At 64.6% G+C, this 227855-nt stretch carries 208 protein-coding genes, 1 tRNA gene, 2 other RNA genes and 1 pseudogene (1 of these 212 only partly in view); 135 read left to right on the forward strand and 77 right to left on the reverse strand.

Annotation, left to right across the window (positions count from 1 at the left end):
* Window positions 1-94: 94 nt before the first annotated feature.
* From EXZ48_RS08235 to EXZ48_RS08275, 9 genes are all read left to right on the forward strand, one after another.
* A complete protein-coding gene (locus EXZ48_RS08235) occupies window positions 95-856 on the forward strand; it encodes an N-formylglutamate amidohydrolase (protein ID WP_130515284.1) in 762 nt (253 codons plus the stop codon).
* A gap of 132 nt (window positions 857-988) precedes the next feature.
* The gene (locus EXZ48_RS08240; protein ID WP_024271538.1) at window positions 989-1498 is read left to right on the forward strand and encodes a TRAP transporter small permease subunit; all 510 of its coding nucleotides are present in this window, start codon (window positions 989-991) and stop codon (window positions 1496-1498) included.
* Complete coding sequence (locus EXZ48_RS08245) at window positions 1495-2817, forward strand: TRAP transporter large permease subunit (protein ID WP_130515286.1); 1323 nt, start codon at window positions 1495-1497, stop codon at window positions 2815-2817. The genes EXZ48_RS08240 and EXZ48_RS08245 overlap by 4 nt, the downstream gene beginning before the upstream one ends.
* A gap of 129 nt (window positions 2818-2946) precedes the next feature.
* On the forward strand, window positions 2947-4002 hold the full coding sequence (locus EXZ48_RS08250; protein WP_130515288.1) for a TRAP transporter substrate-binding protein: 1056 nt from the start codon (window positions 2947-2949) through the stop codon (window positions 4000-4002).
* A 79-nt stretch (window positions 4003-4081) separates the two neighbouring features.
* Window positions 4082-5446 carry a glutamine synthetase family protein gene (locus EXZ48_RS08255; protein WP_130515666.1) on the forward strand — a complete coding sequence of 455 codons (1365 nt, stop codon included), beginning with the start codon at window positions 4082-4084 and terminating at the stop codon, window positions 5444-5446.
* Between the two features lie 115 nt (window positions 5447-5561).
* On the forward strand, window positions 5562-6941 hold the full coding sequence (locus tag EXZ48_RS08260; protein ID WP_130515290.1) for an aldehyde dehydrogenase family protein: 1380 nt from the start codon (window positions 5562-5564) through the stop codon (window positions 6939-6941).
* On the forward strand, window positions 6941-8086 hold the full coding sequence (locus EXZ48_RS08265; protein WP_023513458.1) for an iron-containing alcohol dehydrogenase: 1146 nt from the start codon (window positions 6941-6943) through the stop codon (window positions 8084-8086). The genes EXZ48_RS08260 and EXZ48_RS08265 overlap by 1 nt, the downstream gene beginning before the upstream one ends.
* A gap of 219 nt (window positions 8087-8305) precedes the next feature.
* Window positions 8306-9022 carry a ParA family protein gene (locus EXZ48_RS08270; RefSeq protein WP_130515292.1) on the forward strand — a complete coding sequence of 239 codons (717 nt, stop codon included), beginning with the start codon at window positions 8306-8308 and terminating at the stop codon, window positions 9020-9022.
* A 256-nt stretch (window positions 9023-9278) separates the two neighbouring features.
* Complete coding sequence (locus EXZ48_RS08275; protein WP_023516166.1) at window positions 9279-10802, forward strand: globin-coupled sensor protein; 1524 nt, start codon at window positions 9279-9281, stop codon at window positions 10800-10802.
* Window positions 10803-10961: 159 nt separating this feature from the next.
* Here EXZ48_RS08275 and EXZ48_RS08280 read toward each other — a convergent pair whose 3' ends face one another.
* Entirely contained in the window at window positions 10962-12155 is a 1194-nt protein-coding gene (locus EXZ48_RS08280) for a glycoside hydrolase family 5 protein (protein ID WP_130515293.1), read from the reverse strand.
* Window positions 12156-12356: 201 nt separating this feature from the next.
* Window positions 12357-13706: a L,D-transpeptidase gene (locus EXZ48_RS08285; protein WP_371687648.1), complete on the reverse strand. Its 1350-nt coding sequence runs from the start codon at window positions 13704-13706 to the stop codon at window positions 12357-12359.
* Between the two features lie 390 nt (window positions 13707-14096).
* On the opposite strand from EXZ48_RS08285, the gene EXZ48_RS08290 reads away from it, so the two are divergent.
* A complete protein-coding gene (locus EXZ48_RS08290) occupies window positions 14097-14951 on the forward strand; it encodes a DUF4432 family protein (RefSeq protein WP_130515297.1) in 855 nt (284 codons plus the stop codon).
* A gap of 158 nt (window positions 14952-15109) precedes the next feature.
* Window positions 15110-15448, forward strand: a complete 339-nt coding sequence (locus EXZ48_RS08295; RefSeq protein WP_023515378.1) for a TIGR01244 family sulfur transferase — start codon at window positions 15110-15112, stop codon at window positions 15446-15448.
* Window positions 15449-15633: 185 nt separating this feature from the next.
* Here EXZ48_RS08295 and EXZ48_RS08300 read toward each other — a convergent pair whose 3' ends face one another.
* The 4 genes from EXZ48_RS08300 to EXZ48_RS08315 all read right to left on the reverse strand — a co-directional run bounded on the left by EXZ48_RS08300 (window position 15634) and on the right by EXZ48_RS08315 (window position 20580).
* Window positions 15634-17283 (reverse strand): thiamine pyrophosphate-binding protein, encoded by a 1650-nt coding sequence (locus tag EXZ48_RS08300; protein WP_023515377.1) that lies wholly within the window; start codon window positions 17281-17283, stop codon window positions 15634-15636.
* On the reverse strand, window positions 17280-18476 hold the full coding sequence (locus EXZ48_RS08305) for a CaiB/BaiF CoA-transferase family protein (protein WP_130515299.1): 1197 nt from the start codon (window positions 18474-18476) through the stop codon (window positions 17280-17282). The genes EXZ48_RS08300 and EXZ48_RS08305 overlap by 4 nt, the downstream gene beginning before the upstream one ends.
* Before the next feature lie 170 nt (window positions 18477-18646).
* Window positions 18647-19594, reverse strand: a complete 948-nt coding sequence (locus tag EXZ48_RS08310; RefSeq protein WP_024271542.1) for a DMT family transporter — start codon at window positions 19592-19594, stop codon at window positions 18647-18649.
* Complete coding sequence (locus EXZ48_RS08315) at window positions 19591-20580, reverse strand: lysophospholipase (RefSeq protein WP_371687645.1); 990 nt, start codon at window positions 20578-20580, stop codon at window positions 19591-19593. The genes EXZ48_RS08310 and EXZ48_RS08315 overlap by 4 nt, the downstream gene beginning before the upstream one ends.
* Window positions 20581-20724: 144 nt before the next feature.
* Between EXZ48_RS08315 and EXZ48_RS08320 the strand changes: the two genes are divergently transcribed.
* The 5 genes from EXZ48_RS08320 (at window position 20725) to EXZ48_RS08340 (ending at window position 25725) form a co-directional block, all read left to right on the forward strand.
* Window positions 20725-21471, forward strand: coding sequence for a ribonuclease (locus EXZ48_RS08320; protein WP_130515301.1), 747 nt, complete (start codon window positions 20725-20727; stop codon window positions 21469-21471).
* A gap of 203 nt (window positions 21472-21674) precedes the next feature.
* Entirely contained in the window at window positions 21675-23324 is a 1650-nt protein-coding gene (gene ettA, locus EXZ48_RS08325; protein ID WP_130515303.1) for an energy-dependent translational throttle protein EttA, read from the forward strand.
* Between the two features lie 149 nt (window positions 23325-23473).
* Window positions 23474-24481 carry a metalloregulator ArsR/SmtB family transcription factor gene (locus EXZ48_RS08330; protein WP_023517041.1) on the forward strand — a complete coding sequence of 336 codons (1008 nt, stop codon included), beginning with the start codon at window positions 23474-23476 and terminating at the stop codon, window positions 24479-24481.
* Window position 24482: 1 nt separating this feature from the next.
* Complete coding sequence (metF, locus tag EXZ48_RS08335) at window positions 24483-25385, forward strand: methylenetetrahydrofolate reductase [NAD(P)H] (protein ID WP_130515305.1); 903 nt, start codon at window positions 24483-24485, stop codon at window positions 25383-25385.
* A gap of 142 nt (window positions 25386-25527) precedes the next feature.
* Window positions 25528-25725, forward strand: coding sequence for a hypothetical protein (locus EXZ48_RS08340; RefSeq protein ID WP_050744520.1), 198 nt, complete (start codon window positions 25528-25530; stop codon window positions 25723-25725).
* Window positions 25726-25878: 153 nt separating this feature from the next.
* Here the strand turns inward: EXZ48_RS08340 and EXZ48_RS08345 are convergent, their stop codons facing one another.
* The 4 genes from EXZ48_RS08345 to EXZ48_RS08360 form a co-directional block, all read right to left on the reverse strand.
* On the reverse strand, window positions 25879-26805 hold the full coding sequence (locus EXZ48_RS08345) for a DMT family transporter (protein ID WP_245461974.1): 927 nt from the start codon (window positions 26803-26805) through the stop codon (window positions 25879-25881).
* Between the two features lie 153 nt (window positions 26806-26958).
* Entirely contained in the window at window positions 26959-28155 is a 1197-nt protein-coding gene (locus EXZ48_RS08350) for a lytic murein transglycosylase (protein ID WP_023514317.1), read from the reverse strand.
* 171 nt (window positions 28156-28326) lie between these two features.
* On the reverse strand, window positions 28327-29106 hold the full coding sequence (locus EXZ48_RS08355; RefSeq protein ID WP_130515307.1) for a GH25 family lysozyme: 780 nt from the start codon (window positions 29104-29106) through the stop codon (window positions 28327-28329).
* 190 nt (window positions 29107-29296) lie between these two features.
* Window positions 29297-29965, reverse strand: a complete 669-nt coding sequence (locus tag EXZ48_RS08360; RefSeq protein ID WP_023514319.1) for an outer membrane protein — start codon at window positions 29963-29965, stop codon at window positions 29297-29299.
* A gap of 232 nt (window positions 29966-30197) precedes the next feature.
* Between EXZ48_RS08360 and EXZ48_RS08365 the strand changes: the two genes are divergently transcribed.
* Both EXZ48_RS08365 and EXZ48_RS08370 read left to right on the forward strand, forming a co-directional pair.
* Window positions 30198-31760 carry a bifunctional diguanylate cyclase/phosphodiesterase gene (locus tag EXZ48_RS08365; RefSeq protein ID WP_082342451.1) on the forward strand — a complete coding sequence of 521 codons (1563 nt, stop codon included), beginning with the start codon at window positions 30198-30200 and terminating at the stop codon, window positions 31758-31760.
* A gap of 64 nt (window positions 31761-31824) precedes the next feature.
* Window positions 31825-33231 (forward strand): serine hydrolase, encoded by a 1407-nt coding sequence (locus EXZ48_RS08370; RefSeq protein ID WP_130515309.1) that lies wholly within the window; start codon window positions 31825-31827, stop codon window positions 33229-33231.
* On the opposite strand, the gene EXZ48_RS08375 is transcribed toward EXZ48_RS08370, so the two are convergent.
* On the reverse strand, window positions 33216-33617 hold the full coding sequence (locus tag EXZ48_RS08375) for a ketosteroid isomerase-related protein (RefSeq protein ID WP_130515311.1): 402 nt from the start codon (window positions 33615-33617) through the stop codon (window positions 33216-33218). The genes EXZ48_RS08370 and EXZ48_RS08375 overlap by 16 nt on opposite strands.
* Window positions 33618-33800: 183 nt before the next feature.
* Between EXZ48_RS08375 and EXZ48_RS08380 the strand changes: the two genes are divergently transcribed.
* Window positions 33801-34388: a GNAT family N-acetyltransferase gene (locus tag EXZ48_RS08380; protein ID WP_024271545.1), complete on the forward strand. Its 588-nt coding sequence runs from the start codon at window positions 33801-33803 to the stop codon at window positions 34386-34388.
* A 22-nt stretch (window positions 34389-34410) separates the two neighbouring features.
* Here the strand turns inward: EXZ48_RS08380 and EXZ48_RS08385 are convergent, their stop codons facing one another.
* The 3 genes from EXZ48_RS08385 to EXZ48_RS08395 form a co-directional block, all read right to left on the reverse strand.
* Window positions 34411-35340: a lytic transglycosylase domain-containing protein gene (locus EXZ48_RS08385; RefSeq protein ID WP_130515313.1), complete on the reverse strand. Its 930-nt coding sequence runs from the start codon at window positions 35338-35340 to the stop codon at window positions 34411-34413.
* Between the two features lie 132 nt (window positions 35341-35472).
* Window positions 35473-36102 carry a LysE family translocator gene (locus EXZ48_RS08390; protein WP_023517179.1) on the reverse strand — a complete coding sequence of 210 codons (630 nt, stop codon included), beginning with the start codon at window positions 36100-36102 and terminating at the stop codon, window positions 35473-35475.
* Window positions 36103-36185: 83 nt separating this feature from the next.
* Window positions 36186-37400 (reverse strand): pyrophosphate--fructose-6-phosphate 1-phosphotransferase, encoded by a 1215-nt coding sequence (locus tag EXZ48_RS08395; RefSeq protein WP_130515315.1) that lies wholly within the window; start codon window positions 37398-37400, stop codon window positions 36186-36188.
* A gap of 239 nt (window positions 37401-37639) precedes the next feature.
* Here EXZ48_RS08395 and EXZ48_RS08400 point away from each other — a divergent pair, with 239 nt between their 5' ends.
* The 19 genes from EXZ48_RS08400 (at window position 37640) to aqpZ (EXZ48_RS08490) (ending at window position 57781) form a co-directional block, all read left to right on the forward strand.
* On the forward strand, window positions 37640-38380 hold the full coding sequence (locus tag EXZ48_RS08400; RefSeq protein WP_037409464.1) for a DnaJ family molecular chaperone: 741 nt from the start codon (window positions 37640-37642) through the stop codon (window positions 38378-38380).
* The gene (locus tag EXZ48_RS08405; RefSeq protein ID WP_130515317.1) at window positions 38377-39141 is read left to right on the forward strand and encodes an N-acetylmuramoyl-L-alanine amidase; all 765 of its coding nucleotides are present in this window, start codon (window positions 38377-38379) and stop codon (window positions 39139-39141) included. The genes EXZ48_RS08400 and EXZ48_RS08405 overlap by 4 nt, the downstream gene beginning before the upstream one ends.
* A gap of 225 nt (window positions 39142-39366) precedes the next feature.
* Window positions 39367-40029, forward strand: a complete 663-nt coding sequence (locus EXZ48_RS08410; RefSeq protein ID WP_023516141.1) for a lytic transglycosylase domain-containing protein — start codon at window positions 39367-39369, stop codon at window positions 40027-40029.
* 73 nt (window positions 40030-40102) lie between these two features.
* Window positions 40103-41284 carry an FAD-binding oxidoreductase gene (locus tag EXZ48_RS08415; RefSeq protein WP_130515319.1) on the forward strand — a complete coding sequence of 394 codons (1182 nt, stop codon included), beginning with the start codon at window positions 40103-40105 and terminating at the stop codon, window positions 41282-41284.
* A 41-nt stretch (window positions 41285-41325) separates the two neighbouring features.
* Window positions 41326-41721, forward strand: an RNA gene (gene rnpB, locus EXZ48_RS08420) — RNase P RNA component class A.
* 420 nt (window positions 41722-42141) lie between these two features.
* Window positions 42142-42582, forward strand: coding sequence for a division/cell wall cluster transcriptional repressor MraZ (gene mraZ / locus EXZ48_RS08425; RefSeq protein ID WP_023516122.1), 441 nt, complete (start codon window positions 42142-42144; stop codon window positions 42580-42582).
* Window positions 42583-42596: 14 nt separating this feature from the next.
* A complete protein-coding gene (rsmH, locus tag EXZ48_RS08430; RefSeq protein ID WP_023516121.1) occupies window positions 42597-43622 on the forward strand; it encodes a 16S rRNA (cytosine(1402)-N(4))-methyltransferase RsmH in 1026 nt (341 codons plus the stop codon).
* Between the two features lie 3 nt (window positions 43623-43625).
* Entirely contained in the window at window positions 43626-44027 is a 402-nt protein-coding gene (locus EXZ48_RS08435) for a hypothetical protein (RefSeq protein WP_023516120.1), read from the forward strand.
* Window positions 44027-45775, forward strand: a complete 1749-nt coding sequence (locus EXZ48_RS08440) for a penicillin-binding protein 2 (protein WP_130515321.1) — start codon at window positions 44027-44029, stop codon at window positions 45773-45775. Before EXZ48_RS08435 ends, EXZ48_RS08440 begins: the two co-directional genes overlap by 1 nt.
* A gap of 64 nt (window positions 45776-45839) precedes the next feature.
* The gene (locus tag EXZ48_RS08445; RefSeq protein WP_130515323.1) at window positions 45840-47291 is read left to right on the forward strand and encodes a UDP-N-acetylmuramoyl-L-alanyl-D-glutamate--2,6-diaminopimelate ligase; all 1452 of its coding nucleotides are present in this window, start codon (window positions 45840-45842) and stop codon (window positions 47289-47291) included.
* On the forward strand, window positions 47288-48721 hold the full coding sequence (locus tag EXZ48_RS08450; RefSeq protein WP_130515325.1) for a UDP-N-acetylmuramoylalanyl-D-glutamyl-2,6-diaminopimelate--D-alanyl-D-alanine ligase: 1434 nt from the start codon (window positions 47288-47290) through the stop codon (window positions 48719-48721). The genes EXZ48_RS08445 and EXZ48_RS08450 overlap by 4 nt, the downstream gene beginning before the upstream one ends.
* A gap of 116 nt (window positions 48722-48837) precedes the next feature.
* Window positions 48838-49938, forward strand: a complete 1101-nt coding sequence (mraY, locus tag EXZ48_RS08455; protein ID WP_023516116.1) for a phospho-N-acetylmuramoyl-pentapeptide-transferase — start codon at window positions 48838-48840, stop codon at window positions 49936-49938.
* A gap of 7 nt (window positions 49939-49945) precedes the next feature.
* Entirely contained in the window at window positions 49946-51343 is a 1398-nt protein-coding gene (gene murD, locus EXZ48_RS08460) for a UDP-N-acetylmuramoyl-L-alanine--D-glutamate ligase (protein WP_050744533.1), read from the forward strand.
* 67 nt (window positions 51344-51410) lie between these two features.
* Window positions 51411-52565 (forward strand): putative lipid II flippase FtsW, encoded by a 1155-nt coding sequence (ftsW, locus tag EXZ48_RS08465; protein WP_023516471.1) that lies wholly within the window; start codon window positions 51411-51413, stop codon window positions 52563-52565.
* Between the two features lie 9 nt (window positions 52566-52574).
* Window positions 52575-53711 carry an undecaprenyldiphospho-muramoylpentapeptide beta-N-acetylglucosaminyltransferase gene (gene murG / locus EXZ48_RS08470; RefSeq protein ID WP_130515327.1) on the forward strand — a complete coding sequence of 379 codons (1137 nt, stop codon included), beginning with the start codon at window positions 52575-52577 and terminating at the stop codon, window positions 53709-53711.
* Window positions 53708-55123, forward strand: coding sequence for a UDP-N-acetylmuramate--L-alanine ligase (gene murC / locus EXZ48_RS08475; RefSeq protein WP_023516473.1), 1416 nt, complete (start codon window positions 53708-53710; stop codon window positions 55121-55123). The genes murG and murC overlap by 4 nt, the downstream gene beginning before the upstream one ends.
* Window positions 55120-56094 (forward strand): UDP-N-acetylmuramate dehydrogenase, encoded by a 975-nt coding sequence (murB, locus tag EXZ48_RS08480; protein WP_050744536.1) that lies wholly within the window; start codon window positions 55120-55122, stop codon window positions 56092-56094. Before murC ends, murB begins: the two co-directional genes overlap by 4 nt.
* Window positions 56095-56230: 136 nt before the next feature.
* A complete protein-coding gene (gene aqpZ / locus EXZ48_RS08485) occupies window positions 56231-56968 on the forward strand; it encodes an aquaporin Z (RefSeq protein ID WP_130515329.1) in 738 nt (245 codons plus the stop codon).
* A gap of 126 nt (window positions 56969-57094) precedes the next feature.
* Window positions 57095-57781 (forward strand): aquaporin Z, encoded by a 687-nt coding sequence (gene aqpZ / locus EXZ48_RS08490; RefSeq protein ID WP_130515331.1) that lies wholly within the window; start codon window positions 57095-57097, stop codon window positions 57779-57781.
* 64 nt (window positions 57782-57845) lie between these two features.
* Here the strand turns inward: aqpZ (EXZ48_RS08490) and EXZ48_RS08495 are convergent, their stop codons facing one another.
* A complete protein-coding gene (locus EXZ48_RS08495) occupies window positions 57846-59150 on the reverse strand; it encodes an MFS transporter (protein ID WP_130515333.1) in 1305 nt (434 codons plus the stop codon).
* A 436-nt stretch (window positions 59151-59586) separates the two neighbouring features.
* Here EXZ48_RS08495 and EXZ48_RS08500 point away from each other — a divergent pair, with 436 nt between their 5' ends.
* From EXZ48_RS08500 to ligA, 8 genes are all read left to right on the forward strand, one after another.
* Window positions 59587-60513 carry a D-alanine--D-alanine ligase gene (locus tag EXZ48_RS08500; protein ID WP_024271548.1) on the forward strand — a complete coding sequence of 309 codons (927 nt, stop codon included), beginning with the start codon at window positions 59587-59589 and terminating at the stop codon, window positions 60511-60513.
* Window positions 60501-61421, forward strand: a complete 921-nt coding sequence (locus EXZ48_RS08505; protein ID WP_023515847.1) for a cell division protein FtsQ/DivIB — start codon at window positions 60501-60503, stop codon at window positions 61419-61421. Before EXZ48_RS08500 ends, EXZ48_RS08505 begins: the two co-directional genes overlap by 13 nt.
* Window positions 61418-62749, forward strand: a complete 1332-nt coding sequence (gene ftsA / locus EXZ48_RS08510; RefSeq protein ID WP_023515848.1) for a cell division protein FtsA — start codon at window positions 61418-61420, stop codon at window positions 62747-62749. The genes EXZ48_RS08505 and ftsA overlap by 4 nt, the downstream gene beginning before the upstream one ends.
* A gap of 97 nt (window positions 62750-62846) precedes the next feature.
* Entirely contained in the window at window positions 62847-64583 is a 1737-nt protein-coding gene (gene ftsZ, locus EXZ48_RS08515; RefSeq protein ID WP_130515335.1) for a cell division protein FtsZ, read from the forward strand.
* Between the two features lie 361 nt (window positions 64584-64944).
* Entirely contained in the window at window positions 64945-65901 is a 957-nt protein-coding gene (gene lpxC / locus EXZ48_RS08520; RefSeq protein ID WP_050744603.1) for a UDP-3-O-acyl-N-acetylglucosamine deacetylase, read from the forward strand.
* 154 nt (window positions 65902-66055) lie between these two features.
* A complete protein-coding gene (locus EXZ48_RS08525) occupies window positions 66056-66922 on the forward strand; it encodes an outer membrane protein assembly factor BamD (protein ID WP_023513535.1) in 867 nt (288 codons plus the stop codon).
* Window positions 66923-66942: 20 nt separating this feature from the next.
* Complete coding sequence (gene recN, locus EXZ48_RS08530) at window positions 66943-68613, forward strand: DNA repair protein RecN (RefSeq protein WP_050744540.1); 1671 nt, start codon at window positions 66943-66945, stop codon at window positions 68611-68613.
* Window positions 68614-68695: 82 nt separating this feature from the next.
* Window positions 68696-70858 carry an NAD-dependent DNA ligase LigA gene (gene ligA / locus EXZ48_RS08535; protein ID WP_130515337.1) on the forward strand — a complete coding sequence of 721 codons (2163 nt, stop codon included), beginning with the start codon at window positions 68696-68698 and terminating at the stop codon, window positions 70856-70858.
* Here the strand turns inward: ligA and EXZ48_RS08540 are convergent.
* The 4 genes from EXZ48_RS08540 to EXZ48_RS08555 all read right to left on the reverse strand — a co-directional run bounded on the left by EXZ48_RS08540 (window position 70845) and on the right by EXZ48_RS08555 (window position 75148).
* Window positions 70845-71804 (reverse strand): M23 family metallopeptidase, encoded by a 960-nt coding sequence (locus EXZ48_RS08540; RefSeq protein WP_130515339.1) that lies wholly within the window; start codon window positions 71802-71804, stop codon window positions 70845-70847. The genes ligA and EXZ48_RS08540 overlap by 14 nt on opposite strands.
* A 65-nt stretch (window positions 71805-71869) precedes the next feature.
* Complete coding sequence (locus tag EXZ48_RS08545; protein WP_130515341.1) at window positions 71870-72280, reverse strand: TIGR02588 family protein; 411 nt, start codon at window positions 72278-72280, stop codon at window positions 71870-71872.
* A 7-nt stretch (window positions 72281-72287) separates the two neighbouring features.
* Window positions 72288-73130: a TIGR02587 family membrane protein gene (locus EXZ48_RS08550; RefSeq protein ID WP_130515343.1), complete on the reverse strand. Its 843-nt coding sequence runs from the start codon at window positions 73128-73130 to the stop codon at window positions 72288-72290.
* 74 nt (window positions 73131-73204) lie between these two features.
* Window positions 73205-75148: a DEAD/DEAH box helicase gene (locus tag EXZ48_RS08555; RefSeq protein WP_130515345.1), complete on the reverse strand. Its 1944-nt coding sequence runs from the start codon at window positions 75146-75148 to the stop codon at window positions 73205-73207.
* 281 nt (window positions 75149-75429) lie between these two features.
* Between EXZ48_RS08555 and panC the strand changes: the two genes are divergently transcribed.
* The 4 genes from panC (at window position 75430) to EXZ48_RS08575 (ending at window position 78356) form a co-directional block, all read left to right on the forward strand.
* Window positions 75430-76299 carry a pantoate--beta-alanine ligase gene (gene panC, locus EXZ48_RS08560; protein WP_130515347.1) on the forward strand — a complete coding sequence of 290 codons (870 nt, stop codon included), beginning with the start codon at window positions 75430-75432 and terminating at the stop codon, window positions 76297-76299.
* 1 nt (window position 76300) lies between these two features.
* Window positions 76301-77125 (forward strand): 3-methyl-2-oxobutanoate hydroxymethyltransferase, encoded by an 825-nt coding sequence (gene panB / locus EXZ48_RS08565; protein WP_050744547.1) that lies wholly within the window; start codon window positions 76301-76303, stop codon window positions 77123-77125.
* A 182-nt stretch (window positions 77126-77307) separates the two neighbouring features.
* Complete coding sequence (locus EXZ48_RS08570) at window positions 77308-78042, forward strand: AzlC family ABC transporter permease (protein WP_023513526.1); 735 nt, start codon at window positions 77308-77310, stop codon at window positions 78040-78042.
* A 2-nt stretch (window positions 78043-78044) separates the two neighbouring features.
* Window positions 78045-78356, forward strand: coding sequence for an AzlD family protein (locus tag EXZ48_RS08575; RefSeq protein ID WP_023513525.1), 312 nt, complete (start codon window positions 78045-78047; stop codon window positions 78354-78356).
* Here the strand turns inward: EXZ48_RS08575 and EXZ48_RS08580 are convergent.
* The 5 genes from EXZ48_RS08580 to EXZ48_RS34820 form a co-directional block, all read right to left on the reverse strand.
* On the reverse strand, window positions 78346-80181 hold the full coding sequence (locus EXZ48_RS08580; RefSeq protein WP_130515349.1) for an aminopeptidase P family protein: 1836 nt from the start codon (window positions 80179-80181) through the stop codon (window positions 78346-78348). The two genes, EXZ48_RS08575 and EXZ48_RS08580, sit on opposite strands and share 11 nt — an antisense overlap.
* Before the next feature lie 163 nt (window positions 80182-80344).
* The gene (locus EXZ48_RS08585) at window positions 80345-80869 is read right to left on the reverse strand and encodes a hypothetical protein (RefSeq protein ID WP_130515351.1); all 525 of its coding nucleotides are present in this window, start codon (window positions 80867-80869) and stop codon (window positions 80345-80347) included.
* Between the two features lie 429 nt (window positions 80870-81298).
* On the reverse strand, window positions 81299-82180 hold the full coding sequence (locus EXZ48_RS08590) for a 50S ribosomal protein L11 methyltransferase (RefSeq protein ID WP_050744550.1): 882 nt from the start codon (window positions 82178-82180) through the stop codon (window positions 81299-81301).
* Window positions 82181-82258: 78 nt separating this feature from the next.
* Window positions 82259-82858 carry an SCO family protein gene (locus EXZ48_RS08595; protein ID WP_023514277.1) on the reverse strand — a complete coding sequence of 200 codons (600 nt, stop codon included), beginning with the start codon at window positions 82856-82858 and terminating at the stop codon, window positions 82259-82261.
* A gap of 120 nt (window positions 82859-82978) precedes the next feature.
* Window positions 82979-83137, reverse strand: coding sequence for a hypothetical protein (locus EXZ48_RS34820; RefSeq protein ID WP_165909312.1), 159 nt, complete (start codon window positions 83135-83137; stop codon window positions 82979-82981).
* A 267-nt stretch (window positions 83138-83404) separates the two neighbouring features.
* Between EXZ48_RS34820 and EXZ48_RS08600 the strand changes: the two genes are divergently transcribed.
* A complete protein-coding gene (locus tag EXZ48_RS08600) occupies window positions 83405-83869 on the forward strand; it encodes a chemotaxis protein CheW (RefSeq protein WP_023514279.1) in 465 nt (154 codons plus the stop codon).
* Window positions 83870-83934: 65 nt separating this feature from the next.
* Here the strand turns inward: EXZ48_RS08600 and EXZ48_RS08605 are convergent, their stop codons facing one another.
* The 7 genes from EXZ48_RS08605 to EXZ48_RS08635 all read right to left on the reverse strand — a co-directional run bounded on the left by EXZ48_RS08605 (window position 83935) and on the right by EXZ48_RS08635 (window position 90291).
* Complete coding sequence (locus EXZ48_RS08605; protein WP_130515353.1) at window positions 83935-84441, reverse strand: CreA family protein; 507 nt, start codon at window positions 84439-84441, stop codon at window positions 83935-83937.
* 92 nt (window positions 84442-84533) lie between these two features.
* A complete protein-coding gene (locus EXZ48_RS08610; RefSeq protein WP_130515355.1) occupies window positions 84534-85280 on the reverse strand; it encodes a copper homeostasis protein CutC in 747 nt (248 codons plus the stop codon).
* Window positions 85281-85302: 22 nt separating this feature from the next.
* Window positions 85303-86358 carry a dipeptidase gene (locus tag EXZ48_RS08615; RefSeq protein WP_023514282.1) on the reverse strand — a complete coding sequence of 352 codons (1056 nt, stop codon included), beginning with the start codon at window positions 86356-86358 and terminating at the stop codon, window positions 85303-85305.
* Between the two features lie 84 nt (window positions 86359-86442).
* Window positions 86443-87603 carry an N-acetylglucosamine-6-phosphate deacetylase gene (gene nagA / locus EXZ48_RS08620; RefSeq protein WP_130515357.1) on the reverse strand — a complete coding sequence of 387 codons (1161 nt, stop codon included), beginning with the start codon at window positions 87601-87603 and terminating at the stop codon, window positions 86443-86445.
* Window positions 87600-88622, reverse strand: a complete 1023-nt coding sequence (locus EXZ48_RS08625; protein WP_130515359.1) for an SIS domain-containing protein — start codon at window positions 88620-88622, stop codon at window positions 87600-87602. The genes nagA and EXZ48_RS08625 overlap by 4 nt, the downstream gene beginning before the upstream one ends.
* Before the next feature lie 20 nt (window positions 88623-88642).
* On the reverse strand, window positions 88643-89407 hold the full coding sequence (locus EXZ48_RS08630) for a GntR family transcriptional regulator (protein WP_023514285.1): 765 nt from the start codon (window positions 89405-89407) through the stop codon (window positions 88643-88645).
* Window positions 89404-90291 (reverse strand): N-acetylglucosamine kinase, encoded by an 888-nt coding sequence (locus tag EXZ48_RS08635; RefSeq protein ID WP_023514286.1) that lies wholly within the window; start codon window positions 90289-90291, stop codon window positions 89404-89406. The genes EXZ48_RS08630 and EXZ48_RS08635 overlap by 4 nt, the downstream gene beginning before the upstream one ends.
* A gap of 198 nt (window positions 90292-90489) precedes the next feature.
* Between EXZ48_RS08635 and EXZ48_RS08640 the strand changes: the two genes are divergently transcribed.
* From EXZ48_RS08640 to EXZ48_RS08680, 9 genes are all read left to right on the forward strand, one after another.
* Window positions 90490-91383, forward strand: a complete 894-nt coding sequence (locus EXZ48_RS08640; protein ID WP_130515361.1) for an N-acetylmuramic acid 6-phosphate etherase — start codon at window positions 90490-90492, stop codon at window positions 91381-91383.
* Window positions 91384-91426: 43 nt separating this feature from the next.
* Window positions 91427-92686, forward strand: a complete 1260-nt coding sequence (locus EXZ48_RS08645) for an ABC transporter substrate-binding protein (protein WP_050744558.1) — start codon at window positions 91427-91429, stop codon at window positions 92684-92686.
* A gap of 288 nt (window positions 92687-92974) precedes the next feature.
* Window positions 92975-93925, forward strand: coding sequence for a carbohydrate ABC transporter permease (locus EXZ48_RS08650; RefSeq protein WP_023516266.1), 951 nt, complete (start codon window positions 92975-92977; stop codon window positions 93923-93925).
* 15 nt (window positions 93926-93940) lie between these two features.
* Entirely contained in the window at window positions 93941-94780 is an 840-nt protein-coding gene (locus EXZ48_RS08655) for a carbohydrate ABC transporter permease (protein ID WP_130515363.1), read from the forward strand.
* Window positions 94777-95841, forward strand: a complete 1065-nt coding sequence (locus tag EXZ48_RS08660; protein ID WP_023515748.1) for a Gfo/Idh/MocA family protein — start codon at window positions 94777-94779, stop codon at window positions 95839-95841. The genes EXZ48_RS08655 and EXZ48_RS08660 overlap by 4 nt, the downstream gene beginning before the upstream one ends.
* Window positions 95842-95852: 11 nt before the next feature.
* Complete coding sequence (locus EXZ48_RS08665; protein WP_130515365.1) at window positions 95853-96854, forward strand: ABC transporter ATP-binding protein; 1002 nt, start codon at window positions 95853-95855, stop codon at window positions 96852-96854.
* A gap of 177 nt (window positions 96855-97031) precedes the next feature.
* Window positions 97032-98318: an efflux RND transporter periplasmic adaptor subunit gene (locus EXZ48_RS08670; protein WP_023515746.1), complete on the forward strand. Its 1287-nt coding sequence runs from the start codon at window positions 97032-97034 to the stop codon at window positions 98316-98318.
* Between the two features lie 11 nt (window positions 98319-98329).
* Window positions 98330-101467, forward strand: a complete 3138-nt coding sequence (locus EXZ48_RS08675) for an efflux RND transporter permease subunit (RefSeq protein WP_130515367.1) — start codon at window positions 98330-98332, stop codon at window positions 101465-101467.
* A gap of 6 nt (window positions 101468-101473) precedes the next feature.
* Window positions 101474-102097, forward strand: a complete 624-nt coding sequence (locus EXZ48_RS08680) for a TetR family transcriptional regulator (RefSeq protein ID WP_050744560.1) — start codon at window positions 101474-101476, stop codon at window positions 102095-102097.
* Here the strand turns inward: EXZ48_RS08680 and EXZ48_RS08685 are convergent.
* The 4 genes from EXZ48_RS08685 to EXZ48_RS08700 are packed head-to-tail and all read right to left on the reverse strand — an operon-like array spanning window position 102089 to window position 106724.
* On the reverse strand, window positions 102089-102292 hold the full coding sequence (locus EXZ48_RS08685; RefSeq protein WP_371687646.1) for a hypothetical protein: 204 nt from the start codon (window positions 102290-102292) through the stop codon (window positions 102089-102091). The genes EXZ48_RS08680 and EXZ48_RS08685 overlap by 9 nt on opposite strands.
* A gap of 40 nt (window positions 102293-102332) precedes the next feature.
* Entirely contained in the window at window positions 102333-103556 is a 1224-nt protein-coding gene (locus EXZ48_RS08690) for an aminomethyltransferase family protein (RefSeq protein ID WP_130515672.1), read from the reverse strand.
* 5 nt (window positions 103557-103561) lie between these two features.
* A complete protein-coding gene (locus tag EXZ48_RS08695; RefSeq protein WP_130515371.1) occupies window positions 103562-105118 on the reverse strand; it encodes an NAD(P)/FAD-dependent oxidoreductase in 1557 nt (518 codons plus the stop codon).
* Window positions 105105-106724 carry an NAD(P)/FAD-dependent oxidoreductase gene (locus EXZ48_RS08700; protein ID WP_130515373.1) on the reverse strand — a complete coding sequence of 540 codons (1620 nt, stop codon included), beginning with the start codon at window positions 106722-106724 and terminating at the stop codon, window positions 105105-105107. Before EXZ48_RS08700 ends, EXZ48_RS08695 begins: the two co-directional genes overlap by 14 nt.
* Before the next feature lie 163 nt (window positions 106725-106887).
* Here EXZ48_RS08700 and EXZ48_RS08705 point away from each other — a divergent pair, with 163 nt between their 5' ends.
* Genes EXZ48_RS08705 through EXZ48_RS08715 form a run of 3 tightly spaced genes read left to right on the forward strand, consistent with a single transcriptional unit; the run spans window position 106888 to window position 109524 of the window.
* Window positions 106888-107706, forward strand: a complete 819-nt coding sequence (locus EXZ48_RS08705) for a class I SAM-dependent methyltransferase (RefSeq protein ID WP_130515375.1) — start codon at window positions 106888-106890, stop codon at window positions 107704-107706.
* A 41-nt stretch (window positions 107707-107747) separates the two neighbouring features.
* The gene (locus EXZ48_RS08710) at window positions 107748-108413 is read left to right on the forward strand and encodes a TetR family transcriptional regulator C-terminal domain-containing protein (protein WP_050744605.1); all 666 of its coding nucleotides are present in this window, start codon (window positions 107748-107750) and stop codon (window positions 108411-108413) included.
* Between the two features lie 28 nt (window positions 108414-108441).
* Window positions 108442-109524, forward strand: a complete 1083-nt coding sequence (locus EXZ48_RS08715) for an extracellular solute-binding protein (protein ID WP_130515377.1) — start codon at window positions 108442-108444, stop codon at window positions 109522-109524.
* 86 nt (window positions 109525-109610) lie between these two features.
* Here EXZ48_RS08715 and EXZ48_RS08720 read toward each other — a convergent pair whose 3' ends face one another.
* Genes EXZ48_RS08720 through EXZ48_RS08730 form a run of 3 tightly spaced genes read right to left on the reverse strand, consistent with a single transcriptional unit; the run spans window position 109611 to window position 112474 of the window.
* Window positions 109611-110705: an ABC transporter ATP-binding protein gene (locus tag EXZ48_RS08720; RefSeq protein WP_130515674.1), complete on the reverse strand. Its 1095-nt coding sequence runs from the start codon at window positions 110703-110705 to the stop codon at window positions 109611-109613.
* Between the two features lie 30 nt (window positions 110706-110735).
* On the reverse strand, window positions 110736-111560 hold the full coding sequence (locus EXZ48_RS08725) for an ABC transporter permease (protein WP_130515379.1): 825 nt from the start codon (window positions 111558-111560) through the stop codon (window positions 110736-110738).
* Window positions 111557-112474 (reverse strand): ABC transporter permease, encoded by a 918-nt coding sequence (locus EXZ48_RS08730; RefSeq protein ID WP_024270536.1) that lies wholly within the window; start codon window positions 112472-112474, stop codon window positions 111557-111559. Before EXZ48_RS08730 ends, EXZ48_RS08725 begins: the two co-directional genes overlap by 4 nt.
* Before the next feature lie 261 nt (window positions 112475-112735).
* Between EXZ48_RS08730 and EXZ48_RS08735 the strand changes: the two genes are divergently transcribed.
* Window positions 112736-114160 (forward strand): aminotransferase, encoded by a 1425-nt coding sequence (locus EXZ48_RS08735; RefSeq protein ID WP_130515382.1) that lies wholly within the window; start codon window positions 112736-112738, stop codon window positions 114158-114160.
* 95 nt (window positions 114161-114255) lie between these two features.
* Here the strand turns inward: EXZ48_RS08735 and EXZ48_RS08740 are convergent, their stop codons facing one another.
* The 3 genes from EXZ48_RS08740 to EXZ48_RS08750 form a co-directional block, all read right to left on the reverse strand.
* A complete protein-coding gene (locus tag EXZ48_RS08740; protein ID WP_130515384.1) occupies window positions 114256-115455 on the reverse strand; it encodes an SRPBCC family protein in 1200 nt (399 codons plus the stop codon).
* Between the two features lie 164 nt (window positions 115456-115619).
* Entirely contained in the window at window positions 115620-115850 is a 231-nt protein-coding gene (locus EXZ48_RS08745) for a hypothetical protein (RefSeq protein ID WP_023512225.1), read from the reverse strand.
* Window positions 115851-115949: 99 nt separating this feature from the next.
* Window positions 115950-116738 carry a DUF1194 domain-containing protein gene (locus EXZ48_RS08750; protein WP_130515386.1) on the reverse strand — a complete coding sequence of 263 codons (789 nt, stop codon included), beginning with the start codon at window positions 116736-116738 and terminating at the stop codon, window positions 115950-115952.
* 180 nt (window positions 116739-116918) lie between these two features.
* Between EXZ48_RS08750 and EXZ48_RS08755 the strand changes: the two genes are divergently transcribed.
* Window positions 116919-118007 (forward strand): hypothetical protein, encoded by a 1089-nt coding sequence (locus EXZ48_RS08755; RefSeq protein ID WP_130515388.1) that lies wholly within the window; start codon window positions 116919-116921, stop codon window positions 118005-118007.
* Window position 118008: 1 nt separating this feature from the next.
* On the opposite strand, the gene EXZ48_RS08760 is transcribed toward EXZ48_RS08755, so the two are convergent.
* The gene (locus EXZ48_RS08760; RefSeq protein WP_130515389.1) at window positions 118009-118617 is read right to left on the reverse strand and encodes a TetR/AcrR family transcriptional regulator; all 609 of its coding nucleotides are present in this window, start codon (window positions 118615-118617) and stop codon (window positions 118009-118011) included.
* A 106-nt stretch (window positions 118618-118723) separates the two neighbouring features.
* Between EXZ48_RS08760 and EXZ48_RS08765 the strand changes: the two genes are divergently transcribed.
* The 5 genes from EXZ48_RS08765 (at window position 118724) to EXZ48_RS08785 (ending at window position 124901) form a co-directional block, all read left to right on the forward strand.
* The gene (locus EXZ48_RS08765) at window positions 118724-119548 is read left to right on the forward strand and encodes an NAD(P)H-binding protein (protein ID WP_130515391.1); all 825 of its coding nucleotides are present in this window, start codon (window positions 118724-118726) and stop codon (window positions 119546-119548) included.
* A gap of 2 nt (window positions 119549-119550) precedes the next feature.
* On the forward strand, window positions 119551-120042 hold the full coding sequence (locus tag EXZ48_RS08770; protein WP_130515393.1) for a DUF1772 domain-containing protein: 492 nt from the start codon (window positions 119551-119553) through the stop codon (window positions 120040-120042).
* Window positions 120043-120106: 64 nt separating this feature from the next.
* A complete protein-coding gene (locus tag EXZ48_RS08775; RefSeq protein WP_245461976.1) occupies window positions 120107-121525 on the forward strand; it encodes an amidase in 1419 nt (472 codons plus the stop codon).
* Between the two features lie 253 nt (window positions 121526-121778).
* Complete coding sequence (locus EXZ48_RS08780; RefSeq protein WP_130515397.1) at window positions 121779-122969, forward strand: DUF2778 domain-containing protein; 1191 nt, start codon at window positions 121779-121781, stop codon at window positions 122967-122969.
* Between the two features lie 255 nt (window positions 122970-123224).
* A complete protein-coding gene (locus EXZ48_RS08785) occupies window positions 123225-124901 on the forward strand; it encodes a PAS domain-containing methyl-accepting chemotaxis protein (RefSeq protein WP_050744606.1) in 1677 nt (558 codons plus the stop codon).
* A gap of 32 nt (window positions 124902-124933) precedes the next feature.
* Here the strand turns inward: EXZ48_RS08785 and EXZ48_RS08790 are convergent, their stop codons facing one another.
* The 3 genes from EXZ48_RS08790 to EXZ48_RS08800 form a co-directional block, all read right to left on the reverse strand.
* The gene (locus EXZ48_RS08790; RefSeq protein ID WP_130515676.1) at window positions 124934-127393 is read right to left on the reverse strand and encodes an ATP-dependent helicase; all 2460 of its coding nucleotides are present in this window, start codon (window positions 127391-127393) and stop codon (window positions 124934-124936) included.
* 102 nt (window positions 127394-127495) lie between these two features.
* Window positions 127496-127909, reverse strand: a complete 414-nt coding sequence (locus EXZ48_RS08795; protein WP_023514222.1) for a carboxymuconolactone decarboxylase family protein — start codon at window positions 127907-127909, stop codon at window positions 127496-127498.
* 48 nt (window positions 127910-127957) lie between these two features.
* Window positions 127958-128779: a cyclase family protein gene (locus tag EXZ48_RS08800; protein WP_050744575.1), complete on the reverse strand. Its 822-nt coding sequence runs from the start codon at window positions 128777-128779 to the stop codon at window positions 127958-127960.
* Between the two features lie 299 nt (window positions 128780-129078).
* Between EXZ48_RS08800 and EXZ48_RS08805 the strand changes: the two genes are divergently transcribed.
* The 4 genes from EXZ48_RS08805 (at window position 129079) to EXZ48_RS08820 (ending at window position 138956) form a co-directional block, all read left to right on the forward strand.
* The gene (locus EXZ48_RS08805) at window positions 129079-130254 is read left to right on the forward strand and encodes an efflux RND transporter periplasmic adaptor subunit (RefSeq protein ID WP_023514225.1); all 1176 of its coding nucleotides are present in this window, start codon (window positions 129079-129081) and stop codon (window positions 130252-130254) included.
* Window positions 130254-133430 carry an efflux RND transporter permease subunit gene (locus EXZ48_RS08810; protein ID WP_023514226.1) on the forward strand — a complete coding sequence of 1059 codons (3177 nt, stop codon included), beginning with the start codon at window positions 130254-130256 and terminating at the stop codon, window positions 133428-133430. Before EXZ48_RS08805 ends, EXZ48_RS08810 begins: the two co-directional genes overlap by 1 nt.
* A 264-nt stretch (window positions 133431-133694) precedes the next feature.
* Complete coding sequence (locus EXZ48_RS08815) at window positions 133695-135116, forward strand: FAD-binding oxidoreductase (protein WP_050744577.1); 1422 nt, start codon at window positions 133695-133697, stop codon at window positions 135114-135116.
* Between the two features lie 42 nt (window positions 135117-135158).
* The gene (locus tag EXZ48_RS08820) at window positions 135159-138956 is read left to right on the forward strand and encodes an AsmA-like C-terminal region-containing protein (protein ID WP_130515399.1); all 3798 of its coding nucleotides are present in this window, start codon (window positions 135159-135161) and stop codon (window positions 138954-138956) included.
* Window positions 138957-139072: 116 nt separating this feature from the next.
* Here the strand turns inward: EXZ48_RS08820 and EXZ48_RS08825 are convergent, their stop codons facing one another.
* From EXZ48_RS08825 to EXZ48_RS08845, 5 genes are all read right to left on the reverse strand, one after another.
* Complete coding sequence (locus EXZ48_RS08825) at window positions 139073-139297, reverse strand: ribbon-helix-helix domain-containing protein (protein WP_130515400.1); 225 nt, start codon at window positions 139295-139297, stop codon at window positions 139073-139075.
* Between the two features lie 136 nt (window positions 139298-139433).
* On the reverse strand, window positions 139434-139643 hold the full coding sequence (locus tag EXZ48_RS08830) for a DUF4169 family protein (protein ID WP_023514230.1): 210 nt from the start codon (window positions 139641-139643) through the stop codon (window positions 139434-139436).
* A gap of 9 nt (window positions 139644-139652) precedes the next feature.
* A complete protein-coding gene (locus tag EXZ48_RS08835) occupies window positions 139653-140174 on the reverse strand; it encodes an SspB family protein (RefSeq protein WP_024270540.1) in 522 nt (173 codons plus the stop codon).
* Window positions 140175-140383: 209 nt separating this feature from the next.
* Window positions 140384-140744: a transfer-messenger RNA gene (ssrA, locus tag EXZ48_RS08840) on the reverse strand.
* Window positions 140745-140776: 32 nt separating this feature from the next.
* Window positions 140777-142108, reverse strand: coding sequence for a bifunctional diguanylate cyclase/phosphodiesterase (locus EXZ48_RS08845; RefSeq protein WP_130515402.1), 1332 nt, complete (start codon window positions 142106-142108; stop codon window positions 140777-140779).
* Between the two features lie 238 nt (window positions 142109-142346).
* On the opposite strand from EXZ48_RS08845, the gene EXZ48_RS08850 reads away from it, so the two are divergent.
* The 7 genes from EXZ48_RS08850 to EXZ48_RS08880 all read left to right on the forward strand — a co-directional run bounded on the left by EXZ48_RS08850 (window position 142347) and on the right by EXZ48_RS08880 (window position 148116).
* Window positions 142347-142658 (forward strand): DUF2853 family protein, encoded by a 312-nt coding sequence (locus EXZ48_RS08850; RefSeq protein WP_023516050.1) that lies wholly within the window; start codon window positions 142347-142349, stop codon window positions 142656-142658.
* An 87-nt stretch (window positions 142659-142745) separates the two neighbouring features.
* Window positions 142746-143540 carry a thymidylate synthase gene (locus EXZ48_RS08855; protein ID WP_023516051.1) on the forward strand — a complete coding sequence of 265 codons (795 nt, stop codon included), beginning with the start codon at window positions 142746-142748 and terminating at the stop codon, window positions 143538-143540.
* A 15-nt stretch (window positions 143541-143555) separates the two neighbouring features.
* The gene (locus EXZ48_RS08860; protein WP_023516052.1) at window positions 143556-144077 is read left to right on the forward strand and encodes a dihydrofolate reductase; all 522 of its coding nucleotides are present in this window, start codon (window positions 143556-143558) and stop codon (window positions 144075-144077) included.
* A gap of 154 nt (window positions 144078-144231) precedes the next feature.
* Window positions 144232-145359 carry an FtsH protease activity modulator HflK gene (gene hflK, locus EXZ48_RS08865; protein WP_023516053.1) on the forward strand — a complete coding sequence of 376 codons (1128 nt, stop codon included), beginning with the start codon at window positions 144232-144234 and terminating at the stop codon, window positions 145357-145359.
* Window positions 145359-146285 (forward strand): protease modulator HflC, encoded by a 927-nt coding sequence (gene hflC, locus EXZ48_RS08870; protein WP_024270541.1) that lies wholly within the window; start codon window positions 145359-145361, stop codon window positions 146283-146285. Before hflK ends, hflC begins: the two co-directional genes overlap by 1 nt.
* A 7-nt stretch (window positions 146286-146292) precedes the next feature.
* Complete coding sequence (locus EXZ48_RS08875; protein ID WP_023514440.1) at window positions 146293-146481, forward strand: DUF2065 domain-containing protein; 189 nt, start codon at window positions 146293-146295, stop codon at window positions 146479-146481.
* Window positions 146482-146619: 138 nt separating this feature from the next.
* Window positions 146620-148116: a DegQ family serine endoprotease gene (locus EXZ48_RS08880; RefSeq protein WP_371687649.1), complete on the forward strand. Its 1497-nt coding sequence runs from the start codon at window positions 146620-146622 to the stop codon at window positions 148114-148116.
* Window positions 148117-148207: 91 nt separating this feature from the next.
* Here the strand turns inward: EXZ48_RS08880 and EXZ48_RS08885 are convergent, their stop codons facing one another.
* Together EXZ48_RS08885 and serB are read right to left on the reverse strand one after the other, a co-directional pair.
* Entirely contained in the window at window positions 148208-148762 is a 555-nt protein-coding gene (locus EXZ48_RS08885; protein ID WP_050744582.1) for a GNAT family N-acetyltransferase, read from the reverse strand.
* Window positions 148762-149652 carry a phosphoserine phosphatase SerB gene (gene serB, locus EXZ48_RS08890; RefSeq protein WP_130515406.1) on the reverse strand — a complete coding sequence of 297 codons (891 nt, stop codon included), beginning with the start codon at window positions 149650-149652 and terminating at the stop codon, window positions 148762-148764. Before serB ends, EXZ48_RS08885 begins: the two co-directional genes overlap by 1 nt.
* On the opposite strand from serB, the gene miaA reads away from it, so the two are divergent.
* On the forward strand, window positions 149651-150580 hold the full coding sequence (gene miaA, locus EXZ48_RS08895) for a tRNA (adenosine(37)-N6)-dimethylallyltransferase MiaA (protein ID WP_051758653.1): 930 nt from the start codon (window positions 149651-149653) through the stop codon (window positions 150578-150580). The genes serB and miaA overlap by 2 nt on opposite strands.
* Window positions 150581-150644: 64 nt before the next feature.
* On the opposite strand, the gene EXZ48_RS08900 is transcribed toward miaA, so the two are convergent.
* A complete protein-coding gene (locus EXZ48_RS08900; RefSeq protein ID WP_130515408.1) occupies window positions 150645-152693 on the reverse strand; it encodes an ATP-binding protein in 2049 nt (682 codons plus the stop codon).
* 345 nt (window positions 152694-153038) lie between these two features.
* On the opposite strand from EXZ48_RS08900, the gene EXZ48_RS08905 reads away from it, so the two are divergent.
* Both EXZ48_RS08905 and ilvN read left to right on the forward strand, forming a co-directional pair.
* Window positions 153039-154817, forward strand: coding sequence for an acetolactate synthase 3 large subunit (locus EXZ48_RS08905; RefSeq protein WP_050744586.1), 1779 nt, complete (start codon window positions 153039-153041; stop codon window positions 154815-154817).
* A gap of 19 nt (window positions 154818-154836) precedes the next feature.
* Window positions 154837-155409, forward strand: a complete 573-nt coding sequence (gene ilvN, locus EXZ48_RS08910; RefSeq protein WP_023515971.1) for an acetolactate synthase small subunit — start codon at window positions 154837-154839, stop codon at window positions 155407-155409.
* Window positions 155410-155499: 90 nt separating this feature from the next.
* On the opposite strand, the gene EXZ48_RS08915 is transcribed toward ilvN, so the two are convergent.
* Complete coding sequence (locus tag EXZ48_RS08915; RefSeq protein ID WP_130515410.1) at window positions 155500-156345, reverse strand: aldo/keto reductase; 846 nt, start codon at window positions 156343-156345, stop codon at window positions 155500-155502.
* A 126-nt stretch (window positions 156346-156471) separates the two neighbouring features.
* Between EXZ48_RS08915 and EXZ48_RS08920 the strand changes: the two genes are divergently transcribed.
* The 5 genes from EXZ48_RS08920 to EXZ48_RS08940 all read left to right on the forward strand — a co-directional run bounded on the left by EXZ48_RS08920 (window position 156472) and on the right by EXZ48_RS08940 (window position 159199).
* On the forward strand, window positions 156472-157065 hold the full coding sequence (locus EXZ48_RS08920) for a LysE family translocator (protein WP_023513697.1): 594 nt from the start codon (window positions 156472-156474) through the stop codon (window positions 157063-157065).
* A 35-nt stretch (window positions 157066-157100) separates the two neighbouring features.
* Complete coding sequence (gene nthA / locus EXZ48_RS08925; RefSeq protein WP_023513698.1) at window positions 157101-157727, forward strand: nitrile hydratase subunit alpha; 627 nt, start codon at window positions 157101-157103, stop codon at window positions 157725-157727.
* Window positions 157724-158383 (forward strand): nitrile hydratase subunit beta, encoded by a 660-nt coding sequence (nthB, locus tag EXZ48_RS08930; protein WP_130515411.1) that lies wholly within the window; start codon window positions 157724-157726, stop codon window positions 158381-158383. The genes nthA and nthB overlap by 4 nt, the downstream gene beginning before the upstream one ends.
* Window positions 158370-158732, forward strand: a complete 363-nt coding sequence (locus tag EXZ48_RS08935) for a nitrile hydratase accessory protein (protein ID WP_023513700.1) — start codon at window positions 158370-158372, stop codon at window positions 158730-158732. The genes nthB and EXZ48_RS08935 overlap by 14 nt, the downstream gene beginning before the upstream one ends.
* A gap of 98 nt (window positions 158733-158830) precedes the next feature.
* Window positions 158831-159199 carry a hypothetical protein gene (locus EXZ48_RS08940; protein WP_130515413.1) on the forward strand — a complete coding sequence of 123 codons (369 nt, stop codon included), beginning with the start codon at window positions 158831-158833 and terminating at the stop codon, window positions 159197-159199.
* Window positions 159200-159205: 6 nt separating this feature from the next.
* On the opposite strand, the gene EXZ48_RS08945 is transcribed toward EXZ48_RS08940, so the two are convergent.
* Complete coding sequence (locus tag EXZ48_RS08945) at window positions 159206-160252, reverse strand: AbrB family transcriptional regulator (RefSeq protein WP_130515415.1); 1047 nt, start codon at window positions 160250-160252, stop codon at window positions 159206-159208.
* A gap of 189 nt (window positions 160253-160441) precedes the next feature.
* Between EXZ48_RS08945 and EXZ48_RS08950 the strand changes: the two genes are divergently transcribed.
* On the forward strand, window positions 160442-161569 hold the full coding sequence (locus EXZ48_RS08950; RefSeq protein WP_023513703.1) for an ATP-dependent RecD-like DNA helicase: 1128 nt from the start codon (window positions 160442-160444) through the stop codon (window positions 161567-161569).
* A gap of 79 nt (window positions 161570-161648) precedes the next feature.
* On the opposite strand, the gene EXZ48_RS08955 is transcribed toward EXZ48_RS08950, so the two are convergent.
* Entirely contained in the window at window positions 161649-162326 is a 678-nt protein-coding gene (locus EXZ48_RS08955; RefSeq protein WP_050744608.1) for a MerR family transcriptional regulator, read from the reverse strand.
* Window positions 162327-162654: 328 nt separating this feature from the next.
* Complete coding sequence (locus tag EXZ48_RS08960) at window positions 162655-163752, reverse strand: hypothetical protein (protein WP_130515417.1); 1098 nt, start codon at window positions 163750-163752, stop codon at window positions 162655-162657.
* A gap of 248 nt (window positions 163753-164000) precedes the next feature.
* Between EXZ48_RS08960 and EXZ48_RS08965 the strand changes: the two genes are divergently transcribed.
* Window positions 164001-164753, forward strand: a complete 753-nt coding sequence (locus tag EXZ48_RS08965) for a pyridoxine 5'-phosphate synthase (protein ID WP_023513502.1) — start codon at window positions 164001-164003, stop codon at window positions 164751-164753.
* 43 nt (window positions 164754-164796) lie between these two features.
* Here EXZ48_RS08965 and EXZ48_RS08970 read toward each other — a convergent pair whose 3' ends face one another.
* Window positions 164797-165684 carry an NmrA family NAD(P)-binding protein gene (locus EXZ48_RS08970; RefSeq protein ID WP_130515419.1) on the reverse strand — a complete coding sequence of 296 codons (888 nt, stop codon included), beginning with the start codon at window positions 165682-165684 and terminating at the stop codon, window positions 164797-164799.
* Between the two features lie 168 nt (window positions 165685-165852).
* Here EXZ48_RS08970 and EXZ48_RS08975 point away from each other — a divergent pair, with 168 nt between their 5' ends.
* Window positions 165853-166260, forward strand: a complete 408-nt coding sequence (locus tag EXZ48_RS08975) for a helix-turn-helix domain-containing protein (RefSeq protein ID WP_050744594.1) — start codon at window positions 165853-165855, stop codon at window positions 166258-166260.
* Window positions 166261-166303: 43 nt separating this feature from the next.
* Window positions 166304-167548 (forward strand): NAD(P)/FAD-dependent oxidoreductase, encoded by a 1245-nt coding sequence (locus tag EXZ48_RS08980; RefSeq protein WP_130515422.1) that lies wholly within the window; start codon window positions 166304-166306, stop codon window positions 167546-167548.
* On the opposite strand, the gene EXZ48_RS08985 is transcribed toward EXZ48_RS08980, so the two are convergent.
* The 5 genes from EXZ48_RS08985 to EXZ48_RS09005 all read right to left on the reverse strand — a co-directional run bounded on the left by EXZ48_RS08985 (window position 167490) and on the right by EXZ48_RS09005 (window position 170238).
* Window positions 167490-168503, reverse strand: coding sequence for a helix-turn-helix domain-containing GNAT family N-acetyltransferase (locus EXZ48_RS08985; RefSeq protein ID WP_130515423.1), 1014 nt, complete (start codon window positions 168501-168503; stop codon window positions 167490-167492). The two genes, EXZ48_RS08980 and EXZ48_RS08985, sit on opposite strands and share 59 nt — an antisense overlap.
* A gap of 151 nt (window positions 168504-168654) precedes the next feature.
* Complete coding sequence (locus tag EXZ48_RS08990) at window positions 168655-168864, reverse strand: cold-shock protein (protein ID WP_024270543.1); 210 nt, start codon at window positions 168862-168864, stop codon at window positions 168655-168657.
* A gap of 202 nt (window positions 168865-169066) precedes the next feature.
* On the reverse strand, window positions 169067-169429 hold the full coding sequence (locus EXZ48_RS08995) for a DUF4087 domain-containing protein (protein ID WP_130515425.1): 363 nt from the start codon (window positions 169427-169429) through the stop codon (window positions 169067-169069).
* A gap of 10 nt (window positions 169430-169439) precedes the next feature.
* Entirely contained in the window at window positions 169440-169739 is a 300-nt protein-coding gene (locus tag EXZ48_RS09000) for a hypothetical protein (protein WP_130515427.1), read from the reverse strand.
* A 118-nt stretch (window positions 169740-169857) separates the two neighbouring features.
* Entirely contained in the window at window positions 169858-170238 is a 381-nt protein-coding gene (locus EXZ48_RS09005) for a hypothetical protein (protein WP_037407109.1), read from the reverse strand.
* Window positions 170239-170647: 409 nt separating this feature from the next.
* Here EXZ48_RS09005 and EXZ48_RS09010 point away from each other — a divergent pair, with 409 nt between their 5' ends.
* From EXZ48_RS09010 to EXZ48_RS09020, 3 genes are all read left to right on the forward strand, one after another.
* Complete coding sequence (locus EXZ48_RS09010) at window positions 170648-171289, forward strand: TetR/AcrR family transcriptional regulator (RefSeq protein WP_023515599.1); 642 nt, start codon at window positions 170648-170650, stop codon at window positions 171287-171289.
* Between the two features lie 59 nt (window positions 171290-171348).
* Window positions 171349-172368, forward strand: a complete 1020-nt coding sequence (gene ilvC, locus EXZ48_RS09015) for a ketol-acid reductoisomerase (RefSeq protein ID WP_023515598.1) — start codon at window positions 171349-171351, stop codon at window positions 172366-172368.
* Window positions 172369-172835: 467 nt separating this feature from the next.
* The gene (locus EXZ48_RS09020; protein ID WP_130515429.1) at window positions 172836-174059 is read left to right on the forward strand and encodes a PLP-dependent aminotransferase family protein; all 1224 of its coding nucleotides are present in this window, start codon (window positions 172836-172838) and stop codon (window positions 174057-174059) included.
* Between the two features lie 163 nt (window positions 174060-174222).
* On the opposite strand, the gene EXZ48_RS09025 is transcribed toward EXZ48_RS09020, so the two are convergent.
* Window positions 174223-175866, reverse strand: a complete 1644-nt coding sequence (locus EXZ48_RS09025) for a M20/M25/M40 family metallo-hydrolase (RefSeq protein WP_245461977.1) — start codon at window positions 175864-175866, stop codon at window positions 174223-174225.
* Between the two features lie 138 nt (window positions 175867-176004).
* On the opposite strand from EXZ48_RS09025, the gene EXZ48_RS09030 reads away from it, so the two are divergent.
* The gene (locus tag EXZ48_RS09030; protein ID WP_023515667.1) at window positions 176005-176421 is read left to right on the forward strand and encodes an Lrp/AsnC family transcriptional regulator; all 417 of its coding nucleotides are present in this window, start codon (window positions 176005-176007) and stop codon (window positions 176419-176421) included.
* Window positions 176422-176433: 12 nt separating this feature from the next.
* Here the strand turns inward: EXZ48_RS09030 and EXZ48_RS09035 are convergent, their stop codons facing one another.
* Window positions 176434-178050, reverse strand: coding sequence for a hypothetical protein (locus EXZ48_RS09035; RefSeq protein WP_130515431.1), 1617 nt, complete (start codon window positions 178048-178050; stop codon window positions 176434-176436).
* Window positions 178051-178204: 154 nt separating this feature from the next.
* Between EXZ48_RS09035 and EXZ48_RS09040 the strand changes: the two genes are divergently transcribed.
* The 3 genes from EXZ48_RS09040 (at window position 178205) to EXZ48_RS09050 (ending at window position 180550) form a co-directional block, all read left to right on the forward strand.
* Window positions 178205-179311, forward strand: coding sequence for an endonuclease/exonuclease/phosphatase family protein (locus EXZ48_RS09040; protein WP_130515433.1), 1107 nt, complete (start codon window positions 178205-178207; stop codon window positions 179309-179311).
* Between the two features lie 128 nt (window positions 179312-179439).
* The gene (locus EXZ48_RS09045) at window positions 179440-180357 is read left to right on the forward strand and encodes a PhzF family phenazine biosynthesis protein (protein WP_023515670.1); all 918 of its coding nucleotides are present in this window, start codon (window positions 179440-179442) and stop codon (window positions 180355-180357) included.
* A 117-nt stretch (window positions 180358-180474) separates the two neighbouring features.
* A tRNA-Lys gene (locus EXZ48_RS09050) sits at window positions 180475-180550 on the forward strand.
* 151 nt (window positions 180551-180701) lie between these two features.
* Here the strand turns inward: EXZ48_RS09050 and EXZ48_RS09055 are convergent.
* Window positions 180702-181181, reverse strand: a complete 480-nt coding sequence (locus EXZ48_RS09055) for an NUDIX domain-containing protein (RefSeq protein ID WP_130515435.1) — start codon at window positions 181179-181181, stop codon at window positions 180702-180704.
* A 170-nt stretch (window positions 181182-181351) separates the two neighbouring features.
* Window positions 181352-182248, reverse strand: coding sequence for a bestrophin family protein (locus EXZ48_RS09060; protein WP_130515437.1), 897 nt, complete (start codon window positions 182246-182248; stop codon window positions 181352-181354).
* A 170-nt stretch (window positions 182249-182418) separates the two neighbouring features.
* On the opposite strand from EXZ48_RS09060, the gene EXZ48_RS09065 reads away from it, so the two are divergent.
* The 4 genes from EXZ48_RS09065 (at window position 182419) to EXZ48_RS09080 (ending at window position 186134) form a co-directional block, all read left to right on the forward strand.
* A complete protein-coding gene (locus tag EXZ48_RS09065) occupies window positions 182419-182766 on the forward strand; it encodes a gamma-glutamylcyclotransferase family protein (RefSeq protein WP_130515440.1) in 348 nt (115 codons plus the stop codon).
* Between the two features lie 15 nt (window positions 182767-182781).
* Window positions 182782-184014, forward strand: coding sequence for a gephyrin-like molybdotransferase Glp (glp, locus tag EXZ48_RS09070; RefSeq protein WP_130515442.1), 1233 nt, complete (start codon window positions 182782-182784; stop codon window positions 184012-184014).
* A gap of 74 nt (window positions 184015-184088) precedes the next feature.
* A complete protein-coding gene (locus tag EXZ48_RS09075; RefSeq protein ID WP_130515444.1) occupies window positions 184089-185117 on the forward strand; it encodes an iron ABC transporter substrate-binding protein in 1029 nt (342 codons plus the stop codon).
* Window positions 185118-186134, forward strand: coding sequence for an iron ABC transporter permease (locus tag EXZ48_RS09080; protein WP_024270599.1), 1017 nt, complete (start codon window positions 185118-185120; stop codon window positions 186132-186134).
* 51 nt (window positions 186135-186185) lie between these two features.
* Here the strand turns inward: EXZ48_RS09080 and EXZ48_RS09085 are convergent, their stop codons facing one another.
* The gene (locus EXZ48_RS09085; RefSeq protein WP_130515446.1) at window positions 186186-186395 is read right to left on the reverse strand and encodes a molybdopterin-binding protein; all 210 of its coding nucleotides are present in this window, start codon (window positions 186393-186395) and stop codon (window positions 186186-186188) included.
* A gap of 201 nt (window positions 186396-186596) precedes the next feature.
* Between EXZ48_RS09085 and EXZ48_RS09090 the strand changes: the two genes are divergently transcribed.
* Genes EXZ48_RS09090 through EXZ48_RS09105 form a run of 4 tightly spaced genes read left to right on the forward strand, consistent with a single transcriptional unit; the run spans window position 186597 to window position 190206 of the window.
* The gene (locus EXZ48_RS09090) at window positions 186597-187655 is read left to right on the forward strand and encodes an ABC transporter substrate-binding protein (RefSeq protein ID WP_130515448.1); all 1059 of its coding nucleotides are present in this window, start codon (window positions 186597-186599) and stop codon (window positions 187653-187655) included.
* Window positions 187652-188686 carry an iron ABC transporter permease gene (locus tag EXZ48_RS09095; protein ID WP_130515450.1) on the forward strand — a complete coding sequence of 345 codons (1035 nt, stop codon included), beginning with the start codon at window positions 187652-187654 and terminating at the stop codon, window positions 188684-188686. Before EXZ48_RS09090 ends, EXZ48_RS09095 begins: the two co-directional genes overlap by 4 nt.
* Complete coding sequence (locus EXZ48_RS09100; protein ID WP_130515452.1) at window positions 188676-189467, forward strand: ABC transporter ATP-binding protein; 792 nt, start codon at window positions 188676-188678, stop codon at window positions 189465-189467. Before EXZ48_RS09095 ends, EXZ48_RS09100 begins: the two co-directional genes overlap by 11 nt.
* Window positions 189460-190206: a molybdate ABC transporter substrate-binding protein gene (locus EXZ48_RS09105; protein ID WP_130515454.1), complete on the forward strand. Its 747-nt coding sequence runs from the start codon at window positions 189460-189462 to the stop codon at window positions 190204-190206. Before EXZ48_RS09100 ends, EXZ48_RS09105 begins: the two co-directional genes overlap by 8 nt.
* On the opposite strand, the gene EXZ48_RS09110 is transcribed toward EXZ48_RS09105, so the two are convergent.
* From EXZ48_RS09110 to EXZ48_RS09120, 3 genes are read right to left on the reverse strand one after another with little or no spacing between them, the layout of a single operon-like run.
* Window positions 190197-190982, reverse strand: coding sequence for an IclR family transcriptional regulator (locus tag EXZ48_RS09110; RefSeq protein ID WP_130515455.1), 786 nt, complete (start codon window positions 190980-190982; stop codon window positions 190197-190199). The genes EXZ48_RS09105 and EXZ48_RS09110 overlap by 10 nt on opposite strands.
* Before the next feature lie 41 nt (window positions 190983-191023).
* Window positions 191024-192430, reverse strand: a complete 1407-nt coding sequence (locus EXZ48_RS09115) for an FAD-binding oxidoreductase (protein ID WP_130515457.1) — start codon at window positions 192428-192430, stop codon at window positions 191024-191026.
* Window positions 192427-194070, reverse strand: coding sequence for a 5-guanidino-2-oxopentanoate decarboxylase (locus EXZ48_RS09120; protein WP_130515459.1), 1644 nt, complete (start codon window positions 194068-194070; stop codon window positions 192427-192429). The genes EXZ48_RS09115 and EXZ48_RS09120 overlap by 4 nt, the downstream gene beginning before the upstream one ends.
* A 147-nt stretch (window positions 194071-194217) precedes the next feature.
* On the opposite strand from EXZ48_RS09120, the gene EXZ48_RS09125 reads away from it, so the two are divergent.
* From EXZ48_RS09125 to EXZ48_RS35775, 11 genes and pseudogenes are all read left to right on the forward strand, one after another.
* Window positions 194218-195297 (forward strand): ABC transporter substrate-binding protein, encoded by a 1080-nt coding sequence (locus EXZ48_RS09125; RefSeq protein WP_130515461.1) that lies wholly within the window; start codon window positions 194218-194220, stop codon window positions 195295-195297.
* A gap of 82 nt (window positions 195298-195379) precedes the next feature.
* Window positions 195380-196486: an ABC transporter ATP-binding protein gene (locus EXZ48_RS09130; RefSeq protein WP_245461979.1), complete on the forward strand. Its 1107-nt coding sequence runs from the start codon at window positions 195380-195382 to the stop codon at window positions 196484-196486.
* Complete coding sequence (locus tag EXZ48_RS09135) at window positions 196486-197760, forward strand: ABC transporter permease (protein WP_165909313.1); 1275 nt, start codon at window positions 196486-196488, stop codon at window positions 197758-197760. Before EXZ48_RS09130 ends, EXZ48_RS09135 begins: the two co-directional genes overlap by 1 nt.
* 9 nt (window positions 197761-197769) lie before the next feature.
* Complete coding sequence (locus EXZ48_RS09140; RefSeq protein WP_130515463.1) at window positions 197770-198678, forward strand: ABC transporter permease; 909 nt, start codon at window positions 197770-197772, stop codon at window positions 198676-198678.
* A 39-nt stretch (window positions 198679-198717) separates the two neighbouring features.
* Complete coding sequence (gene speB / locus EXZ48_RS09145; protein ID WP_130515465.1) at window positions 198718-199674, forward strand: agmatinase; 957 nt, start codon at window positions 198718-198720, stop codon at window positions 199672-199674.
* Window positions 199675-199753: 79 nt separating this feature from the next.
* A complete protein-coding gene (locus EXZ48_RS09150) occupies window positions 199754-200953 on the forward strand; it encodes a M20 family metallopeptidase (protein WP_165909314.1) in 1200 nt (399 codons plus the stop codon).
* 40 nt (window positions 200954-200993) lie between these two features.
* Complete coding sequence (locus tag EXZ48_RS09155; RefSeq protein ID WP_130515470.1) at window positions 200994-202301, forward strand: aminotransferase class III-fold pyridoxal phosphate-dependent enzyme; 1308 nt, start codon at window positions 200994-200996, stop codon at window positions 202299-202301.
* Window positions 202302-202319: 18 nt separating this feature from the next.
* Complete coding sequence (locus tag EXZ48_RS09160; RefSeq protein ID WP_023512238.1) at window positions 202320-202694, forward strand: nuclear transport factor 2 family protein; 375 nt, start codon at window positions 202320-202322, stop codon at window positions 202692-202694.
* Between the two features lie 101 nt (window positions 202695-202795).
* Complete coding sequence (locus EXZ48_RS09165; RefSeq protein ID WP_165909315.1) at window positions 202796-203677, forward strand: DMT family transporter; 882 nt, start codon at window positions 202796-202798, stop codon at window positions 203675-203677.
* A gap of 171 nt (window positions 203678-203848) precedes the next feature.
* Window positions 203849-204523, forward strand: a pseudogene (locus tag EXZ48_RS35770) (pyridoxal phosphate-dependent aminotransferase); the annotation flags it as partial.
* An 88-nt stretch (window positions 204524-204611) separates the two neighbouring features.
* A complete protein-coding gene (locus EXZ48_RS35775; RefSeq protein ID WP_256370889.1) occupies window positions 204612-205064 on the forward strand; it encodes an aminotransferase class I/II-fold pyridoxal phosphate-dependent enzyme in 453 nt (150 codons plus the stop codon).
* A 76-nt stretch (window positions 205065-205140) separates the two neighbouring features.
* Here EXZ48_RS35775 and EXZ48_RS09180 read toward each other — a convergent pair whose 3' ends face one another.
* The gene (locus EXZ48_RS09180; RefSeq protein WP_207900383.1) at window positions 205141-206337 is read right to left on the reverse strand and encodes an MFS transporter; all 1197 of its coding nucleotides are present in this window, start codon (window positions 206335-206337) and stop codon (window positions 205141-205143) included.
* Window positions 206338-206413: 76 nt separating this feature from the next.
* On the opposite strand from EXZ48_RS09180, the gene EXZ48_RS09185 reads away from it, so the two are divergent.
* Window positions 206414-206740 carry a helix-turn-helix transcriptional regulator gene (locus tag EXZ48_RS09185; protein WP_130515478.1) on the forward strand — a complete coding sequence of 109 codons (327 nt, stop codon included), beginning with the start codon at window positions 206414-206416 and terminating at the stop codon, window positions 206738-206740.
* A 58-nt stretch (window positions 206741-206798) separates the two neighbouring features.
* On the opposite strand, the gene EXZ48_RS09190 is transcribed toward EXZ48_RS09185, so the two are convergent.
* Window positions 206799-207431, reverse strand: a complete 633-nt coding sequence (locus EXZ48_RS09190; RefSeq protein WP_130515480.1) for a TetR family transcriptional regulator C-terminal domain-containing protein — start codon at window positions 207429-207431, stop codon at window positions 206799-206801.
* 259 nt (window positions 207432-207690) lie between these two features.
* On the opposite strand from EXZ48_RS09190, the gene EXZ48_RS09195 reads away from it, so the two are divergent.
* From EXZ48_RS09195 to EXZ48_RS09240, 10 genes are all read left to right on the forward strand, one after another.
* Entirely contained in the window at window positions 207691-208518 is an 828-nt protein-coding gene (locus tag EXZ48_RS09195) for a uracil-DNA glycosylase (protein WP_050743345.1), read from the forward strand.
* 3 nt (window positions 208519-208521) lie between these two features.
* A complete protein-coding gene (locus EXZ48_RS09200; protein WP_023512231.1) occupies window positions 208522-210162 on the forward strand; it encodes a GMC family oxidoreductase in 1641 nt (546 codons plus the stop codon).
* Window positions 210159-210479 carry an NIPSNAP family protein gene (locus EXZ48_RS09205; RefSeq protein WP_023512230.1) on the forward strand — a complete coding sequence of 107 codons (321 nt, stop codon included), beginning with the start codon at window positions 210159-210161 and terminating at the stop codon, window positions 210477-210479. Before EXZ48_RS09200 ends, EXZ48_RS09205 begins: the two co-directional genes overlap by 4 nt.
* Before the next feature lie 116 nt (window positions 210480-210595).
* Window positions 210596-211621 (forward strand): BMP family ABC transporter substrate-binding protein, encoded by a 1026-nt coding sequence (locus tag EXZ48_RS09210; protein ID WP_130515686.1) that lies wholly within the window; start codon window positions 210596-210598, stop codon window positions 211619-211621.
* A 147-nt stretch (window positions 211622-211768) separates the two neighbouring features.
* Window positions 211769-213349, forward strand: coding sequence for an ABC transporter ATP-binding protein (locus EXZ48_RS09215; RefSeq protein ID WP_130515482.1), 1581 nt, complete (start codon window positions 211769-211771; stop codon window positions 213347-213349).
* Window positions 213346-214383: an ABC transporter permease gene (locus EXZ48_RS09220; RefSeq protein WP_130515484.1), complete on the forward strand. Its 1038-nt coding sequence runs from the start codon at window positions 213346-213348 to the stop codon at window positions 214381-214383. The genes EXZ48_RS09215 and EXZ48_RS09220 overlap by 4 nt, the downstream gene beginning before the upstream one ends.
* Window positions 214380-215273: an ABC transporter permease gene (locus EXZ48_RS09225; RefSeq protein WP_023513621.1), complete on the forward strand. Its 894-nt coding sequence runs from the start codon at window positions 214380-214382 to the stop codon at window positions 215271-215273. Before EXZ48_RS09220 ends, EXZ48_RS09225 begins: the two co-directional genes overlap by 4 nt.
* A gap of 8 nt (window positions 215274-215281) precedes the next feature.
* Entirely contained in the window at window positions 215282-215707 is a 426-nt protein-coding gene (locus tag EXZ48_RS09230; protein ID WP_130515486.1) for a VOC family protein, read from the forward strand.
* Window positions 215704-216642: a nucleoside hydrolase gene (locus EXZ48_RS09235; RefSeq protein WP_130515688.1), complete on the forward strand. Its 939-nt coding sequence runs from the start codon at window positions 215704-215706 to the stop codon at window positions 216640-216642. The genes EXZ48_RS09230 and EXZ48_RS09235 overlap by 4 nt, the downstream gene beginning before the upstream one ends.
* Window positions 216639-218147 carry an amidohydrolase family protein gene (locus EXZ48_RS09240; protein WP_130515488.1) on the forward strand — a complete coding sequence of 503 codons (1509 nt, stop codon included), beginning with the start codon at window positions 216639-216641 and terminating at the stop codon, window positions 218145-218147. The genes EXZ48_RS09235 and EXZ48_RS09240 overlap by 4 nt, the downstream gene beginning before the upstream one ends.
* 360 nt (window positions 218148-218507) lie before the next feature.
* Here EXZ48_RS09240 and EXZ48_RS09245 read toward each other — a convergent pair whose 3' ends face one another.
* Window positions 218508-218813 carry a hypothetical protein gene (locus tag EXZ48_RS09245; RefSeq protein WP_023513617.1) on the reverse strand — a complete coding sequence of 102 codons (306 nt, stop codon included), beginning with the start codon at window positions 218811-218813 and terminating at the stop codon, window positions 218508-218510.
* A gap of 217 nt (window positions 218814-219030) precedes the next feature.
* On the opposite strand from EXZ48_RS09245, the gene EXZ48_RS09250 reads away from it, so the two are divergent.
* Window positions 219031-219561, forward strand: a complete 531-nt coding sequence (locus tag EXZ48_RS09250) for a dihydrofolate reductase family protein (protein WP_130515490.1) — start codon at window positions 219031-219033, stop codon at window positions 219559-219561.
* Window positions 219562-219655: 94 nt separating this feature from the next.
* Here EXZ48_RS09250 and EXZ48_RS09255 read toward each other — a convergent pair whose 3' ends face one another.
* The 3 genes from EXZ48_RS09255 to EXZ48_RS09265 are packed head-to-tail and all read right to left on the reverse strand — an operon-like array spanning window position 219656 to window position 223238.
* On the reverse strand, window positions 219656-220669 hold the full coding sequence (locus EXZ48_RS09255; protein ID WP_130515492.1) for a substrate-binding domain-containing protein: 1014 nt from the start codon (window positions 220667-220669) through the stop codon (window positions 219656-219658).
* Between the two features lie 46 nt (window positions 220670-220715).
* Window positions 220716-221684, reverse strand: a complete 969-nt coding sequence (locus EXZ48_RS09260; RefSeq protein ID WP_130515494.1) for an ABC transporter permease — start codon at window positions 221682-221684, stop codon at window positions 220716-220718.
* 30 nt (window positions 221685-221714) lie between these two features.
* Window positions 221715-223238 (reverse strand): sugar ABC transporter ATP-binding protein, encoded by a 1524-nt coding sequence (locus EXZ48_RS09265; protein WP_130515496.1) that lies wholly within the window; start codon window positions 223236-223238, stop codon window positions 221715-221717.
* A 409-nt stretch (window positions 223239-223647) separates the two neighbouring features.
* Between EXZ48_RS09265 and EXZ48_RS09270 the strand changes: the two genes are divergently transcribed.
* From EXZ48_RS09270 to EXZ48_RS09285, 4 genes are all read left to right on the forward strand, one after another.
* Entirely contained in the window at window positions 223648-224532 is an 885-nt protein-coding gene (locus tag EXZ48_RS09270) for a sugar phosphate isomerase/epimerase (protein ID WP_037409430.1), read from the forward strand.
* Between the two features lie 66 nt (window positions 224533-224598).
* Complete coding sequence (locus EXZ48_RS09275) at window positions 224599-225810, forward strand: ROK family protein (protein WP_130515498.1); 1212 nt, start codon at window positions 224599-224601, stop codon at window positions 225808-225810.
* 34 nt (window positions 225811-225844) lie between these two features.
* Window positions 225845-226822 carry a sugar kinase gene (locus EXZ48_RS09280; RefSeq protein WP_023513785.1) on the forward strand — a complete coding sequence of 326 codons (978 nt, stop codon included), beginning with the start codon at window positions 225845-225847 and terminating at the stop codon, window positions 226820-226822.
* A protein-coding gene (locus EXZ48_RS09285) for a D-tagatose-bisphosphate aldolase, class II, non-catalytic subunit (protein WP_130515690.1) crosses the window boundary here: on the forward strand, window positions 226822-227855 show its 5' portion. The gene runs 235 nt beyond the window's last position; only the first 1034 of its 1269 coding nucleotides appear in the window; its start codon is at window positions 226822-226824; its stop codon lies beyond the right edge, outside the window. The genes EXZ48_RS09280 and EXZ48_RS09285 overlap by 1 nt, the downstream gene beginning before the upstream one ends.

Below are 227855 nucleotides of genomic sequence, written 5' to 3' on the forward strand. Positions count from 1 at the left end.
TTTGAAGAGATTTTTTCAATACCCCGTTGACAGCGGCCAAACTGTGAAGAATTCTCTTCATTAACGATAAGAGCCGGTCGAGGGGATCAGGCTAATGGGAATTCTGACTGGAGAAGAGGGCGACCCCGTCGCCCTGGAGAATAGTATTGCCCGCGGCCCGGTCATCCTGGTCTGCGAGCATGCTTCCCGCCTGCTTCCGAAGGCGCTCGGCACGCTCGGCCTGCCCGAGGAGGCGCTTGAAAGCCATATCGCCTGGGATCCCGGTGCGCTTGCCGTGTCGCGCCTCATTGCCGAACGTCTCGATGCGGCCCTGGTTTTCCAGCGGTTCTCCCGCCTCGTCTACGATTGCAACCGCCCGCCGGAATCGCCGGCCGCCATGCCCGAAAAGAGCGAGGTTTTCGCGGTTCCCGGCAATGCCGGCCTCGATCAGGCGGCTCGCGATGCCCGAACGCAAGCGCTCTACCTGCCATTCCGGGAAAAGCTCGCCGGTCTGGTGAAGAGCCGGATCGGGGAGGGCAGGGCGCCCGTCATCGTGACCATGCACAGTTTCACGCCGGTCTATTTCGGCAAGCCGCGTGCGGTCGAGATCGGCATCCTGCACGACGCCGACACGCGCCTTGCCGATGCGATGCTCAACGCGGCCGGCAGCGCCGGCCCCTACGACATCCGCCGCAACGAGCCCTATGGGCCGGAAGACGGCGTGACGCATACGCTCAAGGAGCACGGCCTTTCCAACGGCCTTGCCAACGTGATGATCGAGGTCCGCAACGACCTCATAAAAGACGAAGCCGGCCAACGGGTCGTGGCCGACTATCTGGCGGGACTGCTCGAAAAGAGCCTTCCCGTGATCCAATAAAAAGACCCGGGGAACGACATCCGTGGAGACGGAGAAGAACACGAACAGGAGAGGCCAAGCGGATGCTTGTGTTGCTACAAAAGGGGTATGGCCCGGTTGAGAAAACCGCCGCCGTCGGCGGAGGCAGGGGCCATGCCTGATTTCATCAAGCGCTATGTTCGCTTCGTCGACACGTTCAACCGGCGTGTCGGCCTTTTTGCGATGTATCTGATTTTCGCGATGTTCGCGATCCTGTTGTATTCCTCTGTCTCGAAGGCATTCCACCTGCCGGCGAGCTGGACGCTGGAATCGGCGCAATTCACCATGGCCGCCTACTATATGCTCGGTGGCGCCTTTGCCATGCAGACCGGCGACCATGTGCGCATGGACCTTTTCTACAGCAATTGGTCCGTCCGCAAACGTGCGGTCTTCGATACGGTCACGGCGGTCGCCCTGATCATCTTCCTCGGCTTCATGCTCTACGGTGGCATCACCAGCACGACCTATGCCATCCAGTTCAAGGAAAAGAGTTTTTCGGCCTGGGCACCCTATATGGCGCCGATCAAGATCATCATGACCTTCGGCATCGTGATGATGCTCGCACAGGCCAGCTCTTCGCTCTTCAAGGATATCGCTGAATTGCGGGGAAGGCCGATCGCATGAGCTATGAATTCATCGCAATCACGATGTTCGCCGGCATGATGGTGCTGCTGCTCACCGGGCAGCGGGTCTTCGCCGTCATCGGCTTCGTCGGCGTCGTCGCAGCCTTCCTGCTGTGGGGCACGGGCGGCTCGGAAATGGGCTTCGCCTCGGCCATGAAGCTCGTCAAATGGTATCCGATGCTGACGGTGCCGATGTTCGTCTTCATGGGCTACATGCTCTCGGAATCGGGTATCGCCGAGGACCTCTACAAGGCGTTCCACGTCTGGATGGGATCGATCAACGGCGGCCTGGCGCTCGGTACGATCGGCCTCATGGTCATCATCTCCGCCATGAACGGCCTTTCGGTCGCCGGCATGGCGATCGGCGCCACGATCGCGTTGCCGGAGCTGCTGCGCCGCGGCTACGACAAGGTGATGACGACGGGTGTGGTGCAGGGCGGCTCGACGCTCGGCATCCTGATCCCGCCGAGCATCGTGCTCGTGCTCTACGGCATGATCGCCCGCGTTCCGGTCGGTCAGCTCTGGCTCGCCGGCGTGTTGCCGGGTCTCCTGATGGCGTTGCTGATGGCGATCTACGTCTATGTGCGATGCCGCATCAACCCGTCGCTCGGCCCGGCCTTGCCGGCGGAAGAGCGCGACGTGCCGATGGCCGAGAAACTGAAGCTCCTGACCGCGGGCATCCTGCCGCTCGGCATCTTCACGCTGATGATGTGGCTGTTCCTGAGCGGCATCGCCAGCCTCGTGGAAGCCTCGGCGGTCGGCGCGATCTCCTCGGCGCTCGTTGCCTGGCAGCGCGGCCGTCTCAGTGTCAAATTGTGGAACGACGTTCTGCAGAAGACGCTCGGCATCACCTGCATGTTCATGTGGATCCTTATCGCCTCGCTCTGCTTCGGCGCCGTTTTCGACGGTCTCGGCGCGGTCAAGTCGATCGAGCGCTTCTTCCTGGGTGACCTCGGCCTCGAGCCCTGGCAGGTGCTGGTGCTGATGCAGCTGTCCTTCCTCGTCATGGGCATGTTCCTCGACGACACGGCGATGCTCGTCATCGTGGCGCCGCTCTATATCCCGCTGGTGCAGAAGCTCGGCTTCGACCTCGTCTGGTACGGCGTGCTCTACACGATCACCTGCCAGATCGCCTACATCACCCCGCCCTTCGGCTACAACCTGTTCATGATGCGCGCCATGGCGCCGCCCGGCATCGGCATGACCGACATCTACAAGTCGATTTGGCCCTTCGTCGGCATCATGGTGGCGAGCCTGATCATCATCGGCTGCTTCCCGGAAATCGCGACGTGGCTGCCGAACAACTACTACGCCAAGTGAGGACTTTGCCGGCGGCAAGGCCGCCGGCACCAACGCGCAATGAGGCCGATAGAAGAAAAGACGATTGATCGTCCGGGATGAACGGCCGTTCCCGGCAAAAGCGAGACGTTTAACCAGAGGGATAGAGATATGACCAACAGACGGCAATTTCTGACACGGGCTGGGGCAGTCACGATCGGTGCGGCCGGCGCAGCGACGCTTTCGGCACCCGCCATCGCGCGGGCACAGACCGCCATCAAGTGGCGCTTCCAGACCTATGCCGGCGCCGCGCTCGGCGAGCACGTCACCAAGCCGATCATCGACGCCATCAATGCCACCGCCAAGGGTGAGCTGGAGATCGAGCTTTACTTCGCCGACCAGATCGTGCCGACGGGCGAACTGTTCCGCGCGCTCCAGGCCGGCACGATCGACGCCGTGCATTCGGACGACGATTCCATGGCGTCCCCCGCTGATGTCGCCACCTTCGGCGGCTATTTCCCGCTTGCCACCAAGCAGATCCTCGACGTGCCCGTGCTCTTCAAGCAGTACGGCCTCGCCGACATCTGGCGCTCGTCCTACGAGAAGGTTGGCGGCGTCGTCTGGCTCTCCTCCTCGGGGCAGGATCCGTGCCACTTCAACACCAAGAAGGCGATCAACACGCTGGCCGACCTTCAGGGCCTGCGCCTCTACACCTTCCCGACGGCCGGTCGTTTCCTCAGCCAGTTCGGCGTCGTGCCGGTGACGATTCCCTACGAAGACGCGCAGGTCGCCGTGCAGACCGGTGAGCTCGACGGCATGGCCTGGTCGGGTATCACCGAGGACTACACGGTCGGCTGGGCCGACGTGACGGATCACTTCCTGACCAACAACATCTCCGGTGCCTGGATCGGCTCGTTCTTCGTCAACGAGAAGAAGTGGGCGGAACTGCCCGATCACCTGAAAAAGCTGGTCATGACGGCGATCGAGGCCGGCAACAACTACCGCGACCAGTGGTACTGGGGCGGCGAGGCGAAGCTGCGCGCCGAGGGCACGAAGCTGAAGCTCACCAGCATTCCCACAGCCGAGTGGAAGGCCGTGGAAGATGCGGCAAAGGTGTTCTGGAAGGAGATCGCCGGCCAGAGCGAAACGGCCGCCAAGGTCGTCAAGATCTTCGAGGACTACAACGCCGTCATCAACAAGGCCGGACCGCCCTACGTCAACGGCTGATTAACCAAACCCTTCGGACCGGGCCGGCAAGGCCCGGTCCGGCACGACGCCCCAACCCGCAGGACCACCCCCGATGACCATGACCTATAGTTTTGATGACCTGAAGAAGGATGTGGCCGAGGGCCGCATCGATACCGTTCTGGCGTGTCTCGTCGACATGCAGGGGCGCCTGATGGGCAAACGTTTCCACGCACAGTATTTCGTCGATGGCGCCTATGAGGAGACGCATAGCTGCAACTACCTGCTGGCGACCGACATGGAAATGGAGACCGTGCCCGGTTACCGCTCGACGAGCTGGGCCGCCGGCTACGGCGACTACACGATGAAGCCGGACCTTGCGACGCTGCGCAAATTGCCCTGGCTGGAAGGTACGGCGCTGGTTCTCTGCGACGTGCTGGACCACCACACCCATGCCGAGGTTCCGCATTCGCCGCGCGCCGTCCTGAAAAAGCAGGTCAAGCGGCTCGAGGCGCTGGGGTTGAAGCCCTTCATGGCGAGCGAGCTTGAATTCTACCTGTTCGACCAGACCTTCGACGATGCGCGCGAAAGCGGCTACCGCGACCTGCGCACGGCCTCCGGCTACAACGAGGATTACCACATCTTCCAGACCACCAAGGAAGAGGACGTCATGCGGGCGCTGCGCAACGGCTTGCAGGGCGCCGGCATTCCGGTGGAAAACTCCAAGGGCGAGGCTTCGCCCGGCCAGGAGGAGATCAATGTGCGATACGCCGAAGCCGTGACCATGGCCGACCGGCATTCGATCATCAAGAACGCCACCAAGGAAATCGCCTGGCAGCGCGGCAAGGCCGTCACATTCCTCGCCAAGTGGAACTACAACATGGCCGGCTCCTCCTCGCATATCCACCAGTCGCTGTGGAGCCTTGACGGCAAGGAAGCGAAGTTCTTCGACAGGGACGGCAAATACGGCATGTCGGAGATGATGCGCATGTATGTGGCGGGTCTGCTCGCCCATGCCAGCGAGATCACCTATTTCCTCGCGCCCTACATCAATTCCTACAAGCGCTTCGTTGCCGGCACCTTCGCACCGACCAAGGCGATCTGGAGCAAGGACAACCGCACGGCCGGCTACCGCCTGTGCGGCGAGGGCACCAAGGGCATCCGCATCGAGTGCCGCGTCGGTGGTTCCGACCTCAACCCCTATCTCGCCATGGCGGCGCTGCTCGCCGCCGGCATTGCCGGCATCGAGCAGAAGCTGGAACTGGAAGCGCCCTTCGAAGGCGACGCCTATGGTGGCAAGGACATCCGCGAGATCCCGAAGACGCTGCGCGGGGCGACCGCCGCACTGAAGGACTCCGACATGCTGCGCGAGGCCTTCGGCGACGACGTCGTCGACCACTATGTCCGTGCGGCCGAATGGGAGCAGGAAGAATACGACCGTCGCATCACCGACTGGGAGGTGGCGCGCGGCTTCGAGAGAGCGTAAGGCTCAGCACACCGGCGGCGGCTGCGGCGGAAAGTAGCCCTTCGGGGATATTTTCCGGCCGGCAGGATCGGATATTGTCCCACGCCAGAGTTTAAACTGAAACAGGAAGTCGATCATGACTGTGATCAAATGCATATCCCCCGTGGACGGCTCGGTCTATGCCGAGCGCGAGGCGATGCCGCTGGCCGCCGCGCAGGAGGCCGTCGCCCGTGCGAAGAAGGCCCAGAAGGCCTGGGCGAAGCGCCCGCTGGAAGACCGTATCCAGCTCGTCCTCAAGGGCGTCGCGCGCGTCAACGAGATGGCCGACGAGATCGTGCCGGAAATCGCCTGGCAGATGGGCCGCCCGGTCCGCTACGGCGGCGAGTTCAAGGGTTTCAACGAGCGTTCCAACTATGTCGCCGAGATCGCCGGTTCGTCGCTGGCGCCGATCGTCATCGAGAACAGTGAGCGTTTCGAGCGCCGCATCGAGCGCGAGCCGCATGGCGTCGTCTTCGTCATCGCGCCGTGGAACTATCCCTACATGACCGCGATCAACACGATCGCCCCGGCGCTGATGGCCGGCAACGTCGTCATCATCAAGCATGCCGCGCAGACGCTGCTCGTCGGCGAACGGCTGGTGCGCGCCTTCAACGAGGCGGGCGTGCCGGAGGATGTCTTCCAGAACGTCTTCCTCGACCATGACACGACCTCGGCGCTCATCGCCGGCAACAGTTTTGATTTCGTCAACTTCACCGGTTCGGTCGAAGGCGGCCGCTCCATCGAGCGCGCGGCGGCCGGCACCTTCACGCCGGTCGGCCTCGAACTCGGCGGCAAGGACCCGGGTTACGTCATGGAAGACGCCGACCTTGATGCCGCCGTCGATACGCTGATGGACGGCGCGACCTACAATTCCGGCCAGTGCTGCTGCGGCATCGAGCGCGTCTATGTGAACGAGAAGCTCTACGACGCCTTCGTCGAAAAGTCGGTCGCCTGGGTCTCCAACTACAAGCTCGGCAACCCGCTCGATCCGGAAACCACCCTCGGCCCGATGGCGCACAAGCGTTTCGCCGCGACCGTGCGTTCGCAGATCGCCGACGCCGTCTCCAAGGGCGCCAGGGCGCTGGTCGATCCCAAACTCTTCCCGGCCGATGACGGCGGCGCCTATGTCGCTCCGCAGGTCCTGGTCGATGTCGATCATTCGATGGAGTTCATGACGGAAGAAACCTTCGGCCCGGCCGTCGGCATCATGAAGGTGAAGAACGACGCGGAAGCGCTCGCGCTGATGAACGACTGCAAATACGGCCTTACCGTCTCGCTCTGGACGAAGGATTCCGACCGTGCTGCCAAGATCGCCCGCGACCTTGAGACCGGCACCGTGTTCCAGAACCGCGCCGACTATCTCGACCCGGCTTTGTGCTGGACGGGCGTCAAGGAAACGGGCCGCGGCGGTTCGCTCTCCGTCATCGGCTTCCATAATCTCACCCGCCCGAAATCCTACCATTTCAGGAAAGCATAATGACCATCACCGCCAACTGGAGCTACCCGACCGCGATCAAGTTCGGGGCCGGCCGCATCAAGGAACTCGCCGACCACTGCAAGGCGGTCGGCATGAAGAAGCCGCTGCTCGTCACCGATCGTGGTCTTTCGACCATGGCGATCACGAAAGAGGCCCTCGACATTCTTGAGGCCGCTGGTCTTGGCCGGGCGATGTTCGCCGAGGTCGATCCGAACCCGACCGACAAGAACCTCGAAGCCGGTGTCAAGGCGTTCCGCGACGGCGGGCATGACGGCGTCGTCGCCTTTGGCGGTGGCTCCGGCCTCGACCTTGGCAAGGCTGTCGCCTTCATGTCGGGCCAGACGCGCCCGGTCTGGGATTTCGAGGATATCGGCGACTGGTGGACCCGCGCCAATTCCGACGGCATCGCGCCCATCGTCGCCGTGCCGACGACGGCCGGCACCGGTTCGGAGGTCGGCCGCGCCTCGGTCATCACCAATTCCGAAACGCACACCAAGAAGGTGATCTTCCATCCGAAGTTCCTGCCTTCGGTGACGATCTGCGATCCGGAGCTGACGGTCGGCATGCCGAAGGTCATCACGTCGGGCACCGGCATGGATGCCTTCGCCCATTGCCTCGAAGCCTATTGCTCGCCGTTCTACCACCCGATGAGCCAGGGCATCGCGCTCGAGGGCATGCGCCTCGTCAAGGAATTCCTGCCGCGCGCCTACAAGGACGGCACGGATATCGAGGCGCGCGCCAACATGATGTCGGCGGCCGCCATGGGCGCCGTCGCCTTCCAGAAGGGGCTCGGCGCGATCCACTCGCTGTCGCATCCGGTCGGCGCCATCTACAACACGCATCACGGCATGACCAATGCCGTCGTGATGCCGCCGGTGCTGACCTTCAACCGCCCGGCGATCGAGGCGAAGATCGCCAGCGCCGCCGCTTACCTCGGTATTGCCGGCGGTTTCGACGGCTTCTTCGACTACGTGTTGCGCCTGCGCGAGGAACTCGGCGTGCCGGACAAGCTCTCCGCGCTTGGTGTTGGCACCGACAGGATCGACGAAATGGCCGCCATGGCGATCGTCGATCCGACGGCTGGCGGCAATCCGGTGGAGCTGACGCTGGACGCGGCCAAGCGCCTCTTCGTCGAGTGCATCTGAATTCTTGCCGTTAACAAATGATAGAGGCCCGGAAAACCAGCGTTTTCCGGGCCTTTTTCTTGAGGAAACGCAAAGTTGGTGGCGTTCTCGTTAATCTTCGCCATCCGGTTGTTTCCAATTCGTTAACCATGTTTTGAAAGGTTTGATTGAGCGGGCGCCATTTTCATCGGGCCGCCTGACGAGAGCGATGCGAAGCTCGCAGCATTCATGAGGAAAGACATGCCAGTCATCACATTTGCCAATGCCAAGGGTGGCGCGGGCAAGACCACAGCGGCCCTGATCCTTGCCACCGAGCTTGCAAGCCGGGGGCACCGCATCACCATCCTCGATGCCGACCCGCAGCGCTGGATCAGCCACTGGCACGAGGTTTCCGGTCGCCAGCGCAACATCGCCGTCATCTCGGAGGTTTCGATGGGCTCCCTCCAGGGCCATATCCGCGAGAACCGGGATACGACCGACTATTTCATCATCGACCTTGCCGGTGCACGGGATGCGCTGGTCGCCACCGCCATCGGTCTCTCCGACCATGTGATGATCCCCGTGCAGGGCTGTGCGATGGATGCGCGCGGCGCGGCGCATATCCTCGAGCTCCTGAAACAGCTCGACGAGAAGGCGGGCATCCGCATCAACCACTCCGTCGTGCTCACCCGCATGAATGCGCTGGTGACGACGCGGGCGATGACCACCATCAAGGCGCTGCTCGCCGCTCGCGGCGTTGCCGTGCTCGATACGCCGATCGGTGAACGTACCGCCTTCCGCGACATCTTCGACTGTGGTGGCACGCTCTATACGATGGATGCGGCCAAGGTGAGCAACCTCGACAAGGCCTGCGAGAATGCGCGCCTCTTTGCCGACGAGGTTCTGCGGCTCCTGCCGGTGCGCAAGCGTGTCGCCACCGAACGCGGCTTCTTCCGCAGCCTTCAGCAGGCGGCCTGACCGCTTCAAATTGACGAATGCCAAGAACGGCTGCGACGAACGGCGCAGCCGTTTTTCGTGCCGCAACGCAAAGCTGGTAATGAACAATTTACTACGCTTAACCTAATGATATCGCGTTAGAAAGCCACCCCATCGGCCTTGCGCCGCCACGGGGACCCATGAAGGGTTACGGGCAAGATGCGGTGTCGCCCGGCACCGCTGCCCCGATTGTTTGTCGCTTTCCCCGTTTTCTCGAGTTGCCAGGATACCCCTCGGAATGAAGCCAGCCCCGCAGACCGCCAGCCAGAACCATGATATCGCGCGCCGTCTGGACTACCTCGGCCTCGACGAGGCAGCCCTGAAGCGTCTGCGTACGCTGAAGCCCTTCATCGAGAAGGAGCTCGGCCCGGCGCTGGACAAGTTCTACGCGATCGTGCGCAAGAGCCCGGAGGTGAACCACCTCTTCTCCAACGAAGCGCATATCAACCGGGCGAAGAATGCCCAGCTCGGTCATTGGGCGAACATCGCAACCGGCGATTTCACGGGCGACTATGCCACCAAGGTCCAGACGATCGGTCATGTGCATGCGCGCATCGGCCTGGAGCCGCGCTGGTATATCGGTGGCTATGCGCTGATCGTCGAGCATCTTCTGACGGAAGCCGTCAAATCTCTCTGGCCGAAGCAGGGCCTGTTTGCGCGCCAGGAGATCGGGCCGGAAGAGTTCGCGGCGCGTTTCTCCAGCCTGCTCAAGGCGATGTTCCTCGATATGGACCTCTCCATCTCCGTCTACAACGACATGACGGATCTCGCCAAGCAGCAGGCGGTGCAGGCCCAGGTCGTCGCCGAGGAGCGCAAGATCGTCAGCGACAGTTTCGGTGCTGCGTTGAAGCGCATCTCCGACGGCGATCTCACCGCGCGCATCACCGGCCCGCTGCCGCAAGCCTACGAGGCGCTGCGCGATGACTTCAACCACGCCATTTCCACGCTCTCGCAGGCGATCGGCAGTATTGGCGCAGGCGCCGGCTCCATTCATCTCAGCGCTCGTGAGATCGCGGTTGCGTCCGACGACCTTGCCAAGCGCACCGAACGGCAGGCCGCGAATCTGGAGGAAACGGCCGCCGCCGTCGAGCAGGTGACCACCACCGTGCGCCAGACGGCCCAGAGCGCCAATGAGGCGAACGCCCTCGTGATCGCGGCGCGTGACAATGCGCAGCACGGCGGCGAGATCGTGGAGCATGCGATCGTTGCCATGGGAGAGATACAGGCGTCCTCCTCGGCCATCGCCAACATCATCGAGGTGATCGACGAGATCGCCTTCCAGACCAACCTGCTTGCGCTCAATGCCGGTATCGAGGCGGCGCGGGCGGGCGAGGCGGGGCGCGGCTTTGCCGTCGTTGCCTCCGAGGTGCGGGCGCTTGCCCAGCGCTGTGCCGATGCGGCGAAGGACATCCAGAACCTCATCGCCAAGTCGCATAGCCAGGTCGAGGACGGCGTGCGTTCGGTCGGCGAAGTCGCCCAGTCGCTGCGACAGATCGTCACCCAGGTCGTCGAGGTCAGTGCCGTGTTCAATGCGATCCGTGCCAGCACGGCGGAACAGGCGACGGGCCTGCTGGCGGTCAATCAGGCGATCAACGCCATGGACCAGATCACCCAGCAGAACGCCGCCATGGTCGAGGAGGCGAATGCCGCCAGCCAGGCCTTGACGCAGGAAGCCGCCTCCATCGCCGCCCAGCTCAGCGCCTTCCGCACCAGCGGCGAGGCCCGCCCGGCGCAGGGCTCCGGCTACAGCCGCGCGGCTTGAGGCAGTCTTTCGGTCCATCGGGTCGGAGCGGCACGGAAGGCTGCTCCGCCCTATTTCCAGGGTATTTCCGCTGAACGCGCGTTCATCGGAAATGCCTTGTCTCCTTGTTTTTCCGGCATTGTCCGACGCCGAAGCGATCCCGCTTCGGCTGGAAATGCTCTATTTCTGCATGCGCGCCTTCAGAAGCTCCATAAGCTTGCCGTCGCGCGGCAATGTGCCGGCCTTGCCCTGTTCCTTCAGCCAGTAGAACCGGCCGGGCTTCACCTTGGCGGACAGTTCATAGTCCATGCCCTCCCACTCGTCCTCGCGGAAGGAATAGAAGGCCCAGTGGCCGCCTCGCGCGTCCACGGCGTCCATGACGTCGGTCAGATAGGTGCCGCAGTCGGTCCACAGGCGCATGCAGCCGAATTCGGCGGCAACCACACGGCTCGGCGGCACGCCGGCGGCCTTTGCCCAGTCGAAGGCCGTGCCGATATGATCGCCGATGGCTTTCCGATCCCAGGCCGTCTTGCCGCCGGCATAGCCCGTCGTGGTACCGGGATAGGAAAGCGGCGTTTTGCGCTTCATGTTCGGCGCGCTCGTGGCGTCATAGGGCTCGTACATATGGAAGGCATAGAGCACCCGCTCATCGGCAAGACGCTCCGGCCAGGCGGCGAGGGCACGCGGATTGGCGTAGTAGCCGCCATCGACCATCACGGGCGTTACCGGATCGACGGTGCGGATTGCCGCGATCATGCGCGCGTAGAGGTTTGGCAGGTCGCGGGTGCTGCCGGTGTTCTTCTCCTGCCAGGCGGAGATCTCCGCCATTGCGGCGTTTTCCGCAAGCCCGGTCGTCTTTTCCGGGGCCGGTTCGTTGAGCAGGTTGTAGGCGGCGACGGCCGGATGGTCCTTGAGCGCCGCTGCGAGGTCGAGCCAGAACGCGACCGCCTGGCCGGCATAGGCCGGGTCGGACCATAGCCGGTCGTCGAACTTTCCGCCGTTCTGCTGCTTCCAGCGTGCGCCGGGCAGGCTGAGCGGAGTGATCACGACCTTGAGACCGGCGGCCCCGGCGGCGTCGAGCGTCTCGCGCAGCCTGGCGAGGTCGCCGGGCGGCAGGCCCTTGTAGCGGTCTGCGTCGCCGATCAGGAAGTCCCTGCCTTCGCCCTGCCATTTGCTGAAGGTGAGCCTTACCCAGCTGGCGCCGGTTGCTGCGAGTGCGTCGAAATAGGCCCGGTCCGGTACCGCGGCGTTGAAACTGTTGCCGCCCTTTTGCGGGCTGTCCCAGAAGCCGATGAGGTCGGCAGCGCCGGCGGCGGGCGGCAAGAGGCCGGCAAGCGTGAGGCAGAGAAGGGCGGGGCGGAGTTTTTCAAGCATGGGAGACCGGATTTTCGAATGCGACTTGCAGCAAGGGCGTGCGGGAGGATGGTTGCCCGCTCGCTTGCCAGAAGGACGTATCGACGCCAAAGGCGGCATTTTCCGGCCCACCGCGTGACGGAACGGCGCCATGCAACGGTTTTTCCGCGCAAATGAAAAAGCCGGCCTGAGGGCCGGCTTTTGCGGGGCATCGTGTCATCGTCAGTCGACGAACTCGACCGTCACGCCGGCGCTGGTCATCTTGGCGAGTTCCGTCGCGTCCCAGTTGGTCAGACGGATGCAGCCGTGGCTCTGCGTCTTGCCGATCTTCGAAGGCTCCGGCGTACCGTGGATACCGTAGGTCGGCTTCGACAGCGCGATCCAGACCGTGCCGACCGGGCCGTTCGGACCGGGCTGCAGGGTCAGCACCTTGTTGTTGCTGCCCTGCTGGAAGTTGATCTTCGGATTGTAGGTGTAACCGGGATTGAGCGCGATGCGCTCCACGGTCACGGTGCCCGACGGCGAGGGCGTGTCGGCTGAGCCGATGCTGGCCGGATAGGCGGCGATCAGCGTGCCGTTCGCGTCATAGGCGAGCACCTGCTTGCGGCCCTTGTCGGCGAGGATCTTGGCGACCTTGCCGGTCTTCTTCTCGCCGGTATCGACGACCTTGATGATCGTGCCGGGAATGGTGAAGTCGACCCCCGGGTTGATCTCCTTCAGATAGGCCTCGTCCATGTGGAATTTTTCGGCCAGCATTTCCGTGGTCGAAGTGAAGGAGAGGTGCGGCAGCGCCGCCTTCTGGGCATAGTCGTCCGGGATGGCGGCGACATAGGGGCCGGCCGCATCGGCAGCACTGATTTCGTAGGTGGTAAAGGCGAGGCCGCCCGACAGGCGCAGCCGTTCCAGGATGTCGTCGGCATTGTTCGGATCGAGCGTCTCGCCCGTCGCATTCTGCCAGGCCTCGATCGCCTTGGTGACGTTCGAGCCCTTCCTGCCGTCGATCACGCCGGGCGAAAAGCCCTCGCGGTCGAGGAAGACCTGGAGCGCGGTGATCTCGGCGGAGGACATCTTGCCGATCGCGATCGCCGGCTGGAACTTCGGGCCGGGCACGAATTCCGCATTGGGGTCGGTGCTGTTTTCCGGCAGTGCCGCGCTGTCGCCGGAAAAATCGGGCAGGGGCTGCGAGCCACCGAAATCGGCGTCCGGCAGCGGCTGGCGCTCGATGTCGCCCGGCAGGCCCTCGCGCATTTCCGGCACGGAGCTGGTGGTCAGCTCGTCGCCGTAGTCGGCTTCCGGCGCCGGGGGGAAATAGTCGGGGTTCGTTTCGGGGTAGCCGCGCGCCTCGCGGCGCGGGCGATAGTCGTCGCCGCGCGCGAAATAGCGGTCGGCTTGCATGGCGGTTGCGACGACGTTGCCCCAGCCGTCGACATAGACGGTGCGACCGCGGTTGTCGCGCATCACGCGCACGCTGCCATCGTCGGGAACATAGTCGAGAATATCGCCTTCCGGCGAGACCAGAACCGTGTCGCGCGAGGAGAAACGCTGCTGCGCGTGCGCCGGCAAGACGGCGATTCCGAGGACGGATGCCGCGGCAAGGAGCGAAAGGCTTGTTTTAAAAATAGAATTCACGACTCTTGACCTGCCTGCTTGCACATATCGCGCGGACGGAACACTTCAATTCAGACCTTAATATGAAAAAACTGAATCGATGGTGAACGTAAGGTCAACGCGCATTGCAAAAACTTGTGACCGGGCGTGATGGTTCCCGTGACGCGATGCGAGGCAAGGGGGCCGGCCGTGCCCCGGCGGCCATCTCGCTACGCAGCCTTTTGGTTTTCCGCCGAATCGGGAAGACACGCTATCCTTTTGTTTTACCGCCGTTCCGGCCGTAAAACCGCGTCGCACTTTCGCTGGAATTGCTCTAGCATGCCGCCGATTGATTGCCCCTTGCCGGAGACCCGGATGACCTTTTCCCTTACCGCCCAGACACAAGACCAGTCCTTTCGTCTCGATCTGACGCCGCAATCGGTGCTCGACGTCGCCGGCGCCGTTTTTCACGGCGTCGATCTTGCGCCGGGGGCAACGGTGCCTTCGGACGGCGATCCGCGCATCGACAAGGCGCTGCCGGGCTTCCTGTTCACCTGCGGGCCGGATCACATCCGCCACCCGGTGCCGGTCGAGGGGGCTGCTGACGGGCGGCTCTATCCGCTGCACGGGTCGTTTTCATCCTCGCCGGCGCGGGACGTGCTGGTCGAGGAAGACGAGGGGGAGGTTATCTGCGAGGGGCGCGTCGCCGTTTCGCTTGCCCATGGCGGCAAGGCCGATCTCGCCCGCCGCTGGCGCGCCGACCGGAGCACCGGCCACATCACGCTCGACGACCGTATCACCAATACGGGCGGCACCTCCTGGCCGCCCTTCGGCATGTATCACATCAATTTCGGCACCGGCCTCTTCGATGCGGACACGCGGCTGACGGGGGCGATGCTGCCCGGCGGCAGCCTGCCGTGGCGCTTCGGCGAGGGCGACCGCGAGATCTTCTGCGTGCCGGCGGCCGAAACGGCGGCGCATGGCTGGGCCGAGATCGCCATCGGCCCGATTGCGGCGCTTGGCGGTCGCAGCGTCCATATCCGTTTCCGCACGGATACCCTGCCGCATCTGCAGGTCTGGCGAAACCTGTCGCCAGGCTCGGCGGTGCTCGGCATCGAGCCCGTCTCGCACCGTCTCGTGCCGCGCGCCGAGTTGATCACCACCGGCGAGGCGGCGAATTTCGCGCCCGGCGAAAGCGTGAGCTACGGCCTCGCCTTCGAGGTCCGCTAGGATGCCTGCGCATTTTTCGGGCGGAGGGGGATGTTCCTTCGTTGCCGGAGCGATGCGCTTCAGCTCTTTTCGGGAATTGCTATAGATTTTGCGTGATTGACGCTCCCGCGGCTCGGGCTTAAACGGTGAGCACCCCTGTTTTCTAGAAGGAACCGCCCATGGATATCCGCGAGATCAACGACGAATATTCCGTCTCCGGCCAGATCGCCGTCGGGGATCTCGACGCCATCGCCGCCCTGGGCTTCAAATCCATCGTCTGCCATCGCCCGGACCATGAAGAGGCAGGCCAGCCGGAATTCTCGGCCATTGCGGCGCGTGCGAAGGAACTCGGTATCGAGACGGCCCATGTGCCCGTCGGCCCGATGGGCGTGACTGCGGAAGCGGTGAGCGGCATGGTTGACGCGCTCGACGAGTTGCCGCGCCCGATGCTCGGCTACTGCCGTTCCGGCATGCGCTCGACGAAGACCTACGAGCAGGCGCAGCATCTTCGCGGCTGAGGACCTGGCTCCTCAACCGCCTGCCGTTGCCTTCTCCCCGTAGGCGGGGCGAAGGGGAATGCCGCAACGGCTTCCCAAAGCATCGACGATATGTTGGTAGGTGAGGCATTGCCCCATCCGCCTTCTCCCCGCTTGCGGGGAGAAGGTCGCAGTAGCGGGATGAGGGGCGTTCACGCCCCAAAACGTCATTTCCCGCTGCGGATATCCGAGAGCGTGCGCGTCGGCGTGATCGCTTCCGGGTCGAGCTTCACCTCTATGATCGCCGGCTTGCCGCTCTGGCGGGCGCGCAGGAAGGCTGGCGCAAAATCCTCCGTCGTCTCCACCGTTTCGCCATGGCCGCCATAGGCGCGGGCGAGCGCGGCGAAATCCGGGTTGGTCAGATCCGTGGCGCTGACACGGCCGGGATACTCCCGCTCCTGGTGCATGCGGATCGTGCCGTAGATGCCGTTGTTGACGACGACGGTGATGATCGGAAGGTTGTAGCGCACGGCGGTGGCGAATTCCTGGCCGTGCATCATGAAGCAGCCATCGCCGGCAAAGCAGATAACCTCACGCTCCGGGAAGAGCTGCTTGGCGGCGACCGCGGCGGGCAGGCCATAGCCCATCGAGCCCGATGTCGGGGCGGCCTGCGTCGCAAAGCGGCGGAAGCGATGGAAGCGATGCACCCAGGTCGCATAGTTGCCGGCGCCATTGGTGAAGATCGTATCCTCGGGCGTGTTTTCCTCCAGCCAGGCCATGATCGGGCCCATCTGCACGCCGCCCGGGCCGGTTTGCGGCGGGGTCGACCATTTCAGGTAGGATTCATGCATGGCGGCGGTACGGGCGGCCCAGCGCGGGGCGGTCTTCGGCGCGAGGCCGTCGAGCGCGGCGACGAAATCCTCTGGCGCCGCGCAGATCGCAAGGTCCGGCCTGTAGACACGGCCGAGCTCGGACGGGTCCGGATAGACATGCACCAGCGCCTGCTGCGGGTAGGGCACCTTGAGCAGGCTGTAGGTCGAGGACGGCATTTCCGAATAGCGGCCGCCGAGCAGGATGACGAGGTCCGCCTCGCGGATCTCCTTGCCGAGTGCGGGGCTGATGCCGATGCCGCTGTCGCCGGCATAGTTCGGGTGCTGATGATCGAACAGCATCTGGCGGCGGAAGGAACAGGCGACGGGCAGCGACCAGCGCTCTGCAAAGGCCGTGAAGCCGGCGACGCTCTCTTCGGACCAGCGTGTGCCGCCGAGGATGACGAGCGGGCGCTCGGCTGTTTCGAGACGCCGCGCCAGCTCTTCCATCTGCTTGCGGCCGGGGTGTGCCTCGACCGGCATATAGGCCTTTGCGTCGACGGCCTCGACCGTATCCGTCAGCATGTCCTCGGGCAGCGCCAGCACCACCGGGCCCGGCCGGCCGGAGGTGGCGACGGCAAAGGCGCGCGTGATGAATTCGGGGATGCGGCGGGCATCGTCGATCTCCGCCACCCACTTGGCGACCTCGGTGAAGGCGCGACGGTATTCCACCTCCTGGAAGGCCTCGCGCTCGCGCGCATCGCGCTGTACCTGGCCGATGAAGAGGATCATCGGGATCGAATCCTGCCGCGCGATGTGCAGACCCGCCGAGGCGTTGGTGGCGCCCGGGCCGCGCGTGACCATGCAGATACCGGGCTCGCCCGTCAGCCGGCCCCAGCAGTCCGCCATCATCGCCGCGCCGCCTTCCTGCCGGCAGACGAGCACGTCGACATCGGTGTCATGCAGCGCATCGAGCACGGCAAGGTAGCTTTCGCCCGGCACGCAGGCGACGCGCTTGACGCCATTGGCAACGAGGGCATCGACGATCAACTGGCCACCGGTCTTCATGCGCTTTTCTTTCCTGCTTCGAGGATGCCAAGTTCCGCCATCACGGCGTCGGTATGTTCGCCGAGCCGCGGGCTCGGCCGGTCATAGGCGAGGGGCGTGCCCGAATAGACGATGGGCGTGCGCACGCCGGGAATGCGGTTGCCGTCGGCATCGGGCAGATCGATGCGCAAGCCCCGCGCCTTCACCTGCGGATCCTCGAAGGTCTCGGCGATGGAGTTGATCGGCCCGGCTGGCACGCCCTCGCGCTCGCAGGCGGCGAGCAGATCGGCCTTGCTGATGCTGGCCGTCGCACCGGTGACGAGGCGGCGCACCTCGTCGCGATGGGCGACGCGCGCCCGGTTGGTGGCGAAGCGCTCGTCGTCGGCGACGCCCTCGAGCTTCAGGATGCCGCAGAGCTTGCGGAACTGCCCGTCATTGCCGACGGCGAGGATGATGTGCCCGTCGGAGGTGGGCACGACCTCGTAGGGCGAGATGTTGGGATGCGCATTGCCGAGCCGCGTCGGCGCGTTGCCGGAGGCGAGGAAGTTCATGTTCTGGTTCGCCATGACGGCCGACTGCACGTCGAGCAGCGCCATGTCGACATGCTGGCCCTGACCGGTTTTCATGACATGGATGAGCGCCCCCTGGATGGCGGCGACGGCATAGATGCCGGTGAAGATGTCGGCGATGGCGACGCCGGCCTTCATCGGCTCGCCGTCCGGTGCGCCCGTCACCGACATGAAGCCGGACATGCCCTGCACGATATAGTCATAGCCGGCGCGGGCGGCATAAGGACCGTCCTGGCCGAAGCCGGTGATCGAGCAGTAGACGAGTTTGGGATGGACCTTGGCGAGGCTCTGGTAATCGAGCCCGTATTTGACGAGGCCGCCGACCTTGAAGTTCTCGATGACGACATCGGCCGTCGCGACAAGGCGGTGGACGACGGCGCGGCCTTCCTCGGTCTTGAGGTCGACTGCGATAGAGCGCTTGCCGCGATTGGTGGAGTGGTAATAGGCGGCGGACAGGTTCTCGCCGTCGCTGCCGGTCACGAAGGGCGGGCCCCAGGCGCGCGTGTCGTCGCCGCCGTCGGGGTTTTCGATCTTGATGACATCGGCGCCCATATCGGCCAGCATCTGCCCGGCCCAGGGTCCGGCGAGAACCCGCGCCAGCTCGATGACCCTAATGCCTGACAGCGGCAGGTTCGACTTCTCCATCGTGCACTCCCTCCTCGGCGGTGCCGGAATGCGGCCGGCCGCCGGGCTTTTCGCCCGTTTCCCTTTCGATAACAAAAAGCTGCCGGACACGATAGACGGCGCCCGGCGGGAGATCATGACGGCTCAGACTGACATGATGCCTGCCGCGCCGTTCGCGCGGGCGGGCAAGGTCAGATCGGCGTGGAGACGGGCGGTATCGTCGCCGTCTTGTTGAGCTTGCGCTCGCGCCAGATGACGTAGAGGCCGGAGGCGATGATGATGGCGATGCCGAGCCATTTCACGGCGTCCGGCAGGTGGCCGAACACGAGCCAGCCGAGGATCGTCGCCGAGACGATCTCGAGATATTGCAGCGGGGCGAGCGTCGAGGCGGGGGCCGAGCGATAGGCGTAGACGCCGAGCACGCCGGCGATGGTGGCGGCGACGGCGGCGCTGGCGATGTAGATTGTGTTCGCCATGTCGGGCACGACCGGCGTCAGCATGGCGATGCCGAGCCTGCCGCCGACGAGGAGGAGCAGGCCGGAGAACAGCGCGCCCCAGAGGCCTGCATAGAACTGCATGGACCAGGGGTCCTCCTTCTGGGCGACGAGCCGCGTCAGGAGGAAGAACAGCGCGAGCGAGAGCGCCGACACGACGGGCAGCAACGCGATGGGGCCGACCTCCTGCAGGCTCGGCTGGATGACCAGCAGCGAGCCGAAGAAGCCGACGCCGCAGGCCGTGTAGCGCCGCCAGCCGATGGTCTCCTTGAGGAAGATCGAGCCGAGGATGGTCAGGATGATCGGCTCGACGAAGAAGATGGCGATAGCGTCGGCCAGTTCCATGACGGCGAGCGGTGTGACGAAGGTGATCATGGTGATCGCCATCAGAAGGCCGCGGGCGGCATGCAGGCCCATCTTCCGCCAGGTGACATCAAGAAGCGTGCCGCGCAGGAGGCAGATCGGCCCCAGAACGGTCATCTGGAAGAGCAGGCGCACGAAGGTGATTTCGGTCGCCGGCACGGCGGTGACCGCCAGTTTCGCGAAAATGTCGATGATCGGCGCGATGAGAACCGAGAGCACCATGAGGGAGAGCCCGAAGCTGACCTCGTTGCGCAGCGGCGTGATGGTGGCGGATGTGGTCATGCGTGTTCCCGGGCGCGGGTCCGTGCGTCCACCACCCGCCGGCACCAGACGGCAAAGGCGTCGACGGCGGGATCGCGGAGCGGCCGGCTCTCCTTGAGCGTTTCGTGACGCATGCCGCGATAGACTGTTGTGGTGATGTCCTCAAGCCGCGATTTTTTCAGTCGCCCGGCAAAGGCGTGCACCGCGTGGCCGAAATCCGTCGCCGGGTCCTCCTCGCCGCCGACGAGATGGATCGGCAAGCGCTTCGGCAGGCGTGCAATCCCTTCCGCCGAGGCATTGGCGAAGGTGACGGCGAAGATGTCGATCCACATCGCGACGTTGACGTCGAAGCCGCAGAGCGGGTCGGCGATATAGGCGTCCACCTCGGCGGGGTTATGCGACAGCCAGTCGAAATCCGTACGGCGGTTCGCGATGGCGCGGCCCCAGGTGCCGAAGGTCAGGCGCGGCAGCAGGCCGCTCGGCACATCGGATCCCTTCAGCATGCGTTCTGCCGCCAGCACGACCTGCGCCACGCGTCCGGAAAACCCCGGTTCGAGATTGGAGTTCCACACCGCGAGCGCGTCGATATCGCCAGGATGCGCCTGCGCGAAGGCGAGGGCCAGCAGGCCGCCCATCGAATGGCCGAAGAGCACGACCGGCAGGCCCGGATGCCGCGCCGCCGCATGGTCGCGCACGGCGCGCAGGTCCGCGATCACCCGGGCGATGCCGTCCTTGGGCGCGAACTGGCCGCGCGGGGCGTCCGGCGCGGTGGTGAAGCCGTGGCCGCGATGGTCGTGGGCATAGACATGAAACCCTTCCGCCGCCAGGCGTCCGGCAAATTCCGCGTAGCGTGCGCTGTGCTCGGCGAGGCCGTGGCTGACGAGCAGGATGCCGCGCGCCTCGCCCCGGGCGGCCTCGTGCCGCAGTGCAAGGCTCGCTCCACTTGGACTTTGCAGCATCGAAGCCAGCGAAAACACCGGTCTGTCCTCCCGTTTCGGCAAGGTCAACGCGATTTGCCGATGAAAGACAACGGGATACGGCGTGTATTTTTACGCTTTCTCCCGCATGTCGTGATTTTTCCGATTTATGGTTGCATTTTATGGATTTTTGGTTGTATATGATCTTGTTTTGTTCTTGTTCGGGAGCCGGTCATGATGACCAATGCCGCACTGATTTTCAAAGCCGCCCTTTCCCTCCTTGCTGCGTGCCTCCTTTTCCTCGCAAGTCCCGCGGCCGCCCAGACCGTACCGGCGAGCAGAGAGGGCCGCGAGGTGCTGTCCGTCAGCTGGCAGAAAGGCTACTGCGCCGCCCGGCCGAAGAGCCGCGGCTGTGCGGATTTCTCCACGAATGCGCCGGCGGCCCGGCAGTTCTCGCTGCTCAGCCGGTTCCAGGTGCGCAAGAGCTATTGCGGCATCGAGGCGGCGCTCAAGCAAAGGGCCCGCAAGGGCAAGTGGACGGAGTTGCCGGATATCGTGCTCGCTTCCGTCACGAAGGAGCGCCTGATGGCGGCCATGCCCGCCGCGCGCCTCGGCCTCGACCGCCAGCAATGGCTGCGCAGCGGCAGCTGCGTCGCGGTGTCCCCGGAGATCTACTACAGCCGCTCGCTCGACCTGCTCGATACGCTCAACGCCTCGCCGGTGCGTGCGCTCTTTTCACAGAAGGCGGGGGCGGCGGTCACCCTTGCCGAAGTGCGGGCCGCCTTCGACGCCGCCTTCGGCAAGGGGGCCGGCGAGCGCGTGCGGCTCAGCTGCCGCAAGACGGAGGGCGGCTCCGTCGTGACCGGCCTCACCATCGGCCTTGCCGGCGATGGTCCGACGCTGGCCGAGCGCATCGCCGCCGCCGTCCCGACGAAGTCGCGGTGCACCGAGGGTGTGACGGGCCCGGGGCAGGCGGGGTAGGGCAGCGCGAGCGGGCGGGGTGTCCTTCAGCCCGGACTGGCGAGATACCGGTCGGATTTGGGCACCGTGTCGCTTGCCGACGGTATCAACAGGATGCGGGGCGGGGTTTTCGCCGTGGGGCGCAGTGCGGCTTTCTTACATTGCCGCGGGCGGAGAATTCGCCTACATAGCGGGCAAATTTGTCCGATCCGGAGCGCGTTTGCATGGCACGTCAATTCATCTACCACATGTCGGGGCTCAACAAGGCCTACGGCGCCAAGAAAATTCTCGAAAACGTCAACCTGTCTTTCTATCCCGATGCCAAGATCGGCATCCTCGGCCCGAACGGCGCGGGTAAGTCGACGGTGCTGCGCATCATTGCCGGCCAGGACAAGGAATATACCGGCGAAGCCTGGCTCGCCGACGGTGCGACCGTCGGTTACCTGGAGCAGGAACCGCATCTCGACCCGACCAAGACCGCCTTCGAGAACGTCATGGTCGGCGTTGCCGACAAGACCGCCATCATCGACCGCTACAACGAGCTGATGATGAACTATTCCGACGAGACGGCGGACGAGGGCGCCAAGCTCCAGGATATCATCGACAGCCAGAATCTCTGGGACCTGGAACAGCAGGTCGAGATGGCGATGGAAGCGCTGCGCTGCCCGCCGAAGGATTCTGACGTCACGCTGCTGTCGGGGGGCGAACGCCGCCGCATCGCGCTCTGCCGCCTGCTGCTGTCGCAGCCGGACCTCCTGCTGCTCGACGAACCGACCAACCATCTCGATGCCGAAACCATCGCCTGGCTGGAAAAGCACCTGCGCGATTATCCGGGCGCCGTGATGATGATCACCCACGATCGCTACTTCCTCGACAACGTGACGGGCTGGATCCTCGAGCTCGACCGCGGCCGCGGCATTCCCTACGAAGGCAACTACTCTGCCTATCTCCAGGCCAAGGCCAAGCGCATGAAGCAGGAGAGCCGCGAGGAAGCCGGCCGCCAGAAGGCGCTGTCGCGCGAACAGGAGTGGATCGCCTCCAGCCCGAAGGCGCGTCAGGCGAAGTCCAAGGCCCGTATCAAGGCCTACGAACAGCTGGTCGATGCGGCGGAAAACATCCGGCCCGGCGACGCCCAGATCATCATCCCGGTCTCCGAGCGTCTCGGCAACGTGGTCATCGAGCTGGAAGGCATCAAGAAGGGCTTTGACGGTCGCACGCTGATCAACGACCTGTCGATCAAGCTGCCGCCGGGCGGCATCGTCGGCATTATCGGCCCGAACGGCGCCGGCAAATCGACGCTGTTCAAGATGATCACCGGCCAGGAAACGCCCGATAGCGGCTCGATCCGTATCGGCGACACCGTGCACCTCGGCTATGTCGACCAGAGCCGCGACGCGCTCGACGGCAACAAGACCGTCTGGGAGGAAATCTCGGGTGGCGCCGAAGTCGTCAAGCTCGGCAAGTTCGAGATGAATTCGCGCGCCTATTGCGGGGCCTTCAATTTCAAGGGTGGCGACCAGCAGCAGAAGGTCGGCAATCTTTCGGGCGGCCAGCGCAACCGCGTGCACCTTGCCAAGATGCTGAAGGCCGGCGGCAACGTGCTGCTGCTCGACGAACCGACCAACGACCTCGACACGGAAACGCTCGGTGCGCTTGAAAGCGCGCTTGAGAGCTTTGCCGGTTGCGCGATCATCATCAGCCACGATCGCATGTTCCTCGACCGCCTCGCGACGCACATCCTGGCGTTCGAGGGCGACGGTCATGTCGAATGGTTCGAAGGCAACTTCGAGGACTACGAAGAGGACAAGGTCCGCCGTCTCGGCCCCGATGCCCTCAATCCCGGCAGCCAGGCCTACAAGCGCCTGACGCGCTGAGGCACGGTGCCATCACACCCTTTGAGAAACCCCGGCTTGCCGGGGTTTTTCTTTTGGCGTGTTGATGGGAAGATCGGCGACACGGATTTGCCCTTGCGCGACGCGGGTTAATCACATAAACATATCTTTATGTCTTGATTGGATGGGCCATGGGCGACATGCAGAAACTCGGACTGGACGACATCGTGGAGATCCTGAAGGCGGCGGGTGAACCGACGCGCCTTCGCCTTCTCGCGCTGCTGTCGCACGGCGATCTGACCGTGACCGACCTGACCGACATCCTCGGCCAGTCCCAGCCGCGCATCTCGCGCCACCTGAAGCTGCTCGCCGAGGCCGCGCTCGTCGACCGCTACCAAGAGGGTGCCTGGGCCTTCTTCCGGCTGAGCCAGGGGGGACCTGCCGTCACGCTCGCCCGTCAGCTCCTCGAGAGCGCCGACCCGGCAGACGCGGTATTCGCCCGCGACGACGAGCGGCTGCGCGTGCTGAAGAAGATCCGCGCCGACAAGGCGCAGGCCTATTTCAGCCGAAACGCGGCCGAGTGGGACGCGGTGCGCCGGCTGCATGTCAGCGAGGCGGAGGTGGAGGCGAGGCTGGCCCAGATGATCGGCACGGAGCCGGTGGACGGTTTTCTCGATCTCGGCACGGGCACGGGGCGCATCCTTCAGCTCTTCGAGGGGCTCTACAAGCGCGGCGTCGGCGTCGATGCCAGCCGCGACATGCTCGCGGTGGCGCGCGCCAATCTCGACCGCGCCGGCATCACCAAGGCCTCAATCCGCCACGGCGACATCTTCAACCTGCCGCTGGAGCGTGACGAGTTCGACGTCGTGACGATCCACCAGGTGCTGCACTTTCTCGACGAGCCGGACGCGGCGGTGGCTGAGGCCGCCCGCATGCTCGCGCCCGGCGGGCGCCTCGCCATTATCGACCTTGCCCCGCACGCGCTCGAACATCTGCGCGACGAACATGCCCATATCCGCCTCGGCTTCTCGCACCAGACGCTCGCCGAGTGGCTGGAGAAGGCGGGGCTTGTCGTCGAGGAGGTCGTCGACCTCAAGCCTGCGCATTCGGCCGCCGATGCGCTGACCGTCACCATCTGGCTTGCCCGCGACCAGCGTGAACGGGCCGCCGACACCATTGCCATCCGCAGGAGGAGTTGACATGAACAAGGCGACCGCACGCCCAGCCCGCAAGGACATCCGCCTGTCGTTCGAGTTCTTTCCGCCGAAGTCGGCGGAAGCCGAAGGCCAGCTCTGGCAGACGGCCGCCGCGCTTTCGGCCTATGATCCCGGCTTCATGTCGGTGACCTACGGCGCCGGCGGTTCCACCAAGGCGCCGACGCTCGCCACCGTCCGCCAGCTTCTTGCGATGGGCCTGCCTGCCGCCTCGCATCTCACCTGCGTCGGAGCGACGAAGGAGGAGGTGCATGCCGTCGTCGCCGAATTCCAGGCGGTCGGCGTCAAGCACTTCGTGGCGCTGCGGGGCGACCCGCCGGGCGGCGTCGGCACGGCCTACCAGCCGTATCCGGGTGGTTATGCCAATGCGGCGGAGCTGACCGCCGGTCTGCGAGGCCTTGCCGATTTCGAGATCTCGGTGTCCGCCTATCCGGAGAAGCATCCGCAGAGCCCCGATGTCGCCGCCGACATCGACATGCTCAAGCGCAAGGTGGACGCCGGCGCGACACGTGCGCTCACGCAGTTCTTCTTCGAGAACGACGATTTCGAGCGTTACCTGGAGCGCGTGCGCAAGGCTGGCATCTCGATCCCGGTCGTGCCGGGCATCCTGCCGGTGCACAATCTGTCGCAGGTGCAGAAGTTCGCCGGCCTGTGCGGAGCCTCCGTGCCGGATTGGCTGGCCGACCGGCTGGCACCCGTCGACGACCGTCCGCAGGAGCGCGCTGCGGTGGCGATCGACCTTGCCGCCCGGCAGGTGGAGGATCTCATCGCCCGCGGCATTGGCGAGTTCCACTTCTACACGATGAACCGCGCCACACTGGTCTCGGCCGTGTGCGACCGCGTCGGCTTTGCCCGCAGCGAGCGGCAGCCGGCAGGTGCGGCGGCCTGAGCGCCGCTGCCAGACCGCAGCCCCCAAACGAAAATGCATGGCGCCGTCTCCGGGGCCATGCATCTTTCTAGAATTCGTTTCGGCAGGGTGTTTTTTGAGTTTTTGGTCCCTGGCCTCCCGGACTGCGCTTTGATCGCCTCAGATGAAGATCATCGTTGCGATGAAGAGGAACGCTGCACTGATCATCAGAACATTCAAGGAATGTGTGAGTCCCATGGCTACCTCCTTGCGTTTGCAGATCGATATTACGACTGAAAAAAGCGTGTTGGAAAGACGTTTTGTTGCTGCGCTGCAACATCCGGCTGCCGCCGGATACTTATTCACAGTGTTAACCTTCTGAATTTCCTCCTCTATTGGGGGCGCCACAAAAAATTCACAATCCCTACCAGATGACGAATGCCGGCATTGTGCATTTACCAATATGGCGCACGTCGGACGGGCAATCCGGCGGATTGCCATGAAACGGCCGGGAAGACGCTTTGTTCCCGACCCTTCAGGCGCTGCGCAAGCGGGCGAAAACGCGCCCGTCGAGCACCACGAGGCCGAAGAGGACGAGCGCCATGCCGAGCATGCCGAGCGGCGTCAGGGTTTCACCGAGGAAGAGCATGCCGGCGAGGATGGCGCTCGGCGGCACGAGCAGCGTGACGAGCGAGGTGTTGGTTGCACCGGCTGCCGCCATGATTCGGAAGAACAGGATGTAGCCGTAGGCCGTCGAGATGAGCGCCAGTGCCAGCACGGCGAGGATGGCCGAGAGCGGGGGCAGGGGGAGCTGCCAGGGCGTGTCGAGGGCGAAGGAAACGGGCAGCATCAGCAGCGTCGATGCGGTGAGCTGGCCGGCGGCGATGACCGGCGGAGAAGTGCCGCGGAAGCGTTTGCCATAGGTCGCGGCGAAACCGTAGGAGACGGCGGCGAGCACCGGCAGGATGACCGCCCAGAGCGGCGGGCCGCTGTCGCCGGTGAAGGGGGCGAGCGCCCGCGGGCCGATCAGCACAGCGGTTCCGACCAGCCCGATCAGGCAGCCGGCGATCTTTTCCGAGGAGAGCTTCTCGTCCAGCGTGAACTGGTTGGCGATGAGCACGGTGAAGATCGGCGTCGTCGCGTTGAGAATGGAGGCGAGCCCTGCGCCGATCTGCGTCTGGCCGAGGAAGATCAGCATGTGCGGCACGGCGTTGTTGATGAGGCCGAGCAGCAGGAACTCGCGCCAGCGGGCCCGAAGCGTGGCATAGACGTCGAAGCGGCCGGCAATGTAGATGTGCAGCGCGAGGGCGGCGATGCCGACGCGCAGCAGCACAAGCGTTGCCGGCGGCACATGGACGACGGCGACGCGGGCGAAGAAGAACGAGCCGCCCCAGATCATGCCGAGGAGCGCGAGCAGGCCCCAGGTCTGTGCGCTCATGCGCGTTGCTGCCTGCTGTTCCATTGCACGTTCTCCCGGGCATCCTGCCGTCCGCTGGTGTAGCGCGAAAACGGCGAGGCAAAAAGGCAGAGCGGCAGCCCGGTTCCGACCGGGGCTGCCGCTCTTGGTCTCTTCGTGCCTATAGCACCGCGTTTATGCGGCGCCACCCGATTTCCGTCAGAGGGCGGAGAGCAGGGACTGGGTCGCCCAGCCGTCGGCGGGCAGGCCGAGGCGCAGCTGCTCCTTCTGGATCGCCGCGCGCGTGCCAGAGCCGAGGATGCCGTCGATCTTGCCGACGTCGTGGCCAAGGCCCTGCAGCTTGGTCTGCAGCTGCTTCATGGTGTCTTCGGAAAGGCCTTCCTCCGGCGTGCCGCGCTCATAGGGCGGGGCGCCGGCAAGGCGGGTCGCGAAGTACGCGGCCGAGGTCGTGTAGATGAACGACTGGTTCCACTCGAGGTAGATGTTGAAGTTCGGATAGGTGATGAAGGCCGGACCCTTGCGGCCCTGCGGCAGCACCAGCGAGGCTTGCAGATTGCCGAAGGAGGTGTCGCCGTCGCGCGGCGTGACCCCGAGGGCGAACCAGTCGGCGGCCTTCATGCCCGGCTGCAGGCCGGTCTTCTCGAAGGGCAGCATATCGGGCACCGAGACTTCCTGGATCCAGGGCTGGCCCTTCACGAAGCCGAGATGCTGGATGAACTTGGCGGCGGTCAGGATGGCATCCGGCGAGGACTGCTTGACGTTGACGTGGTTGTCGCCGTCGCCATCGATACCGAATTCGATGATGTCCTTCGGCAGCATCTGCACCTGACCGACTTCGCCGGCCCAGGCACCCGTCGTGCCGTTGGGGTCGAGGTCGCCGTGGCCGACCATCTCGATGGCGGCGAGAAGCTGCGGGCGGAAGAGTTCCGGCCGGCGGCAATCATGCGAAAGCGTCACAAGCGCGTTGCGGGTGTTGAAATCGCCCTGCACGGCGCCGAAGTCGGTTTCCATCGCCCAGAAGGCGGCGATGATCGGGCCCGGTACGCCGAATTCCTGTTCCGCGCGCTGGAAGACCGGGGCGAGGTCCTTCAGCTTCTTGCGGCCGATATCGAGGCGCGACTGGCTGACCGTGCGCTTGGAGAATTCGAGAAAGGTCTGGCGGAAGACACCCTGGGCGCGGTCTCGCGACAGCACCTTCTGGTCGATGGCGGCGCCGGCAAGCGCCCGGTCGGCAACTTCGGCGGAAACGCCGCGCGTCAGGGCCTCGGCCTTCACGCCTTGAAGAAAGGCATTGAAATCGCCGCCGCAGGCTGCCGTCGACTGGGCGTAGGCGCTGCCGGCGAGAAGAAAGGCCGTCAGGCCCACGCCAAGTTTCGTCTTCAGGTTTAGCCGCATCTTGAATGCTCCTTGGTCCGTTGCTGGCCCGGCTGTCTCAGATGAATGTGACGGAAGCAAGAAGAAAAAGGCCGCCGCGACCTGCTGCCACCCTTTTCACGCGATTGTGCCTTTCGGGCGACCTTTGCTTCTCCTCTCGGGGATGCGAGGCCGCCTGCAACCTATCCGGGGTCAGCGGGAAACCGTCTTGACCCAGCTGTTCCAGTTCTTCGCCGAACCGGCGAAGACGTTGATGTCCGTATCGCCCGCTATGCCCGGCACGACGCCTGTTGAGGTGTATTGCCAGAAGGCCCATTTGCGCGCCGGATAGATGTTTTCCGGGTGTTCCGCCACCGCGCGCAGCCAGAAGGGATAGCCCGCGAAATGGCCGACGAGATTGTCCCGGTGGAAATCGACCGTCGTGTAGATGATCGGCCGCTTGCCGTAGTGCTTTTCGAGGCGATCCATGAAGCGCTGCAGGGCCGTGCGCACCTCGTCCGCCGGCGGGCGGGTCTTGCAGGTCGGGGAGGCGGGGTTCCATTCGGCGTCCAGCACGGGCGGCAGCAGCACGGCCTCCTTCGGCACGTTGGCGATGAACCAGTCGGCCTGTGCATCCGCCGTCGAGCAGAAATAGTAGAAATGGTAGGGCGCATGGGCGACGCCGGCAGCGCGGGCGCCGCGCCAGTATTCGGCAAAGCGGCTGTCGAGGCGATCCGTCCCTTCGGTCGCCTTCAGGAAGGCGAAGGAGACGCCCCCTTGCTTCACGGCCTGCCAGTCGATGTCGCCGTTCCACTTGGAGACGTCGATGCCGTGGACCTCGTGGCGGTGCGGATTGCGCGCACCAAAATCCTGCGGGTCCTTGTCGTCGAAGCGCGGCGGCACGGAGGCGGTCGACGCGAAATCGTAGTCGGTGGTGGAACAGGACGAGGCGAGAAGGGCGAGGGGCAGCAAAGCCAGAATGAGCCGACGCATGGAGGTCCCGTTGTTGCGCGTTTCCCAATCCTGCCTCGAACGGGGCGGGTCGTAAAGGGCGGACGCGCGAGACGGGTCGAAGACCACTCGCATATTTCCGTAAAATTATGGTTAGCGCTGCGTTAAGCCGGCCGGGTGCGCCAAAGCCCCTCACCGCTCGACGCGGGGAGGGGTTTGATGGTCGGCTCCGTCAGAACTTCATGCTCACGCCGAGCATGATCGAATGCGAATCGAGGTCGCCGCTGCGGCCGGCGGCATCGAAGATGTCGGAGCTTCCGTAGTCGGTGTAGCGATATTCGACACGGCCGGCCACCGTATCCGTAAAGGCCTGCTCGACACCCGCGCCGATCGTCCAGCCATGGGCGGTGTCCTTCTCCTTCACGCCCGTATCGCGGTTTTCAAGCTCCGCCCGGGTGAAGGCCCAGCCGCCCGTACCGTAGATCAGCGTGCGGTCGAAGGCATAGCCGAGACGGGCGCGCACCGAGCCGCCCCAGTTCGTTTCCGCCTCGTAGCGCGTACCGCCCGAGGAGAAACGTTCATTGTTGAAGTCGTGCTTGACGTCGGCTTCAACGCCGTAGACCCAGCCGTTATTAAAGAAATTGTAGCCGGCATAGGCGCCGAGGGCAAAATCGTCCAGGCCCTCGTCTATGGCGGGTGCCGGGCCGCCGGAATTGGCATTGGTCCAGGCATAACCGGCGTTCACGCCGACATAGAAGCCGCCCCAGTCGTAGACGCCGGCTGCCGTTTCGACGATGGGCGTTTCCACCGGCGGCTCGGCAATGGTCATGTCGGCTGCGAAGGCCGGGAGCGCGCCGGCGGCGAGGAAGATGCCAGCGGCACCGAAGATCGTGGATTTCATCTGATGGTCCTTCCCACTCGGATACTCGCACGAAGCCCCACGCACGAATGACAACAAGAGCCCCAACGCCTGACGGGCGCGATGGTTCCGAAGAAAGAGGGCCCCTTGAATCTTGGGGGCGGATGCCAACCCTCCCTTAACACTCTGTCATTCTTTGTTCGCTAGAAACATCCGTGGGGTCGGTATCGGCCCGAAGCACCCTGTTGTCATGATAACAACGGTTTAGGGTTACATGATGTTGAAAACCTTGTTGCCGAGGATCGAGCAGCGCTATGCGTTGACGGGGTCGATTTTCGGAGCCTTCCTTCCGACCCTCTGCCTTGCCGCCGACCAGCTGCTGCGCGACAATACGCAGGCCAGTCTCTTCGGCTTTTCCGCACCGACCGCCACGGCGCTCGCGCTCATGCCCGTCTTCTTCGGCGTCGGCTTCTACCAGATCGGCCGCTCCAAGGCGCTGCTGATCGCCGAGCTCAGCCAGCGCCGGCAGACGGAGCAGCGCCTGACGCATGACGCCTATCACGACCGGCTGACGGGACTGGCCAACCGGTTCTGCCTCGAGCGTGACATTCAGGCGATCGTCGAGAAGAGCGAGGAGGCGGACCGGCCGGCGCTCCTGCTGCTCGATCTTGACCGCTTCAAGTTCGTCAACGACAGCTTTGGTCATGATGCGGGCGATGCGCTGCTTGCGGCCATTGCCGGGCGGTTGCGACGTGCGCTCTGCGCGACGACGGGCGTCTACCGGCTCGGCGGCGATGAGTTCGTGGTCACGATCGCGGGGCGGCCCTCCATAGGCAAGATCGAGGATGTCTGCCGCACGATCTGCGATCTTTTCGCCGAACCCTTCGATATAAAGCGTAACCGGGTGACCAGCGGCTGCAGCATCGGGGTCACCTTCATGGATGCGGACGACACGTCCATGTCCGAACTCTTGAAGCGTGCCGACCTCGCGCTCTACGAGGCGAAGACGATGCCCGGCAGCGGTTTCCGCTTCTTCGACGCGGCGCTGGCTGCGGATGTGCAGGCGCGTTCGGCCATCGAGCACGATCTTGCGCGGGCGATCCGCGCCGACGAGTTCTTCCTCGAATACCAGCCGATCGTCGGCGTGGAGAGCCGCACGGTGCGCGCCTTCGAGGCGCTGCTGCGCTGGCGGCATCCCGAAAAGGGACGGATCATGCCTGACGTCTTCATTCCGGCGGCGGAAAAGACCGGGCTCATCCTGCCGCTCGGCAACTGGGTGGTGCGCGAGGCCTGCCGCGAGGCGGCGACCTGGCCGGCGCCGGCGGGTGTCGCCATCAATGTCGTCGGCGATCAGTTCAAGGACCGCGCCTTCGTCGGCTACGTCAAGCAGTGCCTCGCGGAGACCGGGCTCGCCCCGGGGCGCCTGACGATCGAAGTGACGGAATCCGTCTTCTCCGTCGACGAGACGGTGATCCGGGAAAGCCTGTCGGAGCTGCGCAGCCACGGGGTGCGGGTGGCGCTCGACGATTTCGGTATCGGCTTTTCCTCGATCAACAACCTGCGTGCCTTCCCGATCGACCAGTTGAAGATCGACCGCTCCTTTGCGCGGGCCATGATGGAAAGCAAGCGGGACGCCGACCTGGTCGATATCATCCTGAAGCTCGGGCGCACATTCCAGGTGACGACGACGGTGGAGGGTATCGAATCCGAGGGGCAGCTGGACTTCATCCGCCAGCGCGGCGCCTCCGAGGCGCAGGGCTACCTGATCTCCGGGCCGGTGGGCGCGCCGGATGTGATGCGCTTCCTTGCGCAAACCGAAGACCGGCTTTCCGCATGAATGCGAAATGCCTTTTCATGACAGGCAAATCCTGATTGTCTCGCACCTGGAAGGAGAGGCCGGTATGAGACGATTCTACAGGCTTGCCGCCTGGACGCTTTCCCTTCTCGCCGCCGTCGTGCTGGTGGGGGCGAGCTGGCTCATCGTATCGCCGCCTGCTCTGCTCAGCGTCGGCTCCGGCTATGCCGCCAAGATCGTCTGCTCCAGCGCCTTCATCTCCGGCCGAGATCCGGATGAGGTACTCGCCGAGGACGTGCAGGCCCCCGGCCATCCGCTCCTCAAACTGATGCGGCAGGATGTCGATCTTGCCGGAAAGACGGTGACGACACGCCTGCTTGGCCTCTTTGCCCCGGGGTATGCCGTCTGGCACGAGGGGTTCGGCTGTACCGGCGTGCCGGACGGCGATTTCGAGGCGGCGCGGCAGGCGATCTCCGATGTCGCCCTGCCGAAGGTCCCGCCCGTGGACCCGGCCGTCGCCTGGCCCGATGGCGAGGCGGTGACGGAGGATGCGCGCGTCGCGGCCCTGCTTGCCGACCCCAAGCTTGCCGGTCCCGGCATGCGGGCAATCGTCATCGTGCATGACGGGCGCATCGTCGCGGAAGCCTATGCGGACGGTTTTTCGAAGACGGTGCCGCTGCTCGGCTGGTCGATGACCAAGACGGTCAATACGGCGCTGATCGGCCGGCTGATGCAGGCCGGCGCCCTGACGCCGGACATGAACAACCTCTTCCCGGAATGGCGCGGCGATACGCGCTCGAAGATCACGCTCGCGCAGCTTCTGGCCATGGAGAGCGGGCTTGCCTTCAACGAGAGCTATGGCAGCGTGGCGGATGTCACGCGCATGCTGTTCCTCGAGCCGGATATGTCGCGCTTCGTGCTGTCGCTGCCGCTTGAGGCCAATCCGGGCGAGCGCTTCACCTATTCGAGTGGCACGGCGGTGCTTCTCTCGCGCATCTGGATGGGCGCGCTCAACGGGCGCAGCCAGGCGCTCTCCTTCCCGGTGCGGGCGCTGTTTGCGCCGCTCGGCATGGCAAGCGCGGTGATGGAGCCGGACGAGACCGGTATTTTCGTCGGCTCTTCCTATATGTATGCGACGGCGCGTGACTGGGCGCGCTTCACGCTCTTCCTGCTCGACGACGGGGTGTGGAAGGGCAACCGGTTGCTGCCTGCCGGGTTCGTCGGGGCCATGGCGATGCCGACGAAAGCGTCCGGCGGCGCCTACAGTCATATGCAGACCTGGGCGAAGGGCCCGGGCGACAAGAGCGATGCTGGCTACGGCCTGCCGGACGAGACGTTCTGGATCCTCGGCCATGACGGCCAGTCGGCCGCCATCATTCCCGCGAAGAGGCTTGCGGTGATCCGGCTGGGGCTGACGCCGTCGAAACTTGGCTATCGGCCCCAGCCGCTGGTGAAGAGCGTTCTCGATATCCTGGACGCACCCGACCTTCAGACCGATCAGGCGCCGACCTGAGCAATCCAGTCGTTGAGATTGTAGGTGTTGGAGATGCGCGCGACCTTGCCCTCGCGAATCTCGAAGAACGCGCCGGCCGGCAGCACATAGGTCTGACCGTTGGCTTCCGGCAGGCCCTCGTCGGTGGCGAGGTACTGGCCGTTGACGGTGAATTCGGCAGCGCCGCGCGTGCCGTCGTCGTTGGACATGATGACGATGTCCGTCAGCGTCTCGCGGTAGCTGCGGTTCATATGCGCCATGAAGTCGCGGAAGACCTGCTTGCCGACCTGGCGGCCGCCCTGGTTGATGTCGTGGATGATGTCCTCGTGCAGGAGGTCGAAGAAGGCCTCCATGTCCTGCCTGTTGAAAGCATCGTAATAGGCGCGGATCGTCTCTTTTGCTGGCATGTCATCCCTCATATCGTTGCTCTAGATCGGTTCCGCTTTTCTCCTAATCGCGAAAACGCTCTATCTCTTTTTCCTCTCGCATTTCCGGACGCAAAACTGCTCCGCACTTTTGCTGGAAATGCTTTCGGGCAAAGCCCGTCCGCCTTATAGCATTGTTCAAATCGTTGGGAACATTCACGGATCATGCAGATCAAGATTGTCCATGGCACCGCCGTGACGCCTTACATCGCCGACCTTGCACGCCTGCGCATCGAGGTCTTTCGCGCCTTTCCCTATCTTTACGAGGGCAGCGAGGACTATGAAGTCTCCTATCTCGCGACCTATGCGCAGTCACCGGAGAGTTTTTTCGCGCTGGCGCTCGATGGCGAGCGCATCGTCGGGGCCTCGACGGGTGTGCCGATGGCGGATGCCTCGGAGGTTTTCCGGACGCCGTTCGTCGCGGCAGGCATGGATCCCCAAAAGGTCTTCTATTTCGGCGAATCCGTGCTGCTGCCGACCTATCGGGGCAGGGGCCTTGGCGTGCGCTTCTTCGAGGAGCGCGAAGCCTATGCCCGCCACCTCGGCCGTTTCGACTGGTGCGCCTTCTGCGCCGTCGATCGCCCGAAGGAGCACCCGCTGCGGCCGGCGGACTACATGCCGCTCGATGAATTCTGGGGAAAACGCGGTTACCAGCGCCGTGCAGCGCTCACCACGATGCTTGCCTGGCAGGATATCGGCGAGGCGGTGGAAACGGAAAAGCCGATGACGTTCTGGCTGAAACCGGCGCGCTGACGTCCTTTGCCGCGAGGCCGGCTTATCTCAGGCCGGTCTCGTCGAGCAGGCCCTTGCGCTTGGCGTGATAGTAATAGCCGGCGGCATAAAGGCGTACCGCGCCGTCGTTCTTGTCGTCGGCGACCATCCAGGCCCCGCGCAGATACTTGCCCGCGTATTTGATGTTCGTCTCGGCGTCGAACAGGCCTTCGGCCGGGCCTTCATAACCCATGCTCTTCGCGGTCGCATACTTGATCTGCATCAGGCCGTAGTGGCCACGATTGTAGGCCCTGGGATTGTAGGTGCTTTCGCGCTTGACGACGCGATGCAGCAGGGATTCCGGGATGCCGTAGATCGCGGCATACTTGGTGATGATCGCATCGATCGGCGTGCCCGACTTCTTGAAGGGCTGCTCGGACTGCTGAACGACAAGACGGGTCTGCGTCGTCAGAACGGCGTTGCTCACCAAAGCAGGTTTCGCCATCGGCACGATCTTGCGGCTGGCGACGAGCTGTTCGAGACCTTCCGGCTCGCCACTGTCAAAGCCCGGCTCCATGACGGAAACGCCGATGACAGTGTCATAACCCTGCTTCGTCGCGGTGGCTACGCCCGCAACGTCGTTGCCGGCAAGCGCGGCGGTGGCGGCTGCGGCGCCGGTCACTGGCTTGGCCTCGGCAAGAGCCGAAACCGGAACGGCAACGCCCGACGTGCCGCCCGCAACGGCGATCGGCGTCGGCAGGGCTTCGGGCGTGTTTTCCGTACCGGGTTTGGCGGCGGGCAGAGCGGCGTAGGAGACTTCCGTCGTCGTCCCGGCGGCAGCGGCGATATCCGTGGTTCCCGCGGATGCCGGCGTCACGGTCCTGGCCGAGGTCGCATCGTCGGCGACGCTGGCGCAGCCGGCGAGCGTCACGAGAAGGCCGGCGCAGGCAAGCGTGGCAATGCGTGCCGGACGGGAAACGGGTGTATCAGCCATGGTCGTCGCTCTCGGTTTGCGGGGGTGCGCGGGCGCCGAAACGCCCCCGTCTTTGCAAATCAATCGGCCGTGGCCGTGCCCCGTCCATAGCCGATCGGGCGGCAAGCGGCAACCCGTAGGCTTGCCGAGGCCTCAGGTGCCTGCCCGCTTGAGCCCTGCCGTCAGCAACCCGGCGCCGATCAGCAAGGTGCCGCCGGTGCGGTTGACGACCTTCTGAACCGAGGGTTTGCGGATGGTTTTGCGCGCGGCGGAGGCGAGCAGGGCATAGGAAAAGGCGTTGAGCGTCGCGAGCACGAGGAAGGTGATTTCGAAGATCACCATCTGCGGCAGGACGGGCTGCGTGAGGTCGAGGAACTGCGGCAGGAAGGCGACGAAGAAGACGATGCTCTTCGGGTTCAGCGCGGTCACCACATAGGCATGCGCGAAGATGCGGAAGGGTTTTTCTTCCGCCGGTGCCTCACCCTCGACCCCGCTGGAGACGGGCGCGCGCCACAGCTTGATGCCGAGCCAGATCAGATAGGCGGCACCGACCCATTTGAGGACGGTAAAGACGGCCGCCGATGTGGCGAGGAGGGCGCCGAGGCCGAGCATCGAGGCGGTCATGGCGGTGAAATCGCCGAGCGCGACGCCGGCGACCGTGGCGCCCGCCGTGCGCCGTCCATGGCCGAGCGCATAGGAGATCACGAGGAGGATCGTCGGGCCCGGAATGGCCAGCATGATGGCGGAGGCGGCGGCGAAGGCAAGCCAGTGTTCGAAAGACATGAAAACTCCCCGGATCGAGTGCAATCCGGGGAGCAAGCCATCACAAGTTTTCGCCGTCAAGCGGCGTTTTGCGCGAGCAGGCGTCAGGCCGCCGGCTTCCACTTCTGGCCGATGACGTTCATCACGTCGCCGAACCATTTCGCCGAGGTGTCGAAGTGCTTGCCGCCCTTGATGCGCGGGAACTCGATGGTGCGCAGCTTGCCGCCCTGGCCTTCGTCATGGCCGGTAACGCCCGAGACCTTGTTGAGCGCGCTTTCGACGGCAAGGTCGGTCATGCTCTGGATGAGGCGGAGGTCGTCGCCGTTCGCCGGGGCGGAGCGAGCGTAGTAGCCCGACTTCTGCACCATGGCGCGTTCGGCGCCGAGCAGGGCGGCGAACTGTTTGGAGAACCAGTTGCCGACATTGATCGTGTCGATCTTCACATGGCCGAAGGCATCGCGCTTGACGGTTTCGCCGGAGGCTTCCCGCTCCGCCACGATCGCGTCGAGGCAGGCGCCTTCCGAAACGAAGAGCGTGACGAAGCCGGCGCGATCCATGATGCCCCTGAGGCGTTCGGCCTCGGCTTCGAGGTTGAAGGCCAGCTCCGGCAGGTAGAGGCCGTCGATGTTCTTCAGCTGCTTGTTCATCATGAAGCCGTCGACATACTCGTTGCCGTTGGTCTTCTGGATATAGGCGCGGGCCGTCGCGGCGGTGAGCCAGCCGCAATGGCGGCCCATCACTTCATGCACGACGAGCGTCTTCGGCGCGGCGCTCTGCTCGTTGCTGACATGGTCGAAGAAGCCGGCGCCGACTTCCGCGGCCGTCCAGGCGCCGAGCGACTGGCGGATCGGCACGACGTCGTTGTCGACCGTCTTCGGAAGGCCGACGACGGTGAGGTTGTAGCCGTTGGCGCCGAGATAGGCGGCAAGGTCGGCGGCCGTCGTGTTGGTATCGTCGCCGCCGATCGTGTGCAGGATGGTGATGCCGTCCTTGGCGAGGCGCTCGGCCGCTACGCGCAGCGGGTTCTCGCCTTCCTTGACGAGGCCGCGCTTCACGCAGTCGGCAGCGTTCGTCAGCTTGACGCGGCTGTTGCCGATCGGCGAGCCGCCGTAACGGTGCAGAAGCGGCGCCTTTTCGCGCATGTCCTTGGTGATTTCGATGCGGTCGGCCAGCAGCAGGCCCTGGTAGCCCGAGCGATAGGCGACGAGCTCGATGTCGGGCGCGATGTCGCTGTAGCGTTCGATGAGGCCTCCGACAGCGGACGACAGACAGGGTGCGAGCCCGCCCGCGGTCAGCATTGCGACTTTCTGCTTGGCCATGTTTCCTCCTCGGCGTCAGCCCGTCTCGATGGTGCAGTTGCTCTAGCGCAGAATCCCGGGGAGGGGAACGGCGCGGCGAACTTATCCGCACTCCATGACGGATTGACTCTCGTGCTCCACAGGCGGAAATCCTGCAGCGGGGATTTTGCATGCCGCCACTTGATGAGGGCCATCAAAATTTTGTCATTCAGACATTTCGCGCCTTGCTTTCCCTGCAATTGTCTGCTCAAGATCACCTTATGTTCCAGAATTCGCCCAGTTGCTTCATCAGTGCCGTATGGGATCGCCTCGTCGGCATGGTCTCGGATGCCGCCAGCAACGTGCTGTCTGGCGTGGTCGAGGCCGTGCGCACGCTGTTCGAAGGCGATCCGGAAACCCGCAGGCAGGTCGCCTTCTCGGTGGCGATGATCGCGCTTTCGGCCAAGATGGCGAAGGCGGACGGTATCGTGACGACCGCCGAGGTCGACGCCTTTAAGGACATCTTCAAATACCCCGACAATCAGGCGGCCAATGTCGCCCGGCTCTACAATCTCGCGCGCCAGGACGTCGCCGGCTACGAGGCCTATGCGGAGAAGATGAAGGCGCTCTGCGTCTCCTGCGAAAAGAACTGCCCGATCCTCGAGGACATCGTCGATGGCCTGTTCCATATTGCCAAGGCCGACGGGCTGATTCACGAGAATGAAATGGCCTTCCTCGGCCGGGTCGCCGAAATCTTCGGCATGGCGGACGAGCGCTTCGAGCAGATCACGGCGCGGCATGTGCATGTCAGCGGCCGTGACCCCTACAAGGTGCTGGGCGTCAAGCCGAGCGACGATTTTGCGGAAATCCGCAAGCGGTACCGGGTGCTTGCCTCGGAGAACCATCCTGATAGGCTGGTGGCGCGTGGCGTGCCGGCCGAGTTCCATCAGATTGCGAACGACCGCATGGCCGCGCTCAACGCTGCCTATGAGGCGATCGAGAAGGAACGCTGCGCTGCATGAGCGCATTCATCTGTGACTATGCCGGCGCGACCGCTGCGCCGTCGCCGAATTTCGGCGAGCGGGCGGGCGGGCGCACGCCTAACATCATCCTCCTGCATTATACCGGCATGGAAACGGCCGACGGCGCGCTGAAATGGCTCTGCGCGCCGGAAAGTCAGGTCTCCTGTCACTACTTCGTGCATGAGGACGGGCGCGTCGAGCAGCTCGTGCGCGAGGCGGATCGTGCCTGGCACGCGGGAAAGAGCTTCTGGAAGGGCGAGACCGACATCAATTCGGCCTCCATCGGCATCGAGATCGCCAATGCCGGACACCCCGGCGGGCTGCCGGATTTTCCGGATGCGCAGGTCGCAGCGGTCGTCGAACTGTGTCGGGATTGTGGCAAGAGATGGCAAATCGCCCCGGAGCGGGTGCTTGCGCACTCCGATGTTGCCCCCGTTCGCAAGGTCGATCCGGGTGAAAAGTTCCCCTGGGAACGCCTTCACGCCGGGGGGGTCGGGCACTGGGTGGCACCGTCGCCGATCGCCGGCGGACGCTTCTTCCAGAAAGGGGATGCGGGCCAGCCCGTCGAAGCCCTGCAGACCATGCTGTCACTCTACGGCTATGGTACTGAAATCGATGGTGTTTATTCGGAAAAAATGGAGGGCGCCGTGGCTGCTTTCCAGCGCCATTTCCGGCCTGAGCGGGTCGATGGCATCGCCGATTTTTCGACCATCGACACGCTGCACCGGCTGCTTTCCGCGTTGCCGCGACTGGCTGCCTGACAGTCTATCCGAATATTCGAATATTACAGGCTGTAACAGAAGTTTACCGTTTCGCCACATCCTGACCTGATTGGGGATGTTCTTTCCGCTTGCGTTCATTGCAGCGCAGCATGCGGTCAGGGCCTGATCGCGATCAATGAGGATCGAGACGTTTGCGCGGGCTGCGCGGCTTGAAATGCCGCCGGCCAAGGCAGTGCCTTTGCGCCTTTTGGAGACGATGACTAGATGAGAAGACTTCTTGCTGCCTTCAGCGCGGCCTGCTTTTGTGTGTCCGTTTTTTCCGCCGCCACGGCATATGCCGAACCCTCCCGGGGCCCGGCCAAGAAACAGTATCTGTTCCAGACTTCCGAAAAACAGGAGGCCGCCGGCAAGGAAAAGCCGCGCAAGGTTTCCAGCAAGCGCAGCAACAAGCGCAAGACCGTCATCGACAAGGACGGCGTGGTCGTCGGCAAGCTGAAGACCTACAAGAGCACGACCGGCTATCCCAAGGCGGAAAACCCGCTGAGCGCGGATCTCAAGACGGCCAGCTATTCCGGCTTGATCCAGACCTATGCCAAGGCCTACGGCGTGCCTGTCGACCTCGCCCATGCGGTGGTGCGCGTCGAGAGCAACTTCAACCCGCGGGCTCGCGGCGGTGCCGGTGAAATCGGGCTGATGCAGATCAAGCCGGCGACGGCCCGCATGATGGGCTATCGCGGCGGCGCCAAGGGTCTCTACGATCCCGAGACCAACATCAAGTTCGGCATGAAGTACCTTGCCATGGCGCACGACCTTTCCGGCGGCACGACCTGCGGCACGATCCTGCGCTACAATGCCGGCCATGGCGCCAAGCGCATGAACCCGGTCTCCAAGCGCTATTGCGGCAAGGTGCAGAGCATCATCGACTGATCGCCGCGACGTTTCGCGGGCTGGAATCGGCCCGCGGCCATGCTATGCCATCGGTGAAAAGCGAGGGTAGGGCATGGATCGGCATTTCGATTTCGTCGTCGTGGGCAGGGGCATGATGGGGGCGGCGGCCGCGCGCCACCTTGCCGCAACGGGCGCTTCCGTGGCGCTCGTCGGGCGGGGAGAGCCAGCCGACTGGCAAAAGCACGACGGCGTCTTCGCCAGTCACTACGACAGCGGCCGCATTACCCGCACGATCGACCAGGATCCGGACTGGGCCCTGCTCGCCAAGCGGTCGATCGCCCGCTACCGCGCCATCGAGGCCGAGAGCGGCATAGAGTTTTACGGCGAGGCGGGTTGCCTCATCAGCGGCCCCGCCGGTGGCGATTTCCTCAATGCCGTGGAGGCGGTGGCGAAGCGCTATGCGCTGGAGGCGCCGCTGCTCGACCGGACGGCACTGCGGGCGCGGTTCCCCTGGTTCGACCTGCCGGAAAGTTCGGCCGGCGTCTTCGAGGTAAAGGGGGCCGGCTATGTCGATCCGCGCAAGCTTGTCGCCGCGCAGGTCGCTTGCCTTGAAAAGGCCGACGGCGTTTCCATCCTCGACGATGCCCTGTCCGTGACGGATGCCGGCGAGCGCGCTTCGGTGGCGCTGAAGTCTGGCGGCACGGTCACCGGCGGGCGCGTGCTGGTGGCGACGGGCGGCTTTTCCCGCACCTCGGGGCTTTTGCCGAAGGTGCCGGCGCTCGTCATCAAGGCCCGCACGGTCGTGCTGGCGCAGCTTTCGCCGGGACAGGCCGAGGCCTATCGCACCATGCCGTCCTGGATCGACGAAAGCGCCGATCCGAGCGACCATTTCTACTTCCTGCCGCCGATCGTCTATCCGGACGGCCATTCCTATCTCAAGATCGGTGGTGATCCGACCGAGGTCGAGATCGAGGACGAGCAGGCGATTCGCGACTGGTTCCGCGGGGAGGGGCGTCCGGAGGCGATCGTGCATCTGAAGCGCCTGCTTGCACGGTCGATCCCCGATCTCGATCCGGTCCGTCTTGTCTCGGTGCCCTGCGTCACGACCTATACGGTGCACGGCTATCCCTATGCCGGTTTCGTGGAGGGGGACCGCATTGCGCTCCTGACCGGTGGCAACGGTGCGGCGGCGAAGAGTTCCGACGAGATTGGCCGCATCGGTGCGGACCTGGTGATTCGCGGAAAGATGGACGAGCCGGACTACAAGACGGATTTTGCGGTTCATTTCCGCTAAGCCACTGGCCTTTCCCTTCGGTATCGGTTAGTCAGCGCCTGCCAGTTGGCCGGGCAGCCGCGCCTTGCAAGTGCCGAAAGGCCGCAGGGGGAGGAAAGTCCGGGCTCCACGGAAACACGGTGCCGGATAACGTCCGGCGGGGGCGACCCCAGGGAAAGTGCCACAGAAAGCAAACCGCCTTCCTCGGAAGGTAAGGGTGAAAGGGTGGGGTAAGAGCCCACCGCGGCCATGGCGACATGGACGGCAAGGTAAACCCCACCGGGAGCAAAACCGAATAGGGATGACGCGAAGCGTGCAAGCGCTTCAGCCTGTTTCCGGGCCGGTCATCCGGGTGGGTTGCAAGAGGCCGGGCGCAAGTCCGGTCCCAGATGAATGGCTGCCACGTTCCGGCGAAAGCCGGAGCCATACAGAACCCGGCTTACAGGCCAACTGGCAAAAATCTCTCGTCGCATGACGATTTTTCACGACGTGCTAATGCGCTGAATTCCTTGGGGTTCGCGCATGGCTTGCCGTGCGTCGAAACGCACGCGGCCAATGTTTCGATCCGTGCAAATACAAGGTGTTGGCAGGCCGTTCCTAACCATTTGTTAAACTTAACGCCTTATAAACATTTGACGGTCTCACTACGAGGAACGAGGTCACTTCCCATTGACGCCCATATGGTCCCATGGTATCCCAAACCCACACTGCACGAGGACGCATGAGCGTCCGATCATCGCAAAGCTTTGAGGCTAACCGGCTGGGGACGGTGCGGCGCGTAGGCGACGCATCAGGGCTGGCTTGCGTGCGCGGTGTTGTGTTGGGTGAGCCGGGGCGGATGCACAGCGCCATGGCTCTGGAAGCGGCTGTATCGCGTCATGAACCGGTTCCTGTCGAATGCGACAAACAGGATCGATGCCAAGGGGCGGGTTTCCGTTCCTTCGGCCTTTCGCTCCGTGCTGTCGCAGCGCGACATCCGGGAGCTGTACTGCTTCCAGGATTTCTTGTTTCCGGCGATCAGCGTCGGCGGGCTGGATCTTCTCGATCGTTTCGAGCGCCAGATCGCCAGCGAGGATGTTCTTTCGCCGCAAGCCAATCGGATGTCGCTCCTGGTTCACGGGGGCGGGGTCTTCATGAAGCTCGATTCGGAAGGGCGCCTGCCGGTCACGGATTTCATCCGGGACTATACGGGTATTGCCACGGACGTGACCTTTGTCGGTCGGGCGGATCATTTTCAGCTCTGGGCACCGCAGACATTCCTAGCCACACAGGCGGCCGCCCGGGAAGAGTTCAGGACGCGAGGTCTGGGCTTGGGGTAAGACGGAGAATCGGAATGGCGGCGGATCTTGGCGGAGGTTTTTCTGATGCCGATGGCGGATCGGTCCGTCACATTCCGGTTCTTCTCTCCGAGGTTCTTGCGGCGCTTGCGCCGAAACCCGGCCAGGTCATCCTCGATGGCACGTTCGGTGCAGGCGGGTACACCTCCGCAATCCTCGCCGAGGGGGCGGATGTTATCGCGCTTGACCGCGATCCCAACGCCATTGCCGGCGGCCAGGGGCTTGTCGCGGCCTCCGGAGGCCGGCTGAGCCTCATCCATTCGCGTTTTTCCGAGCTTGCCGAACACGCGCCCGCGGGCGGGCTTGACGGTGTCGTGCTCGATATCGGCGTGTCCTCCATGCAGATCGACGAGGCCGAGCGCGGTTTCTCGTTCCAGAAGAACGGCCCGCTCGACATGCGCATGTCCGCATCGGGCGTTTCGGCCGCCGACGTGGTGAACCGCGCAAAGGTTTCCGACCTCATCCGCATCTTCGGCTTCCTCGGCGAGGAGAAGCAGGCCGGCCGAATCGCCCGCGCCATCGAGAAGGCGCGCGAGAAGGAGCCCTTCACCACGACGCGCCAGCTCGCCAACCTCATCGAGCTGACGACGCCGCGCAAGGCCAAGGACAAGATCCATCCCGCGACACGCGTCTTCCAGGCGCTGCGCGTCTTCGTCAACGACGAGCTCGGCGAGCTCGCCGAGGCCCTGTTCGCGGCCGAGCGGGCCCTGAAGCCGGGCGGGCGGCTCGTCATCGTCTCCTTCCATTCGCTGGAAGACCGGATCGTCAAGAAATTCTTCCAGGATCGCGCCGGAAAGGCGGCAGGGTCGCGGCATCTGCCGCAAGTTCACGACAAGGCCGCAACCTTCGCACCAGTCGGGCGCCCTATGGTGGCGGCCAGCGACGAGGAGAGCGCGGTCAATCCGCGCGCCCGATCCGCGAAGCTGAGGGCGGGCGAGCGCACGGGCGCTCCTGCCGGGACGGATGACCTGTCCATTTTCAACCTGCCGAACCTTGCCGACCTTGCGAAGATGGGAAGCTGAGTGATGTTCCGTACCCTTGATGTCGTGATGATAGCGGTCATGACCACAGCAGCCACCGTCACCTATTCGATCAAGCACCAGGCGGAGAACAAGCGGGAAGAGGTGCGCAAGCTCGATGCCGAGATCAAGCTGGAAGAGGACACGATCGACCTCCTCAAAGCGGACTGGGCGCTGCTCACCCAGCCGAACCGCCTGAACCGCCTGGTGAAGACCTTCGAGACGGACCTGAAGCTCGTTCCGACCGAATCGACCCAGCTCGCCCAGCCGAACGAGCTGCCCATGCCGATGGCCGAGCTGCCGGCGCTGGAGCCGGAGAAGGACGACAAGGTCGCCCAAAACGACAAGAAGAACAAGAAGAAGGCGAAAGAGACGGACGCAATCCAAACCGGATCGGTGGCAAACTGATGTCGTTTCTCTCCCGCATCATGGACCTCAAGAGCAAGGCGCATTTCAGTGCCGGCGGCAACAACAACCGTGCGACCGGCAATGGGGGCCACGCCTTCGAGGGCACGCGCAAGCGCTCCGGCTCGCAGGCCCGCAGCCGCGTCGCCGTCATCATCTGCTGCTTCGGCATGGTCTATGCCGTCATCGGCGGGCGACTCGTGCAATATGGCATGGCCTCGCCCGAAACCGTGTCCTCGATCGGTCCTGCCGACCACCTGATGGCTTCGCGCCCCGACATCGTCGACCGCAACGGTGAAATCCTCGCCACCGACATCCGCACTGTCTCGCTCTATGCCGAGCCGCACAAGATCGTCGATGCGGACGAGGCGGTGGAAATGCTCGCGACCGTCATGCCCGATCTCGATCGGCGCGGCATCTACCGCAAGCTCACCTCGAAATCCCGCTTCCAGTGGCTGAAGCGCCAGCTGACGCCCAAGCAGCAGAGCCGCATCCTGGCGCTCGGCATTCCCGGTGTCGGCTTCCGGCCGGAAAAGCGCCGCTTCTATCCGGGTGGCGTCACGGCCTCGCATATCGTCGGTCACGTCAATATCGACAACCGCGGCATTGCCGGCATGGAGCGCTACATCGACAGCCAGGGTCTTGCCGACCTTGCCGCGATCGGCATGACGAGCGATGCCAAACTGGAACCGGTGCGCCTGTCCATCGACCTGCGCGTCCAGGCCATCGTGCGCGAGGTCGTTGCGACGGGCATGGAGAAATACAAGGCCATCGCCGCCGGCGCCGTCGTGATGGACGTACATACGGGCGAGATCCTCGCCATGGCCTCGGTGCCGGACTACGATCCGAACAACCCGGCCGAAGGCGCCAAGGACGGCTGGATGAACCGCATGTCGAACGGCACGTTCGAGATGGGCTCGACCTTCAAGAGCTTCACAACGGCCATGGCGCTCGATTCGGGCAAGGTGAAGATCACGGACAGCTTCGATGCCCGCGCGCCGATCCGCATCGGCGGCTTCACCATCAAGGACTTCCACGGCAAGCACCGCGTGCTGACCGTGCCGGAAATCTTCCAGTACTCTTCCAATATCGGTACGGCCAAGATGGCCGACGTCGTCGGCATTGCCGGCCACAAGGAGTTTCTGACGCGGCTCGGCCTGCTGACGAAGCTCGAGACCGAGTTGCCCGAGGTGAAGACCCCGACGCAGCCGCGCGAATGGAAGAAGATCAACTCCATCACCATTTCCTTCGGCCACGGCGTCTCGACGACGCCGCTGCAGACGGCGGTGGCTGCGGCAGCGCTGATGAACGGTGGCCTCCTGATCAACCCGACCTTCCTGCCGCGCACGGCCGAGGAGGCGAACGAGGTGGCGAAGGTCGTGGTCAAGCCGGAGACCGGCGACAAGATGCGCTACCTTTTCAAGCTCAATGCGAATGACGGTTCCGGTCGCCGGTCGCTCGTTCCGGGCTTCAACGTCGGCGGCAAGACGGGTACGGCCAACAAGGTCGTCGGCGGCCGCTATTCCAACACCCAGAACTTCAACGCCTTCCTCTCGGCCTTCCCGATCGACGACCCGAAATATGTGGTCCTCACCTTCATCGACGCGCCGCAGACGGGCGAGGGCGGGGGGCGCACCGCCGGCCTCAACGCCGCGCCGATGGTCGGCGAGATCATCCGCCGCTCGGCCGCGCTTCTCGGTGTAAAGCCGAAATTCGGTGAGGACGGGTCTGCCTTGCTCGTGTCTTATTGAATGGAGAAGACGGGAAGCCGATTCGAATGGAAACGGTTTCCACTGGAAAGCAGCAGAGCGGACAATGAAGATCAGTGACCTTGCCGGACCCGAAACCAACGACCTTTCCGTCGCAGCCGCGACAGACATCCGCGGCATAACCAGCGACAGCCGGAAGGTGAAGCCGGGCGATCTCTTCGTCGCGCTTACGGGCACCAAGGCCGATGGCAGCGCCTTCATCGCCGATGCCGTCTCGCGCGGCGCCGCCGCGGTCGTCGTTGCCGCCGGGAGCAAGGCTGACGCCTCTGTCCCGGTCATTGCGGTTGCCGAGCCGCGCCGGTTCCTGGCGCTTGCCGCCGCCCGCTTCTACGGTCGCCAGCCGGAGACCATGGTCGCAGTGACCGGTACCGCCGGAAAGACCTCCGTCGCGTCCTTCACCCGCCAGATCTGGGCCCATGCCGGCCACGCCGCCGCGATGATCGGCACGACCGGCGTCGTCGCACCCGGCCGCAACGACTATGGGTCGCTGACGACCCCCGATCCGGTGTCGCTGCACGAACTGCTCGCCGAACTTGCCGCTGCCGGCGTCACGCATGCGGCCATGGAAGCGTCCAGCCACGGGCTCGACCAGGCGCGCCTCGACGGCGTGAAGCTTGCCGCCGCCGCCTTCACCAATCTTGGTCGCGACCACATGGATTATCATCCGACGGTCGAGCACTACATGGCCTCCAAGATGCGGCTGTTCGATACGCTGCTTGCCAAGGGCCAGCCCGCCGTCATCTATGCCGACGACGAGTGGTCGGCCCAGGCAATCGACGCTGCGAAGAAAGCCGGGCTCGATGTGCGCACGGTCGGCCGCAAGGGCGACTATCTCGCGTTGAAGCGTGTCGAGCATTTCCGCCACAAGCAGACCGCCGAAATCCATGTCGGCGACGACATCTATGAGGTGCACATCCCGCTTGCCGGCGATTTCCAGGTGGCGAACGCCCTTGTGGCTGCGGGCCTTGCAATGTCGACCGGCGTTTCCGCTGCAACCGCCATGGCCGCACTCGAAAAGCTGATCGGCGCCGCTGGCCGCCTCGAACTGGTGGGGCATGCCAGGAACGGCGCGCTCGCCTATGTCGACTATGCCCACAAGCCGGATGCGCTGGAAAACGTCCTCAATTCCGTGCGCCCCTTCACGACGGGTCGCGTCATCGTGGTCTTTGGCTGCGGCGGCGACCGTGACAAGGGCAAGCGGCCGATCATGGGCGAGATCGCGACGCGCCTTGCTGACGTGACGATCGTCACCGACGACAATCCGCGCTCCGAAGTCCCCGCTGTCATCCGCTCGGAAATCATGGCTGCAGCGAGGGGGGCAACCGAGATCGGCGACCGCGCCGAGGCCATCCGCAGCGCCGTCCGCATGTTGCAGTCCGGCGATACGCTGATCGTCGCCGGCAAGGGCCACGAGGAGGGGCAGACCGTCGGTACCGCCACGCTGCCGTTCTCCGACCACGCGGAACTGCGCAAGGCCCTGGAGGAACTCGACCGTTGAAATGGCTCTGGACCACGCCTGATCTCGTCGCCGCCCTGCACGGCCGCCCCATCGGCAACCTGCCGCAGGGCGTCACGGGCATTTCCATCGACAGCCGCAACATCGGCCCCGGCGAAGCGTTCTTCGCCATCAAGGGCGACCGCGTCGATGGCCATGACTTCGCGAGCTTCGCCGTTGCCAACGGTGCGGCGCTGCTCGTTGTCAGCGAGGGCAAGCTGCCGGCGCTCGGCCGGCTCGTGACGCCGATGATCGTGGTGCCGGACGTGCTCCAGGCGCTTGTCGATCTTGGCTGCGCGGCGCGTGACCGTACGGCTGCCCGCATCATCGCCGTCACCGGCTCCGTCGGCAAGACGACGACGAAGGAGATGCTGCGCCAGGCGCTCTTGCCGTCCGGCAGCGTGCATGCCTCCGTCGCATCCTTCAACAACCACTGGGGCGTGCCGCTGACGCTCGCCCGCATGCCGGAGACCACCGACTATGGTGTCTTCGAGATTGGCATGAATCACCCCGACGAGATTCGCCCGCTGGTCGCTATGGTGCGCCCGCATGTGGCAATGATCACGACGATCGCACCGGCCCATCTCGGCAATTTCCGCGATCTTGAGGAGATCGCCGCTGCCAAGGCCGAGATCTTCGAGGGTGTCGTACCGGGCGGCCATGCCCTTCTCAACCGCGACAACGAGCAGTTCGCCTTCCTCGAAAAGGCGGCCGAAGCGGCCGGCGTCTCGCATATCCACAGTTTCGGCGCCGATCCGGCGGCCGAGTTCCGCCTGCTCGACTTCATGCCGAGCGCCGAGGGCGGGCTGCTGCGCGCCGCGGTCGGCGGGCAGACGCTGGAAGTGCCGATGGGCGCGCCCGGCCGGCACATCGCCGAGAATGCCGTCGCCGTGCTCGGCGCGGTGCATCTTGCCGGTGGCGATGTCGAGAAGGCGATGGCGGGGCTCGCCACCATGCAGGCGGAGAAGGGGCGGGGACGCCGCTACCGGCTTGCCAAGGATGGCGGCTGGTTCACGCTGATCGATGAGAGCTACAACGCCAATCCCGCCTCGATGCGCGCGGCGATCGCGCTCTTGCGCGACGCCGAGCCGCATGGCCGCGGCCGGCGCATCGCCGTGCTCGGCGACATGCTGGAAATGGGCGAACATTCGCCCCTCGTTCATGCCGGCCTTGCCGAACCGCTTCTCGAGGCGGGCATTGGCGATGTCTGGCTCGGCGGGCCTGATATGGCGGCGTTGCGCGATGCGCTGCCGGAAGGCGTTGCAACGGAGTATCGCGATACGGCGGATGCATTGGCCGCTCACGCGCTGGGCGCGGTGCAGCCGGGCGACGTTCTGGTCGTGAAATCGTCGAAAGGCACGGGATTCAGCCGTATCGTGGCGGCCCTGCTTGACAAATATCCGGCGTTCTCGGAGAGGGAACGCGAGCTTTGAGGGAGGTTCGGCCGGGCAGACGCCCGCCGGGCCTTCTTTTTTATGGAATCGACATCTCCGTCTGCGGTCGGTCACGCCGTGGATGACTTGGGGAACCTTTTGGGGAAAGGGTGACAATGCTGCTTTGGCTCGTCGAACTGGCTGACACCGTGCAGGTGTTCAACCTGTTTCGCTACATTACCTTCCGGACGGGCGCTGCGCTGTTCACCTCGGCCACCATCGTCTTCCTGTTCGGACCGATGATCATCTCCTCCCTGCGCATCCGCCAGGGCAAGGGCCAGCCGATCCGCGCCGACGGGCCGCAGACGCATTTCAAGAAGGCCGGCACGCCCACGATGGGCGGTCTGATGATCCTCGCCGGCATCGTCGGCAGTGCGCTGCTATGGGCCGACCTTTCCAACGTCTACGTGGTCGCGACGCTGCTCGTCACCCTCGGCTTCGGTGCGATCGGCTTCTACGACGATTATCTCAAGGTTACCAAGCAGACCGAGAAGGGGTTTTCCGGTAAGGCACGCCTTGGCCTCGAATTCCTTATCGCCGGGGCTGCGACCTATTTCATGATGCGGGCGTCGCTGGCGACGGGTGCCGCCGGCTCGACCTTCGGTTCCTCCATCGCCTTTCCCTTCGCCAAGGACTTCCTGCTCAACCTCGGCATCTTCTTCGTGCTGTTCGGCGGTTTCGTCATCGTGGCGGCCGGCAATGCGGTGAACCTGACGGACGGCCTCGATGGCCTTGCGACGGTCCCCGTGATGATCTCCGCCGCCTCCTTCGGCGTCATCGCCTATCTTGCCGGTAACGCCGTCTTCGCGAACTACCTGCAGATCCATTTCGTGCCCGGCACGGGTGAGCTTGCCGTGGTGCTCGGTGCGGTCATCGGCGCCGGCCTCGGCTTCCTGTGGTTCAACGCCCCGCCGGCCGCCATCTTCATGGGCGACACGGGTTCGCTGGCGCTCGGCGGCCTCATCGGTACCGTCGCCGTCGCCACGAAGCACGAAATCGTCATGGCCATCATCGGCGGTCTCTTCGTCATGGAGACGCTGTCGGTCATCATCCAGGTCGCTTCCTTCAAGCTGACGGGCAAGCGCGTCTTCCTGATGGCGCCGATCCACCACCATTTCGAGAAGAAGGGCTGGACGGAAAGTCAGGTCGTCATCCGCTTCTGGATCATCGCCGTCATCCTGGCGCTGGTCGGCCTTTCCACGCTCAAGCTGCGGTGAAGAGGCCATGATCCCCGTCACCACCTTCAAGGGAAAGACGGTCGCGCTCTTCGGGCTCGGCGGCTCCGGTCTTGCGACGGCGCTGGCGCTTGCCGCCGGCGGTGCCGACGTCACCGCCTGGGACGACAGCGCGGCAAGCGTCGAGAACGCGTCGTCCGCAGGTATCCGCACGGGTGACCTGCACAATCTCGACTGGACGGCCATCGACGCGCTGGTGCTCTCGCCCGGTGTGCCGCTCACTCATCCGAAGCCCCATTGGAGCGCGGAGCTTGCCCGCGCCGCCGGCGTCGAGATCGTCGGCGATGTCGAGCTCTTCGTGCGTGAGCGCCGGGCGCACGCGCCCGATTGCCCCTTCATCGCCATAACGGGCACGAACGGCAAATCGACCACGACGGCGCTGATCGCCCATATCCTCAAGGCGAGCGGGCGCGATACCCAACTCGGCGGCAATATCGGCACTGCGGTGCTGACGCTCGACCCGCCGAAGGCCGGCCGCTTCTATGTGGTCGAGTGCTCCTCCTACCAGATCGATCTGGCGCCGACGCTGAATCCGTCCGCCGGCATTTTGCTCAATCTGACGCCGGATCATCTCGATCGGCACGGTTCGATGGAGCACTATGCCGACGTCAAGGAACGCCTTGTCGCCCGCAGCCGGACCGCTATCGTCGGCGTCGACGACAGTTTTTGCGAACGCATTGCCGACCGCGTCGAGCGGGCCGGCACGAAGGTCGTGCGCATCTCCAAGCGCAATGTTCTGGCCGACGGCATCTATGCCGAGGGGCCGCGTCTCATCTTCGCGCAAGGTGGTGCGACCCGTGTGATCGCGGACCTCTCTTTGATCCAGACCCTGCGCGGCGCCCACAATGCCCAGAACGCCGCAGCCGCCGTCGCCGCATGCCTTGCCGTCGGTATCGGTGAGGACGAGATCCGCGCCGGCCTTGCGTCCTTCCCGGGCCTCAAACATCGCATGCAGCCGGTTGGGCGCAAGGGCGGCACGCTCTTCGTCAACGATTCCAAGGCGACGAATGCCGATGCGGCGGCACCCGCCCTGTCGAGCTTCGACCGCATCTACTGGATTGCCGGCGGTGTGCCGAAGGAGGGCGGGATTTCCTCGCTCGGTACCTTCTTCCCGAAGATCGCCAAGGCCTATCTTATCGGCGAGGCGGCGCCCGCCTTCGCGGCAACACTGGGCGAGGCGGTACCCTTCGACATGTCCGGTACGCTGGAGCGGGCGGTTCAGGACGCGGCGGCGGATGCCGAGCGGGAAGGAAACGGCCCGGTTGCCGTTCTGCTTTCCCCGGCTTGCGCAAGCTTCGACCAGTACAAGAACTTTGAAGTGAGAGGCGATGCCTTCGTGAAACATGTCGCGGCGCTGCCGGGCGTGTCCATGCTGGTCGAGGTTTAGACGAAGCGATTCCGGCAGGCGCTCGCGGCGGCTTGCGTCCGGAATGGTGGAAACAGAGGATTGAAACATGGTTAGTCGTGCCGAACGTGGTGCATTGGCGGACTGGTTCTGGACGATAGACCGGTTCTTCCTGGCGGCCTTCATCCTGTTGATGGGCCTCGGCTTCATGCTGTCCTTCGCGGCGAGCCCGCCGGTTGCCGAGCGCCTCGGGCTCGACAGCTTCCACTTCGTCAAGCGCCACGCCATGTTCCTGATCCCGGCCATCGCCGTGATGTTCGGCATTTCCTTCATGACGCCCCGGCAGGTGCGGCGGGCGGCGATGATCCTTCTCGTCATCTCGATCGCCGCCATGGTGCTGGCGCTGTTCTTCGGCGTCGAGGTCAAGGGCTCGCGGCGCTGGATTTCCATCGGCAGCTTCTCCATCCAGCCGTCGGAATTCATGAAACCGGCCTTCGTCGTCATCTGCGCCTGGCTTTTCGCCGAACACGCCCGCCAGCCGGAAATCCCCGGCAACCTCTTCGCCATCATCCTCTTCGGCATCGTCGCGGCGCTGCTCGTCGCCCAGCCCGACCTTGGCCAGACCATCCTGACCGCCGCCGTCTGGGGCGGCATGTTCTTCATGGCCGGCATGCCATGGCTCTGGATCATCGTGCTTGGCGGTGCTGCCGTCGGCGGCCTGTTGACGGCCTATACCTTCCTGCCGCACGTCGCCGGCCGTATCGACAAGTTCCTGACCGGCGAGGGCGACACGTTTCAGATGGACACGGCGCGCGAGGCGATCATCCGCGGCGACTGGTTCGGCCAGGGGCCGGGCGAGGGTACCGTCAAGCGCATCATCCCCGATAGCCACACCGACTTCATCTTCTCCGTCGCGGCCGAGGAATTCGGCATTCTCTTCTGCATGGTCATCGTCATGATTTTCGCCTTCGTGGTGATGCGCGGCCTCAACCATGCCTTCAAGGAGCGCAACGATTTCACGCGGTTCGCCGTTGCCGGCCTCGTGCTGCAGATCGGTACGCAGTCGATGATCAATATCGGTGTGAACCTCGAACTCCTGCCGGCCAAGGGCATGACGCTGCCGCTGATCTCCTATGGCGGCTCGTCGATGATCGCGATCTGCGTGACGGCCGGCTTCATTCTGGCGCTGACCCGCCACCGTCCGGAAAAGCGCGCCTCCGAGCGCAGCCTGTTCCGTGGTGGTATCATGGCGCCTGCCGAATAAGGGTTTTGCATGAACAAAGGCATCGTTCTTCTCGCCGCCGGGGGTACCGGCGGCCATCTCTTTCCCGCAGAGGCGCTCGCCCATGAGCTGAAGGCCGGCGGCTGGTCGGTGCATCTCGTCACCGACAGCCGTGCCGAACGTTTTGCCGGCAAGTTCCCGGCAGACGAGATCCATGTCGTGCCGTCGGCGACGATCGGCTCGAAGAACCCGGTCAGTGTGGTCAAGTCGCTGTTCACACTGTGGAAGGGTATTCGCGTCGCGCGAAAACTGATGGCGCGGCTGAAGCCGAAGGTCGTCGTCGGCTTCGGCGGCTATCCCACCGTGCCGCCGCTCATCGCCGCGACGGGCATGGGCATTCCCTCGATGATCCACGAGCAAAACGCCGTGATGGGCCGCGCCAACAAGGCATTGGCGAACCGCGTCAAGGCGATTGCCGGTGGCTTCCTGCCGGAAACGGACGGTCCCTATGCGGCAAAGACGGTGACGACGGGCAACCCGGTCCGCCCGGCTGTGCTCGAAGCCGCAAACATTCCCTACCAGGCCTCGACGGATGGCGAATTCCGTCTCGTGGTGTTCGGCGGCAGCCAGGGCGCGCAGTTCTTCTCCAAGGCCATCCCTTCGGCGATCGCGGCGCTCGAGCCGGCGGACCGGATGCGGCTCAGGATCACCCAGCAGGCGCGGCCGGAAGACCGCGACGAGGTGGTGCGCACCTATGGCGAGCTCGGCATTCCCGCCGACGTCTCGCCCTTCTTCACCGACATGGCCGCGCGTATCGGCAACGCCCACCTCGTCATCAGCCGCTCCGGCGCCTCGACGGTCTCGGAGGTCTCGGTCATCGGCCGCCCTGCCATCCTCGTGCCCTATCCCTATGCGCTCGATCACGACCAGGCGGCGAACGCCGCGGCGCTCGCCGCGGGCGGCGGGGCGAAGGTGATCGCGCAAGGAGAGCTCTCGACGGAGCGGCTTGCCAGCATCGTTTCGAAGGCGATGCACGATCCGGCGCGCATGACGGAGATGGCCGCAAACGCCAGAAAGGCGGGCAAACCGGATGCCGCGCGCTTGCTCGCCTTGATGGTTGAGGCTATTGCGGGCGGCAAGCCCATTGCACAGTTCAAGGGCGCACAATTCAAGGGAGAACGGCCATGAAGATGCCGCAGAGCATAGGGCTCGTTCATTTCATCGGCATTGGCGGCATCGGCATGAGCGGCATTGCCGAGGTGCTGCACAATCTCGGCCACAAGGTCCAGGGCTCCGACCAGGCGGATAGCGCCAACGTGCAGCGCCTGCGCGAAAAGGGCATCGAGGTCTTTGTCGGCCACAAGGCGGAAAACCTGGGCGACGCCGAAGTGGTCGTCGTCTCCACCGCGATCAAGAAGAGCAATCCGGAACTCGTCGCGGCGCGGGAAAAGCTGCTGCCGGTCGTGCGTCGGGCGGAGATGCTTGCCGAGCTGATGCGCTTCCGCAATGCCATCGCCATCGGCGGCACACATGGCAAGACGACGACGACCTCGATGGTCGCTACGCTGCTCGAGGCCGGCGGCCTTGACCCGACCGTCATCAATGGCGGCATCATCAACGCCTATGGCACCAATGCCCGCATGGGCGAGGGCGAATGGATGGTGGTGGAAGCCGACGAATCGGACGGCACCTTCCTGAAGCTGCCGGCGGATGTCGCTATCGTCACCAATATAGACCCCGAACATCTCGACCACTACGGCAATTTCGATGCCGTGCGCGCGGCCTTCCGCCAGTTCGTGGAAAACGTGCCGTTCTACGGCTTTGGCGTCATGTGCCTCGACCATCCGGAAGTGCAGGCCATGGTCAGCCGCATCGAGGACCGCAAGGTCATCACCTATGGCGAAAACCCGCAGGCCGACGTGCGCTTCGGCAATATCCGCATGGACGGCGCGACCTCGGTCTTCGACGTCGAGATCCGCCGCCGCCGCACCGGCCAGGTCATTTCCCTGAAGGACCTGCGCTTGCCGATGCCGGGTCGCCACAACGTTTCCAACGCGACGGCGGCGATTGCCGTTGCGCAGCGTCTCGGCATCGCGCCGGAGGCGATCGCCAAGGGGCTCGCCAGCTTTGGCGGCGTCAAGCGCCGCTTCACGCTGACGGGCAGCTGGAACGGCGTGAACGTCTATGACGACTATGGTCATCACCCGGTCGAGATCAAGGCCGTGCTGAGCGCGGCGCGCGAGGCCTGCACGGGCCGCGTCATTGCCGTTCACCAGCCGCACCGCTACAGCCGCGTCGCGAGCCTGTTCGAAGAATTCGCCGGCTGCTTCAACGATGCCGATACGGCGATGATCGCGCCGATCTATGCGGCGGGCGAGGACCCCATCGAGGGCGTCACGGCGGAGGAAATGGTTTCCCGTATCAAATCCGCCGGCCACCGGGACGCGCGTTTCCTGTCGTCGCCGGAAGCTTTGGCGCCGATCGTCGCCGGCATTGCAAAGCCCGGTGACTTTGTGGTTCTCTTGGGGGCTGGCAGCATCACGTATTGGGCGCAGGCGCTGCCGAAGGACTTGGCAGGCATTTCGGGGCAGGTGGCATGAAGCAGGTGGATGGTGCAAAACTTCTGGCGTCGTTGGGTGAGGGGATCAAGGAGGTCCGTGGCCGCCTGACGCCCGATGCGCCGATGGATCGCGTCACCTGGTTCCGGGCCGGCGGCCTTGCCGAGCTGATGTTCCATCCGCATGACGGCGAAGACCTTGCAACGTTCCTGAAGCTGGTTCCGGAGGAAGTACCGGTCACGGTGACCGGTGTCGGCTCGAACCTTCTGGTGCGTGATGGCGGCATTCCCGGCGTCGTGATTCGTCTTTCGGCCAAGGGGTTCGGTGATGTCGAGCTCGTTGGCGAGAACCGGATCAAGGCCGGCGCGATCTGCCCGGACAAGAACATCGCCGCCATGGCGCTCGACCACGGCATTGCCGGCTTCGAATTCTACTACGGCATTCCCGGCTCGATCGGCGGCGCGCTGCGCATGAACGCCGGCGCGAATGGCGGCGAGACCAAGGACCTCGTGGTGGAGGTGCATGCGATTGACCGCAAGGGCAACCCGCATGTGCTGTCCCATGCGGACATGGGCTATACCTATCGCCATTCGGCTGCGCCTGCCGACCTGATCTTCACCCACGCCGTCTTCCAGGGCGAGGCGGGTGACAAGACGGATATCCGCGCCAGGATGGATGCGGTGCGCCAGCATCGCGAGACCGTGCAGCCGATCCGCGAGAAGACCGGCGGTTCGACCTTCAAGAATCCCGAGGGGCATTCGGCCTGGAAGCTGATCGACGAGGCGGGCTGCCGCGGCGTGATGATCGGCGGCGCACAGATGTCGCCGATGCACTGCAACTTCATGATCAACACGGGTCAGGCGACCGGCTACGAGCTGGAATATCTCGGCGAGACCGTGCGCAGCCGCGTGCTGGAGCATTCCGGCATCATGCTGCAATGGGAAATCAAGCGCCTCGGCAATTTCATGCCGGGCTACGAGGTCAAGGAGTTCCTGGGCCGCGCAACGGCCTGATCCGACAACACTCTTGCTGGGGCGTTTTGACAAGCGCCCTCTCCCCCACAGGCAAGTTCACCGAAACGAAACTGTGTGACGTCGCGCCTCCGGCGCGCGATGCGGCTCTGCGCGCAGGGCCCTGATGGGGATATTCATGAACAAGAAACTCGCCGCCGAGTTCATCGGCACGTTCTGGCTCGTCTTCTGCGGCTGCGGCAGCGGAATCCTGGCTGCGGCCTTTCCGGAGAGTGGCGTCGGTCTTGCCGGTATTTCCCTAGCCGCCGGCATCGCGCTGATGGCGATGATCTACACGATCGGCGGCATTTCCGGCGGGCATATGAACCCTGCCGTTTCCGTGGGCCTTGCCATCGCCGGCCGGTTTCCGGTTGCCCATATCCTGCCCTACGCGGTGGTGCAGGTTGCCGGTGCGACGGCGGCGGGCACCGTTCTCTATCTCATCGCTTCCGGCAACGCCGGTTTCCAGGCGGGCAGTTTTGCTGCGAACGGTTACGGCGATCTCTCGCCGGGCGGCTATTCGCTGACGGCGGGTCTTGTGACCGAGGTGGTGCTGATGGCGCTCTTCCTGTTCATCATCCTCGGCTCGACCCATCGGCGTGCGCCGGTGGATTTTGCGCCCGTCGTCATCGGTCTCAGCCTGACGGCGATCAACCTCGTGTCGATACCGGTCACCAACACGTCCCTCAATCCGGCGCGCTCGACGGGTGTCGCGTTCTTTGCCGAGACGGCGGCTCTGTCGCAGCTCTGGCTGTTCTGGCTCGCCCCTCTTCTCGGCGCCATCATCGGTGCCGTGGCCTGGAGATATGTCGGAGAGGCAGACGAGGCGCAGGCGAAACCGGCTCTGGTTTCGAGCGGAAATAATGTGCTTAATTAGAAAATACGAACATTTATTTTTCCTGTTCAGCCCCTGTTCATAGGGGTTTAGCGAAAGCTATGCTGGATCGCGCGATGGTTGCGCGATGAAGCCTCGCTCCAGCGGGGTTTTGACCAGGGGGCATTCATGTTCAAGAAACTTTCGGCCGAATTCCTCGGCACGTTCTGGCTTGTCTTCGGCGGCTGCGGCAGTGCGGTGCTGGCTACCGCATTCCCGGAGGTCGGCATCGGCCATCTCGGCGTGTCCTTCGCCTTCGGCCTCACGGTGTTGACCATGGCCTATACCGTCGGCGGCATTTCCGGCGGGCATTTCAATCCCGCCGTCTCTGTCGGCCTGACGGTCGCCGGCAAATTCCCGGCTTCCAGCCTCGTGCCCTATATCGTGGCGCAGGTCGTCGGGGCGGTTGCGGCGGCGGCGGTGCTCTACCTCATCGCGTCCGGCAAGACAGGCTTCCAGGCGGGCGGTTTCGCCTCGAACGGCTATGGCGACCTGTCGCCGGGCGGTTACTCGCTAACGGCGGCGCTGGTTGCCGAAGTGGTGCTGACGGCGTTCTTCCTCATCATCATCCTCGGATCGACTCATGGCCGTGCGCCCGTCGGTTTTGCGCCGATCGCCATCGGCCTCGGCCTGACGCTGATCCACCTCATTTCGATCCCGGTGACGAACACCTCGGTCAACCCGGCCCGCTCGACCGGCGCGGCGCTCTTTGCCGATACGGCGGCGCTCTCGCAGCTCTGGCTGTTCTGGCTCGCCCCGGTCCTCGGCGCCGTGGTCGGCGCGGTGATCTGGAAGATCGTCGGCGAGGACGACTGATTGCGGACAAAAAAGAACCCGCCGCGTTGCCGCGGCGGGTTTTTTGAAGGAAGCCACGAAGGGCTCAGACTTCTTCCTTGCCCGAGAGCAGGATGCAGACGAGCGTGATGACGGCTGACAGGCCGAGATAGTATCCGACATAGGTCATGCCGTAGTTCGCCTGGAGCCACGTCGCGATATAGGGCGCAAGCGACGCGCCGAAGATGCCGGCGAAGTTGAAGGTGATCGACGAGCCCGTATATCGCACCTTCGTCGGGAAGGGCGCGGCGAGCGCCGTGCCGATCAGACCATAGGTCATGCCCATCAGCGTCATGGCGAGGATGACGAAGACAAAGATGCCGCTCTCGCCGCCCGTCATCAGGCCCGGCAGGAGGAACGAGAAGGCGCCGATCAGCACGGTCGTGAGAATCAGCACCTCCCGGCGGCCGAACCTTTCGGCAAGCTTCCCGGCCAAAGGAATGAAGAGGCCAAACAGCACCGAGCCGAGGAGCTGGACTTCCAGCGCTTCGACGAAGGGCAGCTTCAGTATCTTGACGTTGTAGGACAGCAGATAGGCCGAGCCGATGTAGAACAGCACGAAGGTGGCGAGCGCCACGAAGGTGCCGAGCACGAGGCTGCGCTTGTGGTTGCGGAAGAGCTCCACGACCGGCACCTCCACGCGCTCCTGCTTGTCGATGGCCTTCTGGAAGGCGGGCGTCTCGGTGATCGACAGGCGAACCCACAGGCCGACGGCGATCAGGATGATCGAGGCGACGAAGGGGATGCGCCAGCCCCAGGCGAGCAGCGATTCCTGCGACATGACATGCAGCAGAAGCCAGAAGACACCGGAGGAGAGGAAAAGGCCGACGGGGGCGCCGAGCTGCGGGAACATGCCGTACCAGCTGCGCTTGCCCGGAGGGGCGTTTTCGGTGGCGAGCAGCACCGCGCCGCCCCATTCGCCGCCAAGCCCGAAGCCCTGGCCGAAGCGGCAGAGCGCCAGAAGCAGCGGCGCGAGCACGCCGATCGTCTCGTAGGAGGGCAGGAGGCCGATGATCACGGTGGAGACGCCCATGGTCAGGAGCGCCGCCACCAGCGTCGTCTTGCGGCCGACGCGGTCGCCATAGTGCCCGAAGACGACCGCACCGAGCGGACGGGCGAAGAAGGCGATCGAGAAGGTTGCGAAGGACGCGAGCAGGGCAGTCGTCGGATCGCTGTTCGGGAAGAACAGCGTCGGGAAGACCAGCACGGCGGCGGTGGCGTAGACGTAGAAATCGAAGAATTCGATGGTCGTTCCGACCAGGCTTGCAAAGAGAACGCGCGCCGGGGAGTTGAGCCCGGCGCGGTTGGAATGCGTTGCGGTCGGCGACCCGGAAGCGAGCGTATCACTCATCGTGGGTGCCTTTTCTTGGTTTTGAGGCTGTCTTGGGAGGCAGCGCCGTTCTATTACGTCAACCGATCGGTCGGTGAAACAATAAAAGTACGCTGAACGGTAAAAAATCGTACTTTTCGTACGCTTTCGGGTGATCCCGCATTTACCAAGCCTTTGCGGGCAGGCGGCGGCCGTTCGGTGCCGCTTTAGGAAGAGCTAAATTTTTCTTTTTCTTGCGTCCGTCACAACTCTCTGATTCCAGAGAGAGAATCGAAGCGTGACTTGATTCGGGACAGGAAAATTCGCCTCCGGGCGGCCGCGGTTAACGAAAGTAAACGCTTCATTAACCTTAATGGCGCTCTAGTGGTCCCAACTCGCTCGCCGAGTCGGATCGCAGAGGCAAATCAGGTCCGCGCAAGGGACGAGAGGCAGTGTGCGGAATTCAGTTGGGGGTTCTATGAGCGTAAAGCATGTCGCGATGCTGATGGGTGGTTTTTCGTCGGAACGGCCGGTGAGCCTTTCGTCGGGCAACGCCTGCGCCGACGCGCTTGAGGCCGAGGGCTACAAGGTCACGCGTGTCGATGTCGGTCACGATGTTGCAAGCGTGCTTGCCGAACTGAAGCCCGATGTCGCCTTCAATGCGCTGCATGGCCCCTTCGGCGAGGACGGCACCATCCAGGGCGTGCTCGAATATCTCGAGATCCCCTATACCCATTCCGGCGTGCTCGCCTCGGCGCTTGCCATGGACAAGGCGCAGGCGAAGATCGTCGCCAAGGCGGCGGGCATTCCGATCGCCGAGCAGCGGTTGATGAACCGCTTCGATTTCACCTCCTCGCATCCGATGAAGCCGCCCTATGTGGTGAAGCCCGTGCGCGAGGGGTCCTCCTTCGGCGTCGTCATGGTCAAGGAAGACCAGTCTCATCCCCCGCAGATCATTACCTCGTCCGAGTGGCGCTATGGCGACAGCGTCATGGTCGAGCGCTACATCTACGGCCGCGAACTGACCTGCGGCGTCATGGGCGACGTGGCGCTTGGCGTCACGGAAGTGGTGCCCCAGGGCCACGCCTTCTACGACTATGATTCCAAATACGTAAAAGGCGGCTCGAAACACGTCATCCCGGCACAAATTTCACCGAATATTTACCAAAAAGTACAAACACTCTCCCTCAAGGCGCATCAAGCGATCGGGTGCCGTGGCGTCAGCCGTTCCGACTTCCGTTACGACGACCGATTCTCCGAGAATGGCGAGCTTGTCTGGCTGGAAATCAACACTCAGCCCGGCATGACCCCCACCTCCCTGGTGCCCGAAATGGCTGTTCATGCCGGCCATTCCTTTGGTGAATTCTTGCGGTGGATGGTGGAGGACGCGTCGTGTTTGCGTTGAGCGTCAAAAGGAGCAGGGTACGCCCCGTCGGGCCTCCGGAAACGGAAGCCGGTCGTGTGCTGCCGCGCCCGCTGCGCCGGATCGTCCGGTTCCTGGTCAGCCTTGCGGCCGGTCGTATCCACATTCCGCGCCATACCGGCAGCATCGCGACCGTGCTTTTCATCGGCGCGACGGGCCTCTACGGCATGTCGCTCGGCGGTCATTCGCAGGATGTCGCCCAGGCCTCGACGACGGCGATCGGCTTTGCCATCGAGGACGTCAAGGTTTCCGGCAACCGCGAGACTTCGGAAATCGACATTCTCGAGCGCCTTGGCCTCGATGGCACGACCTCGCTGGTCGCGCTCGACGTCAACGAAGCCCGCAAGCAGCTCACCGAACTGCCGTGGGTCGAGGATGTCTCGGTTCGCAAGATCTATCCGGGCACGATCGAGATCGCACTGAAAGAGCGCGAAGCGTTCGGCATCTGGCAGCACGGCAGCGATCTTTCGCTGATCGAGAAGAACGGCAGCGTGATTGCGCCGCTGCGCGACAACAAGTTTTCGACGCTGCCGCTGTTCGTCGGCCGCGACGCCGAAACCGCTGCCGCCGGCTTTGCCGACGAGTTCGACAACTGGCCGGAAATCAAGGCGCGCGTGAAGGCTTACATCCGGGTCGCCGGCCGGCGCTGGGACCTGAGGCTCGACAACGGCATCGTCGTCAAGCTGCCGGAGCACAACGTGCCGCGCGCCATGGATACGCTGGCAACGCTTGAAGCGGAGCAGGGCATTCTGGAACGGGACATCGCGGCCGTTGATCTTCGGTTGGAAGACCGCACGACGGTTCGTTTGACGGAAGGGGCGCTGGAACGCCGCAATGCGGCGGTCGAGCAGAGAACGAAGGACCTGAAGAAGGCAGCGAAGCGCACATGAGCATTTTCGGTTCGTCCCATTTTGGCCTGCCGCGCTTGAAGCCGCTTTCCTCCAAGCGGGCACATGTCGTTTCGGTCCTCGATATCGGCTCCACCAAGGTCGTCTGCATGATCGGCCGGCTGACGCCGCGCGCCGAGAGCGAGATCCTGCCCGGCCGCACGCACAATGTCGAAGTCATTGGCATCGGCCACCAGAAATCCCGCGGCGTGAAGAACGGCGTCATCACCGATCTCGATGCGGCCGAAAGCGTCGTACGCCTTGCCGTCGATGCGGCCGAGCGCATGGCTGGCCTCACCATCGAAAGCCTGATCGTCAACGTTTCGGCCGGTCGTCTCCAGAGCGACGTCTACACCGCGACCATCGATCTTGGTGGCCAGGAAGTCGACGCGAACGACCTGCGCAAGGTGCTTGCCGTTGCCGGCCAGCAGTCGCTGCGCCAGGACCGCGCCATCCTCCACTCGCTGCCGACGGGCTTCTCGCTCGATGGCGAGCGCGGCATCCGCGATCCGCTCTCCATGTTCGGCGACGTGCTCGGCGTCGACATGCATGTGCTGACGGCGGAGCGCGCCGCGCTGAAGAACCTCGAACTGTGCATCAACCGCGCACACCTCTCCGTGGAGGGCATGGTCGCGACGCCCTATGCCAGCGGCCTTTCCGCCCTCGTCGACGATGAAGTCGAACTCGGCTGCGCCTGCATCGACATGGGCGGCGGCACGACGACGATCTCCGTCTTCGCCGAAGGCAAGCTGGTGCATTCCGACGCCGTCTCGCTCGGCGGCCACCACGTCACGACGGACCTTGCACGCGGTCTTTCGACCCGCATCGAGGATGCCGAACGCCTGAAGGTCGTGCACGGTTCGGCGCTGCCGAACGCGGCCGACGAGCGCGACATCGTCACCGTCCCGCCGATCGGCGAGGATGACCGCGACCAGCCGACCCATGTGCCGCGTGCGCTGCTCTCGCGGATCGTGCGTGCCCGCATCGAAGAGACCATCGAACTCATCCGCGACCGCATCCAGCGCTCCGGCTTCTCGCCGATCGTTGGAAAACGAATCGTGCTGACGGGCGGCGGGAGCCAGCTCACCGGCCTGCCGGAAGTCGCGCGCCGCATCCTCGCCCGCAATGTCCGCATCGGCCGCCCGCTCGGCGTGTCCGGCCTGCCGACGGCGGCGAAGGGCCCGGCCTTTTCGACAGCGGTCGGCCTGATGATCTATCCGCAGGTCGCGGAACTGGAAGAACACGCTGTGCAGGGCGGCATGCTCTCGCAGCTCACGGGTGGCAACGGCCGCATTGCCCGCATGGGCCAGTGGCTGAAGGAAAGTTTCTGACGGGTTTTCCGGCGGCGTAGTGCCGGGAAAGACCGAGATTTGAGTTTTGGGAATAGACCGGCTGGGCGAAGCGGCCGGAAACGAAAGGAACACTGCAATGACTATCAAGCTCCAGAAGCCGGACATCACCGAGCTGAAGCCCCGCATCACCGTCTTCGGTGTCGGCGGGGGCGGTGGCAATGCTGTCAACAACATGATCACCGCGGGCCTGGAAGGCGTCGACTTCGTCGTTGCCAACACCGACGCCCAGGCGCTGACCATGACCAAGGCGACGCGGATCATCCAGATGGGTGTCGCCGTCACCGAAGGTCTTGGCGCCGGCTCGCAGCCGGAAGTCGGCCGCGCTGCCGCCGAAGAGTGCATCGACGAGATCATCGACCACCTCAACGGCACCCACATGTGCTTCGTCACCGCCGGCATGGGCGGCGGCACGGGCACGGGTGCGGCTCCGGTCGTCGCCCAGGCCGCCCGCAACAAGGGCATCCTGACGGTCGGCGTCGTCACCAAGCCGTTCCACTTCGAAGGCGGCCGCCGCATGCGCCTTGCCGAAGAAGGCATCCAGGAACTGCAGAAGTCGGTCGACACCCTGATCGTCATCCCGAACCAGAACCTCTTCCGCATCGCCAACGACAAGACCACCTTCGCCGACGCCTTCGCGATGGCCGACCAGGTGCTCTATTCGGGCGTCGCCTGCATCACCGACCTGATGGTCAAGGAAGGCCTCATCAACCTCGACTTCGCCGACGTCCGTTCGGTGATGCGCGAGATGGGCCGCGCCATGATGGGCACGGGCGAAGCCTCGGGCGAAGGCCGCGCAATGGCCGCTGCCGAAGCCGCGATCGCCAACCCGCTGCTCGACGAAACCTCGATGAAGGGCGCACAGGGCCTGCTCATCTCCATCACGGGTGGCCGTGACCTCACCCTCTTCGAAGTCGACGAAGCCGCAACCCGCATCCGCGAGGAAGTCGATCCGGACGCAAACATCATACTCGGCGCTACCTTCGATGAAGAGCTCGAAGGCCTGATCCGCGTTTCCGTTGTTGCAACCGGTATCGACCGCGCGGCCTCGGAGGTGGCTGCACGTAATGCTGACTTTCGCAGCCTCAGCAAGCCGGTAGTTCGTCCCTCCGCCGCCGTTCCGGTCCAGCCGCAGTTCCAGGCCGTCGCGCCTCAGCCGCAGCCGGTCATGCAGCAGCCCGTCATGCAGCAGCCGGTTGCCCAGCAGCCGCTCGTCGATCCGATCGCCGAAGCCATCCGTGCCTCGGAAGAGAGCCTCGAGCGGGAACTGGCCATTCCGGTGAACCGTCCGGCTCCGGTGCAGCAGCCGGTCGCTTCCACCCAGGAAGAGCCGCGCCTGCAGAACCGTCTCTTCGCCGCTCCGGCCGAAATGCCGGCGCAGCGTCCGGTCCAGCAGCAGCCGATGCACCAGGCTCCGGTCATGCAGCAGCGCGTCGAACCGTCCGCTCCGATCATCCGGCAGGAGCCGCAGACGATGCGCATGCCGAAGATCGAGGACTTCCCGCCGGTCGTGCAGGCCGAGATCGACCATCGCGCTGCCCAGCAGCCGGTCGCCTCGCACAGCGAAGAGCGCGGCCCGATGGGTCTCCTGAAGCGCCTGACGTCCTCGCTCGGCCGTCACGAGGAGCCGCAGGTCGCCCAGGAGCCGGCACCGCAGGCCCAGCAGCAGCGCCGCCCGCTGTCGGCTGAAGCCAGCCTCTATGCTCCGCGCCGCGGCCAGCTCGACGACCATGGCCGCGCCAATCCGCAGCCGCGTTCGCTCGGTGAGGACGACCAGCTCGAAATCCCGGCCTTCCTGCGCCGCCAGTCGAACTGAGGTCTTCCCGGAGATCGTTTTTCAGAATGCCCGGACCCTGGTCCGGGCATTTTTGATTCGCCTCTGATTTCAAGAGCTTGCCGCCGAGATAAAGCGTTACAAAGCGAAAGAAACAGTGATTTGTGTAGCCCTGAGGGACCTACTACATTCAGGCTAGGCACAGGGGCCAGTCAGGGATCGGATGCCGGCATCACGCCGGAGAGCATCAAATCACTCCAGACGTCGAGGCGGACTTGTCGGTGGGCGCAGCGCGCCCGGCCAAGGGTTTCCTTGGGCCAATGAAAGACCGGGGCTTCCGCGAGCCCATGAAAGACAGAATGTCGGCGAGGAATGAGCCGACAGTAAGACGAGGCGAATGCACATGACGATCGGTATGCTCGGTTTCCAGACGACGATTGCGAACCCGGTGACCATTTCGGGCACGGGCGTCCATTCCGGCGCGGCCGTTTCGATCACCTTCAATCCTGCCGAAGCCGACAGCGGCATCGTTTTCCAGCGCCTGCACGACGACGGTACCGTCAGCGAATACCGCGCGGTCTCCGCACAGGTCGGCAACACGGACCTCTGCACGGTCCTCGGCTTTTCGCCGGCCACCATGATCGCCACCGTGGAGCACGTCATGGCTGCGCTGTACGCGCTTGGCCTCGACAACGTGCTGATCGAAGTCACCGGCGCCGAAATGCCGATCATGGACGGCAGCTCTGCGCCGTTCATCGACGCGATCGACCAGGTCGGCCTCATCCCGCTTGCCGTCAAGCGCCGCTATATCCGCATCGTCAAGCCGGTGCGCGTCGAGGCAGGCGCGTCCTGGGCTGAGTTCTCGCCCTATGACGGCACGCGGTTCGAAGTCGAGATCGATTTCGACTGCCCGTTGATCGGCCGCCAGTCCTGGAAGGGCGACCTTACGCCGACAGCGTTCCGCAACGAACTGTCGCGCGCCCGCACCTTCGGTTTCATGCGCGACGTGGAAAAGCTCTGGGCCGCCGGCTTTGCGCTCGGCTCGTCGCTGGAAAATTCCGTCGTCATTTCCGATGACAACACCGTGATCAATGTCGAGGGCCTGCGGTACGCCAAGGACGAGTTCGTGCGCCACAAGACGCTCGATGCCGTGGGTGACCTTGCGCTTGCCGGTGCACAGTTCATCGGCTGCTACCGCTCCTATCGCGGCGGCCACAAGATGAACGCCCATGCCCTGAAGGCGCTGCTCAGCGACCGTACGGCCTATGAGGTCGTCGAAGCCGCCGCGCCGCGCTCGCGGCCGGGCCAGCGCGAGCTGATCGCGGTCAACGCGCCGGAATTTGCGCCCTGGTCCCTTTGAGGGGAATTTTTCCGGCCGCTGCTTTCCAGACAGCCTTGCCACAAAAATGCGTTAATGCATCGGCATGGCGTTGCGGTCTTCACGTATTTGGAGATACAACGCGGGGCGCGCGGGGCGGGTTACCGCATCGCGTCCGTTGAACTGGGATTGTCACATGGTTGTTGCAGGGTCTGTTGGTGTGAAGAAGACGGCGCGCATTGTCTATCTTACGCTTTTTGCGGCGGCTTCGCCTGTCGTTCTTTCCGCGTGTCAGTCGGATCCCGATATCGACATCACCAAGCTGGCCGGCGAGACTGAGCCTGCCGACAAGCTCTACAACCAGGGCCTTGCCAACCTGAACGCCGGCAAGGTGGGAGAGGCGAGCCGCAAGTTCGAGGCCGTCGATCGCCAGCATCCCTTCTCCGAAGAAGCGCGCAAGGCGCTCGTCATGTCGGCCTTCACCAATTACCGCCAGGGCCGCAACGAGGAAGCGATCACTGCCGGCAAACGCTATCTCAACCTCTATCCGGGTTCGGAAGACGCCGCCTATGCGCAGTACATCGTCGGCCTTGCCTATTGGAAGCAGATCCCGAGCGTGACGCAGGACCAGCGCGCCTCCGCGCAGACGCTGGAAGCCATGCAGGCCGTTGTCGAGAACTACCCCGATTCGGAATATGTCGAGGACGCGCAGACCAAGATGCGGTTTGCCCGTGACCAGCTCGCCGGCAAGGAAATGCAGGTCGGCCGCTATTATCTCGAGCGCAAGGAATATATCGCGGCAGCCAGCCGCTTCCGCGTCGTCGTCGAAAAGTATCCGATGACCAACCAGATCGAGGAAGCGCTCGCCCGTCTCGTCGAGACCTATTACGCCATGGGCGTGGATACGGAAGCGCAGACGGCGGCGGCGGTGCTCGGCCATAACTATCCCGACAGCCAGTGGTATTCCGACAGCTACAAGCTCCTGCAGTCGAAGGGCCTCGAACCGCGTGAAAACAGCGGGTCCTGGATTTCTCGTGCAGGCAAGAAGCTGCTCGGCGTCTAAGCAAGAGATATGGCAGGGCCATGCTGGCGCAGCTTTCGATCCGCGATATCGTCCTGATCGAAAGGCTCGACCTTGCTTTCGAGCCGGGCCTTTCCGTGCTGACGGGCGAGACGGGCGCCGGAAAATCCATTCTTCTCGACAGTCTGTCGCTCGCGCTCGGCGGGCGGGGTGACGGCTCGCTGGTGCGCCATGGCGTGGATCGCGGTCAGGTGACGGCGGTCTTCGACGTGCCGCATGGTCACGCCGCCCGGACGCTCCTGCGCGACAATGGCATCGACGACGACGGCGACCTCATCTTCCGGCGCCAGCAATCCGCCGACGGGCGCACCAAAGCCTTCGTCAACGATCAGCCGGTCTCCGTGCAGCTGATGCGGCAGGTCGGCCAGCGCCTCGTCGAAATTCATGGCCAGCATGACGATCGTGCGCTTGTCGATACCGATGCGCACCGTCTGCTGCTCGATGCCTTCGGCGGTCTCGGCGAGGCGGCAGGCGATGTCGGCACGCTCTATCACCAGTGGAAGGAAGCCGAACGCACGCTGCGCCGTCACCGTGACAAGGTGGAAGCGGCTGCCCGCGAGGCCGATTACCTGCGTTCCTCCGTCGAGGAGCTGGAAGTCCTCTCGCCGCGGGATGGCGAGGAGGATGCGCTGGCGGAAGTCCGCGCCCGCATGATGAAGGCCGAGCGTATCGCCGGTGACATCAACGAGGCGAGCGAATTCCTGAATGGCAATGCCTCGCCCGTGCCCCTCATCGCCGCGCTTGTGCGCCGTCTTGAGCGCAAGAGCCACGAGGCGCCGGGCCTGCTGGAGGAGACGGTCGAGCTGCTCGATCAGGCATTGAACCAGCTTTCCGACGCACAGATGGCCGTCGAGGTGGCGCTGCGCAAGACCGAATACGATCCGAAGGAGCTGGAGCGCACGGAAGAGCGCCTCTTCGCCCTGCGCGCGGCTGCCCGCAAATACTCCGTGCCCGTCACCGGCCTTCCGGCCCTTGCCGCCAAGATGATCGCCGATCTTGCCGATCTCGATGCCGGCGAGGAGAAGCTGGTGCGGCTTCAGGCGCATCTTGCCGAGACGCGTGCCGCATTTGACCAGGCCGCCCGTTCGCTCTCCGACAAGCGCCACCATGCGGCCGAGGCGCTTGCCGCCGCCGTCATGGCGGAGCTGCCGGCGCTGAAGCTGGAGCGCGCGCGCTTCACCGTCGAGATCACCACCGACCTGGAGGGCGGTGCGGAAGAGGGGATCGACACGGTCGAATTCCACGTCCAGACCAATCCCGGAACGCGTCCCGGTCCGATCATGAAGGTCGCCTCCGGCGGGGAACTCTCGCGTTTCCTGCTGGCGCTGAAGGTGGCGCTCGCCGACCGCGGCTCCGCGCCGACCCTCGTCTTCGACGAAATCGACACCGGCGTCGGCGGCGCGGTGGCCGATGCCATCGGCCAGCGGCTGAAGCGGCTGTCCTCCACCGTGCAGGTGCTCTCCGTCACCCACGCCCCGCAGGTCGCGGCCCGTGCGGCGACGCACCTTCTCATCTCCAAGGGACCAGTCGAAGGCAGCGAGACCGTCGCCACCCGCGTAGCCCGCATGGACGATGGCGCGCGCACGGAAGAAATCGCCCGCATGCTCGCCGGCGCTTCGGTGACCGACGAGGCGAGGGCGGCGGCGGCGCGGTTGCTTTCGGGTGGGGTATAGCCGGCGACGGCCCCTCATCGTGCTCCCATCTTTTCTTTCACCTCATTTCCTCTAGAACGGTGGCAGAATCCCGGAGCAGGCCATGGCGAATGTGAAAACCCCCGTCGAGAATCTCAATGAAGAAGAGGCTGCGGCAGAACTCGCCTTTCTGGCGGCCGAAATTGCGCGCAACGACGACCTGTACCACGGTCAGGACGCGCCGGAAATTTCGGATGCCGACTATGACGCCCTGAAGCGGCGCAACGAGGCGATCGAGGCGCGGTTTCCGGCGCTGGTGCGCGACGACAGCCCGTCGCGCCGCATCGGCTCGGCTCCACTGCCGACCTTCGCGCCGATCACCCATTCGCGCCCGATGCTCTCGCTCGACAATACGTTCTCCGACGAGGACGTCCGGGACTTCGTCGCCTCCGTCTACCGCTTCCTTGGCCGCCTGCCGGACGATTCGATCGCGTTTACCGCCGAGCCGAAGATCGACGGCCTTTCGATGTCGATCCGCTACGAGAACGGCCGGCTGGTCAGCGCGGCGACGCGCGGCGACGGCACGACGGGCGAGAACGTCACCGCCAATGTCATGACCATCGGCGAGATCCCGAACCGCCTGCCGGCCGGTGCGCCTGATGTCGTTGAGGTGCGCGGCGAGGTCTATATGGCCAAGAGCGACTTTCTGGCGCTTAACGAGAAGATGGCGGCGGAGGGCAAGCAGACCTATGTCAATCCGCGCAACACGGCGGCGGGCTCGCTGCGCCAGCTCGACGCGACGGTGACGGCGAGCCGAAAGCTGCGTTTCTTCGCCTATGCCTGGGGCGAGATGTCGGCCATGCCGGCCGATACGCAATATGGCATGATCGAGGTGCTGAAGGCCTGGGGCTTCCCGGTTAATCCGATGACCAAGCGGCTTTCCCGCGTCGATGACATCATCGCGCATTACCGCGAGATCGGCCTTGACCGCCCGGATCTCGACTATGACATCGACGGCGTCGTCTACAAGGTGGACGAACTGGCATTGCAGGAACGCCTCGGTTTCCGCTCCCGCTCGCCGCGCTGGGCGACGGCGCACAAGTTCCCGGCCGAGCAAGCCTTCACCATCGTCGAGGATATCGACATCCAGGTGGGCCGGACCGGGGCGCTGACGCCCGTCGCCCGCCTTGCACCCGTTACCGTTGGCGGCGTGGTCGTCACCAATGCAACCTTGCACAATGCCGACTACATCGCCGGCATCGGCAACAGCGGCGACCGCATCCGGCCGGAGGGCCATGACATTCGCATCGGCGACACCGTTATCGTGCAGCGCGCGGGCGATGTCATTCCGCAGGTGCTTGACGTCGTGCTGGAGAAACGCAAGCCGGAATCGCAACCATACGAATTTCCGACGGAATGCCCGTCCTGCCGCAGCCATGCCGTCCGCGAGCGCAACGAAAAGACCGGCCGCCTCGATTCGGTGACACGGTGCACGGGCGGGTTCGTCTGCCCCGCGCAGGCGGTGGAGCATCTCAAGCATTTCGTCTCGCGCAACGCCTTCGACATCGAAGGCCTGGGGACCAAGCAGATCGACTTCTTCTTCACCGCGCAGGACGACAGTCTCAACATCCGCACCGCGCCTGACATCTTCACGCTCCGGAAGCGACAGGACGAATCCGAGCTGACGAAACTCGAGAATATTGACGGTTTCGGCAAGGTGAGCGTTCGCAAGCTCTATGATGCCATCGATGCGCGGCGCTCCATCGCGCTCAACCGTTTCATCTACGCGCTCGGTATCCGCCATGTGGGGGAAGGCAATGCCAAGCTGCTGGCGCGTGCCTATGGCACCTACGCGGCCTTCGAGGAGGCGCTGATCGCGGCGTCGTCGTTTTCGGGCGACGCGTGGACCGAACTGAACAGCATCGACGGGATCGGCGAGGTTGTCGCCCGGGCTCTCGTGGAGTTCTACAAGGAACCGCGCAACCTTCAGGTCATCGCTGCCCTGCGCAAGGAGGTGGAGCCGCAGGCCGCCGAAGCGGTGGTGGCGACCGCGAGCCCGGTTGCCGGCAAGACGGTGGTGTTCACGGGATCGCTGGAGAAGATGACGCGCGACGAGGCCAAGGCGATGGCCGAGCGGCTGGGCGCCAAGGTGGCGGGTTCTGTCTCCAAGAAGACGGATCTCGTGGTCGCCGGGCCGGGCGCCGGCTCCAAGCTCGACAAGGCGCGGGAGTTCAACGTCGAGGTCATCGACGAGGACGGCTGGCTCGAGCGGATCAAGGCGCCGTGACGATCGAGCCGCGCACGAGGAAGCGGCCGTCGAAGGTCATGGGCACGCCCTGGCCTTCGTTGTAGTCCCGCGTGCCGCCGAGATAGGCATGCATGTGCAGGTGCGGCTCGGATGAGTTGCCGGAATTGCCGACCCGGCCGAGCGTTTCGCCCTTCGTGACGACCGCGCCATCGGCGACGGCGACCGAACCCTTGCGGAAATGGGCAAGCAGGATGCGCGCCGAGCCGCAGGCGAGGATGATGTGGTTGCCCGCTGGCGCCTCGGTATTGCTCTCGGAGATGCGGTTGTCGTCCACGCCGTCATGGGTGGCGATGGCGACGCCGTTGCAGGGGCTCTTCACCTCCCGGTCATAGATCTCGTAGTCCGCAAGGTCCTTTGGCATCAGCCCGTTCGCGCGCATGCCGAAACCGTTGAGCGCGACGATGTCGAGCGCGAAGCGCTGGCTCTGGCTGGCATGGTGATAGTTGATCGAGGTCGTGCCGCCGCCCTGGCCGACATAGTAGGTGCCGGCGGCGAACGGGAAGGCGAGCTCCACGGCCGTCTCCTTGTAGCCGTAGCCGGAAAGGGCCCGTGCCGTCAGCGCCAGGAAGAACACGGCCATGGCTGCGGTGAAGCCATGCGCGCGCAAGAGCGAAGGTGATGCATTCCAGGGCCGGCCGCGAACGCGCAGATAGGAGAGGGCGGCGGCCACGACGAACGCCGCCGGCAGGAGCATTGCAAGGGCGGAACCGAGGAAATCCCAGCGCCCGATGACGGTGACGAAGGCGAAGTAGGCCGCCCCGTAGGCGACGCGTGTCAGCCAGCCGAGCCGGTCGATGGGGCGGGGCAGAAAGAGCCAGGAGAAGAAGAAGGCCGGGAGGAGGACCTGGGTGGTCAGCAGGATGAGAATGGGCCATGCCATGGTGAAGCCTTGCGGGGTCTGGAATGCCCATTTCGATGCGGACACGGATACTTGTCTTTTGTTCAATCCGCAGATGCGTATTTGGTTCCGCTTTTTCAAGCCGTTGGCCGCTATGGACCGGTGTAGCCGGCGGCACGGATATCCACCCGCCGCCCGGCCGGGTCTCCCGCAAACAGGATGGCGCCTGTCGACTTCGATTCTGCGGCGACATAGTCGAAGACAACGTGGTTCTCCTCGACGATCTTTTCGCCTTCCATCAGCCGCCCGATGACGGTGACGGCTGCCGCGGTGGTGGTTCCGGAATTGGCGATGTCGAAGGTGACGCGCTGTCCGGCGCCGGTCTTCTCCGTCGTCAGCACCGTGACGGAAAGGTCCGGTGGCGTCGCCTCCCGCGTGAAAGCCTCCCAGCCGATCCAGCCGAGCATGCCGGCGACGAGGAGGGCGGAGACCAGGCCGGTCAGCCATTCGATCCAGTGAGGATCGTGGCGTTCGCGATGGCGGCCCCGTTCGGATCGGGTCATGGCTGCCTCACAGGATCAATCGCGCGGCTGCGGCGCCAAGCGCTGCGGGAAAACCGAGCACGATGACGGACAATGCGACCTCGACCGGCGCACTGCCGCCAAGGCGCTCGAAGATCCACAGGGCGAAGATGCTGATCGCCAGCGCAATGACATAGCCGGGCAGGGTGAAGCGCACGAAGGCGTGCCACCAGGGCGTCTGCGGGGAAAGCTCGTGCCCGCCGGTGAAGGACACCGCATAGACGAAGCCGTGCATAAGGGCGATGGAGATGAGGGCGACGGCAAGGGCATGCCAGACGGTCATCTTGTAGGCGAGCACCATCATCTCGTCGGTCGGCGCGATGTTGAGCGAGAGAAAGAGGGCCCCGGCCGCCATCAGCAGCAGCTCGCCGGCATAACTCGTCTCCTTCGTTCCGGTGTCATCGTCATCATGGCCGAGCTGGCTGCGGCCGAGCATGGCGCCGATGCTGGCGGGGACGGATTGCAGGGCGACCTTGCCGGAAAGTTCGCTTGCCGGCATGCCGCCACGCAGCAGGCCGAGCGCCGTCAGCACCACCAAGCTGGTCAGGATGCCGATGCCGTAGGCGATCGCCGCGTCACGGATTGCCTCGCGCCAGCCGAATGTCTCCTCGAAACCGATGCGATGGGCGAGCAGGATCAACAGGGGAATGTCGAGGAGGAGCAGCAGGAACAGGCGCTCGCGCGCCATGGAGAAGCCGAGATGCCACATTTCCATGGTCATCAGCATGGGCAGCGCCAGGAACAGGGCGCCGGCGACACCGCGGCCGAGGCCGGTCACGAACCGGTTGAGTTCGTCCTTGTCCGCCGCCGTCTGCGCGTCGTTTCCGGCCATGAAAACCCCCTCGCAAAAGCACGGGGGTAACGCGGCGCGGACCGGATGGTTCCGCGCCGGTCAGGTGTCATTGTTTAGAAGCGATCCGGCTTCTTGGCCTTCGGCTTGCGCGGCGCGCCGTCGGGCTTGGCGAACTTCTCGTCGCGCTTTCCCTTGAAGGGCTTGGCACCGGCGAAGGGCTTGGCGGGCTTCTTGCCGCCGTCTTCGCGGTCCTTCCAGTGCGGCTTGGCGGCGGCACCTTCCGGCTTGTCGAAATCGCGCTTCTTCTCGAAACGCGGCTTCTTCTCGAATTCGCCCTTCGGCTTCCAGTCGGCGCGGCGTTCCGGCTTGTCGTAGCGCTGCGTCTTCTCGCCGGGCGCACGCGTATAGGGCTGCGGCGTCAGGTCGGGCTGGCCTTCCAGCACGGTAACGCGGATGCCGCGCTCCAGCATGCTGCTTGGGCCGAGATGGCCGAGGAAGCCGTCGGCGGAAGCGGCGGAGAGCTCGATATAGGTCTCTTCCGGCTGCATCTTGATCGCGCCGATCTCGTTCTTGGTGATGCTGCCGTTGCGGCAGAGCATCGGGATCAGCCAGCGCGGTTCGGCGCGCTGCTTGCGGCCGACCGACACGGAGATCCAGACGCTCGCCCCGAAACCGTCGCGCGGGCGCTTGGTTTCGGCGGGAATGAAGTCGTTGCCGCGCTCGCGCGGCTTGCGCTGTTCGAGCGAGACCTCGACCAGGTCTTCCGGCGCCGAGCGGCCAGCCTTGAAGAAACGGGCGACGGCGGCGGCCAGCTGGCGGGCGTCGAAGCGTGCGGCGAGCGCGTCGATCGTCTCGACCTCGTCTTCTCCGATCGTGTCGGTCAGCATGGGGTCGGCGAGCAGACGCTCGTCGTCGCGGCGCAGGATGTCCTCGGCGGACGGCGGGGTCGCCCAGTTCGCCTTGAGGTTGGCGGCCTGCAGCAGGCGCTCGGCCTTGCGGCGGGCGCTGAGCGGCACGATGAGCGCGCTGACGCCCTTGCGGCCGGCACGGCCGGTGCGGCCCGAGCGGTGCAGCAGCGTTTCGGGGTTGGTCGGCAGGTCGGCATGCACGACGAGCTCGAGATTGGGCAGGTCAATGCCACGGGCGGCGACGTCGGTGGCGATGCAGACGCGGGCGCGGCCATCGCGCATGGCCTGCAGCGCGTGGGTGCGCTCGTTCTGGCTGAGTTCGCCGGAGAGTGCCACGACCGAGAAGCCGCGATTGTTGAAGCGGGCCGTCAGGTGGTTCACCGCTGCGCGCGTCGAACAGAAGACGATGGCGTTCTGCGCATCGTAGTAGCGCAGAACGTTGATGATGGCGTTCTCGCGGTCGGCGGGCACGGCCAGCAGGGCGCGATAGTCGATGTCGACATGCTGCTCCCGCTCGGACGCGGTCGAGATGCGGAGCGCGTCGCGCTGGTAGTTCTTAGCGAGCGCGGCGATTTCCTTCGGCACGGTGGCCGAGAACATCAGCGTGCGGCGGTCTTCCGGCGCGGCTTCGAGGATGAATTCGAGGTCTTCGCGGAAACCGAGGTCGAGCATCTCGTCGGCTTCGTCGAGCACGACTGCGCGGATGGCGGAGAGATCGAGGTTGCCGCGGGTGATGTGGTCGCGCAGGCGTCCCGGGGTGCCGACGATGATATGGGCGCCGCGCTCCAGCGCGCGCCGCTCGTTGCGCACGTCCATGCCGCCGACGCAGGAGGCGATGACGGCACCGGTCATCTCGTAGAGCCATTCCAGCTCGCGCTTGACCTGCATGGCAAGCTCGCGCGTCGGCGCGATGACGAGGGCAAGCGGGCTCTCGGCGCGGGCGAAGCGCTCTTCGCCCTCAAGCAGCGTCGGGGCGAGCGCGAGGCCGAAGGCGACGGTCTTGCCGGAGCCGGTCTGGGCGGAGACCAGCGCATCGGAATCGCCGATCTTGGGGTCGGAGACGGCGATCTGCACCGGCGTCAAGGTGGTGTAGCCGCGTTTTTCCAACGCCTTTGCCATCGCCGGAGCGAGGCTTTCAAAACTCGTCATGTAGGGTCTTTCGGAATTCGGGTTCCGCGACGATCTGGCGTCGCACTCTGCGCTCGTATGCGACGGGCGTGTCAACGCGCTCTCTACTGGGCATTGAGCGAAATGTACAGTGCGCAAAATGCAATGCTGCCCAGCGGCGGGGCCTATCGCCGCCCAAGGTGTTTGCCGATTGTCTTTTTGCGCTGCACAAGATAGAAAACGGCGCCTCCTGGAACCGATCCGCAGAGATCGTGCAGGCGGCATCGCCCGCGGGAGAGGGCGAGAGCAAGGAGGAACCGTCGATGCAGACCTTTACAACCATCGCGGATTTGCGCGCGGCGCTGGCGCCGCACCGGCTGGACGGTCGCACCATCGGTCTCGTGCCCACCATGGGCTACCTTCATGTCGGCCATATGGAGCTTGCCCGGCGGGCCTGCGCCGACAACGACATCGTCGTCGCCACTATCTTCGTCAATCCGCTGCAGTTCGGAGCAAACGAGGATCTTGCGCGCTATCCGCGCGACCTTGCCCGCGACCAGGCGATGCTGGAGGCCGAAGGCGTGCACTATCTCTTCGCACCCGGCGTTTCCGACATGTATCCGCGGCCGATGGAGACTGTCGTTGATGTGCCGAAGCTCGGCTCGGAGCTCGAAGGGTCCGTCCGCCCCGGGCATTTCGCGGGGGTCGCGACGGTCGTCACCAAGCTCTTCAATATCGCCCAGCCGGACCGCGCCTATTTCGGCGAGAAGGACTTCCAGCAGCTCACCATCATCCGCCGCATGGCCGAGGACCTGGCACAGCCGGTCGAGGTGATCGGCGTGCCGACGGTGCGCGAGGCGGACGGGCTCGCCTGTTCCTCGCGCAACGTCTACCTCTCGGCCGGGGAGCGCGCCGCTGCCGCCATCGTACCGCGCGCGCTGGAGGAAGCCGAGCGGCTGATCATGGCGGGCGAGACGGATGCAAGGCGCCTGGAGGCGGGCGTTACCGCCTTTCTTGCCAGCGAGCCGCTCGCCAAGCCCGAAGTGGTCGCGATCCGCGATCCGCAGACGCTTGCCGAGATCGACACGGTCGGCGATCGACCGGTTCTTTTGTTGCTTTTCGTGCGCTTTGGGAGCACGAAACTCCTCGATAATCGGGTTTTTGGCCCGAAAAACATGAAAAAGGTAGCGTGACATGAGCGTACATACCGCCAAGCGCCGTCTGGCGCCCGCCGACATCCGGGCCCTCAAGGGCGAGCGTCCGATCGTCAGCCTCACCGCCTATACGACCCCGGTCGCCAAGCTCATGGATCCCCATGTCGATTTCATGCTGGTCGGCGACAGCCTCGGCATGGTGCTCTACGGTCTCGATTCCACCGTCGGCGTGACGATCGAGATGATGATCGCCCATGGCCAGGCCGTCATGCGCGGCTCGTCCAGCGCCTGCGTCGTCGTCGATCTGCCCTTCGGCTCCTACCAGCAGTCGAAGGAACAGGCCTTTGCGACGGCTGCCAGGGTTCTCAAGGAAACCGGCTGTTCGGCGATCAAGCTGGAGGGCGGGGCGGAAATGGCCGAGACGGTGCATTTCCTCACCCAGCGCGGCATTCCGGTGCTCGGCCATGTCGGCCTGATGCCGCAGCTCATCAACACGACCGGCGGCTACCGCTCGCTCGGTCGCAACGACAAGGAAGTCGAGAAGATCCGTCGCGACGCTGCGGCCATCGACGATGCCGGCGCCTTCGCCATCGTCATCGAGGGCACGGTCGAGCCGCTGGCGCGCGAGATCACCGGCACGGTCAAGGCGCCGACCATCGGCATCGGAGCCTCGCCGGCCTGCGACGGACAGGTGCTGGTCGTCGACGACGTGCTCGGCATCTTCACGGATTTCAAGCCGCGCTTCGTCAAGCACTTCGCCAATCTCGCCCCCGTCATGAGCGAGGCTTTCGCGACCTACGCCGAAGAGGTGAAGGCACGCAGCTTTCCGGCACCCGAGCACACGTTCCAGCTCAAGAAGAGCTGATAATCGATCAGCGCCGGAAGAAAAACAGCGCTGATTGATCAACGACGCTGAACGGTCCATCAGCCATATTGGTTTGCGGGTGGATCGCGCCTGTTCTATGGGTGGCGGATCGTTTCCTGCAAGTCCGGCCGGAAGACCGCCGTGCGCTCCTCCCGGATTTGCGACAGATCTTGAGCAGACCCATGACCCCCGCCACGAAAGAAGAAATCCGCGACGCCTTCCGGCGTGGCAGCGCCGTCGCGATCGCCGCGGCGCCATTTGCCGTGCTGTTCGGTGCCGTCGCCGTGGACAACGGCCTGACGATCGCGGAAGCGGCGCTGATGAGCGCGACGCTTTATGCCGGCGCCAGCCAGCTCGTCGGCGTCGAGCTCTTCGATCACAATGTCGCGCCCTGGCTGGTGGTGCTGTCGATCTTCGCCGTGAACTTCCGGCACGTGCTCTATTCGGCGGCGATCGCCGCCCATATCCGGCATCTCACCTTCTGGCAGAAGGCGACGTCGCTGTTCTTCCTCACCGACCCTCAGTTCGCCGAAACCGAGCGTCGTGCGGATGCGGGTATCCGCGTCAGCTATATCTGGTCGATGGTGCTCGGCCTCAGCGTCTATGTGCCCTGGCTCTGCCTGACGGTTGTCGGGGGACTGCTCGGCAACCTGATCGGCGATCCCAAGGAGATCGGCATCGATGTGCTGCTGCCGATCTACTTCATGGGCCTGGTGCTCGGCTTCCGCAGCCGGGCGAACTGGCTTCCGGTGGTGCTGGCCTCCTCGGCAGGCTCGATCCTGGCGCTGCATTTCGTCGGCTCGCCCTGGCATGTCAGCCTTGGCGCGCTTGCGGGGGTACTCGTCGCGGCGGTCATGCCGCTCGATGACAAGGCACCGGCCGAGCCGGTCGGCGACGCTGCACGTGGGGAGGCATGAGCATGGACACGCTGTTCCACACGCAGACGCTGCTGATCATCGCCGCTGGCGCCATCGCGACCTACCTGACGCGCGTCGGCGGCTATGTCTTCATCACGCGCATGAAGCGCATCCCACCGCGCGCCGAAGCGGCGCTGAACGCCGTTCCGGCCGCCGTGCTCACCACGCTGGTGGCGCCGGCAGCCGTGACGGGCGGTTTCGACGTCAGCGTGACGATGGCCATCGCCTTCCTGCTTGGCCTGCGTCTCTCGCTCCTGCCGGTGCTGGCCATCGGCTGGGTCGTCGTGATGGTGCTGCGTCAGTTCATCGGCTGACCGGCGCCGTCGCCTTTTCCAGCCAGCTCTTCGTTGCTTCGTCCGACAGCAGCGGCGTGATCTTTTCGCGCACATCCGCGTGGTAGGCGTTCAGCCAGGCAAGCTCGTCGTCCGTCATCAGGGCGGCGACGACGAGCCGGCGGTCGATCGGGCAGAAGGTCAGCGTCTCGAAGCCGAGCATGTCCATGTCGCCGCCGTCGACCGGGGCGGCCGGCAGGACGTGGATCAGGTTCTCGATGCGGATGCCGAAGGCGCCGGGGCGGTAGTAGCCGGGCTCGTTGGACAGGATCATTCCGGCCAGAAGCTCCTGCGTCGAAAGCCGGGAAATGCGCTGCGGACCCTCATGCACGGAGAGATAGGAGCCGACGCCGTGGCCTGTGCCATGGGCGAAATCGGCACCGGCCTTCCACAGCGCGATGCGGGCGAGCGGATCGAGGTCGCAGCCGCGCGAGCCTTTCGGGAAGCGTGCCGTGCTGATCGCGATCATGCCCTTCAGCACCAGGGTGAAGAAGCGCTTCTGCTCTTCCGGCACCGCGCCGATCGCCACCGTGCGGGTGATGTCCGTCGTGCCGTTGATATACTGCGCGCCGGAATCGATGAGGAAGAGCGTGCCCGGCTCGATGAGCGTGTCCGATGCGGTCGTCACGCGGTAATGCATGATGGCGGCATGGGCGCCGGCGCCCGCAATGGTGTCGAAGGACACGTCCTTCAGCGGGTTCTGATGGCGCTCGCCGACGCTGGCACGCACGGCCTCCAGTTTCTTCGTGACGGCCATTTCGGTCTGCGTGCCGGGCGTCGTGCCGTCGAGCCAGGCGAGGAACTCTACCATGGCCGCGCCGTCCTGAAGGTGGGCACGCGCGGAACCCTGCAGCTCGACGGCATTCTTGCAGGCACGGGGCAGGCGGGCCGGGTCGGCGGCTTCGACCAGCGTGCCGCCCTTACGGCGTACGATCTCGGCAAGCGCGAAGGGAGCCTGCTCAGGGTCGATCAGGATGCGCTTGCCCTCGGCAGCGAGCGCCGCGATGCGCTCGTCGAACTGCGACGGCGGTAAGAGGTCGGCGAGCTGGGTGAGGTAGGCCTCGGGCTCGATGCCGGTCTTGCGCTTGTCGAGGAAGAGCTGCGGGCGACCCTCTGCCGGAATGATGGCGCGGGCCAAGGGATGCGGCGTGTGCGGCACGTCGCTGCCGCGGATGTTGAAGATCCAGGCGATGGAGGACGGGTCCGTGACGGCGAGGGCATCCGCGCCGACCTTGGCGGTCGCCTCCGCCATCTTGGCGAGCTTGTCCCTGGCCAGTTCCCCGGCCTGGTCGATCGCCTGGATCGTCACGCGGCCGAGCGGTTCGCTCGGGCGGTCGGCCCAGGCCTTGTCGAGCGGGTTGTGGGGCAGGAAGACGAGGGCGCCGCCGAGGCCGGCAAGCGCCTTCTCGAGGCGGCGCACTTCCGCGCCGGTGTGCAGCCACGGGTCGATGCCGAGACGGAAACCCTTCGGCGCGTGGTTCTGCAGCCAGAGATGCGGCGGCTCGCCGACAAGGTCGCCACCGGTGTAGACGCTGCCGTCGACCTGCTCGGCGAGCTGCGTGACATAGCGGCCATCGACGAAGACCACGGCCGCACCGCGCATGACGAGCGCAACGCCGGCCGAACCGGTGAAGCCCGTCAGCCAGGAAAGGCGCTCGGCCGAGGCCGGCACGTATTCGCCCTGGTACTCGTCGGCGCGCGGCACGAGGAAGCCGTCGATGCCGAGTGCATCGAAGCTGGCGCGCAGCGCATCGGCGCGTTCGCGGCCGAACTGGGGCGTGGAGGTGACGTCGAAACTCTGGAACATGGGAGACTTCCGGTATGGCGATGAATCGTGCCGGCAATCTAAAGCATGTCGCGCAAAAGTGCGCGGCGGTTTTGCGCTGCCGGCATGCGAAAAACCAAAGCATTGAAGCGCAGAGAGCGAATCTGGCGGATTGCAACGCGCTTTGGCCTATCGGCCGGCCGCGTCAAAGGCGGGAGAGATAGCGCTCCAGCACGGCGCGGGTCAGGCGCTGGTTGTTGCGATACCAGTCGTCCTCGGTGAAGAAGGCGGGTTCGCCGGCATCCCAGCCGCTCATCGAAAAATCCGACTGGCGGGCGAGGAAGGCGACGAAGTCTTCCTCGGTCTTCCACGCCGCGATGGGGGAGCCGAAATAGGCCCCGCCATCCTGCACGTCGGCGAGCATGACGCCGTCATCGGTGCGGATGAGGCCCTGGCCGCAGAAATCCCGGTGATAGTCGTAGATCACGCCGTTGCCCGGCACCTCGTTTGCCAGCTTTCGCCAGAGCTGTTCGGCCAGCGTTGCGCCGAGCGGCTTGCGGCTGAGGGCATCGCGCAGGGACAGGGCGATACGACGGCGTTCAGCCTCGGTGCGCGTGGTGCTTTCGACGCGGTGCGGATTCCTGCGCGCCTCGATGTTGGCGCGGATCGCGATCCACAGCACGAAGACAATAATCGCAAGGGTGATGAGCGGAATGATGGTGGCGGCCATGATCAGGAAAGCTCCCGGATCGTGCCAAGAGGTCTGTAATTGGACTTATGCATTGTGTGCATGGCACCCATGTCCCAAAGGCCCTGTCGCAAATTTTCGAATCTTGTATAAGCAGCGCCAACGAAGCGAAACAAAACGCGCTTCAAGCGAAACGAAGTGAAAGCTCCTCCAGTCCTTCGGATCGCAAAATGAACTGCCGAAAGGCAAAAGACTAGGTGTTCCGATCAGGCGTCTTGCCGGTCACTCCTCCTCCCTCCTCCGGGAAGGCGCTCGGAACACATAGGCCCGCTTGAGCACTCCTCCTCCTCAAGCTCGCGGGCAGGTCGGTTCGCCGGCCCATAGGCGGTGCCTCTGGCACCGCCTTTTATTTTGCCTGTATTTCCCTTGCGTTGAAGCGGGATGTTGCCACCCCGCTTCCGGACGGTGCCGTCACCGCCGGTTGTCGAGGTGGATCGTCACCCAGCCTTCGCGCCAGATCGTGCGCACATGACGCAGGCCTGCGCCATTGTAGGCAGCAAGCACCTTCCAGCGCTGCGAGGCGAGGATGCCGGACAGGATGACATCGCCCTGCGGCGCCAGTTGTGCGGCGAGCTGCGGTGCCATACGCATCAGCGGCCGGGCGAGGATGTTGGCGATGATGAGGTCGAAGGGGCCGTGGCGGCCGAAGGCGGTGGAGTGGAAGCCCGGCGCTGTTTCCAGCGCGACGCCGGAGGCGATGCCGTTGAGGCGGACGTTTTCCCGTGCGACGCGCGTGGCGATCGGGTCGATGTCCGTCGCCAGAACCGTGACCGGGGCGAGCTTGCGCGCGGCAATCGCCAGAACGCCGCTGCCGGTGCCGAGGTCGAGAACGCGCTTGACCTTGCGCGTGCGCATCACGTCGGAGATCACCTCCAGGCAGCCCGCCGTCGTGCCGTGATGGCCGGTTCCGAAGGCCTGGCCGGCGTCGATCTCGATGGCGATCTCGCCAGCCCGCACCTTGCCGCGGTCATGCGAGCCGTGCACGACGAAACGCGCGGCGCGCACCGGCTTCAAGCCTTCCAGCGACTTGGCGATCCAGTCGATATCGGGCAGTTCCTCGCGCTCGATAGGCGCATCGGGAAACGCCTCGGCAAGCAGCGCCGCGAAACGCCCGTGGATTTCAGCCTCGTCCTCACGGAACATGTAGACGGAGGCTTCCCAGATGTCCTTCTTTTCGTCGATCTCCATCGTCGCAATGGCATAACCTTCTTCCTCGAAGGCGTCGGTCATCAGCGAGAGGGCGATATCGGCCCGCTTCTCGGTCGTGGTGATATAGAGGCGGATTTCGCTCACGGCTCGGGGTCCCTGTTGTTTCAGGTCCGCCTAGCATGTCCGAAAGCCGAGGGCAAAGGTGTATGCCCGGCCTGACGATTATCCCTTGATCAGGTTCGTCAGCTTCTGCTCGGCGACCTCGGGGTTCTCGCCATAGGCGATGGTGCCGACGAAGCGGCCGGTCGCGTCGAGCAGGAAGACGGATGCCGTGTGGTCCATCGTGTAGTCGCCGTCGGGCTTGGCCTCGTCGAGCGGCACCTTGCGGTAGTAGACCCGGTAGCCCTTGACCATCTCCAGCACCTTGTCCGCCGGGCCGGAAATACCGGTGATGCGCTTGGAGACGTTGCCGACATACTGGCCGATCAGCTCTGGCGTGTCGCGTTCCGGATCGACGGTAATGAAATAGGCCTGCAGCTTGGAACCGTCGGGATCGACCTTGGTGAGCCAGCCGTTCATCTCGAACAGCGTCGTCGGGCAGACTTCCGGGCAGTGGGTGAAGCCGAAGAAGAGGGCGGTCGGCTTGCCGGTGAAGGCCTTTTCGGTGATCGGCTTGCCATCCTGCGCGACGAGCTCGAAGGGTACGCCGAACGGACCGCCCGCGACCTCTTCCTTCGTCTTGGTCATTTCCAGCGTCAGCCAGCCGAGCAGGGCGGCGACGAGGGCGACGGCGATCCAGAGTACGAGGCGCAGGGTCTTCATGGCAGTCCTTCGATAAGGCTATGTCCGAGGTTTGCGCGTGTCATAGTCCTTCGGTCCGGCGCGCGCAAACGGGCCAATTGCCGCAATGCGCGGAAGGATCGGGGGCTCGCGGAATTGTGATCAGAAGCACCAGGCCATGCCGGATTCGGCAAGGCTGAGGAGGATCGCCGAACCATGCTCTACCCAGCCGGCAAAGGCGGCTGTGGCGGCCATAACGCCGAGGCCGAGCACGATGAGTGCAGCGGGCAGGGCGGTGTATCGGCGGGCGGTCTTGTCCATAGGGCGAGTATAGACCGGAACCGCGGAATTTCAAACGGGGCAGGACTGCCGTAGCGGAAGGCGTTTCGCCGTCCGGGAATTCATCAAAAGCGGCTAAAATGCAAGTTCCCGGTGCCCTTCCTTAGCCATTGTTTAATCTCTCTTTGCCACTTTCGGATAACGCGCAAAGGGCCGGTCTGACCCGCTGGACATGATGTCCGCCGCGCGCCGGAGACGGCGTGCAGCGCATTCCAACAAGTCCATCGTCGATTGGAAAGAGCCTCACCCATGTCCAACGCCCTGAAACAGTCCGGCGCCTATCTCGAAATCGTCTCCTTCCATCTCGGGGAGCAGGAATTCTGCATCGACATCATGGCCATCCGCGAAATCCGCGGCTGGGCACCGGTGACGCCGATGCCGCACACGCCGCCCTACGTGCTCGGGCTCATCAACCTGCGCGGCGCGGTGATCCCGGTCATCGACATGGCCTGCCGCCTCGGCATGAAGATGACCGAGCCGTCCGAGCGCTCCGCGATCATCGTCACCGACATTGCCGGCAAGCTCGTCGGCCTGCTCGTCGAGCAGGTTTCCGACATGATGACCATCAAGAGCGAAGCCCTCCAGCCGGCGCCGGAAATCATTCCGGAAGCCCAGCGGGCCTTCTGCCGCGGCATCGTCGCGCTCGAGAAGTCGATGGTCTGCTTCCTCAACCTCGACACCGTCATCGCCGACGAACTCGCCCAGGCCGCCTGATTGCGGCAGCCGAGCGATCGACATCTTCTGCACCCGGCCGGTTCACGGCCGGGTGTTTTGCGTTTTCAGGGTTTGCCGTTCGTCCAGGTGACGGCCTCGCCATAGAGCGGCACGGTGGAGATCGACATCTTCGCCGACCCTTCCGTCAGCTCGCGCGAATGGGCGAGATAGATCAGCGTGTCGTTCTTCTTGTCGTAGATGCGCGTGACGATCAGCGACTTCCAGATCAGCGACAGGCCGGACTTGAAGACCTCTTCGCCCTCGCGGTCGAGCTCTATGTCGCCGATGGTGATCGGGCCGGTCTGCTGGCAGGAGATGGCGTTGTTCGAGGGATCCTCGAACCAGTTGCCCTTCTTCAGCCGATCGATGACGCTGCGGTCGAAGTAGGTGACGTGGCAGGTGACGCCGGACACCTCCGGATCGGTCACCGCATCGATATAGATATCGTTGCCGATCCAGTCGACGCCGACCTTGCCGACCGTCTCGGCGGCAGCGGGCAGGGCGGCGAGCGCCATCAGGCCGGCAGCAAGGGCTGTGCGAAGGCGAGGTGCGGCAAGTTTCGTCAGCGACATGGCAGGTCTCCTTGTTCCGTCTTCAAGGTAAGGAGGCGCCGGCCGCTTGCAAGCCGGCGCCCGGCGCATTTTCGCTTTCGCTGAAGTTGCCCTTACGATTTTGCCGCGGCGATGGTGGCGCGCACCGCATCCCTGTCGGTCAGCGTCACCTCGTATTCCCGGTCTTTTTCCGTGCCGCCCATGCCGACATGCGGGTTGCGGAAAGCCATGCCGCTCGGCACGGTCTTCAGCGCGGCAAAGTGCAGCTCGGCAAGTCCGGCGCCGTCGCGGACCGCGCGGATGTTGTCCGCATCGAGCGCGCCGCAGCCCATGATCACGATGCGGCCGGCAGCCTGCTCGTTGGCGGCCTTGAGGATGGCAAGGCCTTCCAGCGCCGTGTCGCGCTGGCCCGACGTCAGCACGCGGTCGACGCCGCAGCGGATGAGCGCCTCCAGTGCCTCGCCGGCATCGGCCGTCATGTCGAAGGCGCGGTGGCAGGTGACGGACATCGGCCGCGCGGCCTCGACCAGCCGTTTGGTGCGCGCCTCGTCGATCCTGCCGTCCGGCGTCAGGCAGCCGATGACGACGCCGGAAACGCCTTCGCCCCGGAGGGCGGCGATATCCTCCACCATCGTCTCGAATTCCGTTTCCGAGTAAAGGAAGTCGCCGCCACGCGGGCGGATGATGACGTGGACGGGGATTTTGGCGGCCTTTACCGCGGCGCGGATCGTCGCAAGGCTCGGCGTAAGACCGCCCTCGACAAGGCTGGCGCAGAGTTCCACGCGGTCGGCGCCTGCATCCTGTGCGGCCAGGAAACCGTCGATGCCTTCGACGCAGAGTTCGATGAGGGGCTTGGCCATGGTGTCCTTCCGGGGCTTCGGGTCAGGCTTCGTGCCAGACGGTTTTGAGGAGCCGCAGCCAGTTTTCCCGGCAGAGCTTTGTCAGGTCGTCCTCGCCGTAGCCGGCCTGGCGCAGCGCCTCGACGAGGGCTTGGCTGCCGGCGGCGTCGTGGATCGCGCCGGGAATGGTCGCTCCGTCGAAATCCGAGCCGAGCGCCACGCAGTCGATGCCCATGCGCTCGACCATGTGGTCGATGTGGCGCACCATGTCGGCGAGCGGCGTTTCGGGGCTTTCGAGGCCATCGGCGCGCAGCATGGTCGTGGCGTAGTTGAGGCCGGCAATGCCCTTGCGCTCGCGGATTGCGTCGAGCTGGCGGTCGGTGAGGTTGCGCGAGATCGGCGTCAGAGCATGGGCGTTGGAATGGGTGGCGACGAGCGGCTGGGTGCTGACGCGTTCGACATCCCAGAAACCCTGCTCGGTGATATGGGCGAGGTCGATCATGATGCCAAGCCGGTCGCACGCCTTCACAAGCTCGACCCCTGCGGCCGTCAGGCCCGGGCCTGTGTCGGGCGAGGAGGGATAGGCGAAGGGCACCCCATGGCCGAAGAGGTTGTGCCGGCTCCAGACGGGGCCGAGCGAGCGCAGGCCGTTGTCATAGAAGGTTTCGAGGTTCGACAGGTCCTCGGCGATCGGCTCGCAGCCTTCGATATGAAGCACGGCGGCAAAGCGGCCGGCCTCCATGGCGGCGCGGATCGCCGCGGTGGAGCGGCAGATCGCGAGGCCGCCGGCCGCTTCCAGCCGATTGGCGATATCGGCCATCTCGAGCGCGATCTCAAGCGCATCGGCATGGGCGCGCGGCCCGACCATCGGGATATTGTAGTGGCCGTTCCCATCGACTTCGCGCGGCGGGTAATCCTCAACCGGCGGGATGAACATGGCGCAGAAGCCGCCGGCAAGGCCGCCCTTCTTCGCGCGCGGGGCGTCGATATGGCCCTGATCCGTTCCACCGACGAATTCCGCGACCGGATCGGCACCCTTCCGGGCGTGCTCCCACAGGCGCAGGAGAACGTCATTGTGGCCGTCGAAGATCAATTGCATGGGGCGCTCCCGGATCGATAGGTCAGATTATCCGACGGGGTAGAGCCGATTCCGCCGCGGCCCGCAAGAACCGCGGTGGAGGCATCAGGCGGCGAAGACCGGCGTGCCGGCAATCCAGGTCGAGACGACGTTGACATTGTCGTCGATGACAGCGAAATCGGCGTCGTGGCCGTGGGTGAGGCGCCCCTTGCGGCCGGTCATGCCGATCGCTTCCGCCGGGTAGAGCGAGGCCATGCGCAGCGCCTCTTCCAGATCGATGCCGACCTTGTCGCGCATGAAGCGGATGCAGGAGGCCATGTCGATATCGGCACCGGCGAGCGTGCCGTCGGCGAGCGTCAGGCGCCCGCCCTCGCGGAAGATCTCGCGGCCGTTGAGGAAGAAGCTCCTCATGTCGGTGCCGATGGTCGACATCGCGTCGGTGACGAGGAAGATGCGGCCGGGGCCGCGCTTGGCCCTCAGCGCCACGCCGATGGAGGCCGGGTCGACATGGAAGCCGTCGGCGATGAGGCCGGCATTGAGATGGCCGAGATCGAGCGCCGCGCCGACCATGCCGGGCTCGCGGTGGCCGAGCGGGCTCATGGCGTTGAAGAGGTGGGTCATCATGCTGGCGCCCGCCTCGGCGGCGGCAGCGGCGGTCCGGTAGCCGCAGTCCGAATGGCCGAGGCTGACGGTGACGCCTGCCGCACGCAACGCCGCGATCTGGTCGTTGGTGGCGTTTTCCGGCGCCAGCGTCATGAGGAGCGCATCGAGGCTGTGTCGCGCTTCGATGGTGCGCTCGAGGTCCGCCTGCTCCATCGGACGGATGAGGTTCGGGTCATGCGCGCCCTTGCGGGCGACCGACAGGTGCGGGCCTTCGAGATGGAGACCGAGGAAGCCCGGCACCTTTGCCGCCTTTGCTGCAAGGCCCGCGGCAATGGTTTCTGTCGTCACCTGGACATTGTCGGTGATCAGCGTCGGCAGGAGGCCCGTCGTGCCGAAGCGGGCGTGGGCGGCGCAGATCGTGCGGATGCCTTCGAGGTCCGGCCGCTCGTTGAGCAGCACGCCGCCACCGCCGTTGACCTGCAGGTCGATGAAGCCGGGGACGAGCGAATGCCCGTCCATCGGCACAACGCGGGCATCGGCCGTCACGTCGCGGGCTGCCGCGATGGTGGCGACCTTGCCATCCGCGAGCAGGAGCGCACTGTCCTCATGCCACAGATCGCCGTCGAAGATGCGGGCGCCGGTAAGGGCGGTGAGCGCTGTCATCGGGTTTCCGTCACTTTCTTCAGGTTGACCGGCTTGTCGGGGTCAAGGCCCTTGCCGCGCGACCAGGCTTCGACGAAGCCGTAGAACGGCACGATGAGGGCGAGCGCATCGGTGATCGGGTGTCCGGTGGCAACGAAGGGCAGTTTTCGCGCGCTCTTTGCGCCGGCGGCGGTGACACAGGCATAGGCACCGCGATCGGCGAGGCTGTCGGCCATGCCGGTGACGGAGGCTTCGGCGGCATCGCGTGCCGCAAGTGCGATGACCGGGAAGGACGGGCCGACCAGCGCGACCGGGCCGTGCAGCACCTCCGCCGAGGAATAGGCTTCGGCGTGCATGCCGGACGTTTCCTTGAACTTCAGCGCGGCTTCACTGGCGATGGCAAGGCCCGGGCCGCGGCCGAGCACGTAGAGCGACTGGGCGTCCTTGAGGTCGCCGGCAAGGTCGGACCAGTCGAGCGCGACGGCCTTCGCGAACTGCTCCGGCAGGTTTTTGACGGCGCGGTCGAGATCGGTGTCACCCGTCCACTCGGCGAGCACGGCAAGGCCGGCGACGATGGAATTGACGTAGGACTTCGTAGCGGCGACGCTGAGTTCCGGGCCGGCCGAGAGGTCGAGCGAATGCGAGCAGGCATCGGCGAGGGGCGAGGGCAGGGTGTTGGTGAGCGCAATGGAGATCGCGCCGCCCTTGGTGGCGCCGTCGGCCATGGCGACGATGTCGGGGCTCTTGCCGGACTGGGAGATGGCAATGGCGGCCGCACCACCGAGTTTCAGCTTGGCGCCGTAGATGGAGGCGAGCGACGGGCCGAGCGAGGCGACCGGCCTGCCGGCGGTCAGTTCGATCGCATATTTCAGGAAGAGCGCGGCATGGTCGGAAGACCCGCGGGCAACGGTGACGAAGAACTGCGGATCACGCTCCCGGAGCGCCCTGCCGGCGGCCGTGATGGCGCTGGCGGAATTTTCGAGCAGGCGGGCCGCCGCTTCCGGGATTTCGTTGATCTCTTTGCGCATGTTGGTCTGCATGGAATTCCCTTTGCGGTTGGTCACGTCTCGGAAAGCGTCAGTTCGGCGACGAAATCATAGGCGTCGCCGCGATAGATGGAGCGGGTGAACTCGACCACCCGGCCGGAGCGCAGATAGGAGACCCGCTCGATGGACAGCCCCGCCGAACCCGGCGGCACGCCGAGCATCGAGGCATCGGGATCCTTCATGTTGTAGGCGGAGATACGCTGCACGGCGCGCACCGGCCGGCAGCCGCGCTTTTCCAGCGCGGCATAGAGCGAGCCCTGCACCTGCATGGGATCCGGCAGGAACTCCGAGGAGATGCAGGCGCGCTCGATGGCGAGCGGCATGTCGTCGGCAACGCGCAGGCGCCCGAGCCGCGCGACGAGCGCATCGGCAGGGAGGCCGAGCATCATCATCTCGTCCGGCGAGGGGTGGAACAGGCCACGGTCGATCCACTCGGCCCGGGTGACGAGGCCGCGGCGGGCCATGTCCTCGGTAAAGGAAGTCAGGCGGGACAGCGACTGCTGCACCTTGGCGACGGGCTTGGCGACGAAGGTGCCGGAGCCGTGGCGGCGCACCAGGAGACCGTCCTTGACGAGATCGTCGACGGCCTTGCGCACGGTGACGCGGCTGACATTGGCATGGTCGGCAAGGTCGCGCTCGGCGGGCAGTGCGTCGCCGTAGGTCAGCTTGCCAGAGGTGATCGCCTCTTCCAGCATCTGGCGCAGCTTGACATAGAGCGGGCCGGGCACGCCCGACTGCAGGCTTTCCGGCGAGAGGATCGCGGCAAGGGACGTGCTCATGCGGCCGCTCCTGTGCGCTCTCTGAAGCCCTTGGCGGCGAGCGCTACGGCGCCGGTCAGCGCATCGGCCTCGGCCTCCACCAGGATTGCGCGGTGATGTTCGGACAGCCATTGCGGATAGAGCGGAGCGAGGCCGCCGAGCAGGCAGAGGCGCGGCGCGCCGGCCAGCGCCATGATGGCGTCGAGGGATTCGTTGACGCTGGCCGCCCCGGCCTTGACGATGGCGATCGCCTGCGCGTCGCCGTCCTTCGCATGGGTGAAGACGAGGGGAGCGTAGCGGCCGAAATCGCCCGGCTTGGAGAGGCGGGCGAATTCGACGATGCCACGCGGATCGTGCTTGAATTCGTCGAGAATGGTGTCTGTCACGCCTGAGTGCGGATGCACGCCGTCGTGGGCGAGCAGGGCCTCCTGCAAAGCGGCATGGCCGATGCGCGCGCCGCCGCCGAGATCGCCGACGGTAAAGCCCCAGCCGCCGATATAGCGGACCACGTTGTTCTTGCGCCCCATATAGATGGAGCCGGTGCCGAGGATCGCGACGGCCCCGTCCGTATCGCCGATCGCACCCTGCAGGGCGATCAGGCCGTCGGAATCGATATCCGTATGACGGAAGGGCAGGCGGTCGTGCACGTAGCGGGTGAGGTCGCCGACATTGGTGCCGGCAAGGCCGAGAAAGGCAGAGGCGCCGCTGACGCCGGCCTCGTCCAGTCCGGCATCGCGATAGGCGGCCTTGGCGGCCTCCGTAATGGAGATGATCGCGTTGTTGGGGTCGGTCAGGATATTGGCTGCGCCGCTCTTGCCGCGCCCGAGGACTGTGCCGTCCGGGCGTGCGACCGCCGCGCGGCAACTCGTTCCCCCACCGTCGATACCGAGAATAAGATCTGTCATGGGCACCTCCGAGCACAACGATACCAAAAAAATACCATTTACCAAGGGGTATGGTGGTATGGAGAATAAGCTTTCGTTTAAATTACTGTTTTAAAACAATAAAAATATTGAGTGGTAAAAAAAGTGGTCTCAAAAATTAATTTCCTATGGACAATTGGTATTTTTTTGGCATTAATTCCGGCCAGAGGAGACACGGTGATGGCTGCAGGCAGGACAGAGGGCAGGCACGATCAGGCAAGCGGGCTGGACGAACGTCAGCCCGTCGATGTGCTGAAGGTGCTTGCGGATGCCCAGAAGGCGGCCGCCGGCGTTGTCGATGCCGCTCTTGTCGATATTGCCGCTGCGGCCCGTCTTGCGGCCGATGCGCTTCTTTCCGGTGGGCGTCTTGTCTATGCCGGCGCCGGCAGCTCCGGCCTGATGGCGATGGCCGATGCGCTCGAACTCCCCGGCACCTACGGTATTTCCCGCGATCGCATCGTCATCCTGCTTGCCGGCGGTGCCGCGAGCCTGGAGGACCTGGCGGGCGGGTATGAAGACGATCGTGCGCTTGCAAGCCGCGATGCCGCGTCTGCCGCTATCGGCCCGCGGGACTGCGTGATCGCCGTTTCGGCGAGCGGCAGCACGCCCTATGTGCTGGCGATCGCATCCTACGCGAAGGAGAAAGGTGCCCGGATCGTGGCGCTTGCCAACAATCCCGGTGTCGCGCTGTTCGAGGACGCCGACGTCGCGATCCTCCTGCAGACGCCGCCGGAGGTCATTTCCGGCTCGACGCGCATGGGCGCCGGCACGGCGCAGAAGATCGCTTTCAACATGTTTTCGACGCTTGTCGGCGTGCATCTCGGCCACGTTCACGATGGCCACATGGTCAATCTCAAGGCCGACAACATCAAATTGAAGGGGCGCGCCTGTCGCATCGTGTCCGACATTTCGGGTGTCGGGCTCGATGAGGCGGAACGCCTTCTTCAGCGCTCCGAAGGCTCGGTCAAGACGGCCGTGCTGCTCGCTGCGGGGGTGGAGGACGCCAGCGCGGCCGAGGCTGCGCTGGAGCGGTCGGGGCAGAGCCTCCGGCGCGCCCTGAAAGCCCTCGGATAACTGGTCTCAAAACGCGCTGCGGCGCATAAAAGGGGAGAATGCAATGACACGCACCGCAATCAAAGGCCTGTTGCTCGCCACGAGCATCCTCGGCACGGCCGGGATCGCTCAGGCGGCCGACGTCACGCTGACGGTCGAAAGCTGGCGCAACGACGACCTCGCCATCTGGCAGGAAAAGATCATTCCGGCCTTCGAAGCCAAGAACCCCGGCATCAAGGTCGTCTTCGCGCCGACTGCGCCGACCGAGTACAACGCCGCGCTGAACGCCAAGCTCGACGCCGGCTCGGCAGGCGACCTCATCACCTGCCGTCCGTTCGACGCCTCGCTCGAGCTGTTCAACAAGGGCCACCTTGCCGGCCTGAACGATCTGCCGGGCATTGAGAACTTCTCCGACGTCGCCAAGTCCGCCTGGACGACGGACGACGGCGCGACGGCCTTCTGCGTGCCGATGGCTTCGGTCATCCACGGCTTCATCTACAACAAGGACGCCTTCGACACGCTCGGTATCTCGGTTCCGACGACGGAAGCCGAGTTCTTCGCTGCGCTCGACAAGATCAAGGCCGAAGGCAGCTACATCCCGATGGCCATGGGCACGAAGGATCTCTGGGAAGCCGCCACCATGGGCTACCAGAACATCGGCCCGACCTACTGGAAGGGCGAAGAAGGCCGCAAGGCGCTCATCAAGGGCGAGCAGAAGCTGACCGACGACGCCTGGGTCGAACCCTACCGCGTTCTCGCCAAGTGGAAGGACTATCTCGGCGACGGTTTCGAAGCCCAGACCTATCCGGACAGCCAGAACCTCTTCACACTCGGCCGCGCTGCCATCTATCCGGCCGGCTCGTGGGAAATCGGCCTGTTCAACACGCAGGCGCAGTTCAAGATGGGCGCGTTCGCGCCGCCGGTGAAGAATGCCGGCGACACCTGCTACATCTCCGACCACAACGACATCGGCATCGGCCTCAATGCCAAGAGCCCGAATGCGGATGCCGCCAAGAAGTTCCTGAGCTTCGTCTCCTCGCCGGAATTCGCCGACATCTACGCCAACTCGCTGCCGGGCTTCTTCAGCCTGAATTCGACGGCGGTGAAGATGGCCGACCCGCTGGCACAGGAATTCGTCTCCTGGCGTGAAAAGTGCCAGCCGACGATCCGCTCGACCTACCAGATCCTGTCGCGCGGCACGCCGAACCTCGAAAACGAGACCTGGACCGAATCGGCCAACGTCATCAACGGCACGGATACGCCGGAAGTGGCTGGCGAAAAGCTCCAGAAGGGCCTCGACAGCTGGTACAAGCCGGCCAAGTAAGCCTGCGTCTCGACTGCTGAATTCTGCTTTGAGGAGCGGGCATCGTCCCGCTCCGGCCCTCTCCCCGTAAAATTCGGGGGGAGGTGCTTGGGCGGTGCGGCTCGAATGATCAGGCGCACGCCGTATCCCTCTTCGTCCCGGTGGACAGAGGGTGCCGAAGGGCAAAATCGGGGAGCGACCCCGGCACTATCGTGTATGCTGAATTTGTCATGTGCGGCACTACCGGCCGCGCACGGCGTCCGTGCATGCGGATCTAACGAACAACAACCGGACGGGGCACGCTGGGCCATGAGCGACATACCTTCTTCCCATGAGGCAACAGGACCGATCAAGCGGCCAACACGCTGGCATATCGGCGTTTTCCTGCTGCCGGCCTTCATCGTTTATTCGGCGGTCATGATCCTGCCGCTCATCGAGACGCTGCGCCTGTCGCTGTTCAACACGGTGGACGGCCAGTCGACCTTCGTCGGCCTCAGCAACTTCAAGGTGCTGTTCGGCGACGAGCGCTGGGCGGCCGACTTCTGGAACGCGCTGAAGAACAACGTGATCTTCTTCGTCATCCACATGCTGGTGCAAAACCCGATCGGGGTGGCGCTCGCGGCCATGCTGTCGATCCCGAAGCTGCGCTTTGCCGCCTTCTACCGCACGGCGATCTTCCTGCCGACGCTGCTTTCCTTCGTGATCGTCGGCTTCATCTGGAAGCTGATCCTCTCGCCGATCTGGGGTGTCTCGCCCTATCTGATGGATCTGGTCGGCCTGAAATCGCTCTTCGCCCCCTGGCTCGGCAAGCCGAACTCGGCGCTCATCGCAGTGTCGCTGATCTCTGTCTGGCAGTATGTCGGCATTCCGATGATGCTGATCTACGCGGCGCTGCTCAATATCCCCGAAGAGGTGATCGAGGCTGCCGAATGCGACGGCGTCACCGGCTGGAGCCAGTTCTGGAAGATCAAGCTGCCGCTCATCCTTCCCGCCATCGGCATCATCTCGATCCTCACTTTCGTCGGCAACTTCAATGCCTTCGACCTGGTCTACACCGTGCAGGGTGCGCTCGCCGGGCCTGACAAGTCCACCGATATCCTCGGCACGCTGCTCTACCGCACCTTCTTCGGCTTCCAGCTCCAGCTGGGCGACCGATCGATGGGCGCGACGATCGCAACGGTCATGTTCCTCATCATCCTCGCCGGCGTCTCGCTGTATCTCTTCGCCATCCAGCGGCGCATGCGTCGCTACCAGTTCTGATCGGGAGGGCAAGACATGTCCAAAGCACGCACCTCGCTGACCCGCACGTCCCTCGTTCACCTGGCGCTGATCGGCTACGCCGTGATCTCGATCTTCCCGGTGTTCCTGACGATCATCAACTCGATGAAGGACCGCAACGCCATCTTCCGCAACCCGATGCAGCTTCCGATGCCCGGGACCTTCGACCTTGTCGGCTACACGACGGTGCTGGGGCAGGGGGATTTCGCGACCTATTTCCAGAACAGCTTTATCGTCACGGTGGCCTCCATCGCGCTGGTGCTGCTGTTCGGCGCCATGGCCGCCTTCGCGCTCTCGGAATACCGCTTCCGCGGCAACATGCTGATGGGCCTCTACCTTGCCATCGGCATCATGATCCCGATCCGCCTCGGTACCGTGGCGATCCTGCAGGGCATGGTGGCGACGGGGCTTGTCAACACGCTGACGGCGTTGATCCTCGTCTATACCGCGCAGGGTATCCCGCTCGCGGTCTTCATCCTCTCCGAATTCATGCGGACCGTCTCCGATGACCTCAAGAATGCCGGGCGTATCGACGGTCTCTCGGAATACTCCATCTTCTTCCGCCTCGTCCTGCCGCTGGTGCGGCCAGCCATGGCGACCGTCGCGGTCTTCACCATGATCCCGATCTGGAACGACCTGTGGTTCCCGCTGATCCTGGCGCCGAGCGAGGCGACCAAGACGGTGACGCTGGGCTCGCAGATCTTCATCGGACAGTTCGTCACCAACTGGAATGCAGTGCTCGCCGCACTCTCGCTCGCGATCCTGCCCGTCCTCATCCTCTATTTCATCTTCTCGCGGCAGCTGATCCGCGGCATCACTTCGGGAGCAGTCAAGTGAGTTCTGCCACGTCCCCCCTTCGCGTCCTGTCCGCCGGTCTCGGCAACATGGGCCGCAGCCATGCGCTCGCCTACCATGAGAACCCGGGTTTCGAGATCATCGGTCTCGTCAACCGGTCGAAGGTTCCGGTCCCGGCCGGGCTGGAAGGCTACGAGATTCATCCGTCCTTCCCGGAGGCGCTGCGCGCGCTGAAGCCGGAACTCTGCTCGATCAACACCTATTCGGACAGCCATGCCGAATATGCGATCGCAGCACTCGAAGCCGGTGCGCATGTCTTCCTCGAAAAGCCGCTGGCGACGACCGTCGCCGATGCCGAGCGGGTGGTCGCCTGCGCCAAGGCGAACGGCCGCAAGCTCATCGTCGGCTATATCCTGCGCCACCATCCTTCCTGGGTGCGGCTCATCGAGGAAGCGCGCAAGCTCGGCGGCCCGTATGTCTTCCGCATGAACCTGAACCAGCAGTCGAGCGGGCCGACCTGGGCGACCCACAAGGCGCTGATGCAGACGACGCCGCCGATCGTCGACTGCGGCGTGCACTATGTCGACGTGATGTGCCAGATCACCGATGCCAAGCCCGTGGAGGTGCGTGGCATGGGCCTGCGCCTTTCCAACGAGATCGCGCCCGACATGTACAACTACGGCCACCTGCAGGTGCTCTTCGACGATGGTTCGCTCGGCTGGTACGAGGCGGGCTGGGGCCCGATGATCTCGGAGACGGCCTTCTTCGTGAAGGACGTCATGTCGCCGAACGGCTCCGTTTCCATTGTCATGGATCCGAACGCGAAGTCCGACGACATCGACACCCACACCAAGACGGCGGTCATCCGCGTTCACAACGCGGCCACCGGCCCCGACGGCAAGTTCCTGTCGCCGGACGAGGACCTGAAGATGGCCGGCGAGCCGGGCCACCAGGAACTCTGCGACCGCGAACAGGCCTATGTGCTGAAGGCGATCCGCGAGGACATCGACCTCACGCGGCATATGGACGATGCGGTGCAGTCGCTGAGGATCTGCCTCGCGGCCGATGAAAGTGTCAGAACCGGTCAAACGGTCAAGCTTTAAGGGGATATCAGGTGGGCTCTCTTCAACTCAAATCCGTACGCAAGTCCTTCGGCAATGTCGACGTGATCAAGGGCATCGACCTTGACGTGAAGGACGGCGAGTTCGTCATCTTCGTCGGCCCCTCGGGCTGCGGCAAGTCCACGCTGCTGCGCATCATCGCCGGCCTTGAGGATGCGACATCGGGCTCGATCACCATCGACGGCACGGAAGTCGTGACCGTGCCGCCGGCAAAGCGCGGCATCGCCATGGTCTTCCAGTCCTACGCGCTCTATCCGCACCTCACCGTCAAGGACAATATGGGCCTCGGCCTCAAGCAGGCAGGCGCGCCGAAGGATGAAATCGAAAGGCGCGTCTCCAGGGCTTCCTCCATGCTGTCGCTGGAGAAGTACCTCGCCCGCCGCCCGGCCGAACTGTCGGGTGGCCAGCGCCAGCGCGTCGCCATCGGCCGCGCCATCGTGCGTGAACCGAAACTCTTCCTGTTCGACGAACCGCTCTCCAACCTCGATGCGGCGCTGCGCGTCAACACCCGCCTCGAGATCGCCCGGCTGCACCGCGAGCTGAAGGCCACCATGATCTACGTCACGCACGACCAGGTCGAGGCGATGACGCTGGCGGACAAGATCGTGGTGCTCGACGGCGGTGTCATCCAGCAGGTCGGCTCGCCGATGGAACTCTACAACCGGCCTGCCAACCTCTTCGTTGCCGGCTTTATCGGTTCGCCGGGCATGAACTTCATCGATGCGAGCCGCCTCGGCGCGTCCGATGCCAAGACCATCGGCGTGCGCCCGGAACACATCACTCTGTCGCGCGACAGCGGCGAATGGCAGGCGAAGGCCGTGCATGTCGAGCACCTCGGCGCGGACACGATCGTCTATCTCGAATCGGAGAAAGTCGGTGCCTTCACCGTCCGTCTGTTCGGAGAGCATCACTACGCGCCCGGTGACGTGGTTTTCGCCACGCCGGCCGCAAACCAGATGCATCGTTTCGACGCAAATGGTCACGCCATACGTTGAGGCCCCTCATCACAAGTCCGTGATGGGTGAGGATTGCGGCGGGCGGGGCCGTGGTCTACGATTGTCAAAGATCAGAAACTAACATACAGCGTTGTTTGTATGTTGCGATGCGGTGGTCCTGCGATCACCGCATCTTCATGTTTTCAGGACCCTGCCGCGCTTCAGGCGGCACCGCTTATGGAAGAACCCATGCGTTTCACGAGACCGATTTCGATTGCGACCTTCGGCGCCCTTTTGATTCTCGCCGGCTGCCAGGACGAGCAGGCGCCGCAGGGCGGCTTTGCGTTCCCGCCGCCGCAGGTGGCCGTCATCACCGTGAAGGCAGAGGATGTGCCGATCACCAACGACCTGCCGGGCCGCATCGCAGCGACCCGCACGGCGGAAGTCCGGCCGCGCGCGACCGGCATCGTCATCGACCGCATCTTCGAGCAGGGCTCGCAGGTCAAGGAAGGCGACGTGCTCTACCGCATCGATCCCGCGCCGTTCCAGGTGCAGGTCGACAGCGCCGAGGCGACGCTGCGCCGTGCCAAGGCCGTCCAGGCCCAGGCGCGCAACACCGCCGAGCGCCAGGAACAGCTGCGCAAGTCGAATGTCGCGTCCGCGCAGACCTATGACGACGCCGTCGCCCAGCTTGCGCAGGCGGACGCCGATGTCGCCATCGCCGAGGCGAGCCTTGCGACCGCCAAGCTCAATCTCGAATATACCGAGGTCAAGGCGCCGATCAGCGGCCGCATCGGCCGTGCGCTCATCACCGAGGGTGCGCTGGTTTCGGCCAATGGCACGGAAAACCTTGCGACGATCCAGCAGCTCGACCCGGTCTATGCCGACTTCACCCAGTCGGCGACCGACCTGATGCGCCTGCGCAAGGCGCTGGAAGACGGCGCGCTGATGGCCGACAACAATTCGGCCGACGTCAAGCTGGTGCTTGATGACGGGTCCGCCTATCCGCATCCGGGCAAGCTCCTGTTCTCCGAAGCCGCCGTCGACGAGACGACCGGCCAGGTGACGCTGCGCGGCGAATTCCCGAACCCGGACGGCGACCTCCTGCCGGGCATGTATGTGCGCGTGCAGATCGAACAGGGCATCGAGAAGAACGCCGTGATCGTGCCGCAGCAGGCCGTCCAGCGTGATGCTTCGGGCAGCGCGCTCGTCTATGTCGTTTCCGCTGACAACAAGGCCGGCACCCGCAATGTGCGCGTCGGCCGTGCCATCGGCACGAACTGGGTCATCCCGGATGGCCTGAAGGACGGCGAGAAGATCATTGTCGAAGGCTTCCAGAAGGTTCAGCCGGGCGGCGAAGTCGTGCCGGCCGAGTGGGACCCGAATGCCGTGGCGAAGGCTGCCGAAGGCGGCGCGGCCGAGACCGGGGAGGCCGGCAAGGCCGAAGCCGGTGCTGCACAGACCGGCGAAGCCGGCAAGGCGGAGGGCGGCGAAGGCGCCGCCAAGGCCGAGCAGGCGAAGTGAGGATCTGAAGGATGCCCAGTTTTTTCATCGACAGGCCGATTTTCGCCTGGGTCGTCGCGATCTTCATCATGATCGCCGGCGCCATCGCCATTCCGCTTCTGCCGATCGCGCAGTATCCCGACGTCGCCCCGCCGCAGATCACGGTGTCGACGACCTATTCCGGCGCGTCGTCGCAGGACACTTACCAGAGCGTCACCAAGCTCATCGAGGATGAGCTGAACGGCGTCGAGGGCATGCTCTATTTCGAATCGACCTCGAGTGCCTCGGGTTCGGCCGAAATCAACATCACCTTCGCGCCGGGCACCGACCCGAGCCAGGCGTCGGTCGACGTGCAGAACCGCGTCAGCCGCGTCGAGCCGCGCCTTCCCGATTCCGTGCGCCGCCAGGGCGTGCAGGTCGAAGAGGCCGGTTCCGGCTTCCTGCTCATCGTCGCGCTGACCTCCACCGACGGCTCGATGGATGCCATCAGCCTCGGCGACTACGTCAACCGCAACGTTCTCTCGGAAATCCAGCGCGTGCCCGGCGTCGGCCGTGCGCAGCTCTTCGCCACGCAGCGTTCCATGCGCATCTGGCTCGATCCTGCCAAGATGCGCGGCCTCAACCTGACGGCCGCGGACGTGACGGCCGCCGTCCAGGCGCAGAACGCCCAGATCGCCGCCGGCAGCATCGGCGCGCAGCCGAACCCGATCACCCAGCAGATCGCGGCTCCCGTCAACATCAAGGGCCAGCTGACGACGCCGGAAGAATTCGGCGCCATCGTGCTTCGCGCCAATGCGGATGGTTCGGCCGTGCGTCTGCGCGACGTCGCGCGCGTCGAGGTGGGCGGCGAGACCTATTCGTTCTCGACGCGCCTCAACGGCCAGCCTTCGGCCGCCGTCGCCGTGCAGCTCTCGCCGACCGGCAACGCCATGGCGACCTCCGAGGCGATCAAGGCCCGCATGGACGAGCTTGCGCAGTTCTTCCCGCCGGGCCTCGAATATTCGACGCCCTATGACACCTCGCCCTTCGTCAAGGTGTCGATCGAGAAGGTTCTGCATACGCTGCTCGAAGCCGTCGGCCTCGTCTTCCTCGTGATGTTCCTGTTCCTGCAGAACATCCGGTACACGATCATCCCGACGCTCGTCGTCCCGGTCGCGCTGCTCGGCACTTGCGCCGTCATGCTCGCCATGGGCTTTTCGATCAACGTCTTGACCATGTTCGCCATGGTTCTCGCCATCGGCATTCTCGTCGACGATGCGATCATCGTCGTGGAAAACGTCGAGCGCATCATGTCGGAAGAGGGCCTGCCCCCGAAGGAGGCGACCCGCAAGGCGATGAAGCAGATCACCGGCGCCGTCATCGGCATCACGCTGGTGCTCGCCTCGGTGTTCATCCCGATGGGCTTCTTCCCGGGCGCGGTCGGCGTCATCTACCAGCAGTTCTCGCTGACGATGGTCGTGTCGATCCTGTTCTCGGCGTTCCTCGCACTCTCGCTGACCCCGGCGCTTGCCGGCAGCTTCCTCAAGCAGGTGCCGAAGGGCCACCATCACGCCAAGCGTGGCTTCTTCGGCTGGTTCAACCGCGGTTTCGACCGTTCGTCGAAGAGCTATAGCGGCAGCGTCGGTTGGCTGGTGCGCCGGACGGGTCGCTTCATGGTGATCTATCTCGCGATCCTCGCCGGCCTCGGCTACCTGTTCATGAAGCTTCCGTCCTCGTTCCTGCCGGACGAAGACCAGGGCTTTGCCATCGTCATGATGCAGCTTCCCTCCGAAGCGACGGGCCACCGGACCGACGAGGTTCTGACCCAGGTCGAAAAGATCTTCGGCCAGGAGCCTGCAGTCGAAACGATCGTCGGCATCAACGGCTTCTCCTTCTTCGGTTCGGGGCAGAACGCTGGCCTTGCTTTCGTTACGCTGAAGGACTGGAGCGAGCGTGGGCCGGAGAATTCCGCGCAGGCGATCGCCGGGCGTGCCAGCATGGCCATGAGCCAGATCAAGGATGCGATCAGCTTCGCGCTGTCGCCGCCGCCGATCCAGGGCCTCGGCACGACGGGCGGCTTCTCGTTCCGTCTGCAGGACCGCGGCGGCCTCGGCCAACAGGCGCTGTCGGCTGCAAGCGCCCAGCTCCTCAGCCTTGCGGCCCAGAGCAACGTGGTTGCGGGCGTGCGCGTCGAGGGCATGCCGGATGCCGCCCAGGTCAACGTCATGATCGATCGCGAGAAGGCCAACACCTTCGGTGTGACCTTCGCCGACATCAACTCGACGATCTCGACGAACCTCGGCTCGACCTATGTCAACGACTTCCCGAATGCCGGGCGCATGCAGCGCGTGACGGTCCAGGCGGACCAGAACGAACGCATGCAGGTGGCCGACCTCCTGAATCTCAATGTCAGGAACGCGTCGGGTGGCATGGTGCCGATCTCCGCCTTCGCGACCGCGGAGTGGACGATGGCGCCGACGCAGACCGTCGGCTACAACGGCTACCCCTCCATGCGCTTCAGCGGCGACACGAAGCCGGGCTTCTCGTCCGGTGACGCGATCGCGGAGATGCAGCGGCTTGCCGCCCAGCTCCCGCCGGGCTTCGGCTATGAATGGACGGGCCAGTCGCTACAGGAAATCCAGTCCGGTTCGCAGGCGCCGATCCTCGTCGGTCTCTCGATCCTCCTGGTGTTCCTGTGCCTTGCGGCGCTCTATGAAAGCTGGTCGATCCCGTTCGCGGTCATCCTCGTCGTGCCGCTCGGCGTCATCGGCGCGGTCATCGCGGTCACCCTGCGCGACATGTCGAACGACGTGTACTTCAAGGTGGGCCTGATCGCGATTATCGGCCTTTCGGCGAAGAACGCGATCCTGATCATCGAGTTCGCCAAGGAGCTGATGGAGGACGGCAAGTCGCTGATCGAAGCGACCATCGAGGCCTGCCACCTGCGCTTCCGCCCGATCCTGATGACCTCGCTCGCCTTCACACTCGGCGTTCTGCCGCTCGCGATTGCCACGGGCGCAAGCTCGGGCAGCCAGCGCGCCATCGGTACGGGCGTGATGGGCGGCATGATCACGGCCACGGTGCTCGCCATCTTCTTCGTGCCCGTCTTCTTCGTCTTCGTGATGAAGATGTTCGGTTACGGCAAGGAGAAGAAGGAGGAGCCGGCTCCGGCGGCAAACCCGGCGGAGTAAGTCGCCATGCGCCGGACCAAGGCAGAGGCCAAGGAAACCCGCCAGCAGATCCTGCTGGCGGCGGAGAAGGTCTTCTACGAAAAGGGTGTCGCCCATGCCTCCATGGAGGATGTGGCGCGCGCCGCGGGGGTCACCCGCGGCGCCATCTACTGGCACTTCGCCAATAGGGCGGATCTCGTGCTGGAACTCTACAATTCGTTGCCCATGCCGCAGGAGGAGCTGATCGCCCGCGAGCTGGAAGCGGAGAACGCCGATGTTTTCGGCGTGCTCGAACGGATCGGCCGGGAATGGCTCGAGCTGCTGGCCACCGACGAGCACCGCCAACGCATCCTGTCGATCCTCCTGCGTTGCGATACGTCGGGCGAATTCGCCGCCATTTCCGAACGGCAGAACGACATCAACGACGAGCACATGCAGGCGCTGGAAGCGGCATTTGCGAAGGCCGAGGGACAGGGCAAGCTGGGTGCGGCCTGGACGCCGCGCTCCGCCGCCTCGATGCTGCGTTGGCTCATCAAGGGGCTCTGCGCGGAATGGCTGCTGTTCGGCCGGCGGTTCGATATCGCCAGCGAGGGCAAGGACGCGTTGCGCCGCCTCTTCCTGACCTATGCGAGCCCCGTACCGTCACACTGAGCGGGGGGCTTCAAGCCGCGCGATCCAGTCTGCGCCGATCTGCCAGCGCTTGAGCACCGAGACGGGGTCCTCCGCGTCGAGCCGTGAACAGATGCGGTAGACCTCCAGCACCTCCGGTGCCATCTCGCCGCGCTGGCAAAAGTACATGGCCGCCGCGTAGCGCGCCCGGCCGGACCATTCAGTGCCAGGGGGCATGGTGATGATCTCCCAGTTGCGGCGGGCCTCCTCATCCATGTCAGGTGAGGCCCGGCGGGCTTGCCGTCCGCCTTGCGAGCCTGACGAAGGGACGCGGCACGATCTTCGCGCGCTTCATCAGCTTCTGGTATTTCAGTTCCCGCATCGCATAGATCTCCACCCAGAGGTCCTCCGTGAATTTCGATCCGTAGGGCCGCTCGAGGCTGGCGATGGCGATGTTACGCTTGGCCGTCGGCGACCAGATCGCGGCAGTGACGAGGCCCGCCTCGCGCTTTTGCCGATGATAGACGATGGCATGCTCGGCGGGAATATTCCCTTCGATTTCAAGGCCGACGAGGATGTGCTTCAGAGACTGATTCCGCCGCGCGTCGAGGATGGGCCGGCGCCCGTTGAAGTTCGGCTTGTCCGGATCGACCAGCCAGTCGAGGCCGATCTCGTCGGGCATGCGCACCCGGTCGGCGCGCAGCGCGCCCTCGGTGGTGACGAAATCCGTGTTTGCGACGATGAAGCCCGCCTCGATGCGCGCCTGGTTGAGTGCGCCGTAGCCGATGGCGCGGATCGTGTGCCGCTCGCCGGCGCTCCACAGCCGATCCCACAGCGAGAGCGCGTTCGCGCGGGGCACGAAGAGTTCGTAGCCGAGATCGCCGGTGAAGCCGGTGCGCGAGACGGTCACCTCGCCGCCCTCATGCGGGAATGCTCCGATATGAAAGGGTTTCAACACGTCCACGCCGGCAAAGCCGGCATCGCGCAGCACGGCGTAGCTTGTCGGACCCTGCAGGGCGAGGCCGGCGATCTCCTCCGTCTCTTCGTGGATATCGACCGTAAAACCGAAGGCGCTGTCGATGAGCCAGGGCAGGTGGCGTTCCTGGCAGCAGAGGCGGAACTCGCTCTCGCCGAGGCGGAAGAGCGTGCCATCATCAAGCACATGGCCGTAGTCATCGCACCAGGCGGTGTAGTGCACGCGGTTCACGGCGAGCTTGCGCACGTCGCGAAGGGTCAGGCGGTTGAGATAGCGCTCGGCGTCGGGGCCGGCGATGCGGTATTTCACCATCGGCGAGATATCGAAGAGGGCGGCCGTGGAACGGATGGCGAAATATTCGAGTTCGCCGTCGAACAGCGCATGCGGCGCCTTGTAGCCGGCCCAGTTGTACCAGTCGTTCACCTCGCTCAGCGCCATCAGGCGCTCATGGAACGGGCTCTCCAGTCGCGGCGCGAGGATGTGGTTGCGGGCGGCGCGGCGGATTTCGGCGGCGGATTTCGTCATGGCGTTCATGCGGTCGCTCCCGAAAGGATGTGACGGGCCGCGTTCCAGCCCGGCAGGCCGGATATGCCGCCACCCGGATGCGCCCCGGCGCTCGCGAGATAGAGGCCTTCGATCGGTGTGCGATAGCCGGAGGCGGCGCTGGTCGGTCGGTTGACGAGCAGCTGGTCGGCCTGCAGCTCGCCGTGATGCCAATGGCCGCCCGGCAGGTTGTATTCCGCCTCGATATCAACAGGCGTCATCAGGCTGGCCGAGACCACGGACTTTCCGAGGCCTGGCGCATGGCGCTCCAGCGTGTCGAGCACGATCTTGAGGAAGGCCGGCTTGCCGCTCTCCCAGCCCCTCTTGAGGCGATAGGGAGCATATTGCACGAGCGCCGAGAGTGTGCAGCCGCCGGCCGGCGCCAGCGACGGGTCGGCAAGGCTCGGCAGCGTCACTTCCATGACGGGATCGCTGGAGAATTCGCCGTATTTTGCCGGGTTGAAGGCCTCTTCGACCTGTTCCATCGAGCGCACCAGCACGATGCGGCCCCCCCGGGCTTCCTTTGGCAGGCCGGTGAAATCGGGGATGCGGTCGAGTGCGAGGTCGAGCTTGGCGACGTTGCCGTGGCTGCGCACGTTCTTCACCGCGCGCACGAAGCCTGTGCCGCTTTCGGCGGGATCGACGAGGTGGAGGAAGGTCGTTTGCGGGTGGATCGCCGAGACGATGACCGGTGCGGTGATCTGCGTCCCGTCGGCGAGAACGACGCCGCTCGCCCGGCCGCGATCGGCAAGGATGCGGCCGACGGGCGCGCTGCAGCGCAGGGTGACGCCGGCCTTTTCGGCAGCGCGCAGGAAGGCGGGCGCGACGCGCGCCATGCCGCCCGCCGGCACGAACTGCCCGCCCGCCTTGCCGGCGACCTCACCGGTCAGGCGATAGTAGAGGCCGAGCAGGGAGGTCGGCGAGCGGGGCCCGAGATGGATGCCGAGCGTCGCATCGAAGGCGAGGAGGCCCTTCAGCCGATCGTCCGAAAGATATTCGTCGGCGACGTCGGCGACGTTCATCAGCAGCATGCGCAGGAAATCGCGGCCCTCGCTGCGCCCCTTGCGGATGAGGCCGAAGCCGGCGGAAGCGAAGGTGGAAAGGTCGCCGAGCGACAGCGCGCCGATCTGCGGCGGCGGGCGGCGCAGGAACCGTTTCATGATGCCCGCCTGGAAGACCAGTTTCCTGCGCAGCGCCGTGAAGGCCTCGGTCTCCTGCGGCGACACGCCGTCGATGCGTTCGCCATAGGCGCCGTGCAGCACGGTGGCCCTTCCTGAGCCGTCGAGAACCGCCGTCGGCAGCAAGCTGTCCGTGCCGGCAAGGTCGAGGCCGATGTCGCGGGCCATGTCCGCATCGAGCCGGTTGACGAGATGGGCAAGGCCGGCGGAGCGGAAGCCCGGGAAGAACTCGCGGCCGCGCGTCGCGCCGCCCGGTTCGTTCGCCGCTTCCAGCACCAAAACCCTGCGGCCGCCCTTGGCGAGGCGGGCGGCGGCGGCAAGGCCGTTGTGGCCGGCGCCGATCACGATGGCATCAAATGACGTCATGGGCTTTGCTCATCTGCTCGGGGGAACGCTTCAGGTCGCGCAGGATTTCGGCGGCGGCGTTGCGGCCGGGCGCGCCCATCACCCCGCCGCCCGGATGGGTGGAGGAGCCGCACATATAGAGGCCGGATATCGGGCTGCGGTACTGAGCGTAGCCGGGCACGGGCCGATTGAAGAGCAGCTGGTCGAAGGTGAGCTCGCCCTGGAAGATGTTGCCCTCCGTCAGGCCCACCTCGTTCTCGATCTCGCGCGGTGTGCGCACCTCCATATGCACGATGCGCTCGCGAAAGCCCGGCGAATAGTCCGTGATCTGGCCGATCACCGTCTCGGCGAAGGCGTCGCGGTCGGCGTCCGTCCAGTCGCGCCCCTCGAGCTTTGGCGGACAGTACTGCACGAAGCAGCTCATGAAGTGTTTTCCCGGCGAGGCCATGGTCGGGTCGAGCGTCGTCGGGATCACCATGTCGAGAAAGGGATCGGCCGACCAGCGCCCAGCCTTCCAGTCGTCATAGGCCCGCTCCATGCGCTCGATCGAATCGGTGAAATGCATGTCGCCGCGCAGGCAGGAGGAGCCTTCCGGCAAGGCCGGGAACTCCGGCAGGCTGTCGAGCGCGATGTTCACCTTGCCGGAGGAGCCGCGCATCTTGAAATGCCTGACCCGGTGGACGAATTCGCCGGGCAGGGTGTCCTCGTCGACGAGCGTGAGGAAGGTGCGCTTGACGTCGGCATTCGAGACGACGAGGCCCGCGCTGAGTTCGTCGCCATTGGCGAGCACCACGCCGGTCGTGCGGCCGCCGCGGGTGAGGATTTTTGCGACCTCGGCGTCGGTGCGGATCGTGCCGCCGGCGGCCTCGAAGGAGCGGGCGAGGGCCTGTGTCACCGCGCCCATGCCGCCGCGCGCATAGCCCCAGGCACCGACCGAGCCGTCCACCTCGCCCATGTAGTGGTGCAGCAGCACATAGGCGGTGCCGGGCGACATGGGGCCGAGCGCGGTGCCGATGATGCCCGACAGTGCGAGATAGGCCTTGATGACGTCGGTCTCGAAATATTCGTCGAGGAAGTCGGAGATCGACATGGTCCAGAAGCGGAGCGTTTCGGCCATTTCCTGCGGGCTGAATTCGCCGAATTTTTTGGCGAGGTAGAGGAATTCGGACAGGTCGCGCGGGCGAAAACCGAACGGATCGGGGGCGGTGCGCATCAGGAGCGGCTGGATGAAACGGCACTGGCGCGTCACGTCGCGGGCGTAGCGCTCGTAGGCCTCCGCGTCGCGCTTCGAATAGCGCGCGAACTCGCGGCGGTGGCTGTCGTGGTCGCGGTAGGAGGCGAGGTAGTCCCCGTCGCGGGTGAAGACCGCGCCGCCCTCGTAGGCGATGACCTGGAGGCCGTGTTTCGGCAGTTCCAGGTCGCGCATGATCTCCGGCCGGAAGAGGGAGCAGACATAGGAACAGTTGGAGTAGAGGAAGCCCGGCGTCAGCTCGCGGCTCGTTGCCGCGCCGCCGACCCAGCCATTCTTTTCGAGCACGGCGACCTTCAGGCCGGATCGCTGGAGGTAACAGGCGGTGACGAGCCCGTTATGGCCGCCGCCGACGATCAGGGCATCGTATTTTTGCATTTTTGATGTCTCCCTTGTTTCTAAAAGCTGCATCAAAAGCAAAATGTTGTCCAGATATTCTGAATGATCATTCAGCAAGTATCTTGCAATCGCCTGATTATGCGCTAGAATTTCGGCCACGGGAAAAGCGCGCCGGCCATGCGGCCGAGGGATGGCGGAGGCCATGACGGCAACGGGCAGGGACGGTGCGGCGGCGGAGCCGGAATATGACGAGGCGGCGATCCGCTTCTTCGCGGTCCTCTGGGGCGAGGGCTATCTTTCGCCGGGCGGTCCGGCGGAGGTCGATCGCATCCTTTCTGGCGTCAATCTGAAAGGCCGGCGCATCCTCGATTTCGGTTGCGGTGCCGGCGGCATCGCGCTGCACATTGCGAGCACCTATGGCCCGGTTGAGGTCGTCGGCTACGACGTGGAGCAGCCGGTCATCGACCGGGCGCGGGTGGCCGCGGCCAAGGCGGGGCTTTCCGCGGTCGCGCGTTTCGCCTCCAGCCCGCCGGGCCGCCTGCCGTTCGACGACGGCGAATTCGACGTCGTCTTCTCCAAGGATGCGATGATCCACGTGCCGGACAAGGAAGCACTGTTTTCTGAGCTTTTCCGTGTGCTCAAGCCGGGCGGCATCCTTGCGGCGTCCGACTGGCTGATAGGCCATGACGGTGAGCCGAGTGCCGATATGAAAGACTATATTGCCGCCGAAGGGCTCTCCTTCGGCATGGCCTCGCCACGTCGTTATCTTCTGGCGATGGCCGCCGCCGGCTTTTCCGAAGGGACGGTCGAAAGCCGCAATGCCTGGTATCGCGACGTGGCGCGCGGTGAGCTGGAGCGCCTCAAGGGGCCGCTTCATGCCGAGGCGGTGGCGGCAGTGGGCGACGCCTATGTCGCGAAGAACATCCGCACCTGGACGGCGATGCAGAAGGTTCTTGACAGCGGGGAGCATTGTCCGGCTCATCTGCGCGGCATCAAGCCGGCCGCGGGAGTTCGCCCGTGACCGTGACGATGCGCAATCCCAAAGGCAAGGTGGCGGTGAAGATGCGGGCAGGCGGGGCTGAACAGGGCTCGGGCGACGGCGAGAAGCGGGGACGCAAGGCCTCGAAGGAGACGCGGCGGCAGCAGCTCGTCGAGGCGACGATCGATTCGCTTGCCAAGCGCGGTTATTCCGACACGACGCTCGCGGATGTCGCCGACGGCGCCGGCCTTTCCCGCGGCATCGTCAACTTCCATTTCGAGAGCAAGGAAAACCTGCTCATCGCCACGCTGCAGTTCATGTCCGAGGAATATGCGGACCATTGGAACGCGGCGCTCGAAAAGGCCGGCCCGAGCGCGGCGAGCCGCATCTGGGCGCTGGTTCATGCGGATTTCGACCGGAAGATCTGCACAAAGCGCAAGCTTGCAGCCTGGTGCGCCTTCTGGGGCGAGGCCAAGTCGCGGCCGACCTACCAGGCGCTGTGCGGCGCGCGTGACGTGAAGTACCAGGAGACCGTGATCTCGCTCTGCGCCGCGTTGAAGGCGGAGGGCGGCTATGCCTATGAGCCGGAGCCGACCGCGCTGTCGCTCTGCGCCATGCTGGAGGGCCTGTGGCTGCGCCTGATGATGGGCGACGGCACCACGCGGGAAAAGGCGCTGGAGGCGGCGATCGCCTTCGTCGCCACGACCTTCCCGAAGCATCTCACCTTGCAAGGACCACAATCACAATAGGGAACCCGGAACGGGGAAGGAGTACGGCATGAAGACTGCACACACGGCCAAGCGCACCACAATGGCGGCACTCACCGCCTTCCTCGCCCTCGGAACCGCCCTCCCAGCCTTCGCCGCCGATACGCTCACCGTCTTCGACTGGTCCGGTTACGAGGACCCCGCCTTCCACCCCGCCTATACGGAAGAGCATGGCGGTTCGCCGGATTTTTCCTTCTTCGGCGACGAGGAAGAGGCCTTCCAGAAGCTGCGCTCCGGCTTCAAGGCCGATCTTGCGCATCCCTGCGCGCAGAGCATCGTGAAGTGGCGCGAGGCTGGGCTGCTGGAACCGCTCGACACGTCCAAGCTGGCTGCGTGGAACGATATCCTGCCGGCCTTCAAGGGCATGAAGAACCTGATGACGTCCGAGGACGGTACGGCCTGGTTCCTGCCCTTCGAATGGGGCAACACGGTGCTGACCTACCGCACCGACACGGTAAAGCCCGAGGAGATCGCCTCCCTCAAGGCCTTTGCCGATCCGAAGTTCAAGGATCGCGTGTCGATCGGCGACAATGTCGATGATGCCTATGCGCTGGCGGGCCTTGCCACGGGCCTCAAGGACCTGACCACGATGACGGATGCACAGTTCGGGGAGGCCTCCGCCTTCCTGCGCGAGGTGCACAAGAACGTACGGCTCTACTGGACCGACAACACCGATCTCAGCCAGGCGCTGGCGAGCGGGGAGGTCGATCTCGCCTGGGCCTGGAACGAGACGGCGACGACGCTGCAGGCCGACAGCCAGCCGGTCGCCATCAAGAAGGATACCAAGGAGGGGCTGTCCACCTGGGTCTGCGGCTATTCGCGGCTGAAGGGTGCGGAGGGCAGCCCTGACCTTGCCTATGACTACCTCAACGCCGTCACCGATCCCGGCGTTGCCGCCTATATGGTCGAAAGCTGGGGCTACGGCCATTCCAACGCCAGGGGCATGGCCGCGGTCGATCCGAAGATCCTCGCCGACAAGGGGTATGCGGATGTCGACGCCTTCGTCGCCAACACGCTGTTCCAGGCGCCGATCCCGACAGAGCTGCGGCAGAAGATGATCGCGGAATTCGAGAAGATCAAAGCGGGGTATTGAGGGGGCAGCGGCCTCTCATCCCGCTGCCGCGACCTTCTCCCCGCTTGCGGGGAGAAGGTGGCCAGCAGGCCGGATGAGGGGCTAGGTCACACGCGCGTAACCGGCGGGTCTTCCGCCAGCAACACGAACGCCTCCGGATCATAGGCGAGCCGGATTTGCGCGCCGACCGGCAGATCGTCCGCACCGAAATTGTTCGTCTCGACCAGCGAGAGCGGCTGTTCCAGTCCGTCGACGCCGACGGTCAGGTGGGTGACCTCGCCGAAATAGGCGCGGTTCTCGATGCGGCCGGCAAGCTCGTGCGGGGCGCGGTCGTCGTCCCACAGGAGCCGCAGCCGTTCCGGGCGGATACCGACGGTGACATGGCCGTTTGTGGCGGCAAAGCCCTGCGGCTTGTCGAGGTTGACGGCGCCGAAGCGGGCGGCATCGACGGAGACGGCGTTGCCCTGTTCTCCCAGCACCTTCGCTTTCAAAAAATTCATGCCGCCGAGGAAGTCGGCGACCTTGCGGGTGCGCGGGCGCTGGTAGATTTCCTTCGGGCCGGCGATCTGCGCGATGCGGCCGCCGAACATCACGGCGATGCGGTCCGACAACGCCAGCGCCTCGTACTGGTCGTGGGTGACGAGGATGAAGGTGATGCCGACAGCCTTCTGCAGCGTGCGCAGCTCCACCTGCATCTCCTCGCGCAGCTTCTTGTCGAGGGCGGAGAGCGGTTCGTCGAGCAGCAGCACCTTGGGCCGCATGACAAGCGCACGGGCAAGCGCGACGCGCTGGCGCTGGCCGCCGGAGAGTTCATGCGCCTTGCGCTGGCCAAGGCCCGCTAGGCGCACCTGGTCGAGCGCGTCGCCCACCCGCTTCTTTTCCTCCTGCACCGAAAGCCGCAGTCGTTTCAGACCGTAGGCGACGTTTTCCGCGACGTCGAGATGGGGAAAGATCGCGTAGTTCTGGAAGACCATGTTGGTCGGGCGCTTGTTCGGCGGCAGTGCGAGGGAGGGTGTTCCGTCGATGAAGATTTCGCCCGCCGTCGGTGTCTCGAAGCCGGCGATGGAGCGCAGGAGCGTGGTCTTGCCGCAGCCGGACGGCCCGAGCAGCGAGAAGAACTCGCCTTCGCCGATGGTGAGCGAGACGTCGTCGAGCGCCTTGTAGATGCCGTAGTACTTGGACACGTTGGCGATTTCGATCATCGGGCGGTCGGCCATGGCGGACTTCTCCTCTCAGGGCAGCGTGAAGGCCATCTGCGTGCGGCGTTCGGCCCGGCGGCGCAGGATTTCGGCAAGGGTGAGCATGAGGATGGAGGCGACGAGCATGACGGTGCCAAGCGCCAACACGCCCGGCAGCTTCGCCGCAAAGCGCAATTGCCCCCAGATATAGACCGGCAGCGTCGGTTCGGTGCCCGACAGGAAGAAGGCGAGGATGAACTCGTCGAGCGAGATGGTGAAGGTGACGAGCAGGCTGGAGACGATGGCCGGCGCGACGACCGGCAACGTGACGCGCCGGAAAGTGCCGATCGCGGTCTCGCCGAGGTCGTAGGAGGCCTCCTCCAGGCTGCGATCGAACCCCTCGAAGCCGGAGACGAGCACCGCCATGGCATAGGGCACGCAGAACACCGTCTGGCCAAGGATGACCGTGATCAGCGACAGTTGCACGCCCATTGCGAGCACGATCATCAGGAGAGAGACGGCGACGATGATCTCCGGCAGGAAGAGCGGCGCCATGATGAGGCCGGCCGCAGCCCTCTGGCCGCGAAAACGGTAGCGCGTGATGGCGCGGGCGGCGCAGATGCCGAGAACGGTGGAGAGCAGCGAGACGGAGACGCCGACGACGAGGCTGTTCCAGGCCGCTTCCAGCATGACCGAATTGCCGGCCAGCGAGGCGTACCACTTGGTGGTGAAGCCGGCGAGCGGGAAGGTGGTGGTGGCTGCGTTGTTGAAGGAGAAGACCGGCAGCAGCAGGATCGGCAGATAGAGGAAAAGGAAATAGAGCGCGACATAGGCCGGCAGGAACGGAAGAACGCGCAGGCGCTGCGTGAGGAGGTTCATCTGATCCTCCTGACGGCGAATTTCAGCGCCAGCACGACGGCCGCCGCCGTGAGTGAGACGAGCACCATGGTCGTGACGGAGAGAGCGGCGCCGAGCGGCCAGTTGGCGGCCTTGCCGAACTGCGCCTGGATGGCGGTTGCGATCATCACGCCGTCCTTGCCGCCGACGAGGCGCGGCGTGACATAGTCGCCGACGGTCGGGATCATCACGATCAGGAAGGCGGAGATGATGCCGGGCAGCGAGAGCGGCAGGGTGATGCGCAGAAAGGCCCTGAAACGGCTGTCGCCGAGATCGCGAGCCGCCTCGATCAGCGTGCGGTCGATCTTCTGCAGCGAAACGTAGATCGGCAGGATGGCGAAGGCGGCCCAGCTGTGCACCAGCGTGATGACGACGGCGTTGGAATTGTAGACGAGCGAGGTCAGCGGCTTGTCGATGAGGCCCATCGAGATGAGGCCGGTGTTCAAGACGCCGCCATAGCCGAGGATGACCTTCCACGACATGACGCGCAAAAGGTAGCTGGTCCAGCAGGGCACGGTGACGAGGAACAGCCAGAGGTTCTTGTGCACCCCGCCATGGAAGGAGATGAACCAGGCAATCGGATATGAGAAGACGACGGTGACGATGCTGACCGTCAGCGAGATCCAGAGCGAGCGGACGAAGAGGTCGCGGTAGATCGGCTCGGTGAGGGCCTGGCGGTAGTTCTCCAGCGTGAAGGTGCGGTCGATGTCGAGATAGTTCTGGGTCCAGAAACTGTAAGCGATGACGATGAGGACCGGGAGGAAGAGCAGCGCCAGCGCATAGAGGAAGGTCGGGGAGATCAGTGCGAGGCCGCGGGCCTCTTCGCTGCGCATCCAGACCTTGCGCCTCCCGGGGGAGGGTGTGTCGGCAAGCGGGCCGAATGCCGCCGCCGTCATCGGCCACAACTCCCGCCGCGACAACTTTCATAGAGCGTGAGATTTCCCGTTCCCATGCGCTTGCGCCTTTTCGGCCTCTGCGTGCTGCTTTTCGGGCACGCTGCTGTTCCCTGATTGACAGCATGCGCTGAAATCCCCGTTGAAATCAAGCCCTGGTTCTGCAATATTGATTGAATGAACATTCAATATGATTGAGAAAGGTAATATCTTTCATATTGTTGGTCTGGTATTCTTCTTGGTAAATAATCGATGGAGAGGGACATGGCGGCAATTCCGAAGACGGTGAACGAGGACCGGTGTGCCGACGAGGCGACTGGTGACGCGCTTACCCGGCTGGCCGAGCGCCACCTGGTGCAGCCCTGGCCGGTTTCCGGCTCCATCGGCGCGGAGGCGCGCGGGCGCATCGAGGCGGGCGAGGGCATCTACGTCACCGACGCCGCCGGCCGCCGCCTGATCGACGGGCCTGCCGGCATGTGGTGTGTCAATGCCGGGCATCGCAACAGGCTGCTGGCCGACGTCATGGCCACGCAGGCCATGGAGCTTTCCTACAATTCGCCCTGGTACACGACCAACGCGCCATCCGCCGTGCTCTCCGCGCGCCTTGCGCAACACGCGCCCGACGGGGTCGACCATGTCTTCTACACGACCGGCGGCTCGTCCGCGGTCGAGACGGCGCTGCGCTTCATGCAGTTCGCCAACAATGTGAAGGGTCGGCCGGAGAAGAAGCTGATCGTCTCGCGCCAGGGCGGCTATCACGGCTCGACATACCTCTCCGCCTCGCTCAACGGCCGGCCGCGCGACCACGACTGGATGGACAGCGCTGCCGATCTCGTCGTCAAGCTCTCCTGCCCGGATCCGTTCCGCCGGCCTGAGGGCATGAGCGTCGAGGCTTTTTGCGATTTTCTTGTCGAGGAGTTCCGCGCGGTCATCGAGGAGAAGGGGGCGGAGCATATCGGCGCCTTCATCGCCGAACCGGTCATGGCGTCTGGCGGCGTCATCGTGCCGCCCGATGGCTACCTCAAGCGCATGCACGCGCTCTGCCGCACCAACGACATCCTCTTTATCGCCGACGAGGTGGTGACGGCTTTCGGCCGTCTCGGCCATGTCTTCGCCGCGCAGGACGTTTTCGGCATCGACCCGGACATGATCACCTTCGCCAAGGGGGTGACGTCGGGATATTTCCCGCTTGGTGGGGTGATGATCGCCGGGCGCCTCTTCGAAGAACTGCGCCGCTCGAACCATTCGGAGGCGATGTTCGCGCATGGGTTGACCTATTCCAGCCATCCGGTCGGCTGCGCGGTGGCGCTGAAGAACCTCGACATCCTGGAGGACGGGCTGCTCGACCATGCGCGCGCCGTTACCGGTCATTTCCAGGCGAGCCTGAAGGCGCTGGAGGACCTGCCGCTGGTCGGGGAGGTGCGCGGTCTCGGGTTGATGGCCTGTGTGGAATGCGTCGCCGACCGTGTCAGCAAGAACCCGCTGACGCTCGACCTTGAGGTCGGCAAGCGTATCGACCGGCATTGCCAGGAACTGGGCCTGCTGGTGCGCCCGCTCATCAACATGTGTGTGATGTCGCCGCCGCTCACCATCTCCACCGCCCAGATCGACGACATGACGACGATCCTGCGCAAGGGGATCGAGTTGACGATGGACGATCTCGCCCGCGAAGGCCTTTGGCGGGGCTGATCCGTCAGAGAACAGATGTGCGCGGCGACATTCCCCGCCTCGCACGCTTGAGGCCCGCGCAAGCGGGCCTCCCTTTTGTCGCCGGATTCCCGTGATCAGCGGCCTTCGGCGAGCCCGGCATTGGCGCCAGCCATATCCTTCTCCTCCGGCGCGTCCTTCAGCGTCATCACCGGCACCACCTTGCGCAGATGGTCGTGGTGGGTGCGCACGCCATATTCGAGGTCGGAGAGGTAGAAGCCGGCGAAGGCGTTGGAGGTCATCGCCTCGTTCGACCAGACGGTGAGCTGCACATCCTCGGCCTGGGTATCACGGTCGATGCGGAAGGCGAGGTAGCGGGCAAGGCGATGGGCACGCTCCTCCTGCCTGTAACGGTAGATGCCGCCACGCAGCAGCGTCTTGCCGACGCCGAGCGGAAACTCCTGGTAGAACTGCACGGTTTCCGGCGTGACGGCGATGACGGCGTTGGGGAACAGGCCGAAATAGATCCATGCCTTGCGCAGCCGCTCCGGCAGCGCATGGTTTTCCGGCGAGATCTTCACATAGTTGCGCACGCTCCAGCGCCGGCCGGCATGCGGGTTGTAGGTGGCGAAGGAGCGGCAGAGGCCATCGACGAAGGGTTCGTCATAGTAGGTCGAGCCATAGAGGTCCTGCAGGGCGGGATGCGCCATCGCAACATGGTAGCCCTCGTTGTCGACATCGCGCACGGACTTCCAGTTGACCGGCGTTTCCTGCGTCCAGATGGCGCCGGCGGGGATCATCTCCCCGGTGCGGTAATGCGCCAGCTCCGCTTCAAAAGGTTTCATCAGCGCGGCGACGGACGGCTGTGGGCCGGGCGCGAAGCGGATGAAGACGAAACCCTGCCAGATCTCACATTCCAGCGCCTTCAGCGCGAATTCGTTCTTGTCGAGCGGCGGGAAGCTGCGGGGGCGGGCGGCGCCGCGCAGCGTGCCGTCGAGATTGTAGACCCAGCCGTGGAAGGGGCAGACGAGCGCGTTGCGGCAGCTGCCCTTCTCGTCGGCGACGAGGCGCGAGCCGCGATGGCGGCAGATGTTGTGGAAGGCGCGCACCGCGCCGTCCTGCCCGCGCAGGATCAGCGCCCGTTCGCCGACGACGTCCATGGCGAGATAGTTGCCGGGCTCGGGTATGTCGGAGACGTGGCAGGCGATCTGCCAGTGTTCGCGGAAGACGTGCTGCCGCTCGAGTTCGAGGAGGGCGGGGCTGTGATAACACCAACCGGGAAGTCCGCTTCTGTCCCAGTCGTTCGGAACGTTGATATCGCGGATCATCTCGTTCATGTCACTCCCCTTTATTTTGCTGAACGTTCATTCAATATAAGCACGATTTCCGTTCAAAAGGAATAGGTTGCGAAAGTTGCGTATCCTGCCAATTGCAAAACCCCGGCCGCAAAGCGGCCAGGGCAGGGCGGTTTCCTCGCGAAAAATCGCGCCGGTACCGGCGCTTACCGGCAGACCTTCACGCGCTTGACGACGAGATGGCCCCACTTGTTGTAGCGCTTGATCTTCTTCCAGAAGCAATGGCGGTGATGGCCGTAGTCGTGGCTGACATAGCCGTGGTGATGGCCGCCCCAGCCATGGCTGAAACCGATATAGAAGCCGCCGGCCTGGGAAGGGGCGGCGAAGGACACCGCTGCGATGGTCGCGACAACGGCGGACATGATGAACTTGCGCATTTCAGTCTCCTCTCTACCAGTCAATGGACGAACCATTTCATCCAGTAGGGTGACTGTCGCATGCGGGAGCCTGCCGCGCTGTTTCGGGTGGAACAGGGGTTAGCGGTCGAGTTCCGGGTAGAAGCGCTCCATGTAGCTGGGCCGGAGTTTTTCGCCGATCAGGCAGTCGGCCGGTTCTCCGGCGGCGGGTATGGTGCGCGCGGGCGGTTCGGCGCCGCTGACTTCGAGGATCAGCTTGCGGCGGATGGCGATGGCGAAATCCTCGGGCTCCTGCACCGGCAGCACGAAGGCACCGGGGCCGCCGATGACGCAGTTGGCATAGTAGTCGTCGAGCGAGCCATAGGCGGCGGAGGGGCGGATCATGATGGCAAGGCCGTTGATGATGATGCCGAGCGCGGTCGCTGCATCGCGTGCAGGGGTTACCGGCGGGCCGAAATTGTTCGGGCCGTCGCCGGACACGTCGATGACGCGGCGCAGGCCGCTATAGCCGTTGCCATCGAAAAGCTGTGCGCCATAGACGATCGCGCCCGAGATCGAGGTGCCCCGGCGCGTCGCGATCGGGCGGGCTTCGAGCTGGGCGGCAAACGCGTTTGCATCCTCCGGCCCGGAGATGATCTGCCAGGACACGAGGGAATTGTCGCGGATCGTGCCGGCCCATTCGAAATAGCTGATGGCGATGCGGCCGGTCAGCCCGTCGCGCACGGCATCGATGAATTCCGGGTGGCGCAGCGCATCGACATAGCCGGCGCGCTGCACCTGCGCCTCCTCGAGGTCCATGGAGCCGGAGACGTCGACCGCCAGCACCAGTTCCACATCCACCTCTTGGTCCGCGGCGGCGAGTTCTGCGCCAGGCATCAGGCTTATCAGCAAGGCAAGCGTTGTCAGCATGACCATCACCCATCCGTGCATCCGGGGTTGGAAAATATATCACGACCTGCACGCGGAAAGGGCATGCATTCTTCAAAAATCGGTGATGCGGCGAATAGCCGTCCGCCTGCAGCCGTTTCCCGGTGGTTCCCGTCCCTCGCGGCGGAACACATATGCCCCGGGCTGAGGAAGCGGATCGACATGGGTTTCAAGGATATTCTTGCCGGCATGCGCAACAGGGTGTTTGGCCGGGCGAGCGCCGCGCCGCAGGAGCTTCTGTCCCCGGAGGAGCAGCTGGTGCGTGACTACGACCTCTATCTCGTCGACCTGCACGACGAGATACCGGCGCTCGTGCCGCAGCGCGACGCCATGCGTGCCGCCTGGCGCAACGGCGATTTCGAAGCCTACCAGCGGGCGTTCGAGGCTGCCCGGGTGGGTGGTGTCATCACGGAAAGCGGCCGGCCGCTCTACGCGCTGGTGAAGGACTGGTTCGTCGAGCCGTTCCTGGAGCTTCCTGATGACGAGACGGTGGCGCATATCGACATGCTGGAGCCCTTCCGGGCCTTCTTCCAGCGCAGCCCGTCCGCCTTTTCGGCCGCCACCTATGCCGATGCGTTACGCGTCACCGCCTTCGTGCGACGCGGCACCGCCTATGGGCGCCTTGTCCGGGCGGACCAGTGGCGGGACTACGAAACGCTGCTGAAGGAGGCGGATGACGTGCTCGACAGCCATGCCGATCCGGAAAATTTCAGCTGGCGGATGAGCGACTACCGCCGCTCGGCCAACGACGGCGATTTCGAGAAATTCAGAGCGCGCTTCGAGCGCGTCTGGTTGCTCGACCGGTACAATATCGACCTCTGTCGCTCACATGCCCGCATGATCATGCCGCGCTGGCTGGGACGCAGCGCGCAGGATCTCGAGGATTTTGCCCGTCGGGCGGCGGAGCTGACGCAGGACCGCTTCGGCCTCGGCTTCTATGCGCTGATCCAGCAGGCCAATACCGATGTCGGCGACCACGAGCTTGCCGATACGCTCTGCGATCCGGATATGGCGAAACGCGGCTTCGAGGACCTCCTGGTGCGATTTCCCGCGCCCAGCGTGATGAATCTCTATGCCGACATGCTGGAATGGATGGGCGACACCGAGGCGCTCGCCGATCTCCTGGAGAGCCGCTTCCGCGTGATGGTGCCGCAGATCTGGTACGGCGATACGCGCGGCGACAAGATCTCCTACCTCTTCGCCACGCTGCTCGAGGCGGCGGAAGTGCTGGAGGCGCGGCGCGCCCGATAGGCTACAGCGCCGTCAGCTCCCGGATCGCCATGCGCTTGTAGGCCTCGACCAGCCTGTCGCCTTCGGCCCGGTCGACCGAGACGGCGAGGCGCATCGTCGCCTCGCCAAGATGCATGACGAGGAGCGCGACCGCCTCGATCCGGTCGGGGTCGGCCTTCGGGCGCAGTATTCTCAGCCGGGCGGCGAGCAGGGCGCCGTTGCGGCGGCTTTCCTCCGCCTCCATGGCCCGCAGCGCCCCGTCCGCCTGCACGGCAGACCAGATGTCGCGGATGACCGGTTCGGCGAGGAAGATCGCGTAGTAGGTGTCGATCAGGCCGCCGAAGGCCTCGGCAAGCGCGTCCATGCTGCCGACCGCGGCAAGGCCTTCGGCGATGCAGGCGCGGCTTTCCTCGTTGCAGCGTTCGGCCAGCGCATGCACCACGGCGCTCTTGTCGGGAAAATACTGGTAGAGCGAGCCGATCGAGATGCCCGTGCGCTGGGCAAGCTCGCTCATGCGCAGGGCGTCGCTGCCCGTCTGCGCGATCATGTCCGTCGCATTAGCAAGGATGGCGTCCACCCGCTCGCGGCTGCGTTTCTGGGTGGGGGCGCGGCGCATCTGTGGTTCGGTCATCGGGTTTTCCGGGCGGCTGCGACGTGGTTTCGATTACTCTTGACAAATACGAGCAATCCTCACATTTTGCAAATATGAGGATTGCTCATGTTTTGGAGGATAGACGATGACGAACGAGTGCATTCTGCTTCTGGGCGGCGAGGGAAAGACGGGGCGGCCGATTGCCGAGCGGCTTCGCGAAAGGGGCGTTGCGGTGCGCATCGGCTCCCGCTCCGCGGCGATCCCGTTCGACTGGCGCGACCCGGCCGGGTGGTCGGCGGCTCTTGAGGGCGTCACGGCCGTCTACATCGCCTATCAGCCTGACCTTGCAGTGCCGGGATCGGACGCGGATCTGCGCCACCTGGCGCATCTTGCGGCTGCCGCCGGCGTGCGTCGCCTGGTGCTTCTGTCGGGCCGCGGCGAGGATGCCGCGGAGGCGGCCGAGGCGGCGGTGAAGGAGGCGGGTGTAACCTGGACTGTGCTGCGCGGCAGCTGGTTCTTCCAGAATTTCAGCGAGGGGCTCTTCGCCGAGGAGATCCTTGCCGGTGAGCTGGTGCTGCCGTCCGCCACCGTGCGCGAACCCTTCGTCGATACGCGCGACATCGCCGACATGGCGGTCGCCGCTTTGACGGAAGAGGGACATGCCGGCAAGACCTACGAACTGACCGGACCGCGGCTGATGACCTTTCGCGAGGCCGTTCAGGAGTTCGCCGCCGCCGGCGGGCGCACGGTGGCCTATACGCCCGTCACAATCGAAGCCTATGCCGGCATGCTGCGGCAGGCCGGCCAGCCGGAAGAGGTCGTCTGGCTCGTCAGCTATCTCTTCGGTTCGGTGCTCGACGGGCGGAACGAGCATCTGAGCGACGACATTGCGCGTGTGCTCGGCCGTCCGCCGCGTGACTTTTCCGAATTCGCCCGTGATACGGCCGAAAGCGGTTTCTGGAAGACCTGACCATGGCAAGTGCCGTCCCCATCCTGACCTTCCTCGCCATTCTCGCCGCGGCGCTGAATGCCGGGCTGTTCTTCATCTTCTCGGTCTGCATCATGGCGGCCTTCGCCCGCCTGTCGCCGGCCGAAGGGGCGGCGGCGATGAACGCCATCAATGCCGTCATCCAGAATCCCTGGTTCTTCTCGGCTTTCTTCGGCGGGGCGTTGCTGTCGCTGGTGCTGACGGTGCTCGGTTTTCTGCAGGACGGGCCGGGCGGACTAACGGCTGCGGCGGGCGGCACCATCTTCCTTGTTGCGGTCATCGGCGTGACGGTCGTCTTCAACGTGCCGCTCAATGAGGCGCTTGCCGCCGCGCCGGCGGGAAGCGCCGAACAGGTGGCGCTCTGGCAGCGCTATCTCGACGTCTGGACGCTGTGGAACCATGTGCGCACGCTCGGCGCGCTTGCCGCCGTGGGTTTCTTCACGCTCGCGTTCCGCCAGGGAGCCGCGCTCGGCTAGGACCGGGCTGGCGCTCCCTCTTTCCGCCTGCTAGCTCTGTTCCAGACGAATGCCGGAGCCGACCTTGCAGGACATTACCGACCTTTCCGCCCTTGCCCTTTCCGCCGCCATCGCCGAGCGCCGGCTCGACTGCCGCAGCGTCATGGTGGCCTATCTCTCCCGCATCGAGGCGATCAATCCGCGCCTCAACGCCATCGTCAGCCTGCGTCCGGCGGATGCGCTGCTGGCCGAAGCGGAAGCGGCGGACCGGGCCCTTGCTGTGGGGGACTATCGCGGCTGGCTGCACGGCGTGCCCTTCGCCGTGAAGGACCTTTCAGAGGCGAAGGGCATCCTCTGCTCCTTCGGTTCGGCCAACTATGCGGATTTCGTCCCCGACTACGACGACATCCATGTCGAGCGCATCCGGGCTGCCGGCGCCATCATCATCGGCAAGACCAATGCGCCGGAAATGGGTCTCGGCTCGCACAGCTACAACCCGGTCTTCGGCGCCACGCGCAACCCCTACGACATCGGCAGGAGCGCCGGCGGGTCCTCGGGCGGCGCGGCGGCGGGGCTGGCGGCGCGGCTCTTGCCGGTCGCCGACGGCAGCGACATGATGGGCTCGCTGCGCAATCCCGCGGGCTTCAACAATGTCGTCGGCTTCCGTCCGTCCTTCGGCCGCGTGCCCTCGCTCAACACCGAACTTTTCCTCGGCCAGCTCGCCGTCAACGGCCCGATGGGGCGCAGCGTCGCCGATGTCGCGGCCCTGCTGGCGACGCAGGCCGGCCATGACCCCCGTGATCCGCTGTCGCTTGCCGATGATGGCCTTGTGCACGATGGCGACCGTGATCTTTCCGGTGCCCGCATCGGCTGGCTGGGCGATTTCGACGGCTACCTTGCCTTCGAGCCCGGCGTGCTGGAGCTCTGCCGCGCCGCGCTCGACGTCTTCCGCCGGCTTGGATGCCGCGTCGAGGACGTACCTCCGGGCTTCGACATGGCGCGACTCTGGCAGACCTGGCGCACGTTGCGCCATTTCCTCGTCGCCAATGGGCAGGCGGGCGACTATGCAGACCCCATCCGGCGCGCGCGCATGAAGCCGGAGATGATCTGGGAAATCGAGAACGGCCAGAACCTCTCCGCGGCGGAGGTCTATGCCGCCTCGCTCGGCCGCAGCGACTGGCTGCGCCACGTCATGGGCCTCTTCGAACGCTACGATTTCCTCGTTCTTCCCTCTGCCCAGGTCTTCCCCTTCGCGGCCGAGCTCGACTGGCCGAAGGCGATCGCGGGGCGGGCGATGGACACCTATCATCGCTGGATGGAGGTGGTGATCGGGCCGACGCTGGCCGGCCTTCCCGTCGCCGCCATGCCGGCCGGTTTCGGCGTGAACGGACTGCCCGCAGGCATCCAGATCATCGGTCGCCCGCGGGCCGATCGCGACGTGCTCGCTGCTGCCGCGCGCTATGAGGCAGCGACCGACTGGCTCTCCCGGCATCCCCAGTTCTAGGGATACGGGGGCTTTTGACACGCCAGCGCCGCATTCTCGTGACAGGCAGCCTTGCCGGGTGTTGAGGACCGCCCGGCAGACTCCTTCAAAAACGCGAGGCGCCGTTTAGGAATTGCTTACCATATTTCGTCATTCTTTGCTCGTTCGGCAGAAGCCCGGGACGCGTGATCCCGCCGCCTGCCGCAAGCGTAACGGCTTCCGGAGTGTGTTTTCCGCGGCCGCGTCGAGTAACGAGTATCGGGTAACGAGTATCATGGCGTCTGTATACAGTTCCGCGCGTTCCGCGTCGAAGACCCGTCGGGGTATCCTTCTCAGCGCATTCCTGGCCTGCGGTGTCGTCGCAGGATCCGCCTGGGCCGTCGTTTCGACGCTGGGCGCAATGCAGGATGCTGCCTCCTCCCTTTCCGAAGGCAAGAAGATCATGACCGCCTCGCTGCATGGCAAGCCTGCGGCGCGGCTGACCCAACACGCCGAGCGCACGGTGAAGGTCGCGAAGTTCTCGCGGCTGTCGCAGCCCTCGGAAAGCGAGCTGCGCCAGAAGCAGCTGACGGCCGAGGCGATCCAGCTCGCCCACCAGCGCAAGATCTCCATCCAGCTCGCCTCCGCCGTCAAGCGCGAGAAGGCCAAGGCGGCGATGATCGAGGCGGCTATCGCCCGCGCCGAGCGCTCCGTTGAGGACGAGAAGCGGATCACTGGCCAGCCGACCATGGTTACCGCGCTGGTCGAGGATGTTTCCGCCCGCAAGGACATCCAGCCCTTCGGCCTCGTCATGCAGAAGCCGGAAACCGAGGAGGAGAACCTCCTCAGCGAGATCCCGCTGCCGGAGGCCAAGCCCGCGCTGGAGACGGTCACCATCGAAAAGCCGGTGGTCGAGGAGAAACCCGTCGCCCGCGCCAAGCGCGAGGAGGCGAAGGACAAGGACAAGGAAGACGTCGCTCTCGTCAAGCCCGAGCGTTCGCTGTTCGGCGATCTCTTCAAGAGCAAGGGTGGCGCAAGTGGCACCGGCTGGCCGGGGCGCGGCACGCGGGTCGCGATCTACGACGTCTCCAATGCGACGGTCTACATGCCCGACGGCACGAAGCTGCGCGCGCATTCCGGTATCGGCAAGATGCGCGACAACCCGCGCTACGAACATGTCAAGATGACCGGGCCGACGCCCGCCGGTATCTATCGTCTGAAGATGCGCGAGCGGCGCTTCCACGGCGTCGAGGCAATCCGCATGACGTCGATCGACGGACGTGACCCGAAGAACCGTACGGGCCTCCTGACGCACACCAACCTGCTGCGCGGCCAGAAGGGCTCGCATGGCTGCGTCGCCTTCCAGAACTACGAGCCATTCCTCAATGCCTTCAAGCGCGGTCACATCACGATGATGGTCGTGGTGCCGGAGCTGCCGTCCTCCCGCACGCAGCTTGCCGCCCTTTACCGCAAGGCCGGTGCCTGACTGCCTTCCGCTTGATGGGCTGAAATCCGAGCCGGCGCCCTGCAGCGCCGGTTTTTTATTGGAATGCGGTTTCTTGCGTTTTTCCAAGAATCTTATGCCAATGATCTATTTGGTTTATCAAACGCTAAGAATTTCGCGTCAAATTTGGCCAGTGTCATTTTAGGGGTCTTGGAGAAGCCGGGACCGCACTGAGGGTAGGAACCAGACGTGACCGCTTTCGATTTTGGATTGAACGCCCGCGCCGTACTTGCTGCGATGGATCGCTCCCAGGCGATCATCGAATTCGACCTGACCGGCAGGATACTGCATGCCAACGAGAATTTCCTGCAGGCCGTTGGCTACCAGCTTTCCGAGGTCGTCGGCCAGCACCACCGCATGTTCGTCGATCCGGTGGAGGCGCAGTCGAAGGACTATGCGGCCTTCTGGGCGCGGCTTGCCGAGGGCCATTTCGACCGGCGCCAGTACAAGCGCGTTGCCAAGGGCGGCCGCGAGATCTGGATCGAAGCCTCCTACAATCCGGTCTTCCGGGGCGGCAAGCCCGTGAAGGTGGTGAAGTTCGCCACCGACATCACGACGGTCAAGCTGAAGGCCATGGAGGACGAGGGCAAGCTTGCGGCACTCAGCCGCGCGCAGGCGATCATCGAGTTCACGCCGAAGGGAGACATCCTCGGTGCCAACGAGAATTTCCTCGCGGCGCTCGGCTACGATCTCACGGAGATCACCGGTCGCCACCACTCGATGTTCTGCATGCCCGACCATGTCGCAAGCCCGGAATACCGGATGTTCTGGCAGCGGCTGGCGGAAGGCCATTTCGTCGCCGACCAGTTTACACGCATCACCAAGAGTGGCGCCAAGATCCATATCCAGGCGTCCTACAACCCGATCCTCGACGCCGACGGCAAGGTCTTCAAGGTCGTTAAGTTCGCAACCGACGTGACGGAGCGTGTGAGGTCAATCGAGGAGATCGGCGCCGGCCTTGGCCGCCTGGCGGAATGCAACATCCGCATGACGATCGACCGCGCCTTCGTGCCGGAGTTCGAGCCGCTGCGGCGCGACTTCAACAACTCGATCGGCGCCTTCCAGGAAACCCTCTCGAAGGTTCTCGACCAGACCTACATCCAGAACCGGAGCGGACAGGAGATGCGCAAGGCGGCCGAAGATCTCTCCGAGCGCACGCGACAGCAGGCCGTTGCGCTGGAGGAGACGGCCGCTGCCCTCACGGAGGCGACCGTCGCGGTGCGTTCCTCGACCGACCGTACGCGGGAAACGCGCAAGCTCGTGCGGGATGCGCGCGCCTCTGCCAACATGTCGGCCAGTGTCGTGAGCAACACGGTCAGCGCCATGCAGCGCATCGAAGCGGCCTCCGCCGAAATCGGCCAGATCATCGGGGTCATCGATGAAATCGCCTTCCAGACCAACCTGCTCGCGCTGAACGCCGGTGTCGAGGCGGCGCGCGCCGGCGAGGCGGGCAGGGGCTTTGCGGTGGTGGCGCAGGAGGTGCGCGAACTGGCGCAGCGTTCCGCCAAGGCGGCACGCGAGATCAAGAAGCTGATCACCAATTCCAGCACGGAAGTGCATGAGGGCGTGCGTCTCGTCGGCGAGACAGGCCGCGCGCTGCAGGAGATCGAAAGCTTCGTCGCGGAGATCGATCACAACGTGGATGCCATCGCGACATCCGCTGCCGAGCAGGCCAGCGGCCTCGAGGAGATCAGTGCCGCCGTGTCCGACGTCGACCGGATCACGCAGGAAAACGCGGCCATGGTGGAGCACACGACGGCGACAAGCCAGTCGCTGGCGGAAGGCGCAATAACCCTGAGCGAACTCGTGAACCGCTTCCAGCTGAACCGTCGTGCCCGTCGCCGTGACGGTAGCGAGGTCTGGACGCCGGAAGAGCGCGCGGCCCGGCTCGGCCATATCCGCAAAGCATCCTGAAAAACGAGGGACGGGGTCGCAATGCGGCCCCGTCAGGCCTTGTTGACGAAGCCGTCCAGGACACGCTTCTGGCCGGCGCGGTCGAAGTCGATCGTCAGCTTGTTGCCTTCGATCGCCGCCACGTTGCCATTGCCGAATTTCATGTGGAAGACCCGGTCGCCGATCGCAAATTTCGATGGCTCGCTTACCGTCGATTTCGCCACCAGCTCGCCGTCGATGGTGCGGGCGCGCGGCCCGCTCTCGCCATAGCCGATGCGCTCGACTGCATGGCCGGAGCGCGAGCCCCAGTTGTCGCGGGTCGCATCCGTGCGGTTCGCCTGGGCGCGGCGCCAGCCGGGCGTCGAATAGGCGTTCTGGAAGGGCTCCTGCTTGTCGAAGCGTGACTGGCCGTAGCCGCCGCCGCGACCGTAGCCGCCATAGGATTGCTCGACTTCGGCAACCTCGACATGAGCTTCCGGCAGCTCGTCGAGGAAGCGCGAGGGCAGGGTCGTCTGCCACAGGCCGTGGATGCGGCGATTCGAGACGAACCAGATGTGGCAGCGGCGCTTGGCCCGCGTGATGCCGACATAGGCAAGGCGCCGTTCTTCCTCAAGGCCCGAACGGCCGCCCTCGTCGAGCGAGCGTTGGTGCGGGAAGAGGCCTTCCTCCCAGCCGGGCAGGAACACGGTCTCGAATTCGAGGCCCTTGGCCGAGTGCAGCGTCATAATCGAGACGGCGTCGAGTTCGGCGTTCTGCTCGGCATCCATGACGAGCGAAACGTGATCCAGGAAGCCGCGCATCGATTCGAAGGCCTCCATCGAGCGGATGAGTTCCTTCAGGTTTTCGAGGCGGCCCGGTCCTTCCGCCGACTTGTCGGCCTGCCACATGGCGGTGTAACCGCTCTCCTCGAGGATCTGCTCGGCAAGCTCGGTGTGCGGCATGGTCTCCAGCAGCGACTGCCAGCGGCGGAAATCGGTGACGACGTCGAAGAGCGCCTTGCGAGCCTTCGGCTTCAGCTCGTCCGTCTCGATGATATCGGCGGCTGCGGCGAGCATCGGGATGTCGCGGGCGCGGGCATAGTCGTGCAGGTTGCGGATCGTCGTGTCGCCGAGGCCGCGCTTCGGCGTGTTGACGATGCGCTCGAAGGCGAGGTCGTCGGCCGGCTGGCTGACCAGGCGGAAATAGGCCATGGCATCGCGGATTTCGAGGCGCTCGTAGAAGCGCGGGCCGCCGATGACGCGGTAGTTTAGGCCGAGCGTGACGAAGCGGTCTTCGAATTCGCGCATCTGGAAGGACGCACGAACGAGGATCGCCATGTCGTTCAGCTTGTGCTCCTTGCGCTGGAGCTGTTCGATCTCCTCGCCGACGGCGCGGGCCTCTTCCTCCGAATCCCAGGCGGCATGCACGACGACCTTGTCGTCTTCGGGGTCGCGCCGGTCGGTGAACAGCGTCTTGCCGAGGCGGTCCTCGTTGTGGGCGATGAGGTGGCCGGCCGCACCGAGGATATGGGCGGCGGAGCGGTAGTTGCGCTCCAGCTTGACGACCTTGGCGCCCGGGAAATCCTTCTCGAAGCGCAGGATGTTGTCCACTTCCGCACCGCGCCAGCCATAGATCGACTGGTCGTCGTCGCCGACGCAGCAGACGTTCTGCGGCGTGCCTTTCGGCCGCTGTGCGAGCAGGCGCAGCCACATGTATTGCGCCGTGTTGGTGTCCTGGTACTCGTCGACCAGAATGTAGCGGAATTTCTGGTGGTACTCGGCGAGCACATCCGGATTGGCGCGGAACAGGCGGATCGGGTGCAGCAGCAGGTCGCCGAAGTCGCAGGCGTTCAGCGTCTTCAGGCGGTTCTGGTAGGCGATGTAGAGTTCGCGGCCCTTGCCGTTGGCGAAGGCGCGGGCATCGCCCTCCGGGATCTGCGCGGGATCGAGGCCCTTGTTCTTCCAGCCGTCGATCATGCCGGCGAACTGCTTTGCCGGCCAGCGTTTGTCGTCGATGCCCTCGGCCTGGATGATCTGCTTGACCAGCCGCACCACATCGTCGGTGTCGAGGATGGAGAAATCCGACTTGAGGCCGACGAGTTCGGCGTGGCGCCGCAGGAGCTTCACGCCGATCGAGTGGAAGGTGCCGAGCCAGGGCATGCCCTCGACGGCCCCGCCGACGAGGAGGCCGATGCGCTCCTTCATCTCGCGTGCCGCCTTGTTGGTGAAGGTCACGGCCAGCATCTGGCTGGGGAAGGCGCGGCCGGTGGCGAGGATATGGGCGATGCGGGTGGTCAGCACGCGCGTCTTGCCGGTACCGGCGCCGGCAAGCACCAGCACGGGTCCGTCGAGCGTTTCCACCGCCTCGCGCTGCTCTGGGTTGAGGCCGGAGAGATAATCCGGCGCCCGGTGCGCGTCGCGGGCCGCCATGGCACGCGCGGCGATGCCGCCCGTCGGCTTGGCCGGTGCTGCGGGCTTGCCGGCCAGCTGCGGGTCCTCGTCGAAGAAGGGAATGTCGTCGTAACCGCTGATCATGCGGCTCAATGTAGTGATTCGGTCCCGAAAGGCCAGTTTTCCGTTCTGCTTTTATTCCACGGGGGAAAAGAATGGCCGGAAGATTGTGGAAAGCGGCGCTGTTCAGGCCTGTCGGCGGTCCGCATCGAAGACGTCGTCCACGGGCACCTGCAGGGCGGTGGCGAGCTGGTTCGTCTTGCCGGCAAGCGAGACGATGGCCAGGAGTTCGGCATAGTGCGCGTCCGTCATGCCCTTGGCTTTCGCCGCCGCGGTGTGGGAGTGGACACAATAGCTGCAGCCGTTCGTTATCGAGACCGCGATATAGAGCATCTCCTTGACGAGCGGATCGAGCGTCGAGGGTGTCGCCATGACGACCTTCACCTCCGCCCAGGTGCGCTCCAGGAGCGCCGGGTCGAAGGCGAGGTAGCGCCACATGTTGTTGACGAAGTCCGACTTGCGGGTGGCGCGGATGTCATCGAACACCGCCTTGACGCGCGGATCGGTTTCCAGATTGTCGGCGGGCTTGACGGTGCTCATGAGCGTCTCCGAGGAATGGGCCGGCGGAAAACCGCCGGCCGGAAGGGATCAGGCGAGGGCGATGACACGGGACGGGCCACCCGTGCCGCCGCGCACCTTGGGTGCGCCGACGATGAGGGTTGCGCCCTTGGCCGGAAGCTTGTCCAGATTGGCGGCCGCTTCAAGGCCCCAGCGGCCCGAGGGCAGCCAGGAATAGTGCGTGGCGAAATCCGGGGAGATGCCGTGGTCGAGCGAAAGCGTATCGACGGCGATGCCGACGGCGCTCGAATTTTCCGCAAGGTACTGCACCGCTTCGACATGGAAGCCGGGGAAGTGCAATTTCCCCTCGCCATCGGCATTGCGGAACTTGTCGGTGCCGAGGTGCTTGTCCCAGCCGGAAAGAAGGGCAACGCAGGCCTTTTCCGGCAGGTCGCCATTGGCGGATATCCAGGCCTTGATGTCATCCGGCGTCAGCTGCGCATCGGCATTGGCGGCGGCCTTTTCCCGGATGTCGATGACGGCGAGGGGCACGACCAGATCGGATACCGGGATTTCCGCCACGGATGTGCCGTCCTCGGTAAAATGCAGCGGCGCATCGAGATGGGTGCCGGTGTGCTCGTTGTACCGGAGTTCGAAGATGTTGAACTTGTGTTCCTTGTAGTTGAATTTCTGCTCGCGCCAGAACTGCTGCGGCCCGAAAAAGGTCGGGAACTCCTCATAGAGTTCGTGGGTGAGGTCCGTCGCCTTCGTCGGTGCCTGGGCCAGTGCCGGGCTCAGCGCGCCGCTACCTGCGGCAGCGACCGTTGCTGCTCCGGCGGCGGCGGCGCGGAAAAAGCTTCTCCTCGAAAGCATGCGGTTCTTGACGGTATCGATGACGCAGGCGTCACACATGGAATTCCCCCTGTCGTTCAATGCGTTGATGAAAGAATACTGAAATAGGGCTTGGCCGCTAGGGCCGGGAAAAAGCTATCACAAGTGTTGGAGGCGTCCAGTCATGCACGTGCTCGCAAAAAGCGCGGCGAGGGAAGATTTCTCCACCTTTTCTTACATTTCGGTAACAGAGCGGGCCACCAATCTTACATTTCGGTAATGAACGCATTCTTTCATTGCTCGTTCATTTTCAAAGCGGGATACTTGGCCTATGTCGCGCCGCAACAGGCGACGGTTCGCTTCCTTCGGAGACAGATTGCATGCGGGTTTGGAAACAGCTCCTCATAAGCCTTGGCGTCCTTTCGGCCGGGGTCTTGCTCTGGGGTCGCTTCGTGCCCGGGGCAAACGCCACGCTGCAGGCCACGGGTCTGCCGGGGTCGCTCGTGGCGGTCATCGCGCCGGCCGGCGACGGTGAGGCGCAGGGCGGCCGCGAAGGTGGTCGCCGCGGCGGTTTCGGTGGCGGACCGGCGCTTGTCGCCACCAAACCTGCCGCCATGTCGGTCGTCAACGACCGGCTGAACGCCATCGGCGACGGCGAGGCGATCCGCACCGTGACCGTCACGCCCTATGCCACCGGCAACCTCACGGAAGTGCTGGTGAAGTCCGGCGAACGGGTGGAGCAGGGCCAGGTGATCGCCCGCCTCGACAGCGACGAGCAACGCATCGCAGCCGATCAGGCGCGCGTGGCGCGCGACAGCGCCCGGCAGAAGCTGACGCGGATCGAGAACCTGAAATCCACCATGAGCATTGCCGAATTGCAGGACGCCCAGACGGCGGTGCAGGCTGCGGAACTGGCACTGCAGAATGCCGAGCTGACGCTGCGCCGCCGCGACATCACCGCGCCCTATGGCGGTGTCGTCGGCATCATCTCCGTCAATCCCGGCGACTATGTCACCACAGCCTCGGCGATCGCCCGCATCGACGACCGCTCGGAAATCCTCGTCGATTTCTGGGTTCCGGAGCGGTTTGCGACAAGCATGCGTGTCGGTGGCGCCGTGACGGCGACGGCGGTCGCGCGGCCGGGCGAGACCTTTACGGGCGAGGTGCAGGCGATCGACAACCGCATCGACCAGGAAAGCCGAACACTGCGCGTGCGCGCCCAGATCGACAACCCCGAGGATCTCCTGCGCGCGGGCATGTCCTTCCAGGTGACCATGCGCTTTGCCGGCGACCTTTATCCGAGCGTCGATCCGCTTTCCGTGCAGTGGAGCGCCGATGGCTCCTATGTCTGGCGCGTCAAGGATGAAAAGGTCGAGCGCGTGCCGGTTCACATCGTGCAGCGCAATCCGGACAAGGTTCTGGTGAAGGCCGAGATCGCCGAGGGCGACCAGATCGTCACCGAGGGCGTGCAGACGCTGCGGCCGGGCGGCGCGGTGCGCACGGCGGCGCGGGAGCGTGACCAGCAGACGACCTCCTCCGTGGCGGAGGGGTCGTGATGTCGGGGGAGGGGAACGCGCTCGACACGTCCGGCAAGGCGGGTTTCACCGCGCTCTTCATCCGCCGGCCGATCTTCGCCCTCGTGCTCAACACGCTGATCGTCGTCGCCGGCCTTGCCGCCTTCAACGGTGTGGAGATCCGCGAGCTTCCCTCCGTCGACCAGCCGGTCATCAGCGTCTCGACGGAGTTCGACGGCGCCTCACCGGAAACCGTCGACCGCGAGCTGACGGACGTGATCGAAGGCGCGGTCTCGCGGGTCCAGGGCATCAAGGACATCTCCTCGTCCTCCTCCTTCGAACGCAGCCGCGTCACCCTGCAATTCTCCGATACGACCGACGTCAACCAGGCCGCCAACGACGTGCGCGATGCACTCGGCCGGGTGGCGAACCAGCTTCCCGACGGCGCCGACGAGCCGCGCGTCGTGAAGGCGGATGCGGACAGCCAGCCGATCATGCGCCTGGCGCTGACCTCGGACAGGCTGTCGCTCGAAGACCTGACGCTTCTCGCTGAAAACGAGATCACCGACCGGCTCGCGTCCGTCGAGGGTGTTGCCGATGTCGCCGTCTATGGCGACCAGGAGAAGATCTTTCGCGTCGATGTCGACCAGTCCAAGCTCGCCGCGCGCGGGCTGACGGTCGCGGACCTGCGCAATGCGCTTGCCACCGCCGCCTTCGACGTGCCTGCCGGCTCGCTGAAGAGCCAGAGCCAGGACATCACGGTGCGCGCAACCGCGGACCTGACGACGCCCGCCGACTTCGAAAACCTCATCCTGAAGAACCGCGTTCGCCTCGGTGACGTCTCCATGGTGACGATGGGGCCGGACGAAGGCTCGACCGCGCTGCGCTCCAACGGTCGCCAGGGCATCGGTCTCGGCATCATCCGCCAGGCGCAATCCAACACGCTCGACATCTCCAACGGCGTGAAGCAGATGGTGGCGCAGTTCGACAACATCCTGCCCGAAGGCACCGAGATCAAGATCACCAGCGATGACGCCGTCTTCATCGAGGGTGCGATCCATGAGGTGGAGATCGCACTCGTCGTCGCCGTCGTCATCGTCACGCTCGTCATCTATCTCTTTCTGCTCGACTGGCGCGCGACGCTGATCCCGACAATCAGCATGCCGATCGCGCTCATCGGCACGATTGCGGCCATCTACATGGCCGGCTTCTCCGTCAACATCCTGACATTGCTTGCCATCGTGCTGGCGACGGGCCTCGTGGTGGACGATGCGATCGTCGTCCTCGAAAATATCGTGCGCCGCCGTGCCGAGGGCTTGAAGCCGCGCGCCGCCGCCATCCTCGGCACGCTGGAAGTGTTCTTCGCTGTCATCGCGACCACCGCGACGCTCGCCGCCGTCTTTGTACCGCTCTCCTTCCTGCCCGGTCAGGCCGGGCGGCTTTTCCGCGAGTTCGGCTTCGTGCTCGCCTTCGCCATCCTCCTGTCGTCCTTCGTCGCGCTGACGCTCTGCCCGATGCTCGCCTCGCGCATGCTGACCAAGGACGTGACGCACGGGCATAGCGGCCTTCTCGCCCGCATCGGCGGAGCGGCGTCGCGCTTCTACCGCTCGACGCTGAGCGCCTGCCTCGGCGCGCCCTTCATCGTCTTCGTCGTCGCGCTGCTCTTCACCGCGGCGGGCGCCACCTCCTTCTTCACCATCAAGTCCGAGCTGACGCCGAGCGAGGACCGGTCCATGGTCATGCTGCGCGTGAACGCGCCGCAGGGTGTGTCGCTGGAATATGCGCAGGACCAGATGAAGCTGATCGAGAACAAGCTGCGCCCGCTCTACGAGGATGGCGAGATCATCAACATCTTCTCGATCTCCGGCCAGGGCGGCTCGACGAACAGCGGTTTCATGGTGCTGACGCTGGCGCCCTGGGGCGAGCGCGAGCGCACGCAGCAGGCGATCGTGCAGGACATCAACGCGGCGGTCGGTTCCGTGCCCTCGGTGCGCGCCTTCGCCATGCAGCCGAACAGCCTCGGCATCCGCGGCGCCGGTAATGGCCTGCAGGTCGCGCTGGTCGGCAACGACTATACCAAGCTCGGCAATGCCGCGGCTGAACTCGTGCGAAAGATCGAGGACAGCGGCCGCTTCCAGAACGTGCGGCTGAACTACGAGGCCAACCAGGCGCAGCTTTCCGTAACCGTCGACCGCGAGCGCGCCGCCGATCTCGGCATCGACATCACCGGCCTTTCGGCCGCGTTGCAGGCCATGCTCGAAGGCACGAGCGTCGTCGATATCTACGTCGAGGGGCAGGCCTATCCGGTCAAGCTCTCCTCGACGACACAGCCGATCAACGACCCGATGGATCTCGAAAACATCTTCCTGAAGACCGGTGACGGCAAGATCGTGCCCATGTCGTCCATCGCCACGCTGGAGGAAAAGGCCGTCGCGCCGCAGCTTTCGCGCGAACAGCAGCTGCGCGCCGTCTCGCTTTCGGCCGGCCTGAAAGACGGCCTGGCGCTCGGCGAGGCGCTTTCCCTCGTTCAGGAAATGGCCGAGCCGCTGCTGCCGGAGGGCTCCCGCGTGTTGCCCATGGCGGAAGCGGCGACGCTGCAGGAGAACTCGAACGGGCTCTTCATCACCTTCGGCTTTGCGCTCGCCATCATCTTCCTCGTGCTTGCCGCGCAGTTCGAAAGCTTCGTCAGCGCGATCATTATCATGGTGACGGTGCCGCTGGGGCTCGCCTGTGCGGTCTTCGCGATGATCGTGACGGGCACGACGCTCAATATCTACAGCCAGATCGGGCTGGTGCTGCTTGTCGGCATCATGGCGAAGAACGGCATCCTGATCGTCGAATTCGCCAACCAGCTGCGTGACCGCGGGCAGGATATCCGCAGCGCCATCGAGAACGCCTCGAATATCCGCCTGCGGCCCGTCATGATGACGATGATCGCCACGGTCGTCGGTGCGGTGCCGCTGATCCTTGCCAGCGGCGCGGGCGCAGAGGCGCGCATCTCGCTCGGCTGGGTGCTCGTCGGCGGCCTCGGCCTTGCGACCGTGGTCACGCTCTACCTGACGCCCGTCGCCTATCTTGTCATCGCCCGCTTCACCAGCCCGCATGCCGACGAGGAAAAGCGCCTTGCCGCCGAGCTTGCCCATGCCGAGACGCTGGGGCGGCGCGACGACACGGCGCTGCCGCAGCCGGCGGCTGTCCTGCCACAGGCGGCGGAGTGAAGGCCGGCGGTGCTGTCCCTTGCCGTGATCTGCCCTCACCCTTGCACTAACCCTCTCCCCACAAGCAAGGAGAGGGGACTTGCCCCGCAAACGGGCATGGGGTGTGGAAATCAGATCGGCATACCCCTTCGCCCCGCTTGCGGGGAGACGGTGGCCGACAGGCCGGGATGAGGGCGGCCACGACTTTTATCCTTTGCGCAATTGCGGCTGGACAGCCGCTCCTCAATTTGCTGAGTAAATCCCCACGGAGTTGAGGATTTTACGATGGCTTTGGCGGATATCAGGGGCGGCGCACGCAACCACGAGGGCATCGCAGCGGCACTGCCGCGCCTGGCGGAGCGTTTCGGCACGCGATTCCAGACGGGTGAGGCGATCCGCGCCCAGCATGCACACACGACGACCTATATTCCCGCCCAGCTGCCTGACGGTGTCGTCTTCGTCGAGAGTGCCGAAGAAGTGAAGGCTGTGGTCTCGCTTTGCGCGGAGCTGAAGGTTCCCGTCATCCCCTTCGGCACGGGCTCTTCGCTGGAGGGGCAGGTGAATGCGCCGAATGGTGGCATTTCCATCGATTTCAGCAACATGAAGCGAGTCCTGGAAGTCAATGCCGAGGACCTCGACTGCACGGTCGAGCCCGGCATCACGCGCGAGGAGCTGAACGTCTATCTGCGCGATACCGGCCTGTTCTTCCCGATCGACCCCGGCGCGAATGCGTCGATCGGCGGCATGACCTCGACACGCGCCTCCGGCACCAATGCCGTGCGCTACGGCACGATGAAGGACAATGTGCTCGCCGTCACCGCTGTGACAGCCACCGGCGAGGAAATCCGCACCGCCCGCCGGGCGCGAAAATCCTCCGCCGGATACGACCTGACTCGGCTCTTCGTCGGGGCGGAGGGCACACTCGGCGTGCTGACTTCGGTGACGCTGCGCCTGCAGGGCATCCCGTCGGTCATCGCCGGCGGCATCTGCGGCTTCCCGACGCTGAAGGATGCCTGTGATGCCGTCATCATGACCATCCAGCTCGGCATTCCCGTCGCCCGCATCGAGCTTGTCAACACGCTGCAGATCAAGGCTTGCAACGCCTATTCGGGCCTGACGTTGCCCGAGCAGCCGACGCTCTTCGTCGAGTTTCACGGCAATGAGGACAGCGTTCGCCTGCAATCGGAGGAGTTCGGTGCGATCGCCGCCGAATGCGGCGGTGGGACCTTCCAGTGGAGTGCGGATGCGGAGGAGCGCGCGAAACTCTGGAAGGCGCGGCACAATGTCTACTGGTCGGCCAAGGCGCTGCGGCCCGGTTGGGAAGCGATCGCCACCGATGTCTGCGTACCGATCTCGCGCCTTGCCGATTGCGTGGCGGAAACCGAGCGCGATATCGAGGAACACGGGCTTCTAGCGCCGATCGTCGGCCATGCGGGCGACGGAAATTTCCATGTCAGCCTCGTCTTCGACGACAAGGATCCGGCGCATGTTGCCAAGGTCGAGGCCTTCGTCGGCCGGCTCAACGCCCGGGCGCTTGCCATGGACGGCACCTGCACCGGCGAACACGGTATAGGCCAGGGCAAACAGGCCTTTCTGCCGGGTGAGCTCGGTGGCACGGTCCAGCTGATGCGGCAGATCAAGCAGGCGCTCGACCCGGACAACATTCTGAATCCCGGCAAGATTTTTTCGACCCTCTCAGGCAATTAGTCGTTATCCTGAGGCGGTGAAACGAAATTCAAGGCAGGCGGCGTGCTTTCCAGAATCATGCTCTTCGTTGGCGGCTTGGTGGTCGTGGCGCTCTTTGCGGCGCTGCTTGCTCCGCTTTTCGTCGACTGGACCAGCTTCCGCCAGGATTTTGAACGCGAGGCGAGCCGCATCATGGGCCGCACCGTCGTGGTGCATGGCAGCGTCGACGCACGCCTGATCCCGTTCCCCTCCGTGACGCTCAACGACGTGCGTGTCGGCGCGCCGGAGGATGGCCAGCCGCTGGTCGAGATTGCGCGTTTCTCCATGGATGCGGAACTGGCCCCGTTCCTCTCCGGCGAGGCGCTGATCTTCGATATGCGCATCGAGGAGCCGAAGGCGCGCATCAAGCTTTTCGAGGACGGCACGCTGGATTGGGCGCGCGGCCGCAAGTCCGATATTCCCGCCCGCACCGTCATCCTGGAAAGCGTCGCGATATCCGGCGGCGAGATCGAATTCGTCGATGCCCAGACTGGCCGCACCCGCCGTGTCACCGGCCTCGATGCACAGGTTTCGGCGAAATCGCTCGGCGGCCCCTGGCGCATCGACGGGCGCGCGTCGCTTGATGGCGAGAGCGGGGCGTTCCAGCTTTCGAGCGGACAGGTGGAGAATGGTGCGCTCTCCCTGCGCGCCCGCATCGTGCCCGACCGGCTTGCCTTCACTGCCGATCTGGACGGTGCGCTGAAGGTCGTCGATTTCCGTCCGCAATATGGCGGCGACTTCACCATCTCGGAAAAGCCGCGACCGAAGGGTGAGGGGCCGGCCGACCCGATCCGTGTCGCGGGAAAATTCGAACTTTCCAACGAGCGCATCCGCGTGCCGGAATACCGCCTTGAAGCCGGCCCGCGCGAGGACCCCTATGTGGTGACCGGCGAGGCGACGCTCGATACCGGTCGCGCGCCGGAATTCCTCTTGATCGCCGATGGCCAGCAGATCGACGTCTCACGCATCGGCAACGGCGGGGAGGGCGGCAAGACGGGCCGCAACCCGCAGGTCTCCGCTCGCCAGCGGCTACAGGCGCTGCTCGCCATCGCTGCCGATATCCCGATCCCGCAGGTGCCCGGCCGCGCCAGCCTGTTCCTCCCCGCCGTGGTGGTCGGTGACACGACCGTGCGCGAGGTGCGTCTCGATGTGAAGCCCGATGGGGAAGGCTGGCAGATCGACCGGGCGGATGCGCTCCTGCCCGGCCGCACGACGCTCGAGGCCAAGGGCCGGCTGACGCTCAAGGCCAACCGCGGCTTTGTCGGCGATCTGCTGGTCGCCTCGAACCAGCCCTCGGGGCTGGCGACCTGGCTTGCCGGATCCGTGGATCCGGAAATCCGCAAGCTCAAGACCGCCGGTTTTTCCGCCGAGGTCAACCTGACCGACGAGTTGCAGCGCTTCGAAAATCTCGAGATCGCCATCGGTGGCGCCTCGCTGCTCGGCCGTATGGAGCGCGAGTCACGTGCGGATGTTCCCACGCTGTCGCTGCAGTTGCGCGGCAACGAGGTTGCGCTGGAATCGCTGCAGGCGCTTGTCGGCCTGGTGGCGGGAGATACCTCGCTTTCCGCCGTGCTGGACCATTCGATCGCGCTCGATATCAAGGCTGACCGTTTCCTCGCCTTCGGTGAAAGTGCCTCCGGCGTCAGCGCGGCGCTGTCCATCAAGGACGGCCTTCTGACCTTGAGCCGCCTGAACATCGCCGCGCTGGATGGTGTTACCCTTTCGGCCAGCGGCACGCTGGGCGGTTCGCTCTTTGCGCCGAGCGCCGGGCTCGACATGACGGTGAAGGCGGCTGTGATGCGTCCGGTGGCCGAGCTTCTGGCGCGGCATCTGCCCCAGCATCCGGTGCTTGCCCGTTTCCTCGCCAATGCCGGCTATTACGACAATGCGGACCTTGCCGTTCGGCTGGCCGTTTCCGGCGAGGCGGGCGATCCGGCGACCGTGACGATCAGCGGCCCCGTCAATGACGGACGGGTCGAAATGAAGCTTTCCGCCGCGACGCCCGCGGACCTTCTGGCGGGGCGCAATTTCGAGCTTGAGGGCAGCATCTTCAATCCGCAGTCGGTGGTGCTGGCCGGGCAGATCGGGCTTGACCCGTTGCCCTTTGATGCGGATCCGGATGGCAGCGTCACCTTCCGTGTCAAGCAGCCGGAGGAAGGACCGGCCGATGTCTCCGTCGCCTTCAGCGCCGGCAGTACGACGATCTCGGCCAAGGGGACGGCTGCGCTCTCCGCGGCCGATTTCCCGGCCGGTATGCTCGCCCTTTCGGCGAAGAGCGATGACATCGAGCCTTATCTGATGATGAACGGTATCGCCGTGCCGCAGGCCGGCGCAGGCCTTCCGCTCGCGTTGCAGGCATCGGTGGCGACGAGCGCTGCGGCGATCACGATCACCGATGTCGCCGGGGAGGCCGACCGCAACGCCTTTTCCGGCCGCCTCACGCTCGATCGCACGGCGCCGGTGCTCAAGGGCACGGGCGCGCTGCGCTTTGATACGGTGGATTTCGCCTTCCTCGCCGAAGCCGTCGCCGGGCCGGTGACGGATGTGCTCGACGGCGGGCTGAACGCGGCGCCGCTCGTGCAGCCGCTTCAGGATGCCGCCGATCTCTCCGTCGCACTGGAGGCGGGGGCCTTCTGGCCGGGCCTCTATGGGGCCGTGGAGGGCTTTTCGGGCAATCTCGTCTGGAAGGGTGGCGAGTTGACGCTGACCGATATGGCGGGCGACTGGCTGGGTGGCCGGCTGGCCGGGCGCCTCAAGGTCGCCAATGCGGACGAGAATGGCCTGTTCGAGGCGCGGGCGGACCTGTCGGGTGTGGATCTGGCGAAGATCGTCTGGGCGGGCCCGCTGGGGGCCGTCGCGACGGGCAAGGCCGATGTGAGGCTGGCTGTCGATGCCTCGGGCAAAAGCGTGCGTGCCATGGTCGAGGGCGCCAGCGGTTCGGGCGAGGCGCAAATCTCCGATCTCACCCTGCGTGGGATCGATACCGGCGCGTTGCCGGCGCTGCTGAAGGCGGCCGATGGCATCGAGGGCGATATCACGCCCGAGCGCGTCGCCGGGTTTGCGGCGGATGCGATTCTCGCGGGCGAAGCGGTGCTGGGCACCGTGCGCCTGCCCTTTGCGCTTGCCGGTGGCAAACTGCGCGTCCAGAGCGTGGCCGCAGGCGACGGCAAGGCGGCCTTCTCCGGCGATGCGGATATCGATCTTGCCGGCGATATGATGGCGGGTCGGCTGTCCGTCACCTATGCGGCTGGCGAGGACGCGCTGGCGGGGGCGGAACCCGAGGTGGCGCTCGACTATCGCGGCCTCGTGGAGGCGCCAGGCGTGGCACTCGACGTGCAGCCGCTTGCCAACTTCCTCTCGCTGCGGCGCTTCGAGACGGAGCGGCGCCGGGTGGAAACCTTGCAGGCAAACGTGCTGGAAAAGCAGCGCCTTCGGCGTGAGGCCGCGCTCTATCGCTCGCGTGCGGAAGCGCGCGCCGCACTTGCCGAAGCGATGCGCCTGCAGATGGAGGAGGAGCAGCGCCGCCGCACCGAGGCACGCGAGCGCGTCGAGCGGGAACGGAGCGCGCGGGAGGCCGCCGAAGCCGCCGAGCGTGCCCGCCGCAAGGCTGCGGACGACGAACGCCGCCTGCGGGAGGCCGAGGAGCAGGCCCGCCGTCTTGCCGAACAGCGCGCGGCGGCGGAGGCCAGCCGGGCTGAGGACGAGGCGGAGCGCCGCCGCCTGCCCGTCCTGCCGGGCGAAGGCGTGGAGCGTGGCGGCGAACTGCCGCCGCTCGACAGTGGACAGAACCTGAATTTCGATGGGCTGCCCGGTGTGAACTGAGCCGTTCCGGGAAGGGCGAGGACCGGATGCCGGCGCACCGCGCGACCCGGAAACGGGATTTGCCGCCGTGGAAGGCGCGCGTCAGGAGCGCCGCAGCGTTTTGCGGGGGGCTTGCTTTACGCCGCGCCGTTCGCCTTGCGTTTCAGCCAGCCCAGCACATGAAGGCGCAGGGCCGAGGACAGGTTGCCCTCGATGCCCCTTTCGTCGTCGATGTCGCGGATGAGGGCGGCGAGCGGTAGATCGCGCTCGATGGCGATGGCCTTCAGCTCGTCGTGAAAGGCGGGCTCGAGCGAGAAGCTCGTACGGTGGCCGTGCAGGGTGGTCGAATATTTGCGGATCATGCCCGTCCCCCACAAAGGTGCCGTCCGTCTGGAGCCGCTCCATGTGCGAGAGCCAACGGGCGCGCCCTGCTGCTTCGACAAATGCCGCAGCCTTCTGACGGATCGATTCCGCTTCTTTCGGCAAGGGCTTGAAAGATCAGCCTTTGCCGTTCTTGGGATCGTCTTCCGGCCGTTCCAGCTGGCCCTGTTCGAACGCCTTCTGCGCCTTGTCGTTCAGCGTGCGCGTCAGTGTCTTCTCCGCCTTGGTGCGGCCAAAGCTGATGCGGTTCTGCTCGGCCTGCTTCTCTTTTTCGGAGCGGGCCTTCTGCTTGCGAACCTGGCGGAGATTGACGACGTCGCCGCTCATCGCGCGGCCTCAGTTCTTCTTGCGGAAGGAATCGAGCGAAACGACGGAACCACCCTTGTTGTTGTCGTCGCCACCGGTCGGCGGCGTCGGGTCCTCGGTGGTTTCTTCGGTTTTTTCCGCGGCGACGGGGTAGGCGGTGATCTCGGCGGAGTGTTCTTCCTCTTCCTCTACGGCCGGTACGTCGAATTCCAGTTCGAAGCTTACCGACGGGTCATAGAAGCCGCGGATGGCGTTGAACGGGATGACGAGCTTTTCCGGCGTGTCGGAGAAGGAGAGGCCGATCTCGAACAGGCTTTCCGTGACTTTGAGGTCCCAGAACTGATGCTGGATGACGATGGTCATCTGCTCGGCATATTTTGCCTTCAGGTGCTGCGAGATGCGCACGCCGGGGGCGTTGGTCAGGAACGTGATGAAGAAGTGGTGCTCGCCCGGCAGATGGCCGGTGACCGCAATTTCGGACAAAACCTTGCGGATGACGCTGCGCAGCGCGTCCTGGGCGAGAATGTCATAGCGAATGTGGTCTTGCGCCATCCGTTCCTGTCTTTCTTCCAGCCTTTGTGTTCAGGCATTGCATGAGAGCACTTCCGCTTTTCGTCGAATTGCAGAAAGGCTCCGTCTCTTGTTTCAACGCAATTCCGAACGCAAAACCGCTTCACGCTTTTGCTGGAATTGCCTTGGCCTCATACCCTAGGGCACGAGTCATCTGGCACAGCTATAGACCATTTCAAGGGATTGGAGAAGGTGAAGGCTTCTGTTGCCAGGTGCCTTCGGACCCCGCCTGCCGGTGCGACCCGTCAGGACTTTGAGTGAAGTGTCACACCGCCATTAGGCAGCGAGACGAGCTTCCGCATAGTTGTCGTTTGCAACTACAAGTTTAGCCCGATAACGGTGGTACAATGCCGAGCAAAAAGTCGATCTTTACGCCCTTGTCGATCCTATTTCGCCCCCATCAAAAGCCGGTCTGCTTGGAAAGACCGGTTTTTGGTGGAGGCGCCGGGTACCGCCCCCGGGTCCAATGGGTTTATTACACCGCCCGTTTATTGCCATAGCTGCCGAGGCAGCACCCTTCATATAGGCGCTCTCGGCCTTCAAGAAAAGGGCTTTGTGACAGGGATTTGGCAAAGTTTTTCGGTTCAGGCGGTTTCGGCGAGCGGGGGCGGGGTTTCCGCTGTCCATTGCTTCTGGAAGTCGGCAAGCGGGACCGGGCGGCCGAAATAGAAGCCCTGGAAGGCCATGCCGCCGAAGGATTGCAGGAGCAGGAACTGTTCCTTCGTCTCGATGCCTTCGGCGACGACGGACAGGTCCAGCGTGCGGGCGATGTCGAAGATGCTCTTGAGCAGCAGGCGGTTGCGTTTGCTCTCCGGGGCGTCCTTGACGAAGGAGCGGTCGATCTTGATCTCCTGGATCGGCAGGCGGCGCAGATGGCTGAGCGAGGAATAGCCGGTGCCGAAATCGTCGAGCGAGAGGGTGAGGCCGGCGGCGCGCAGCACGCCCATCTTCTCCGCGATGGCATCGACGTCGTTCGCCATCATGCTTTCGGTCAGTTCCAGCTTGAGGCGTGCCGGGTCGATGTCCTGCGCGCGGATCCGGGCGAGCACGGTGTCGGCAAAGTCGACCTTCATGAACTGGTCGGCGCTGACATTGACCGCGAGCCTCAGGTGACGGGTTGCTTCGTCCTGTTGCCAGAAGGAGAGCGTCTTGAGAGCCTCGTTCAGCACCCAGTCGCCGATCGCGGGCATCAGGCCTGCCTGCTCGGCGATGGGGATGAATTCGGCAGGCGACACGAAGCTGCCGTCCGGCCGCCGCCAGCGCAGCAGCGCCTCCGCGCCGGTGACCGTGCCGGTCTGGTCCACCTGCGGCTGGTAGAACAGCTCGAATTCCCGGTTCTTCAGCGCGGCGGTGATGTCGCGCTCCCGTCCGAGATTGCGGGCGAATTCCTGCCGCATCATGTAGAGGCAGCCACACAGCATGGTGACGGCGATCGTCACGTTGACCCACGATCCGACGAAGCGGAAATCGTTGGAAATCGGCCGGGCGAAGGGCAGGGCGATCTGCGTGCTGGCGAAGACGACAAAGGTCGCAAGCGAGAGCGCGACGATGGCGAGCTGCCGGCGCGACGGGCGTTGCTGGTAGTTGATATAGCCGATCATCGCCAGCACGAGCAGGAAGAGATGCGAGACCCGCGGGGCGATGTCGTTCGGCACGTCGAACAGCAGGCAGAAGGCGGCGATGATGACGAGGAAGGCGACCTGGGAAAGGAAGATGGCAGCGGTCAGCTGGCGGCGCCGGGCGAGCACGAAGCTGGCGATCGCGACGGTGACCAGCGCCACGTCCATGGCGACCATCGACCATTCCTGCATCGCCGCGAAGACGAGGCCCCAGCCGGCCGTCAACACGCCTGCGGCGAGGGAGGCCGTGGCATAGACGAGCCGGAAACGATCGGAATAGTCGTCAGTCTGTCTCACATGCGGGGGTACTCGCGGTGGGGTGGTCCATCAGGTCTTGTGCAGATAGCTGTAGCGGAAATTCCTTCAGAAAGTGCAAAAATATCGCGCGGTAAAACCCAGGCGAGCGGGGCCTGCGCCATGTGGAGGCTTTCGCTGGCGCTTTATTAGCGCTTGACTTGCCGGAGCGGCTTGAAAAACATGGCCGTCGGCCGGTGCGCCATGACGGCGGCGGCCGCGCAATCGGAGAGGAGATGCCATGACCGATTATCTCGCAGACGTCCGCAAGTATGACAGTGGTGCGGACGAGGCCATCGTCAAGAAGATCGTGAGCCATCTCGGCATCGCGCTGCGCAACCGGGACTCCTCGCTCGTCTCCTGCTCCGACCCGGAAGAGCTGAACCGCGTCAAGGAAAAGTGGTGCGCCAAGAAGTTCGGCATCACGGGCGAGGCCGCCGACAAGGCGGTGGAGGCCGTCTGCAAGGCGATGGCCGACGACCGCACGAAATCGCGCGTCACCTTCTATTACCTCACCGCAAAGGAACTCGGCACGCTCGGCGCGCTCGCCTGAGGAAATCCGGGACAACCCGATTTCACGCTTTGGCCGCCGCCGTTCCCGCTCTAGTATCTCACGCTGGACAACGAATCGGCGGCGACCATGCAGCAATATCTCGACCTTCTCGCCCATGTGATGGAAAACGGTACCGACCGCGGCGACCGGACCGGCACGGGCACGCGTGGCGTCTTCGGCTACCAGATGCGCTTCGATCTCTCGGAAGGTTTTCCGGTTCTGACCACCAAGAAGCTGCATCTGCGCTCGATCATCCATGAGCTCCTGTGGTTCCTGAAGGGTGACACCAACATCGGCTATCTCCATGAGAACGGTGTCACCATCTGGGACGAATGGGCGGATGCCGAGGGTGAACTCGGCCCGGTCTACGGCTACCAGTGGCGCTCCTGGCCGACCCATGACGGCCGCCATCTCGACCAGATCGTCGCCGTCGTCGACAGTATCCGGCGCAATCCGAATTCCCGCCGTCATATCGTCTCGGCCTGGAACCCGGCGCTGGTCGACGAGATGGCGTTGCCGCCCTGCCATTGCCTGTTCCAGTTCTACGTGGCGGACGGAAAGCTCTCCTGCCAGCTCTACCAGCGTTCCGCCGACATCTTCCTCGGCGTGCCCTTCAACATCGCCTCCTATGCGCTGCTGACCATGATGGTGGCGCAGGCGACCGGCCTGCAGCCGGGTGATTTCGTGCATACGCTGGGCGACGCGCATATCTACTCCAACCATTTCGAGCAGGTGCGCACCCAGATGGCCCGCCGCCCGAAGCCCTTGCCCTTCATGAAGCTCAATCCTGATGTGAAGGACCTTTTCTCCTTCAAATTCGAGGACTTCACCCTGATTGGCTATGAAGCCGATTCAACCATCAAGGCGCCCATCGCCGTCTGATTTTCGGGTACTCGCATGACTGAAGCCAAGATCGTCCTCGTCGTGGCTGCCGCCAGGAACGGCGTCATCGGCCGCGACGGCGACCTGCCGTGGCGCCTGCCGTCGGATCTCAAGCGCTTCAAGCAGTTGACGCTCGGCAAGCCGGTGGTGATGGGGCGGAAGACCTGGGAATCGATCGGCAAGCCGCTGCCGGGCAGACCGAACATCGTCATCACCCGTGATGTGTCATTTTCCGCACCCGGCGCTGCGGTCGTTTCCTCGCTCGACGCAGGGCTTTCCGCTGCCCGCCGTGAGGCGGAAGGACTTGGCGTGGACGAGATCTGCGTCATCGGCGGCGGGCAGATTTATGCGCAGGCCTTCGACCGGGCGGACATCCTGCACGTCACCCATGTCCAGGCGGATGTGGAGGGCGATGCGCGCTTTCCCGATATCGATCCGGCAGTCTTCGAAAAAGTGGTGGACGAGCCGATTCCGCAGGGAGAGAAGGACAGCCACGCCATGCGCTTCGTCACCTGGCGTCGAAAAGCGGTCCTGTAGCCCCGATCACGAACTATTTTGCCGCACAAGCCGGCAAGCTCACGCGGATTTGTTGAAAGGTGCCGGAGTGATACCTATAACGGGTTCACCTCGCGTAGCGCGGTGAAACATTCCGCGAAGCGCGGCACGTAGGGATTTAAAGAAAGAGGTATTGATGCCCTGGAGCAATCAGAACGGCGGCGGCGGCCCTTGGGGCGGTGGCAGCGGCGGTGGTGGAAACAATCAGGGGCCATGGGGGCAGGGTCCGAACCGGCCCCGCGGCGGCGGCGGAAGCGGCAATGGCGGCCCGCCCGACCTCGAGGATATCATCCGGCGCGGCCAGGATCAGCTGAAGAACGTCATGCCTGGTGGCATCAATGGCGGCGTCGTGGTCATCGCGCTGCTTCTTGTCGGCGTCTTCTGGCTGATGAACGCCATCTACACCGTTCAGCCGGACGAGCGTGGCGTCGAGCTGCGCTTCGGCAAGCCGAAGCAGGAAGTCGCCATGCCCGGCCTGCATTTCCACCTCTGGCCGCTCGAAACCGTCGAACTCGTCAAGATCACCGAGCAGCAACAGAATATCGGCCGCCGCTCGGCCTCGTCGAATGCCGAAAATTCCGGCCTGATGCTCACGGGTGATCAGAACATCGTCAACGTGCAGTTCTCGGTGCTCTATTCGGTCACGGATCCGCAGTCCTACCTCTTCAATCTCGAATACCCGGCGGAGACGCTGCAGCAGGTTTCCGAAAGCGCCATGCGCGAAGTCGTCGGCCGCCGCCCCGCCCAGGACATTTTCCGCGACAACCGTCAGGCCATCGCGGAGGGCGTGAAGACGACGATCCAGGCGACCATGGACGCTTACGGCGCCGGCATCTCGATCAACACCGTCGCCATCGAGGACGCTGCCCCGCCGCGCGAGGTCGCCGACGCCTTCGACGAAGTGCAGCGCGCCGAGCAGGACGAAGACCGCTTCGTCGAGGAAGCCAACCAGTACGCCAACCAGAAGCTGGGTCTTGCCCGCGGTCAGTCGGCGCAGATCCGCGAAGAGGCGGCCGCCTACAAGGACCGTGTCGTCAAGGAAGCGGAAGGTGAGGCGGCGCGCTTCCTCTCCATCTACGAACAGTACAAGGTAGCGCCCGATGTCACCCGCAAGCGTCTTTTCCTTGAAACCATGGAAGACGTGATGAAGAACTCCAAGAAGGTCATCATCGACGAGAAGCAGGGCGGCCAGGGTGTGGTTCCCTTCCTTCCCCTCAATGAACTCGGCCGCACCACCGGCCAGCAGGCGGGAGGCACGCAGTAATGGGCAACCGTATACCGGCAATCCTGATCGCCGTCGGCGTTCTCCTCTTCATCGTCTATTCCTCGGTGTTCGTCGTCAACGAACGCCAGCAGGCGATCGTCATCCGCTTCGGCCAGATCCAGGACGTCAAGTCCGAACCCGGCCTCTACTTCAAGCTGCCCTTCGGCTTCATGGATGCCGACAGCGTGCAGTACATCCAGGATCAGGCGCTGCGCTTTGATCTCGACAACATCCGCGTCCAGGTCTCGGGCGGCAAGTTCTACGAGGTCGATGCCTTCGTGGTCTACAAGATCACCGATGCCCGCCGCTTCCGCGAAACGGTTTCGGGCGATCGGGAATCGGCTGAAGCGCGCCTGCGTACCCGTCTCGACGCGGCCCTGCGCCGGGTCTACGGTCTGCGCGGCTTCGAGTCCGCTCTTTCCGAAGAGCGCGCCTCGATGATGCGTGAAGTGCGCGGCGAACTGACGAACGATGCCTCGAGCCTCGGCCTCACGATCTCCGACGTTCGTATCCGTCGTACGGACCTGACGCAGGAAGTCTCGCAGCAGACCTATGACCGTATGAAGGCCGAGCGTCTGGCGGAAGCCGAACTCATCCGTGCCCGTGGTAACGAAGAAGGCCAGCGCCGCCGCGCCATCGCCGACCGTCAGGTCGTCGAGTTCGTCGCCGCCGCGCAGCGCGATTCGGAAATCCTGCGAGGCGAGGGCGACGGCGAACGCAGCCGTGTCTACGGCGAAGCCTTCTCCCAGGATGCGGCTTTCTACGACTTCTACCGGTCCATGATCGCTTATCGCGATGCGATGAGCACTTCCGACACCACGCTTGTGCTGTCGCCGCAGTCGGAGTTCTTCCGCTACTTCGAGGATGCCGCCGGTGCGAAGCCGGTGACCTCGGGCACGGCGACGACGCCGTCGACCGCAAACTGAGAACGGCATGACCGATTTCCTGACGGGGATCGCGTTCTTCCTGATCATCGAGGGGCTGGTGTACGCACTGGCCCCTTCGATTTTGAAGCGCATGGCGGAAATGCTGCCGCAGATTCCGGAAAGCCAGCTGCGTGCCTCCGGGCTCGTCGCCGTGGCGCTCGGCGTCGCCATGGTGTGGTTCATCCGCGGCGCGTGAACGCGGCCCTTGCGGCTGCCTGCGAAGACGGGCAAGACTTCACATGAATTCAGCGCGGCGGACTGATTTTTGCCGTATCCGGGGCAAACACTCGCCGCGACAATCAGACGAAAGAGGATGCCGACCATGGCTTTGAAGATGAGGTCCAGCGTTGCCCATGCGGCACTCGCACTCGCGGTGAGTTTTTCGCTGGTCGCGGGGGGACCGTTTGCCGTGCCGGCAGCTGCGCAGGTCAAGCCGAACGGCCCGGAATCGGTCGCCGATCTTGCCGAAAACCTGCTCGACGCCGTAGTGAACATCTCCACCTCGCAGAACGTCAAGAGCGACGACAAGGCGCCCATCCCGCAGGTGCCGGAAGGTTCGCCCTTCCAGGATTTCTTCGACGAATTCTTCAAGGGTGAGGGGGGCGAGGGCTCCAACCAGGGCCAGACCGTCAACTCGCTCGGTTCCGGCTTCGTCATCGACCCTTCGGGCTTCATCGCCACGAACAACCATGTCATCGAGGGCGCTGACGACATCGAGGTGAATTTCGCCAACGGTTCCAAGCTGAAGGCAAAACTCGTCGGCACCGACCCGAAGACCGATCTGGCGCTCTTGAAGGTCGAGCCGAAATCGCCGCTGAAGGCGGTGCCGTTCGGCGATTCCCGCACCATGCGCATCGGTGACTGGGTGATGGCGATCGGCAACCCGTTCGGCCTTGGCGGCTCGGTGACCGTTGGCATCATTTCCGCGCGGGGGCGCAACATCAATGCTGGCCCCTACGATAATTTCATCCAGACGGACGCCGCCATCAACCGCGGCAATTCCGGCGGTCCGCTGTTCAACATGAAGGGCGAGGTCATCGGCATCAACACGGCGATCATCTCGCCTTCCGGCGGGTCGATCGGCATCGGCTTCTCCGTGCCGACGGAGCTTGCGCAGAACATCTTCATGCAGCTGCGCGATTTCGGCGAGACGCGGCGCGGCTGGCTCGGCGTACGCATCCAGCCGGTCACCGACGACATTGCCGAAAGCATCGGCATGAGCGAGGCCAAGGGCGCGCTCGTTGCCGGCATCATCAAGGGCGGGCCGGTCGACAACGGCTCGATCATGACCGGTGATGTCATCACCCGCTTCGACGGCAAGGATGTCGACGAGATGCGCGACCTGCCGCGCGTCGTTGCCGAAAGCCCGGTCGGCAAGGCGGTCGACGTCGTATTGCTGCGCGACGGCAAGGAGATGACCGTCAAGGTCACGCTCGGCCGCCTCGAGGACGGCGAGAAGCAGGCCGAGGATGACGACGTGACCCAGGACGAGGGCACGACGCCCGAGACCGGCGAAGCCCAGCCCAGCAAGGCCGACATGGTGCTTGGCATGGGCATCAGCGACCTCGGCGAGGAGGCGCGCAAGACCTTCGAGATCGTCGAAAGCGTCAAGGGCGTCGTGATCACCGAGGTGGCGCCCGATTCGGCTGCCGCCGAACGCGGCATCGTGCCCGGCGATGTCATCGTCGAGATCGGCCAGGAGGCAGTGACGACGGCGGAAGAGGTCAAGGCCCGAATCGCCAAGCTGAAGTCCGAAGACCGCCGCAACGCGCTGATGATGATCGCCAACCGCACCGGAGCACTGCGCTACATCACCGTGCGCATCGATTAAGGCGAGTCCCGCCAAGGGTTTGCAGGCGAAAGCCGAAAAACGGATTCAGGCCGTTGGAGCATTGCTTCAACGGCCGTTTTCATGGCCGTGGCTAGCGATTGTACCAGGTTGCACGATCCAGCGTGTAGAGCACGTGCGGGCGCAGCGCATCGTCGAGGCCTGGCATGTCGAAATTCCGCTCGGGAGCCGCGCGCATGCCGATGCGCTGCATGACGGCGATCGAGCGCGTGTTTCCGGCGACTGCGAAGGAGACGATCTCGCCGAGGTTCTTTTCTGTGAAGCCGAAGGCGAGCAGCCGTTCGGCGGCCTCGGTGATGTAGCCCTTGCCCCAGTGACGCCGGGCCAGCCGCCAGCCGATTTCCACCGTGCCGGCCGGCAGGTGCGGTTCAAGCCGTTCCGTCGTGCGCGCGAGACCGCAGAAGCCGAGCGCCGCGTCGCTTTCCCGCTCGGCGAGCGCGTAGAAGCCGAGGCCGGTCTCGGCGATGGTGTCGCGGAGGCGCTCGAAGAGTTCGTCGGACTGGGCGCGGGTGCGCAGGAACGGGAAGAACTCCATCACCACGGGATCGGAATTGATCTCGTGGAAGAGGTCCCGATCCTTCTCCTCCCAGTTCCGGAGCGTGAGGCGGCTGGTCGTGGCGATAGGCATCAGCCGGCAACGAAATCGGATTTGCGGTAGCCCTGCAGGTAGAGCAGCGCGGTGAGGTCGCCGTGGTCGATGCGGATCTTCGCCTCTGCCGCGACGGCCGGCTTGGCGTGCAGTGCGACCCCGGCGCCCGACAGATGCAGCATGCCGAGATCATTGGCGCCGTCGCCGACGGCCATGGCGTCGTCAGGCGAAATGCCGAGCCGTTCGGAAATCTCGATCAAGGCGTCCACCTTGGCCTGCTTGCCGAGGATCGGGTCGGCCACTTCGCCGGTCAGCTTGCCGTCGGCGTCGATGAGCAGGTTGGCGCGGTTCTCGTCGAAGCCGAGTGTCGCGGCGATGCGGCTCGTGAAGACGGTGAAGCCGCCGGAGACGAGCGCCGTGTAATAGCCCTTCGCCTTCATGGTCGCGATCAGTTCGCGCCCGCCCGGCGTCAGCGTGATGCGCTTTTCGATGACCTCGTCGATAACGGAGACCGGCAGCCCCTTGAGCAGGGCGACACGCTCGCGAAGCGCAGGTTCGAAGGCGATCTCGCCGTTCATGGCGCGGGCCGTGATGGTCGCGACCTTGTCCTTGAGGCCGACTTCGGCGGCGAGCTCGTCGATGCATTCCTGGCCGATCATCGTCGAATCCATGTCGGCGATCAGCAGCTTCTTGCGCCGCGTTTCCGCTTCCTGGATGGCAAGGTCGACCGGTTCGCTGCCGATGACAGCGCGGATGGCCGCCTCGGATGCCTCGAGATCGCTGCCGTCGCGCAGCGCGATATCGCAGGCAATGCCGTCGGCAAGCCAGTAGAGGCCGGACGCCTTGACCGCATCGGCAGCCTTTTCGGCGAGGGCGGGCGTCAGGACAGGATTTGACGGATTGGCGACAAGCGTGGCAACGAAAGCCATGATGAGAAACCTTGATCGAAAGCGGGACGCGATCCTGATAACGGGCCCGACGGCCAGCGGCAAGTCCGCGCTCGCCGTGCGGCTGGCGGCCGAGCACGGCGGCGTGGTGGTAAACGCCGACAGCATGCAGGTCTATGACACGCTCGATATCCTCACCGCCCGACCGCAGCCGGACGACATGGGGGGCATCGAGCACCGGCTCTACGGCCATGTGCCGGCCGGCGCGACCTATTCGACCGGCGACTGGCTGCGTGAGGCGACGGCGGTCGTCACGGAGTTGCGGCAGCGGGAAAAGCTGCCGGTCTTCGTCGGCGGAACGGGACTTTATTTTCGCGCGCTGACGGGCGGGCTCTCCGACATGCCGGCGATCCCCGAGGCCGTCCGCACGCGCCTGCGTGCCCGGCTTGTGCAAGAGGGGGCCGAAGCCCTTCACCACGCGCTCGAGATTGGCGATCCGCAAACGGCGGCGCGGTTGAAGCCGGCCGACGGCCAGCGCATCGTGCGGGCGCTGGAGGTGCTGGAGGCGACGGGGCAGTCGATCTCGGCCTTCCAGGCAGCGAGGGGACCGGCCGTCATCGATGCGGACAGGGCACAGAAGATTGTCGTCCTGCCGGACCGTGCGGTGCTCGCTGCCCGTATCGACCGGCGCTTCGCCGCGATGCTTGCCTCCGGCGCGGTGGCGGAGGTGCAGGCGCTGCTGGCGCTCGATCTTTCTCCCGCCATGCCTGTCATGAAGGCGATCGGCGTACCGCAGATCGCGGCGATGCTGGCCGACGAGATGAGCGCGGCTGAGGTCGCCGAGCGCGGGGCGGCGGCGACGCGGCAATATGCCAAGCGCCAGATGACCTGGTTCCGCAACCAGCTCGACGAGAGCTGGCAGCGCATCGATCCGCTGGCCCCTACGGGCACGCCCGGCGAGGTTTTTTAGAGGTTTTTGCGATCGGCCCCTCCCAATGTCCTGACGCGCAGGACATTGGGAGGGGCCGTCGTGCTTAACGCCGGATCAGGCTGCTCAACGGCTTCTTGAGAAGCTGTTCGCGAATGGAACCCTCTCGCCGCGGCTCCTGCTGCTCGCCGAAGGCCGGTGCAGGACGCGTTACCGGCTGGCGGTAGGGGTCGGCAGCGGCGCGCTGCGGTTCGGAGGTCAGCTCCCGGCGGATCGCCTCGAAACGTTCCTGGGGCGATGGGTCGTAGACACTCTGGGCGCCCGGCAGCATATCGGGTCGGTACGGCTCTGGTTGGGTCGCGGCGGCTGCTTGTAGCGTCTCGACGTAGCCTTCCTCGTCCTCGTAGGGTGCATCCTCGTAGCCGGTCGGGAGCGGCATGGTCTGGCCCTGGGCGGCAAGGAAGGAATTCTGGAAGCCGGAAATATCAGGCCCGGTGATGGCGCGCATGCGGGCGACGATGGAGCGCAGGTCCACACTTTGCGGCGTCTCCTCGTTGATCTTGACGCCGGTGCCGTTCGCCTTTGGCAGACCGCTGGCCTCGACACGAGAAAACCGCATGCGCATCGGCACGGCCACGGCCTCGCCGAAGGCGATCGCTTCGCCGTTGCCGATCGAGGAGATGAAGCTGGTCGTCGAGGACGAGGAGTTTGGGATCGCCGAGCGAATGATCTCCTGGTCGTGCTCGTTGGCAAGGCGCATGGCGAAGATCGTCGAGCACTGCGAGAGGATCGTCGGGTCGAGCTCGCCGGGGCGCTGGGTGATGATGCCGAGCGAGACGCCGTATTTGCGGCCCTCCTTGGCGATGCGGGCGATGGCCTGGCGCGTCGGCATGAAGCCGAGCTTCATGTCGGCCGGCACGTAGCGGTGCGCCTCTTCGCAGACCACGAGCATGTGTACGCCGCCATTGCTCCACAGGCCGATTTCGAAGGCCATGCGGCAAAGCACGGACGCGACCGAATTGACGACCTCCGAGGGGATTCCGGCAAGCTGGAAGGTGGTGACCGGCTTGCCGTCGCCGGGAATGCGGAAAATGCGGGCGATCGTGTCGAGGATCGTGTCGGTGATCGTGTTCGAGGAGAACATGAAATGGTAGCGCGGGTCGTTGATCGCCGACATGATCTTGACCTTGAGCGAGCGCAGATGCGGCTTTTCCGCCCGGCCTTCGAGGCGCCCGATGCGTTCGTCGATGAGCGCCAGCAGATCGGCGATGCGGAAGGGCACCGGCGTATCCGAGGTCACCGAACTCTTTTCGCTGGTACGGCGCATCAGGCCGTTGTCGCTCGTTCCACGGAAGGCGCGCTTGGCCTCCGGGATCAGGTCGCGCAGGATATCCATCTCCTCGTGCACCGGCGGGCGGCCGCGGAAGACCACTTCGGCGAATTCCTCGAGCTTGAACAGCCAGAAGGGCAGGTCCAGCGTTTCGGTGTCGATGACGACGGCGAGGTCGCCGAAGGCCGAGGCGAACTCGTTGTGCGGGTCGAGGATAAGCACGCGCAGGCGCGGATCGGCCTGGATCGCCTTGTGCAGCAGCAATGTGACCGCGGTGGACTTGCCGACGCCCGTCGTGCCGACGACGGCAAAGTGCTTTTCCAGCATGGAGGGCACATGGATCGTTGCGTCGAGCGTCTCGTCCTGCGTCAGCTTGCCGATGGCGCAGACGTCGTTCTTGCCGGTATCGTAGACCTTGGCGAGATCCGAGGCGCGGATGCGGTGAGCGACGGCGCCGAGATGCGGGTAGTCGGTGATGCCGGCGGAAAACGCTTCGCGGCCATCGGCCCCGACATGGACCTCGCCCAGCAGTTCCACCTCGATGCGGAAGACGGTGTCGTGATTCTCCACCCAGCTCTTCTGGTCGGTGGACATGGAATAGACCAGGGCGACGACGCGGTTGCGGCCGACGGAAATGGAAATGAGGCGGCCGACCGCCCACAGTTCCGTGAGCGCTGTCTCTCCACTTTCCGCAACGGCGCTGATGGTGGCATGCGATCCGTTGCAGGCGACGACGCGGCCCAGCAGGCGGTTGCCCGTCGATACGCCATCCCGGCGATCCTGCTCTCCAGCCACGATGGAGCTTTGGAAATCATTGTTCAGCAATCACGGCACTCCTTGCCATCAATGGAGAAGCCTAGCGCCTGCCGCTTAATAAGACGTTTCGTCCCGAGGCGTCCCCGGCGGGCCTTTTCCCAAAGGGGGCGCAATTCGTGCCGTTTCGAAACAGACGGAAAGGCGTTGACGCGCGTGGGCTTTGCCGTTAACACTTCGCCCCATGAAAAATCTGACGGCTATCATTCTTGTGGTGGGAAGGCGCATGGGCAGGGTGGTGTAACCATCCGGCGAAAGCACCCATGCGCAGTAAGCAGGCTCCTCCAAGGGGCCTTTTTTTATGCCCAGAAGTTCGATATTCACACCTGAAATACCAAAGAGACGGACGGAAATCCGATGAGCGGAACAGAAAATCAGATGACGGGCGCCGAAATTGTCTTGCAGGCCCTGAAAGACAACGGCGTAGAACATATCTTCGGCTATCCGGGCGGTGCCGTCCTGCCGATCTATGACGAGATATTCCAGCAGGAGGACATCGAGCATATCCTCGTGCGCCACGAACAGGGCGCAGGCCATATGGCCGAAGGCTATGCCCGCTCCACCGGCAAGGTCGGCGTCATGCTCGTCACCTCGGGGCCGGGCGCGACCAATGCGGTCACGCCGCTGCAGGATGCCCTGATGGATTCCATCCCGCTCGTCTGCCTCACCGGTCAGGTTCCGACCACGCTCATCGGGTCGGACGCCTTCCAGGAATGCGACACGGTCGGCATCACGCGCCCCTGCACCAAGCACAACTGGCTGGTCAAGGACGTCAACGAGCTCGCCGGCGTCATCCACGAGGCCTTCCGCATCGCGCAGTCCGGCCGCCCGGGTCCCGTCGTCGTCGACATCCCGAAGGACGTCCAGTTCGCGACCGGCACCTATACGCCGCCGTCCGCCGCGCCGATCCAGAAGAGCTACCAGCCGAAGCTGCAGGGTGATGCGAACCAGATCGCGGCCGCCGTCAGCCTGATGCGCTCGGCCCGCCGGCCGGTCATCTATTCCGGCGGCGGCGTCGTGAATTCGGGGCCGGAAGCCTCGCGCCTCCTGCGCGAACTGGTCGAGATCACCGGCTTCCCGATCACCTCCACGCTGATGGGCCTCGGCGCCTATCCCGCTTCCGGCAAGAACTGGCTGGGCATGCTCGGCATGCACGGTTCCTATGAGGCGAACATGGCGATGCATGATTGCGACGTCATGGTCTGCATCGGCGCGCGCTTCGACGACCGCATCACCGGCCGCCTGAATGCTTTCTCGCCGAATTCGAAGAAGATCCACATCGACATCGATCCGTCCTCGATCAACAAGAACGTCCGCGCCGATGTTCCGATCCTCGGCGATGTAGGTGCTATCCTGGAGGACATGGTCCGCCAGTGGCGTGCTGCCGCCAAGGACTACGACAAGACGGTCCAGAACGACTGGTGGACGTCGATCGCCAAGTGGCGGGCGCGCAACTCGTTCGCCTACAAGGCAAGCGACGACGTGATCATGCCGCAATATGCCATCCAGCGTCTCTACGAGCTGACCAAGGACCGCGACACCTACATCACGACGGAAGTCGGCCAGCACCAGATGTGGGCGGCGCAGTTCTATGGCTTCGAGCATCCGAACCGCTGGATGACTTCGGGCGGCCTCGGCACGATGGGCTATGGCTTCCCGGCGGCGATCGGCGTGCAGGTCGCGCATCGCGACAGCCTGGTCATCGACATCGCGGGCGACGCCTCGATCCAGATGTGCATCCAGGAAATGAGCTGCGCGGTCCAGTATAACCTGCCGGTCAAGATCTTCATCCTGAACAACCAGTATATGGGCATGGTCCGCCAGTGGCAGCAGCTCCTGCACGGCAACCGCCTGTCGAACTCCTACACGGAGGCGATGCCTGATTTCGTCAAGCTCGCGGAAGCCTATGGCGGCGTCGGCATCGCCTGCGACAAGCCCGGCGATCTCGACGGCGCGATCCAGGAAATGATCGACGTCAAGCGTCCGGTCATCTTCGACTGCCGCGTGGCGAACCTTGCCAACTGCTTCCCGATGATCCCGTCGGGCAAGGCGCACAACGAAATGCTGCTGCCGGACGAGGCCACGGACGAAGCGGTCGCCAATGCGATCGACGCCAAGGGTCGCCAGCTCGTTTGATGTAGAGGTAGAGACAATTATGAACGCACACCTTCAGCCCACCGGCTCTGCCTATTTCATCGCCAAGGAAACGCAGGTCGCCGAGAGCCACACGCTCTCCGTGCTCGTTGACAACGAGCCGGGCGTTCTTGCCCGCGTCATCGGCCTGTTCTCCGGCCGCGGCTACAATATCGAGAGCCTCACCGTCTCGGAGACCGAACACGAGGCGCATCTGTCGCGCATTACCATCGTGACGCGTGGCACGCCCGGTGTTCTCGAACAGATCAAGTCGCAGCTCGAGCGCATCGTGCCGGTGCACCGGGTTGTCGATCTCACCGTTCGTGCCAAGGTGATGGGCCAGGAGCGGCCGATCGAGCGCGAGGTCGCGCTGGTCAAGGTCACGGGTTCCGGCGAAATGCGCGCGGAAACCCTGCGCCTTGCCGATGCTTTCCATGCCAAGGTCGTCGACGCCACCACCGACCACTTCATCTTCGAGATCACGGGCAAGTCGTCCAAGGTCGACCAGTTCGTGGCCGTCATGAAGCCGCTCGGCCTCAGCGAAGTGTGCCGCACGGGCATTGCCGCGATGAACCGCGGCCCGCAGGGCATGTGAGCCGATAACGGGCTGCCCGCCTTCGCTTTGGAGGCGGGAAAAAACATCACAGGGGCCTTCCGCCACAGCGCGAAGGCCCCTTTTTCGTTCCTAGATCATCTCCAGTGGCCGCTTGCGTGTGGGCGGCGGGAAGGCTTCGTCAAGGAGGCGCAGATCCTCCGAGGTCAGGCGGATTTCGGCGGCGCGGACGTTTTCACGCACCCGGTCCGGCGAACCGGATTTCGGGATGGCGATGACGCCGGGGCGGGTCAAAAGGAAAGCAAGGGCGATCTGCGCGGAGCTCGCCTTGTGGATGCGGCCGATCTCGTTCAGCACCGGGTGGCCGACGAGGCGGCCCTCGTCGAGCGGCGAATAGGCCATGATCGGCACGCCCTGCACCTGGCTCCAGCGTAACAGATCATATTCGATGCCGCGGCGGGCGAGGTTGTAGAGCACCTGATTGGCCAGCGGGCGCGCCGGCTCCGCCACGTCGAGCAGTTCGACCATGTCGTCCTGGTCGAAGTTGGAGACGCCCCAGGCGCCGATCTTGCCTTGCGCCTTCAGTGTCTCGAAGGCATCGACCGTCTCGGCGAGTGGATGGCTGCCGCGCCAGTGCAGGAGGTAGAGGTCGATATGGTCGGTGCCGAGGCGTTTCAGGCTCGCTTCGCAGGCGGCGATCGTACCGCTGCGGCTCGCGTTGTAGGGCAGCACCTTGCTGACGAGGTACACCGCGTCGCGCTGTCCTTTGATCGCCTCGCCGACCACGGTTTCGGCACCGCCATCGGCATACATTTCCGCCGTATCGATGAGCGTCATGCCGAGATCGATGCCGGTGCGCAGACTGTTCGCCTCTTCGGCCATCGAGGCATCGCCTTCGCCCATGTGCCAGGTTCCGAGCCCGAGGGCCGGCACCTGCCGACCGCCAGGGAAAGTGACTGCCGGTAGTTCCGCTTTCATGTTGCGCTCCGCTTGCAAGGGCCATGCATCAGCCATTCAAATTGCGTGCATGACAAGAATTGGCTGGTCGTTGCAAGGAGATGGACTATCAATCGGAAAAAACAACCGGGATATTCAGGACCTCCCATGCAGATCGAGATTTTTCTGGCGCTTCTGGTCTTTGCCTTTACCACCTCCATCACCCCCGGCCCGAACAACATGATGCTGTTTGCCTCGGGCGTGAACTTCGGCTTCGTGCGCACGATCCCGCATATGTGCGGCATCGGCGTCGGTTTCCTCGTGCTGCTGCTCGCCGTCGGCTTCGGGCTCGGCGCGCTCCTGGAGGCGGTGCCGATGGTCTACACGGTGCTGAAAGTCGCCGGCGGCGCCTATCTCATCTGGATCGCCTGGAAGATCGGCACGTCGCGCTCGCTGGGCGAGGGTAAGACGGGCGCGCGGCCGATGAGCTTCCTCGAAGCCGCGGTGTTTCAGTGGGTCAACCCGAAGGCCTGGGTCATGGCCGTTTCCGCCATGGCGACCTACACGAATTCGGCCAACTACACGATGAGCGTGCTGATCGTGGGCGTCGCCTTCGCCATCGTCAATTTCCCCAGCGTCTCCACATGGGCGGGCTTCGGCTCGGCGCTGCGCCAATGGCTGTCAGACCCGGTACGACTGAAGTGGTTCAACATATCGATGGCGCTGCTGCTTGTCGCAAGCCTCTGGCCGATGCTGCGCTAGCGGCGTACAACGGAAGCCGGACGGGAGGGATTGCCATGCACGACCACGATCATGACGACCATCATCACGACAACCACTTCTCGCCGATGGAAGCGCGCGTGCGTGCGCTCGAAACCATCCTGACGGAAAAGGGCCTGATCGATCCGAAGGCCATCGACGTCATCGTGGAGACCTACGAGACGAAGATCGGTCCGCGCAACGGCGCGCGCGTCGTTGCCAAGGCCTGGGCAGAGCCGGACTTCGCCGCCTGGCTGAAGCGGGATGCGACGGCGGCGATTGCCAGCCTCGGTTATACCGGCCGGCAGGGCGAGCATATGCGGGCGGTGTTCAACGATGGCGAGACGCACAATCTCGTCGTCTGCACGCTCTGCTCCTGTTATCCTTGGTCCGTGCTCGGCCTGCCGCCGGTCTGGTACAAGGCGCCGGCCTACCGGGCGCGTGCCGTCATGGACCCGCGCGGTGTGCTGGAGGAGTTCGGCGTCACGCTGCCTGAGGACCGGAAGGTCCGCGTGTGGGATTCGACGGCGGAGCTGCGTTATCTCGTCGTGCCTGCGCGGCCGGCGGGCAGCGAGGGGCTCGACCAGGAAGCGCTTGCCGACCTCGTGACGCGTGATGCGATGATCGGCACGGGGCTGGCCCTGTCCCCGGAGGGGCGGGCATGAACGGGCCACACGATCTCGGCGGCCTGCACGGTTTCGGTCCCGTTGCGCCGGAGGCGAGCGAGCCGTGTTTCCACGCCGAATGGGAAAAGCGGGCACTCGGCGTAACGCTCTCCTGCGGCGCCTTCGGTGCCTGGACCATCGACGAGAGCCGCCATGCGCGGGAAAACATCCCGCCGGCCACCTATCTTGCCGCGAGCTACTACGAGATCTGGATCCGGGCGCTGGAAACGTTGCTGCAGCGCCACGGCTTCGTCAGCGGGGCGGAGCTTGCCCAAGGGCGGATGCTGGAAAAGGGCACGCCGCCCAAGCGCGTGCTGACGGCGGAGATGGTTCCGGCCGTTCTCGCCCGGGGCGGGCCGTGCGATCGTCCACTCGACACGGCGCCGCGGTTTGCCGCCCGCGCGCGTGTACGCACTCGAAATTTCAATCCGGCGACGCATACGCGCCTGCCGCGCTATGCCCGCGGCAAGATCGGCGTGGTCGAGACCGTGCAGGGCGCTTTCGTCTTTCCGGATGACAGCGCGCATGGCAAGGGCGAGAACCCGCAATGGATCTATACCGTCGTCTTCGACGGCGCCGAGATCTGGGGCGAGGGGGCCGCAACCGGTCTCACCGTATCGATCGACGCCTGGGAGAGCTATCTTGAGCCGGTGTGAAACGCCCGCCGATTCGCCCGGCCTGCCGAAATCCCTCGAGGGCGATCCGGTCTTTGCCGAGCCCTGGCAGGCACAGGCCTTCGCCATGACGGTGCGTCTCCACGAACGAGGCGTCTTCACGTGGGGCGAATGGGCCGAAGCCCTGTCGCGTGAGGTTCACCGGTCCGGACGGGCGGTCGATGGCGCGGACTATTTCGATTGCTGGGTCGCCGCGCTTTCTACGCTGCTGGCCGCCCGTGGCGTTGCCAGCGAGGTGGAGCAGGCCGCGTTGTCCGACCGCTGGGCCCGCGCCGCCGAAGCGACGCCGCACGGCAGCCCCATCCTCCTCGAAAATGCGCCTGGCGATTAGCCGGGCCCGCAGGACGTTTTTCCGAGGCGCAAACCCCTATTGACCTCAACCATGGTTGAGCTTCCATAAGGCGCTCCAATCACTCAATGGAGACCCTGATGACGGACCAGCTGCTCTTTCGAAATGTGATGAGGATCAAGACCGGGCGCTTGCAACCCTTCTGCGTAGCCGTGCGTGCCGCGGTCGATTTCGTGGAGAAGAACGCGCCACAGCTGATGGTGCGGGCGTTCATCGACGAGGCGGAGATGCGGGCGGTCAGCTATCAGCTCTATCGCAATTCGGCGGATGTCCTGCATCACTGGGAAATGTCGGATGCGCATATCCAGCGCGTTTCCGAGCACTGCACCGTGGAGCGGCTGGAAGTCTACGGCAATCCGAGCGATGAGGTGGTGCGGGGCCTTTCGCTGTTCCTGGAGGACGGGCGCGGTGTGATCATGCCGTCTCTCACCGGATTTTCGCGCTTTTGAAAGCTCTCACGCCCGATCGGCGACGAAGCGGGCGAGCCAGGGACCGAACAGGGTCACCAGGATGAGCCGGGCTGTCTGCAGCGCCATGACGAAGGCGACGTCGACATTGCTGGAGGCGGCGATGACGGCGATGGAATCAAGTCCGCCGGGGCTGGTCGAGAGATAGGCCGTCAGCGGGTCGATGCCGAGCACGAGGACCAGCAGGCCGGCAAGCAGGCCGGAAAAACTGATCAGCGCGACGATGGAGAGCACGGTGGGCAGAAGCGCCCGTCGCGCATGCAGGAGAATGGCGCGGGTGAAGCCGAGGCCGATGTTCCAGCCGAGCAGTGTGAAAGCGATGACGAGCAGCCATTGCGGCAGTTCGATCTTGACGGTGCCCGATGCATTGAGCACGGCGGCAAGCGCGAAGGGCACCAGGAAGGCGCCGGCCGGGATGCGCAGCTTCTGGCCGGCGAGGCCGCAGACGATGCCGACTGCCAGCATGGAGACGAGTGGCGGCAGCGGAACCGGCTCGAACCAGGCATGCGGCGGTACTGCCACCCCGTCGTGCCCGCCGAAATGGGCGACGAGCGTAGCAAGGCTGGCGACGAAGACGACGCGCAGATATTGCATGAAGGCGACAAGCCGGGCATCGGCACCATAGGCTTCCGCCATCATCATCATGGTCGAGGCGGCGCCGGCCGAAGACCCCCAGATCGCCGTCGTGCCGGGCAGGATGCCGGTGCGGGTGATCAGCCAGCCGCACAAAGTGCTGACGCTGATGACGGAGGCCACGACGAACAGCATGAGCGGCCAGTTCCGCTGGAAGGTGCCGAGGAAATCCTCGGAGACGGTGGTGGCGATCATCAGCGCCAGAACGACCTGAACGACGAAGAAGAAGATGCGCGGCAGGCGGATCGTTCCCCCGCCCAGCGCCACGGCGATGCCGGCCAGCATCGGCCCGATCAGGAGGGCGGCCGGAAAGCCGCCGAGTTCCAGCGGCACCGTTGTCACAACCGAGAGGGCGCCGACCGCGAGCCATTGCAGGGCGGCGGGCAGTTTGCCGAACCCCATGGGCGGGACGGTGCTCTTTGCGGGAGGAGAGGCGCGGGACAAGCATTGCTCCGGAAAATTGGGCTCTCAATAGCGCGGCAGGGCGCCTGCGAACAGGGGGAAATCGCTGAAGGGGCGTTTCCTGCCGCCGTATCGTGAAACAGCCATGTCCCCCTTGCTTCGCAGCGCCGAATCCTGCCAAGTCCGGACATGGAATTTGCACCCCAACAGGATGAAGCGCTGAAGGCCGTCGCGCGATGGCTGAAGGACGGGCGCGAACCGTTGTTCCGCCTGTTCGGCTATGCCGGAACGGGCAAGACGACGCTGGCGCGCCACTTTGCAGAAAATGTCGACGGCGAGGTGCTGTTCGCCGCCTTCACCGGCAAGGCGGCCCAGGTGCTGCGCTCCAAGGGCGCGAGCAATGCCAAGACGATCCATTCGCTGATCTACCGTCCGCGCGGCGAGGAAGAGGTATCGGACGAAGAGACGGGCAAGACCTCGATCGCGCCGATGTTCTCCATCAACCGCCAGAGCCCGGTGGCCAAGGCCGCCCTTGTCGTTGTCGATGAATGCTCGATGGTGGACGAGGCGCTCGGCAAGGACCTGATGAGTTTCGGCACGCCGATCCTCGTGCTCGGTGATCCCGGCCAGCTGCCGCCAGTGTCCGGCGGCGGCTACTTCACCAACCAGGAGCCGGACTACCTTTTGACGGATATCCACCGGCAAGCGCGCGACAATCCGATCATCCAGCTCGCCATGCAGGTGCGCGAGGGCCGGGAGATCGACTTTGGCGACTATGGTGCTGCGCGCGTCATCGGCCGCAACGAGGTGGACCAGTCGCTCGTGCTCGATGCCGATCAGGTGCTCGTCGGCACGAACCGCACGCGGCGGCGCTACAATCAGCGCCTGCGTGAACTGAAGGGGTTCACCACCGACTATCCGCAATCGGGCGACAAGCTGGTCTGCCTGCGCAATGACCCGGCCAAGGGCCTGCTCAACGGCTCGCTTTGGCAGGTGATGAGTTCGTCCAAGGAGACGGTGAAGCCCGGCATCAACCTGATGATCCGGCCGGAAGACGACGACATGGATCGCGGCGCGGCCAAGATCAAGCTTTTGAAGGCTGCCTTCGAGAATCTCGACGAGGAGATTCCGTGGTCGACCCGCAAGCGCTATGACGAATTCGATTTCGGCTATGCGCTGACCGTGCACAAGGCGCAGGGCTCGCAGTGGAACAATGTCGTGCTGTTCGATGAAAGTTACGCTTTCCGCGACACGCGCGAACGCTGGCTCTACACTGCCATTACGCGCGCCGCGGAAACGCTTACCATCGTGCGATAGATAGGACCCGCACGGCGGACCGCTCTTCAGGAAGCGGATGGAAGGGGCCGGTCGTCATGTCCGGCCCGTCTCATCGGTCTCAGTGACCGACGATGCCGAGCATGACCGCCTTGGCGACGGCCTGGAAACGGTTGTTGCTGTCGAACTTCGTGATGATGTTCTTTTCCATCACCTGCACTTCGCCGGGCTCGATTTCGAGAGCGCGGGCGATGCGGCTCGTCGGATAACCTTCCGCCATCAGGGCGAGGCAGCGATGCTCGGCGGGTGTCAGATGGGCGCTGGGCGTGTTGTCGTTCGTCTCCGGCTCGTGGGAGGAGCTGAAGTCGAGCAGTTCGTTGATCTGCTGCATCTGCCGGCGGATCGTCGATTGCTGCGCCACCAGCTCGCGCTTGCGCGCGGTCATGGCGTTGCGGAAGATGCCATCGGCTTCTTCCTGGTTTTCGGCAGCGGAAAGGCGCTCCAGCAGCTCCTGGATCACTGCGACGGGCATGCCCGTCTCGCGGCAGGTGTTGACCACCGCCATCTGCTGGATTTCATCCGGGCCGTAGACCCGCATGGGGCCGACGCGGGCCGCGGTCAAAAGGCCCTTCTCCTCGTAGAAATGCAGCGTGCGGTGGGTCACGCCGAAGGCGTTGGCCATGTCCGCTATCGCAAGGCGCCCGTCAGGCAGGTTCTCCGGCAAGGGCGCGACCGGCAGAAAACGGATGGATCTGCGCGCGCCCTGCCGGCTGTCGGCTTTCTTAGACTCGTTGGTCATCATGAAAGCAGCTCGCAAACAAGTAGATTGGTCATGTGCTTAACCCCCGGTCGCCGGCCCGTGACCAGCTTCACTGTGAAGGCTGGGTGACAAGCCGGCGGACTATGCCCTTCATCGTTTCGCCGACTGTGCATGCCGATGAAACTGTATACGATCGTGCAAGGATTCTGAATCCCATGTGCGACTCAATTGTGCAGGATTCTGAATCCGAGCGGCACACATTACCAATCCGCCCTGCATCGTAAAATAAACCCCCGGGGGGCATGTGCCTATCGTTATATCTAGGGATGTATTTTCTGGTGACGCCTCTCGGTTGGGTGCGGCAGATTCAACGCGTCAAGGTGGTGAAGGGGCTTTGCGTCGGCGACACGCCGGCAAGCGCCGCAGGCAGCAGATTGCAGGCGGTGGGCTCATCGGCAACGGGTGTTCCGCGCGGCGGGTCCTGTTCCACCTTCGCGAGACATTCCATGAGGTTGCTGGCCACGCCGATGCGCATGGCGTGGCGATAGAGCGGTCCGGCGGCCGTAAGGGTGCGGGCGGTGAAGGTGACCGCTTCATAGGCGATGCCGCCCTCGCTGCGCAGCTGTTCGCGCGAGAAGTGGCGTGTGAAGACCGTGGTGCCAGACGGCTCGTGGATCAACCGGGCATAGATGCCTTGGCCGTTCGGCCGGTTCTCGATGCGGATGGCATAGGACAGCGCGTGCGGTTCCTCCTCCTTGTGCGAACCGACGAGATGCACGGTTCTGTGGTAGCCGGCCGCTCCGGCAATGGCGCGGGCCAGCGCATTGCACTCGCCGCCCGATGGCCAGCATTGCAGGATGTCGAGGCTCGGCAGCGCCTGGACGCGTCCTGCAAGCTTGTTCTGCACCGACAGCATAAGCTGCGCCTTGGCGATCGCCACACTGGACGTGTCCGGATAGATCGAGGGCGCCAGGAAAAAGAGCGGTAGCAGCGAGAGCAGGGCGAGCGGCGAGGAGATCGGCGCGGGAAGCCAGGAACGACGGGTGTCCGGCGTGTGCCGGGGTGTCCGCGTGACGGAGGGCAGCAGGTTCCGGGCTTCGTCCGCGGCCTCCGGCTTGTCGACGGCGGCGCTGTATTCCGGGACGTAGCTGCCGAGGGGAACGCGGATGCGCAGGCGGTCTCCAGCGCCCTCCGTTTCGTAATACTGCTCCAGCAGTTTTCGCAGCTTGCCGGCCTGGACGCGTACGAGCGGATCGTTGCCGGCATCGAAACCCGGCGGCCGTCCAAAAACGTCGATGCCGATGCTGTAGCCCTTCAGCTGGGCTGCTTTGCCGGAGAGTTCGTTCTCGACGATATAGGAAAGAAACGAGCGCAGCCGCTCGGACCGGGAGAATGCTTCGCTCGCGATGATGGCATCCAGCGCGCGCCGCACACGCTCGCACGCCGGCCTGTCGGTCCTGCTCATGGTGTCGCCACAGAGGAGACCATCGCTGCTGCCCGATTTCCTTTCCGTTCCCCAAGACGGGACGCCGCACACGGCATCCCCCAAAAATCACGGGGATTCTACCGGTGATTCTTGCGCAACGGCAAGGGGGCATGCACAGGCCCCCGCCACAAAGCCGCAAGACTGCGGTGCGCCGGGCCTTCGAGGCGATTGCCCTTGTGGAAACAACAGGCTAGACCTTGTGCCCAGCAAGAGGAGTTTGTGTCGCCATGCCTGCGAAACTGTCGGTCAATCTCAACGCCATTGCCATGCTGCGCAACCGTCGGGACCTACCCTGGCCGAGCGTCACCGGCCTTGGCCGGATCGCCCTTCAGGCAGGCGCAAGCGGCCTCACCGTGCACCCCCGGCCAGACCAGCGCCATATCCGCTTTTCCGATCTGGCGCCGATCCGAAGCCTCATCGACACCGAGTTTTCCGGTGCCGAGTTCAACATCGAGGGGTTTCCGGAAGAGAGCTTCATGCAGCTCGTCGAGGAGCACCGCCCCGAGCAGGTGACGCTCGTGCCGGATGATCCCTCCCAGGCGACCTCCGATCATGGCTGGGATTTCCGCAAGAATCATAATCTTCTGGGCAACATCGTCGGCCGGCTGAAGAAGCTCGGCCTGCGTGTCTCCGTCTTTGCCGACGGCGATCCGGACCGCGAGGCGCTGACCATCGCGAAGGAGGTCGGTGCGGATCGGATCGAGCTCTATACCGGCCCCTATGGCGGCTGCTACGACAATCCGGCCGAGGCAGTGCGGATTGCCGAACTGCTCGGGGAGACGGCGGATATCGCCTTCGAGCTCGGCCTCGACGTCAATGCCGGCCATGACCTGACCGTTGCCAATCTGCCGGCGCTCGTCGCGCGCATCCCGCGCCTTGCCGAAGTGTCGATCGGCCACGGCCTGACAGCGGATGCGCTGGAATACGGCATGGCGGAAACCGTCCGGCGCTTCTGCCGCGCCTGCGGCCAGGACGTCTGACAATCCGTGCGGCGCCCGTTCGAGCGCCGCACATATAGCCGCATCAACCGAGAAATGCAGCCTTGCTCGCGGCGACGAAGTCCTCGAAGGACGTCAGTGTGCGGCCGGAAAGCGCTTGTGCGTCTTCCGTCACCATGGCGATCTTGCCTTCACGCGTGTTGGCGTCGAAGGAGACGATGGTCGGCACGAAGCCTTCCGGCAGGCCGGCTGCCTTCAGACCCTCGGCGAGCTGGGCATCCGTGACGTGCACGACGGCAAGCGGCTTGCCCGTCGCCGCGGAAACGAGAGAGGCGATCTCCTCGGCCGTGTGCGTCTTCGTGCCGGTCAGGGTATAGGTGCGGCTCTCGCTGCCGGCCTTCAGCACGGCGCCGGCAAGGGCGGCGGCAGTATCGGCGCGGGTGATGTGGGCGATCCTGCCTGCGCCGGTCGAGGTGTACCAGGCGCCTGTCTGCAGCGCATGCGGCAGCGACATGAAGAGGTTTTCCGCATACCAGCCGTCGCGCAGGATCGTGTAGGGGATGCCGGTCGCCTTGATGGCCTCCTCGCTGCCGAGATGGTCGGGGGCGAAGGTGACGAGCGAATCGTCCGGCTGCGGCATCGACGCATAGAGGATGTGCTTCGCGCCGGCTTTCGCTGCGGCGGCGACGGCCGCCTTGTGCTGGGCGAGGCGCTTGCCGGGCGTGTCGAGCGCGTCGGTGGAGATGATGAGCACCTTGCCGGCGCCGGCGAAGGCCGCGTCGAGCGAGGCGGGATCGTCGAAATCGGCGGCGCGCACGGTGATGCCCTTGTCGGCATAGGAGGCGAGCTTCGCAACGTCGCGGGTCGTGGCGATGATGTTGGCGGGCGCAAGCTTGCCGGAGGCGAGAAGCGTGTCGATGACGAGGCGGCCGAGCTGGCCGGAAGCGCCGGTAACGAGAACTGTGTCGGTCATGTCTTTGCCTTTCTGGGGCCTTGCGGCCGGTCCTGCAGGCGTGGCGGGGAGACGCCCGGGACCTGCTGCGTGTTGCTCTCTTATTGAGACTTGCTCTTATCTGGTAATCTGTTAGGAGCTGTAAAGAAGGCAGTTTTTTATGCGGTGGTTACCTGAAGGGAACCGGCTATGAACAAGATCGTTGATCGCGCAGAGGGCGAGCGCGTGTTTCTGGTCGATGGTGTTGCAATGTCGATGGACGATTGTCCGGTACGCGACGTGCTGGACAGTGTCGGGGGCAAGTGGACGTCGCTGATGGTTCTCGGCCTTGCCGACGGGCCGCGCCGCTTTTCGCAGCTGCGCCGCCTCATTCCCGATATTTCGCAGCGCATGCTGACCCAGACGCTGCGCGATCTGCAGCGCGACGGTTATCTCACCCGCACCGTCTATCCCACCCAGCCGCCGAGCGTCGAATATTGCCTGACGCCGCTCGGCCATTCCTTCCTTGCGCTTCTGCGCTCCCTCGTGCAGTGGTCTACCGAGAACCACGCCGCGATCCGGACCGCCCGACAGGCCTACGACGCGGCTCAGGACTGACGCTTCGGCCGCTGCGCCGGACGCTGCATGCGGGAAAAGGGCCATGAAGCCACTCGATATCGGTATCGCCGGCGCCGGGCCCGCGGGGCTTGCGGCGGCGCTGTTTCTGGCGCGGGCGGGCCACCGGGTGGAACTGATCGAGCGCTTCGAGCAGCCGTCGCCCGTCGGTTCCGGCCTCCTGATGCAGCCGACCGGGCTCACCGTGCTCGATGCGCTCGGCCTTTCCCCGACCATTCATGCGCTGGGCAACCGCATCGACCGGCTGCACGGTGCCGATGCGCGGAGCGGCCGCACGGTGCTCGATGTGCGCTATGATGCGCTGGCCGGCGGCCGCTATGGCCTTGCGGTGCATCGGGCGGCACTCTTTACGACGCTGCATGATGCGGTGACAGCAGCAGGCCTGCCGGTCCGCACCGGCATCACGCTTGCCAAGGCCGAGACGCGGCAGGCCCGTACCGCCCTGCACGACCCCGAGGGCGAGATCGTCGGCGACTATGACCTGGTGATCGACGCGACGGGCGCCCGTTCGCAGCTTGCCGCCGCGTCCGTCGTGGCGCCCGATGTGCGCGAACTGCCCTGGGGTGCCTTCTGGGCGACGCTCGATTGTGACGGCATACCGCATGATGCTCGGGCTCTCGCGCAGCGCTATGACGCGGCCAGGGTGATGATCGGCGTGCTGCCGGTCGGGCGGGGGCACCCGGGCGAGGGGCGCAAGGTCGCCTTCTTCTGGAGCCTGAAGGTGGCCGATGCGGACGCGGTGCAGCAGGCCGGTCTTGCCCGCTGGAAGGCGCGCATCCTCGATTACTGGCCGCAGACCGCACCTTTCCTCGACCAGATCAAGGACTGGGACCAGCTGACGCTCGCCCGCTATGCCCACCGCACCACGCTGCCGCCCGTGGCCGACGGCATCGCCTTCATCGGCGACAGCGCCCATTCGACCAGCCCGCAGCTCGGGCAGGGGGCGAACATGGCGCTGCTCGATGCGGCGGCGCTGGCGCATGCCCTGTCTACGGCCGCCTCCGTGGAGGAGGGGCTGGCGGCCTACGCGGCTGCCCGGCGCAACCATGTGCGGCTGTTCCAGCTGCTCTCCTACGTGTTCACGCCCTTCTATCAGTCGGATTCCCGGGCGATCGCCTGGCTGCGCGACCGGCTGGTGGCGACGGTCGCGAAAATACCGCCGGCACCGCAGCTCCTTGCGGCCATCGTTTCCGGCACGCTCGCTGACCCCTTCACACGGGCCGGGCTTCAGGAATGCCGCTGGCTGGAGCGCGCGTTGCAGGAGGCGTGAACGGCTCCTGCCAGCCGGCAAGGTCGAGCGCCCAGGTCTGCCCCATGAGATCCTGGCCAAAGCTGTGGTGTGGCTCCTCGTTCTCCAGCGTGAAACCGGCCGTCTGATAGATGCGGCGGGCGGCGGTCAGAATGTCGTTCGTCCAGAGCTCCAGCCGCCTGTAGCCGGCGCCCTGCGCAAAACGGATGCAATCCGTCACCAGTCGTGTGCCAAGCCCGTGGCCGCGCGCCGCGCCGTCGACATGCAGCAGGCGCAGCTTGGCCGTCGTTTCGCTCGCCTTCACCAGGAAGACGCTGCCGACGAGGGCGCCATCCCGCTCGGCGATCCAGCAATGTTCAAAGGCCGGGTCGAAATCGCGCAGGAACTTCGCGCAGATCTCGGCGACCAGCGCCTCGTACTCCTCGTTCCAGCCATAGGTCTCGGCATAGCTCTGCGCCTGGCTGGCAATCACCCTGCCCATATCGCCGGCCCGGTGGGGGCGGATTTCGATCGGGGCTGGAGGGTTTTTCCCGGCGAGCAGGGTCGTGACGTCACGGAGCGCCGTCGTCAACCGGCGCCGTGCGGTGGCGTCAAGCGGCGAGATCAGGGTTGCGATGCTCGCCCGCGACCGCGTGGCGAGGTCGGCTGCCACTGTCCGGCCGCTCTCTGTCAGGCTCAGCAACCGTCCGCGGCCATCGGTAGGGTCCTTGCGGATGTCGATGACACCGGTGCCTGCGAAGCTCTTCAACATGCGGCTGACATAGGCGGGGTCGAGCGACAGCTCCGTCGTCAGCTGCGAGGCGGAGGTAGCGCCGCCATTGGCGAGCTCGTAGATGACGCGCGCTTCGGTCAGCGTATAGGGCGTGTCGAGATAGGCGCGGTCGAGCACGCCGATACGGTTCGTATAGAAGCGGTTGAAAGCGCGGACTGCTTCGATCGTGTCCGCACTGGCTTCCTCATGGGTAACAGCCGTCATGATGATCTCCTTCGATCACCATCGTTGCTATTTATTTGACTCAGTCAAGTAATTTGTGTGGTCGCCATTGCTCGCCTGGGAGAGCTGGAGAGCAGATGCAAAAAAGGCCGGATTGCTCCGGCCTTTCCAATTCCAATGCTGTAGCGGCCTATCAGGCTGCGACGAGCTGGTCAGCCGACATCTTGCCGGACTTGCGGTCGCGGATCAGCTCGAAGCTGACCTTCTGACCTTCGTTGAGCGCTGCGAGGCCAGCGCGCTGAACGGCGGAGATGTGGACGAAAACGTCCGGCTCACCGCTGTCCTGCTGAATGAAGCCGTAACCCTTGGTCGTGTTGAACCATTTTACGGTACCAGTTGCCATGACGAAACCTTTCCTAAGCCGTCAAATCAATCTTCGGCCGCCGGGATGGCGACCATGGGAGGTCGAATTTGAAGGGTAGGTTCGTAACTGCAGGCGCGAGCGCCTGCAAATGCAGAAGTCAACGTTCAAATCTCGATGCGAGAGAAATAGGTGGTTCGGCGTTCCGGGTCAAGATGTGTGCGGGCCGGATCGCCTATGGTTTTCATTCGACCGCCGGCAGCGCCGTATCGTTCGAGCATTGTGAAATCGGCAGCTGCCGGAAGCTGTGAATGGCGACGATCCGGCCTTCGGAGGCGTCGGTCTCCACTTTCATGCAGGCGCAGGCATAACCGTAGTTGCCGTTGGTTCGCACATAGTCGCCGGTGGAAATGTCGGGAATCCGGTCGAAACCGGCAGGCTCGTCGCCGGCACCCTGCGTCATGAGCGTCCAGGTTCCCTCACTGTCGTCCAGCCACCAGTTGGCGGGGGTCGGGTTCTGCAGCCAGCCGCAGCGGGTCTCGGCTGCCAGGGCAAGAGGGGCGGTGGCCAGCAGGGCGAGCAGGGTGCAAAGGATCGGCTTCTTCATCGTCGCGTCCTCAATTCTTGATTTTCTTGCAATGGAACGTGTCGCCGCTGGCCTCGGAGACCCAGTCCATCTCGCTGGCGGTGATGTTGGCTAGGCCGATGCGGTAGTCGTCGGCGAAGGTCAGCGTGTAGGCGCCGCCGTCCTGTTCGCTTTTCAGGATCGGCATCGGTCCTTCGCCGGAATCATAGGTTTCGGCGGTGAAGGTGAAGGTCGAGACCTCGCAATCCCAGGTGCCGACATAGGGTGGCTCCTCGGCGGCGTGGGCCGACAGGGTGGAGAGAAGCAGAGCTGAGGCAAGGAGACGAAGCATGGGGGCGGATCCGTCGCAGGAGAGCAGGCGCAGCTATAACGCGCAGCGCCTGCCTCTTATTCGCGTGTTGATCGGCCCATGCAAGAAAAAGTCCCGCCCTTGGCGGGACCGGTGGGAATCACGCCGGGCGGCGCTTGTCGACCCGGTGATGATCGAGGAAGGCGGCGATCGCGGCCTCGCCGCACAGGCGGCGTTGCTCGACAAGGGCGCCGGCCAGCTGGGCGGCGTCGCCGAACGTGCTGATCTCCGCTTCGGCTGTTGCCGGATTGCGGGCGAGCGTGTCGGAAACGATGTCCACCAGGGTGCGCGGCAGGATATCGGTGCACGCGCGCATGCTTTCGAAGACGGTGCCGATGGGCACGATCTGGTCCTCGTAGATCACCATCGGTTCGGCGCGCTCGTCCTCCCAGGCGTCGAGCGCTTCAAGGGCGGCGCCAAACAGCTGTTGCAGAGTGATGGGAGCATGTCCTTCGTGAAGGTCTGGCAGGAAATTCATCATTTTCTGTCTCCTTGGCGTAAGGGCGGTTGGCGTCGTACTCCTGACTGAAAGCCTGGATGCCGGCTTGCCGATGCGCGACGCGATCGGCCCTGCTGCACCGCAGGTCTCACAAATCTTAACGAGCGGAAACGGATTGGGAAGCGAAAAATTTTGTCCTGGGCGGGCCGTTTGCTCGTTTGATGGGGAGTTATGTTTCAAATCAGCGACATAGCGGAAAGAAAATTTCGATCTCATTGTGCGTTGCAGCGATTGTTGCATGTCGCATGGCCCGGTTGAAAAGAGATTCGGCAGGGCAAATCACCCTTCTTTTCTTCTTTGTCAGAAGGCTGTTGACCTTCGGCGCGCAGATCGCTAGAAAGCACAGAACCGTACGGTACGGTACGCAATCGATCGGGTGGATATCTTGCAGGTGTTCGAGCAGGCAAAGGCGGGGGCTGCGGCCGCGGGACTGACGGAACGTCAGGGCGCGGTGCTGGAGCGTGCGCTCGGCCTGCTGGTGGAGGGGGGCGAGCGGGCGTTGACGACGGCCGGTGTCGCCCGCGCGGCGAACTGTTCGAAAGAGAGCCTCTACAAGTGGTTCGGCGATCGCGACGGGCTGATCTCGGCGATGATCACCTATCAGGCCGGCAAGGTGCGTACGGTCGAGGTGGGGGCGGGCGCCCTGACGGCCGAGACGCTGCGCACGCATCTCGTCGCCTTTGCCCGTGACCTGATCGATGTGCTCTCGGGCGATGTGTCGCTGGCGTTGAACCGTCTTGCCATCGGCCAGGCGAGCCGCGAGGGCGCCGGTCTCGGCCGCCTCCTGCAGGAGCGCGGCCGCCGGCAGATCAGCAAGCGCGCTGCGGCCCTTCTGGAGGCGGGCCGCAAGGCGAAGCTGCTTGCCTTCGACAGTGCGGACGAGGCATACGGCACGCTCTACGGCCTGATCGTCTCGGACATGCATCTGCGCATGCTGCTCGGCGAGAATGCCGCAGCGCTCAAAAAGGAATTCTCGCCGCGCGCGGAGAAGGCGGTCGATGCCTTCCTGACGCTTCATGGCGTGAAAGGATAAGCCGGCAGGCGAACCCGCCGGTTCAATGGAAACAGACCAGCTAAGGGAAGGAACCATCCATGCGCGTCTATTACGATCGTGATGCCGATCTCAACCTCATCAAGGCGAAGAACGTCGCCGTCGTCGGCTACGGCTCGCAGGGCCGTGCGCACGCCCTGAATCTCAAGGATTCCGGCGCGAAGAACCTCGTGATCGCCCTCAAGGCCGGCTCGCCGACCATCAAGAAGGCCGAAGCCGACGGCTTCAAGGTCATGACCGTCGCCGAAGCCGCAAAGTGGGCCGACCTCCTGATGATGGCGACCCCGGACGAACTCCAGGCCGACATCTACAAGGGCGAAATCGCCGGCAACATCCGTGACGGCGCCGCCATCGCCTTCGCACACGGCCTCAACGTGCATTTCGGCCTCATCGAGCCGAAGGCTTCGGTCGACGTCGTCATGATCGCGCCGAAGGGCCCGGGCCACACCGTTCGCGGCGAATACCAGAAGGGCGGCGGCGTTCCCTGCCTCGTCGCCGTTCACCAGAACGCTTCCGGTAACGCCCTCGACCTCGCGCTCTCCTACGCCTGCGGCGTTGGCGGCGGCCGTTCGGGCATCATCGAGACCAACTTCAAGGAAGAGTGCGAAACCGACCTCTTCGGCGAACAGGTCGTTCTGTGCGGTGGTCTCGTCGAGCTCATCCGCGCCGGCTTCGAAACGCTGGTCGAAGCCGGTTACGCACCGGAAATGGCCTATTTCGAGTGCCTGCACGAAGTGAAGCTGATCGTCGACCTGATCTATGAAGGCGGCATCGCCAACATGAACTACTCGATCTCCAACACGGCCGAGTGGGGCGAATACGTCACGGGCCCGCGCATCATCACCGCCGAGACCAAGGCCGAGATGAAGCGCGTCCTCGCCGACATCCAGACCGGCAAGTTCACCTCCGAGTGGATGCAGGAATGGAAGGCCGGCGGCGCCCGCTTCAAGGGTATCCGCCGCAACAACGACTCGCACCAGATCGAGGAAGTCGGCGCCAAGCTGCGCGGCATGATGCCCTGGATCGGCAAGAACAAGCTGGTCGACAAGACCGTCAACTAATCGCTTCTGCTCCAGGCAAGACGATACCGGCCGGGCGGTTTTCCGCCCGGCTTTCTATTTCAGGCAACCTGAAATAATGCAGTGCATCCTTTTCCTTCTTTGCGGCGCAGCAAGTAATAAACTTGCCACGAGGCGCGAACAGGAACAAAATACGCGCGTGTTTCGTTCCGCTGTCGGGAGGAAAATGCGATGTCCACCATCATGCAATACTTCGCCTGGTTCGATCTCTTTATCCTGAGCAGTATAGCCATGCTTATCCTGCTCGGCCTGTACAGCGACCGCGCCACCTGAGCGTTGTGTTCCGCTGAAACGGGTGCCGGGGCAGGGATGCTGCGGCCAGATTAGACCCGCGCGAAACCTCGGGTCGCGGGCATGTTCTATTGGTGCGAATATTTAGGTCAGCATTATTGACATAAATACTGCGCCGTGATGAGGTGGGTTCAAACAACAAGCCCGAGGAAACCCCTATGTTCAAATGGGAACAAGCCTTCGCGACGCGTGCGTCGCGCATGAAGGCATCCGAAATCCGTGAACTGCTGAAACTCCTGGAACGACCCGACATCATCTCGTTTGCAGGTGGCATTCCGGATCCGGCCCTGTTTCCGAAGGAAGCCTTCTCCGCCGCCTACACCGATGTGCTGGCCGGCGAGGGCGCGGCGGCGGGCCTGCAATATTCCGTCAGCGAGGGCTACAAGCCGCTGCGCGACTGGCTCGCCGGCGAGATGGGCAAGATCGGCATCACCTGTTCGGCGGAAAACGTCTTCATCGTTTCCGGTTCGCAGCAGGGCCTCGACTATCTCGGAAAGCTCTTCCTGTCGCCGAAGGACACGGCGCTTGTCACCTGGCCGACCTATCTCGGCGCGCTGCAGGCCTTCAATGCCTATGAGCCGACCTATGACCGGCTGAACCTTTCCGGCAACCGCACGCCGGAGGCCTATCGTGCGACGGCGACGGAAGCTGGCGGCCGGGTGAAGTTCGCCTATCTCTCCGCCGATTTCGCCAACCCGACCGGCGAGACGGTCGACCGGGCGGGCCGCGAAAAGCTGCTCGAGCTCGCCGAAGAGCTGGAAATCCCTGTCATCGAGGACGCCGCCTACCAGTCGCTGCGGTATGACGGCGAGGCCATCCCGCCGATCCTGGCGCTGGAAATCGACCGCAAGGGCAGCATCGATGCGGCGCGTACCATCTATTGCGGCAGCTTCTCCAAGACGCTCGCGCCTGGCCTGCGCGTCGGCTACATCGTCGCCGCAGCGCCCGTCATCCGCAAGCTCGTTCTGATGAAGCAGGCGGCCGACCTGCATTCCTCGACCATCAACCAGATGGCCATCGCCCACGTCGCCGAGCGCGGTTTCGATGCACAGGTTGCGAAGATCAAGGCGGCCTATAGCGCGCGCCGCAACGCCATGCTCGCTGCCCTGCAGAAATACATGCCCGAGGGCGTCACCTGGACGAAGCCGGAAGGCGGCATGTTCGTCTGGGTCACGCTGCCGGCAGGCATGGATGGCGCAAAGCTGCTCGCCCGTTCCATCGAGACGGAGAAGGTCGCCTTCGTGCCCGGTCAGGCCTTCCATGCAGATGGCAGCGGCGCGAACACGCTGCGTCTCAGCTTCTCCTGTGCCGACGCTGCGACCATCGAGGAAGGTATTTCCCGCCTCGGCCGGTTGCTCGCCAGCGAGCGGCTTGCGGCCTGATCCGCTTCGGATGCGGTAGGGTTTGCCCCTCACCCTAACCCTCTCCCGGTAAACGGGGAGAGGGGACGTGGTCCACGAACCGGTCATTGGTTGGGAAGCCGGCACTCCATATCCCTTCGCCCCGCTTGCGGGGAGAAGGTGGCCGGCAGGCCGGATGAGGGGCCTATTCCTCCAGGCAGGCCAGCGCCGATTCGAACACCAGATCCGGCAAGACCCCGAACGTATAGGGTGCATGCACGCGCTCCCATTTCTGGTGATAGTCCCGTCCCCACGGGCCGATATTGACCGTCGGGAAGGTGATCAGGCCGTCCGGCGCATCGTCGGTAAAGGCCGCCGATGGTGTGTTGGCGGCGAGCAGGCCGGTTTCGCCGGCCTCCGGCCGATGGCCGAAGAAGCTCATGTCGGAAATGCCGGCAAAGATCTGCTTGAACTTGATCGAGGTGCCGTGCCGCGCTGCGGCCTCCTCCATCACCGGCTGAAGCCGGGCCTGCATCCGGCGGCCGGCCTCGGACTGGTCGAGATGCACCAGCGGATAATGCAGGCTGCCGAAGCCGATGATCACCGCCGGGCCCTCGATGCCCGCCTCGGTCACTGCTGCCGACACGATCTCGCGGCTGACCTTCAGGGGATCGGTGCTGCCGGCAAGCGAGGCGTCGAGGGCTTTCAGCCGGGCGAGCGCCGCACTGCCGCCGCGCGCCGTCACCCGCTCCTGCAGTTCGGCATAGTCGAGCACGAGGCCGTCGGTCCTGCCCGCGTCGCGCCCGCGATAGCGCGCTGCGTGGGCGTCCTGCGTGCGAAGCGCGATCTCCAGCGCGCCGGAAACGAGTGTCCGGAAGTCGCCGATGATGTCGCGGGCGCTGCGCCGGTGGGTCAGCCAGTTGAAGGAGAGCCAGACGCGGTCCGGCGTCGTGACGTCGTAGCCGTCGCGGATGTCGCGCGCCTCGAGGCAGACGGGTGGCGGCGAGCGCTCGCCGAAGGCCTCGTCGCTGAGTTCCGGCACGGTGTCCATGGCGCGCACGATCTCGGCGCTGATGCGGTGGGCGCTCGTGCCGTTGAACGGATAGCCGGCATGGGTCGGCCGGCCGATGACGAAGGCGAAGGGCGCGAACTTGCCGATCGAACCGAGATAGACCGCGCGGCCCTCCTCGCCGTCGCGCTCGCAGCTCGAGGCATCGAGATTGATGCCGCCGACGATATCGAGGTCGAAGCGCCGGCTGATCTCCGGCAGCGCGTTGCGCAGGCTGCGCATGCCGCGCGAACGGTTCTCCTCGTCGGGCGTCGCGACGAAGAGAATGTTGCCTTCCTTGATCTCCAATCCGGCAAAGCGCTCCAGCGCTGCGATGCCGGCGGCAAGGCCACTCTTCATGTCGAGCAGGCCGCGCCCGGCGATAAAATCGCCGCTTTTGAAATCCTTCAGCGCCTTGGTTTCCGCGGCATTCAGCGGCCGGCTTTCGAGTTCCTTCACCAGCGCCTCGGTCAGCGGCTCGGGATCGCAGGCGAGCGGCGCGAGCGTGCCGTAATTGGCGATCGAGACCGTATCGAAATGGCCGGCGAGCACCACCGTGCGCCGCCCGCTGCCGCGCACCAGCGCGCCGACGCTTCGCGTCAGCGGATCGCCATGGCTGTCCACGGTAAAGAGCTGCTCCGGGTGGCGGCTGAAATAGGGTGTTTCGGCAAGATGCGCCCGCAACTTCTGCGAAAAATCCGCCTCGTCCGGCGAACCCGTCACGCTCGGCCAGCGGGTCATCAGAAGCGAGAGCGCGCGGGTTCGCTCGGTTGCGATGGCATGTGCGGTGTCGTTTGTCATGGGACCTGCCGAAAGCGGTTGCATTGAAGGAAGCACAAGGCTAGCCAAGGACAACGGCAGGCGAAACGGCAATTTTTTGGAAAAATTGCGGGTCGTATTGTCGTTTCGGCAGAAGAAACTGACAATTCGGCAGGTGTGATGGATACGATCGACCGCAAGCTCCTTGCCCTGCTGCGCAAGGATGGGCGCGCCTCGCTTTCCGCTCTCGCGGAAGAGCTGAAGGTCTCGCGCGGCACGGTGCAGAACCGGATGGAGCGGCTGACGCGCGACGGGGTCATTGCCGGCTTTTCCGTGCGCGTGACCGAGGCGGACGACCCGCATGCCGTGCGCGCCATCATGATGATCGAGATCACCGGCCAGAAGACGCTGGCCGCGATCCAGGCGCTGCGCGGTCTCCCGGAAGTCCGGGCGCTGCACACGACCAACGGCGCCTGGGATCTCGTGGCGGAAATCCACGCGGACAATCTAGTGGAGTTCGAGCGCGTGCTGCGTGGCGTCCGCGCGATGGATGGCGTTTCGAAATCGGAGACCAGCCTGCTGCTGACGACCTTGTGAGCGCGTGCAGGCCTACGGCATCACGATGTCGATTTCCTCGCCGGTCGAGGAATAGGTGATGCGTCCACCCTTCCAGCCATCGGCCGCCTCCAGCCGGATTTCCAGCGTTACCTTGCCGTCCGGCGAAGGCACCATGAAGCTGCCGTCCGGCGACATCAGCTGGCCGATCGAGAAGGTGTAGCGTGCCACGGCCATTTCCGAGCCCACCTGCAGGCGGGTGAAGGTGCGGGCTGTCAGCGCGCCGAGTTTTTCGGTGGAGAAGAAGGCGAGGTCCTGCATGCGGAAGAGCCGCTCTGGCCGGAACTCCGCATCCCACGGCATCATCATGCTCGAGGCGGTGATGCCGCGATCGTTGGCGTTGTAGTCGCGCATGGTGCCGGGCGTATCGGGCACTTCGGCGAGCAGGCTCATCGAATCCTTGCTGATGATGATTTCGGCAAAGCGCGCGTTCTTGCCGAACTGCTCGCCGATCGTGTCGAGCGTCTGCCATGCCGTGGCCGGATCCAGCCAGTTGCGCTTCGGCTTGCGGGCATCGGGCAGGTTGGCGGCGCGCACGGTGCCGTCCGTGGTCACCTCCACGGTGCCGCTGGCGCTGAACAGCGTCATTTCTCCCGGCTGGCCGAGATCGGTGAAATGCACCACCCAGCGCAGCTCCGGCTTGCCGGGGCCGTCTGTCGAGAGCTTCAGCATCATGTAACTCATCGTCGACTTGTCGTTCTGCCAGGCAGCCTTCGCCTTGTCGCGGATCATCGAGAGTTTCGAGAGGTCGACATCCCCGATCGAAAAGCCGGGCAAAGCCGATGTGCCGGGGAACATCGGCGACGTGATGGGCGAGCGCGTGACGCCGGAAATGTCCCAGGAATAGCCGACCGTGGTTTCCGGCAGGCTGGGATGGTCGGCCTTCACCTGCACGGATTTCGGATAGACCGTCAGATCGCGGACAATGGGCTTGCTGCCAATGACGGAGGCGAGGCTTTCCAGCGCGGCCTCCTTCGGCCAGTCCTCGTCCCTGAAGAAATCCATCTGGCGGGCGCGGTTGGTGTTGGAGAGGTCGCCGCCGATGATCGTGCCCTCGGCATCCGCATAGACGGTGGCGCTTTCACGCGGCGAAGCGACGTAGATCGCCCAGCGGATATCGCCATAGGAGGGCGTCGGCAGAAGGTTCACGCGCCGCGATATCTCGATCGACTGCACCGCGCCGCCGCCTTCGAGCTTGGCATAGCCGATGGCGTGGGTGGCGACCTGGTCGGCCTTGGCAAGGGGAACCGCATCGAGCGGAAAGAGGCCGCTTGCAAGATCGGACACCATGGCCGGCGCCGATCGCGCGGACGGGCCGCCGACGATCTCGGCCTGGAAGAAGAGGAGGCGGGTCGCCTGACGCACCCGCCACTCATCCACGTCGCCGGTTCCGGCACCCTCGACGACGAGGTTCACTTCCTTTTCGGTGATTCGGATCGTGTGCACCCGCGGCGTCTTGCCGAGCGCTTCGGCGACCCGCCCTGCCGCGCGGGCGGCTTCGCCGGGGCCGGTAATGTAGCTTTCCGCGGCGCCGGCGGGCGAAAAGGCAAGGAGGAACAGCGCGAACCAGGCGGCCAGGAATGCCCGTACTGTGCAGGAAACAACACCCATGAGCGATCCTCCGCCCGCAACCGGAATGCGCATCATCCGCACTGGGTAACGGTGTGGCAAGCCGGTTTATTCCGCGAGCGACGAAAAGCGGCTTTCCATTGCCGGTCAGCCGGTTACACTTGCCGGGCATTGCCGGAAAACCTCGAAAGCCCCCATGTCGCTGCGCCTCGCCACGTTCAACATCGAAAACCTCATGACCCGTTTCGATTTCACGGGTTTTCGCAACCAGCTTCGCCAGGACCGCGTGCTGCGCCTCTTCGACATCCGCAACGAGGCGGAGTACCAGCGGCTGGAGGAGGCGCGCACCATCGCGCATACCGACGATGCCCGTCAGCATTCGGCGCTCGCCATCGCAGACGCGGATGCCGACATTCTCTGCCTGCAGGAAACCGACAACATGGCGGCCCTGCAGGCGTTCGAATACGGCTATCTCTTCCGCATGGTCGGCAATGGCTACCGGCAGAAATACCTGATCGAGGGCAATGACAGCCGCGGCATCGACGTGTCCGTGCTGATGCGTGAGGAGACGCGTGACGGCCAGCGCATCGAATGCGTCGATATTCGCAGCCATGCGGCGGTCACCTATCGCGATTTCGACCTCTACACGCCGGATCTCGGACAGGGCCACAATCCGGATGACAGGATCTTCAAGCGGGATTGCCTGGAGATGGACCTGCGCATTGGCGGCCGGCCGCTGACGCTCTATGTGGTGCATTTCAAGTCGATGGGGTCGAGCAGGGACGGTGTCGACGGGCGCCAATCGACCATGCCGGTGCGCATGGCCGAGGTGCGGGCGGTGCGCCGGATCATCGAGAAACGCTTCGGTGCCGGCCACACGGCGGACAAGGCCTTCGCGATCTGCGGCGACATGAACGACTATCAGGAGAAGCTGGCGGTCGAGGGCGACAAGCGCAACGGCTATCGTTTTATCCCCCGCAGGGAGCCGGTGAGCGCGCTTGACGCCTTCACGGTGGATAGTTTTGCCGTCAACCCGATGCTGCGCCGGCCGGTGGACGATCGCTGGACGCTCTATCACAGCCGGGGGCCGGAGGAGCGCCACCTCTGCCAGCTCGACTATATCTGGCTTTCGCCCTCGCTTGCCGAGCGCAATGCACAGCGCATGCCCGAAATCATCCGCGCCGGCCAACCCTTCCGAACACCCTTCCCGCCGGGGCAAGAGGTGGAACGGTATCCGCGCGTCGGCTGGGACCGGCCGAAGGCCTCGGACCATTGCCCCGTCGTGATGACGCTCGATCTGTAGGCGCCCGGGCGTGCGGGAAGCAGAAAGTCCAGGCGGCGCGCATGGCATGATTTTCCCTTGCCCGCTGCCTGTGCCTCGGGCAATTCTAGCACAATGCCTTCGGGCAAAAACTGAACAGGGAGAATACCTTGCCCCGTCGCTACGCCATCTATGACGTCTTCACCGACACGCGGCTTGCGGGCAATCCGCTGGCCGTCGTCTTCGATGCCGATGATCTCGACGACGGCACGATGCAGCGCATTGCCGGCGAGTTCAATCTTTCCGAGACCGTCTTCGTGAAGACACCGGAAAACCCGGCGCACAGCGCGCGCCTGCGCATTTTCACGCCGGGCCGGGAGCTGCCGTTTGCCGGCCATCCGACGGTCGGCGCGGCAATCGCCATTGCCGAGGCGGGCGAGGGCGGCGAGGCCGGCCCGCGTGATCTCGTCAGCGTGCTGGAGGAGAATGTCGGCCCGGTGCGCTGCGCGGTGAAGCTCGGCATCCAGAAGGCGGCCTTCGCCGAGTTCGACCTGCCGCGCAAGGCGGCACGTCTGGAGGCGACGTTCGACCGGCAGGCGCTCGCCGATGCGTTCAGCCTGAAACCCGGCCAGATCGGCTTCGAGAATCACGTTCCCTCGCTGTGGAGTGCCGGCGTCGCCTTCGTGATGATCCCGGTGCACGATCTTGCGGCCGCCGCTGCGGTCGAGTTCGATCCGACGCTCTGGGAGCGCTGCGCGCCCTTCGCGGAAGGGCGACTTGCCTCGGCCTATCTTTATTGCCGCGGCGGCGTCAATCATCTCGCGCGCTTCCATACCCGCATGTTCGCGCCCGATATGGGCATCGCCGAGGACCCGGCGACGGGCGCCGCGGTCGCCGCCATGTCCGGGGCCATCCACTTCTTCGACAAGCTGGTGGACGGCCACCATCCGCTGTTGATCGAACAGGGTGTCGAAATGGGCCGTCCCTCGTTCATTCACCTGCACCTCGATATTGCGGGCGGGGCGATCGCCGGCGCGCGCATCGGCGGCGAGGCGGTTCGCATCGCGTGGGGAACGCTGGATTTGTGACGGTTATTTTGCGGTGCGGAAGAAATTTGTCCGCAGACGCATCTTTTTTCGGGATGGCTATAGACAAGCTCCGCGAACGCCTTTATACGCCCGGTCAGACCGCTGGAGCGGTCAAGTGGGTGATTAGCTCAGTTGGTAGAGCAGCTGACTCTTAATCAGCGGGTCCACGGTTCGAGCCCGTGATCACCCACCATTTTTCTCTTAAGAGAGAAATGGTTACGCTGATTTCTTCCTGTAAAACATAAACTAGGCCCTAGGGGCCTCTCCGCTGGTCCGGGACGTTTTCTGCCGTGCAGGTGCTCGCTGCTGAAGGTGTTGGCTGGGCCTGTTCTGCTGCGTCCTTTTCAGGCGTATTGCTGGCCGGCGCGGGTCTGGGCGGGGACCGGTTTTGGGTCGAACCTCTCCGGGAGGTCGGTGCCAAACTGCATCTGCCAATAGAGGGTCAGGATGTAGTTGCGCGTCAGCGGGGCGAGCGGCAGGGCGGGGGTGTCCTGGACCGGGGTCCATATCGCCTCGTCGATCTCCGTCGTCGGTGCGACCGTTTCATCCTGCAACCTGACCAGAAACACATAGGCGATGATGAGGTGATCCGGCGCATCGGCCGCCTCGGCTTCGAAGCAGCCGAAGGGTGCCATCCGCGAGGGCGGGATGACAAGGCCGAGCTCCGCATGCAGCCGGCGGGCAAGGGCCGCCTTGGGCGCTTCCCCATCCCGTATGGTGCCGCCCGCCTGCATGAACAGGGGCATGCCGCGCTTGCGCAGCAGGAGCGTCTCGCCGTTTTCGCGAACGACGAGGGCGACAGCGATGCGAATTTCTTCCTGCATGGTATCCGTCGGCCTCTTTCATCAGGGGACCCTTCGGCCGGTGTTTCGCCGCTTAGAGGCGCCGCCCTGTGGATTATCCCTATCGTTATATTTCATGAAATATAACGATAGGGAAGAGGGCGCGTTGCGCGTCTCTGCACGATTGCCTCGCGAACCGGGAGCGCCTGGCCTCAGGTGAGGACGTAGTCGACCGGGGCGGGCATGGGCGGCAGGTCGGTTTCGCCGAGTGCGCAGCGCAGATGGATTTCGATCGTCGTGGCATAGGCCGAGATCGGCAGGTCGTTCGGCATCAGGCCAAAAGGCTCTTCCAGTTCCTCGCCGAGCGCATCGAGGCCGAAGAACGTATAGGCGACGAGCATGACGGCGAGCGGCGTCGCCCAGCCCAGCATGTCGGCGAAACCGAAGGGCAGGATGAAGCAGAAGAGGTAGGCGGTGCGGTGCAGGAGCAGGGTATAGGCGAAGGGCAGAGGCGTGTTGGCGAGGCGTTCGCAACCGACCAGCGCCTGCGTCAGTCGCCCGAGGCTTTCGTTGAGGGCAAGGGCCTCGACGGACGCGAGGCGGTTCTGGCGCAGCATGCGGCCGATCAATGCCGCCACGCTGTGCAGGACAGCGTCCGCCGGATGGGCGGGCAGCGCGGCCTCGCCTGTCGCCTGGCTGGTCGTTTCCCGGCGCAGTTGCCGGACGGCGGCGTGGCCGAAGGCGATGATCGCGGCGAGGATCTCCCGCCGCTCCTGCGACGGTGTGCCGGAGCCGTCGTCGAGCACGACCGTCTGCCGCGCGATATCGCGGGCGGTGTGAAGGATCTGCCCCCAGAGCTTGCGCGCTTCCCACCAGCGATCGTAGCAGGCGCTGTTGCGAAAGCTGAGGAAAATGGAGAGGGCGATGCCGATCAGTGTCAGGGGCGCAGGATTGACGCCGGGAACGAGGTTTGGCGCATAGCGGTGTGCGGTGACGACGGCGGCGGAGAGCACGCCGACTGCGGCGAGCTGCGGCCATGTGCGCAGGATCACCGACCCCTTCAGAACGAAGAACAGCATGAGCAGGCTGGGGCGAGGGCGAATGATCATGGGCGGCGATCGTCCGTTCGGCTATGGAGAGAGGATTCGGTTTGTAGAAGCATGGCCGTCGCTATATCTTTGAAAATACATCGTGCCGCCGGAGGGCCGGATGTGGCCGTCTTGTCGACGGAAGGACGCTTCCGGCGCCCGGAACGCCCTGCCGTGCAAAGGACCCTTGAATGACCGAACCCGCCGATATCCTCTTGTTTTCCTACGGCACGCTCCAGTTGGCAAGCGTTCAGCTCTCGTCCTTCGGCCGCCTGCTGGATGGCGAGGACGATGCGATGACGGGCTATCGCACGGACAAGGTCGAGATCACCGATCCGGAGGTGTTGCGCAAGAGCGGCGAGCGCTTTCATCTGATCGTCGTTCCCTCGGAGAAGGCGGAGGACGAGGTGCCGGGCAAGGTCTTCCGTATCACCGCGAAGGAACTCACCGCGGCAGACGCCTATGAAGTCTCGGATTACAAGCGGGTCGAGGTCTTCCTGAAATCGGGCCGGCGTGCCTTCGTCTACGTCAAGGCATAGGGGACGGGCGCGGCGATGAACGAGGAGGCGCCGAAATCGCTCCGGGATGCGCTGGCCTTCATAGCCGGCTACATCGAAGCACCGCTTCCACCGGTGCGCATGGCGCTCTCCGCAGCCTTCGGCCATGTCCTTGCCGAGGATATCGTCGCATCCACCTGCCTGCCGCGCTTCGATAATGCCGCGATGGACGGTTTTGCCATCCGCTCGTCTGATATTGGCCCGGACGGGACTGCGGTTCTGAGGATCGTGCAGACGATCACCGCGGGCCAGATTGTCGTGCCGGCGCTGTGCCCCGGCGAGGCGGTGCGCATCACGACGGGCGCGCCGGTTCCGCCCGGTGCCGACCGCATCGTCGTGCAGGAGGCTGCGGAGATCAAGGGCGGGGAGGTGCGCCTTCGTGTCCGGGACGGAACCAAGCCGAATATCCGCCGCGTCGGCGAGGATGTTTCGCGGGGTGACACTCTGCTTGAGGCAGGTGCACGCATCGGCCCCGGCCAGATGGCGCTGCTTGCTGCCCTCGGCCTTCGCTCCGTGCTGGTGGCGCCGCGGCCGAAGGTGGCGCTGCTGTCCACCGGTGACGAACTGGTGGACAGTCCCGGTTTGCTGGCGGCTGGCCAAGTTTTTGACAGCAATCGTCCGATGCTGTCGCATATGCTGCTTGCAGCCGGCGCCGCGGTGACGGATCTCGGCATGGCGCATGACGATCCGGAGGTGATCCTTGAACGTCTCGTCGAGGCGGCGGCGGATCACGACCTTCTCATCTCCTCAGGCGGCGCGTCCGTCGGCTTTGCCGATCATCTGGCGAGGGTTGTTTCCCGTCGCGGCTTCCTCGAGTTCTGGAAGCTGGACATGCGGCCGGGCAAGCCGGTCGGCTTCGGCGATATCGATGACTGTCCGATCCTGCTCCTGCCGGGAAACCCGCTGGCTGCGGCGGTCAGCTTCACACTTCTCGGCCGGGCGGTTCTCGCGCGGCTGGAGGGGCGGCCGTTAAATGCCAGCGTCCTGCGCCTGCCGGTCGATCGCCCGCTCGCAAGATCCGCCGGGCGGATCGAGGTGCATTTGGGGCGGCTCCGGCTCGATTCCAGGAGTCGCGCAACGGCCGTGGAGCCGCTACCCTATGGCGGATCCGCAAGCCTGCGCCATCTCGCGCTTGCGGATGTCATGATTGTTCTCGAACCCGGGGAGGGGGTGATCGACGCGGGGGAGAATGTCGACACGCTGCCGGTCTGGCAGGGATTTCCCGGCTGATCGGTGCTCCTGCCTGTTGCCATGTCGATGCAAAGCACGGATATATTTCCCAAAATATATCGTAGGAGAGATTCATGCCGGCCTTGCGCTGCCTTGTCGTTCTTTTTGCCCTGTTCCTTTCGGCCTTGCCCGCTGCGGCGCGTTCGATCACCGATGCGGCCGGGCGCGTCGTGGACATTCCCGACAAGGTGGAGCGGGTGCTCGCCGCCGGCCCACCGGCCTCGGTGCTGGTCTATGTGCTGGCGCCGGAAAAGCTCGCCGGCTGGGTGCGCGAGCCGAAGGCGGAGGAAAAGGTCTTTCTGCTGCCGGCGACCCGGGACCTTCCCACGTTCGGCCAGCTCACCGGCAAGGGTGGCACGGCCAATATCGAGGCGGTGCTGGCGGCAAAGCCTGACATCATCATCGATGTCGGCACGGTGAACCCGACCTATGCCTCCCTTGCCGACAAGGTGCAGGCGCAGACCGGCATACCCTATGTGCTTGTCGACGGTGCCTTTGCCCGAACCGGCGCGATGCTGCGCGAGACCGGGGCGATACTCGGCGTCGCGGCGCGGGCGGAGACGCTTGCCGCCTATGCCGATGAAAGGCTGGCCGCGCTGGAAAAGGGTCTTGCCGACATTCCTGAGGACAAGCGCCCCGCCGTCTACTACGGTCGCGGCGCGGAAGGGCTGGAGACGGGCCTTGCGGGCTCTATCAACATGGAGATCCTCGAAGCTGTCGGCGCCCGCAATGTCGCGGCTGCTGCGGGCAAGGGCGGCCTCACCCAGGTCTCGCTGGAACAGATCCTCTCCTGGAAGCCGGACGTCATTCTCGCCGCCTCGCCGAAATTTGCGAAAACCGTGGAGGACGACCCGCTCTGGGCGGGACTGGACGCGGTGAAGGCCGGCCGTATCCACGCGACGCCGACGTTGCCCTTCGGCTGGATCGATTCGCCGCCCGGCATCAACCGCCTGATCGGCATCGCCTGGCTGGAACACACGCTCTATCCGGACGTGTTTCCCGCGGTGCTCGATGAGGAGGTGCGTGCCTTCTTCAAGCTGTTCTACCAGGTGGAGCTCAGCGACGAGCAGCTTGCAACGCTGCTGAAAGGTGCGGCGAAGTAGATGCGGCCACGCGCTGCCCCACCGGGCCGGCTTGCCGTGATGCTCGGTCTTGCCGGCCTCGTTGGGTTGGTGGCCCTCTCGATGATGGTCGGCAAATACGGCGACGGGCCGCAGCCGCTTTTTACCGCCCTCAGGCAGCTCGTGACGGGCGAGACGACAGATCCGCTGCTCGCCACCGTCCTCTGGAACGTGCGCCTGCCGCGCGTCATGGCGGCCGTCGTCGTCGGCGCGGGACTGGCGGCGGCGGGCGCGACCTATCAGGGCCTGTTCCGCAATCCGCTCGTCTCGCCGGACCTGCTCGGCGTCTCGGTCGGCGCCAGCCTCGGGGCGGTGCTCGGCATCTTCCTCTCCCTGCCGGTGCTCGCCATCCAGCTCGCCGCTTTTGCCGGCGGTCTCATGGCGGTGATTGTCGTCACCGGCATTGGCGCGCTGGTGCGCGAGCGCGATCCGGTGCTGACGCTGGTGCTTGCCGGCATCGCCATCCAGGCGCTGATCGGCGCCGGCATTTCGCTGATCAAGGTCCTGGCCGACCCCTACGACCAGCTCCCGGCCATCACCTATTGGCTGCTCGGCAGCATGACGGCGATCACCCGCTTCGACGTGCTCTCCATCCTGCCCGCCGTCGTCCTCGGCCTCGTGCCGCTGCTGCTGCTGCGCTGGCGGATGAACATCCTGACGCTCGGCGAGGAGGAGGCGCGCACGCTGGGCATCGATACGGTGAAGACGCGCATCGCCCTTATCGCCGGTGCGACGCTGGTGACGGCCGCGACGGTCTCCGTGACCGGCATCATCGGCTGGATCGGCCTCGTCATCCCGCATATCGCCCGCATGCTCGTCGGGCCGGATTTCCGGCGCCTGCTGCCGGCCGCCATGCTCTTCGGCGCGGCCTATCTCCTCGTCGTCGACATGCTGGCGCGCTCCATCGCGGACATCGAGGTGCCGCTCGGTATCCTGACGGCAACCGTCGGCGCGCCCTTTTTCCTGTGGCTGCTGATCGCCGGAAAGCGGGGCTGGTAACGAGGCGCTTGCCGCGCGCGTCGTCGCGGCAAGCGGTGTTCAATCGGGATGTTAGTCGACCGCGACCATCACGTCGGACGCCTTGACGACCGCATAGGCTTCGCCACCGACGGCAAGGTCCAGTTCGTCGACGGCTTCGTTGGTGATCGACGCGGTGACGACGGCGCCGCCGGCGACCTCGATACGGACATGGGCGGTGGTCGCACCCTTCGTCACTTCGATGATCTTGTCCTTGAGGCGGTTGCGGGCGCTGATTTTCATCGGGCTCTCCTGTGCTCCTGTCTTTGACGGCGCGCCATAATACGCCGCGTTACCCGGTGACTACCACGCAAACCGGGAGAACACCTCCAGATTTGCCGGCGCTTCTCAAAAAACCACCGTACGTAATATTTCTAAAAATATAACGTTGTTGCCGACCGGGGATAGCTGCTATCCCTTCGCTTCCGATCGGAGGATTCCTTCATGCTCGCACGTCTTGCCACTGCCCCGAAGATCGCGCTCGCGATCGCCGGCCTTCTCTTCGCCGCGCCTGCCTGGGCGGATCGCGTCGTCACCGACCAGATCGGCCGGCAGGTGCACGTTCCCGACGTGGTGAACCGCGTCGTCATCCTGCAGCACCAGACCCTCAACATCGCCGTGCAGCTCGATGCGATGGACAAGGTCGTTGGCGTGCTCGACGAGTGGAAGAAGCAGCTCGGCGCCAAGTACGTGCGGCTGGTGCCGAACCTTCCCGACCTTGCCATGCCGGGCGGCTTGACCAAGGTAAACATCGAGGAGCTGCTGACGCTGAAGCCCGACGTGGTGTTCGTCACGAACTACGCGCCGGCCGACATGGTCAAGCAGATCGAGGAGGCCGGGCTTGCCGTCGTCGCCATATCGCTGCTCGACGTACCGCCGGAAGAAGCCGTCAAGATGAACCCTGATGTCGCGGATGAGCCGGCGGCGATCGATGCAGGGTTTGCGGCCGGCGTGCGGCTGATTGCCGATATTCTCGACCGCGAGGAGAAGGGCGAGGCGATGATCGCGGCCACAAGGAAGACCCGTGCCCTTGTTGCCGAGCGCCTTGCCGACATTCCCGAGGACAAGCGTGTCCCCGTCTACATGGCCAACCCCGAACTTTCGACCTATGGCCGCGGCAAATATACCGGCCTGATGATGGAGCGCGCCGGCGCCCGCAACGTCGCCAACGAGATCGCCGGCTTCAAGCAGGTGACCATGGAGGATGTGCTCAAATGGAATCCCTCCGTCATCTTCGTGCAGGAGCGCTACCCGGCCGTGGTCGACGAGATCAAGGCGGCGGCCTCCTGGCAGACGATCGACGCCGTCAGGAACGGCCGCATCTATCTGATGCCGCAATATGCCAAGGCGTGGGGGTATCCGATGCCGGAAGCCATGGCGCTCGGCGAACTCTGGATGGCGAAGGAACTCTATCCGGAACGTTTCGCGGATATCGACATGCAGAAGGAAGCGGACGCCTACTACAAGGAATTCTACCGCACCGATTATCGCGCCGGCCAATGAGCGGTGGGGCGGCTGTGCGACGGCCGGCCGGGGCAACGGTGGCAGTGCTGCTGATCGTGCTGACGGTCGCCGCCATCGCCGCGCTCGGCATCGGTCGTTACGACATTCCCTTTGCGCGTGTGATCGCCATTCTGCTGGCGCCGATCAGCCCGCCGGAGGTTCCCGTCACGCCGATGGAGGCGAATGTCGTCTTCACGGTGCGTTTGCCGCGTATTCTCCTCGCCGTGCTGGCGGGGGCGGGGCTTGCTCTGTCCGGGGCGGCACTGCAGGGCGTGTTCCGCAATCCGCTGGTCGGGCCGCAAGTGGTCGGCGTCTCCTCGGGGGCTGCCTTCGGCGGGACGCTCGCGATCCTCTTCAGCCTCCCGCGTTATGGGCTCCTCGCCTCGGCCTTCGCCTTCGGGCTGTCGGCCCTCGTTCTCGTCTACGCCCTCAACGGCATCGTCGCCCGCCGCAACATTCTCGCGCTGGTTCTCGCCGGGGTCGTCATCACCGGCTTCTTCAGCGCTCTCGTCAGCCTGCTGCAATACCTCGCCGATACCGAGGACAAGCTGCCGGCCATGGTGTTCTGGCTGCTCGGCAGTTTTGCCACCGCGAACCGGGACAAGCTTCTCCTGGTTGCCGCGCCGGTCGTGTTGGGCGGTGTGCTGCTCATCGGCCTTCGCTGGCGCATCAATCTCCTGTCGATGGGCGATGAGGACGCCCGCACCCTCGGTGTTGCCGTCGAGCCGCTGCGCTGGCTGGTGCTCGTTCTGGTCTCGTGCATCGTCGCCGCGCAGGTCGCCGTCAGCGGGGTCATCGGCTGGGCCGGGCTCGTCGTGCCGCATATGGCGCGTTTGCTGGTTGGGCCGGATCATCGTGTCATGATGCCGGCCTCGCTCCTTCTCGGTGCCCTCTATCTCCTCGCGATCGACACGGTCGCGCGTACGGTCACATCGACGGAAATCCCGCTCGGCATCCTGACGGCGCTGATCGGCACGCCAGTCTTTGCTCTGGTGCTGCGGCAGACCCAGAAAGGCGGCCATGGCCTCTGATCTCGTCATGCTGCATCTCGACACGGCTGGTCACTCCTATGACGGCGACCGCTGGCAGTTCCGCGCACTCGATCTCGATCTCCGCGCCGGGGAGATCACCGCGATCCTCGGCCCGAACGGTCGCGGCAAATCCACCCTGCTGCGTGTGCTCGCGGGGCTGCTGACGCCGACCTCCGGCACCGTCGAAACCAATCCGCGAACCGGTGTCGTGCCGCAGGAGTTTTCCGGTGCCTTTCCTTATTCCGTACTGGATATCGTGCTGATGGGGCGCGCCCGGCACGTTGCCCTGTTCGGCACGCCGGGTGCGGCGGACGTCGAGAAGGCGATGACGGCGCTGGAGGCGACCGGCATGGCCGGCTATGCGGCGCGCAGCATCGGCTCTCTGTCGGGCGGGGAGCGCCAGCTCGTCCTGATCGCCCGGGCGCTGGCCGGGGAGAACGATGTGCTGCTGCTCGATGAACCCGCCTCCGCGCTCGATTTGAAGAACCAGGACATCGTGCTCTCGCTGCTCGGACGGCTGGCCGACAGCCAGAAACTGGCGATCGCCTTCACGACCCATCAGCCGAACCATGCGACCGCGATCGCCGACAAGGTCCTCCTCATGCTGCCGGAAACCCAGACCCTGTTCGGCCCGACCGCGACGGTCATGACGGAAGCGAGCCTCGAGGCGCTCTACGGTGTTCCCGTCCGCGGCGTTCGGCTCGGCGGCGGGGAGCGGGAGGAGACCGCTTTCGTGCCGCTTTTCCGGCAGAGGGTGCGCAGGAGAAAGCAGGATGACTGAGGCCGTCCGCATCCTCGCCGCCGGCAGCCTGCGGCACGCCCTGCCGGACATTGCCGATGCCTTCCGGGAGGCCGCCGGCGTTCCAGTTTCCGTATCGCTGGGGCCGGCCGGGCTGTTGCGCGAACGGATCGAGGCGGGCGAGCCCTTCGATCTCTTTGCCTCCGCCAACATGGCCCATCCGCAGCATCTTGCGTCGACCGGGCTGACGGAGGAAGCGGTCTGTTTTACGCGCAACCGGCTCGTCGTTCTCGCCCGCACCGGCCTCGGGCTGACCGCGGAAAATCTCGTGACGGTGCTTTCGGCCCCTTCGACCCGGATCGGCATGTCGACGCCGGGCGACGATCCGTCGGGCGACTATGCGTTCGACATGTTCGATCGTCTGGAGGCCCATCATCGCGGTCTCGGCGAAACGCTCAAGGCCCGGGCCCTGCAACTGGTCGGCGGGCGTCATTCGCCGCCGGGGCGTAGTGCCGCGGGTTTGATCGCCGAGGGCATAGTCGATCTTTTCCTCGGCTATGCATCGAATGCCCGTCTCCACGCAAAGCACCCCGCTTTCGGCATCGTGGCGATCCCGCCCGCCTACGCGCCGGATACCGCCTATGGCCTGGCGCTACGCAAAGGCGCGGCAGAGGACGCCGCCACCTTCCGGGACTTCCTGTTGTCTGAAGCGGCAGAGCGGCTTCTGCTGCGGAACGGGTTCGAAAGCCGTGACGGCGCAGTGCATCGCCGTCAGCGATGACTTGAGAGCAGGTGAGATAGCTTGCCCGCGGTCGACTTCACGAACGTCGCCATCTCGGTTTCCTCGAAGCGGCTATGCATCCTCGCGCTCATGCCCACGATGCCGACGGTGAGGAACACGTCTCCGTGTTCGAAGGTGACGGGGGCCGCGAGCGCGAAGACGCCCGGGTCGAACTCCATGTCGTTCACGGCATATCCCCGCTGGCGCACCGCATCCAGTTGCTGCCGGATCTCGGCCCGGTCGACGGTCGTGCCGGCCTGAAACCGGGGGATATCCGCGCTGAGCACGTCCGCGATGAAATCCTCGTTCTGGAATGCCAGCATGGCCTTGCCGCTTGCGGTTGCGTGAAAGGGGAATTCATATCCGGGGTGGATCAGCGAGGATGGCGCTTCCTGCGGGAAGGCAAAGGCCTCCAGCTTGATCTTTCCGGCCACCAGCCGGCAAATGAAAGCCACTTCCTGCAGCTTGTTGGCCAGTTCGGTCAGGAGCGGCGAGGCGATCTTCTCGATCGGGGCATCCCCGAAGCTCAGGTTGAGGAGGCGCCGCAGGCGTGGGCCGGTAAGATAGACCTTCTTGTTCGGCGCCGCCTCGAGATACCCGACATCCAGCAGAGTATTGGTGATGCGGTGGGCCGAAGAGACCGGGATCTGCGCTGCGTTGGCGATATCCTGAAGGGTCAGGCCGGACGACGAAAACGCAACGGCGTCCAGGACGGTCGCGATCCGCCGCAGCGGGTTCGATCCCTTTTCAGACCCATTTTCCTTCGTTTTGCTCATTCACTTGATCCATGCTCGCATGTGAGAATTCAGTTGCTCCCTCAAGGGTGGTCCGGAAGGAAGATCTTTCCCGGGTTCATCAGCCCCTGTGGGTCGAGTGCCTGCTTTATCGACTTCATGACTGCAAGGCCTGCGCCATGCTCGGCTTCCAGATACGGACGCTTTCCAAGGCCGATGCCGTGTTCGCCGCTGACGGTTCCGCCAAAGCCGAGCGCGCGTGCAACCAGCCTTGCGTGAAGGCGCTCGGCTTCGTCAATCTCTGATTTCGCGGCTGGATCGATCAGGATCGCCAGATGGAAGTTTCCGTCGCCGACATGGCCGACGATCGGGGCGCAGAGCCCGGTGGATGTCAAATCGGCCTGCGTCTCGGCGATACAGGCCGCCAGGTTCGATAGCGGCACGCACACATCCGTCACCATCGCCTTCGCGCCCGGCCGTAGCAGTGGCTCCGCATGGGCCGCATTGTGCCGGGCCCTCCAGATTTCCGCCCGCTCACGGGCCGTCGAGGCCCAGTGAACGGATTTCGCACCGCACTGCCTCAGAAGATCCTCGACAGCCTCGGCCGTTCCGTCGAGCGGGCCGACACCCGAATGAAATTCGAGGAACAGGGTGGGGCGGCGCTCATAGTCGAGCCTCTCGTATCTGCACACCGCTTCCAGCGCCAGCTCGTCCATGAATTCGGCTCTCGCCACGGGGTGGCCGAGCTGCATCAGGAGAACGACGAACTCCACCGCGAGCCCTACTTCTCCGAAAACCGCGCGCAGGGCGACGACATGTTCCGGGATGGGATGAAGCCGCAGGGTCAATTTCGTGATGATCCCCAATGTCCCCTCCGAGCCGACGAAGAGTTTTGTCAGATCGTAGCCGGATGACGATTTCCTTGCACGCCCTCCCGTCTGCACGACCGTTCCATCCGCCAGAACGACTTCCAGGCCGATGACGTTGTCGCGCATGGAGCCGTATTTCACGGTCATCGTTCCGGATGCGCGGGTGGCGGCCATGCCGCCGATGGTCGCATCGGCGCCGGGATCGACGGGAAAGGCAAGGCCGGTGTCCCGGAGAAACGAATTCAGCACCGAGCGGGTGCACCCCGCCTCGACGGTGCAATCCATGTCGGATGCATTCACTGACAGCACGGCGGTCATGCCGGAGAGGTTGATGCAGAGCCCGCCAAAAACGGCGTTGACGCTGCCTTCCATGGCGCTGCCGCTCCCGTAGGGAATGACCGGAACCCCGTATGCTGCACAGATGCGCACGGCATCGACGACATCCTCGGTCGTCGTTGCAAACAGCACGCCATCGGGTGCCGATGCCGGATGCCACCCTTCGTCGTGGCCGTGATGGTCCCTGGTGGCGCGAGCGACAGTGAACCTGGATGCAAACCGTGCGTCCAGTTCGCCGGCGGCAGCCTCGAAATCGACCTTTCTGGCGCGCGCTTCGGGCTTCATCGACGATACTCGGCATCCTGCCTGACGAGGATGACCGTCGGGCGGTCGGCACAAAGGGCGCCGCGAATCGCATCTTCGATCTCTTCCAGCGATCGGGGCGTTGCCGTGCGGCAGCCGAAGGCGTCGGCAAGGGCCACGAAATCGGGGTTCAGCGGGCGGACGCTCACTTCCGGGATATTTCTTGCCCGCATGAAATCGGCGATCTCGCCGAGGCCGTCATTGTCCCAGAGAACGATCGGCAGGGGGAGTTTTTGTTCGACCGCGGTCGCGAGCTCCTGAAGGGTGAAGAGAAGGCCGCCATCGCCGACAAGCGCGAGACAGGCGCGTCCGGGCGATCCGGCGGCGCCGCCGATCGACGCGGGCAGGGCGTATCCCAGCGTTCCGTACCCGACTGGAAAGTGCCATGTGCCGGGAACGTCGACGGGGAAATAGACGCATCCCGTGTAGGCGATCTGCGTCATGTCGGCGTAGACCAGTGCATCCGGGGGAAGTGCATTCCTGATGGCGTCGAGCACGGCGACGTGCTGGCGCTCCAGCGGCGATATCTCCTGCCGGACCTGTTGCCGGATGGTCTCGAAATCCAAATCCCAGGTCGAGGCGAGGGGCTGCCGGCTCATCTCATCGGCAAGCGCCGCCGCGGCAAGCCCCGCATCCGAAACGATTGCCGCGTCGGGTGTGTAGTCCCTGACCGTTGCCGCGGGATCGATGTCGATCCGGACGAACCTTCCGGAAATGGCGAGGCGGGTCGTGTCCGTGCGCGCCGGCCCATCGGAAGCCGCCTCGCTGTCTGCGGTGACATAGAGGTCCGGCTCCGAGATCTCGGTGCCGATCGCGATCACAAGATCGGCCTCGGCCTCGACGAGCCTGCGGATCCTTGCCCTCTGGAGCGTGGATCCCAGCGAAAGGGGATGCGATTCCGCAACCACGCCCTTGCCGGCGACCGTGGTGACGATGGGTGCCTGCAGGCTTTCCACGAGGCGCGTCAGGGCGGCCCCCGCGTTGCGGCAGCCGCCGCCGGCCAGGACAATCGGCCGTTTCGCCGCGCGCAACAGGTCTGCGGCTGCCTTTACGTCCTCGGGGTTCGGGCCGGGCTGGCGGGGAAGGAAGGTTCGGACTGGGCGCGGCGCAACGTCCTCGTCGAGAATGTCGAGGGGGATCGAGATGTGAACCGGGCGCGGCCGTTCCGTCCGGAACGATGTCATCGCCCTCGCCAGATGCTCGCTGATCTGCCGGCCCGTCAACGCCGTGGCGCTGAAGCCGGTGATCGGCGCGGTCACGGCCTGCTGGTTGGTGATCTCGTGCAGCATGCCGCGCCCGAGGCCCATGTCGTCGCGGGCGATCGCACTCGTTACCGCCAGAACGGGAATGGAATCGGAATAGGCTTGCCCGATCGGCGTGGCGGCATTGGTGACCCCCGGGCCGCTGATGATGAGGCAGACACCGGGCTTTCCGGTGGCACGGGCATAGCCGTCGGCCATGAAGCCGGCGCCCTGTTCGTGTCGTGCGCCGATATGGCGGATCGTGCTTTTTGCCAGGGGGGCGAAGAAGGCCAGGGTGTGCACGCCGGGCATGCCGAAGACCGTATCGACGCCGTATCCCTCGAGTTGCGCGACGAGTTCTCTCCCGCCGGTATTTTTCATGGATCCTCCAATTCCGTTTTTCGGAAGCAATTTCTGTTATACTGAATATGCTGTTGACAAGGTTCCGGCAACCCCCTACTCATTCTGAAAAATGAAAATAACTTCCGTAATTCGGAATTTTATCAACAAAGAGTGGGAACTCGGAACATGAAACGATTTTTGACGTCCGTCGCCGCCATCGCCATTGCCGCCGGTGGCCTTTCCGTGCCGGTGTTTGCCGCGGAGGCGATCACCGTCGTCTCCTGGGGTGGCGCCTATACCGAAGCCCAGAAGAAGGCATTCTACGAGCCCTTCACCAAGGCGACCGGGATCGCCGTCAACTCCGTCGATTACAATGGCGGCCTCGGCCAGATCAAAGCGCAGGTCGAAGCCGGGAACGTCACCTGGGACGTGGTTGTCGGGGAGAAGGCGCTTGCGGAAACGGGCTGCTTTGACAACATCCTCGAAAAGCAGGATGCCGGGGGGCTTCCGGCCGCCACGGACGGCACGGCGGCCAGCGAGGATTTCGTCGAGGGGACGCTCAGCGACTGCGGTATCGGTTCGGTGATCTGGTCGACATCCATGGCCTACAACACGTCGAAGCTGGCCGATGGTCCGAAAACCATCGCGGACTTCTTTGATCTGGAGAAGTTTCCCGGCAAACGAGGTCTGCGCAAATCGGCGGATGTGAATCTCGAATGGGCCTTGCTGGCGGATGGCGTGCCGGCTTCCGATGTCTACAAGGTTCTGGAGACCAAGGAGGGGATCGACCGCGCCTTCGCGAAACTCGATACGATCAAGTCCTCTGTCGTCTGGTGGGAGGCGGGCTCGCAACCGCCGCAGCTTCTGGCGGATGGCGAGGTCGTCATGACCTCCGCCTACAGCAGCCGCATCTTCAACGCCATCAACGACGAAAAGCAGCCGTTCACCATCGTCTGGGACGGGCAGGTCTGGGACAGGGATGTCTGGATGATCCCGAAGGGAACACCGAACCTCGAGGCTGCAACGAAATTCGTCCATTTCGTCAGCGAGACCACGCAGCAGGCCGCAATCACGAATTCCAGCTCCTACGGGCCTGTCCGCAAATCCGCCATCGCCCTGATCGGCAAGAACGACAAGACCGGCGTCGAGATGAAGGACTTCGTCCCGACCGCGCATCTCGAAAACGCCATCGAGTCCGACAGCGAGTTCTGGTCGACCTACCGCGACGAGCTGTTTGCCCGGTTCAATTCGTGGCTGGCTAAGTAGCCGTCCCTTCAACCTGCGAGATTTTACCTGCTGGCAGCCGTGGCTGCCGGCAGCCGGTGAACGATTGGGTGGAGACAGGACGTTGGCGTCAGTCAATTTTGCGAACGTTAGCAAGACCTACGATGGCACTGTATCGGTGGTCGACAATCTGAATCTCGATGTGCGGGAAGGGGAGTTCCTGAGCATGCTCGGGCCTTCCGGCTCCGGCAAGACGACATGCCTGATGATGCTTGCCGGTTTCGAGACCGCGACATCCGGCGAAATCTTCCTCGACGGCCGGCCCATCAACCGGGTGGCTCCCCAGCGCCGAAACATCGGCATGGTGTTCCAGAACTACGCTCTGTTCCCACATATGACGGTTGCGGAAAACCTCGCCTTTCCCCTGCAGGTCCGGAACATTTCCAAGGCCGATACGGCCGAGAAGGTGAAGCGGGCGCTGGACATGGTCGAACTGCCGCATCTCGGCAACCGCCGGCCGGCACAGCTTTCGGGCGGCCAGCAGCAGCGCGTCGCGGTCGCGCGCGCCCTCGTCTTCGATCCGAAACTCGTGCTGATGGACGAGCCGCTCGGCGCGCTCGACAAGCAGCTGCGCGAGCAGATGCAATACGAGATCAAGCGCATCCACGAGCGGCTCGGCGTCACCATCGTCTATGTCACCCACGACCAGGCCGAAGCCCTGACAATGTCGGATACGATCGCGGTGTTCAATTTCGGCAAGATCCAGCAGCTGGCGAAGCCGGACGCGGTGTACGAGACGCCAAGCAACAGCTTCGTGGCCCAGTTCATCGGCGAGAACAATGTCCTGCCTGGAACCGTGACGGAGCGGGACGGGGACGTGTGTCGGGTCAGGATCGACAACGGCGAGGTCCTCAGTGCGCTTGCCGTTACAAAGGCTGCGGTCGGTGGCGCGACCCTGCTTTCCCTTCGGCCCGAACGCATCGTCGTTGAACCGGCGACAGAGGGGCCTGGGCAAACTGTGGTGGGCGGGGAGGTGGTCGATCAGGTCTATGTCGGCGACCACTCGCGCATCCAGGTGCGTGTGTTCGGCAAACACGAATTCGTGGTGAAGGTTCAGAACGCCTCGCTCCGGCGGACCTTCAGGAAGGGCGAACCCATCCGGCTTGGCTGGCAGGTCGGCGACTGCCGGGCTCTCGACGAGGCATCCGGCTGCGGTCGGGAGGCGGCGTGATGAGGGGAGGCACCGCCACCGCGGGATGGCCGGCTCCGGAGCCTGCTGCTCTGCCCGCCACCTCGGTCATGAAGCAGCACCGACGCTCGAAGAGACAAGCCCAGTTGCGGGCGCTGGCCCTCGTTGCGCCACTCTGCATTTTTCTCCTGGTCATGTTCGCGTGGCCGCTGGCAACCATGTTGCAGCGGGCTGTCAGCAATGATGAATTCGGGGCGGTTCTGCACCGTACCTCCCTTTCGCTTGCGGAATGGGACGGCAACGGCACGCCTCCGGAAAATGTCTACGCGGATCTCGCCGCCGATCTCAGGCAGGCGAACGACGAGCAAAAGCTGGGGCAGGTCACGTCGGCGCTCAATTTCGACTGGGCAGGGGCCCGGCCGCTGGTGATGCGGACGGTCAGGCAACTGTCGTCCGAGCCCGCGAACGGCTGGAAGCAAACGCTTGTCGCGACGGCCCCGGATTGGGGAAATCCCGGGCTTTGGGCACTCATCAGGCGCTTGAGCCAGCCGTACACGTCGCGGCATTTCCTTGCGGCACTCGACCTGCAGCATGCTGCCGACGGCTCGGTCGAGCGCGTCGATGCGAACATGGCGATCTACCAGACGCTCTTCCTGCGCACGCTCTGGGTCAGCGCCGCCGTGGCGGGTCTCTGCCTCGTGCTGGGCTATCCCGTCGCCGCGCTGCTGGCAAGGCTGCCGCTGAAGACATCCAACCTGCTGATGATGCTCGTCCTCCTGCCGTTCTGGACGTCTCTGCTCGTCCGCACGACGTCCTGGATCGTCCTTCTTCAGGGGCAGGGTGTGATCAACGACATCCTCGTCTTCGTCGGCGCGGTGAACGACGCGAACCGGCTGCCGCTCATCTTCAACGTCACGGGCACGCTCATCGCCATGACGCATGTGCTGCTGCCGTTCATGATCCTTCCGCTCTACAGCGTGATGAAATCGATTCCGCCGTCCTATGTCCGCGCTGCGCTCTCGCTCGGTGCATCGCCTGTCACCGCCTTCCGCAGGGTCTATCTCCCGCAAACCGTTCCCGGTGTCCTTGCCGGTTCCCTTCTCGTCTTCGTGCTCGCCGTTGGCTACTACATCACGCCGGCACTCGTCGGCGGGCAGAGCGGCCAGCTCATTTCCAATGTCATCGCCTATCACATGCAGCAGTCGCTGAACTGGGGTCTTGCTGCTGCCCTTGGTTCGATCCTGCTGGTGGGTGTTCTCCTCGTTTACTGGCTGTTCAACCGCCTCACCGGCGGCAACGGCCTCAGGATGGGTTAGGAGCTGACCATGGCGCTTCCCGCACATACTTCCGTCGCCGGCCGCATCGCCCATTACAGCTATCTGGCGTTCTGCGGCCTCGTTCTCCTCTTTCTCATCGCCCCGATCCTGGTGATCATTCCGCTGTCGTTCAACGCCGCGCCCTACTTCACCTTCTCGCGCGACATGCTTCAGCTCGATCCGTCGGCGTTTTCGCTGCGGTGGTATCGGGACATCATCCAGAACGGAATGAACGATCCGAATGCGCCATTCGGCTGGGGCTATCTGGTCGACAGCTGGAACAATTCACAGTGGATCCATTCGCTGAAGAACAGCTTCGTCATCGCCGTCGCGACGACGCTTCTGTCGATGCTGCTCGGCACGCTGGCGGCATTGGGGCTGACGAGCCCGAACATGCCGGCGCGTGGCCTCGTCATGAGTGCGCTCATCTCGCCGATGGTCGTTCCGCTCGTGATCACCTCCGCCGGCATGTATTTCGTCTTCTCCCAGCTGGGGCTGACGGGCACGTTCGCAGGCCTCATCATCGCTCACACCGTTCTGGGCACGCCCTTCGTCCTGATCACCGTCGCCGCGACCCTCGAAGGTTTCGACCGCAACCTGATCAGGGCCGGGCTCAGCCTCGGTGCCTCTCCGGTCCGCGTGTTTTTCAAGGTCATCGTGCCGCTGATCCTGCCCGGCGTGATCTCGGGTGGCGTCTTTGCCTTCGCGACGTCCTTCGATGAGGTCGTGACGGTCATCTTCCTCGCCGACTACGACCAGCGCACCGTTCCGAGACAGATGTGGGCCGGCATCCGGGAGCAGATCAGCCCCACGATCCTGGCGATGGCGACCATCCTCGTTTTCCTCTCTCTCGGTCTTCTTACGGCGGTCGAACTGCTCAGACGGCGATCGGACCGGATGCGCGGCGTCGCCGCCTGATCCAGCACAATCTCAAACAATAAAATTCAGGAGACACCCATGCTTGACAAGAGCGACTTCCAACCCGTCGATGCGGCCGTAACGCCGCGCTTTTCCGACGTCGCGACGTTCCTGCGGACGCGACGCCACGACATCGTGCGCGGCATCGATATCGGACTGTGCGGCGTTCCCTTCGATCTCGGCCTGAACTATCGCTCCGGCCCCCGCCAGGGACCCGCCGGTGTGCGCGAGGCCTCGCGCATCATCCGCCGTATCCACCCCGTGACGGGCGTTCGCCCGTATGACCTGTGCACCGTCGCTGATATCGGCGACGCGCCGATCAATCCCTTGAACAAGGACGCGTCGATCGATCAGATCCAGGCGTATTTCCAGGAGGTCAAGGACGCCGGCATCCGGCCCATTGCCATCGGCGGCGACCACACCATCCCGACGCCGATCCTGCGTGCGCTTGCCTCCGACCCGCCGGTCGGCATCCTGCATATCGATGCCCATGCCGACGTCATGGACACGATGTGCGGCACGAAGGTGAACCACGCCACGTTCATGCGCCGCGCCTATGAGGAGAACCTCATCGATCCCCGGCGCGTCGTGCAGCTCGGCCTGCGCGGCAGCCGGTTCGGCGATGACGATGTCCAGTTCGGCTATGACAAGGGGTACAGCATTATCACCCTCGACGAGTACGAGGAGATGGGGCGCGCCGCGGTGATCGAGAAGATCAACAGCGTTCTCGGCGATGGCCCCTTCTACATCTCCCTCGATATCGACAGCATCGACCCCGCCTATGCGCCGGGCACCGCCGTGCCGGAAATCGGTGGCCTTCTGCCCCGCGACCTCCAGGTGATCATCCGCTCGCTGCAGGGCAAGGACCTCGTCGGCGCCGACATCAGCGAAGTCGCTCCGGTTTACGATCCGACCGGCATCACCTGCGTCACCGCCGCGAACATGATGTTCGAGATGCTGTGCGTGATGGCGAAGGCGGTCGAGAAGGCCAGGTAACCGGATGGACACCGCCAGGACCAACCCGGGCATCGCCGGGAAGACCAACGGCCGCCGGACCGAAAGGGGTGTGACAAGAATGACGAACGACATGATCCTTGCAGCAATAGACGGGTGCCTTGACGCCGACAAAATGGTCGCGGCGTGCCAGGAGGTCGTCCGGACGCCCAGCCTCTCCTTCGAGGAAGGTGCCGTGGCGGCAATCTATGCCAGGCATCTGCGGGAGCTCGGCTTCGATACCGTCGAAACCGATGCGAACGGCAATGTGATCGCGGTGCTGCGCGGTGCAGGCAATGGACCGTCCCTGATGGTCAACGGCCATATCGATCATGTCCCGACCGGGGAGATGAAGGACCCTTTCAGCGGCGCGCTGGTCGATGCGCGCCGTTGGGGCGAGGAGGGGACCGCGATTTACGGCCGCGGTACCTGCGACATGAAATGCAACGTCATGGCAAGCGCCTATGCGATCGCGGCGATCAAAAAGGCCGGGGTGAGACTTCGCGGCGATGTGGTTTTCGTCGCCGATGTGGGGGAGGAAGTGGATTCGCCGCTGGGTGTGCCATCGGTCATCGCCCGGGGTGTGCGCACGGATTTCGGACTGAACACCGAATCCAGCCGTGGCCGCGTTCACATCGGTCATCGCGGCAAGATCGATGTGGAGATCACGGTCCACGGCCGCACCTCCCATGCGTCGGAACCCGGCAATGGCGTCAATGCGGTGTTCGAAGCTGCTCCGTTCCTTGACGAACTGCAACGCTATGCGGCGGCCATGAAGGACGACGCCGTTCTCGGACCGGCTACGGTGACGTTGATTTCCATGAAATCCTCGCCGGACAACGGGACGGCGGTGGTGCCCGACCGCTGTATCATCCGGGTCGACAGGCGATATGTACGCGGCGAGACGGCCGAAAGCTGCGAGCGGGAGCTTCGCGACATTCTCGAGCGGATCGCTTCCGGCAATGCGGGCTTCACCTACGACCTTGCCGTCATCGTGCACTACCCCTTGATGTGGGTCGATCCGGAAAGCCCGGTCGTCTCGGCTGCGCTTCGTGCGCGGGAAGCCATGACCGGACGGCCCGACACGGTCGCCTCCTGGCGGTTTGGCGTCAACGGCACGTTCATGTGCGCGGCGGGCATCCCGACGGTCGGCCTCGGGCCCGGCAATGAAAAATGGGCACACACGCCCGACGAACACATCCTGGTTGCGGATCTCGTCGAAGCCTGCGGCATCTGGAGCCGCATGATCGTCGATCTGTGCGGGGTCGCTTCGGCGGACTGACGCGACCAAATCACTGACTCATCTCTACATGGAGGCTCTCATGAGCAGACTTCTTCAAACCGGTCTCAACGCGGGCAAGGACCCGGTCATCAAGGTCGTCGATGGCGAGGGTGTATATTTCATCCTGGCGGACGGTCGGCGCCTGATCGACGGGAGCAACACCGGCGGGCCACTCGGCCACAAGCATCCGGCGATGGTCGAGGCGATGATCAAGGCGGCATCCAACCCGGTCATCAACGAAGGCTGGTTCTGGGCCGAGCGTGAGGCGGCTGCCGAGGATCTGATCGACATCGCCTTCGGCGAGGAGAAGAGCTGGGTGGGCGCCGTCCGCTTCTTTCTGTCGGGAAGCGAAGCGAACGATCTCGCGCTGACCTTTTCCCAGGCGCTTACCGGCCGAACGGAGCTGGCGACCCGCGAGCGCGCGTATCACGGCATGGCAGGGCTTGCCCGGCAGATGACCGTACAGCCGCACTGGCACGGTGGCCTTGCCATCCAGGGCGGCGGCAGCAAGCCGGTTCCCGCGCAGGTCCCCGTGCGGATCATCCCCGGCCCGGTCAATGCCAGATATGGCGGCGTTTCCGACAACCGGCCGCTCGCCGATCGCATGGCGGGCACCGAGGAGGCACTCTCTTCTGTCGCCGCCACGATCGTCGACTACACGCAGGGCGGCACCTACTACGATGCGGACTATCAGGACTATGTGGCGAGGGCCGCACGCAAGGCCGGATCCCTCTGGATCGCCGACGAGGTCGTGACCGGTCTTGGCCGCAGTGGTCGCTGGTTCGCTTTCCAGGGCGGCGAGACCCGCCCGGATATCGTCACATTGGGCAAGTGCCTTGCCGGCGGTTCTGCTCCTGCCGGTGCGGTCGTCATGTCGAAGGACATCGTCGATGAGATGAAGGACAAGAGCTGGCAGACCTACAGCACCTTCCGGGCACATCCGAGTGCTGTTGCCGCGATCCGTGCCTACCTTTCGGTCATGAAGGACGGTGACATCATCCGCCGCGTCAAGGCGCTGGAAGGGCGAATGCAGCAGGGGCTGGTGGATATCGCACGGCGGCATCCGAGCGTTGCGCGGGTCGACGGATTTGGCCTGCATTGGACCGTCGAACTCCACGGCCCCGACTGGCGCGACTGGTATGCCGACACGGCTGTGTCCCCCGTCGCGTCACGTGTGGCGGCCCGGGCAATCGAGGCGGGGGCGATCATCGGTACCAGCGGCGAACAGACGTCCCTTTTCCTTGCGCCGTCGTTCATCATCTCGGATGCTGAACTCGATACGCTGCTGGCGGCTCTCGACCATGGTCTGAACCTGGCGGATGCCGAATTCGAACGCGGCGCAGCTTGAAAAGAGGAAGATATCAACATGACTGACAATTCTGCGGCTGAAGGCATCCATGCAGCGGTCCAGGCATATCTGGACGCACTGTATTTCGGTGATGTGGAGGGGTTCCGCTCGGTCTTTCATCCCCGCGCGCAACTCTATTCCGCGACGGAGGGGAAGCTCGTGAACCTGGATGTCGATGCTTATCTCGATCTGGTGGCCAATCGGCCGTCTCCTGAAGGGAAGGGCGATGTGCGCCAGGACGAGATCCTCTCGATCACGGTTTCCAGCCCCACGACCGCGCATGCCCGCGTGAAGGACGTCTACCTGCCGAAGAGGTTCGTTGACGAGCTGACCTTCGTCCTCATCGACGGCAAGTGGCAGATCGTCGCGAAAGTCTGGCATTTCGAGATCTGACCGGTCTGTCGTTCCCTCTGTACGGGGGAGCGCCTTGTTTCGGGGCGGAGGTTTCTCGGGGAGTGGAAGGCGGGAATGTCGTGAGATCGGATGGTGCGGCGTTGATCGGGGTCTATGGGGTTGCCTTGCTGGCGGTGTTGTTGTGGGGCGCCTCTCCGGTCGGCACCAAACTCGCGCTCGGCGAAGTTTCACCGCTCGGCGTGATGGCGATCCGCACGGTTGCGGGTGGTCTGGTTGGGCTGGTGCTTGCCCTCTTGCTTGGCATCAGACTTCCGCCGACGAACCGGGAGGTCGCCCAGGTCGCGCTTGCGGGGTTTTGCGGCATGGTCGCCTTTCCAACGCTTTTTTCTTGGGGAATGCAGTCAACGTCCGCCACGCACGGCGCGATGATCCTCGCATGCATGCCGGTGACGACATCGGCGATCGCCTATGCGTCGGAAGGGCGATTGCCGTCCGGTCTCTGGTGGATCGGATGTGCCGTGGCCCTCGGCGGAGAAAGCCTGCTGGTGTTTGGGCGCGGGGGCGCCACGGATGGCGAGGCGACGCTGGGTGGCGATCTGCTTGTCCTCTCGTCGACGCTGTTCGCATGCGCGGGATATGTCATCGGCGGGAACCTGCAGAAGCGCGGGTATCCGGCGCGCGCGATCACTTTCTGGGGCGCGGGCCTGTCGGCCTGCCTCCTTCTGCCGCTGACACCCTGGCTGCTCGGACCGGTCGATCCCACCCTGTGGAAGACGGCAACCTGGATGGCGTTGGCCTATCTCGCCTTCGGCGTCACCATCCTCGGCTATGTTCTCTGGTATTGGGCACTCGGCCAGGGCGGCGTCGGCCGCACGAGCCTCATGCAGTTTCTTCAGCCCGTATCCGGATTGACGCTGTCTGCCGCCCTGCTGGGCGATCGGATCGGCTTTACCGTGATCATCGCCTCCGCCCTCATCGTCGCCGGAACCTTTGTCGCGACCATCGGGTCGCGGTCGGGTTGAGGGCGCCGAGATCGATGAAGAAAAGGCTGGGTCCCATGCGAAAATGATCCCGTGCCATCCGCCCGGTTCGTGTCGCGGCGGAGGTCTTCGGGAGTGTAACGACGGAAAATGCCCGGGTGAACTTAGCGGGTGATGCGTTCGCCAGAGGCGCCGCGAGGGGAGAAGGTATTGATGGAACTGTCTCAAAACACAGATACGCTTGACGGGAGCTTGCGGTTTTCGGCGCATACGAGGGCAATCGCCAGCGAAGGGGCGGCCGGCTGGGTCATCGCCGATGCCGCGGCGGATGCGTTGGACCGCGGAGAAGATGTGGTCAGTCTTTGTCTCGGTGACACCTCCTTCGACACGCCCATCAGGATTACCGATGCCGCGATCCGAAGCCTTCGGGCGGGGCGGACGCATTATGCGCCGGTTCCGGGGACGCCGGAGCTTCGCAGGAACGTCGCCCGTGCCCAAAACCGTTTCGACCGTCAGGATTGGTCGGCCGATCAGGTGACGGTTTTCGCCGGCGCCCAGAACGCGCTTTTCGCCGCCGTGATGACCGTCGCGGGGGCGGGGGACGAAGTGCTCTACCTGGAGCCTTGGTATGCGACCTACGAGGCAACCATCCGTGCCGGTGGCGCCGTGGCACGCCCGGTCAAACTATCCATGGACGCCGGCGGCGCACGGCTTTCGAAGGAATCGATCCTGGCCCAGGTGACGGAGCGGACCCGGGCGATCCTCCTCAATTCTCCCAACAATCCCGGCGGTTACGTGCTCGATCGCGCCGAACTCGAAACCGTCGCCTCCGTTGCGGAACGGCACAACCTGTGGATCATCAGCGACGAGGTCTACCGGAATGCCGTCTTCGACGGTGCGTTCCTTTCCGCCGCGTCGTTGCCGGGGGATCCGGGAGCGCACGATCATCGTGAACAGCCTGTCGAAATCCCATGCGATGACCGGCTGGCGCGTGGGGTGGACGCTGGGCCCACCCTCGGCCGCCGCCCATCTCCAGAACATGGCCCAATGCATGCTGTTCGGCTCGCCGACCTTCGTCCAGGATGCGGCGGCGGTCGCGCTGGAAGAGGCGGGCGATGAGGACGTGTTGTTTTTCTCCAACGAACTGCGCCGCCGTCGCGACCTCATGAGTGCCGAACTTTCGCGGCTGCCGCAGCTGCGTTTCGTCCGGCCCGTGGGCGGAATGTTCTGTTTCGTCGATGTCTCTGCGACCGGGCTTTCGGGGACGCAATTTGCCGAACGCCTGTTTGCTGCGGAAGGCCTCGCTGTCGTGCCCGGCGTCGCATTCGGGCCCAACATGCACAGCTTCATTCGCCTCTCCTTTTCCGGATCAGAGGACCTGATTGCGAAGGGGCTGGGGCGTCTTCGTCATTTTTGCGAGGCGCTTTGAGAACGCGGGCCTCCGTCGGGATTTGCGTGGAATCCAGGTCCAGGGACCGTTTGACCTCGGCCTCTCGCGGAGAACGTCAATCCGACGTGCCGAATCTGCGCAGCAGACCTGCCGTCGCGGAGAACAGAACGATCAGCGTGCCGTAGCCCAGCGTCGTCGCCGTCAGCCCGAACATGCCGACGGCGATGCCGGCGAGCAGGGTGGGGATGCCGAAGGCGAGATAGCTCAGCGTGAACAGTGCGGCGAAGAGCTCACCGCGCTCGTCCGGCCGCACGACCGGGACGATCGACCGCAGCACGCCGTAGAAGCAGGTTCCGAAACCCGTTCCGGCGATCACCAGAGCCACAAGATAGGCGGGCAGCGACTGCCAGCCGATCGCCGCAAGCGTCAGCGCCGTTCCGATCGAAAGCGCCGAGGTTCCGTAAAGCGTGACCCGCCGTGAGGAATGTCCGCGCGCGATGTAGCAGGCGACGGCACCGGCGGCGCAGAGCAGCACGATCACGCTCGCCTGCGTCACATGATCCTTCGCGCCGAAGACGTGCCGGACGATCGGTGCGCCGAGCGAGAGATAGAGCCCGCCCGTTGCCCAGCCCGCGATAACGGCGGGGGCGCTCCGCCAGAACGCCCTGGCGGCGGCGGCGGGTATGCCGACCCGCGGGCGAAGCGAGGCCCAGACACCTTCATGCCGTGGCGCGGTCTCCGGGATGAGCCAGATCGCAGCGGCAAACAGCGCATAGGTGACGACCAGCGTGCCAAACACATCCGCCTCCGCCATGTCCGTCGCATCCATCAGAATGCCGGCCGCAAGAGCCCCCACGGCGAGCCCGCCCAGCGGAACAACCGAGTTCCAGACCGCGGCGCTGCCCGGCCTGTCCCTCGGTTCGAGATCGACCACGGTTGCCGACAGCGCGGAGAGCAGCAGTCCCGCCGCGATGCCCTGCAAGGCGCGCGCCAGGATCAATCCGCCCACGTCGCCCGCCTGCCAGAACAGCAGCAGGCTCAGCGCCATCAGCGCAAAGCCGCCGGAGATCACCGGCCGCCGGCCGACATGGTCGGACAGCGATCCCGTGACGAGCAGCGAGGCCAGTAGCGCGACGGTATAGACGGCGAAGATGCCGGTCAGCGTGGCCGCCGAAAAACCGATCTCCTGCTGCAGCAGCGGATAAAACGGCGAGGGCGCGCTGGCGCCGGCCATCATCACCGCCATGCCGGCAAGCGTGATGCGGAAGCCAGTTCGGCTGCGTAGCGGCGTGAAGAGCGTCGCATCGGTCACGGGGCACCTGATTGTTCGAATAATTTCGAACCAATATCTACTATCATTTCCACCATGGTTCAACTAAATTCGAACCATGGCGCCCGAGATACCAGAACTCCCGCATCCCGCCCGCAAGGATATGCGGCTGACCGACGTGCTCTTCGCGTTGAGTGATCCCGAGCGGCTGGCCATCGTGCGCCAGCTCGCCGACGGCCCGCTCGAGATGGCCCAATGTCATCTTTCCGACCCCTCGATGCCGAAGTCGACCAAGTCGCATCTGATGAAGGTGCTGCGCGAGGCCGGTGTCATCCGCAATGAGCCATTGGGCCGCGGCCGCCGCCTCAGCCTCCGGCGCGACGACCTGGAGGCGCGGTTTCCGGGATTGATCGGTTCGGTGCTGTCCGCCTCCGCCGAGACATAGCCGACTATCCGGGACGGCCGCGCGAGACCCTCACGGTGTCCTGGTTCAGCGCAAACGCTCAGGGATTGCGGAGAATGCCCCTCAGGATCGTTTCGGTGATGGTGGTGGCTGCCTTTTCGTAGTCCTCGGCTTTCAGGCGCGACTTCTTCAGGGCGTCGGCGGCGACGGGTTCGAAGTCCGCGTAGAACTGCGTCGATGCCCACAGCATGACGAAGAGGTGGCGGGGATCGACCGGCAGCATCTTGCCGGCGGCAATCCAGCCCTCGACGACGGCCACATGCGCATCCGTGATCTGGCGCATGTGGTCGCGATCCTTCTTCTTCAGGAACCGCGCGCCCTGGATGATCTCGCTGGCGAAGAGGCGGGATTCCGCGATATTCTTGCGCGTGTATTCGAGCTTTGCCTTGATGTAGAGCCGGAAGGCCTCCGCGGGCTCGCGTTCGGGCGAGATGTATTTCAGCGCATCGTCCCAGCTGGCAATGAGATGGGCGATGATCGCGGTGTAGATCTCCTCCTTGGAGGAGAAGTAGTAGTAGACATTGGCCTTCGGCAGGCCTGAAGCCTCCGCGATCTCGGCGATGCGCGTGCCGTCGAAGCCCTTGCGCGCGAAGACTTCGATCCCCGCCTTGATGATGAGGCGCATGTTGCGCTCGCGGATGCGCTCCTCGGGATCTTTAGCTGACCTTGCCATGTCGTTCCGCCTCCATCTCGCCGTCGCTTCGTACCAGGCAATCGTGCGTGGTGGCGGGATCGTCTGCGCAATTGCCGCGTTTTCCGGCGAAATGCAAGCGTTTCGATCTTTGCCAAAAGCTGACGTATTTGTCAGGAAAAATTGACCGAGTCGTCATTTTTTGTCTTTTGGAAAGTTGACACTTTGGTCAAGTTTTGTCTAGTCTCCCCTTCAGTGGACGGAAGGGGAGGCCGGGATGTCGATGCGGTTGAGGGAGGCGATGGCGCAGACGCTTGCCGGCTGGGAAGGCGACCTGCCGCAGCTCTGGCGTGCCGCACTCGGCTCCGTCGGCGCGGATTTCGATCGTGTCGGCGGCGATCTCGAGCTGGAGGCGTGGGAGCCGATCTTTCCGGCCCGCCGTGGCAAGGTTTTTCCCGGCCAGCCGCCGGGGGCGCATATGCTCGCGGCCTTTGACGGCATTGCGCCGCGGGATGTGCGCTGCCTGATCCTCGGGCAGGATCCCTATCCTGAACCCGGTTTCGCAACGGGCCGCGCCTTCGAGGCCGGCAATCTTGCTGGCTGGGGTGAGCTGGACAAGATGTTCTCGAAGAGCATCCGCGCCTATATGCAGCTCATCGCGGCCGCGCGCCTCGGCGATGAAAGCCTCGCACGGGATTTCGGCCGATGGCCGGATGTGCGCCATCTGCTGTGTGATCCGGCGGGGGTGTTCGAGGCACCCAGCCTGATTGCCGACCGCTGGGTGAGGGAGGGTGTCCTCCTGCTCAACGCATCGCTGACGCTCTCCCGTTTTCGCGTCGATATCGATCCGCACCAGTCGCGCGGGCATCTGCCCTTCTGGCGGCCGTTGATGCTGCGCGTGGTCGAAACGCTTCTGGCGCGGGACGCGCCCGTCGTCTTCCTGGGTTTCGGCGCGGCTGCCGCCGATATCTTTGCCGCGGCCGGTGTCGGTGAGGGGCGTGAGGGCCATGTCGCCTATGTCCAGCGCGCGCATCCCGCTTTTGCCGATGATGTGCTGGGCCGGGAAAATCCGTTCCTTCTGTGCAATTCCTACCTGGAGGCGATGGGCGGCCAGCCTGTCGCATGGTGATCCATGGCGTCTGCCCCGGAATATGATTTCATCATCGTCGGCGCGGGGTCGGCGGGCTGCGTTCTTGCGAACCGCCTGTCGAAGAACCCGGCGAACCGTGTGTTGCTGATCGAGGCGGGCGGCAAGGATCGCAATCCGCTGTTCCGGCTGCCGATGCTGATGGGCAAGCTGTTCCATTCGGGCATCTACAACTGGCATTATCACACGGAGCCCGAGCCCTACCTTAACGGCCGCTCGCTTTACTGGCCGCGCGGCAAGGTGCTGGGCGGGACCTCGACCATCAACGGCATGATCTACGTGCGTGGCAATCGCCACGATTATGACCGCTGGTCGCAGCTTGGCTTGCCCGGCTGGTCCTATGACGAGGTGCTGCCGGCATTCCGGCGCTCCGAGACCCATATCCAGCGCAAGGATGCGTTCCACAGCGCAGACGGCGAACTGACCGTCTGCCGGGCCCGTGGCCACAATCCGCTGATGGACGTGTTCTGCGAGGCGGGCCTGCAGGCCGGCTACCCGGACAACGACGATTTCAACGGCGCCACCCAGGAAGGGTTCGGCCGCTACGACTTCACCATCCGCAAGGGAAAGCGCTGGTCGACGTCCTGGGCCTTCCTGCGCCCCGCGCTCGATCGCAAGAACCTGACCGTGCTGACGGGGGCGGAAACGACACGCCTCGTCATCGAAGACGGCCGGGCATGCGGCGTCGACTATGTCAGGGACGGTCGGTCGGGGCGCGCCCATGCGGGGCGTGAGGTCATCCTGTCCGCGGGCGTCGTCAATTCCCCCAAGGCCTTGCTCCTCTCGGGCATCGGGCCGGCCGACGAGCTGCGCGCACTCGGCATCAAGCCCGTGCTCGATCTTCCGGGTGTCGGCAAGAACCTTCAGGATCATGTCGACTGCGTCATGAGCTGGGAATGCCGGGAGCCGATCACCCTGTTCGGCGACCTGCGTGCCGACAAGCTCATACCGGCCGTTGCCCAGGGCATGCTGTTCGGGGAAGGCATCACGACGACCTTTCCCTACGAGGCCGGCGCTTTCATCCGCTCGAACGATGGTCTCGTCGCGCCGGACATCCAGCTGCATTTCATGCCGGCGCTGGAAAAGACGGCCAACCTGCACTTCCCCAATCCGTTCCGCAAGAAACAGGCGGTGGAAGCCAACCACGGGTTCACGATCCGTGTCGGCCCCGTCAATCCGGTGAGCCGCGGCGAGATCACGCTGCGGTCGGCCAATCCCGCCGACAAGCCGAAGATCCTGGCCAACTACCTGCGCGACGAGTTCGACATTCGCACGATGATCGACGCCATCCGGCTCACCCGGGACATCGTCGGCCAGAAGGCTTTCGACCGATACCGCGGCAAGGAGCTCGCGCCCGGGCCGGAGGCGCTCGACGATGCGGCGCTGACCCGCTGGCTTCGTGCAACGGCCATGACGACCTTCCATCCGGTGGGAACGGCGAAGATGGGCAACGATCCCATGGCCGTGGTGGACGCGCGGCTCAAGGTCCGCGGCATCGAGGGGCTGCGCGTCGCCGACGCCTCGATCATGCCGATCATCTCGAGCGGCAACACCAATGCGCCGGCCATCATGATCGGCGAGAAATGCGCCGAGTTCATCCTGAACGCAGAAGGAGCGATCCGATGATCCTCGAACACCGCACCTATACCTTCAAGCCCGGTACGGTCGATAAGTGGATGAAGAAATACGAGGCTGACGGTCTGCCTGTGCAGAAGCGCCACCTCAACACCTTTGTCGGCCTCTATTCCTCGGAACTCGGCACCCTTCACACCACCGTTCTGATGTGGGCCTACGACAGTCTCGCCGACCGCGAGGCGCGCCGGACGGCGATGTATGCCGACCCCGACTGGCAGACGTTCATCTCCGAGGTCTGGGCGCTGGACGCGATCCAGAAGCAGGAGGTGATGATCATGAACCCGGCCTCCTACTCGCCTCCTCTTTGAGGCGGCAACCGATGCGCAGCAGGGCCTGCGCGTCGGCGAATGCGCATGCGAAACGACAATCGATAAAAGAGGGAACCATCATGACAGACAAGACTGGGACCAATGCACAGCACAGGATGCATCGCCGCACATTCCTGCAGGCGAGCGCAGGCGCCGCGGCGCTTGGCTTTGCAGCCAGCATCGTGCCCGAATTCGCCCGCGCCTCCGGCGGGCTGGTCGCGCTCGTTCACACGCAGGCGGCCGGCGACAACGGTCCGGTGGACCAGATGATCGCCAAGCTCAAGCAGCTTTCGGAGGAAAAGGGCTTCGAGTACCGCGCCATCTACGCGCAGGATCCGGCGACCTACGAGACCATCTACCGCACGCTCGGCGATGCGGGCGCTGCGATCATCGTCTCGACCTTCAACGAAGTGGCCGAGCCCTTCAAGGCGCTGGCGCCGTCCTATCCCAACACCAAGTGGATCCAGCTTTTCGGCGACCCCTTCGAACCGGCGATCCCGAACGTGGTGACTGTTTCCTACGACTACTATCTCGGTTGCTATCTTTCAGGCGTCTTTGCCGCCAAGATGACCTCGACCGGAAAGACCGGCTTCATCGGCGGCGTCTCGATTCCCCCGCTCAATGCCGATTTCAACGCGTTCAAGGCCGGCGTGCACTCCATCCGGCCGGATGCCAGCGTCGTCGCCGCCTTTGCGGGCTCGTTCCAGGATCCCGCCAAGGGGCAGGAAATCGCCACCCAGATGTACAATGACGGCATCGACTACATCCAGACCGATGCGGCGGCCACTGATGGCGGCATCATCGCTGCGGCCAATGAAAAGGAAGGTCGCATGGTGAGCTGCCTTGCGCCCGGGCAGTACGAGCTCGGTCCGAAGTCGCTCATCTCCATCGTCAGCCTCGATTTCGGCGTCTCGCTCTACAACGAGGTCACCAAGGCCGTCGGCTCCGACTGGAAGGGCGGCACGCATGAGCATACGGGCCTCGGCACCGGCGTCATCGATTTCATTCCTTCGCCTGTTTTCGCCGAGCAGGGACCGGCAGATCTCAATGCGAAGGCGAAGGAAGCGCTCGTCGAGGTCGACAAGGTTCGGGCGGGCATTCTGGACGGATCCATCAAGGTCCCGTTCAACACAACGCTTTGAGCCTCCGGCGCCGGCCCATCGGGCCGGCGTGGAGCCTTGACGGATAATCGGCATCGGCCGTCCCCGAGGGATGGTCGCGGGAGGTTCGCGGCTCGTCTCCAGCCCTGTTGACGGACGTGAACCTCTGCTCTCGTTGGGAACCGTATCATGCCCAATCTTCCGAAGTCGGCCCTGGAGTGCCGCGACGTCACCGTGAAGTTCGGTGACGTGACGGCTCTGTCGGAGGTTTCTGCCTCCTTCGCTCCGGGCCAGATCCATGCCGTCGTGGGCCAGAACGGCGCCGGCAAGACGACCTTCGCCCGTGTCGCCGCCGGCCTCGTGCGGCCGACTTTCGGTGCCGTCGACGTGATGGGGCAGGAAATCCGCACGGGGCAGGTCAGGGAAAGCCGCGCCGCGGGCGTGGAACTCGTCCACCAGAGTTTTGCCCTGCCGCCGTCCTTCACCGTTGCCGAAACCATGGAGTTCGGGGCGACGGGCAAGGGCGGCATCTACAGCCGCAAGGCGCTTGCGGAGAAATGGCGGCCGCATCTTGCCGGGCTCGACGTTCAGGTCGATCTCAACCGGCGGATCCGCGACCTGCCGATCGAGACGCAGCAGGGCATCGAGATCGCGCGTGCGCTGGTGACGGATGCGCGCGTGCTCATTCTCGACGAGCCGACGGCGGTGCTGTCGCCGGCGGGCATCGACATGCTGTTTTCCCGCGTTCGACGCCTCAAGGCGCGTGGCGTCACCGTCATCCTCATTCTGCACAAGATCCGTGAGGTGCTCGGTATCGCGGATACGGTCACGGTGCTGCGCGGCGGCCGGAAGGTGGAGGGGCCGCTTCCGATCGCCGAGGTTCCGGCCGAGCGGCTGGCCAACCTGATCGTCGGCGATGCGGTGGCCAGGACGCTCGATGGGCACGACCGCGACGCCCTGGTCGGAACGAAATCCCCGGCCGGCGGGGATGCCGACCAGCCGTCCCAGGCAAAAGGCCCCGCCGTCTTGTCGATGAAGGCCGTTTCCACCCGGCCGGACAGCGAGGGCATCGCACTCGACACGATCGACCTTGATATCCGTCCGGGCGAAATCGTCGGCATCGCCGGTGTTGAAGGCAACGGGCAGAAGACACTGGTCCGGGCGATTTCCGCCCTCGCGGACCTCGACGGCGGCTCGATCGCTCTCGCCGGGCAGGACGTGACCCGCCAGCCGCTTGCCGCCCGCCGTGCGATCGGTCTCAGGATCATTCCCTTCGAGCGCAACGTGGAAGGCCTCAGCCTCACCAGTTCGCTCTGGCAGAACTGGAGCGCGCGGGACCTGCTGCAGGGCAGTCTGCTCAAGGTCATCCGGCCTGCGGCCATTCGCGAGGCGTGCGACCGCTCGCTCAAGGCATGGAGCGTGCACTATCACAATTGCGGACAGAGGGCCGGCTCGCTCTCCGGCGGCAACGCACAGAAGGTGATCCTCGCGCGCGAGGTCGATCCCGCCGCGCGGCTGATCATCGCCGCCCAGCCGACACGCGGCCTCGACATCGGCGCGACCGCCTTCGTGTGGCAGGCGCTGAGGCAGGCCCGCGACCGCGGTGCCGCCATCCTGCTCATCTCGTCGGATCTCGATGAGCTGTTCGATATTTCCGACCGCGTCGTGGTGATGTTGTCGGGACGGCTGAATGGGGAGTTCCGCGCGCCCTTCGACATCGGGTCGGTGGGGGCTGCCATGACCGGCGCTGCTGTGAGGGCAAACGCATGAAAGACAGCCTTATCAACGTCCTCCGCAGTCTGGTCTTCGTCATCTTCGCGCTCGTGCTCTGCGCACTCGTCTTCCAGCTTGCCGGCTACAACGCGCCCGTCATGCTCTGGGCGGTGCTCGACGGGGCGTTCCTGCGCGGTGGCGCGATCGAACAAAGCCTCCGGTGGGCGCTGCCGCTGTTCATCACGGCGGTCGGCGTCGGCATTTCCTTCCGGGCGGGGTTCTTCAACATCGGCGCGCAGGGCCAGTTCTATGTCGGCGCGATCTGCGCCGCCTTTGCGGCCGAGGCGCTGAAGGGCGGGCCTGCCGTCCTGGTCATTCCCGCACTGCTGCTTGCCGGCATGCTGGGCGGCGCCCTCTGGGCTCTCTGGCCGGGCCTGCTGCGCCTTCGCTCCGGCACCGACGAGGTCATCACCACGCTGATGGGCAACTTCATGGCCGGCCTGCTTCTGGTCTATGTCACCGCGGGACCGCTCAAGGATCCCTCGGGGTCCGGCCAACAGGCATCGAGCCGGCCGCTCGATGCGGCCTACCGTATTTCCGATTCCCTCGGCCTCTCCCCGACCATCATTGCCATCGCGGCCATCGTCGGCATCCTGATGTGGCTGCTGGTGAACCGGACCGCCTTCGGGGTGCTGGCGAGCCTTGCCGGCCGCAACGGCACGATGGTCGAGTGGCAGGGGGCACGGCTCTGGAAGCTCGGCCTGTCCAGCTTCCTCATTTCCGGGGCGCTGGCGGGCCTTGCCGGCACGATCGAATTCATGGGGCCGAACGGCCGTATCGCTTCGGGCTTCCTGCCGGCGCATGGCTTCACGGCGATCCTCATCGCGCTCGTTGCCAATCTCTCCGTTGTCGGAACGGCGGTGGCAGCCGTGTTCTTCGGCGGCCTTGCTTCCGCGGCGCTCTACCTGCCGATCATGGCGGGGCTGCCGGCGGCTGCCATCGACATCATCAATGCAGCGATCGCGCTGTTCATCACGGCACGGTCGAAGCTTGTCGACAGGGTGCTGCGTTTTGGAGGGCGTTCGTCATGAATGAGATCATCATCGCCATCCTGCGTTCCGGAACGCCGCTGATTTACGTCACGCTCGCTGGCGTCATCGCCCAGCGGGCAGGGGTCTGGAACCTCGGCCTTGAAGGTCTGATGATCATCGGCGCCTGTGCCACGATCCTCGGTATCATGCTTACCAAATCCGTGGCGGCGGCCATCCTCATCGCCATCCTTGCCTGTGTGCTGGCGTCGGTGCTTCTCTGGTTCGTCATCGACAGGCTGAAGGCCAACCCCATCATCGCCGGCCTCGGGTTGACGGGGCTCGGTGTCGGCGGCACGGCACTCGCCGTCCAGTCGATCTTCGGCAGCCAGGCGACCGTTACGGCCCCGTTCGGCATTCCCAAGCTCGGGCCGGCCTTCGGCACCTACGGAGTGCTGTCGATCTCTGTGGCCGCCATGCCCTTCGTCGTCTTCGCCATGTGGGTCCTGCTGCGGCGAACACGTTTCGGCCTTCGGCTCGCAGCCTGCGGCGAGCACCCCTTTGCCGCCCGCGGGGTCGGCGCCAACCCGTCGCGCATGCGGCTCGTGGCGCTTTCGATCGGCGGGGTTCTGTGCGCCATCGGCGGTGCGGAACTTGCCGCCGGCAGCCTGCAGTTCTTCGCCCAGGGCATGACCGCCGGGCGTGGATTCATGGCCTTCGCCGCGGTCATCTTCGGAGCCGCTCATCCGGTGGGCGCGACCTTCGCCGCGCTCTTCTTCGCGGTGGTCGGGGCGATCGGCATCCGCGCCCAGCTCATGTTCGGCGACAGGATCCCGCACGATCTTCTGCAGGCGCTGCCCTATCTCGCCACCGTCTTCGGCGTCTGGCTTTCCGGCAAGCTGCGCGGCGGGGCGAAAGCGGCAAGTTCCTTCGCCGAACTGCGGGACCAATAGGAGGCATCATGATGTTCGCGCAACGCCATCCGATCCGGGACGTCTGTATCCTGGTCACCGATCTCGAGGCATCCATCCGCTTCTACACGCAGAAACTCGGTTTCAAGCTCCAGCATCGCGCGCCGGGCTTCGCCGACTTCATCGGTGCGGGCCTGACGCTTGCGGTGTGGGACCGGGCGCATATCGAGACGCATGCCAATGTGTGCGTGCCGAAAGGGTCGGCCTCGGCCGTGCTCGTCGCGGTGAGGCTCGACAGCCCGGCCGATATCGATGCGCTCCATGCGGACCTTGCGAAGGAGGGTGTGGTCTTCGTCGGGCCGCCGGCCGACTACCCCTGGAACGCCCGCTGCCTCTATTTCCAAGGGCCGGACGGCGAGACCTGGGAGCTTTACGCATGGCTGGAAGGCGGCGCGCCGGGCAAGGTGGCGGCATGATGCGCAAGCTCATCATCCTCACTGATCCCGGGCAGGACCAGGCCGCTGCGATCCTGATGATTCTCGGCCAGCGGCAGGCCTTCGACGTGCTCGGCCTCGTCGCGACGGCCGGCAACATCAATCTGGACCATACGGTCACCAATTGCCTGAAGCTGATGGAACTGGCCGGTCGGCCGGATGTTCCTGTCTTCGCCGGTTGCCCGCACCCGATCATCCGCCCGCTGGTCATGGCCGAGCATGTGCATGGTCCGACGGGTCTTGATGGCCCGGACCTGCCGCCGCCATCCATCAAAGCCCGGGAGAAACACGGTGTCGATTTTATCATCGATACCGTCCGCGCCCATCCCGGTGAGACCACCATCTGCGCGCTCTCGCCCGTGACGAACCTCGCGATGGCCCTGCGCAAGGCGCCTGACATTGCCGGAAAGATCCGCGAGGTCGTCGCGATGCTTGGCGCTTATTTCGAGGTCGGCAACATAACCCCGACCGCGGAGTTCAATTGCTATGTCGACCCCGAAGCCGCCGATATCGTGCTGAGGGCCGGCATCAGGACGACGCTGCTGCCGCTCGACGTGACGCACCGGATGCGCTCGACGCGTGCGCGGCTCGATGCGATGCGGGCGCTTGCCAACCGCTGCGGGGTGGCGACGGCGGAGATGCTGGAATTCTCCGAGGCCTTCGATCTGAAAAAATATGGCTGGGAGGGCGCGCCGCTGCATGGGCCCTGCGTGCCTGCCTTCATGCTGGCGCCGGAGATGTTTTCGGGGCGCCAGATCAATGTCTCCGTCGAACTCAACGGCACTTTGACCGCCGGCATGACGGTCGCCGACTGGTGGCAGATCACCGACCGGCCGAAAAACGTGTTCTATGTCCGCGACGGCGATCCCGCCGCCTACTACGATCTCCTGCTGCAATCCCTCGGAAACCTGCCATGAGCGAGACGCTGATCCGCAACGCGACGATCGTCGCCATGGACGCAGAGCATGGTTCGGCTCCCTTTTCCGGCGATATCCTCATCGACGGCGCGACCATCAAGGCGGTCGGCGGAACGATCGCCGCTGGGCCGGGCGCACGCATCATCGAGGGGCGCGACAAGCTGGTCATGCCCGGGCTCGTCAACGCGCACACCCATTCCAGCGAGACTTTCCTTCGCGGTCGCTACGAGCGCATGCCGCTCGAGATCTGGCTGCTCTATGCCTATCCGTTGCTGATGAACGACCCGATCGGCGAGCGGCTGCTCTATCTGCGCAGCCTGCTGCTGGCGATGGAATCGCTGCGCAACGGCGTCACCACCTTCTGCGACGACTTCTTCGACCCGCCAAGGCACGACCTTGACCGGCTTGCCACGGTGTTCCGGGCCTATGAAGATGCCGGCATTCGCGCCAACGTCTCGAGCGCCGTGATGAATGTGCACACGCTCGACGCCTTGCCCTTCGCGCGCGAGGTGATGCCCCCCGAACTGCAGGCGCGTCTCGATTTCGGGCCCCCGATGACTGCGGGCGCCTATATGGATTACTGCCGTTCCGCCTTCTCCAGCCTGCACGGCAAGGCGGGTCGATTGAACTTCATGATCGCCCCCTCGGCGCCGCAGCGCTGCACGCCCGATCTCATGGCCGCCTGCATGGACCTTGCGGTCGCACGGCATGTGCCCTTCCATACCCATATTCTCGAGACGAAGACGCAGGCCGTGACGGGCCCGGTGCTGCATGGCAAGTCTCTCATCGCCTACATGCACGATCTCGGTCTCCTGAAGCGCAACACGACCATTGCACACTCCGTCTGGGTCAGCGACGAGGACATGCGGCTGATGGGGGACGCGGGCGTCTCCGTCGCGCACAATGCCGTGTCGAACCTGAAGCTCGGCGCAGGCATTGCCCCGATCCGCCGTCTGCTCGATGCGGGTGTGACGGTCGGGCTCGGCACCGATGGTGTTTCCTCGAACGACACGTCGCGCATCTTCGACGTCATGCGCGTTGCCGGCCTCGTGCACAGTGCCGCCGGACCCGACCACGAGAAATGGGTGGCGGCGCATGAAATCCTGACTATGGCGACGATCGGTGGCGCGAAGACGGCCATGCTGGAGGAGGTGACGGGGTCGCTGGAGGTCGGCAAGGCGGCCGATCTCCTGATTCTCGATCTGAAGACCTACCCCTTCATGCCGCTCAACGATGTCGCCAAACATCTGGTCTATTCGGAAAACGGATCCTCGATCGAAACGGCGATGGTCGCCGGACGGATCGTTATGCAAGGCGGACGTCTGACCACGGTGGATGAAACGGCCGTCTTTGACGAGGTTGCCGCGCTGGTGCCGGCCTATCTTGCCGAGCATGCCGAGCTCGAGCGTCGCAACGCGGTCTTCGAACCTGTTATGGCCGAAATCCATCGCAGGGCGACGGGGATGGACATTGCCATCAACCGCTATCAGGGCGATGGCGGTTGATCAGCGCTTCGAGCCGACAGGGCTGAGCTTTTGCAAGATCTCCCGTAGTGCCGGCATGCGCCAGACCGGCTCGAAGCATTCGCCGACATTGGCGGTGACGGGCAGGGCGACACGGCAGCCGGTGCTGACGATGGTCAGCGAGATGGTGTGCTTTCACGCCGTAGGAAACGTCTCTTCCTTTTCGGAGAAAAGCCGGGAAGCCCGCCCGCGTGGCGGAGCCGCACGGGCGGGATCTGAGAGGAGGCGGAGCCTGTTTCGCTAGAGCGTTTCGGCTTTTCTTCGAATTGCGAAAACGCACTATCTGTTTGTTTTTACGCAATCCCTGACGCAAAAACGCTACGCACTTTTGCTGGAACTGCTCTAGATCCCCGATCCGTCGAGCTGTTGGGCGTCTTCGCCCTCCCAGGGCGCGGGTGCGGAGGCCCGGCTGAGGCTGGCCGAGGGCATCGGCATCCAACACTTCAGCTCCGGTTCGGCATATTCGATGACGCGGCCGGGGGAGGAGTCGGAGGCGCGCCAGCCTTCTGCGCCGAAGCGGTCGCCATTCGCCCAGTAGGCGACGTCGACTTCCGCCGGTCCCTGTTCGGACGAGCGCACGGTGACGAGAATCCGGCTACCGTCTCGCGGCGCGCTTGCCATGTGGCGCCACCGGTCTGGTTCGTCCATTGGTTTTCCTCCTGCCTTATCAAGGACTGAAGTGTCGCTGCGCCGTCGAAAGCGGTCAACCCAAACTTTGCACAACCCTGCCTCTTTCCATCGGCAGGTGGGGTTGCCGCGCGCAGCGACAAACTGGTTGCGATATGAAACCGGTTAGCCTAGTCTGTCGTTGATTGCCAGTGCGATCGGAAACAGGCGAACGTGCCGATCGGCAGAGGAGGCGGCAGTGGCGAAGCTGGTGTTTGGAATGAACCAGTCCCTGGACGGTTATGTCGATCATACGGCCTTCGCGCCAAGCCCAACGCTCTTCCGGCACTTCATCGAAGAGGCCCGCGGGCAGACCGGCAGCATCTACGGCAGCCGCATATACGAGATCATGCGCTACTGGGATGACGAACACCCCGAATGGGGCGCGGACGAGCATGCCTTCGCCGTGGCATGGCGGAGGCAGCCGAAATGGGTCGCCTCGCAGTCGCTGCAGTCTGTCGGGCCCAATGCTGCACTTCTCGGCGATGACCTTGAGGCGGCGATCCGTGCCTTGAAGGCCGAACATGAAGGGGAGATCGAGGTGGCCGGTCCGCATCTTGCAAAGAGCCTCGGCGACCTTGGTCTGATCGACGAATACCGTATCTACCTGCATCCCGTCGTGCTCGGTCGCGGCATGCCCTATTTCGCCGGTCCCCGGCCAGCGCTCCATTTCGTGGCGAGCGAGAGGATTTGCGAGGATGTGATCCGGCTGACCTACGTTCCTGCCTGATCGGGGATATGCCGGAGGGGAAACGCGTCCGGCGACCGACACCAACGCGTGCCCCGTCAGGGGCACGCGCGCGTCCGGTCCCGGTGGTTCGGGCCTACTTGTTCGCGCCGAGAACCGCGTCGACATTCTCCGCGGTGACGGCGAGCCACGGCACATAATAGTGCTGCTCCTTGCCGCCGTTCCAGGCGAGCTTTCCGCCATTCACATCCCAGACGGCGGCGCGGGGCTTGTAGCTTTCCCCGGCCAGCTTGCTGAGGGCGAGGTCGATGGCGCCCTGGGCCTGACCGCTGGCATCCTGAAGGATGGACATCTGCTGTTCACCGCGCTTCACGGCCTCCAGCGCGTCCTTGATGCCGTCGACGCCGGCAACGGGGACGCTCTTGGGATCGAGGCCATGGTTGCGGATGCCTTCGATGGCGCCGACAGCCATCTCGTCATTTTCCGCCAGAACGCCCTGTACATCCTTGCCGTGCGCGGTGAGCACGTTTTCCATGAGCGTGATGGCCTCCGCGCGCGACCAGTTAGCCGTGTTCTGCTCCAGGACGGTGACGCCCGGATTGTCCTTCAGCACCTTCTGGATGCCTTCGAGGCGCTGGACCTGTGCAGACTGGCCAAGCATGCCTTCCAGGATGACGATCTTGGCGTCCGGTCCGGCCTTGTCGATCACGGCCTTTGCCAGAAGCTCGCCCGCCTCGACGTCGTTCGAGTTGATATAGGCGTCGTAGAGCGCGGTGTTGGAGACGACGGTGTTCGAGCCGAACACCGGAATTCCGGCGGCCTTCGCGCGCTCGATCGGTTCGTTGCCGGCATCGACGTCGACGGGGATGAAGACGATGGCGTCGTACTTTTCCGTAATCGCCGTGTCGAACAGGTTGGACTGCGTCAGCACGTCCTGGCGGCCGTCGAGGATCGTCAGCGTCGCCGTGCCGTCGGAAAGGGCGGGATGCGCCTTGGCGGCGTCGGCCCAGAGCACGTTGTATTCGGTGTTGAGGCTCTGAACGATGGCGGCGATCTTCAAGGCTTCGGCGTGAGCGGCCGAACTGGAAAAGCCGGTGGCAAGGCAAAGGCCTGCTGCGGCGCCAAAAAGCGAACGTCGGGTCATTTTCATAGTGCAATTCCTCCAGTTGCAGGCGGCGATGGCCGCGTTCCAGGTGTCATTCGCTCCGCGCGCGGGAGCGGTCGATCAGCACCGCGAGGACGATGATCGAACCCTTGATGATCTGCTGGTAGTATGAGGACACCCCCATCAGATCGAGACCGTTGCTGATCATGCCGATGATCAGCACCCCGACGAGCGTGTAGCCGATACGGCCGATGCCCCCGGTGAGACTTGTTCCGCCGATGACGACGGCGGCGATGGCATCGAGTTCGTAGCCGATGCCGGCTTGCGGCAGGGCCGAGGTGGTGCGTGCGGTCAGCATGACGCCGGCAAGACCTGCGAGTGCACCCATGATCACGTAGACCGAGAAGACGATGCCGTTCGTGTTGATGCCGCTGGTCTTGGCGCTGCGCGGATTGCCGCCGACCGCATAGATCCGGCGCCCGTAGACCGTGTAGCGAAGCACGATCGCGGCAATGGCGAAGACGATGGCGAAGATGATGACCGGCACGGGAATGCCGAAGACCAGGCCCTGGCCGAGCCAGCGGAATTCCGGGCTGAGATTGGGGATGGGGCGGCCGCCGCTGTAGAGCAGCGTCGCGCCGCGCGCCACGCTCAGCATGCCGAGCGTGGTGACGAATGCCGGCACCTTGAAATAGGCGATGATGCCGCCGTTGACGACGCCGCAGGCGGCGCCGGTGGCGATGCCGGCAAGCACCGCGATTGCCGGGTTGAACGCATCCGCGCCGGTAACCAGGCTTGCGGCCACCGCGCCGGCCAAGGCCAGCAGCGAACCGATCGACAGGTCGATCCCCGCGGTGAGGATGACATAGGTCATTCCGACCGCCAGCACGCCGTTGATCGACACCTGCCGAAGGACGTTGAGCAGATTGTTCGTCGACAGGAAGTTCGACGAGGCAAGGGACAGGATGATGAAGAGCAACACGAACGAGATCACGATGCCGTAGCGGGCGATCAGCGTTCCGATCTGGATATCGCGCTTGAGAGCGTCGGTGGAATTCATGGTGGTCTCCTCCACGAGCGATGCGTCCGGTCAGGATGCCAGGTGGACTAGGGTTTCTTGGGTGGCGTCGGGGCCGGAGACTTCGCCTGCGATCCGGCCGCGGTGGAAGACGATGATGCGGTCGGCATTGCCCAGGATCTCGGGCACTTCCGACGAGATCATCAGCACCGCGTTGCCCGCTTTGACGAAGCTTTCGAGGAAGGCGTAGATTTCGCGCTTGGCGCCCTCGTCGACGCCGCGGGTCGGCTCGTCGCAGATCAGGATGCGCGGATCGGTATCGATGCAACGCGCCAATACGACCTTCTGCTGGTTGCCCCCGCTCAGCGATTGCACCGGCAGGTCGGCGGAAGCGGTCTTGATCGAGAAGCGCTTGATGTGCGCGCGGACGCTGCTAGCCTCCGCCGAACCTTTCAGGAAGCCGCCGCGCGTATAGTGCGGAAGGTTCGCCACGGTGATGTTGTGCGCGACGGAGGCGGTCAGCGACAAGCCCGTCTGCTTGCGGTCCTCCGTCACCAACGAGATACCGGCACGGATGGAATCGGCCGGCGTTCGCAGGTCGGTCGGTTTGCCGTCGATCAGGACCTCGCCCGCATCGCGCGGTTCGTTGCCGTAGAGGGCGTTCACGAACTCGCTGCGACCAGAGCCGAGCAGGCCGTAGAGGCCGACGATCTCGCCGGCATGCAGGGTCACGTTGATATCGCTGAACCGGTTCTTTGCCGAGAAACCGCGGGCCTCCAGCAAGGGTTTTTCGGTGTCGAAGGATTTTGGCTCACGGCGATGATCCAGCAGGTCCCGGCCGACGATCGACCGGATGAGACCCTTGCGGTCGATATTCGATATGGCTCCGCCCTCGACGAAGCGGCCGTCGCGGAAGACGGTATAGTCATCAGAGATTTCGAAGATTTCCGTCAGGCGATGGGAAACGTAGATGATGCCGACGCCCTCGGCCGTCAGGGTACGGATCGCGTCGAAGAGCATCTGCGTTTCGCGTTCGCCGATGGCCGATGTCGGCTCGTCCATGATCAGGATGTCGCTGCGCCGGCTGATCGCCTTGGTGATCTCGACGAGTTGCGACTGGGCAACGGAGAGATCGCGCAGCCGGGCGCTGGCCGGGATGTCAAACTTGAGGCGCGCCAGGATATCCTCGGCCTCCGCGCGCATGCGTCGGTCGTCGACGAAGAAACGGCCGCGCCGCTGCTCCCTGCCGAGATAGAGGTTTTCGGCCACGGTCATGTCGAGAAACGGGCTGAGCTCCTGCGTGATGATGGCGACGCCTGCATCGAGCGCGTCGGCCGGCGATCCGAACTCGAGCTCCCTGCCGCGGATGGAGACCCTTCCCGAATCGCGTCGCAGCAGCCCCATCAGAATGCCGAGGAAGGTCGATTTGCCGGCGCCGTTGCCCCCGCAGAGCGCGTTCACGGTGCCGGCCCGCAGCGTAATCCGCCCATCAATGAGGGCGGGAACCTTGTTGAAGGTTTTTGAGAGGTTCAGGGCCTGCAGCAAAGGCGGCGGTGTGTCGCCCCTGTCTTGCAAAGTCGGTTCATTCGCAACCATTGCGCTCCTCCTGCATGGTCGCCCGCCTCAAGGGCGGGAATTTGTCGATGTGTGGGGAGAGGCCGGCCTTAGGGCGGCAGAAGCGGGGGCGCTTTAACGCGCCCGCTGATGATGTCAGCCCTCCCGGCAGCCGGCGAAATCGCGCTCGCCATGCACACCACCTAACGCAAAAAAATTGGCGACGCAAGGTTTGTTGCTTAAACATGCAAATTATATCGGATGAATGACCTTTTTGGTTGTTGCGTCTGGTGGTCTTTCTCGATCATGAAGGTGGATTTTATGATTTTTACGCACTTTCCACGATATTGAACCGCTTTTAGGGATTTTCATCCCAAAAATATTTGTTGCGTAAAAATACTAATAGAGATAGCCATGTCGCCAACGAAGCGACTATGCGGAGGAAATTGTGATGCGTCGACTGGGTATTCATTCATTTGTTTGGACGGGCGGCCAAACCCAGGAGGGGCTTGAGATGGCCCTGCGCAAGACCGCCGAGCACGGCTATCGCGCGATCGAATTCGCCTATCTGCGACCGGAGAAGTTCGATCTCGATCACCTGGCGAAGCTCGCCCAGTCCCTCGATGTCGAGATCGGCGTGACGATGGGGCTTCCGATCGATCGCGACGTTTCGAGTGAGGATCAGGCCGTCGTTGCCGGCGGCAAGGCGATGCTGGCGGACGCCGTGCGCGCCGTGCGCGACATCGGCGGCACCAAGCTTGGCGGTATTCTCTATTCCGCGCACACCAAATACGGTCGACAGCCGACGAAGCGCGGCTGGGACAACAGCGTCGCGGCGATTGCCGGAACGGCCGAGACAGGCAAGGCCGCAGGCGTCGATATCGTTCTCGAGATCGTCAACCGCTTCGAGACCAACCTTCTCAACACGACCGCCCAGGGCCTGAAGTTCATCGCGGACACCGGCTCGGATCATGTGCGCCTGCATCTCGACACGTTCCACATGAACATCGAGGAGGCCAATCCCGCCGCAGCCATCCGGCTTGCAGGCGACAAGATCGGGTACTTCCACATCGGCGAAAGCAATCGCGGCTATCTTGGGGACGGTGTCATCGATTTCGATGCGATCTTCGACGCGCTCCTCGACATCGATTACAAGCGCGACATCGTGTTCGAGAGTTTTTCCACAGCGGTGGTCGATGAGGGGCTGTCGCTCGTCTGCGCCATCTGGCGTGATACCTGGACGCAGAACGACCCGCTGGCGGCTCATGCCAAGGGTTTTATCGAGATGAAGCTCGAAGAGGCCAAACGCCGCCGGGCAACGAACGCCCGGCCCTAAAGGCTCTTCTAGCAACGTGCTTTGTCCGTGTAGGGTCGAGGCGGGTTCATTCGGGGGGATCGGGAGATGAGCGACATCGTTTCCATCGGCAGCACGCCGCGCCGCATTCGGCAGAACAACATCGTGGCCGCGCTGCAGGCGATCTACAGCAACCGCTGCATGAGCCGGGCGGAGCTGGCGCGGCAACTTGCCATGAACCGCTCGTCCTCGGGGCAGATCGTGGCGGAGCTGACGGGAAGCGGTTTCGTCGAGGAGATCGATGGCGACGGCCCCGACCGCGCCGGCCAGGCCCGTGCCGGGCGGCCGGGGATCATGCTCCAGCTCGTGCCCGATGCCGCCTTCTTCATCGGCGTCGAAATCGGTGTCGAGCACATTTCGACGACCGTCGTCGACCTTGCCGCCCAGGTTCGGCTCTATCGGAGCGAGGCGTTTGACACGGTCTCCTCGACCGTCGAGGCTGCGATGCAGCAGGCGATCGAGATGGTCGTCGGTGCCATGGACCCGGGCATGCTTGCCCGGTGCAGGGGGCTCGGGATATCGACCCCCGCGCATATCGGACCGGACGGGGTCGTTGCGCTGGCGCCGATCATCGGATGGCGAAACGTGCCGCTCGGGCAGATCGCCCGCGATGCCGTTCCGGTTCCCATGCCCGTTGCGGTCGAGAACGATGCCAATGCCTTTGCGATCGGCGACAGCTACCGGAACGGCCGGGCGGGCGTCACGCTCTTCCTTTCGATGGAGACCGGTATCGGCGGCGGGATCATGATCGATGGCAAGCTCTTTCGCGGCGGCCATGGCCTTGCGGGCGAGATCGGTCACATCCTGGTGCCCGGCAGCGGCGGGCAGAAGTTTGAGCAGCTGATCGGGCGTGAGGCACTTGTGGCACGGTATCGCGCGGCGACCGGTTCGGCGGCGCCCGGACTGCACGCTTTCATCGCGGATGTGCGCGACCGTGTTCCCGCCGCCGTGAACATTGCCGAAGACTGGTCGCGGTATCTCGCCTGCGCCCTGCTGCAGGCATGCCGCCTCATCGATCCCGAGCGGATTGTGCTCGGGGGATCGGTGGCCGGGCTCTATCCGCTGGTCGCGGCCCGCGTAGCTGCGCATATGGCGGAGGGGCAGGGCACGCTGTTCCCCGCGCCGGAGATTTCCGTCGACGACACGGAAATCGGCCCCGCCTTCGGGGCGGCCTGCATGCTGCATCAGCGCTTCCTGTCGCTCGAAAATGAAGACCTCGGTGCCGATGATCCGGCGCTGCAACGCTCAACCGCCACCTAGGCGTGGCCCCCAGCATCAAAGCGAGGTATCCCTCATGACGTCTGCACTGGCACCGGATGCGCTCGGCCCCACGATCTGCGTGGGCGAGATCCTTGTCGAGATCGTCGCGACGACGGTTGGCACGGGATTTGTCGAGGCTCAGCCGCTGATCGGCCCCTTTGCCAGCGGTGCTCCGGCGATCTTCATTTCCCAATGCGGGCGCTTCGGCGGCCAGGCCGCGATGATCGGTGCCGTGGGCGATGACGATTTCGGGCGCGTGAACGTCGAGCGCCTAAAGCGCGATGGCGTCGATGTCTCGGCCATTTCCATCGATCCCGAATTCCCGACGGGCAGCGCCTTCGTCCGCTATCGGGACAACGGCTCGCGCGACTTCGTGTTCAACATCGCGCGGTCTGCCGCGGCGCGTTTCGGATGGAGCGTACCTGTGAGCGACCTTGTCGGGCGCGGCGGGCACCTGCACGTCATGGGCTCGGCGCTGTCGATGCCCAGTGCCATTGCCGTCATCGACAAGGCGGTCGATATCATCAAGGCCCGTGGCGGTACGTTGTCCGTCGATCCGAACATCCGCAAGGAGCTGAAACTCGACGCGGAAACCGAGCGCCGTTTCGATCGCCTCGTCTCCGCCGCCGATCTGCTCCTGCCGTCGGGGGAAGAGCTGGAGCGGGCGGCCGGCGTGGATGGCGAAACGGCTGCGGTTCGCCGCCTGTTCGAGCGCGGCGTGAAGGAGGTCGTCCTGAAGCGCGGCGCTGATGGGGCCAGCTATTTCAACCGTGACGGAACGCGGGTCGACGTGCCGGCCTTCGTGGTCGAGGAGGTCGATCCCACGGGTGCCGGCGATTGTTTCGGCGGCGCCTATGTCGCCGGCCGCCGCCTTGGCCTGACGCCGCAACACGCCCTGACCTATGCCGCCGCCGCAGGTGCCCGCAACGTGACCCGCCTCGGCCCGATGGAGGGCGCGGGAACGCGGGACGAACTCGACGCTTTCATCGCTTCGACGGGGAGGTATTCGTGATGGGGGTCGCGCTGGGGGAACTTGCGGCGCTGCGGCGCCAGGGCACGCCGAAGGGAATAACGTCGGTCTGCTCGGCCCATCCGCTGGTCCTGCGGGCGGCGCTGCGGCATGGCGCAAAGACCGGACGTACCGTGCTGATCGAGGCGACGTGCAACCAGGTCAACCATCTGGGCGGCTATACCGGCATGCAGCCGGCGGATTTTGCCCGCCTTGTGCACGAACTGGCCGTGGAGGAGGCCTGCCCACGGGAGCTTGTCGTCCTCGGGGGAGATCATCTCGGCCCCAATCCATGGCGCGAGCAGCCGGCCGAAGAGGCGATGGCCGAGGCGGAGGCGATGGTCGCGGCCTATATCGATGCCGGCTTCCGCAAGATCCACCTCGATGCCTCCATGGGGTGCCGTGGTGAGCCGGCGGCGCTGGATGACGAAACGACGGCGCGTCGTGCCTGCCGGCTTGCCGCCGTTGCGGAAGCGCATGCGGCCGCTGCCGGCGGCGCCATGCCTGTCTATGTCATCGGAACGGAGGTGCCGCCGCCGGGCGGTGCCGATCACGCCCTGACGTCGATCGAGCCGACGGACGGGGTCTCTGCCAGCAAGACCATCGAAATCCATCGACGGGTCTTCGCCGAGGCCGGGCTGTCGGCGGCCTTCGAGCGCGCAATCGGCCTCGTCGTGCAGCCGGGCGTCGAATTCGGCAACCACAATGTGATCTTCTACGACCGGACAAAGATCGCCGGGCTTGCGCAGGTTCTCGATGCGGAACCGCAATTCGTCTTCGAGGCGCATTCGACCGACTACCAGGGAACCGGTTCGCTCGCCGCGCTTGTCGAGGATGGCTTTCCCATTCTGAAGGTCGGCCCGGAACTGACATTCGTGCTTCGCGAAGCGCTCTATGCACTGGATGCTATCGCGTCGGACCTGGTCCCCGACTACGGGGAGCGCCCCCTCATGGCGGCCATGGAGGCCACCATGCTGCACCACCCCGAGCACTGGTGCCGGCACTATCATGGCGCGAAGGAGGAGGAGCGGCTGCT

The organism is Shinella sp. JR1-6 (genome assembly GCF_004284735.1).
In the GTDB taxonomy this organism is placed as follows: Bacteria; Pseudomonadota; Alphaproteobacteria; order Rhizobiales; family Rhizobiaceae; genus Shinella.

Coding starts and splice junctions, on each gene's coding strand:
- EXZ48_RS08905 (WP_050744586.1), top strand. CDS start 153,039: ATGAGCGGAACAGAAAATCAGATGACGGGCGCCGAAATTGTCTTGCAG.
- rsmH (WP_023516121.1), top strand. CDS start 42,597: ATGGCGGCGGATCTTGGCGGAGGTTTTTCTGATGCCGATGGCGGATCG.
- EXZ48_RS08800 (WP_050744575.1), bottom strand. CDS start 128,779: ATGTGTGACGCCTGCGTCATCGATACCGTCAAGAACCGCATGCTTTCG.
- EXZ48_RS08320 (WP_130515301.1), top strand. CDS start 20,725: ATGATGACCAATGCCGCACTGATTTTCAAAGCCGCCCTTTCCCTCCTT.
- murB (WP_050744536.1), top strand. CDS start 55,120: ATGAAGCAGGTGGATGGTGCAAAACTTCTGGCGTCGTTGGGTGAGGGG.
- EXZ48_RS08980 (WP_130515422.1), top strand. CDS start 166,304: ATGAAGCCACTCGATATCGGTATCGCCGGCGCCGGGCCCGCGGGGCTT.
- EXZ48_RS08715 (WP_130515377.1), top strand. CDS start 108,442: ATGAAGACTGCACACACGGCCAAGCGCACCACAATGGCGGCACTCACC.
- EXZ48_RS08835 (WP_024270540.1), bottom strand. CDS start 140,174: ATGGCGCAAGACCACATTCGCTATGACATTCTCGCCCAGGACGCGCTG.
- EXZ48_RS08355 (WP_130515307.1), bottom strand. CDS start 29,106: ATGCGTCGGCTCATTCTGGCTTTGCTGCCCCTCGCCCTTCTCGCCTCG.
- EXZ48_RS08240 (WP_024271538.1), top strand. CDS start 989: ATGCCTGATTTCATCAAGCGCTATGTTCGCTTCGTCGACACGTTCAAC.
- EXZ48_RS08265 (WP_023513458.1), top strand. CDS start 6,941: ATGACCATCACCGCCAACTGGAGCTACCCGACCGCGATCAAGTTCGGG.
- EXZ48_RS08270 (WP_130515292.1), top strand. CDS start 8,306: ATGCCAGTCATCACATTTGCCAATGCCAAGGGTGGCGCGGGCAAGACC.
- EXZ48_RS09245 (WP_023513617.1), bottom strand. CDS start 218,813: ATGGACGAACCAGACCGGTGGCGCCACATGGCAAGCGCGCCGCGAGAC.
- EXZ48_RS08290 (WP_130515297.1), top strand. CDS start 14,097: ATGACCTTTTCCCTTACCGCCCAGACACAAGACCAGTCCTTTCGTCTC.
- EXZ48_RS08795 (WP_023514222.1), bottom strand. CDS start 127,909: ATGAGCACCGTCAAGCCCGCCGACAATCTGGAAACCGATCCGCGCGTC.
- miaA (WP_051758653.1), top strand. CDS start 149,651: ATGATGAGAAACCTTGATCGAAAGCGGGACGCGATCCTGATAACGGGC.
- EXZ48_RS09210 (WP_130515686.1), top strand. CDS start 210,596: ATGCATCGCCGCACATTCCTGCAGGCGAGCGCAGGCGCCGCGGCGCTT.
- EXZ48_RS08745 (WP_023512225.1), bottom strand. CDS start 115,850: ATGCGCAAGTTCATCATGTCCGCCGTTGTCGCGACCATCGCAGCGGTG.
- EXZ48_RS09230 (WP_130515486.1), top strand. CDS start 215,282: ATGATGTTCGCGCAACGCCATCCGATCCGGGACGTCTGTATCCTGGTC.
- EXZ48_RS08960 (WP_130515417.1), bottom strand. CDS start 163,752: ATGAGCAGGACCGACAGGCCGGCGTGCGAGCGTGTGCGGCGCGCGCTG.
- EXZ48_RS08675 (WP_130515367.1), top strand. CDS start 98,330: ATGCCCAGTTTTTTCATCGACAGGCCGATTTTCGCCTGGGTCGTCGCG.
- EXZ48_RS09115 (WP_130515457.1), bottom strand. CDS start 192,430: ATGAAGCCCGAAGCGCGCGCCAGAAAGGTCGATTTCGAGGCTGCCGCC.
- EXZ48_RS08415 (WP_130515319.1), top strand. CDS start 40,103: ATGGATCGGCATTTCGATTTCGTCGTCGTGGGCAGGGGCATGATGGGG.
- ettA (WP_130515303.1), top strand. CDS start 21,675: ATGGCACGTCAATTCATCTACCACATGTCGGGGCTCAACAAGGCCTAC.
- EXZ48_RS08730 (WP_024270536.1), bottom strand. CDS start 112,474: ATGACGGCGGCGGCATTCGGCCCGCTTGCCGACACACCCTCCCCCGGG.
- EXZ48_RS08765 (WP_130515391.1), top strand. CDS start 118,724: ATGACGAACGAGTGCATTCTGCTTCTGGGCGGCGAGGGAAAGACGGGG.
- EXZ48_RS08810 (WP_023514226.1), top strand. CDS start 130,254: ATGTCGGGGGAGGGGAACGCGCTCGACACGTCCGGCAAGGCGGGTTTC.
- EXZ48_RS08545 (WP_130515341.1), bottom strand. CDS start 72,280: ATGACCCGATCCGAACGGGGCCGCCATCGCGAACGCCACGATCCTCAC.
- nagA (WP_130515357.1), bottom strand. CDS start 87,603: ATGACAGCGCTCACCGCCCTTACCGGCGCCCGCATCTTCGACGGCGAT.
- EXZ48_RS08625 (WP_130515359.1), bottom strand. CDS start 88,622: ATGCAGACCAACATGCGCAAAGAGATCAACGAAATCCCGGAAGCGGCG.
- EXZ48_RS08600 (WP_023514279.1), top strand. CDS start 83,405: ATGTCCAACGCCCTGAAACAGTCCGGCGCCTATCTCGAAATCGTCTCC.
- EXZ48_RS08440 (WP_130515321.1), top strand. CDS start 44,027: ATGTCGTTTCTCTCCCGCATCATGGACCTCAAGAGCAAGGCGCATTTC.
- EXZ48_RS09255 (WP_130515492.1), bottom strand. CDS start 220,669: ATGAAAATGACCCGACGTTCGCTTTTTGGCGCCGCAGCAGGCCTTTGC.
- EXZ48_RS08495 (WP_130515333.1), bottom strand. CDS start 59,150: ATGAGTGATACGCTCGCTTCCGGGTCGCCGACCGCAACGCATTCCAAC.
- EXZ48_RS08370 (WP_130515309.1), top strand. CDS start 31,825: ATGAGACGATTCTACAGGCTTGCCGCCTGGACGCTTTCCCTTCTCGCC.
- EXZ48_RS09185 (WP_130515478.1), top strand. CDS start 206,414: ATGGCGCCCGAGATACCAGAACTCCCGCATCCCGCCCGCAAGGATATG.
- EXZ48_RS08585 (WP_130515351.1), bottom strand. CDS start 80,869: ATGGCCGCCACCATCATTCCGCTCATCACCCTTGCGATTATTGTCTTC.
- EXZ48_RS08950 (WP_023513703.1), top strand. CDS start 160,442: ATGGAATTTGCACCCCAACAGGATGAAGCGCTGAAGGCCGTCGCGCGA.
- EXZ48_RS08635 (WP_023514286.1), bottom strand. CDS start 90,291: ATGACAGATCTTATTCTCGGTATCGACGGTGGGGGAACGAGTTGCCGC.
- glp (WP_130515442.1), top strand. CDS start 182,782: ATGAACGAGGAGGCGCCGAAATCGCTCCGGGATGCGCTGGCCTTCATA.
- EXZ48_RS08955 (WP_050744608.1), bottom strand. CDS start 162,326: ATGACCAACGAGTCTAAGAAAGCCGACAGCCGGCAGGGCGCGCGCAGA.
- EXZ48_RS08445 (WP_130515323.1), top strand. CDS start 45,840: ATGAAGATCAGTGACCTTGCCGGACCCGAAACCAACGACCTTTCCGTC.
- EXZ48_RS08985 (WP_130515423.1), bottom strand. CDS start 168,503: ATGACGGCTGTTACCCATGAGGAAGCCAGTGCGGACACGATCGAAGCA.
- EXZ48_RS09075 (WP_130515444.1), top strand. CDS start 184,089: ATGCCGGCCTTGCGCTGCCTTGTCGTTCTTTTTGCCCTGTTCCTTTCG.
- EXZ48_RS08630 (WP_023514285.1), bottom strand. CDS start 89,407: ATGAGCACGTCCCTTGCCGCGATCCTCTCGCCGGAAAGCCTGCAGTCG.
- EXZ48_RS09195 (WP_050743345.1), top strand. CDS start 207,691: ATGGCGCAGACGCTTGCCGGCTGGGAAGGCGACCTGCCGCAGCTCTGG.
- EXZ48_RS08970 (WP_130515419.1), bottom strand. CDS start 165,684: ATGACCGACACAGTTCTCGTTACCGGCGCTTCCGGCCAGCTCGGCCGC.
- EXZ48_RS09105 (WP_130515454.1), top strand. CDS start 189,460: ATGACTGAGGCCGTCCGCATCCTCGCCGCCGGCAGCCTGCGGCACGCC.
- EXZ48_RS08940 (WP_130515413.1), top strand. CDS start 158,831: ATGACGGACCAGCTGCTCTTTCGAAATGTGATGAGGATCAAGACCGGG.
- aqpZ (WP_130515329.1), top strand. CDS start 56,231: ATGAACAAGAAACTCGCCGCCGAGTTCATCGGCACGTTCTGGCTCGTC.
- EXZ48_RS09150 (WP_165909314.1), top strand. CDS start 199,754: ATGACGAACGACATGATCCTTGCAGCAATAGACGGGTGCCTTGACGCC.
- EXZ48_RS08875 (WP_023514440.1), top strand. CDS start 146,293: ATGACCGATTTCCTGACGGGGATCGCGTTCTTCCTGATCATCGAGGGG.
- EXZ48_RS09275 (WP_130515498.1), top strand. CDS start 224,599: ATGAGCGACATCGTTTCCATCGGCAGCACGCCGCGCCGCATTCGGCAG.
- EXZ48_RS08670 (WP_023515746.1), top strand. CDS start 97,032: ATGGAAGAACCCATGCGTTTCACGAGACCGATTTCGATTGCGACCTTC.
- EXZ48_RS08345 (WP_245461974.1), bottom strand. CDS start 26,805: ATGGAACAGCAGGCAGCAACGCGCATGAGCGCACAGACCTGGGGCCTG.
- EXZ48_RS09260 (WP_130515494.1), bottom strand. CDS start 221,684: ATGAATTCCACCGACGCTCTCAAGCGCGATATCCAGATCGGAACGCTG.
- EXZ48_RS08555 (WP_130515345.1), bottom strand. CDS start 75,148: ATGACGAGTTTTGAAAGCCTCGCTCCGGCGATGGCAAAGGCGTTGGAA.
- EXZ48_RS08405 (WP_130515317.1), top strand. CDS start 38,377: ATGAGCGCATTCATCTGTGACTATGCCGGCGCGACCGCTGCGCCGTCG.
- EXZ48_RS08360 (WP_023514319.1), bottom strand. CDS start 29,965: ATGAAATCCACGATCTTCGGTGCCGCTGGCATCTTCCTCGCCGCCGGC.
- EXZ48_RS09280 (WP_023513785.1), top strand. CDS start 225,845: ATGACGTCTGCACTGGCACCGGATGCGCTCGGCCCCACGATCTGCGTG.
- EXZ48_RS09125 (WP_130515461.1), top strand. CDS start 194,218: ATGAAACGATTTTTGACGTCCGTCGCCGCCATCGCCATTGCCGCCGGT.
- EXZ48_RS08310 (WP_024271542.1), bottom strand. CDS start 19,594: ATGACCACATCCGCCACCATCACGCCGCTGCGCAACGAGGTCAGCTTC.
- ilvN (WP_023515971.1), top strand. CDS start 154,837: ATGAACGCACACCTTCAGCCCACCGGCTCTGCCTATTTCATCGCCAAG.
- EXZ48_RS08250 (WP_130515288.1), top strand. CDS start 2,947: ATGACCAACAGACGGCAATTTCTGACACGGGCTGGGGCAGTCACGATC.
- EXZ48_RS08785 (WP_050744606.1), top strand. CDS start 123,225: ATGGATCGCTCCCAGGCGATCATCGAATTCGACCTGACCGGCAGGATA.
- EXZ48_RS34820 (WP_165909312.1), bottom strand. CDS start 83,137: ATGGACAAGACCGCCCGCCGATACACCGCCCTGCCCGCTGCACTCATC.
- EXZ48_RS09095 (WP_130515450.1), top strand. CDS start 187,652: ATGAGCGGTGGGGCGGCTGTGCGACGGCCGGCCGGGGCAACGGTGGCA.
- EXZ48_RS08650 (WP_023516266.1), top strand. CDS start 92,975: ATGAGCGACATACCTTCTTCCCATGAGGCAACAGGACCGATCAAGCGG.
- ftsA (WP_023515848.1), top strand. CDS start 61,418: ATGAGCATTTTCGGTTCGTCCCATTTTGGCCTGCCGCGCTTGAAGCCG.
- EXZ48_RS08365 (WP_082342451.1), top strand. CDS start 30,198: ATGATGTTGAAAACCTTGTTGCCGAGGATCGAGCAGCGCTATGCGTTG.
- EXZ48_RS08990 (WP_024270543.1), bottom strand. CDS start 168,864: ATGGCAACTGGTACCGTAAAATGGTTCAACACGACCAAGGGTTACGGC.
- EXZ48_RS08700 (WP_130515373.1), bottom strand. CDS start 106,724: ATGCAAAAATACGATGCCCTGATCGTCGGCGGCGGCCATAACGGGCTC.
- EXZ48_RS08915 (WP_130515410.1), bottom strand. CDS start 156,345: ATGAAAGCGGAACTACCGGCAGTCACTTTCCCTGGCGGTCGGCAGGTG.
- EXZ48_RS09020 (WP_130515429.1), top strand. CDS start 172,836: ATGTTCAAATGGGAACAAGCCTTCGCGACGCGTGCGTCGCGCATGAAG.
- EXZ48_RS08735 (WP_130515382.1), top strand. CDS start 112,736: ATGGCGGCAATTCCGAAGACGGTGAACGAGGACCGGTGTGCCGACGAG.
- EXZ48_RS09265 (WP_130515496.1), bottom strand. CDS start 223,238: ATGGTTGCGAATGAACCGACTTTGCAAGACAGGGGCGACACACCGCCG.
- EXZ48_RS08725 (WP_130515379.1), bottom strand. CDS start 111,560: ATGAACCTCCTCACGCAGCGCCTGCGCGTTCTTCCGTTCCTGCCGGCC.
- EXZ48_RS08280 (WP_130515293.1), bottom strand. CDS start 12,155: ATGCTTGAAAAACTCCGCCCCGCCCTTCTCTGCCTCACGCTTGCCGGC.
- EXZ48_RS09100 (WP_130515452.1), top strand. CDS start 188,676: ATGGCCTCTGATCTCGTCATGCTGCATCTCGACACGGCTGGTCACTCC.
- EXZ48_RS09135 (WP_165909313.1), top strand. CDS start 196,486: ATGAGGGGAGGCACCGCCACCGCGGGATGGCCGGCTCCGGAGCCTGCT.
- serB (WP_130515406.1), bottom strand. CDS start 149,652: ATGGCTTTCGTTGCCACGCTTGTCGCCAATCCGTCAAATCCTGTCCTG.
- panB (WP_050744547.1), top strand. CDS start 76,301: ATGAGCGTACATACCGCCAAGCGCCGTCTGGCGCCCGCCGACATCCGG.
- EXZ48_RS08830 (WP_023514230.1), bottom strand. CDS start 139,643: ATGAGCGGCGACGTCGTCAATCTCCGCCAGGTTCGCAAGCAGAAGGCC.
- EXZ48_RS08975 (WP_050744594.1), top strand. CDS start 165,853: ATGAACAAGATCGTTGATCGCGCAGAGGGCGAGCGCGTGTTTCTGGTC.
- EXZ48_RS08375 (WP_130515311.1), bottom strand. CDS start 33,617: ATGCCAGCAAAAGAGACGATCCGCGCCTATTACGATGCTTTCAACAGG.
- EXZ48_RS08740 (WP_130515384.1), bottom strand. CDS start 115,455: ATGAACGAGATGATCCGCGATATCAACGTTCCGAACGACTGGGACAGA.
- EXZ48_RS08850 (WP_023516050.1), top strand. CDS start 142,347: ATGACCGATTATCTCGCAGACGTCCGCAAGTATGACAGTGGTGCGGAC.
- EXZ48_RS09200 (WP_023512231.1), top strand. CDS start 208,522: ATGGCGTCTGCCCCGGAATATGATTTCATCATCGTCGGCGCGGGGTCG.
- EXZ48_RS08390 (WP_023517179.1), bottom strand. CDS start 36,102: ATGTCTTTCGAACACTGGCTTGCCTTCGCCGCCGCCTCCGCCATCATG.
- EXZ48_RS08780 (WP_130515397.1), top strand. CDS start 121,779: ATGGCGTCTGTATACAGTTCCGCGCGTTCCGCGTCGAAGACCCGTCGG.
- EXZ48_RS09225 (WP_023513621.1), top strand. CDS start 214,380: ATGAATGAGATCATCATCGCCATCCTGCGTTCCGGAACGCCGCTGATT.
- EXZ48_RS08395 (WP_130515315.1), bottom strand. CDS start 37,400: ATGGCCAAGCAGAAAGTCGCAATGCTGACCGCGGGCGGGCTCGCACCC.
- EXZ48_RS09055 (WP_130515435.1), bottom strand. CDS start 181,181: ATGCAGGAAGAAATTCGCATCGCTGTCGCCCTCGTCGTTCGCGAAAAC.
- EXZ48_RS08385 (WP_130515313.1), bottom strand. CDS start 35,340: ATGGCTGATACACCCGTTTCCCGTCCGGCACGCATTGCCACGCTTGCC.
- EXZ48_RS09120 (WP_130515459.1), bottom strand. CDS start 194,070: ATGAAAAATACCGGCGGGAGAGAACTCGTCGCGCAACTCGAGGGATAC.
- EXZ48_RS08380 (WP_024271545.1), top strand. CDS start 33,801: ATGCAGATCAAGATTGTCCATGGCACCGCCGTGACGCCTTACATCGCC.
- EXZ48_RS08235 (WP_130515284.1), top strand. CDS start 95: ATGGGAATTCTGACTGGAGAAGAGGGCGACCCCGTCGCCCTGGAGAAT.
- EXZ48_RS09085 (WP_130515446.1), bottom strand. CDS start 186,395: ATGAAAATCAGCGCCCGCAACCGCCTCAAGGACAAGATCATCGAAGTG.
- EXZ48_RS08690 (WP_130515672.1), bottom strand. CDS start 103,556: ATGACGAAATCCGCCGCCGAAATCCGCCGCGCCGCCCGCAACCACATC.
- nthA (WP_023513698.1), top strand. CDS start 157,101: ATGCACGACCACGATCATGACGACCATCATCACGACAACCACTTCTCG.
- EXZ48_RS09030 (WP_023515667.1), top strand. CDS start 176,005: ATGGATACGATCGACCGCAAGCTCCTTGCCCTGCTGCGCAAGGATGGG.
- EXZ48_RS08400 (WP_037409464.1), top strand. CDS start 37,640: ATGTTCCAGAATTCGCCCAGTTGCTTCATCAGTGCCGTATGGGATCGC.
- EXZ48_RS09160 (WP_023512238.1), top strand. CDS start 202,320: ATGACTGACAATTCTGCGGCTGAAGGCATCCATGCAGCGGTCCAGGCA.
- ftsZ (WP_130515335.1), top strand. CDS start 62,847: ATGACTATCAAGCTCCAGAAGCCGGACATCACCGAGCTGAAGCCCCGC.
- EXZ48_RS08615 (WP_023514282.1), bottom strand. CDS start 86,358: ATGCAATTGATCTTCGACGGCCACAATGACGTTCTCCTGCGCCTGTGG.
- EXZ48_RS35775 (WP_256370889.1), top strand. CDS start 204,612: ATGACCGGCTGGCGCGTGGGGTGGACGCTGGGCCCACCCTCGGCCGCC.
- murD (WP_050744533.1), top strand. CDS start 49,946: ATGATCCCCGTCACCACCTTCAAGGGAAAGACGGTCGCGCTCTTCGGG.
- EXZ48_RS08720 (WP_130515674.1), bottom strand. CDS start 110,705: ATGATCGAAATCGCCAACGTGTCCAAGTACTACGGCATCTACAAGGCG.
- EXZ48_RS09270 (WP_037409430.1), top strand. CDS start 223,648: ATGCGTCGACTGGGTATTCATTCATTTGTTTGGACGGGCGGCCAAACC.
- EXZ48_RS08645 (WP_050744558.1), top strand. CDS start 91,427: ATGACACGCACCGCAATCAAAGGCCTGTTGCTCGCCACGAGCATCCTC.
- EXZ48_RS08435 (WP_023516120.1), top strand. CDS start 43,626: ATGTTCCGTACCCTTGATGTCGTGATGATAGCGGTCATGACCACAGCA.
- EXZ48_RS09215 (WP_130515482.1), top strand. CDS start 211,769: ATGCCCAATCTTCCGAAGTCGGCCCTGGAGTGCCGCGACGTCACCGTG.
- EXZ48_RS08595 (WP_023514277.1), bottom strand. CDS start 82,858: ATGAAGACCCTGCGCCTCGTACTCTGGATCGCCGTCGCCCTCGTCGCC.
- EXZ48_RS08805 (WP_023514225.1), top strand. CDS start 129,079: ATGCGGGTTTGGAAACAGCTCCTCATAAGCCTTGGCGTCCTTTCGGCC.
- EXZ48_RS09190 (WP_130515480.1), bottom strand. CDS start 207,431: ATGGCAAGGTCAGCTAAAGATCCCGAGGAGCGCATCCGCGAGCGCAAC.
- EXZ48_RS09140 (WP_130515463.1), top strand. CDS start 197,770: ATGGCGCTTCCCGCACATACTTCCGTCGCCGGCCGCATCGCCCATTAC.
- EXZ48_RS08255 (WP_130515666.1), top strand. CDS start 4,082: ATGACCTATAGTTTTGATGACCTGAAGAAGGATGTGGCCGAGGGCCGC.
- EXZ48_RS08295 (WP_023515378.1), top strand. CDS start 15,110: ATGGATATCCGCGAGATCAACGACGAATATTCCGTCTCCGGCCAGATC.
- EXZ48_RS08750 (WP_130515386.1), bottom strand. CDS start 116,738: ATGCTGACAACGCTTGCCTTGCTGATAAGCCTGATGCCTGGCGCAGAA.
- EXZ48_RS09025 (WP_245461977.1), bottom strand. CDS start 175,866: ATGACAAACGACACCGCACATGCCATCGCAACCGAGCGAACCCGCGCG.
- ilvC (WP_023515598.1), top strand. CDS start 171,349: ATGCGCGTCTATTACGATCGTGATGCCGATCTCAACCTCATCAAGGCG.
- EXZ48_RS08330 (WP_023517041.1), top strand. CDS start 23,474: ATGGGCGACATGCAGAAACTCGGACTGGACGACATCGTGGAGATCCTG.
- murC (WP_023516473.1), top strand. CDS start 53,708: ATGAAGATGCCGCAGAGCATAGGGCTCGTTCATTTCATCGGCATTGGC.
- recN (WP_050744540.1), top strand. CDS start 66,943: ATGCTGGCGCAGCTTTCGATCCGCGATATCGTCCTGATCGAAAGGCTC.
- EXZ48_RS08575 (WP_023513525.1), top strand. CDS start 78,045: ATGGACACGCTGTTCCACACGCAGACGCTGCTGATCATCGCCGCTGGC.
- EXZ48_RS08880 (WP_371687649.1), top strand. CDS start 146,620: ATGAGGTCCAGCGTTGCCCATGCGGCACTCGCACTCGCGGTGAGTTTT.
- hflK (WP_023516053.1), top strand. CDS start 144,232: ATGCCCTGGAGCAATCAGAACGGCGGCGGCGGCCCTTGGGGCGGTGGC.
- EXZ48_RS08790 (WP_130515676.1), bottom strand. CDS start 127,393: ATGATCAGCGGTTACGACGACATTCCCTTCTTCGACGAGGACCCGCAG.
- EXZ48_RS09040 (WP_130515433.1), top strand. CDS start 178,205: ATGTCGCTGCGCCTCGCCACGTTCAACATCGAAAACCTCATGACCCGT.
- EXZ48_RS09035 (WP_130515431.1), bottom strand. CDS start 178,050: ATGGGTGTTGTTTCCTGCACAGTACGGGCATTCCTGGCCGCCTGGTTC.
- EXZ48_RS08305 (WP_130515299.1), bottom strand. CDS start 18,476: ATGGAGAAGTCGAACCTGCCGCTGTCAGGCATTAGGGTCATCGAGCTG.
- ftsW (WP_023516471.1), top strand. CDS start 51,411: ATGGTTAGTCGTGCCGAACGTGGTGCATTGGCGGACTGGTTCTGGACG.
- EXZ48_RS08705 (WP_130515375.1), top strand. CDS start 106,888: ATGACGGCAACGGGCAGGGACGGTGCGGCGGCGGAGCCGGAATATGAC.
- hflC (WP_024270541.1), top strand. CDS start 145,359: ATGGGCAACCGTATACCGGCAATCCTGATCGCCGTCGGCGTTCTCCTC.
- EXZ48_RS08655 (WP_130515363.1), top strand. CDS start 93,941: ATGTCCAAAGCACGCACCTCGCTGACCCGCACGTCCCTCGTTCACCTG.
- murG (WP_130515327.1), top strand. CDS start 52,575: ATGAACAAAGGCATCGTTCTTCTCGCCGCCGGGGGTACCGGCGGCCAT.
- EXZ48_RS09240 (WP_130515488.1), top strand. CDS start 216,639: ATGAGCGAGACGCTGATCCGCAACGCGACGATCGTCGCCATGGACGCA.
- EXZ48_RS08710 (WP_050744605.1), top strand. CDS start 107,748: ATGCGGGCAGGCGGGGCTGAACAGGGCTCGGGCGACGGCGAGAAGCGG.
- EXZ48_RS09205 (WP_023512230.1), top strand. CDS start 210,159: ATGATCCTCGAACACCGCACCTATACCTTCAAGCCCGGTACGGTCGAT.
- EXZ48_RS08860 (WP_023516052.1), top strand. CDS start 143,556: ATGACTGAAGCCAAGATCGTCCTCGTCGTGGCTGCCGCCAGGAACGGC.
- EXZ48_RS08525 (WP_023513535.1), top strand. CDS start 66,056: ATGGTTGTTGCAGGGTCTGTTGGTGTGAAGAAGACGGCGCGCATTGTC.
- EXZ48_RS09090 (WP_130515448.1), top strand. CDS start 186,597: ATGCTCGCACGTCTTGCCACTGCCCCGAAGATCGCGCTCGCGATCGCC.
- EXZ48_RS08640 (WP_130515361.1), top strand. CDS start 90,490: ATGGCTGCAGGCAGGACAGAGGGCAGGCACGATCAGGCAAGCGGGCTG.
- EXZ48_RS09220 (WP_130515484.1), top strand. CDS start 213,346: ATGAAAGACAGCCTTATCAACGTCCTCCGCAGTCTGGTCTTCGTCATC.
- EXZ48_RS08920 (WP_023513697.1), top strand. CDS start 156,472: ATGCAGATCGAGATTTTTCTGGCGCTTCTGGTCTTTGCCTTTACCACC.
- EXZ48_RS08580 (WP_130515349.1), bottom strand. CDS start 80,181: ATGTTCCAGAGTTTCGACGTCACCTCCACGCCCCAGTTCGGCCGCGAA.
- EXZ48_RS08815 (WP_050744577.1), top strand. CDS start 133,695: ATGGCTTTGGCGGATATCAGGGGCGGCGCACGCAACCACGAGGGCATC.
- EXZ48_RS08275 (WP_023516166.1), top strand. CDS start 9,279: ATGAAGCCAGCCCCGCAGACCGCCAGCCAGAACCATGATATCGCGCGC.
- metF (WP_130515305.1), top strand. CDS start 24,483: ATGAACAAGGCGACCGCACGCCCAGCCCGCAAGGACATCCGCCTGTCG.
- EXZ48_RS08855 (WP_023516051.1), top strand. CDS start 142,746: ATGCAGCAATATCTCGACCTTCTCGCCCATGTGATGGAAAACGGTACC.
- EXZ48_RS09060 (WP_130515437.1), bottom strand. CDS start 182,248: ATGATCATTCGCCCTCGCCCCAGCCTGCTCATGCTGTTCTTCGTTCTG.
- EXZ48_RS08685 (WP_371687646.1), bottom strand. CDS start 102,292: ATGCCCCCTGGCACTGAATGGTCCGGCCGGGCGCGCTACGCGGCGGCC.
- EXZ48_RS08760 (WP_130515389.1), bottom strand. CDS start 118,617: ATGACCGAACCACAGATGCGCCGCGCCCCCACCCAGAAACGCAGCCGC.
- EXZ48_RS08500 (WP_024271548.1), top strand. CDS start 59,587: ATGAGCGTAAAGCATGTCGCGATGCTGATGGGTGGTTTTTCGTCGGAA.
- EXZ48_RS08680 (WP_050744560.1), top strand. CDS start 101,474: ATGCGCCGGACCAAGGCAGAGGCCAAGGAAACCCGCCAGCAGATCCTG.
- speB (WP_130515465.1), top strand. CDS start 198,718: ATGCTTGACAAGAGCGACTTCCAACCCGTCGATGCGGCCGTAACGCCG.
- panC (WP_130515347.1), top strand. CDS start 75,430: ATGCAGACCTTTACAACCATCGCGGATTTGCGCGCGGCGCTGGCGCCG.
- EXZ48_RS08605 (WP_130515353.1), bottom strand. CDS start 84,441: ATGTCGCTGACGAAACTTGCCGCACCTCGCCTTCGCACAGCCCTTGCT.
- EXZ48_RS08340 (WP_050744520.1), top strand. CDS start 25,528: ATGAAGATCATCGTTGCGATGAAGAGGAACGCTGCACTGATCATCAGA.
- EXZ48_RS08570 (WP_023513526.1), top strand. CDS start 77,308: ATGACCCCCGCCACGAAAGAAGAAATCCGCGACGCCTTCCGGCGTGGC.
- ligA (WP_130515337.1), top strand. CDS start 68,696: ATGGCGAATGTGAAAACCCCCGTCGAGAATCTCAATGAAGAAGAGGCT.
- lpxC (WP_050744603.1), top strand. CDS start 64,945: ATGACGATCGGTATGCTCGGTTTCCAGACGACGATTGCGAACCCGGTG.
- EXZ48_RS09065 (WP_130515440.1), top strand. CDS start 182,419: ATGACCGAACCCGCCGATATCCTCTTGTTTTCCTACGGCACGCTCCAG.
- aqpZ (WP_130515331.1), top strand. CDS start 57,095: ATGTTCAAGAAACTTTCGGCCGAATTCCTCGGCACGTTCTGGCTTGTC.
- nthB (WP_130515411.1), top strand. CDS start 157,724: ATGAACGGGCCACACGATCTCGGCGGCCTGCACGGTTTCGGTCCCGTT.
- EXZ48_RS09155 (WP_130515470.1), top strand. CDS start 200,994: ATGAGCAGACTTCTTCAAACCGGTCTCAACGCGGGCAAGGACCCGGTC.
- EXZ48_RS08550 (WP_130515343.1), bottom strand. CDS start 73,130: ATGGCCGGAAACGACGCGCAGACGGCGGCGGACAAGGACGAACTCAAC.
- mraZ (WP_023516122.1), top strand. CDS start 42,142: ATGAACCGGTTCCTGTCGAATGCGACAAACAGGATCGATGCCAAGGGG.
- EXZ48_RS08825 (WP_130515400.1), bottom strand. CDS start 139,297: ATGATCCGCAAATATTCGACCACCCTGCACGGCCACCGTACGAGCTTC.
- EXZ48_RS09235 (WP_130515688.1), top strand. CDS start 215,704: ATGATGCGCAAGCTCATCATCCTCACTGATCCCGGGCAGGACCAGGCC.
- EXZ48_RS09000 (WP_130515427.1), bottom strand. CDS start 169,739: ATGCTTCGTCTCCTTGCCTCAGCTCTGCTTCTCTCCACCCTGTCGGCC.
- EXZ48_RS08410 (WP_023516141.1), top strand. CDS start 39,367: ATGAGAAGACTTCTTGCTGCCTTCAGCGCGGCCTGCTTTTGTGTGTCC.
- EXZ48_RS08995 (WP_130515425.1), bottom strand. CDS start 169,429: ATGAAGAAGCCGATCCTTTGCACCCTGCTCGCCCTGCTGGCCACCGCC.
- EXZ48_RS08755 (WP_130515388.1), top strand. CDS start 116,919: ATGGGTTTCAAGGATATTCTTGCCGGCATGCGCAACAGGGTGTTTGGC.
- EXZ48_RS09005 (WP_037407109.1), bottom strand. CDS start 170,238: ATGATGAATTTCCTGCCAGACCTTCACGAAGGACATGCTCCCATCACT.
- EXZ48_RS08945 (WP_130515415.1), bottom strand. CDS start 160,252: ATGGGGTTCGGCAAACTGCCCGCCGCCCTGCAATGGCTCGCGGTCGGC.
- EXZ48_RS09110 (WP_130515455.1), bottom strand. CDS start 190,982: ATGAGCAAAACGAAGGAAAATGGGTCTGAAAAGGGATCGAACCCGCTG.
- EXZ48_RS08245 (WP_130515286.1), top strand. CDS start 1,495: ATGAGCTATGAATTCATCGCAATCACGATGTTCGCCGGCATGATGGTG.
- EXZ48_RS08300 (WP_023515377.1), bottom strand. CDS start 17,283: ATGAAGACCGGTGGCCAGTTGATCGTCGATGCCCTCGTTGCCAATGGC.
- EXZ48_RS08965 (WP_023513502.1), top strand. CDS start 164,001: ATGCCTGCGAAACTGTCGGTCAATCTCAACGCCATTGCCATGCTGCGC.
- EXZ48_RS08610 (WP_130515355.1), bottom strand. CDS start 85,280: ATGGCCAAGCCCCTCATCGAACTCTGCGTCGAAGGCATCGACGGTTTC.
- EXZ48_RS08770 (WP_130515393.1), top strand. CDS start 119,551: ATGGCAAGTGCCGTCCCCATCCTGACCTTCCTCGCCATTCTCGCCGCG.
- mraY (WP_023516116.1), top strand. CDS start 48,838: ATGCTGCTTTGGCTCGTCGAACTGGCTGACACCGTGCAGGTGTTCAAC.
- EXZ48_RS08885 (WP_050744582.1), bottom strand. CDS start 148,762: ATGCCTATCGCCACGACCAGCCGCCTCACGCTCCGGAACTGGGAGGAG.
- EXZ48_RS08695 (WP_130515371.1), bottom strand. CDS start 105,118: ATGACGTCATTTGATGCCATCGTGATCGGCGCCGGCCACAACGGCCTT.
- EXZ48_RS08350 (WP_023514317.1), bottom strand. CDS start 28,155: ATGCGGCTAAACCTGAAGACGAAACTTGGCGTGGGCCTGACGGCCTTT.
- EXZ48_RS09080 (WP_024270599.1), top strand. CDS start 185,118: ATGCGGCCACGCGCTGCCCCACCGGGCCGGCTTGCCGTGATGCTCGGT.
- EXZ48_RS08260 (WP_130515290.1), top strand. CDS start 5,562: ATGACTGTGATCAAATGCATATCCCCCGTGGACGGCTCGGTCTATGCC.